We start from the raw sequence: 230,686 nt of genomic DNA, 5'->3' as shown, positions 1-230,686 counted from the left end.
TTACCTGAGGTTTATCCCCCATTTTGTAGCTCTCTAGAATTTGATAGGTCACGGTATTTCGCGTCACATTAAAAAATCGTCGACAACCTGCAGTGTGATACCAGCGCTCATGATGCAGGCCCCGTGGGTTTTTACGGAAGAATAAATAATCTCCCCATTCTTCATCAGAAAGCGCTTCTGGGTTTTCTGGCCTGACAATATGCGCTTCTCCCGCATAGTGAAACTCGTCTTCTTCACGGGTTTCCTGGCAATAAGGACAGTGTATTTGCAACATCTTCAGTTCCCTCCGCTAGTGAGCTACGCCGGCAGCGCCGTGTTCATCAATTAAGTGGCCAGTGTAGAAGCGGTCGATATTGAATGGTGCCGCTAATGTGTGTGGATTATCGTTCGCGATGGTATGGGCAAATACATGACCAGAACCTGGTGTTGCCTTAAAGCCACCAGTTCCCCAGCCACAGTTGAAATACAAACCAGGAATATGGGTTTTACTGATAATGGGGCAGGCATCAGGGCAGGTATCTACAATGCCACCCCAGTGACGGTTCATTCGAACCCGGCTAAATATAGGGAACATTTCAACAATAGCGGCAACCGTATGTTGGATAGTGGCAAAAGAACCGCGCTGACCATAGCCGTTGTAGCTATCGATACCGGCACCAATAACCAAGTCGCCTTTGTCAGACTGGCTGACATAACCGTGCACATGGTTGGACATAACCACAGTATCAAGGATTGGCTTGAGTGGCTCAGATACTAAAGCTTGTAGTGGGTGGGATTCTAACGGTAAACGCATGCCTACCATTGAGGCCAAAACACCAGAGTTACCCGCTACTACGCAGCCAACTTTTTTCGCACCAATAAAGCCTTTCTTGGTTTCGACGCCACAAACAGCGCCATTTTGTCGGCGGATGCCAGTGACTTCCGTTTGCTGAATTAAATCAACGCCTAAGGCGTCGGCTGCTCTTGCAAAGCCCCATGCCACCGCATCATGACGGGCAACACCGCCTCGTGGTTGCCAAGAAGCACCTAATACTGGGTAGCGAGCATTGGAGGAACAGTTAAGAATTGGAACAAGCTCTTGTACTTGCTGGGTATTCAACACTTCAGAGTCAATACCGTTTAGACGATTTGCGTTAACCCGACGCTCAATATCGCGCATATCTTGCAAGGTATGGCCAAGGTTCAAAACGCCTCGTTGGCTGAACATCAGGTTATAGTTCAGGTCTTGTGATAATCCTTCCCAGAGTTTTAAGGCATGCTCATAAAGTAGTGCAGCTTCATCCCATAAATAATTAGAACGAACAATGGTGGTATTTCGAGCCGTGTTACCGCCGCCTAAGTAACCTTTTTCAATAACGGCTACATTAGTGATACCACACTCTTTGGCAAGGTAATAAGCGGTTGCTAAACCATGACCACCACCGCCAACAATAACAACATCATAATCAGACTTGGGGGTGGGATTGCGCCATACCCGTTGCCAATTTTCGTGGTAGCTTAAGGCATGCTTGAGCAGGCCAAAACCTGAGTACTTTTCCATATCTTTACTTACCTACTCGCTTAATTCACACAGTCTTAATAGAAAACAGGTGTTGTGTATAAAATGGTTTAGAAATCGACGACAACATCGCCGGTAGGTACACTGCAACAGCTTAAAATGTAGCCTTCAGCAATATCTTCATCGGTAATACCACCACTGTGATTCATTGAAACCTCACCAGACTTCTTCAACACTTTGCAGGTACCACAAAGCCCCATACCGCAAGCCCTGGGCATGTGTAAGCCCACTTTACCTGCAGCTTGGTGAATGGTTTCGCCTGGTAGTATCTCTGCCGTTTTACCTGTAGCGGCAAATTCAACAGTGATAAGTTCTGATTCGTCGTATGTGACTTCTACATAGTTAGCTGCGTCTTCAGGGTTTTCTTCTGGTGTAGTGATAAAGCTTTCTTCGTGGTATCGACTCATATCGAAACCAACTTCTTGTAACATTTGCTGGACAGCAGCCATATAGGGGCCGGGGCCACAACAGAAAACCTCACGCTCTAGCAGGTCTGGGGTGGTTGCATCAAGAATATTGGAATGTAAGAAGCCGCGGTAGCCAAACCAGCTTTGGCCTGGCTCAATTTTTTCGCAAATAACAACCAGCTTAAAATTGGACATAACTGCATCCAGCCGGGTGAGTTCTTCAATAAAGAGAATATCGTCTGGGGTTCTGGCGCTATGGATAAAAACCATGTCGACATTTGCCATGGTGTCAGCCCACCAACGAGCCATCGACATAACGGGAGTAATACCTACACCACCTGACAGTAGCAGTACTTTTTCGGCAGAGTAATCAATGCTGGTAAAAATACCGGCTGGGCCCTGAATATCAAGAGTATCTCCCACACTTAAATTATCGTGTAGCCAGTTTGAGACATAACCATTGGGTACTCGCTTAACTGCAATAGCAAAGCAATAAGGGCGAGAAGGTGCAGTCACAATGGTGTAGCAGCGTTGCACAGGCTTACCATTGATCGTTAGATTTAATGTCACAAACTGCCCAGGCTTGAAATGAAATAGCATTGGCTTATCAGCCTGAAACCAAAATGACATCACATCATGAGTTTCTGGAATCACAGCCACACAACGCACATTTAATGTGCTACCTGGCTGCCATACATCTGATGTTGCTGGATTGGCGAAGGTCTGGGTCATGTCACTGCTCTCTTCCGTTTGGCTATTATTTTTTGGTTAGCCACTGAGTGCTTTGGCAGGTAAGCGTGGCTATTTATGATTTAACTGGATTTTGGGTCAGGGGATGGATAGGGGATTATCTAAAAACGACCTACAAATAGTTTTTGCAGCCGGTAGTTAGCCCTTGCCCTAATAACGTCGGAAACCTGCTTCTGCTAAGTCGCTTTTAACTATGTGGGTAGAGGGGTTATTAATCAGAATGCCTGCAATATAAAAAGTGTACCTCTATTGCTTTAGGCAATCGTAATATGGCGCAAAGCACAGATAAGCAAAGTACTGATAATCAGTTAGAGGTATTCAAACATTACGGACGATCTAGCCTACAAATGTTGCCGTGTATATAACAATTAATGATGAGGTATCACTATGGGTAACTTGATTGATATTAAGCAACTTTCTAGCTCTGGTATTAGCCGCCAGGATGTTGCCAAAATGTTGCAAGATCGTAACCCAACTTATTCCTTACCCCAACCCTTTTACAATGACCCTCTGCTTTTCCAAATTGATATGGAGGAAATTTACTGTAAAGAATGGTTATTTGTTGGTTTAACTTGCGAACTACCCGCGAAAGGCAATTTTATTACGGTTGATATAGGCAGCAACCCAATAATAGTGGTAAGAAATCAGCATAATGAAATACAGGCATTTCATAATGTTTGTAGGCATCGGGGCTCTAAAGTGTGTTTGCAGCCGAAAGGTAAGGTTGCGAAGCTAGTTTGTCCTTATCATCAGTGGACTTATGAATTAGATGGGCAACTCATTTTTGCTGGCACAGAAATGGGGGATGACTTCTGTAAGAGCAACTTTTCATTGAAGCCTGTTCATGTCAAAACCGCAGGTGGTTATGTTTTTATTTCGTTAGCAGAAAATCCACCTGAGATTGAACCTTTCTTAAAAGACTTGGCTCATTACCTAGAGCCCTATGACTTAGATAACGCAAAAGTAGCGGTTGAATCCAATATTGTTGAAAAAGCGAATTGGAAACTAGTTCTTGAGAATAATCGTGAGTGCTATCACTGTAATGGTTCTCACCCAGAGCTGTTAAACAGCTTATTAGAATGGGATGACACTACAGACCCTCGTGCCTCGAATGAATTCAAAGCTCATGTTGCTCGTAAACAAGCGGATTGGGATGCAGAAAAAATTCCTCATCAACATGTGTCTCATGGGTTAAGAAACCGAATTGTGAGAATGCCATTAATGGAGGGAACTGTCTCCATGACCATGAATGGTAAGCAAGGATGTAAAAAGCTAATGGGGCGTATTAAAAGCCCTGACTTGGGCTCAATGCGAATTTTGCATTTGCCTAACTCATGGAACCATGCCATGGGTGATCATTTGATCGCCTTTATTGTCACGCCTCTTAGCCCACAAGAAACACTAGTAACTACCAAATGGCTGGTTCACAAAGATGCTGTGGAAGGGGTTGACTACGATGTAGAAAACCTAAGAAAGGTTTGGGATGCTACTAACGCTCAAGATAGGAAACTAGCGGAGGATAACCAGTCAGGGATTAACTCTATGGCTTATGAGCCAGGCCCTTACTCAAAAACGTATGAATTTGGCGTTATTAATTTTGTCGACTGGTATAGCGAGTCTATGCTAAATCATTTGAGTACACAGAACTCAGAATAAAGTATATAAATTAATCGCGTAACAGTAAGTTGGCACAACCCTGGCAATATTTTTGCTGGGGTTCTTATTTTTAAGCTCTTCTGAACATCATCACTCTAGTTGTCACTTTTGACATACTAGCCATCCTGAAGTTTCTGCAGTTAGTGAAAAGCCGTCTCCTTCCTTTTTTCTTAAGTACTCTATTTTAGTACTACGTCTCAAGCTAAGTTTGGCTCTCATTCAAGTGTTATTGCGTTTAAATTTCTTTATAAAAGAAACAGTTCTATCAAATTTATAGAGCAAGTCACACAGTCTTTTTTCTTTCGAATGAAGGTCTCATTTTTAACTATCTAGTGAAACAAGATTGTTTGATAGATGTTCTATTTAAGGTATCTTTCTGAACGTTAGGTTAGTTAAAAAATGATGCTCATAGTTCTTAATAATTGAAGCCATGATTTGTAATAAAAATGAAATAATATATTTGTAGTTTCATTTTTATAGGTAAGGAGGTGAATAAGCATATTTGGTTTTAGATTAATAAAAATCAAATTAACTTTTTGAAAAGGTTAATTGCCGTACTTATTGAAGTTGTATTTTTTCGCTATGGAAAGACTTTGTTATAAGAATAGTCTTTGCGGTGGTTCTATAAATAAAATAAAAATGTCGGTTGTTAATTGGGGTTACTTAATAAAAGCAATGATGGGTGAGCATGAGTTGCACCCTGGTTATTTATCCTATTTGCATAGATAAAGAGTTGTATAAAACACATAGTGTTTGCTCAAAATAAATTTGTATTTGTTGCGTAAAAATAACAAAAAATGATCATGTAAAAAAAGCAAAAATTATATTGCTCAGTGTTTTCTGTGTGGTGATGCTGTCTATTCTCAATAATCAGGTGTATTGTTATGAATGTTGAACAAGTTGTGAAAGCAGGTCTAAGAATTAAAGAAAAAGGAAAGGTGGTAACCGGTTACTCATTAAAGGAACAGTTGAATTATAGTGATCCTCGCACACTAATTACAGTATGGTTGAAAAATAATCCTATAAAAAATGACGAAAAGGATACCGAACTTGTTGGCAATTCAATAAACAATAGTGTGATGTCAAATGAGTTGTATAAAAAAATTATTCATCAAATTTGTGAGGACTCATCTGAAATTATTGCTCATTTGGAAAATAAAATTGGTGCAATGGAAGCAAGGTTGTGTGATGTAAACGATAAATTAAAAGGTGCGGAGAGTGAGTTGATGAGAAGTCAAAACACTCTTGATGTTGTAATTAATATAGTCAAACAAACTGATGATGAAGAGCAAAATATTGAAAACACTATTACCAAACTATCCAGAGTACTAGACTACAGTAATTCATCTGTCACTAACAATAACCATGCTAAGCAGGTAAAAGGGCTTATTAACCCAAAGCTGAAACAACATTTTATTGAGAAATCAATAAGTCAGTTGTCGTCTGCTGATCAGATATTGTTTGAGCAGTTTGGCCAGGGGCCTGTAGAGCTAGTCCATCATAATGCTATTCACCACGCATTTGAAATGTACGCTGTTTCACAGCCAAATGCTACAGCTGCTAAACAATCAGATGAATCGATTACCTATCAAACGCTAAACCGCCAAGCGAATCGACTCGCGGAACACCTCAAAAGCTTAGGGGTTAAAAGAGGCGATAATGTCGCACTTTTTTTGCAGCGTTCTATACCTATGCTGGTAGGTATTTTAGCTACGTTAAAACTGGGAGCCGCTTATGTACCGCAACATGTTGGGGTGGCACCAGAGTCACAGTTAAAGCATGTTATTAATACAGCTGATACAAAAGTAATTTTAACATTAGAAAAATTTAAAAATATTATTCCTGTGCCAGAAGGCCATACCTGCATTGCTATCGATGAAATAATGCAACAACCGTTAAGTGAAGAAGCAGATAAAAATCCTGTATCGTATGTGAACAATAAGGACACTTGTTTTATCTTGTTTACTTCTGGTACGACAGGTAAACCCAATGGTGTACAAGTTACACATGGTAATGTATGTAATATTATTCTAACTGAACCTGGTGGGCTTGGTATTCAGCCGGGTATGAAAGTAGCGCAAATTTTAAATATTGCATTTGATATGGCTGCCTGGGAAATATTTGGTTGTTTAACTCATGGAGCAACTTTGATTATTAGGGGCAAAGATATTCAACAGGCAGTACAGCAGGCTGATGTAGTAATAGCAACACCATCAGTGCTTGGTTCGCTTGATGCTGAGGATTGTCGTAATGTTAAAATTGCTGCTGTTGCTGGTGAGCCTTGCCCTAAACCGCTTGCTGATAAATGGGCTTCATTTTGTAAATTCCATAATTCTTGCGGCCCTACAGAAACCACGATTGTTAATACTGTTCAGCATTATCATAGTGAGTCGGAGCAGCTAACCATTGGTAAGCCTACACCAAATAACACGGTTTATATTCTTGATAAAGATATGAAGCCTTGTGCTATTGGTGAAGTAGGAGAGATGTGGGCAGGAGGCGATTGTGTTACAGCAGGCTATCTTGATAATTCAAAATTAAATAAAGAGCGATATGCTCCAGATCCTTTTCTTGGTAATGGCAGAATGATGTTTCGTACCAGAGACTTAGGTCGCTGGACTAAAAATGGTGAGTTGGAGCATTTTGGTAGGGTCGATGACCAAGTAAAAATTAGAGGTTTTCGAGTAGAGCTTGATTCTGTGTCTGCAGTATTGGAAAAAGTGTCTGGCTGTAATCAGGCTGTTGCACTTAAATTTGATAGTCGTAATTTGGTGGCGTTTGTTAGTCCAAGTACGGTTGATGTGGCAGCAGCCAAACAGGCTGTAGCAGAGTCTTTGCCATACTATTGTATCCCTACATTTATAGTTGCCATGGAGACACTACCCAGAACCAGTCGTGGAAAAGTTGATAAAAGAGAGTTGTTAAAAATCGCTCAGCAACATTATAAGCAAGAAGGAGAATTGCAATTAGCGAAAGAGCTTCAGCCTGTCATAATTAGGGAGACATCATAATGGGTAATGTTGCAAGCTTAAAACTACCAGTTGCAGAGCAGATTAAACAGCCAGCAAAAACTAAGCAGATATCTAAGAGAACTGTTAAACGACAAGCAGTAAAAAATAAAAAATTAAATAAAGTTGCGGTAAAGTCTACTCTTACAAGAGGACATTCAGCTAATCAGCCTGTAGATGCATCGAAGATTAAGTTACCCAGTGTAAAGTTACCTAAAAAAACAGGGCCATTACGGCAGCTAGGAAAGCATGAGCACTTAATGCACTACAATCGTCTTGTTTGTTTGGTGGCGCTTGTTAATTTAGGGGTGTTTTTTTTAGGAATAACTCAGTATAACTGGTGGGGAAGTGAAGGAATTGTACTTGGTGCAATTGCCAATATTGTTGTTATTAATATGACAGTTGCCATTGTTATGCGACAACAGTATATAATTAATTTCTTATTTTGGCTTGCTACCCTAGCCCCCACAAGTTGGCCATTATCAGTACGTTGGACTTTAGGTAAAGTCTACCATTTTGGTGGTTTTCATAGTGGTTGTGCGGTAGCAGCCACAGCCTGGTTTGCAGTGTTTGCTGGCTCTATTACCTATCAATATGCTAATGGACTGCCAGGTATATCTTTAGGTTCGGTGGTAATTACCTATGCATTATTAGCAGTGCTGTTATTAATAGTTGTGATGGCCTTGCCTGCAAATCGTGCCCGTTTTCATAATAATTTCGAGCTAATCCATCGTTTTGGTGGTTGGACTGCATTACTAATGTTTTGGATGCAGACGGTCGTTTTTATAAACGATCAAAAAGGAGATAGTACTTTATCCAACGCTTTATTTTCTAGCCTTGGTTTTTGGTTGTTGGTCATAGTCAGTGTCAGCATAATTATTCCCTGGCTTAGGTTAAGAAAAGTACCAGTTGAGATAGAAACTCCCTCATCACATGTTGCGCTTGCAAAATTTAATTATGGTGTGACTCCTTTTCCTGGTTCCTCAATGACTATTAGCTTAAATCCACTAGCAGAGTGGCATGCATTTGCTAATGTGCCAAAACCAGGTGAGGAAGGGTATCGACTAACGATTTCACGTGCAGGTGATTGGACCGGTGCATTTATTGATAGTCCCCCAAGTCATGTGTGGGTAAAAGGTATTCCTACGGCAGGTGTAGCCAATATTGAGAAACTATTTAAACGTGTTGTATATGTGGCAACAGGCAGTGGTATTGGACCATGTTTACCTCATTTATTAGCACAAGAAGTGCCAGCCCACTTAGTCTGGTCAACAAGAAGCCCTCGCGAGACTTATGGCGATGCATTGGTAGATGAAATACTGGCTGTAGAACCTAATGCAACGATTTGGGATACAACTGAAAGCGGTAAACCTGATATGGTAAAACTGGCATATTTGGCATATCGCTATTTTAATGCTGAGGCAGTCATTATTATATCAAATCAAAAGCTTACCTATCAGGTTGTTCATGGTTTAGAGATTCGAGGTATCCCTGCTTATGGTGCAATTTGGGACTCATAAATTACAACCTTAATTTATGACTTAATTTACAAATTTTAATTAATGAGGTATTTATGAGTATTTTAGTTGAGCGCAAAGGTCAGGTTGTTATTGTTAAACTAAATCGCCCTAAATCACTGAATGCATTAAATTCAGATGTCATGGAAGAAATGGTGACTACTTTACAACCTTTAGATCAAGACCCTGATGTAGGGTGTTTTATCATAACCGGCTCAGAAAAAGTATTCGCAGCAGGAGCTGATATTAAGGAAATGGCCAACCAAACTTATATGGATATGTTTTATCAGGATTATTTTGCTGGCTGGGATGGTTTTGCTGCATTACGAACACCGAAGATTGCTGCAGTATCAGGTTATGCATTAGGTGGTGGGTGTGAATTGGCTATGATGTGTGACATGATTTTTGCGGCAGAGTCAGCTAAGTTTGGCCAGCCAGAAATTAAGTTAGGAGTGATACCCGGTATAGGAGGATCTCAGCGACTTACTAAACTGGTTGGTAAAGCCAAAGCTATGGATATGATTTTAACAGGTCGTTTGATGGAGGCGGATGAAGCAGAACGTGCTGGACTGGTAGCACGGATTATTCCTGACGATAAATTATTGAGTGAAACAATTGCTGCTGCAGAAGCGATAGCTGCTTATGGTAAACCTGCCGTTATGGTGGCGAGAGAAGCTGTTGAACGGGCTTTAGAATGTAGTTTGAGAGAAGGGATTTTATTTGAGAGACGAACATTTCATGCGTTATTTGCTACCGAAGATCAAAAAGAAGGAATGAAAGCATTTATTGAAAAACGAAAGCCCTTCTTCAAAAGCAAATAAGTGGTAGTTTCCGCTATATCATATAAGCTTACCTTAAATTGAGTGTTTCTATCTGGGGCTTGTTATGAAAAAGCGGCATCAGGTTTTTCTTGTTTTATTCCTTATGCTCTCAACAGCGATAAATGTTTTCGCCTGTTCAAAGCAAGTTAATGTGGCCTGGAATAAATGGGAACCATTTTTCATGATGGTTGGTAAAGGTAAACCTGATGGGTTAGATGCTATTATTATGGACCTGTTACTTAAGGCGGCAGGTTGTCCTTACAGTTTACAGGAAATTCCTGGTAGAAGAGCATTGCAGCTGCTTAAAGAAGGAAAAGTTGATATGGTCACTGCCGCTTCGATCACCGAAGAGCGGCAAAAATATGGATACTTTTCTGATCCTTATCGACGTGAGGTAATGTTGCTTATTTTCCGTAAAGGAGAAGCTGCAAAATATCCCGCTAAAAGCTTACTTGAGTTATTCAATAAATATGACGTCAAAATTGGTGCCAGTAATGGTGCTTATTATGGCCCAGAATTTCAAAAGTTACTTGAAGATAAACAGTTTAAGCCAAAAATCCATTTAACCACTAGTCCAGAGCAGCGGATGAAGCTACTGGAAGCTGGTCGACTAATGGCTGTTATTGATGATCAAGTAGCGGCAACTTTTTTAACTCGTCAAATGAAGTTGGTTGGCAAGTTTGAGTTTCACCCTTTGGTAGTGCATGATAATAGTATTCACTTATTATTTAGTAAGCGCTCTGTATCTAAAGAAGATGTTGAGTTAATTAATATTGCTTTGTTTCGTTTACAAAAATCGCTTGCCTACCAGAATTTGATTCGAAATTATACGGATATAGCTTCTAATAATTAGCATAATAATTAAGCTAAGAAGGCTGACAGTATTTATTTACTAATGCATAAATGGCGGCAACTGTTTTTGCATCTAAGCACCCTGTATAGGATGCAGGATTAAAATGCATTTGAAATGCTTTCACCACTTGTAGTGTCTGTTTATCTTGTTTGCCTGTTAGTTGGATCGGATAGCCATAGGATTTAAGCTGTTGCTGTATTTCATGAATAGGGGGCAGGGTTTTTCTAAACTGGTTTCGATAATAATCAAGCGTTGCTGTGTCATACCATGCTCCAACTCCCTCTGAATACAAACGTTGCCATGGAAACTTAGGCCCTGGGTCAGCTTTTCTAGCTGGAGCAATATCAGAGTGACCAATTACCCGGGTAGGAGTGATATCGGGATGGCGTTGCAGTATGTCCTTGCATAATAAAATCAATTGTTCAATTTGATCTGCTGGATAGTCAGGAAAGAGTAGCTTTTCTTCAGTAGAGCTTTGTTCTGGTTGATAGACAATCTCAATGCCTATTGATTGATCATTGATATTAATTCTATCTTCCCAGGCACTGACTCCAGCGTGCCATGCTCTTTGTGACTCATCAACCAGTTTAAATACTCGTAGTTCTGCCTCGGGGTAGCTATTGTCAGTTAAATTAGGAATGAGATAGTGAGCGCTAACTTTTGAGGTTAGTGCGGCAACAGAGCTAACAAAGTTAATTGCTGTATAGTGAATCACCAAAAATCGAATCCGACTATTATAGCTTGATGAGCGATAGGTTGAATCGTCGATAACTAGCAATATACCGTGCCCCCTGCTTTAGCCCAGGTGTAAAGTCTTGCCTTGAGTATACAAGGTAGGTAGTGACTGAGGCCAGCTGTTAAGCCAATTAGAGCTGCTTGTTTGCTTATAACCTTCTGAAAATACTAAGTAATTTCAGAATCATAATGTGCCAGCCATAATTCTTCTTGTCTTCTAAATATGAGCATGGACGGTAGTGAAAACTTGGCTCTTGTTCTGGCTCTATTAGTTCAACTGTAAATTTTATTAAAATGACTGTTCAAATAACTAAAACACGGTAGAATTATTTACTTAATAAATAGTAATCTAAAAACTGTGTGAATGTAAAACAAATGATTGATTTAAAGGAAATTTTGATTAAGGGTTGTTCGCAAATATTATGATTTGCGTCACATTATATTAATGAGTAGTTAACAATTTTGAAATAATGATGTTTCTAAATACTGTTGATTTGTTGTTTAATTTGTAACACAAGTTTCTTTTAATGGCAGGAAGCAGGGTGAATATATGGTTAGCTATACGGATGTCGATAACAAAGACTTAGTATGGGACTTAAATCATATCCTTAATCGCAAAAAAGCAATTGATTTTTTTAAGCTGATTGCTGATTGTTTTTGCGTGTACAGCCCAACAGTTGCAAAGCTGTACTCTAACTATGAGGTGATTACTCCAAACAACTACAACAGTGGTTTGGTAATTCTGCCTAATTTCTATTGTTTTCATGATACTTTCAATCATATTGATGAAAGTGCTGTTCTGCCAACTAACATTATGCTAGTTGCCAATACAGTGAATAAAACTAAAAAATTATATATGGTTTTACCAATAAAACAGCAGCAGAAGATATATCCTTTAATTCAGGGACTAGAAGTGCTTAATGAGTTTCTGAAGAAAAAAGGACATCAATTTTTGCCTGTTTTAGTCAATGGTGATTTGAGAGAGTTTCGCTCTCAGAACCCTTGCTTACATTTAAACTTATTAAGGCTGGATAAGCTGCATCATTTATCTGAGTTTCAAAAGCAAGATATAGCTGATACCATTCACAGCCGTGTTGACTCACTTTATAACTTGGCAAACCACGTGCAACAACATATGCAGACTGCATAATAGCTTCCTGATCATAGTGAGCTAAATATTAGACTGCTTATAAATGCCGCATATTTTCTATGCGGCATTATTTTATAAATAATTTTTTAATAGCAACTGTTGAATCCTTTACTCTACATAGAAAATAGCAAACCATTCATTATCATCTACCCATCGTTGAGTGCAAGCTAATCCAGCACTATGAGCTAAGCTGATAAAGTCTGCTGTTGTATATTTGTATGAGTTTTCTGTATGAATAGATTCGTTTTTTGCTAACCGTATTTTTTGGTTATTGATGCTAATAATTTGGTCTACCATGCTGATTAAATGCATCTCAACACGTTTTTTTTCTTTATTAAAAAAAGCTTTGTGAGAAAAAAGCTCAGGATTAAAATTAGCATTTATCAGTCTGTTTAGGTGTAGCAAGACATTTTTATTAAACTCAGCAGTAATGCCTTGGCTATCATTATAAGCTTTATTCAATATTTCAACTGGTTTTACTAAATCTATACCAATAATCAAACCACTATCGTCCCCTAGTTGTTGTTTTAGGCGTTTTAGAAACAGTGTAGCTTCTTCGGGCTCAAAGTTGCCTAAACTTGAACCGGGAAAAAAGCCTACTTTATGATTATACTCTGTGTTTGGCAGGGTTAGTTGCCGGCTATAGTCTAAACAGGCGGCATGTATCTCTAGCCAAGGGTAGTCGTCAGCAAGTTTTTGAGCTGAATTTAATAGATGAGCTTTGGATATATCCAGTGGCATATAAGCTTTTGGTTGTACTGCTTCTAACAGCACCCGGATTTTTTCGCTACTTCCACTACCATATTCAACTAATAGAGTATGATCTCCTACTGCATGGGCAATGGATTCAGCATTATCTTTTAAAATACTTAGTTCAGTTCTGGTTACATAGTATTCAGTTGCTTGAGTAATTTTATCAAATAGTTGAGAGCCTTTTTTATCATAGAAATATTTGGGTTTAATAGCTTTTGGATAAGTCATTAAATCCTGTAAAATTTCTTCATTAGTATTATGATCATTTACTAAACGATCATAGAAAAAAACTGTATTAGTAGACATGGGGGGTTAATCCTTTAACTTGCTAGTCTAATGCCAGTCATTTGCCAGCGATCTTTAGGATAGAAAAAATTGCGATAAGTTGGCCGAATATGGTCATGGGGAGTTAAGCATGAACCACCACGTAATACCATTTGGTTGCACATAAACTTGCCATTATATTCACCAACTTCATCTATAAATGGCTTAAATTTAGGGTAAGGCAAGTATGCTGATAAGGTCCATTGCCAGCCGTGATTAAATAGGTGGTTTATTTCATAGTTGTTTATTTGAGGTAATGGATGATAAGGAGGGTGGGGAGAGCCATCTACCAAGTGGCTGTACCGTTTCGCCACAAATTCCCATTCTTGCTCAGTTGGTAAACGGTGTCCAGCCCAGCGGGCATAAGCATCAGCTTCATAATAACTAATATGGCAAACAGGGCTTTCCAAACTGAGTGGCATGCTGCCATATAAGGTGTATTCATACCACTCATGATTTTTTTGAAACCAATATAGTGGTTTATTTATGCCGCTGCGGCAAATAGACTCCCAGCCATCAGACAACCAAAGCCCTGGTTTTTGGTAACCTTTATCTTCAATAAATTCAAGGTATTCATGGTTTAATACCAGCCGGTTGGCAAAGGAAAATGAGGGTAACGATATTTCATGATGGGGTTTTTCATTATCAAAGCTAAAACCCTTATCCTCATAACCGATGGTAGTTTTTCCTCCAGGAAACTCAATAAATCGAAGAGGTGGATTGGTAATGTTATGGTTAATTTTCGGTATTTTTGTTTGATAACGTGGTAATAATGGGTTTTGAAAAAAATTGTATTTTAAATCGGTTAATATCAGTTCTTGGTGCTGCTGCTCATGATGGATACCCAGAGCCAACCTGAACAGTAACCACTCTCGTTGGTGATCAGATAGTTTACTGTTATGTTTGAGCAAATTTTTTATTTTTTCATCGACATACTCTCGATATGAGTAAACTGTATCTACTGTTGGCCTGGAAAGTAAATGTCGGTTGCATCTGATAAAGGGTTTGCCTACCCCATTATAGTAGGAATTAAATAAATGATGAAAGGCTGGATGAAAAGGTTTAAAGTTGTCTTCCAACTTAGCAAGAATGAATGTTTCAAAGAACCATGTGGTATGAGCTAGATGCCATTTGATTGGGCTCGTTTCCGCAATTGCTTGTAAGTTATAGTCATCTTGCTCTAGAGGTTCACACAATACCCAGGTGTGAGCGCGACAAGTTTGGTACTTTTCTAAGTAGCTCCCCAGCTTTTCGGCAACTGCCGACTTGTTTGTCACAAGCTTATCCTTTGTTTGATAATAAAAAATTTATCCAAACTTAAAGGCTAGCAATTGTTTGTTGGTTTCGTGTGACAGTTTATTGAAAGGGTTTTAAAAGAGCCCTTTAGCCAGTTGTTGATAAACAGTAATGAAGGTTTCCTGCCAGGGTTTGTAGGTAGTTTATATAACCATCCTGACTAACGGCTTGTTCAATGGCAAGTGGGTCTAAAACGGCTTTTTTAATAGGAAGCCCTTGGGTTAACTTGGTTACTATTCTTGGCGAGAACTGAGGCTCAAGAAACAAGCATGTTTTACCTGCAGAGGATAATTTCTTTCTTAATTGGATGATATGGCGAGTACTAGACAACTGGTCAGGTGTTGTTGTGACATTATCAATAATATTGAGTTGGTAATGTTCTGCTAGTAGACCATAAGCATCATGCAACACAAAAAAACCTTTGTGATTAACAGTTGAAAGCAGTTGCTGGTTGTTAAGGTCAGTTTTTCTTAGCTGATCAGCAAACAGGGTAAGGTTAGTTTGCCATTGACTGCGATAGTTAGGATATAGATCAGATAGTGTGTTGGCGATTGTGTGGGCTGCTCGTAGTGCCTGTTTTGGGTCTAGCCATATATGTAGTTTACTGGCATAGCTATGGTGATGATGATCGTGGTGTTGTTGATGGTTAACTGGAGCCAAGCCTGTTACTGATGCCTCTAGGTCCATTAAAGAGACTGTTGGCTGGTTAAGTGAGCGCTTAGCCAGAGGCTTTTGTAAAAACACTTCCATTTGAGGACCGATCCAAAAAACCACATCTGCTTGGCGAATTTTGGTAAGATCTGATGGCTTCAGCGAGTAGTGGTGTGGTGAGGCTGAAACAGGTACTAATACATTTGGTGTTGTAATATTGCCAGTAATTGCTTTAGCAATAAGTTGGATAGGCTTTACTGATACCAAAATGTTGATTGCTGGCTGGGCCTTGTCAGAAACGGCGCTTTGTGCGGCTGTTTGCCAGGTTAAACACAGGCTAGGAAGACAGATAATGGCTATCAATCGGATAAAACCTAATACTAATTGCTTAACTTGTTGAGTGTTGAACAAAATCCTAGCTCCATATCGCAACTCACAAGCATTCAGCTAAAACGCTTGCATTTGCCATCACCATTACTGACAAAATGTGTTGCTTAAAGAAAAGTGTTTAGCAAGACTTTTGTTTAGCATCTGTATGAAATGTTATACTATAACGCTAATTAGACAATAACTTAGTCACTATGTCTAGATTTGATAAACAAACTTTACTGCTTACTCCTCACGACCATGGTCAGTGTATTGAAGATGCACTGGAGCGGGCTGATGAGCTGTGTAAGAAAAGTGGCGTTAAGCTAACAGAGTTGCGCCGTCAAGTACTGGAGCTGGTTTGGCAGAGTCATAAACCACTGGGTGCTTATGACATTTTAGCATTGCTTTCTGACCAGTCAGGAAAAAAAGCAGCCCCTCCTACGGTATACCGAGCGCTTGATTTTCTTCAAGAACAAGGCTTAGTCCATCGAATCAGCTCGCTTAATGCTTTTATTGGCTGTCCTATGCCTGAGCATCAGCATCGGAGCTATTTTCTCATTTGTCGTAATTGCGCAATCGCTATGGAAATTAATAGCAATACACTAGCTAAAGAGCTGAATCTGTTTGCTCAGCAAGCTGGGTTTACGGTGGAAAATGAAACTGTTGAAGTGGTAGGGCTGTGCCCTAACTGTCAGGAAGAGCAATCAAATGTACCTGATTAATTAACATATGGCTAAGTTACTTGTTTCTTTAACCAATATTGATGTTAGCTTTCAGCAGCGGCAAATATTGCAAGGTGTTAACTTAACTCTGCATCAAGGGGAAATTGTAACCTTGATTGGCCCCAACGGTGCCGGAAAAACCACCTTAGTTAAATTGGTATTGGGGCTAGTTGATCCAGGCAGTGGTGAACGATTTCAGCTGCATAATTTGCGCATTGGTTATATGCCTCAACGGCTGCATATCGAGCCTACTTTCCCTCTCACAGTAGAGCGTTTTTTAGCATTAGCAGGTCGTTATTCAACTAAAGAAATTACAGCAGTGTTAGAGCGAGTGGGTGTATTACGACTGCAGAAGAGCCCGGTTCAAAAAGTGTCTGGTGGTGAGATGCAACGTATTCTGCTTGCACGTGGACTGTTGAGAAAACCTCAATTGATGGTGCTTGATGAGCCAGTTCAAGGGGTAGATATCAATGGCCAGAAAGAGCTTTATCAGCTTATTAAGTCAATTCGCAATGAAACAGGATGTGGGGTTTTGATGGTTTCCCATGATTTGCATTTAGTGATGGCTGCAACTGATCGGGTAGTTTGTTTGAATCGTCATATCTGTTGCTCAGGCTCTCCTTCGCAAATAAGTAGCCATCCTGAATATTTAGCACTGTTTGGTGAGCCAGAAAAAGAGTTAGCTGTATATACCCACCATCATGACCACAAACACGGAGTTGATGGCAAAGTCATTAACTCAAAGACTTTATAAACATCAAATTCACTAGCATAAATTAAATAACAGCAAGTTATATGGTTGATTTTTTTTGGTTATTAAGTGATGCCTTGCTGGCTGGGATAGGCGTAGCAATTGTGGCAGGGCCATTAGGGTCGTTTATTGTGTGGCGACGAATGGCGTATTTTGGTGATACTTTGGCTCACTCTGCTCTATTAGGGGTGGCATTGGGCTTTTTGTTGCAGGTAAATCTTACTCTGGCTGTGATAATAGTTTGTTTATTGCTAGCTATATTATTGGTTTCGTTGCAGCAGAAGCAGATGATTGCTTCAGATACCTTATTAGGTATTTTGGCGCATACTTCTTTGTCTTTAGGCTTAGTTACAATCAGCTTGATGGATAGCACAGAGATTAGTGACAATTTAATGGGATATTTGTTTGGAGAACTGCTGGCAGCGACTAAAACAGATATTGTTTGGATTATTGCTGGCGGAGCACTTGTTTTGGTGGTGCTTTATTTACTATGGAAACCTTTTCTTGCAATCACCGTGGATGAAGACCTTGCTAAAGTCGAAGGGCTGCCTGTCGCGTGGTTGCGGTTAGCACTGATGCTATTAATTGCGTTAGTCATTGCTGTGGCGATGAAAATAGTTGGGATGTTATTGATAACATCGCTAATGATTATCCCTGCTGCAACAGCTCAGCGCTTTGCTAAAACACCTGAGTGGATGGCTGTTGGAGCTAGCCTAATAGGAAGCTTAGCTGTATTTAGTGGGCTGTTGGTTTCTTATCATTGGGACACACAAACAAGTCCTACAATCGTAGTGTGTGCAGGAGCATTATTTTTGTTGGCTGCAATTATGCCAACTTTGTCACAGTTATTTAAGAAGAGCCTAAAAAGAGTAGAATAATTGTTAGCTTAAAGGTTTGTTACACAAATAAAGCCAGTCATAGATTTAAAGGTTTGCTTAGATAAGGTATTATGTAATCCAGTTTAACTTTATGTTGATTGGCTGTTTATTTAACAATGACATGAGGTATTCAGCTAAAAGTGCACAGCTAAATTAATCAACCAAATGCTTGATTATTTGACCTAGCACTTTATATAGCTCAATTAGATATCTCGACATTTTGTTACTTTCATTGGTTATATCCTAGCAGTGCATTTTACATGAGAAGCGCTTCAATAAGATTAAGAGCGTTAATCAATAGTTAGTTAGCTCTGCGTATACACACTAAAATAAGATAAACTTTGAGCGTTGCTCAAACCAAGCAAAAGAAAGATAATTTTGTGTACCAGTTAAGTTTTCCCGGGGCTATGAAAAAGTTTGCTTTAAAGGCAGTGAGTCAGCAAATTCTTATTGGCATTACTGCCTTGGTAGTGGGCTGTCAGATAACTACGCCTGTACAAAAGCAGTCGCCAATAGGCTCTCAAACCACACAAGCTAAGGTGGTAAGTAAGTCAGTAGCTGTGCAAACCAATCTTACAGCTGTACAAGCTGAGCCAGACCATCGCGTGGCTAAAATCCAGCTGGAAACTGATCAACTGGCTAATAAAATTAAACGCTTGATAGAAACTGGCAATTTAACTAAGCCTGTCTCAAATAGTGCATTAACGACTCTCCACCAACTGGAGAGGGAGCAGCCTGATCATCCGGAGCTGAGTAACTTAAAACAAACTCTTGCCAGCCGCTTGATGAGAGTGGCTTATCATGAATATAGTCAGAACAATCAAGCTAAAGCTTTATACTATGCAAATGTGGCTCAACAAGTGCTACCTGATATTGCGGGTGGGAAAGAGCTAGTTACTCAAATTCGGCAGCAAGTGCAAGCACAAGTGGCAGCTGCAGTTAGAAATAATAAGACAACTGGCCGAGTAACAATTATTCAGCCTGCAGCCGAAGGAGATGATTCTCTAATAGCGAAAACGCTGTTTGAGTCACTGAGTGATGAGCAGCGTAAGGTATTAGCTGAGTTACCTCAAGATATTAACTCAGTTCTGCTCAATATAATTATTTTAAACCAGAATGAAGTCCAAGATCGTTTATTCGATGTGCGTTATGTGCTGGATAGTATTGTCGATCAAATGGTTAAAGAGAACGCCCGAGCAGTGGTCACTACTCGTTCGATGAAGGATTCAAGGTGGCTGGCGGCATTATTAAAAACTCGAACTCGTCAGGTTAATCCCTATTTTGAGCTACATCTATTAAAGCGGGTTAATAAAGAGCTAAAGCCTCATATTGCACTTTATGCACAATAGGGGGGCTCACAATAAAATAGCCTTCCATTCGGACTGCGTTGGAAGGCTAACGATATTAAACCTACGCCTTGGTTATATTCATTAAAGACGGCAGATATTGCCTTCTCATTTTCTGCCAATATACTCTAGCCATTAAACCAGCCAATAATAATGCCATGAAGGTTTCCCAGCCTATTCCTGATATATGATGGCTTTGGTTACCCGCTAATGCTATTGACCAGCCAAAATAGTTTATAGTGGCATCTAGGGCTAAACCACTGAAAATAGCTGTGCTAATAACGCCAATTAAACATGCAACGAGTGAACGTTTGCCAAGCTCTCGGCCAATTACTCCTAGGGTAGCAATATTAGTGGCAGGGCCTGCGAGCATAAATACCAGAGCAGCGCCTGGTGAAATACCAGCTAACATTAAACCCGCTGCTAGAGGGGTGGAAGCTGTTGCGCAAATGTACATGGGAATGCCAATTAGCACCATAACTGCCATGGCAATTACACCATTACCCCATTCTAAGAAAAAAGTTTGTGGCACATAACTAGTTATCAAAGCAGCGCCCAGTAAGCCAATGAGTAGCCAGCCTGCGGTGTCAGCCAGTAAGTCAGTTGTAGCAAACTTTAAAGCAGCTATTAATTTTTGATACAGTGAATTCGCTTTTTTAACCTGATTATTGTTGTTATTTTGGCAGCTGGGTTTATTTTTTTGTGTACAGCAACTACTACAGCTTGAGCTACTAGAGAGATCTTCATTTAATTTATTTTCAAATAAAGTAACAAGAATGCCAGAAGTTATTGCACTAAAAATAGCTGCAATAGGCCTGGCAATTGCCATAATGGGGCCCATCATTGCATAAGACAAGCTAACGGAATCGACGCCTGTTTCTGGGGTTGCTACCATAAATGCGGTAGTGGCACCTTTTGATGCTCCTGCTCGACGAACACCTATTGCTGCTGGAATAACTCCGCAAGAGCATAGAGGTAATGGTGCCCCAATGAATGCGGCTTTAAAAACACTACTAAAGCGGCCGCGTTTAAGGTGTTTCTCCACCCATGCGGGGGGGAGAAATACTTTAATTAGGCCAGCCATAAAAAAGCCTAATAATAACCAAGGGGCTGACTCAGTAAATAGTATCCAAAACTGGGTAGCGACTGTCACTGTAGGTCCTCCAATATTACCAAAGTGTTGTCAGTATTTTAGTGAGAGTTGTTGATAGTCACTCTGGTATAGCTAATCACCCTGGCAGTATAAACCTTAGAGTTAGCTCTAGGGTCAAGGGTATATCCAATAAATTACTTGAAGTTGACGTTACCAGTCAGGTGAAGCAAGTCGTCTTTGATTTAATTGATTTTTAGCTGGGCAATTGCTTTATTGGCTGGAGCACAAGCTTGAATTGACAGACATGAAGTATAAATTTGGAGAATATGGTCTCCGACAAAGCCAATATAGTGAGACTCGAAAAACACTTTTTGTTTGGCGCCTTTTACTTTTACATTAAATGTAGAAAAAGGCACATTATCAAGCTTGATAGAAGTTGGCCCTGATAAGGGAGTTTTATGTTCAATTTTGATAGTTTCCTGCTGAAAGGATAAAGGGTCTTTTGCTTTTATTGGCAAGTTAGCTTTGGCTAATAAACCAATGACGAACATGACATCTGTGTTAGGCTGCTCGATCTCAACAAAGGTAGACTCCTCTAAGGCAACCCACACTTTTTTGGCGTTTGTGCTGGTTAGTTCTTCCTTTACAGGAGGGATATCAACTTTCCAGTCTTTAGGGATTTCTAATTGTACAGTTGTTTGACTTGCTGCAAATACTTGAGCTGCAAGTATTAAACTTAACCCACAAACAGCTTGCTTTAGTTTCATCAGAATAACTACCAATTCTGTACTCACTGATTACAGTGTAGATGAAACCCCTTGAATGTGAGGTGGTTTCTTTAATTGGGCAAAGGGATAGATTAGAGCTATAGCAAAAAGTTTGGCTGATAAATTTGGTAATATGTCTTGGTTCTAAATCCTTCATTAATCATTTTTTATAAATGCTTTCCTGGCATTTACCTCCATCCGGCTAATAGCTGTTCTGACTTGATCCAGTCAGCTTGAATTGGTTTTATTATCGTTGCTAAGTAGTATCAGTCATCAATTATTTTTTATGGGTTTATGGGGCGTTGATAATAGATCGCCGCCCCAAAAAGTCATTATGTTGCTGGTTCAAGTCAGTTACTTTTTGGAAACCAGCTCAGACATGACCGTTTGTTGGTGCTTTTCTGTTGCATAAGTGACAGGTGACTGTACTTCAGTTGCTGCTTTTAGTGCATCTCCAACTGTTTTACCTGTAGAAATATCAGTAGAAGCTTGCTTAACTCGGTCAACTATAGGCTGTAAGCCTAATGAAATATTACCTGTCGCTTCAGTTTTATTCACTGACCCAGAAACGTTAGTTGTCTGGATACTGCCATCAACATCAACTGAGTCGGCTGCAACTGTGGTTCCTGTTAAAGTAGCATCACCGCCAACAGTTAACTGCTTAGCCTTTATTCCTGCAGCTTGTTCTACTGCATGAGAATTGCTGGTTTTAATATCGGCTTTGGCATCGAACTGATAAGTTAACAAATCTTTAACCTGTCTAATTATATTTAAGATAGGCAGATTTTTCTCTGCCGCATCAGCAAAAGTAATGGTTCCTGCAGGTCTTTTTACTTCTACAGAAGTATCGACTTCAGTGCTGATATCTTTGCTTTTCAGGCTAGTTGCTGTTAAATCACCACCCACTTTTATGTCAGTATTACCAGTAACAGTAGCATTCGTTAAAACTAAGTCATTATTTACAGTTACTTTGCCTTCACTAATTTGCAGCTGGCTGCCTTGGTGATTTACTCGGTCGATATCCTTGTATTCAACACCCGTTTTACTTTCTAAGCCTAAGGCGAAGTCTGCTTGCACTTTAAATTGCTGGTGTGTTGAAGTAGACGCATCTAGCTGTATATTTTCAGCTGACACTTGCCCTTGGTTTGCACTTAAATGAGTACCGACAAATCGAGCATTGTTATCAATTTGTAGATCAATGTTATTAACCTGAACATGACCACCCTTGCGTGTGACTACATCTCTTTTGTCATAGCCACCACCAATACCATTTTTGTAGTTTCTTCCCTCAGCCTTAGCTTTCTCAGCTTTATCTAAACTGCTGATTCGGTCATCAATGAGTGTTGCTTCTAAAGGGTTAACGGCTAATTTAGCATTCCAGCCATTACCTTTCACTGTTGATGTGGTGGCTTCATGAGTAAAGTTTTTAGCGCGTACTTTCAAAGAGTTTGCGTTAATATCAGTGCCGATGAAGGTTATATCACCATTGTTAGTAGTAACTTCAATTGCACCACCACTCATTGAGCCAGCTTGTTGCTCTGTTGTTGTATAGTCGGCGCGGCTAAACTCTAAGTTTAATCCACTGGTTCGTTCATTAGTTAGCTTATGTTTAGTAAAAGGCTTGGTTTTCCTTTTTACAATAAAATTATCCAATGCTTTATGGTCGCTGTTAATAGAAACAACATCTTTTTTCTGTTCTATACCTAAACCTGCATTATTGATGTTTTCATTGATAAAGCTGGTATTGGTAATTGCTTGAAAATCAACACCATCTTTACCTGTTAGTGTGACTTTTGCATCAGAGCCAGCTGCAATATTAGCACCTTGGATAACAGTTTTATCTTCACCAGAGACGATATTGATTCCCTGCTTAGAGCTTATATTACTAACAATAGCGGTTTGACTGTCTGACTCAGTATCATTCCATTGTATATCGGCGCCAATATTTGCAAAGCTTTTAGCTCGTTTAAGCTTATTGAAGGCGCCATTCTTCAAACTTTTTGATTTGTCTTTTTTGTTTGTATCTTTTGATTGTGTCTTATCGTCTTCAGATTGATCTTTTGAAGCAAGCTCATTTTTATCTTTTTGGTCAGAGTCACTCTTATCAGTAGCGTTAGTATTCTCTTTGCCTCTTATGTTAGCTTCATCATTATCAGCCTTAATACCTAACTCAGCTGCAACCTTGTGATGAGATACATTACTGCTTTCTGAATCATAAACAGCCAATAATTCAGTACTGCCTTTTTCAGCAATAAAGTCTGTTTTACCTTCTACATTAACTTGAGTAGCTTCTAAGGTAATATCACCATTTTTAGCAGTGAAACGAATATCACCACCTGCTGTTATAGTACCAACTTTGTGAGTGGTTGATGACTTTGTTGCTATTTTGTCTTCATAGTTGCCGGCAATGCCAAATCCCTTAGTTGACTTTACTCTTGTATCATCAATATTTTGTTTAGTTTTAGAAGCAACTTCAGTACCTTTTTTATAAACACTGCTTGAAGTCACTTTATCTTTCAGTTGTCCAAACTTTGAAGGTTTATTCGATTTTGAAGAAAATAAGTTTGTTGCTTTATTTTTGGCTTTACCAAATAGATTATCTGATAGTTGGTCTGTCCATACATCTCCTTTTTTATTTTTGCCAATCTTAAAGCTTAACTCACCACCTGCCTTAAATGTGCGATCTGATGAAGTTGAGGTATTTTTTGCCGTTGCAAAAGTAAAATTATTTTCTGAAACACCTAAAACATCACTGCCAGCAGATATGTCGACGCCTTCTAGATAACCTTCACCCACATTAAATAATACGTTGCCACCTTTGGCATTAATACTTCCCATAACAGCAGTAATATCTTCACTGGAACCGTTATTCCAATGGTATTCGCCTTTAGCCGTGACACGAAGGTCTTTAGTAGTTTGCGTTGCAAGACGTGTACTACCAGAACCACCCTCAGCAAATGATGAAGAAATAGCTGAATTGTATGCTGCTATGTGGTTGTATTGATCTGCATTGATGACTATATCACCTGAAGTTGTCTTAAGGTTTGAGCCCTCTAGAATTAGGTTCTTGCCCGTTAAAATAACTTGCTTGCCACTAAGAGTGCCAGAAACCGCCGCTTTATTGGTTGTTTGGCTGTTGCTTTGGTCATATCCACCAGCTAGGTTAAAGCCAAAATCAGGATCAATGTGTTGAGTTTCAATAGAGGTGGGTAAAACACCGTTTCTAATATCTTTAACTTGATCATCATAAACTGTTTTTAGGCTAGGGTTGATGGTAAACCCTATGCTGCCAAAGCCAGTTTCTGATGTAGTAGTAACTGTATTGGTGTTTTGAACAGCAGTTTGTTCAATATTTTTAGCAGATAGCTCTATGCTGCCACCAGCATTGATGTTACTGGCTTGATCAACAATATTATTCTCTGCATTAAGCTGAATATTTCCACCTGCATTAAAAGTATTCACTACCGCATTAGAAGCAGACTGAGTAGATTTTTCATTATTGTAATTAACGTTAAAGTCATTACCAACACGCTCTACCCCAGCATAGTAGGTAACACCTGCTGTCGTTTCTGTCGTTTCTTGACTATTAGTTTCAGTATTGTATGTTGCTTGGTTATCAATTTCTTTTGCGGTTACAGCAATGTTATTGGTTGCAGTTAAATCAGCACCGTTAGTTTTAAAGGTTTCTTTGGTTTCTATATTAATGTTGTTTCCCGCAGCTAAACCACCTTTGACAACTGTTGATTTATCATTTTCTTCAACAGTATTAGTGACCTTTATGCCAATAGTACCACTAGCCTCACCTGCATCATCATTTACATTTCCTTCGGCAAAAAATGTAGTGCTATCAGTATTCGTGTTAGATGAATCAGTATTGAAAGCAGCTTCAATAATAATATCACCTATCGCTTTAATGTTTAGGTCTTTAGCTGCTTTTACCAGGCTACCCACTATTTGAGAATCTTTGGCACTTGATAGTTGAATGTTTGTATCAGATAAAACCTCTGACCCAACTGCTTCTGTTTTTCTTGTATCAGAGTCTTTATTAGAAGTTGCTATACCAATGAAACGGTTTTTATACTCTGACAGATCTGCTTCGCTGACATTTGTTGCATTATCGATAGTAATTGACTCTTTTTCAGTTAATGCATATGCGCCTTTCTCTCCTGAAACAGTACTGCCTTGAATGCGGATATTGTCTTCAGCATTGATGAATAGTTCACCACCAGCCTGAACTGTAGACCGTTCATTTAGCATATCATCGCGATTTGAGCTACCTGAAGAGCCCCAAAAGGCTCCACCTACCGTATCGCCGCTATATGAATTTTGGCTACTGGTTTGACTGTATTGGCGAGTAGTGATGTTTACATCATCATTGGCATCAAGAATTATGTTTCCTTCAGCAGATAATTCAGTTGCAGCAAGGGTTATTGATTTATCTGATTGAATGGCTAGATTTTCTCCTGCAGAAACTGTTGTTCGACTAACCGTTTGTTTAGTATTTTGATTATTTGAAGTTTGGCTTGTGAAACCATCAGAATTACTTGACTTATTCTTATTTGATGAAGTAATAACACGACCAATGAGTTCGACTCCTCCTTGAGTATTAGCATGAAAATTATTTTTTGCACTAATTTCTGCACCTTCAGCAGTTAAATTATTTCCAGCTAAAATATTAATACTACCATCAGAAACCACATGGGCTGCTGAAAGCTTAACTGAGTCATTTACATTAAGATCAATATTGTTGCCTGCTACAAGACTGGTTCTATTTAAATCTCTACTTACTTGATTTCTATCTTGCTTTCTACTTGTTAATGACCAGCCTTCGTTCTTTGTTCTTAAAGAGTATGAGTTTGAGTGGCTATTTAAGCTATCAGTTAAAATAATACTTCCTTTTGTCTGTGATTTAATGCTGTTTTCAGCATTAAGCCTGGCGCCATTAGCCTCTAAATTGCCTTCTGAATTAAAGGCAATATTTTTACCTGCATTAATAATAACACCTTGTTTGCTTACGGTTTTAGTATTATCACTAGTGTTTTTTTCATATAGCCTATTCCACTCATAAAAATCTATATTGGTCTCAATAGTGTTTTCTACAGAGTTTAGCTTGATATCATTCTCGGCAGTTAGATTAATACTATTGCCTGCTGTTAAGTTAGATCCATCTAATGTTGCTTTGCTGCCAGCGTTAATATTAATATCACCTATTGCAGCTAGCTGAGTAGTGTGACTACGCTTTATTGTTTGGGTATTTGTAGTTGTTGTTTCTCCAATATCTGTGCCGGCGAAATCTTCATGTAATTGATAGTCTCTTTTAGTATTAGTTTCGATTGTAGATAAACTGTTAAGGTTAACCTGCTTATCAGCAGCTATTTTTATATTTTTTGATTCTACAGTTGCTGCCTTCAGATTAATATTGTCTTTGGCTATTAAATCAATTTTCTCCCCACTCTGCAGCTTGGCTCTCTGTATAGATTGATTGTTATTTGTTTTTTTTGCTTCAATATTTATATTACCTGCAGAAGCTATAGAGATTGACTCATCGGCCTGAATATGAGTACCACTTAAGTTAACACCCGCACCTTGAGCAGTATTCACTATTCGAATGCGGCCTGCTTGCATGGCACCTAACAGCTGAGCATCAAAACTGCTAACCGCTTGGGTTAACGGTTTAATAGACTTAATAGCCCCAGACTGCTGATCGTAATCTACCTGGTTTAAACCAGCAATTATATTAAGCTCTTTACCTGCCTTAACTTGACCGTTAACTGTAACTTTCGGTGCAACCAGGTTCAGTACAGTATCTGCCGCTGACACATTACCTGTTACATGTAGGCTGGAATTTTGATTATTAACATTGAATGACTTTATTTCACCATCACTAATAGTAGGTTTACCAACAGCTAATGTGGCATTTGGTGTATTAATAAAACCACAACCATCACAGCTAATACCGTTAGGGTTAGCAATGATTAATTTAGCCGAATTACCTAATACTTCTTGTAAGCCCAGAATGGTAGAGGGATTTTTACTAACAACTTCATTTAAGATAACTGAGGCAGCTTGGCCGTTTAAGTTAGTATTTGCTTTTAGAGATTTATTTAGTATTTGTGAGTGTGTCTTAGATGTCGCGTTATTTAAAATCGCACCTTCTCGGCTGACATTATATTTATTGAACTTATTATGGGATAAGCCTTTGCCATTTGGTTTTGCTATATTAACGACATCGACCCCATTTTGCTGGGTAACAGTAGTATTGCTATTGGCAGGATTAATTCCTCCTGCAAAGACAGCATGAGTAGTTGTTGCTAGAGCCGCAACTATTGCTAACTTTAATTTACCTTTGCCGCTTAATCCGGGTAATAATTTACTCATGCTTATTTCTCCGTCCACAAAGTAAAAACTTTCTAGGGAAGCAAACAGTGATAAAGTGTCTGCGCCAAAAATATTTCAAACTTGCTGTGGATGATCTTGAGCTGGAAGAGGGGTAATTTTTTGGTCTCAAGTCATACAGATGTTTAACTTGATGGGAAGTATACTGATCATTTAATAAACGCGATAAAAGAAAAAAACTATATGTTTAATTAAGAAAAATAATGGTCAGAAAGCTGTCACATATAGATTTTGAATTGCTGGAAATCCATCAGATTGATAACAACTAAAAGTAAAAATTTGTTTTTATATAAGCAAATGTTAGGTTGTTTTAATAGCAAAAGTGAATTGATGTTATGCGAGAGATACTGAGAAAATACGGTTAAATCAATAATTTATAAGTGCAGATTCGCTGTGAGCTATGTTATAAAAAAATTATATTGTGATATCACGCACATATTATAAAGCTAACAAGCTGCTTAGCCCTATGAAAGATTTGTTGTTGTGACTATATCACTGAGTGAGCTAATCCAAATAATCTTACGCTGTAAATTAATATTTTTTTGGAATTAAAAAGTAGTGTTTGAATTTTCTTTATTTTTCTACCAATTAAGGGAAAATCTAATCAATGCATGCCAGCCCTCCTGATTAAAATTGTCTGGTTTTTTTAAAGAACGGGCTAGCTGGATATCAAGCTGAGAGGTTTGTTCCCAATTCAAGGTGATTCCTGTCGTGATACCAGCAAGTTCTCTAGCAGAGATGTCACCACTTTTAGCCACTCGACCAGTATCTAAACCAATATAAGGACGCCATTGAAGTTCTTTTGTAATCAAGCTAACCCAGGGGGCGTAAAGAGTGTTTTGCCAGTAAATTCCTTTACTGGCGCTGGCACTTTGATCTCTAAAACCTCTCACGGTATAGGGGTTGCCTATTTGTAATTGCTCGGTGCCTGGTAGCAGGTCGCGGCTGAATTGCCCTGAAAGCAGGCTAGTAAATTGCCAGTTATCTGAAAAAGCTTTAATCACATTGATACTGTAGCGCCATTTTTCAAACTGAGAGTCAGGAGGGTCTGTGTTATCACCACCGATAATGCCAAGCCCCTGGCTATAACCTAGCTCAGAAATCCACAGGGCTCCAAGCCCTATACGAAACCAGTTAATAGAAACGTCGGCAATTGTCAGGTCGTGACTACTAATAGTAAGCAGTAGAGTATCTACAAAATTTCTTATTTTTTTATGGGTTAATTGCCCAGCGAAACTGATTTTATTTTTTTGATCACGAAAAGCTACATAGTCTACTCTGCCGCCTTGCTCTCTGGTAAAGCCTGTTGCATCTAGCTCCACAGATAGGTCTTCAATGGGTGTTAGGTACTCAAACTCACTGGCAAATAAAGAGAAAGTCCAATACCCGTAGGGAACAGACCAACTTATAGACTTGCTTTCATTATCCTGTCGGGCAAACCAGAGTTGATGGCGCCAACTCAAAAATAAATTATCATTCAAACCAAACAGATTATCGTAGCTAAAGCCAACACTGCCAGACTCCCTGCCTTCACTGTAATTATCTCCGCTTATGTATAAATGCCATGGTTTTTCATCTGTGTTATTGACTACTAGCTTGCTAGTACCAAAGGTACTTCCTGGTGCTAAGTCAACAGTAACATCGTTAGAAGCTAGTCGATTAATTTGGTCAAGCCCTTGCTCTAAATCTCTAATATTGAAAGTATCTCTATATAATCCTGGAATAGCAGTATTAATATTAACAGGACTACCTTTTGCGTGGGTTACTTCAGAAATTTTTCCTTCTACAATGGGAATCACCAAGTTGATGTCATCATCTAGAACGGGCTTTAAAGGTCGACTGGTAATATAACCACCTTCAATATAAAAACGAGTGATATCTAGAAGTAGTTGATTGATTTTCTTTGCTGTCAGACAAGCGTTTTCATAATGGCTGGTTAGTTTTCGTTGTGCTTCGCTAGAAATAAGATCAACGTTTTGTAAATTCACTTTATTAACATTAATACATTGAATATCGTCGAACTGCTTTTCTTCTGGCTCATATTTAAGCTCCTGGCCTGGAGTGAACTGTTGTTTTTTCTTTATTTCTTCAGCCTTCTTTCGTTGTTCCTCATCTAAAAGTGGGTTTCTTACGCTAGTCATAGATGCAGGAAGATCAACAGCTAATACGCTTTGATATAAAAAGCAGTTGATGGATATCAAGTATGCTGATAGCTTATATCTTTTTGTTTTTATAATTGAATACATTACTTTTTTTTCTTATTAAATATTGTCTTGCTGGTGCTGAAATAGATGAATACTATTCCATTGGGGATAATGAGTAATTCAAATTGTAGTAAAGAAAAATTAACATGACACTTATAAGATAATCTCAAGTAAAGATTGGCGCGGTGGTTGCTGCACTATTGGGTTATACTTTTTTCCTACTGATATGGAAATCACATGATGACTGTAAACTATGGATGAATCAGCCTATCAAGCTGAAATAAACCAGTTGAAAAAGGAACTTGCTGAGTTGCAGGCTCAGTTTAGCAGTAGAGCCAGCCAGTTAGCAGCCAAGCTTGATTCCATTAGTATACAACTTGAACAAGGGCAATCTGACAGTTTGTCAGCTAAAAACCATGATGCTGCTCAAAGTCATTATAGTGATAGTGCTATTGAACAGGATAGTCAGTATCAAGTAGAACTGGAACTGGAAGATGTACAATTAGAAGAGCCGACTCAGGTTGGAATAGACGCATCCGAAGTTTCATCTGCATCATCTTTAGATGATCAGTATCAATATTTAGAACCCCAGCAAAACGTTGCTGAAGAACAGGCAACAGGGATATATCAGCAAGTAACACTTAGCTCAGAAGTAAACACAGATACATCCCAATCCACTGAGGAAAGATCAAATAAGTTCATTGATGCTCTTAACTGGTTGGTTTCTGCTGTAGTTTATATAGGCCCCTTGGCGCGATTAATTGAGCAAATCACCCTTATCTATAAACACTACCAAGAGCAAGGTAAAGCCCCTGTATTTTTAATGACAGCCGCAGGTATTACCACGCTGGTGATAGGCTTTGGCTATTTATTGCAGTATTCATTTACCGAGTTTTTACCCTTTTACGCAAAATTTGTAGTCTGTTATCTAGCAGGCATTGCAGTATCATCCCTTGGCTGCTGGCTTTGTATCAAAAAACCTGCATTTAGTGAATATGGTTCAAGCTTGATTGGCTTGGGAATTATTATTGACTATTTAGTTACTTATTTTATTGGTCCATATTTTGAAGTTGTTAGTGACTTAACCAGTTTTCTTATATTTGGTATTATTACATTAGTATCTTATGGGCTGGCCCTTATTTTTGAAACAAAAGTAGTCGCTACTGTAACCTTATTAGGAGGATCACTTTCACCAATTGTAACAGGTGAAAACATAGTTGTTGATCAAACTTTTGTTCTTTATTTATTTTTGCTGGCTGTAGCCAGCTTGCATCTTGCTTGCCGGATTAGCTGGCGTATACTGGCTAATATTACTTTATTTACAACATTAGGCTTGCTTGAATATGGAGGATATTTTTGGAATAACTTTAATCTGGCAAGCGTCTTCTTTCTGTTTGGCTTTTTCTATCTATTCGGTTATAACTGGAGTATAGAAAATAAACAATTTAAGTCATCGTTAGCACCATTCGATCTTATTGCTATAAACAGCATTTTATTTTACTTTGTTTATGCTTGTTTTAGTTTGCCTGCCAGCAATCTAGTAGCTGGTGTTATATTGTTGATAAATGCAGCCATAGTGGCCTTTTTATTTCAATATTTTAGCCTGAGAACTACTGTACTTGGTCCTGTTGTTTCATTAGTAGCCTCACTGCAATTAGCTTGCGCATTATTTGCCTTAATACCACTAAATTGGTTTGGTATCCTGTTGGGTGTTGAAGGTTTAGCTTTAGTTTACTTTGGCCATAATTACCAAGCTTACTATCTAAGAATTGAAGGCTATTTTCTTTATGCGATTGCACTAATAAAGCTAGTTGCAGATGTTATTTTTGCTGACTGGTTAAGTGAAAGCTTCCTGCTTATGGATGTGTTACTACCGTTGATGGGACTTATTGGCTTGCTTTGGGGATGCTTTAAACTTAATCAGCACTATCTTGATGAACAAAAATCATTTGAAAAAATTATTACAAATTATGCTAATGAAGGTGTCAGTCTAGCTGGCATTTGTACTTGGTTAATTGTGTGTTTTATTAGTAATTTAAATTGGTTGGCAATGAGTGCAGTACCTATTCTGGTTTGGTTGATGTGGCGTAACCGATACTATCAATTAAGGCTGACCGAATGGCTTGCTTATATAGTTCCTGTAATTAGTTTGATTACAGCGATTAATTTACTAAGCAGTTTTGGCGTAAATAATCAAATAACTTATTATTGGCTAGCGCAGCCAATGATAAGTTGGTTCAATTGGTTGTGTGTTATAGTCGCCTTCAGTTTAGTTAATCAGCTTAGTTTTGTTGACCAATTTAAGCTTAACTCAACAAAGTTGGTTAACCTTTATCAGGGGATAGCTTATGCAGTAATACCTGTGTTTTTGGCTTTAGATATTATTAGTTTATGTCTCAGCCATATTTTTACTGGCCAGTATCCAGTCATTGGTAGTCAATTATGGTATAATTTTGCAATTAATTTGATAATTATTAGTGCTTTTTTATATGTGCTGATTAATTACCTGAAGCCTGATAATGATAGTCTTTATAAGCAATACCGACTTATTTTATCTGAGCCATTAGCGATTGGCTTATCAGTGTTTTTCTTGTTGAGTGTGTCAGCACAGTATCAACTGGTTTGGTTGAATCTGGCAATTATTCCTTGGGCAGTATTACTTTTTGGATCTCTTAAGTTAAAACTAAAGGTAAGTGAACTTTTTGCTTGGTTGCATCCATTGTGTTTTATAATTGCTATTGTTAAAGGAGGGATACAAGTAGGCTCATTCCATTTTTCTGATCAAACATTACTGACTAAGATGGCATGGTTTGAGTTACTCTTTACTGGTTGGGCATTTCCTTTATTTTATAAATATGCTTCTACAGTAGAAGATAGCCGTTTAACTAAAGCAGCTGACACAGTAAGATTAATTGTTTATTTGCTAGTTCCATTTATTCCGCTTCCACATATTTATCGACATTATCCACAGTTTATTGTTAGTGCCTTTTGGATATCGTTAGTTATTTGTTGGTGTTTAAATCAGTTGTTAAAGATTAAACAGTTGGTTGTTGAGTTTTATATAATCTTTTATCTTGCTACTATTATTACTGTATTCAATGCTCTTGTAGCAGCAGTGACTGTATTTAGTATAACTACTTTGGTCAATATTATTATTACTTTACTCAGTGTAAGTTTGTTATTTTTAATAGAGCATCCTTTCACCATTAAGCGATTGAAGCAGTCAAAGTACCAGTTATCATATGGACTCGGTTATTATTTATTTTGCTTCTGTTTAACGGCACTAGTTTATGGGTTTACAAGTAGCTATGGTTTTGTAAATAACATAGCTGTGAGTTTACTACCTACATTGTTAGTTATGACTTATTGTTTGCTTCACCAGCCAGTATTTGCATTTATGCATGCTGTTTTCAAGTTAAACTATATTCTTATATTATTTCTGCTTATATTAATACCTAACCTTCTCACTACAAAGGTAGGTAGTGCTATTAGTATTATTATTTTGGTGCTCTATGGCTGTCTTGGTCTTTATATAACCCATAAACGCTGCTATCAAAATAAGATATTTTGGAAAAACTACCAAACATTTAATATTCAAATATGGGTGGGTCATGGCATTTTACTGCTTAGTTACTTGGCAATAATTAATTTGCTATTTGGTAATATTTTGGTTGTGGCTACAACAATAGCCTTGCTAGTACATGCACTTGTAATTTTATTTATGACACTGCAGGAATACTACAGAAATATTTTAAGGCTGTCATTACTATTGTTTGCTGCATGTACGGTGAAATTAGTCCTTTACGATATGCAAGATTATTCATTATTCCATAAAATGCTGGTTATGATAGCTGTTGGTACGATTTTACTGGTTGGTGCTTATCAGTTTCAGAAAATGAAAGAAGAGGCATAAATAAAGGGTATAAAGAGTAGCTGAGAATACACTAAGTTATTTTTTTTGCTTCTTGTTGGAAGCACTCTGCAAGAAATTTATCATCTAATTATAATTTTTACTTTTTACTAAAATGACGCATAATTGTCACTTGATTAACTTCTAGCTGTAATGCTGCTCTGCTAAATATGGTAGTTACACTAAGAATAAAAACTATAAAGTATCCAACTACGTCTGTTTAATAAAAGAGAGATATATGAAAAAATTACCATACAGAGTGATATCTGCAGGGATGGTGACTTTGTTGATATTGTTTTCCAAAATCTCTATGGCTTCAATTAAGCCTTACTTACAAAGCCCTACTGAAAGCTCTATTTGGATTTCTTGGAAAACGGTAAAAGGGGCTGAGTCATTAGTTGAGTATGGTTTGAATTCATCTGATTTAAACCAGAAAGCGACTGGTAACAATCAACTACTTGCTATTGGCTATCGATATCATGGGGTTCAACTTACTGGTTTGCAACCAGATACACTGTATCATTATCGAGTTAAAACAGGTGAAGAGTATTCAGCAGTATATCGTTTTAGAACACAGCCGAAGGTCGGTGAAAGATCCGGTCATTATCGTATTTTAGTAATGGGTGATCACCAAATTCGTAATCAAAATCGCTATGAGCAGTTAGTGAAAGCAGCTAAAAGTAAGTTAGAAGAAAAATACTCTATTCCTATTGAAGAAAGTATTAATTTAGTACTTAATGTTGGTGATCAGGTTGATGTGGGTACATTAGACCATTACGAAAATTTGCATTTTGCCCAGTCGGCAGCCATTTCACCTAATGTACCCATTATGACGACAGTAGGTAATCATGAATATTACTCTGATGGTAAGTTGAAGCACTATCGTGCACATTTTTTCTACGATGGCTTGAGCTATCAAGGTATTTCTGGTGCAACAAATGAAAGCTATTATGCCTATCAACAAGGTCGTTTATTGATCATTCACCTTAATAGTATGAAAACTGATTTTGCACAGAAAAATTGGTTGACTCAAGTGTTGAGTAAAGCAGATGTAGATAACAATGTTGATTGGATAATTAGTGTTATTCATCATCCTTACCAGGCAGAACAGTACATTGGCGATATTTCAAAAACCTTGCGAAATGAATGGATGGCACTTCTGTCCAGTACCAAAAAACACGTATTAAATATTAGTGGACATCATCATTTGTATGCCCGTGGTCAAACGCGTGAATGGCCCATTTATCATGTGATTTCTGGTGGTACTGCCTGGGATCAGTATTGGGGGCAATCTACGGAAGTGGATTATGATGATGTACAAAAAACCATTGCTAATTGGGCTTGGCAATTAATCGATATCAACTTGGCTACTAGGGAAATGACGGTAGAAACTTATGCTGAGGGCCATCCATTATTATACAAAACAAGAGGATTTCACTATAACAGTCGTCTGATTGATACCTTTCATCGCAAGCTAGATTTAGTAAAGCCAAACAGTCCAACCATTGTTAATAGTATTATCAATTCCATTAAGTTGCCATATACTTTTAAAAGCTCAGCATTTAGCAGTATTGAAGCAGAATCAATCAATAGCACTCAGTTTCAAATTGCTACTGACACTGAATTCAAACAGCTTAACATTGATAAAATACGGGATTTTGAAAATATTTATGGTGATACTGGTTCACCTGATTATGAGCCCGTAGATATTCACGCAGGGTTAGATATTTTAAGCTGGACAATCCCCGAGCGGGGTTTACCTAATGGTAGTTATTTTATCAGGGTAAGACATAGGGATAAAAATGTACAGTGGTCAGAGTGGTCTGCAGTTAAAACTTTTACTGTTACAGATAGTACTAATGGTGAGACGGTTATTAGCATAAATAAAACCAAATATCGCACAGGTGAGGCTGTAACGGTTACTTATAACAATGGGTATAGTAATACAAAAGACTGGATAGGTATTTATAAAAAGAACCAAGCACCAGGTTCAGTTTCATCCACACAATGGGCATATGCAAATCAAGCATCTGGGCAATTAACATTTAATGGTTTGGCTGATGGTGAGTATTATGTAGGATTTTTTGCTGACGATGGTTATAAGGAAATTGCTGATCGTGTTCATTTTTATATTGGGCCGGTAGTAGAACTTAAACTGGAACAAAGTGCCTTGAATGAGGGGGGGTCGGTTGTGGTGCGCTGGTCTGGATCGAATGGTAATAACAAGGATTGGATTGGTGTGTATCAGATGGGGGAAGTGCCTGGTGAGCAGGTTTCGAACCACTGGCGTTATACGCCAGCAACACTAGGGACAGTAAATTTTAAAGGATTAAGCCAAGGAAAATATTTTGTCGGTTTTTTTAGTAATGATGGTTATTTAGAGTTGTCTGAGCGAGTAGAGTTTTCAGTGGGGGAAGATCACTAGGAAATAGTAAACCCTGAGATACCAGAGATAAATATACAACAGCTCAGTTTACCCTAATTCAGTTTACTCTTAGTAGAAATAAGAATGATTAGAAATATAATAATTTTTAGTTTGCTTTGGGCTGTTTCCTTGATGGCTTCAGCTCATTTAAGTGGATTTACCGATACCTCTATTCAAATTGCTAAACCTGGGGTAAAAATTATTTATACCCTGCCGAGTGATAATCTTTTGGAGCTTGATTCTAGTAATAATAAAGCAGTTGCTCCACCATCAAGCTATATGCCCGCTATAATCAATGGTTGGGGAATTTTTACGAATAAACGTTCCTGCTTTTTGCGCAGTAGCATGGCGAAGGCATTACCAAAAATTGCTGCTTATCAGTATGTACTAAGTTATGAATGCCCCCAGGGTATGAATGAGATGTCCATTCGTTATAACTTGTTTGCTGAGCAGTGGCGTGGTCATCAGAACTATGCTCGAATTTTTATGGCGAATAACCGTATGCGAATGCGGTTTACTTTTGATAAAAAAACATTGTCTCTTCCAGTAAAACAATTGCTGAATGAATGGGGTAGGCCATTAACGACTACATTCTTTAACACTGACCCTCACAGTCAGTTACAGGTAGAGGGTTGGGGAGATCCTTTCAGTATAAAGGAAGCATCTGCTCAACAGATAACTGAGGCTGGTACTGTTAAAAAAACTATTCATGGACAAAACTACAGTAGTATTGATCCTTCTTTTATTTGGTTGGGTATGACACATATCTGGCAAGGTTTTGATCATGTATTATTTATTATCGGTTTGTTACTGATTCCTTGTGCATTCAAACAACTATTACTGTGGGTCACTTCATTTACCCTGGCACACTCGATTACTTTAGCACTGTCAGTATTAGGTGTGTTTTCAATTCCTCCCTCGATTACAGAGCCATTAATTGCACTAACAGTTGTAATACTCGGTATAGAAAATCTTTATTATTTATACCAACAACCGAAAGACGATCTAACATTTAAACAACGTTATCGCAATCGCTGGTGGGTTATATTCTGTTTTGGCTTGATACACGGCATAGGTTTTAGTTATTTGTTGCAAGAGTTAAGCGGTGGCGAAGACATATGGGGAAGGTTATTAATGTTTAATCTTGGTGTAGAGCTGGGGCAAATAGCTATAATCGTTTTATTATTAATTCCAATATATGCAATGTTTAAATGGAAATATGGTTTGAAGATAGGTGGTATCTCATCATTATTAACGAGTTTGGTGGGAGCTATATGGTTAATACAGCGAATTTAACCTAGCCAGAATTCCCTAATCTTTAATATCTGATGAAATAGTCGGGCAAGACTTCAAATTGGGTATATGGATGTTGCATTCAATTCTATCAAATAACTGAACTCACTTCACATAATGTAATAGTCAGTAATTTTCTTTCAAGTAATTAAGACTAACCTTAATTATAGGCATGACAACACATGGAATTGTGCTATGAAAAAGGAAATTTCTGGCTTTACTCTAGTAGAGCTACTTATCACGCTTACAGTGCTTTCTATTACGGTTAATTTTGTCGTTCCAAGCTTTGATAGCCTTATTCGCTCTTATAAATTAAGAGCTGAAACAAATAATCTAATTGCAAGCCTTTATCTTGCTAAAAGTGAAGCAATAAAACGCAACCAAACTATTACCATTGGTGTAGCAGGAGCTAAACAGAGTCGTTGGGAAGAGGGGTGGCAAATATACACAGATGTAGAAAAAAATGGTAATACTGATTTTAACCCAAGTGAAGATAAATTAATTAAAAAAATAGTAGATGTAAAACAAGGTATTTATATTGCCTCAAATTCACAGCAGAATAATTATATTAGCTTTAGACATAATGGCATGTTAGCTGGAGCACAGCGTCAGATTTCTTTCTATGTTTGTGGTATCAATGAAAATGATAAAAACAGAGAAGTGATGGTTAGTTTAATGGGACGTCCTTCAGTAAAAACAATTGGAAAATGTCCGGTGTAGACTTTATAAAAAATAATAGGATGGCTCGATTATGAAAAGCTTACACCATCAAAAACGATATCAACAAGGTGCTACATTTATAGAAATATTAATATCTATTTTTGTACTGGCTATAGGCTTGTTGGGGCAGGTAATGTTACAGTCTAAGGCTATGAATAGCACATTTGATTCATCGCAAAGATCACAAGCAATGTGGCTGGCTCAAGAAGTAGTTGAGCGGATTAGAGTAAACTCTATAGGGCTTGAGAAAGGGTATTATATAGAAGCAATTAACCAATATAATAATGGCTGTAAAAAACAAACCAAACCCAGCAAAATGTGTAGTGATTATAGCGATAACTCAGGAAAAACGTCAGGATCAAATTGTAATTCAGAGGAGCTTGCTTACTTTGATGCCTGGGAGTTAATGTGTGGTTATGATAATAACACAAGGTCCAATTTAAGTGATACACTGGCAAGTTTAACGGCAGAAATCACATGCGACAATGGAACAAAAACAACAAATTGTCCAAGTGGACTTTACCATGTAGAAGTTAGCTGGAATACTTCATTTAATAAAAAAATATCTTCTCAAAATAAGAACTATAAAAACCTCACTGGCAAAGTAATGATAGTGGTTAATTTATGAATAATAAAATAGGCGCTTTATATAAGCCATTAAAATCTAATCAGCAAGGACTTTCACTTATTGAATTAATGGTTGCAGTCTTGCTTGGTTTAATCTTAACTGCTGCAGTTTTACAAATTTTTCAGTCAATTAGCTTAACTTTTAAGCATAATGATCAACTGGCACGTATTCAAGAAAATGGACGATTTTCGTTAGCACTGCTTTCCCGAGATATTCATATGGCAGGTTACCGTAATCCAGATAAAGGTGAGCTATTAAATTATTTCTATGCAGATGAAACGAATGGGTGTAAAGCAACAGACAAGTTTTGTACAAATGACGGTGGACTTAATCAAAATGATCGTATTGCTGTTCAGTTGGAAGCAATAAATGAGACTGATTGTACAGGGCATAAGGTAGCTAGTGATAAAGTTGTAGTAAATGTATATTACCTGGAAGAACTAGATAATATATCAACACTACATTGCCGAGGTTTTGATCCTGATACCAAAACATGGCTGTCTGATCCTGCACCACTTATTGCTGGAATAGATGCATTTCAAATACTTTATGGAATTGCAGGAGATGATGGATATGTAACCCAATATATTAATGCTAATAGAGTAAACGACTGGTTGAAGGTTAGAGCTGTAAAAATTGGTATGCTAGTTAACTCTGGCGAAGACAATGGCTTTGCAGGAGTTAAAGAACGAAGTTATTCCATACTAGATAGCGGGGAACTCATATTTAAAGATAATAAAGTACGGTATATATACAGCACAACCTTTACTATTAATAACGCCAGTTTGGATATGATTGGAAGTATTTAACTAGCAATAAAGGACTATCAGCAATGAAAAATTCTATTAAATCACAACAAGGAGCTACTTTGGTTATATCACTTATTATGTTGTTATTATTTATGGTGATTAGTATCAGTGCTGTAAAATCAGCAAATGTTGAAGAGCGTATGGCTAGTAACTCTCAGTATGATATAGTTATATATCATACTGCCTATAGTGTACTTCAGCAGCATGTAACAAACTTAAAGCAAAATAATGAGCCTTTTGTTGAGGCATTATCAGCTAATAATAAAAAGCAAAAGCTCGTAGATAAGCTGTCGATAGAAAAGGTGGAACGTGACAGTGAGTTAGAATATTTATCAATGGGGGCGCCACCTCCCCAGTTTAGTTTAAGTAAAGATTATGCTGGTTATCGCTATAAGCTACAAACTAGAGCGAAGATAAAAAATATAGGTGCATTATCTACTCAAACAGTAGGGTTAATGCTAGCAGCACCAAAATCATAGTACTTAATTCATAAACTATTTTAAAAAGGTGTAAAAACTAATAGTTTTAAAAGCTAAAGGATAAAATAACTAAGGCCAGGAGAGGCTAATGAAATCGACTAACTTTAAACTACATTACCTAGCTCTTAGTGTAAGCTTAGTGACTACTAGTCTATCTGTGGCCGATGATACAGAAATATTTTTCAACAAAAATGATAATAATAAGATTAGGTCTAATGTGTTGTTACTATTAGATACATCTGGAAGTATGCGTGATCCTACTATAGTGCCACCTTACGCAGATTATAAGAAAAAATTTAAGATCGATAATGGAACTAACCCACATCGGCCACAGTATAATTCAAAAAAAAGAGACTACACATTAACTCGTTTGGAAGTGATTCAGGATGTTGCAGCTAATTTAGTTGAAATTACTAGTGGAATTAATATTAGCTTAGCTAGATTTGATGCCAAAGAGAAGGGGTATTTAAAAGGAAGTGAAGGCGGCTTTATTAATTTGGCAGCAGAAGAAGTTAGTAAAGCAAAATTAGCCTTTCAGGAAAAGGTTAACAAGTATAAACCAGCTGGTTGGACACCTTTAAGTGAGTCAATGCATGAAATGTTACAGTACTTTTCAGGAAGTTCTCTAGTCTATGGTAATAATAGTATACCTGATAAAAGTACACCCAATTCAAAAAGTGGCAATCAATATATATCCCCTATTAAGCATCAATGCCAGTATAATAATTTAATTGTGTTCACAGATGGTAAACCAACGAAAGATACATCTTCTAATGCTAAGACTAGAAGCCTTATTTCCAGTAGAAGTTTACCTAATGGCTTATATAAAAATTGTGGCTATAACAGCAATGAGCTTCCTAAAGGGAATGATGCGAGTGGGAGATGTATGGATGAACTCGCCTGGTATATGAAAAACACCGATATGGCAGACCAAATTGATGGTAAGCAAACGGTTTCTACATACACTATAGGAGGTTTTGGTTTGGGAGGAGATGCTGTTGAGCTATTAAAAAGCACTGCTCGTCATGGTGGTGGAAAGTATTACTCTGCTGATAATGTAGAGGGTTTACAAAAAGCACTAGATGATATTATTAGCCGAGTATTAGATATAAACACAACCTTTGTTACCCCTGCCGTTACCATTGACTCTTTTAATCGCTTACAAAATAGTGATGAAATCTATTACACATTATTCAGACCAGATAAAGGCCCTCGCTGGAGTGGTAATTTAAAACGCTTTAAATTGAATGATAACAATGATGTAGTTGATGTAAATGGAAAGAAAGCACTTAATAATGGTGGGTTTAGCAAAGATAGCCAAAGCTATTGGAGCACGGAAAAAGACGGTGCTGATATACTTAAAGGAGGCATGATTAGTCAGCTAGGGTTAAATCGCAATATATACACCTATACGGACTCTAATCCACCTAAAAATGTGTTACTCACTACGTCTGCTAATGAGTTTCATGAAAATAATAATAGTTTGACACTTGAACTAATGGGAGAAACTGATTCTGATAGTAGAAAAAGCAGCATTCAATGGGGAAGAGGGGTTGATATTTATGATTTAGATCAAGATGGTAAAAAAGATGATATTAACCAACGGATAGGCGATCCTTTGCATACCACGCCGAAAGTAATCAATTATTATAGTAATGCTAATAGTCAAACAAAAGATACCACAGTATTTTTTACTACCAATGAAGGTTTTTTACATGCTATAGATGCAGCAACAGGCAAAGAAGAGTTCAGTTTTATTCCTCAGGAGTTATTACCTAATATTACGGCTTATCGTCGTAATGAGGCCAAAGATAACCAGAAAAAATTATATGGTTTAGATGGCCCTATTGAGGTATGGCATTTAGATAAAAATAATGATAAAGATTTGTTGATAAGCAATAATGGTTCGGCTGATACTGGTGAGCATTTATATTTGTATTTAACTATGCGCCGGGGTGGTAATAATATTTATGCGCTAAACGTCACTAATCGTCAGTCACCTATTCTTGAGTGGGTTATCAAAGGAGATTTAGATAAGGATGGTAAGGCTGATGAAACAGGTGACTTTAGAGAGTTAGGGCAAACTTGGTCTAAACCAACTATCGCGAAAATAAAATGGAAAGGAGCGGATGAACTAAAGACAGTATTATTTTTTACTGCAGGCTACGACCCAAGCCAAGATGAAAAAACGACTATGGCTCCTGATCAAATTGGTCGAGCCATTTATGTGGTTGATCCTGAAACGGGTGAAAAGCTCTGGGAAGCATCAGCACAAGCTAGTGCTAATGAAAAATTAACAGAGATGAAATACAGCTTCCCTGCGAATTTATCGCTGGTTGATATTAATTCTAACGGAGCAGTTGATTATTTTTATGCAGTAGATATCAGTGGCCAAGTGTGGCGGTTTGATATTAATCAAAAAAATAGTGGTAGTAATAACTTTGCCAAAGGGCATCTATTAGCTAAGCTTGGTGAACCTACAGGCACTAGCATACGCCGTTTTTACTCTGCAGCTGACCCTTCATTAGTACAAAAGCGTGGATCAAATAATAGTTATATTGCGTTATCAGTTGGTTCTGGCTTTAGAGCTCATCCGCTTGATAAAACTAATGCTGATCGTTTTTACATGGTTAAGGACTATCGACCATTTGGACCAATTATTAGTGGCAGCTTAGTTACTGTAACCGAAGGTGACTTATATGATGCTACTGAAAATCTTATCCAAGATGGAATAGATGATAATGCAAAACAACAAGCTCGGGCTGAACTAAATGCTGCAAAAGGATGGTTTATCAGGCTAGAGCATGAAGGTGAAAAAGTACTAGGCGAATCGACTACTTATGCAGGTGTCTTATTGTTTACGACTCATCAACCCACTACTGCAAAACAAAGCAGCGATCCTTGTAAACCCTCTGCTGGCACTGGTTTACTTTATGCTGTTAATTTACAAGATGCGACAGCGGTAGTGCCTTCAGGTAATAGCAACGAACCGAATAAGAAAAAACGTCACTTTATATTAAAAAATGGTGGTATACCTGGCACGCCAGGTGTTATTCAAAGGGAAGGTGACCCAGTTGTTGCAGTGGGTACTGAAATTAATACAGATGCTTTAGAAGAACGAGATACTTTGTATAAAACTTTCTGGCGGGAAGAATAATTGTATTAAAGTGTTTGTTGATACCTGATATGGAATAACAGGGCATGAATATGGAAATTCAGTTTAGTAATAGCTCAGGCTATACATTGATTGAAGTATTAATAGTGGTGGTTATTTTGTCATTGCTAGCAACTGTTGCCGTACCAAGTTATCAAGAGCATATGCAGAGAACCAGGCGTGCTGATGGCAAAGCGATTTTACTTGAAGTCATGCAAGCTCAGGAGAGGTATTTTACAGAGAATATAAAATATACAACTAAGCTGATGGATTTGGATTACAACGCTGATACAGTAGAAAGCCATGAACAGTTTTATCTAGTTTCAGCAATGAGGTGTGATGTTACTCCGCCAATGTCCAATGATATTAATGAGTGTGTAAAGCTAGAGGCAAAACCAGTAGGAGCACAATCTACCGATGGAAGTCTGTTCATTGACAGTTATGGTAATCAACTACCACCTGATAAATGGAGTCGTTAATCAAAAGCAGTACTTCAAAGGATGGGGTAACGTACACATTATATACCCAAAGCGAAGGGTTTTTATACCCCTAGGAGGGTGTCGCAAAAGGTTATGAGCGAAGCAAAGACTAGGCAAAAATCGGCGAAAAAGCGGAGTTTATACTTAATAAATGAGCATTTTGAGTCGATTTTTAACGCAGCATTTGCAAGCGCAGTAGTTTTGCGACAGCCTCCTAGGGCACAGGGGTGAGGCCATCGAGTAACGAAGCCCCATGAGCCTATAGATAATAGGTGATTGGGGTGACAGTTAAATGCTCCATGCATTAACTGCATTCACACCATCCTTGGTGATTAGGAGCGACGATAACAAAACCTAAAAATCATTCGGGAAGGGTATAAGTCAATAGTGGCACAATCACTGTTAGTTTAGGGTAACTATGTTTATTATTTGTTCTTGTGACTGATGAAACTTATTATTTGCTGCAATTCACCTTTAAGGTAAATTTCGAGCTAGGTACTATAAACACTCCATTTCGTGCTATATTCGTTTCAAGCACAAGGAGTTTTTATGACTGAACAGCATTTCTCCCCTCTCCATTGGCAAACCCCTGTTATTCATCATCAGCGTTTGAGCCAGCAGGCGCAAAAACAAATTTTGCTGAAAATGGAATGCTGGCAACCAACAGCGTCTTTTAAAATTAGAGGTATTGGCTTAACTTGCCAGCATTATGCATCACAAGGTGTTAAACACTTTATTTGTGCTTCGGGTGGGAATGCTGGTTATGCTGTTGCTTATGCTGCTCGTCAATTGAAGATTCCTGCAACAATTGTCGTACCTGAAACGACAACTGAACATGCACGCGAGCTAATTGAAGAACAACTGGCCGAACTTGTTGTGGTTGGCAAAGTGTGGGATGAAGCCAATCAACACGCTTTGCAACTGACGGAAGAGCCTGATACTGCCTTGATCCATCCTTTTGATGACCCTTTGATATGGCAAGGTCACGCCTCAATAGTTACTGAGTTAAAACAGCAGATTGAAAAGCCAGATGCCATTGTGCTTTCGGTCGGTGGTGGTGGGTTGCTTAGTGGTGTAATTAAAGGCTTGATGATAGAGGGCTGGGAGGATGTGCCAGTTATAGCGGTTGAAACAGAAGGGGCTGCTTCATTTAATGCCGCAATGAAAGCAGGTGAACCTATTATGATAGATAAAATCAGTACGGTTGCTACTAGCCTGGGTGCAAGACAGGTGGCAAAGCAAGCAGTGAGTGCTGCAAATGAACATACCGTTCACTCTATTACAGTATCTGATCAGCAGGCAGTAGCAGCTTGTTTGGCATTTGCTAATCATCAGCAAGTGATAGTTGAGCCAGCTTGTGGTGCCACCCTATCCCCTATTTATTGTGTTGATGAAGTGCTGGAACCCTATGATAAGGTGGTGGCAATTGTTTGTGGGGGAATGACGATGGATTTTAGTACATTATGTGATTGGCACTATCATTTTTGAGGGTGTTGCAAATAAGGGTGTAGAAATTAAACTTAGTGTCCGACATGGAATAACAGGATATTCTTCCGCCGCTCTTGAAGTACCATCCTTGGCCCATCAAGAGCTAAAGCGACTTCCTTGTCGCAGCTACAAAACACCCTGTCACCCCATATCTGCTAGCTTTTTGCGACAGCCTAAGAGGGAGCTATGAAGTAAACGAGAGTTTATTTAACTCTGCGCTTGGTCCACTAGATATTGATTCTTCAGTTTCACATAGTTTTCAGCGCTGTATTTAAAATAAGACAGCTCTTGTTCAGTAAGGGCTCTTACTTGTTTGGCTGGGCTGCCTACATATAAATAACCACTTTCTAATGTTTTGCCTGGTGGTACCAAGCTGCCAGCACCAATAACGACTTGTGACTCAACTACTGCACCATCCATTACAGTTGCTTTCATGCCTACTAATACTTCATTGCCAATGGTGCAACCATGGAGCATTGCTAAGTGTCCAACAGTAACATCATCACCAATAATTAAAGGGTAACCGTCTGGGTTGTATGAGCTTGCATGGGTAATGTGCAATATAGAACCATCCTGAATACTGGTTCTGGCGCCAATTGAAATAGAGTGCATGTCACCACGAACTACTGCCTGAGGCCATATGGAGCAGTCTTCTCCAATGGTGACCTTACCTATAATAGTGGCAGTTGGATCGATCCATACTCTATCGGCTATTTCGGGACGATGACCTTGAAACTCGCGTATTGTGGTAGACATATCTTTTTATCCTTCAAGGGGGCGTAAAAGTCACAGCATTCACGACTCCCGCCACTGCTTATTGAATAATGAGCCAATCAAACCCATTGTATTCTTAAATGATTGTAATCTTTAAATAGTAGCTATCTTAGACTGATAAGGAACACCATGACTAACCCTCTGTTAAAAAGCCATGAACTGCCTCCCTTTAGCACCATTAAACCGGAGCATGTAGAGTCTGCCGTTGATCAATTAATCGTTGAAAATAAGCAAGCGATTGATGCCCTTGTTAAACAGGGTTCAGCTGTAAGTTGGGAGAGTGTGAATACGTCTCTGGAAAATATTAGTGATCGCTTGAATAAAGCGTGGTCTCCTGTAAGCCATATGAACTCAGTAGTTAATAGTCCAGAGCTAAGAGAAGCCTACAATAACTGTCTTCCCAAGTTAGCTGAATACGGTACCTGGATTGGTCAGCACCAAGGGCTGTTTAAAACTTATCAGGCATTGGCTGACTCTGAAGAATTTAAAACATTAGACGTTGCTCAGCAGAAAGTGATCACAAATGCATTAAGAGATTTCCGGTTATCTGGCATTGCTTTGGAAGGAGAAGCTAAGCAGCGTTATGGTGAGTTGAAAAAGCAGTTATCTGAAAAAACCAGTAAATTCTCAGACAATGTCTTAGATGCTACACATCACTGGGAAAAACACATAACTGATAAAAGTGAATTGGCTGGGCTGCCAGAGTCTGCATTAGAGGTTGCACAAGCAGCAGCTCAAGCAAAAGAGTTAACGGGTTATTTGCTAACCCTGGAATTCCCTAGCTATTTACCCGTGATGACGTATTGTGAAAATCGGCAATTGCGGCAGGAAATGTACACTGCTTTTTGCACAAAAGCCTCTGGTCAAGGACCAAATGCAGGTAAGTGGGATAACAGTTCATTAATAGACGACATTTTAACATTACGTCATGAGCTAGCTCAGCTATTAGGCTTTAATAATTATGCAGAGCTATCACTGGCAACCAAAATGGCTGAGTCACCAGAAGAGGTAATGGGCTTTTTAAATCAGCTGGCTGAAAAAACCTACCCTGTTGCTAAGCAAGAATTTGCAGAGTTAACAGAGTTTGCCAAACAACTGGATGGCATTGAACAACTTGAAGCTTGGGATGTGGCTTATTATGCTGAAAAATTAAAGCACTCTCGGTATGACATTTCTCAAGAACAGTTAAGACCCTATTTTCCTGCTGAAAAAGTGGTCTCAGGAATGTTCAAAGTAGTACACCAGTTGTTTGGCATTGAAATTGTTGAAGTTGAAGGCGTAGATAGCTGGCACAAAGACGTTAAGTTCTTCAATGTGACTCGTGATAATAACGTGGTAGGTAAGTTTTTCCTAGACCTTTATTCCAGAAGTAAAAAGCGCAGTGGTGCTTGGATGGATGAGTGTCAAGTAAGACGCAAAATAGGCGATAAAGTACAGACTCCTATTGCTTATTTAGTGTGTAACTTTACACCACCAGTAGGCGATAAGCCCGCGTTATTAACTCATGATGAAGTAACAACTCTGTTCCACGAATTTGGCCATGGGTTACATCATATGCTTACCCAAGTGGATTATATGGATGTTTCTGGTATTAATGGGGTGCCATGGGATGCAGTGGAACTACCCAGTCAATTTTTAGAAAACTGGTGCTGGGAAAAAGAAGCGCTAATGCTAATTTCTGGTCACTATCAAACAGGTGAGGTATTGCCAGATGAAATGCTTGATAAACTACTGACAGCAAAAAACTTTCAGTCAGGGATGATGATGGTACGACAGCTTGAGTTTGCTTTATTTGACTTTAAGCTACATCTAGAGCACCAACCAGGCATGGACGTGCAGAAAGTATTAAATGAGGTAAGACAGCAAGTAGCTGTTGTTCCTGCACCAGAGTTTAATCGCTTTCAAAACAGTTTTTCACATATATTTGCAGGTGGTTATGCTGCGGGTTATTACAGCTACAAATGGGCTGAAGTATTATCAGCAGATGCTTTTTCAAAGTTTGAGGAGCATGGTATCTTTGACCAAATCACAGGGCAGCAATTTTTGACCACTATTTTGGAAAAAGGTGGTTCAGAAGATGCCATGAAGTTGTTTGTGGATTTTCGTGGCCACAAACCTAGCATTGAGCCATTATTAAAACATAGTGGGATTACACAATGAGGCATAGCCAAAGTGAATGGCTTTTAGGGGCGGCCGTCAAGTGATGAGTCCTATGAGTTTATTTTTAATAAATGATTAGGGTGACAGTTAAATGCTCCATGCATTAACTGCATTTCCACCTTCCATGGTGGTCAAGAGCGATGACAACAAACCATAAAAGTTATTCGCGAAGGGTATATATGAGTATTAGTAAACGCTTTATCGCCGGGGCAGTCTGCCCCCGCTGTGCAATAATGGACCGAATAGTCGTTTTCCAAGAAAATGGCCATGAAGTAAGAGAATGTGTTGAGTGTGGCTATACGGATAGTATGGCAGCAATTGGCTCGCCAGCTGAATTGCCAACTCGAGTTAATCAGGCAAATGCTAGTTCTCAACCAGCCAGTCAGCCGCTTAAGTTTTATCCAAACCCAAAGCGTAAATCAAAACAACCGCGGAAAAAACCTTAACTTTTTCAGCTATTTTGACGCTTTATTAAAAAACCCTGCTAATGCAGGGTTTTTAAGTGTTTGCAAAATACTTACAGCAAAGTGGATGCGAAAAGTTATTAGTATAAAACTGTTAATTATACTAAACGCAAATGACGCTCTCTTAGCTGTAAGCAAATCCCTAATTGGGTACTAAAGCAAGGCCAGTTTTGCTCAGATAATGAGACTTGTTGTTTATTAATTTGGCTGTGATCAACAAGCTGATAAAGATCAAATTGACTGGCTGTTTCTTGTACTAGGTTCTCCAATTGGCAACCATGTGTATCACCAAGCATCCCATAGATAATTAAATTGGCTTTGGTAATATCCATTGGCAAAATTGGTATACCTGTTTGCAGCATAAATGCATCATTTAACTCTTCTAATAACCGATGAGTTAAATAAGCCTGATCCATTAACTGGTATAAATCTCCTAAATTATCAAAATGATATTTAGCTCTCACTTGCCTAGGTGGCTGCTTAAAAAAACCTGTGGCTTGTTTAACAACTGGTTCAATAGCTTTAAGCAAGTTCAACTTGGCTGCTGTATTTAAGGTGTGTTCAATAAAGCTTGGTACTGCCTCAATATATTGAATCACAAAGTTAAAAAGGGCTTGATCTCCCTGAGCTTCGGGTAATTTGATGGTTCTATGTAACTGTTTACTATGCACCGCTAGCTGAGCTATCCACTCGGAACTGACAAAATTCTGTTCCTTAGCTTCAGTAATGGCTTGTTTCATACCACTCACTATCATAAGCATCACCGATTAGAGCCTAACTCCATTAAGGTCTAAAAATTAAACTGTTTGTTAATAATTAATACGTTGAAGCGGATTGCAAATTGCATAAAAGGCTAAATAAATAATTAGCATAAAAAACAATGGTTTTAACAAAAAAGCTATAAAGGAGCTTTGAAAGTAGTATAAAACCTCTTGTACGTTGTGTATAAATACTAAATTTTAATAGCTTTTCGCAATATACATTAAGCCAAATTGATGGCAGAGATTGTTTGTTAGAATTAAATGCTATAAGTAGCACGTATTTAGAAAAAACGTAACAGGGAATTAAACCCCTGGTATTTTATTTGATTTTCTTTTTATACTCAGCGAAAACCAAATACCTCTCTATTACTGGTATTAAGTAAAAATCTGGTTTTCTTATTTTTTAAGAGGCTATTGTCACAATCGTCCATAATGCCCTATCCACTCCCCCTGTCGTACTTGGACTCTACTTTTTATTTTGGGTTACCTGAACTTTTAATGAGGCTATACCACATCTAAGGTGGCTAAAATATAAGAGATGATGATAGATAATAATGATGTCAGGCGATATGCCTTGGATTCACTTACCGTACATTATTACCTACACGAGTATAAAACAAGTGTTAGTCTAATGGTAGACTATATGACCTTAGCGGCAAAATTTTATGAGCTTTACTCACGAGTGCCTGTTGAGGTGTGCACGATGACACTGCTACGTAAGACGGAAGATGTGCTATGCATAACGAGCTATAGAAAAGTGTTAATACGGCCTAATCCAAACCTGTTTCTTATTCATATAATAAAAGACTAATATTGCGAGTAAACTGCGAGCAGTTAAAAAAGAAAAGAAAGCAAGCCATAACCCTGTATTGTCTAGTTGTCTAGTAAACCACCAAACCGGTAAATAAATAAACAGACTACTACCTAACACGGTATACATCATTAAGTCTGTTCTAACTGTGCCAATAAATACCCCGTCTAACCAATAACTCCAAACAGTGACTAAAGGTAGCCAAATAAGCCAGGGTAAATAGGTAAGAGCTAGCTCTCTTACAGACTCAATATCAGTTAATGAAAAAATGATCTGTTTGCCAAACAACCAGAACAAAAGCATAAAACAGATACTGCCAACAACAGACCAAATACCTGTTGATTTAATCGCCAAGCGTAAGTAGTCGAGGTTTTTTTCACCAATAGCCTTACCAACCAGCGCTTCAGCTGCATGAGCAAAGCCATCCAAGCCATTGGAAATAATGAGCAAAAAATTTATCAGCAATGCATTTGCGGCCAGGATTTGTTCGCCTTGCCGTGACCCTTGAGCAGTGAAAAATGCAAAGCAAAGCAGTAGACATAGTGAGCGAAAAAATAAGTCCTTATTAATCAGAATAAGCTGTTTTATACCCCGTAAATTAATACTGGCGAATAACGGTTGGCCTAGTTTGCGCAATATACTATTACAACAGATTAAGCCAATGATTAGTGTGAGATAGTCAGCGGTTACCGTGGCAAAAGCAACGCCTGCAGTATTTAGTTTGAAAACCATAACTAACAGAATGTCTAACACGATATTTGTTGAGTGTGCTATCACCATTAGAAGTAATGGAATCCTGGTTCGCTGCACACCAATTAACCAACCTATCATCGTAAAGTTAATTAGTACGGCTGGTGCAGACCATACTCTAATTTCATAGTAAATGTTTAACTCGCCTAACACTTGAGCGGGTGGGGCAAAAAACAGCTCGCCAAGTAATAAAATTATTGACTGGCAAGCAATGACGACTGTACCAACCACTAAAGCGATAATGATTGATTGGCAAAAGTACCTATGAATCGCGGTGTAATTACTTTCACCAAAAGCTTGAGCTACAACACCTGTCGTACCCATTCTAAGGAAACCAAAGCTCCAAAAAATGAAGCTAAAAATGGCAGAGCCAATAGCAACTGCACCTAAATAGTAAGCTTCTGGTAAGTGGCCCAATACAGCTGCATCGACTAACCCAAGTAATGGTGTAGTGATATTGGCTAACATCATCGGCCAGGCAATGGCCCATACACTTACATGAATATTACTCATACAATGAATGACTTATATTGTTGATTTATAAATTTAAGCTATTTACCAATATAAGAAGAGTAACATATTTTTAATAAAACTGTTTTTTTATAATAAAATATTATTTGCAATATTTTTCTCCATAACTCCTTGATTCAGCTCAATAATTTTTTAATGAGTGGCTCTACGATCCGTTTTCTGTGTTAACGCCAGTTGCCGTAAGAATGGGGTTCGTTATAATAAAGCAGTTGTATGGAATTGTGGGCTAAGTGTTTACTTAAGTTCAGTGACAAGCAGTTATGGAAATGATAAGCAATTGCAAAAATGATAGAAATTGAAGCTAACAGGCTATGCAATTGTGAAAATAAGTAGTTCTTACAAAAGTCAGCGACATTTTAGTTAACTTTTAGCAAGTATTGTTGCCATCGTGAAAATAGTTTTTTATTCGTTATGGTATATCCAATGCAAAGGTATTTTAGGTGAGACTATCAAGTGACGAAACCCCATGAGCCTATTGAAATAGGTGATTGGGGTGATGAGCGACGATAACAAAACCTAAAAATGATTTGCGACGGATATATACACCAGATGATGGTGTGATCCAGGTGATGGTTAAGCACGCAATAGTGGTTTGTCATGAGTGTATTAAGTTGGTTAGCTATCTTATTCACTTGTCAATGACAGCCTTATAGCCCATCCGATGTAATAATAAGACCAATAATGTCGGGTTAAGAAAGTGACTAACAACAAACAAAAATTTATACCTAACACGCAGTATTGAATTATACCCAGTGCAAAGGGTATCAATGAAAGTAGTATAGAAGGATATTCATAAGGTGTAAGCAAGCTTGGATTGCAAATGGTTTGAGCAAAACACAATAATAACTAATTGATGTATTTGCCTTCTCAAGGCAGAGTTGTTAATAACAGCATATTAGTAAAGATTGTGTACATCTAAAACCAAACATAAAAAAGTTTAATGTCTCTAACTTTAAAAGTGTCAATTGTCTAACCAAAGTGGATAGTGCGAACAACACAAATATTGAGTATTAAAGGTTTGGATACCAGTAATAAATTCTCAAAGCGAGTATTAGCCTGCTAGCACATAAATATAATCAAGGGGCATAAGGAATGTTGTTAGGAGATAAACCTAAGCTAATAGCTGCTGTCAGCACGCTACTGGCATGTGGGTCGGTGTATGGAGAGTGGGGATATAACTTACCCCAAGGGGTTACTGAAGTTAGCCGCTCCATTTACGATCTTCACATGACGATTTTTTGGATCTGTGTTGTCATAGGGATTGTGGTTTTTGGTGTGATGTTTTGGTCAATGTTAATGCACCGAAAGTCACTGGGTGCCAAACCCGCAGCTTTTCATGAAAATACTTTAATAGAAGTAATATGGACTGCTATACCATTTCTTATTCTGGTATCGATGGCTGTACCAGCTACCCAAACCTTAATTAAAGTATATGACACCAAAGAGTCTGATATTGATATCCAAATAACCGGCTATCAATGGAAGTGGCACTATAAATATCTTGCTGATGATGTGGGGTTTTTTAGCAATCTAAGCACTCCTAAAGCAGAAATAGCTAATGAAGAACCAAAAGGTGATCATTACTTACTGGAAGTTGATGAGCCTATGGTTGTGCCTGTTAATAAAAAAATACGCTTTCTGATTACAGCGAATGATGTGATTCATTCTTGGTGGGTACCTGACTTAGCCGTTAAAAAAGATGCTATTCCAGGGTTTATTAATGAAGCTTGGACAAAGATTGAAGAGCCTGGCATTTATCGTGGGCAGTGTGCTGAGCTTTGTGGTAAAGACCATGGTTTTATGCCGATAGTGGTTGAAGCAAAGTCAGAGGAAGACTATCAAACCTGGCTAGTAGCTAAAAAAGAGGCTGCGGCTAAAGAGCGAGAGTTGCGAGATAAAGTATGGACACAAGAAGAACTCTATAGCCGGGGAGAAAAAATATACAACAAGAACTGTGCTGCGTGTCACCAACCTAATGGAGAAGGTGTGCCTCCCGTTTTCCCTGCTATTAAAGGAAGTGAGATTGCAACGGGTGAACCTCAAAAACATATAGCAGTTGTTGTGAATGGTGTGCAGGGGACAGCAATGCAAGCATTTGGTAAACAGCTAAGCGAAGTGGATATTGCAGCAGTTATTACTTATCAACGTAATGCTTGGGGTAACAATACAGGTGATCAAGTGGTGCCCATGGACATTGTTAAGTTTAACGAAGCAGGACAATAAAAAGGATAGGAGTCAGCTAATGAGTGCTGTAATTGATGATCATACCCACACAGCTGATGACCACCATCATGGTCCTGCTAAAGGGTTTATGCGTTGGGTGTTAACCACAAATCATAAAGACATTGGAACAATGTACTTGTGGTTTAGTTTTGCCATGTTCCTTACTGGTGGTTTAATGGCAATGGTTATTCGCTCAGAGTTATTTCAACCAGGATTGCAAATAGTTGATCCTGAGTTTTTTAATCAGATGACTACCTTGCATGGTTTAATCATGGTATTTGGTGCGGTTATGCCTGCATTTGTCGGGCTAGCAAACTGGATGGTACCGATGATGATTGGAGCGCCAGATATGGCCATGCCAAGGATGAATAACTGGAGCTTTTGGATTTTACCCTTTGCTTTTTTTATCTTAATAAGCTCACTATTTATGGAGGGAGGTGCACCTAATTTCGGTTGGACATTTTATGCGCCTCTTTCAACTACCTATGCACCACCTTCAGTTACCTTCTTTATTCTATCAGTACATATGATGGGCATTTCTTCCATTATGGGGGCGATTAATATAATCGCAACCATTCTTAATTTACGTGCTCCAGGCATGACCATGATGAAGATGCCATTATTTGTATGGACTTGGCTAATCACTGCATTTTTACTGATTGCAGTAATGCCTGTGTTAGCAGGTGTAGTAACCATGATGTTAATGGATATACACTTTGGTACCAGTTTCTTTAATGCAGGTGGTGGTGGTGACCCAGTATTATTTCAACATGTTTTTTGGTTTTTTGGTCACCCTGAAGTATATATTATGATTTTACCAGCGTTTGGAGCTGTTTCTGCAATCATCCCAACATTCTCTCGAAAACCTTTATTTGGCTATACCTCAATGGTTTATGCCACAGCTTCGATAGCCTTTCTGTCGTTCATTGTTTGGGCTCACCATATGTTTACTGTCGGGATGCCATTAACAGGTGAATTGTTTTTTATGTATGCCACTATGTTAATTGCGGTACCAACAGGGGTGAAAGTATTTAACTGGGTAACTACCATGTATCGTGGGGCACTAACATTTGAAACGCCTATGCTATTTGCTATTGCTTTTGTCATTTTGTTTACCATTGGTGGCTTTTCTGGTTTGATGTTGGCAATTGCACCTTCTGATTTTCAATATCATGATACTTACTTTGTAGTCGCGCATTTTCATTATGTATTAGTACCTGGCGCAATTTTTGGTATTTATGCTGGTATTTATTACTGGCTGCCCAAATGGACTGGGCATATGTATGATGAACTATTAGGTAAAACCCATTTTTGGTTATCTTTCATTGGTATGAATTTAGCTTTCTTCCCAATGCACTTTGTTGGCTTGGCTGGTATGCCAAGAAGGATTCCTGATTATGCTTTACAATTTGCTAACTTTAATATGATTTCCAGTGTTGGTGCTTTCTTATTTGGTGCAACCCAGCTCTTGTTTTTATTTATTGTTATTAAAACCATTATAAATGGTAAAAAAGCATCTGCTCAAGTTTGGGATGGAGCTGAAGGACTGGAATGGACTTTACCATCACCACCACCCTACCACACATTTTCAACACCACCTGATATAAAGTAGATTGTTAAAATGAAAGTGGCACAACGGGCAATTCAAAAAACCGCTATCAAACTAAGCTTGATTGTTGTAGGTATGTTTGGTTTTGGTTTTGCTATGGTTCCTTTGTACGATGTATTTTGTGAAGTAACTGGATTGAATGGTAAAACCAATAGTGAAGCCTATCAATATCAAAGTACATCAACAGTTGTTGATAAATCACGGCAAATTACTGTGCAATTTATCACTAATTTGGGTGAAGGTGCTCAGTGGGAATTCAAGCCTATAGTGTCACAAGTTAAAGTTCATCCTGGTCAGCTAAAAAGCGTAGAATTTTTTGCTAAAAACCCTACAAATACGACTAGAAGTAGCCAGGCTGTACCAAGTATTAGCCCAACTGAAGGGACGATTTTTTTACAAAAAACAGAGTGTTTTTGCTTTGAACAACAAACATTGCAAGCGGGTGAAGAAGTAGTTATGCCTATGCGTTTTGTGATTGATCAGGAAATCCCCAAACATATAAAAAAACTAACACTGTCATATACTTTATTTGATGTGACAGACAATTCGACAAAAAAAGTTGCTACGAATATGGATAGTTAATGCCTGGTAGAAAAGGCATAAAAGCAACATATAAAAAAACAATTAGATGGAGATTAGTATAAATGGCAACTGAAAGCTCCTATTATGTACCGGCGCAAAGTAAATGGCCGATAATTGCTTCTATTGGGCTTTTTTTAACTGTATATGGCGCTGCCAGCTTATTGAATGACACTGCTCAGAAAGTACAAGACTCTTCTGCTCATTGGATTTTATTTGCTGGCGCATTAATCATGGCTTATATGCTATATGGATGGTTTAGTAATGTTATTACAGAAAGCCGAGCCGGGTTGTATAGCCCCCAAATGGATCGAACTTTTCGTTGGGGGATGTGTTGGTTTATTTTTTCAGAAGTGATGTTTTTCGCTGCTTTCTTTGGCACATTGTTTTATGTTCGCACACTTTCTGTACCTTGGTTGGGAGGAGAGGGCCATACAGATATGACTCATAAGCTCCTGTGGCCAGAATTTGAAAGTGCTTGGCCATTAATGAGTAATCCAGATAATGAGCTGTTTCGTGGTCCAAAAGGTATTATAGAAGCTTGGGATATTCCTTTACTCAATACCATTCTGTTGGTTACTTCAAGTATAACTTTGACTTTTGCTCATCATAAGTTAAGAGAAAATGACCGAGCTAAAGTCAAAGGCTGGTTGATTGCAACACTAGTACTAGGTTATACGTTTTTATTCTTTCAAGTAGAAGAATATATTCATGCATATAATGAATTAGGTTTAACCTTAAATGCGGGAATTTATGGTTCAACATTTTTCATTTTAACTGGATTTCATGGGGCACATGTAACGCTGGGTGCCATTATGTTAACAGTTATGCTGATTCGTGTTTATAAAGGACATTTTAGTGGTGAAAAACACTTCGCATTTGAAGCATCCAGCTGGTATTGGCACTTTGTAGATGTAGTATGGATTGGGTTATTTATTTTTGTGTATGTGTTTTAGTCATGATTAGAGAGAATGAATTCTAGTTTCCTCATTCGAAAAACTAGGAGTGAGGGTTTCATGAAGCCCTCACCCAAAAGCATGTAACCAAGGTGATGAAGGAGCAATTTCACCTGTATAGTAGCCATAAATAAGTAGAAAAATAATCATAACAGTAAGAGATACTCTTAAAGTTAATGATTTCACTAAACGACCAGTTTTACTTTCATCATGAATAAGAAAGTAAAACCCAGCGAATAAGCTAGAAATAACAGCTAGCAACAAAATAAGAATAGAGACTTTAATCCACACATTAGTAACCTGTAATTTTAATATGAAATTATAGTATAAATTTATGAGTTTAAAGCATGGCGTTTAAAATAAAGGGTACACTAAAAAAAGATTTCAAACTAGCAATAAAATATATATTTATTGAATTAATGAGATAGCTATAAATGAAGTTGTTAGCTAAAAATATAACTAAACACTACAAAATTACACTATTGATGTTTAGTGTGATTAGCCTTACAGTGGTGTTAGGTATTTGGCAAGTGTCTAGAGCTTATGAAAAAGAGAGCCTGCAAAATTCCTTCATAAAGAAAAGTGATGGGGACCCAGTAGACTTTGAGAAAATAGTTAAAGAGGCTGCTAATAAGCAAGAAAAAGATATCAATTATCAGCATGTGAAGCTAACAGGACAGTATATAAAAAACAAGCATCTTTTGCTTGATAATCAGATAGTCAATGGAAAGCCTGGCTTTAATGTTATATCGGCATTTGTAACAAAAGCTAATCAGCTTATACTGGTTGACAGAGGGTGGTTGGGCCCGATAATTAATCGAGATAAAATACCAGAAATACCAGAAACTACTCAACAGTTGGAGTTAACTGGCTTACTTTTTAATCAACTGCCGAAACCTTTTTTGTTGGCAAAAGAGTCACTATCTACCGACTGGCCTAAAATAATCCAAGCTTTAGATAAAAAACAACTAAAAAGTATTTTTAATTTGAAAGATTTTTATTTGTTAAGGTTGCATATACCGCAAGCTGGGGCATTTATTCCTCATTATAAGCCTATTAATATTACCCCGGAAAAACATTGGGGGTATGCAATACAGTGGTTTTCAATAGCGTTTATTATTTTTGTTTTATTTATGCGATTTATACTTAAGAATATTAATGAAGCAAAGGAGTTATACAGTTGAATAAACAAGCAAAAGCGAAATTATTTTTAACAGTTATTCTTGGGCTTCCTATTATTGGTATAGTAACTGCCTACGCTAGTTATTATTCGGGGTTTTTTTCAAATATAGGAAAAACCAATAATGGTAAACTAATCTCTCCTCCAGTAACAATGCAAGACTTAAAGCTGGATATTTTAAAAAGTAATAAAAATAATAGAATAAAAGGGGCTGCTGAACAGACTTGGAAGCTTATCATTTTAACAGTCAATGACTGTAATGAGCTATGTCAACAACAACTTTATATTACGAGACAAGTACATATTGCGTTGGGTAAAGAAGCCAATAGATTAGAACGTTTATACCTATCAACAAAAAGCGATCAGTTCGCTGAAAGCATCTTAGAAGAACACCCAAAGCTTAAATTAGCAAATATTTCTCAAGTTGAAATAACTCAGCATCTGAGTGACAAGTTACCAACAGTTAAAAGCACAATTTTATTAGCAGATCCATTAGGTAATATTATGATGTACTACACTGACAACCATTCAGGTAAAGCAATATTAACAGATATTAAACATTTACTGAAAATATCAAGAATTGGTTAGTAAGGATAGTTATGAGAACAAAGTCTGGGTATTGGTTAGTACTTTTTTCTACAGCTTTAGCTGCCTTAGTTGTTATTTTAGGTGCATACACCCGGCTGGTTGATGCTGGCCTTGGTTGCCCTGATTGGCCAGGTTGCTATGGGTTTTTAACAGTGCCAGAGAGTAGTGCAGATGTAGCGGAAGCCAATTTACGTTTTCCTGAAAGCCCTGTGGAATCAGCGAAAGGCTGGCCAGAAATGATCCATCGTTATCTTGCTGGTACTTTGGGCTTATTTATATTGGTAATAGTAATTGTTGCCTTTCGCCAGCATAAAAAAGATTATGATTATCCAATCAAGCTACCGTTATTTTTGTTGACATTGGTTGTTATACAGGCAGTTTTTGGTATGTGGACAGTAACACTTAAGCTGTGGCCACAGGTTGTACTTGCTCATTTAATTGGTGGTTTTACCACGCTTAGTTTATTATTTTTACTCTTGCTTAGGCTGCGAAACTCTAGTGAAATTATAAACCAACAAGATCAAACTCCGCCATATAGTAATAACTTATTTAAGTACAAGGTATTAGCTAGTATAGGCCTTGCTATTGTTGTTTGTCAGATTATGCTGGGTGGCTGGACCAGCTCAAATTATGCTGCTATTGCCTGTATGGATTTTCCTACGTGTCATAATAGCTATTGGCCAGAAATGGATTTTAGTCAAGGGTTTAATATTTTTCAACAAATAGGCCCTAACTATCTAGGGGGAGTAATGGATAGCAGTGCACGCACAGCTATCCATATGATGCATCGTATAGGAGCAGTAATAACTGCTGTTTTTCTTTGTTATATATGCTTTAGTTTGCTTCGCATGAAATTAGGAAATTTAGAAAAAGTAAATCAAAAATTTATCAATAATTGGGCTATTGCTATTTTATCGATTCTTATTGTTCAGTTGTCATTGGGGGTTAGTAATATAGTTTGGTATATTCCATTGCCTGTGGCTGTAGCTCATAATGCATGTGGAGCTTTATTGCTGGTATCATTAGTTGGTTTAAATTACCAGTTGCATAAAGTTAATAAGTTAGTACCAGTATAAAATAATTTTAATCGGTAGCGAAGAAGGAGAAGAGAATGAGTAAAACAATAACAGCTACCCAGGCAAATTGGCGCGACTATTTGGAATTATGTAAACCTAAAGTAGTTGCGCTATTAATGTTAACAGCCATTATTGGCATGTGTCTTGCCACACCAGGGTGGGTGCCATTTAATGCATTAGTTTTTGGCAGTTTAGGTATTGCTGCTTGCGCCGCTTCTGCTGCTGTAATTAATCATTTGGTGGATCAGCGTATTGATCAGGTAATGTCTAGAACAAATAAGCGGCCAATCCCTCAGGGCAAAATTGATAACAACCAGGCCATTATATTTGCATCATTATTAGGACTTTCTGGTATTTGTTTATTAGTTTGGTTAGTCAATCCATTAACTGCTTGGTTGACACTTGCTTCACTCATTGGTTATGCAGTTGTATATACTATGTTTTTAAAACGTGCCACTCCACAGAATATTGTAATTGGTGGTTTAGCTGGGGCTGCGCCACCCTTACTTGGTTGGACATCCGTTACAAATCAACTAGAGCCTAATAGCTTATTACTGGTATTGATAATCTTTGCTTGGACTCCCCCTCACTTTTGGGCGCTAGCAATCCATAGGAAAAAAGAATATGCAGCTGTTAACATCCCTATGTTACCTGTTACCCATGGAGAGTCTTATACCAAATTACATATTTTTCTTTACACAATCATCTTATTATTAATTACAGTATTACCATTTCTTACCGGAATGAGTGGTTTGCTGTATCTGGTGAGTGCGCTTGTGCTAGGAATGAGATTTATTTATTGGACAGTAGTGTTATATAAGGACAGTGTACCTCATGCTGCGATTAAAACATTCAAATTTTCAATTACTTACTTGATGCTATTATTTGTAGCATTGTTAGTTGATCATTATGTACCTATCAATTTAACTACACATTAGGGGATAAGATTAATGAGTAAAAATATAAAGTTGACAGTAGTTGGTTGCATAGTTTTTATTATTTTATGCATTGCTCTATTGGTTAATAAAGTAACTAGTATGCCTCTATTGTCACCAGAGCAATTGCAACTCAAAGGTACTTATATATTAAAAACGCCTCGAACATTATCGGAAATAAATCTTACTTCTCATGATAATAAAGCATTTACGAATAAAGAGTTAAAAGGAAAGTGGACAGTTATGTTCTTTGGGTATACTTCATGTCCAGACATATGTCCAACAACTTTGACAGAATTGAAGCAGTTAAAATTAAAGCTATCAGAAGAATACTCTGATATAGCTGAACAAATAAACTATGTTTTTGTTAGTGTGGACCCAGGTCGTGATTCAATAGAGCAGCTATCTAACTATGTTCCTTACTTTGATAAAGATTTCTTAGGTGTTACCGGTGATTTAAAGTCTATTTATAACTTTGCAAATCAACTAAATATACCATTTTCGCCAGTTGTTAATCCCAAAGAAGAGAATTATCTGGTAGATCATAGTGGCAACTTGATAGTAATAAACCCCATGGGAGATTATCACGCATTTATCAAGCCGCCGTTAGGCACAGATAAGTTAGTGGCTGTGATGAGCTCAATTGTAGGACAGTTTAATTGAATAGTACTTACCCAATAAGAGTGCTTTTTAGGTGCGGGAATTGAATAACGAGACTATATGATATAAAGAGTATTTAGAGCCTTTATGTGGTAGTCATAGCCAAGCTTAAAAATCACTCGAGAAGGATAAATTGCAGCTATAACTTTGTTATGCTAATAGTTCAAGAGTGGTTTCAAAGTTATTCATCAAGATGTATAAGTGTTGATCAATATATGGGTCTTATGATTATATAATTAATTATTGTTAGTATAAATGAGCATAAAAATGAAAAGCCTGTATTTCGTTGTTACAGTTATTTGTGCATTAAGCTGCTTATCTGCTCAGTCAAAAGAAATAAGTTTAGCTTATGGCGAATACCCGCCTTATTATGGTAAGAATCTCTTAAATGGTGGTGTTATAACTGAAATTGTAACTAAAGCATTTAAGCAAGTAAATTATAAGATAAAAATTGAATTGGTTGTTTCTTGGGCAAGGCGTTTGGAAATGGCCAAGGAAGGAAAATTTGATGGAATTTATAGTGCTTGGTATAGAAAGGAAAGAGAGGAATTTTTTGTATTTTCTAACCCGTTACCTGCAAATGAAATTGGTTTTTATAAGCGTAAGGCTGATGATATTCGCTTCAAGCACCTTGAAGATTTAAAGCCTTATAAAATAGGGGTCATTGTTGGTTATTCAAATGCACCTAGATTTGATAAAGCAAATTTGAAAACGTATCCTGTTGTAAAAGAAAGAGCCAATATTGGTAAATTAATATTAAATCGAATTGACTTGGTTTTAATTGATAAAGGTGTTGGGCGATATATACTCAAGAACCAATTTCCTGAAAGTTTTGATAAAATTGAGTGGCTAAATCCCCCTATAGAAACTGTTAATCAGCACTTAATTATTTCAAAAAAGGTAAAAGAATATGAGCGAAAAATTACTGATTTTAATAAGGGCCTTGAAGCGATCACCAAAAATGGAGAACTAATGAAGATTATGAAAAAACATGGTTTTTAATAAGTTGTTTCAGTTGTGCGAGAAGGTCATAGCTGAAGCAATAAAGGTGGAATTGTTGTTCTAAAAAAAGGCCAATAATTAGCTATTTTACCCTTCGCTTTAGCTATATATGAACTACGCATAAAATGCGCTTTACCATCCATGGTAGCTATAAAAGCCTAGAACTAAATTGATTAAGGTTTATTTAAGAGATGATCTCATAATATATTGTGGCCCGGCTGGTCCTTCTAGATATCGATCACCAATATCAATAAAGCCTCCTGATAGATAACACCTATAAGCACCAGAATTTTTGCAGTTAACAGTTAAAACAATAGATTTCCACTCTTTATAGGCTGATTTAAGGTAGGGAATAAGTGCCATTACTGCTTGTTTACCTAACCCTTTTCCTTGTAAATTCTTATCAATTAAAAAAGCACGTAAACCAAGCTCGGCTTCTTGGGCAAAAGAGTATTTTTTGTTATAGGTTGTATCAATAATAAAGAAACCAATAATACTGTTATTTTTTTGAATGACATAAAAATGATTTGTATCAGATGACTGTTGCAGAATTTCTTCTGTAGTACCCACATACTTGATCTGGTTTTCTTCAACAGATAGTGTTTTAACTTCTGTTAGATCGTTTTCAGTCATTCTTCTTATAATAATCATAGGGACAGCCATAATTTACTACCAAAATTATCAATTTACTTTTTTCTTAACTTCCAAACACTTTTAGAGCTTAATACACCTTGAGTATACACATTATACTCGATTGTCATTGAGGATCTTGAAGCATGAATAGTTCTTATGATTTCTTGGGCTATACTTCCTTTGATTTTGCCACCTTGACGAGTTGGTATTCTATATTTTTGAGTAAATACAATTTTATTTTTTGCCGCGCTATCTAAACTGGTATCACCTGACTTACTATTTTGACCAACGCGCAGTATACCACTACTGATAAATAATCTCATATTCTCTTGACGAGATGTTTCTTTTGTTTCTGACAATAACTGGGCACTTAAAACTAAGTCACCAGATGAGTTGGTGTCTACTTCCATTTCTTGGATTATATAACTATCAGGCTTTTCTCTTGGAGTCTTATCTGTTCCCATGCAAAAGAAGCCTGTTGCAGTACCTGTCCAACGGCCATCCATATGTTTAAAAATGGATTTAAGTGTTTTATTCTCAGAGTAAGTTAATTTTTTGCTCTCAATTGGCTGAAAAGTATCTTTGCTTTTTTGGTGGTGTGGGGATGGGTTGAAGCATTCGCTAGCCTTAATGATTGGTGAGACAGATAAAGCAAAGGCAATGGTAGCAGCTGTTAATGTATTACTTTTTAAATGTATTGGCATTACAGATATCAATTCCAAGTGAGGAGCCCTTCGTATAAACACTACAAGAAGCAGGATATTACGTGACAAACCGCTATATAACTACACCAGCTGTAAAGATTTACAAATTGAGTGAAAAGTAGAGTTGATTAAAAATCACCCCATTGTGCTTGTAATAGTGTCAAAACGGCAATAGGAGCGGTTTCTGTTCTCAGAACTCTTGGGCCTAAAGCCAATGGAGAAAAGCCCTGTGCTTCAGCTAGTTGTATTTCATTGCTGGAAAGTCCACCCTCAGGGCCAATGAGTACGGCAACTGAGGCAGGTTGATGCATGGTTTGAAGTGCTTGTTGAGTGCGGTGATGTAGTACTAACTTTTGTTCAGCTTGTACTAGCCTAACCCAATTATCAAGCGTTTGAGGTGGGTTAATAACAGGCAAACGACTACGACCGCACTGCTCACAAGCGCTTATAATAACCTGTTGCCAGTGGGCCATACGCTTTTTAATACGGTCGCCTGATAGCTTGACTTCACAACGTTCAGAAAGAAGCGGAGTTATTTCTGAGACCCCCATTTCGGTGGCCTTTTGAATAGCATAGTCCATGCGCTCACCACGGGATAAACACTGACCTAAGTGAGTATATAGCGTAGATTCAACACAGGTAGTATTGTCATACTCTAATTTAACTGATACATGCTTTTTAGTGACTTCAATAATCGTTGTTTGGTAGCTTATGCCTTCTCCATTAAACACAGTAAGGTTTTGGTCAGGCTTCATGCGTAGTACTCGCCCAATATGTGCAGCAGCACTTTCAGACAGCTCAATTGTTGTTTGTTCTTGTGGGGTAAAAGGTGAATAAACTCGAATTTCTCGCATAAGTCAGTTAGAGTCAGTTGAACTAAAGAAAGGTTAGTTTATGGGCATATATGTTGAAACGCCAGTTATTATACACACTTAATTTGATTAAATTATGCACAGCTAATAATTATGACTATTCCCGTAATTAAAACCAAGCGATTAATGCTACGCGGTTTTGACCAGAATGATTTAGATGCTTATGCGACTATTTGCGAGAGTCCTGATTTTATGAAGTTTCTAAGTGCTGGAAAACCTCTAACTAGAGAGCAGGCTTGGGAGCAAATAGAATACATTATCAGCCACTGGTCTGAGTATAATTATGGGCTTTGGGCAGTTGTTGAACAATCAACTAATAAACTGATTGGTCGTGTTGGTTTGCAGTATTCTGATGATTGGAAAGGGATACAAATAGGTTGGGCACTTAGTCCGCAGCAATGGGGTAAAGTCTATGCAACAGAAGCAGCGCAAGCAGTTATAGACTGGACATTTAATAATCAAATAGCTTCTGAGTTAATTAGTTTGATAATACCAGAAAATAATAAGTCGTTGGAGCTGGCAGAAAGACTAGGCTTATCATACAGCCATGACATGGAGTATCAAGGTATAAAAGTTTTTGTTTATAAAACTGGTGGGTTATAGTTATTACTCAAAGTCAATTTATTTATTCCTTTTTTCCATATTGTTTGTCTAACAACGCCCTATTGCAAAAAAACATGTGAAATTTTTTTTATTTTCCTATTGATCTATCAATATCTATAAAATTTGAATTGGTTCTCTAGTTAAAAATGAATTAGCTGCAAGACTGTTTATTGTATTCGTTAAATGTCTCCGTAAATCCAATAATGCATATCATTATACTATTTGAGAATAGTCCATAAGATATACATCTATTTATTGACAAGGATTGTTGCTATGAGAAATCAAAACATAAAAATATCATCCTTTAAAAAAGGGCTGTTAAATATTTCTACAATTATCTTTGTTTTAAGCTCTTCAAAAGCTGTTGTTAGTGCAGAACAAAATAATGTTATTAGAGACAGTTATGTCTTCGAGCAAAATCAGCTTATATATACAACTGATGAAATGTTTAGCTTTGACATAAAGAGTTATCTTGAGAGTAATGCGCCACATTTAATTGATTATGCTGAAGTTATCTCTCATTGGAGTGGCTATTCCAGTATAAGCCCCAAGGTTATTATAGCGTTAATAGAGCAGCAAACAGGCTTAGTTTCAAATGAGTATTTAGATGTATCGGTATATTATAAGCCAATGGGTAGTTTGTCAGATAAACATGGGTTTTCTGAACAGGTAGAAGATGTTGCTGTTAAGTTAGCAAAATATTTTTATAAGACAAATGATAAAACAGATTTAACTGCCAAAACATCTTTAGAACAATTATTTGAAGGTCATCAAAGTCGAAATATCGATAACAATAGTGGTATAGGAGAGTTTTATGATATTTATTACCGACTGTTTCCAAATGAGCCTACTGTAGAAAGTGATTCATCAAAGCTTTCAAATAAGCAATATTTATTTAACTTACCACCTGATAATCTTTTGCAATTACCCTACCTGGTAAATAAAGCCTGGCGTTATGGGGGGACCCATACGAATAACGGTAGTGGTAGCTTTCCTCAATCATCACTTGACTTAAATAATGGTGGTAGCTGGGGCTCTAATACCTCTAATATATGGGTAGCTTCTGCTGCGCCAGGTAGAGCGAAAGTACATTCATCTTGCAACTTAGAGATTATTCACCCAGGAGGCTGGTCAACCACTTATTATCATTTAGATAATATTAAGGTGCGGACGAATGATACCGTTACACGCAACCAAAAAGTCGCTAATTATGCCAATAACAAACCACAAGCCTTATGTCAGGGAGGTCACTCAACTGGGCCTCATCAACATTTTAGTTTAAAGAAGGATGGTCGATATCAGCATCTTAATAATGTCAAACTTTCGGGGTTTAAGGTACATACAGGTAGGGACAGCTATGATTCTGATTGCCGTTATTTCTGGTTAGAGAAAAATAATACCAAATACTGTGCATGGACAAAGTTAACTAACCCTGGTGTACCCGATGGTCCGGGCCCTGATCCGGATCCAGATGATAAAGCATTAAAAAATGGCGTGCCTGTAACGGGGCTTTCTGCAAGTAAAGGAAAGCAAGCGTACTATAAAATTCTAGTACCAGCAGGGGCTCGCAATCTGAAAATTAAAATAAGTGGTGGGTCTGGTGATGCTGATATGCATGTCAAGGCAGGCTCAAGACCTACCTTATCAAGCTGGGACTGCAGACCTTATAAGGTTACACAGCTAGAAGAGTGTAATTATAAAACACCAAAGGTAACAACTTATTATGTAATGCTCCATGCTTTCAGTAATTATAACAATATTAGTCTGGTGGCTTCTTATGATAAACAGATTGTTGAAGAACTGAAAGATGATGTACCTATAACCGGGTTGTCAGCTGAAAAAGGTAATCAAAAGTATTATAAAATTGATATACCAACAGGGGCCAGCAACCTGAAAATAAAAGTAGATGGCGGTACAGGTGATGTTGATATGCATGTAAAAGCAGGCACTAAGCCAACACTGTCAAGTTGGGATTGCAGGCCCTACAAAACCACTCAGTTAGAAGTATGTAGCTATAAAACACCTAAAACAGGTAGTTATTATGTGCTGCTAAATGCGTTTAGTAATTACAATAATGTGAGCTTAGAGGCATCTTATAGTAATTAATTGATTTCTCTCTGAGGGCTTCGTGAAAGGACTTTGGACCATATTCCTTCTCCCCTTTGGGGAGAAGGTTAGAAATTCCATTATGTGACCCTCCAAAGATTGAGATTGGATCGCGCTACAGTCCTTCCGTCCAGGGGCTAGGAGGGATTTTAAGTTGCTAGAGCTTTTGTCCCAACAAATACCATCTTTTTAACTACACTTCTAGTGAGGTAGTTTTAACTAGTCACCCTATCATATTAGCCAGCTATTCAGAGTGTAGTGTTGTATGTTGCAGTTAACGCCCTTCACCTTTCTATTCTCTTTATTATGTCATGTTTTTGTTAGCCATCCTGTTATTAGTATTGGTAACTTGGTAGTAGTGGCAGGAGGTGACCATGGACATAGGTAACACCAGCCGTTTTACCTTCACCATCAAGGGCATAGAAGACGAGTTACGAGTCGTCAGGTTTGATGGTCGTGAAGGGATTTCCCGCCCATTTATTTTTACCATTGTGGTTGCCTGTGAAAACTTCGATCTGGAGTTTGACGACATATTAGAGCAAACCGCCCAGCTGGTCATTCGTGAGCCTGAGCAACCGCGTTATATAAACGGTATTGTTCATGCCATGTCAGTGGGGGATCCGATAGGTGACAGGTTTTGTAAGTATGTGTTTGAGCTGGTACCTAAATTTGCACTACTACATTACCGAATTAATCTGAAAATTTTTCAGCAACTCACGGCGGAAGGCATTATTAAGCAAGTGCTGGAAAATGCCGGCCTGACTACTGACGACTTTACCTTTCAAATCACTTCCGACTTACCCACTCGGGTTTATTGCACCCAATACGAGGAATCAGACTCTGAATTTATTCATCGGCTAATGGCTGAAGATGGCCTGCACTATTTTTTTGATCATACAGAAGACAAGTGCATGATGGTGATCAGTGACAGCCACTATAGTTTTAAACCAGTGCCAGTTACTCCGGAAATAGAATATAAATACCAAAGTGGCCAGGTCATTACCGATTATTTTATTAGGCTGTTTTATGTGACCATAGAGGCCAAGCCAAATACCGTCGTATTTCGTGATTATAACTTTGAACGCCCCAAGCAAGACCTAGAAATTACCGAAAAAGCCAGTGGTGAAGACTCTAAAAGTGGCAAAGGCTCTGAAATAGGAGGCCTGGAAGTCTATCAACACCATGTGCCCTATAGAACACCAGAAGCGGGCAAGAAAAAAGCCCAAACTGCACTGTTGGCTTATCGTTCTACCCGCGTATTAGGTCAAGGGAAAACGAACTGCCCTTATATAACGGCAGGCCATTTCTTTCAGCTACAAAATTATGATGACCCTCGTTATGATGTTCAATGGCTGGTCGATGATGTATGGCACTATGGCAGCCAACCCCAATCAGTAGAAGAGTTTACCGGCAGTGGTAATAGTGGCTATAGCAATAAATTACATGCCAGTCCCAGAGATCATGTATTTAAAACTCAACCGGTCGCCCCAAAACCGAAAATCCGAGGTTCACAAACCGCATTTGTCACAGGCCCTAAAGGCGAAGAGATTTACTGCGATAAATACGGTCGGGTAAAAATCCAATTCCACTGGGATAGAGACGGTAAATACGACGAAAACAGCTCTTGTTGGGTGCGGGTTAGACAACCACTAGCGGGTAATAAATGGGGAGACTTACTTATCCCAAGAATCGGTACCGAAGTATTAGTGAAATTTGTTAATGGCGACCCCGACCAACCGATAATCATGGGCTGCTTATACAACGGTAAAGATAAACCACCCTATAAACTTCCCGATCATAAAACTCGTACCACCTTCAAAACCAACAGCAGCCCGGGTGGTGATGGCTTTAATGAAATTCGCCTGGAAGATAAAAAAGGCAATGAAGAAGTCTTTATTCACGCTCAAAAAGACTTGGATATACAAGTCAAAAACGACAAGCGAGAACACATCAACAACGAACGCCATCTGAATGTCGATAACTGCAGCTACGAACACCTTAAAGGCAAATTCCACCAAAAAATCGATGGCAACTACAACTTAAATGTTAACAAAGACATCCACACCATCATCAACGACAGTTTGCACAGTACCACCGGGGTGAAATACAGCATCCAAGCAGGCAACGAAATTCATATCAAAGCTGGCGACAAAATCGTATTTGATGCCGGGGTAGAAATGACCCTAAAAGGCGGCGGCAGCCAGGCTAAAATAAACCCCTCTGGCGTGCATTTTACAGCACCGAAAATCAAAATTAAAAAAGGTACATCGGGTAGTGGTAGCGGGCTAAGTATACAGGAGCCAAGTGTAGCGGTTGAGGCGGATACCTCTATACCGGGATTAGCTCAATCTCAACTGGGTACGTTGAAAAAAGCAAGAGAATTAGCAGCTCCTGCATGTGCCATATGTGAGCCGTGCCTTGATAATGTATGCCCTACAGGAGAAAAGGAATGAATAAAAACGAACTGATCATTCAGCTCAATCAGCCAGAGTATCAATCTTCACCTCTTTATTTCATTATTGATAGTTTGACTGAAGATAAGCTTTATCAAAACTTCTTTCTTTATAAAGAAAGTGATCCTTATGCTGTTTTATATCAACAAACCCGTTTTAATGAGTTATACCAAGCAGGTCCAATATTTGTGCAAACATCTATCAACTCACCGTTAGCAGATTATCTACTAAATAATTTATCTCATTGGGGATGGTTATTTATTTCTGAGGCTCCTTTTGAAAAGTTGGTTGAACACTTCAGATGGTTGATTACGGCGAAATACATAATAGATGGATCAACAGTAATATTTCGATATCAAGACCCTCGAGTATTGTACAAACTTATTCCTGCACTCACTCCAGCAGAGTCATTACAGTTATTTAATTCAATTGATCAGATATGGATACAAGATCTAAATAAACAGTGGCAAGAATTTATACTTAATAGCCAAACTCTTGATAAGACTCAAGCTGAGAATGTCCCTGATAGTGAAAAAAATGAAATGTTTATACTTTCCCGAAAAATGCTAGAGGCGACGGGCAACGATAACGTACTTATAGATAACTTACAAAAAGAGCTTTGGCACAGTTATCCAGTTGAAATGGGACGTTTGTTAGCACATGGAGAGCTAGAAAATATGTTGCTCCATATTCTTAAAGAGGCAAAAAACTTGGGTTTTACTGCCTATGATCAGTTGAGGAAATTTATAATTTGGAGTGGTCAGCATGGCGTTAATTTCCAGCGAATAGAGAAGTTAAGAAACCAATTAATTGCAGTAGAAACAGCTGAAGAGCGATTTAAAATAATAGAAAAATACTTTTCATAATCAAATTAAGGTTGTATATTGAGTTCTAGTTAATAATGAATAGTAACAGTAAAACGCAGTGTCCTAATTGTAATCACTGGGCTGAAGTACATATTTTTGATCCTCGTGCTAAAGGCTTCCCTGGTCATGAGTATCTTTTTATTGATCAGCAAGGTAATGAATATAATGGAACACTGAGTAAGCATAGTATAATTAGAATTAACAATATAGCTGCTGGCCCTTACAAGATATTGATTAAGGATAAAAATAGCTTTTTAAAAGATGCTTGGTTGAGGCCAGTGTGGGATGACAAGGAAGAAGCCAGTTTTATCGTTCCAGATGAAGAAAAGGATATGCCCATTAGCGCTGTACAAGATATGGCACAAATGGAAGGAAAAGTTTATAAAAAAGTAGAACTACCAAAAACAGGTACCGATAAAATTAACTATTTGGACGAATTTGCAAAAACACCAGAAGAGTATTACGAACTAACCGAGCAAGTTGATTTAATTCATGATAAGAAGTATTACATTGAGCTAAAACCTCCGTTGACTGAACCACTGTGGATTTCATGCTTTTTTGACGGCACAGGAAATAGCCTAGTTTATGACAAAATTCTAGAAAAAATGACTAATGTAGGGAAACTGTATTGTGCTCATGTGGGTGAAACACGTGATGAATTTCGTGATGCAGACAAACGTATAAAATATAAATATCATGAAGGAATGCATTGCTATGCATTATATTACAGGGGAGTGGGTAGTGATCCAAATAGTAAAATTGATGAAGTAGCTGGAGGAGGTTTTGGACTAGGAACAAGAGAACGTGTTGACTATATAAAAGAACAAGTAACGGCAATATTCGATTTACATGTAAACTCTATACAGAAAGACATTTCTGCTTTTGGTTTTTCACGCGGATCATCTGCTGCCAGAGCCTTTAGCTGGGAGGTAAATAAAGATGATATTAATAGTGACAAGTATGAGACTCTAGTCCGACTAAAAATTCCTGGACAGTCACCTATTGTTAACACTACCAGTCGAGACTTAAACACTTATGTAACACTTAAGCATAAGTTTACCCAAAAGTTTCTTGGTATATTTGATTCAGTGACTTCTATTGGTCTTGACCCTGACAATATAGAGTTTGGTATTGATTTTGAAATCCATGAAAAAATCGAACGCGTAGTACATTTTATTGCTGCTCATGAACGACGAGGAAAATTTGACTTGCAATCGATAAGATTGTACAACACTTGGACACAGCCAGTGTCAGGCAAATGGTTAGAAAGAATGTACCCAGGAGTACATGCTGATGTCGGTGGTGGATATTACCCAGGTGAGCAGGGTAAAAGTAATGAATTAGCCAGAATTCCGCTAAATGATATGTATGATGAGGCAATTAAAGTAGATGTCCCACTTGACACATTAGAAGTACTAAAAACAAAAAAACTTATGTCAGACAAAGAGCATCAAGAATCTAAGATTATTTTTGAGAAAAACATAGCAAATAAAATAAGCAGTATTAGAAATAATTCAAATAAATCTAAAAATGAAATAAATATAAAGGTAAATCGTGAAATAAGTAAAATTAAAGACGATTTTTCTGTTTTTTCTTTAAAGTCTATTTGGGAGTGTTTTGAGCGAAATAGTGAAATGATGGATCTTTTTGAGAAGTATAGTGATGAGATTAAGAAATTGCTCTTAAGGACGAATAAAGATAATATACAAAATGAGATAGCGGAGCATGAATTTCTATTGTTTTGTTATTTTAGGTTGTCTATTGATAATGTTGATTTGATAATTAAAGATGTTCCTGACTGGTATGAGAAAAAGTATGAATATAAAGATTCTTTGGAGAAATTAAAAGGTGAGCTTAATGAGTTTTATTTGAGATTTGTCGCTGCTTTCGAACCAGAAAAAATACCTTCTGCTGTAAAATGGATAGATAAAAAAGATATCTCACGTCAACATGAAAGATGGTATGATGCTATAACGCATGGATACAAAAAATTAGATCCAGAAATTTATAAGTTTTTCTTATATTATATTCACGACTCTGTGGCTCATTGGATGTTTTCTTTTATTGATGCTAGAACACATGCTCGAGGAGTATTTTTTCAATTTGATCCAAGATCAGTAATTGAGGTTTATCCCAACGAATGAAAAAAATTCTCATTTTTTTAATTATTTTTATATTTTCTATTAATGGATGTAATGAGTCTTCTATTAAGTTATCTGAGGTTAAGAAACAGTCTTTCGATGAACAGTATAAAATAGCAGAGCAAGCTTGGCAACAACAAGATCATGAGTTAGTACTTGATATTCTTCATCATCTTGCTTCCAAAAAATATCCTCCTGCATTACTTAGGTTAACTGATCTGTATGAGTACCATGATAAAATCAATCTATCTTTTTTCAGTAAGTACCAATGGCCTCCTAAAGCTCCACTATTGGAGGCATGTACCTGGAGTTTAAAGGCAGCCCATTTAGGTAACGAAGAAGGAACTGACAGAGTTATTGATTTTGTAGAAAAGAATCTTATTGAATCTAATAAAAAGTATTTTTCTTACTATTTGCGGTATAAAATGGCTGAAAATGGGCATTATGCAGGATTTCTTGCTATTGGGAGTACATTTAGTGGATCAAAAATGCTTAGTAGTATGATTGGATACCATGAAAAAAATATAGATAAAGAAATCTACTGGCATAAATTATCTGCCTTGAAAGGATCTAAAAAAGCATTTTACTTTATAGCATTTAGCTATAAGCACGAAAAAAAAGAATTAGTGACAGGGAATGCTTGGTTTTGGTTAGGTGAACAACAAAGTGATTACGAAAGCAAGAGTGCTTTTAGTGCTTATAAATCACGTGTTACAAAGGAAGAAGCTGAAAAGACTATTAAGCTTGCAAAAAGAATTTGGCAGGATTTAAATGAAAACAAAGAAGCCCTAGTATCAGAAGGTATCAAAAAAGTTAAAGAAAAACTAGCAGAGCCTGAAATGCAAGAGCTTGAGAAGTATTTTTACGGTTTGAAAAGCTGTGAAGATCTAGCTAAGTAGCGGTATTTTTAATATGATAAGCAGCAAAGATTGCTCACCAAAGAGCTTTTAAGTAGAACCCAATGCTCTGTGGTGAGAAAAAAGCGAAAAATTTTCGAAAAAAACTACTGTCTTAGCCTTAAAACATTAACCCCTTTAAGTGTAGAGCTTAGTAAAAACTTTGAAAAATACTGAGTGAATTCAATATCTACAACAGCTTTCTGGCTGGAGCTGGCATGACGGAAATACAACGTGCCATTTTTACGAATAGCCAAACCCTGATGGGATACATTCATATTCGTTCCAATCCATCTTTTAAGGTTCCAGTTAGGTCTGACTACATTAATAATGCTGCCGGAGGGTATTTTATCAAGTAATTGTTGATTAATTTCTGAATCTGCTATTCTATTATTTAGTTTAAATTGTTTTATTTTTGTTTTACGCGCTTTATCAGATAATGATTCATCAGTTTGAATTGATTTTATTTTATTCGCTCTTTCTTGTAAAACCTCTGGAGTAGGAGTTTTTTTAACAAAAATAGTGTCGAGTGGAATATAAGGTAAGCTTGCTTGTTTAGGTTCGAATTGATTTCCTTCAGCTTTTAGCTGTTCTAGCAGCTGTTGTTTACTGTTTTCGTCTATATCAACTGATTGAATTCTATTTATTTTGCTGGCTTCATACCAAGCTTTTTTATCAATAATTGCTACTGCTTGAGCAGTTATTTCTCCTGTTATTGAACGAGTGATATCTTCGAAAAGTACCTGGTTATTTGGTATCCAGTCAAGGCTGGGGAAGTGATTGCGAGTAGTATATGAGACATAACCACCTTTGTATCTGATGTTGTTTATATTGTTTAAAAAACTGTCAGAAGTGCCTGAAAGAGCAACAGCTATTACTGTTTCAACAAAAGTAGTACAGTCAAACTGATCAAAACGGTAAAGTGGATCTCTGTCGTATTTTCCGTTGGCTCCTTCTCCCAACTTTCCATCAGCATAAGGTGATCCAAGTAATAGTTCGCTGATTTTTTCTACTTTTTTGATAGTAGTCAGATTTTGAGTAGTATCTATTAAGCTTTGTGTAATGTTAGATGTTGCAAATAAAGGTGAAGAAATGAATATTGATAAAGCTAGCGTGACGGCTTTTTTGCTAGTAGATAGCATATAGTGACCTATGATATAAATTTGAAAGATTCAATAAAGTAGTTCCTATATTATCAGTCTTGTTACTCGCTTGTAACAATGGTTTTGCTAAATTTAGCTGGTATTTTATTAGAGGTTATAAAGAGGGCTATACCATTCGTTGTGAATATATCTCTTTATTCAATTATTCTACAGCTATCTTATTTTACTCAGGTCACACTATGTTTCACATTGAGGTAATATGAATTACATTTAGTTTAATCAGTTAAATGTTCAGGATATGGCTAACACAACATGTCAAAAAACATAAACCTAGGTTTGCTTCAGACTCTGCTTATCCTGCTACAAGAAAATCATGTTAGTAAAGCAGCTGCTCGACTTAATTTGACGCAATCTGCTGTCAGTCGACAGCTCAGCCAGCTTAGAGAGTTGTTTCAAGACCCCTTGTTCGTTCGTCAAGGCAATCTATTATTAGCTACTCCCAGAGCAAAACAGTTAGAGCCTGAGTTAAAGGTACTTATTCAGCAAGTTAATACTTTAGTCTCACCTGTGCATTTTGATCCTGCTCACTGGCAAGGTAGTTTAACATTGGCTTCTTCCGATTATGTAGGGCAGTTTATTTTTCCAGATATATTTGAGGCTTTTGCCCAGCAAGCACCCGGTTTAACCCTGAATTATCAGTTATGGCAACCCGATCAGTTATCGGTATTGGGTGAATTGGATATTGAGTTTGTGACTACTATGTTGGATCAACTACCTGATGGTATTTATGGGGAGTTAATTGGCCAAGATGGCCCTGTTTGTGTCATGGCAAAAACACATCCTTTTGCTCAGCAGAGACCTGATATATCACTATCAGACCTGTTGAGTTATCCTCATATTTCAATTACGGCGGGAGGAGAAAAAGACAGCTTTGTAGATACTTATCTGACTTCCATTCAGAAGCAACGTCATATTCAACTGAAAGTCCCCCTATTTTCGACTGCAATAAACATCCTTTGTCGCAGTGATGCACTACTGGTGATTCCTGAGCATATTGCCTTGCATATCTCAAAGCACTTTCCTATTTGTTATCGATCGCTACCGATTCCAATGCCTATCCATAAATACTGGCTAATCTGGCATCCTAAATACGATATAGATCAGGCGCATATTTGGGCGCGTGGAATGCTGATTACTCAGCTTAAAGGATCTATCTACTCTCCATTACAGGTTATGAGTAATAATCATGACTAACTCTACTATTTTTAATTTCTTATCATAAGCCTAGATTGCTAATCTATGCCCGGAAAGCAAACCCTGCCTTTTTTATTAGTAGTGGAGTTTTATTCCTTATGGAATTTAGTCTTTGGCTATCCCTGGTATTAATTTGTCTGTTAGGTGCAATGACTCCAGGTCCTAGCCTGGCTGTGGTCATTCAGCACACAGTGGGTAGCAGTCGATTACATGGTTTTTGCACGGCCTGGGCGCATGCATTAGGCGTTGCATTATATGCACTGTGTAGTTTATTAGGGTTGTCTATTGTTCTACAGCAGTCTCCACTTTTGTTCAAAATAATTGCTTATGGTGGTGCAGCCTATTTGGCATGGTTGGGTTTCAAAGCGCTTAGCTCTAAAGGGGGCTTGGTCAATCAACTAAAATCCCATCAAACAGCCAGTTATAGCAAAGCGGCTAAAGATGGGGCTATGATTTCCCTGTTGAATCCCAAGCTGGGACTATTCTTTCTAGCTCTTTTTAGCCAGTATGTTTCTGCAAGTTCAGACCTTTCTAGTCAAGTTGCTTTAGTTTCCACGCCATTAGTTATTGATGGGCTCTGGTATAGTTTGGTTGCATTTTTATTGACCATCCCAAAAATACTGAGCGCTATCCGTCAACAAGCCATTTGGATAGATCGAGTGTCTGGAGTGATCTTGCTGTTTCTAGCCGTGAGGGTGGTGTGGGCTGTCTAATATGCTCTTCGCTGTCTGACGGACACTTCGCAAGCCGTCTTGTGCAAGAGTTCGTCAGGTTGCGCAGAGGTCATAAAACAATTATTAGAGGACCGTTTAGTAGTTTCTATCTGCGATCATCCCTATACCAATAAATAAAAACAACAATATTGGTGAGAGTATAAGGTTGTGTAGTGAAACGAGTATGTCGGCTAGCCAGGGGGTTAAAAAGATTAGTGCAGCACCATAACCAACAGCACAAACCAGTATAAATACGGCAGTTCGGATTATAAAATTAAAGCGATTAATGTGACGTTTTATTGCCAGGTTAACTTTATTGCCAAACAGTACAATTAATGTAGCCATAATAGCTAATGCCGTCTCGTAACTGTACTTTTTGCACCATAGCGATAGTTGGCTAAAAATATCTAAAAATGCATCCATAGTTTATTCTTTAACTCATAAAAAATTCGAGCAGATCGTTTAGATACTGAGTACCCAATAGAGTAGGTTTGACTGTGTCATTGGATATATCAAGCAGCTCTTTGTTTACCGCTCTTTTTAAGTCTGTTTTTATTGACTCGACAGAAATTCCGGTGCGTTCACTAAAATAGCTAAGGGGAACACCTGCTGTTAATCGCATGGCATTCATCATAAATTCTAAGGGAAGTTCTGATGTTGTAATTACCCGTTCGCCAGCAACAAAAGTTTTCTCTGGGTTTAAATAGTCTTTAGGTAACCGAGTCTTCCATCGACGTATAATCTGTTGTTGGGTTAAATCAGTGAGCTTACCGTGGGCTCCTGCACCAATGCCGATAAAGTCGCCAAACTGCCAGTAATTCAAATTATGTTGTGCTGGTCTACCTGGCTTACTATAAGCAGAAACCTCATATTGTTGGTAATTTTGTTGCGCTAACAAAGCCTGGCCAGCTTGCTGGATATCCCATAGCAGATCATCAACGGGGAGCTTGGGTGGCTTTGAGAAAAAGACCGTATTAGGCTCAATGGTCAGTTGATACCAGGATATATGAGTTGGTTCGGCAGCAATCGCTGTGTTTATATCGACTAACGCTTGTTCAACTGTCTGGTTAGGCAAGCCATGCATTAAATCTAGATTAATATTTTCAAAGCCAGCTTGTTTGGCAATATCAACTGCTAGCAGCGCTTCATCTGAGTTGTGAATACGCCCAAGCACAGTTAAATGCTCTGGATTAAAGCTTTGTATACCAATAGAGAGCCGGTTAATCCCAGCCTGGAAGAAGCCTGCAAACTTTTCCTGTTCAAATGTGCCTGGGTTGGCTTCCAGTGTTATTTCTATCGTTTTTGCAAATTGAATATGAGTTTTTAGTCGGCTTAATAAGTCTTTTATTGCATTGGCTGAAAGCAGACTGGGAGTTCCGCCACCAAAAAAAATACTCTGTAGTTCTCGATTTTGAATGAGCGCCTGTTCCTGAATAAAGTCCTGAACTAATGCATCAATATAATCCATTTCGGGTATTTGTTGAGGGGAGGTGTGTGAGTTAAAGTCACAGTAAGGGCATTTACGCACACACCAAGGTACATGAATATAAAGGCTTAAAGGGGGTAATTTGATCACAATATACGACTTTAGCTAGCTACATACCCAAGAGATTAAAACCATATGAGAAAGGTTTTGCTAACTCTTTTTTAATTTCGTTAACAATTTCTGCATTGCTTGAGCACGATGGCTGAGTTTGTTTTTCAGGTTTGAGGGAAGCTCTGCAGATGTACAATGCTCAGATGGCACAAAAAATAACGGGTCATAACCAAAGCCATTGTCACCACGCACTTCTTCTAAAATGATACCTTCCCAAGTGCCATGACAGATAAGGGGAGTTGGATCTGCCGGGTGCTTTAGGTAAACCAGCACACAGTGGAAGCGGGCAGTACGCTCACTGGGAGACTTGCCTTCTAGTAGTTGTAATAATTTCTGGTTGTTATCAGCATCTGATGCTGCTTCGCCAGCAAAGCGGGCAGAGTAAATGCCTGGGGCACCATTGAGAGCATCCACCTCTAAGCCAGAGTCATCAGCAAGTGCTGGCAGCCTAGCAATGCTTGAAGCATGGCGTGCTTTTAAAATGGCATTTTCAACAAAAGTAAGACCCGTTTCTGCTACTGATTGGATACCAAATTGCTTTTGGGGCAACATCTTAAAATTTAGCCCCCCCAGTAAGTGTTGAAATTCGTTCAGCTTACCTAAGTTATTGCTTGCTAGTACCACTTGCTGAATATTGCCTGACATAAATAGATTATTCCTCGTATAACTTGTGCTGGAAGTTAAGCTCGAAGGGGGCCTGGTTAGGATCGGGCTGAATTTCTACAGTAAATTTTAGCTGTTCTTCGTTGGTAAATTCAAAAGGTGCTAAATAATAAACAGCGGTGCCTTCTTCGATTTTTTTAAATGAGAGCGTTTGTGATTGTTGAATTAGGTTGATGACTTTTCCATTCAATATCGCACTGATTGGTTTGTTGCTGTCTTGTTGTTTTTTTTGTACAGAAATATTAATTACACCTTCACGCTTACCCCGTGGAATACCATATTGTGCAGCGACATTAGGCTGTAAAAAAGTGCTGTTGAAGACAGAGTAATGAACTGTATAGTCGTTAAACGATTTGGTTTCTGCATTAACTGATGGGCTTAATAAATAAGCAAAAATCACTGCAACATAACCCATCAAGTTTAGATTGACTTTCATCATGGCTGACTGCCCTTGTTTGTTAAGCTGACTCGCTGATCGTAGCCTAAGCGGCTATTGATTAAAGTATACTCCAGCTCACACTAACGAGTGAGATGGTAGATGGCTATTTCCCCAAACAGGTTTGGTAGTAGTCGTGACAACCAATCACCACGGTGAGTTTGGTCTACTACCATACGGTTAAGAATTCTCACTTGTTTCTGCTGGCAAAGCTCTTCAAAGTCTTTAAAAGTACAGAAGTGGATGTTCGGGGTGTCATACCAGGTGTAGGGCATGAACTTGGATACAGGCATTTTGCCTCGCTGGGTTAGGTAAAATCGGCAACGCCAATGACCAAAGTTGGGGAAAGTGATAATACACTCGCGACCAATTCTTAACATTTCCTCTAACACTAAGTGAGGGTAGTGAACAGCCTGTAGTGCTTGAGCCATTAATACAGTATCAAAACTATTATCGACAAAATTGCTAAGCCCTTTATCTAAGTCTTGTTCAATAACATTAATGCCTTTTGTAACGCAGCGTTCAATATTATCAGGATCAATTTCTAAACCATAACCCAGGGTTTGTTTGTGTTCCTGTAAATACTTCAGAAAAGAACCATCACCACAGCCTAGGTCTAGCACCCTGGATTGAGGGTCAATCCATGCCTGAATAATTTGAAAGTCAGTTCTCATTGGCTTTCACCTCATTGGCAATACGGGCTAAATAAGCTTTAAAAGCATTTCGATAGCGAGGGATTGGTAGTAAAAATGCGTCATGGCCTTCTGGCGCATCTATGTCCAGGTAGCTCACATTTTTTTTGGCAGAAATCAGTGCATCAACTATGTCTTTGGAGCGTTCGGGAGAAAAGCGCCAATCTGTCGTGAATGACATAATAAAAAACTGGCAGCTGGCATGACTTAATGCGGCCACTAAGTCATCGTTATAATCTTTTGCAGGATCAAAGTAATCTAGGGCTTTGGTCATTAGCAGGTAAGTATTTGCATCAAAATTTTCAGAGAAAACTTCACCCTGGTAACGTAAATAACTTTCAACCTGAAACTCTGCACCAAAATCAAAATTAATTGCGCCAGAGCGTAATTCTCTGCCGAATTTTTGCCGCATGGCATCGTCAGAAAGGTAAGTGATATGGCCAACCATTCTGGCAAGCATTAACCCTTTTTTAGGGTAATCATTTTGCTCTTTGTACCAGCCATTATGAAAGCCTTCATCAGACATAATGGCTTGTCGGGCAACTTCATTAAATGCAATATTTTGTGCTGTTAATTTTGGGGCAGAGGCTATAATCACAGCATGCTTGAGCCGCTCAGGGTAGTCGATGGACCATTGCAGGGCCTGCATGCCTCCTAAGCTACCGCCTATGATAGCAGCCCACTGCTCAATACTAAGCATGTCTGCTAGCCTGGCCTGGCTATTCACCCAGTCTTTAACTGTTACTATTGGGAACTCTGGTCCATAAAGCTTTTTGGTGGCAGGGTTAACGCTGTTTGGCCCAGTAGAGCCATGACAACCGCCGAGGTTATTTAAAGCCACCACAAAAAAATGGTTGGTATCAATTGGCTTGCCTGGGCCAATGTAGTTATCCCACCAGCCTGGCTTGCGATCTTCCATACTATGGAAGCCAGCAGCGTGGTGGTGACCACTGAGTGCGTGACAAATCAATACAGCATTCGATTTATTGCTATTTAGCTTGCCATAGGTTTCGTAGGCTAACTCATAATGAGGTAGGGTTTGGCCACAAGCAAGCTCCAAAGGGGTGTTAAAAATAGCTAACTGGGGTTCAACCAAGCCTACCGAGTCGGGTGGAATTTGTTCTGGCATGATTAGCTTACTTCACTCCTTTATACCCTTTTTGAATAGTTTTTAGGGTATCTTGAACGAAACTGTCGTATAGCAAATGGGGATTATGGGTTGTATACCCAAGACGAAGAGTATAATAAACAGAAGTCTGTACTATAGCTATTAGCTTAGTAAGTTATTTGAAGGGCTTTGGAAAACACCCTCCCCCGTTCTAACTAACGCTCTTATAAGTATTAAGGCCGCTATCGTGCACTAATTGAAGCAGCCAGTGACCCCCTATCCCGAGGAAGAGGGGATTGAAAATAGGAAGGAGGCATGAAAAATTACAGAGTAGAGGGCCACTCATCTTGTATTATAGGCTCTGGTTCAGCGTTGTTATTAGATTGACCCAGAAAGCCATCGGCTAGCTCTAGCTGTTTAGCTGTATCATTAATAAATAAGCTGATCTTTTCTGAGCGCCAAAGAATACTTTGGGCATCCATTGTTAGGTTACGCAACTGAACCATTTGCTGCTCAGTGAGCTGCTTTTGCTCTAAAGTATGCTGTAGTAATGGTTGCAGTACATTGTTTGCCCATTGAGTAGTTTCCTCTTTTAGCAGCTTTAGGGCTTGATTAATTTGGTTAATTAATGTGTTAAATAAGCGAGTAGGGATCGGCCCTGTCTCTGGTGATTGAGCAGTAAGTTGTTGGTTAAACCCTTCTGAGCGGGTTTGTAAAGACCGGAACTGTTGAGTGTAGAACTCTAAATCGATATGAGGAACAGGTAAAGTCAGTTCATCATGCTTTGGTTGATAGCGCTCATATAATGAGCTGGCCATTTTGTTTGCCATACTCACTTCAAGCTTCAAATTATTTAAGTCTAAATATAAAGACCTGAAAAAGTCAGCAATACCTTGGGCAAGACCAGCACCTGGGGTCCACTGCTCACTGATACTACTTTTAAGCTTATTAGCAAGGCGACTAAACTGTGGGGTGTTAGCTGCAGTGCTTAATAGTTCTGCTTGTCTAGATAGTAAACGGCGATTAGATTTTAAAGTGAGTAGCCGCTTGTGGTAATTCTGAAACTCTGCCTTGGTTTGGGTATTTAATTCTTCAATGATAGTTTTGTTCTCACCAGTGCTTTTACCTATAAGCTGGTGCTGGGCTTTTAAGTCTTCTAACCGTAACCGCATGGAGTCACGGCTGTTCTTCATCATGGCTAGGGTGCTTTGCAAAATTGGAGTAGTAGCCAGTTTAGTTTGATGCTCATTAACTCGCTCACTCAGCGCTTGCTCTAATGCATCGATATTGCTGCGACTAATTTGTCGTTGATTTTCGCGCACTTTACCCAGCAGGGCATGCTTGGCAGAAACAGGTAAAATGCTTTCTGCAGCTAAGCCTAGTTTTTTAGCAATAGATTTTTGTCGTTGGGCGATCGTGAGCTGGGCATAGCGCTCACCTTCTAAGTCATCCCATAGCAGGTCGACTTTATTTAATACAGTGAGTAGCTGAACTGTTGGGTCATCTTGAATTTGTTTTAAATAAAACTTCCAAACAGCCAAGTCATTAATGCTGATGTTTTTCTCTGCACTGACTACAAACACTACAGCATGGCTGTGATTGAGAATATCCAGTGCTAGCTCAGGCTCGCAGCCATAACTGTTCAAGCTGGGGGTGTCAATAATGCGCAGCCCGTGATTGAGTTGGGGGTGAGCAAAACTAATTACCGCATAACGCCAGGCAGGGATAATCACTTTACCTGGTGTGGTTTCACTAGCTTCCAAAGCACCAGGGCTAAACCCGAGTTGCCGAGCTTCTTCATAGCTGGCATGGCGATTACGCGATACTTCATTGAATGCCTTGGCCATTTCAGCTGGATTATTGCCTGGTAAGCTGATGGTTACCCATTCATCAGGTGATGCTTTATAGCTAGCAATGGTGCGCTCAGTTTTACGTGTTTCAATGGGGAGTAATCTGATATAAGCATTGGTAGCTGTTTTATCTGATAACACTTCTGTTGGACACATGGTGGTACGGCCCACTTCAGAAGGAAACAGCTTTTGACCAAACTGAGAAGAAAACAAAGCATTGATCAGCTCTGTTTTTCCCCGTGATGACTCACCTACAAAAGACAAGGTAATAGCATCATCAACCAGCTTCTGTTTGGCACGTAAAATAAGGTCTTCTATCTCTGGGGAACTAAGTTGGTTTTTAGACAACCAACCAGTATATTGGGAGAGCTGACTGTTGGCTTTCCGTTTCCAGTCTATATATTGTTCAAGTTGTTTTGTTAAACTGCTCGTGTTCATTGCTTGGTACCACTACCCTTAAATGCGGCGACTTCCTTTATACTTAGCCAGCTTCTTTAGACCAGTTGTGGGCCTAGTGCTGCATATTCTAAATTAAAAGTGCCGCACTATATTTAATTAAACGAAGAGGCGTGGAAAGGGTCAATTAATCACTACAAAAAAATTACAGCTCTGTGATAGATAACACGAATTTAAGCCGATAAGGGAAATTGATTGTATAAATAGTGTGAAAGCCTAAGGGCGAACATAGTCTGTTAATTGTCGTATTCGTTTGGCAGTTATAGGGTTGGTCTTTTTATGCTCAGTAGTTACGATGTGTCGTTATACTTGTGACTTGAGATGGTCAATAGGTGATTGATAAAAGCACTACTCACTTTATACTGAAAATAATTTGAAATAACTAGCAGGCAGTGCTTGGCACGGATAGCCTAAGGGCACCTCTAATAATTGTTTGCTGTCTTGCACTGGGTTAGCTTGTTTGGAAAGGCAGTCAGCCTTACGCATCACAAGTCGCCTTTCAAGACCCTGTCAGATTACACAGAGGCCATAAACAGTTATTAGAAGTGCCCCTAGGTTTTTTTATATTCAGCTTCTTTATATATAGCTAAGAAAAAACCGCAGACCAATATCTGCTAAAGCAATACCTTTTAAGGCATTCACGGTTACCAGCTTTAGAACATAAATGCCTAAAAATACCACCATAATGGAAAAATCTAAGCCCCCCAAGGGTGGAATAACTTGTCTGATTCGTTTGCTCATGGGCTCAAATAGCTGATTAAGCAGCATTAGTGCGGGACTATAGCTACCTGGTGCAATAAAACTTGCTATGGCAATGATAATGCCTGCAAACATATAAAAATTAAGCAGAATGCCTAATAAGCCAGCAATTGAGGCAACTATTACCATGCCAAAATGTAAACTAAGCGGCGACACTCCACCAATTAATGAAATTAAATACACCAGAACTATTTGAACTAATAAAGCTAGCACTAGGCTAGCAGTGTCTGAACCGGCTATGCTGGGGATAAAGCGCCTTAGCGGTATAAGAGGTGGAGTAGTTGCTTTTACCACAGCCTGAGAAATAGGATTGTAAAAATCCGCTTTAATCAGCTGCAAAATAAACCTTAACAGTACCGCAAGTACATAAAGCTCCCCGACAAACCATATTATCAGGCCTAAAACCATTTGCAGTGTATCCATAAGTTTTTCTCTAATCCTTAGTGCTAATCGTAAACAGTTGGATTACTTGTATTCAGTTGCCATTTCTACTGAGCGTTGATAACAGGCTTCCATTGCATCATTTACTAAGGACTTAAAGCCATTTTGCTCAAAAAACTGAATCGCTTGTTCAGTGGTGCCACCAGGTGACATGATTTGTTGTTTTAATTCAGTAACAGTATATTCGCCTTGTTGTGCCATTAAACCAGCGCCAATGGCTGTTTGTGAAGCCAACTTAATTGCATCTTGTTCAGTAAGCCCCATTTTTTTTGCTGTAGCGACCATTGACTCAAGTAGCAGAAAAAAATAAGCCGGAGCACTGCCTGATACAGCAGTTACTGCATGAAGTAGTTCCTCATCTTCAACCCAGGTACTGTTACCAATGGTAGCAAATAGTTCGGTAATAAAATCTTTATCCGCCTGTGTCGTATGCTTATTCGCATAAAGTCCTGTTGCTCCTTTACCTACTAACGAAGGCGTGTTGGGCATACTGCGAATAACGGCTAGAGAGTTGTCGCCTGCCCAGCTGGCAATTTGGCTAGTGGGAATACCTGCTGCTACAGATACCAGTAAAGGTTTATTGTTGACAATAACAGGTGCTAACGTTGCCAGCACATCCTTTAGCTGTTTAGGTTTGACCGCTAATACGACAATATTTGCCTGTTGCACGGCAGTTTTATTATCAGAGGTTGTTTGGATTTGCCATTGAGCAGGTATTTTATCCAAGGTGGTTTGGCTGCGAGCAGTTGCCCAAATGGATTGAGAAGGGTAGCTTTGCTGAACTAATCCACCAATGATACTTCTGGCCATGTTGCCAGCCCCAAGAAATGCGATTGTCTTATCTGCTTTCATCTATTTATTCTCTGGTTTAACTGGAGGACGTTGCCCAAAAATTGCCGTACCTACTCTGACATAAGTAGCCCCTTCTAAAATGGCTGCTTCTAGGTCATTGCTCATTCCCATTGATAATGTATCGAGAGGAGCCTCTGGTAGTTGCTTCTGTAACAGTTGTAGCGCACTAGCCAGTTGAGCAAAATTTGCACGCTGCTGTACTTGATCTTCTGTTGGGGCAGGGATTGCCATTATCCCTCGTAGGGATAAATGAGGTAACGAGCAAATAGCACTGGCTAGTTCAGATAATTCAGTTAGAGATACACCTGACTTGCTTGCTTCACTGCTAATATTGACTTGTAAACAAATATTTAAAGGGAGAGTGCCAATTTCTGCTCTCGCTTCGTTTAGGCGAGTGGCAACTTTAAGTCGATCAACACTATGTACCCAGTCGAAATGCTGGGCAATCTGTTTGGTTTTATTTGATTGAATAGGCCCAATAAAGTGCCAGGTCAGTGGTAAATCTTGCAGGTGTTTCTGCTTATCAAGGGCTTCCTGCAAGTAATTTTCACCAAACTCAGTTTGGCCTGCTTCGTAAGCTGAACGAATTAACTCAGCAGGTTTGGTTTTACTAACTGCAAGCAATTTTACTTGTTGTTTATATGAGCTAGTGGCAGCAGCTTTCGCAATTTGTTGACGAACAGAGTCTAGATTGTTTGCTATGGTCATTAATAAACACTTTTAAGCTTTCGTGATGTTAGGGGAGCAAGCTCTTCTGATAATAAACGATGTGCTAACAAATCAAAATGTTAGGGCCTATTGACTTCAGGCGTTGTATAATTTTTGCAGTAACCAATAATTGTTGTAGTAAAACTAGCTGCAGTTGTAACAAAGCAAGAAAAATAATTGAGGAACCAGCATGGACATAACTGAGTTGCTTGCCTTCAGTGCTAAGCAGGGGGCATCTGACTTACATATTTCTGCCGGGCTGCCACCAATGATCAGAATAGATGGTGATGTCAGGCGAATTAACTTACCAGCTTTAGATCATAAACAGGTCCATGCACTGATTTATGACATTATGAATGATAAGCAGCGTAAGGATTATGAAGAATTTCTTGAAACTGACTTTTCATTTGAAGTGCCAGGTGTTGCTCGTTTCCGGGTAAATGCTTTTAACCAAAACCGAGGCGCTGCGGCGGTATTCCGAACCATCCCATCTAAAGTTCTATCAATGGAAGAGTTGGGAATGGGCAAAGTGTTTAAAGATATTGCCGGCTATCCAAGAGGAATAGTACTGGTAACTGGGCCAACCGGTTCAGGTAAGAGTACGACACTTGCCGCGATGATGGATTATATTAATGAAAATCGCTATGAACATATTCTAACCATCGAGGACCCTATCGAGTTTGTGCATGAATCCAAAAAATGTCTGGTTAACCAGCGTGAGGTACATCGTGACACCTTAGGGTTTAGTGAAGCTCTGCGCTCTGCCCTTCGGGAAGACCCGGATATTATTCTGGTAGGTGAGATGCGTGACTTGGAAACTATTCGTTTGGCACTTACCGCCGCTGAAACAGGTCACTTGGTCTTTGGCACCTTGCATACCACTTCTGCGGCTAAAACCATTGACCGGGTAGTGGATGTATTCCCGGCACAGGAAAAAGATATGGTCCGGTCTATGTTGTCTGAATCATTACAGGCTGTAATCTCACAAACCCTATTGAAAAAAATTGGCGGTGGGCGAGTGGCAGCCCATGAAATCATGATTGGTACCCCTGCAATCCGTAACTTGATTCGTGAGGATAAGGTTGCCCAAATGTATTCATCTATTCAAACCGGCGGTAGCTTGGGGATGCAGACTTTAGACCAATGCCTGAAAGACCTTCTGCAAAAAGGCATTATTGGTCGTGATGCAGCTAAAGAAAAAGCCAAAATTCCAGATAGCTTTTAAGAAAGCTTTAAATGACGGGTGACAGCAACTGAGCTGTTAGCCGTACTTATTCTGAAGTTGCAGGCTATTTTAGAGAAGTGCCACTAGACTTAATCAAGAAGTGATACTTTAAGCAGCATACTGTTGTTCCTGCTTTTTCAAATGGTGCAGGTATGGAAATTAATAAGATTTTAAAGTTAATGGTTGAAAAAGGGTCTTCAGACCTTTTTATTACTGCTGGGGTGCCACCAAGCATGAAGGTGCATGGCAAAATTGTCCCCATCACCAAAACTAACCTCAGCCCGGAAAAAACCCGTGAGACCGTTTATGGTGTGATGAATGAGTCTCAGCGCCGAGAGTTTAATGAAAAGCGTGAGTGCCAATTTGCTTTGAGTGCCAGAGGGGTTGGTCGGTTTCGGGTAAGTGCTTTTTATCAGCGCAATTTGGTTGGTATGGTATTAAGGCGGATTGAAACCAATATCCCTGAAGTGGATGACTTAGGCCTGCCTTCAGTTATTAAAGATTTAGCCATGACAAAACGTGGCTTGGTCATATTTGTAGGCGCGACAGGTACGGGTAAATCGACATCGCTGGCAGCCATGATTGGTCATCGTAACCAAAATAGCACAGGGCATATAATTAGCATCGAAGACCCCATTGAATATATTCACCAGCACCGTGGCTGTATTATTACCCAGCGAGAAGTGGGTATTGATACTGACAGTTTTGAAATTGCCTTGAAAAACACCCTGCGTCAGGCCCCTGATGTCATTTTAATTGGTGAGATTCGTTCGCGAGAAACCATGGATTATGCTGTTGCATTCGCTGAAACAGGGCATTTATGTCTGGCTACTCTACACGCTAACAATGCTAACCAGGCGCTAGATCGGATTATCCACTTCTTCCCTGCTGATCGGCACAGTCAGACCTGGATGGACTTGTCACTAAATATGCGAGCAATCGTTGCCCAGCAATTGGTTCCTACCCCAGATGGTAAAGCTCGTCGAGCCGTGGTGGAGGTTCTGTTGAATACGCCTCTTGCATCAGATTTGATACGTAAAGGATCAGTGCATGAGCTAAAACCATTGATGCAAAAGTCCAATGAGTTGGGTATGCAGACCTTTGACCAAGCATTGTATAAGCTCTATAACGCAGGTGAAATTACTTACGAAGATGCCCTTGCTCACGCAGACTCACCTAACGACTTACGCTTGATGATCAAACTTGGCTCAGAAACTGACTCTGATCACCTAACCAGTGTGGCGGATGCGTTGAGTATTCAAGAGGAGGAAGAACCAAGAAAGATGTTCTAATAGCCTTCGCGAAAGCTTTTTATGGTTTGTTGTCTTCGCTCTTCACCCCAGTCACTTATTACTTATAAGCTCCTGGGGGCAAGTCTGCTACTGTAAGACTTGCGGTAGCAGCTTTACTTCATAAGAAAGTGCTACTGGAACTCATCGCTCGACGGCCCAGCTAGCACTTTTTATTTCAATTAGTGTGGCTATCGCTAGCTTTACAGTAGTAAGCCAGCCCCCTAAAAACCTTTCACTGTGGCTATATTTTGTATGTCTAGGAGCTTTCTTGGGCTGCTAGTTGGGCAAGCCACTCTTCCAGTAAAACCAGTGCGGCTAGGCTATCAACTGGCCGCTCTTGATAGTTTCTCCGATGGCCTATTTCATCTGCCTTTTCTTTGGCACTTCTTGTCGATAGCCGCTCATCAGCAGGGTACCAGGGCTTGCCAAAACGCCCATGAAGGCGATTTGCAAACTTCCTTGCACGTATTCCCATCTCACCCATAGTCCCATCCATATTGAGTGGTATACCCACTAAGAATGCATCTGGCTGCCACTCTTGAATAAGTTGCTCCAGTGTTTGCCAGTTGGGGGCGCCATCATGCGCTCTAATTGTAGGCAGAGGAGAGCTGGTACCAGTGACCCGTTGGCCAATGGCAACCCCAATATTTTTTGTGCCAAAATCAAAAGCCATAATTTGGCTGATTTTGTCGTCTAATTTAGGTAAAGAAAAATCAATAATCACAGAAATATTTATATTGAGTTGAAGATAGCCAAAGCGAAGGGTATCAGGCGTGACCGACTTCTGTGGAGAGTAGATGCAAATCCACCCCAATTAATGCGGCAGCTGCTTCCAACCGTTTTTCCATCGGGGTTTGAAATAAAATGGATGGTTCAGCATCACAAGTAAGCCAGGCGTTATCTTTTATTTCTCGTTCCAGCTGGCCTGCTTCCCAACCTGCATAGCCAAGTGCTACTAGCGCATTGTCGGGGCCATGATTCTTAGCCATTGCTTGCAAAATATCTTTCGAGGTGGTCAGCTGAATACTGGGGGATACTGCAATACTTGAGTCCCACTGGTGCTGACCGGGGGTGTGAAGCACAAAGCCACGCTCAAGCTCTACTGGTCCACCAGCATAAATAAGATCGCTTTGATACCGGTTATTTGAATCAGGCACAATTCCAACCTGACGAAATATCTCGCCCAGGGTTAATTGGGTTGGCCGATTAATAACAATCCCCATTGCGCCCTGATCGTTATGCTCGCAAATAAAGGTGACTGATTGCGAAAAATTAGGGTCCATTAAATGGGGCATAGCAATCAGAAAGCGATTTTTTAAACTGTCAGGCACTTGTGTTTTCATAACCCTAAGTATTGGGGTATGTATAAGGGAACACAAGGTCGAGCTTAGAAATTTTTTGGTCGCTGTTAAAAACTTGAAAGATAATTGCCTTTTTCGAAACGAAAGGTTCGAATGATTTCGACTTTATCAAATTCCCTTAAATCATCACCAAAAGGTGCGTAAGGCGCAGCTAATTTCACAATTCGAATAGCTGCATCATCAAGGACTTTTTTGCCAGAAGATGAAGAAATTTCAACTCGGTCCAGGCTACCATCAGCATTAATAATCGCGACTAGTCGTAAGCTGCCATAAATTTTGCTTTGACGAGCTTTTTCGGGGTAGTTGATATTACCTACTTTTTCAACTTTGCGACGCCAGGCTTCTTTATAAAAAGCACCTTTGTCTCGCATGGTAGATGCTGCTGTAATCCGATGAATTTTTGGTCGCTTAGCATACTCTTGCACTTGTTGATCAAGCTGAGCTTGCACCGCAGCAACTTCAGCACTTATTTCAATAAACTGCTTAGTTTTTTCACGACGATTGGTTTTTTGCTTTTTCTGTTGTTTAGTATCTGCTGTGACCCGTTGTTTTGAACGACTAGTTGTTGTTACAACATCCGACTTTTGTGCTTCTTGTTGTTTGACTACTTGCTCTTGAGGCTGTGGAGATATTTTACGATGCTTAGTGTCAGCAATTTGAGCTTGTTGGTTGGTGGTTGGTCGGGCTTTTTCTTCTAAGGTACCACTACCCTCTTGATCAGCCTGAGCCAGAAAGTCTGCTTTATCTGGGCGCTTTTGGCTTTCGTAGGAGGCAAGGGTAATCTCAATTGCTTTACTCATCTTGGGTGGATCAAGTAAGTCAAAGCTGATAAGCAAGAGCAATAAGTGGGCACCAATAGCAACAAAGGTCGCAAATAATAGCCTGTCCGTTGATGAATTATGTGCGTATGCTTCTGCGATAGCCATCTGCTTCTACATCCAAACCTAAGTCATATGCCCATGTGATAAAACTGCACTTTACAGCCTTATACAGGAACCTAATTCAAACAAACCGCCGAGTCTGCCAACATTACATATAAAAGTCTATGAATCAGCTTGCACCTTTTATCTTTTGGTAAATAGTATCCATTAATTGTCCTGCAATGTTTAAATTGTAGGCGTTATCAATCTCTCTGATGCAGGTTGGGCTGGTTACATTGATTTCTGTAAGATAGTCGCCAATAACATCCAAGCCAACAAAAATGAGCCCTTTTTGCTTTAATACAGGCCCAATGGTTGCGGCTATCTGCTTATCTTTTTCTGTAAGTGGTTGGGCAACACCTGAACCACCTGCGGCTAAATTGCCACGAATTTCACCTTCTGGAGGAATTCGTGCTAATGAGTAAGGGACAGGCTCGCCATTAATCATTAGAATACGCTTGTCGCCTGTTTTTATGTCAGGCACAAACTGTTGTGCCATAATTTGTTGTTGGCCAAAATTTGTTAGTGTTTCCAAAATAACATTGGTATTTGGGTCAGGGTGTTTTACTTTAAATACAGAGCTGCCACCCATACCATCTAGTGGTTTATAAATAACCTCTTGATACTCGCTGGCAAATTCTTTTAATTTATCTGCGCGTCGGCTAATTAAACTAGCAGGCATTAATTCGGGGAAATGAGTTGCAAAGAATTTTTCGTTACAATCACGTAAACTTTGTGGCTTATTCACCACCAATGTGCCGTGTTGTTCTGCTTGCTCTAATAAATAGGTGCTATAGATGTATTCGTTATCAAACGGTGGGTCTTTGCGCATTAAAATCACACTAAGCTCAGCCAATGGTTTATCATGGGCTTTACCTAATGCAAACCAATTATTAGAGTCGGCTTGAACATTAGAGTCGGCTTGAACAGATAGTTCTTGCATTAGGCCTTTGGCTACACCATTTTTTTGGTAAAGGTCGCACTGCTCCATATAAAACAGTTGCCAGCCTTTAGCCTGAGCAGCAAGTAACATCGCCAATGAACTATCTTTGTGATAATTGATCTGGCTAATGGGGTCCATGACTATGCCGAGAGAAATATTCATTAATTGACCTGTAGTTGCGCTAAGGGCTTAAATACATTGAACAAAAAATGTTATGCCTCGAAGTTTACCCTTATTTAGAATTGATAGCTAAACTATTATAAAGCTTGTTAAACCATATACACCGAGAGAAGTGAAATGTCTTAATATTATGAGCATATTGCTTATCAGGCGGTTTATTTATACCGCTTGGTTATAGTACGTTATAGATTGCACTAAGAATGTGTGATAAAACAAAAAATGACGCGGAATTCTGACTGCTTCTGTGGTCTAACCACTGACTAAAGTTGAAGAGTAACCCTAAGGCTGAAGGCGTTAGAGTATGGAAGACAACTTCGAGAGTTTGAAAGTAATGGTGATCGACGATAGTAAGACGATTCGCCGTACTGCGGAAACTCTACTTAAAAAGGTTGGCTGTACTGTGGTAACAGCAACAGATGGGTTTGATGCACTGGCTAAAATAGCCGATACCCAGCCCAATATTATTTTTGTGGACATAATGATGCCTCGTCTAGATGGCTATCAAACATGCGCCCTGATCAAAAATAACAGTGCATTCAAAGCCACCCCTGTTATCATGTTATCTAGTAAAGACGGTTTGTTTGATAAGGCTAAAGGGCGCATTGTTGGCTCTGATCAATATCTCACCAAGCCGTTTAGCAAAGAAGAACTGCTTGGTGCAATACGCGCTCATGTACCTTCAGCTAACAATGCCTAACCGGTTTTTTTAAATGGTGTTTTTTCAGATGGTGCCAGTAACCGTGAACATTCAGCAGCCACGGTTATCGGGTATAGGTGAATTAATTTTGGGGGAATTATGGCTCGAGTACTGATTGTAGAGGACTCACCCACTGAACGATACAAGCTGAAAGAGATGCTTGAAAAACACGGCCATGCTGTGTTGGAAGCAGAAAATGGTGCTGATGGGGTTGCATTGGCGAGGGATCAGAAGCCAGATGCGGTATTAATGGATATCGTCATGCCTGGCTTAAATGGCTTTCAAGCGACTCGACAATTAACAAAAGACCCTGGCACAAGCCATATCCCAGTTATAATTGTTACTACTAAAGATCAAGAAACTGACCGGGTATGGGGCAAGCGACAAGGCGCAAAAGATTATTTGACGAAACCTGTCGAAGAGTCTGTTTTGGTTAAGACCTTAAATAATGTACTGGCGGAAGCAAGTCGTTAAGGTTAATAACAATGGCCGAGGTGCAAACTCCTTTTAAAATCCTTCAGGATATTGCCAAACGAAGCAAACAGCATGCAGCTGGCTTGCCTGCTCAGGTTGAGGTAAAAGCTCACTGGAGTGGCGTAGGTTTTCGGATCGGTGAGCAGCATTTTGTCGCACCGATGGAAGAGGTGGCTGAAATATTACCAGTCCCTAATTATACCCAACTACCAGGGGTAAAACCATGGGTAAAGGGTATTGCCAATGTACGTGGACGATTAATTCCGATAATGGATTTACCTGATTTTTTAGGGGATCGGCTGTCTTCTACCAGAAAGATGCGTCGGATATTAGTTGTTGAGTACAGCGAAACAGTCAGTGGTTTGGTGGTTGATGAAGTGCTGGGAATGCAGCACTTCGCCATTGATGGGTTTATGAATCAAATTCCACGAGAAACACCAGAAAGTCTGCAGTCTTTTCTCACTGGCTCATATGAGCGCGATGATGAGCTATGGTTGGTATTTAGTCTGTTTGCCTTAGCAGAGCATCCTGATTTTTTTCAGGTGGCTGTTTAATGGGTATTCAGGGAAGCAGGCTAAGAGTCTGCTTGTGATGGTGATTGCGATAACAAACATAAATGTTGTAGGCCATGCGGGGGCCATTAAAACATGAAGGGTAAAGCTAAGAACCAAGCCTTTGTGCTTGTGGCTGTTTTAATCGTAGTGGTTATTATAGCGGTGGTTGCAGCAGCGTTTATTTTGTACGACGTTAACGTTAAAGCTACGCAAGATAAGGAATATATCGGCCATGCCGGGGAGTTGAAAGTATTATCTCAGCAGATAGCAAAAAACGCGACTGAGGCAGCAAGTGGTACAGAAGAAGCATTTTTATTGCTTAACCAGGCACGTAACAATTTCCAAACCCGGATGGATATTTTGGAAAATGGTGAGGCCCACTTACCCTCAATTGCTGATCAGGGGTCTGATACTGTTAATACGCAAATGGCCAGTTTGAAGACCACATGGGATAAAGTAAAAAGTAATGCCGATAGTATTTTACAAACGGAAGATACCGTTCTTTCCTTGCACGACGTAGCGTCTACGTTGTCTGAAACCATTCCCCAGTTACAAATTGAGTATGATGAAGTTGTAGAAATTCTGCTCGACAATAATGCACCAGCAGATCAGGTGGCAGTTGCTCAGCGTCAATCATGGTTGGCAGAACGTATTGTTGGTAGTGTTAACAAAGTATTGGAAGGTACTGAAGAATCAGTAATGGCAGCTGACAGTTTTGGTCGGGATGCCAGTTTGTTTGGTCGTGTACTGAACGGCATGATCAACGGTGACGAATCACTGAATATTACCAAAGTAGCTAATGATGAAGCAGTTGACCGACTAAATGAAATTAGTGACTTATTTGAATTCGTAAGTGGTAGTGTGGATGAGATTCTGGAAACATCTCCCGAGCTATTCCAAGTACGTGAAGCATCTGACCAAATATTTACCGATACCCAACAACTGTTGAAAGACACCACTGGTCTTGCTGATAGTATTGAAAACCTTGCAGAGGAAAGACCGCTAAAAACTTATTTTGGTTTGATTTTTGGTTTGGTTGGTCTGATTGCAGTAATTGGCATTGGTTTTGTGCTGGTAGTCGACTCTCGTAATCGCTTGCGCGAAACAGCAGAAGCTAACGAAGCAAACCAGAATGCGATTTTACGATTACTGGACGAATTAGCCGACTTGGCAGATGGTGACTTAACTGTATCCGCAACCGTAACCGAAGACTTCACTGGTGCGATAGCAGACTCTATCAACTTCTCTATCGACCAGCTACGACAGTTGGTAACTACTATTAACGAAACTGCTGTACAAGTGTCGTCTGCTGCTCAAGAAACCCAGGCAACAGCGATGCATTTAGCTGAGGCTTCTGAACACCAGGCTCAAGAAATTGCAGGGGCATCTGCAGCGGTTAACCAAATGGCGGTTTCTATCGATCAGGTATCTGCCAACGCAGCTGAGTCAGCCGCGGTAGCGGAACGTTCGGTGGGAATTGCGAACAAAGGTAACGAAGTTGTACAAAATACTATCGCAGGGATGGATACGATTCGTGAGCAGATACAAGACACTTCAAAACGGATTAAGCGTTTGGGTGAATCTTCTCAGGAAATCGGGGACATCGTATCGTTGATTAATGACATCGCTGACCAAACCAACATTTTGGCATTGAACGCAGCGATTCAGGCATCGATGGCAGGCGACGCAGGTCGTGGTTTCGCGGTGGTAGCGGACGAGGTACAGCGGTTGGCGGAGCGCTCATCAGCTGCAACTAAACAGATTGAAGCACTGGTAAAAACCATCCAGACCGATACCAACGAAGCGGTAATTTCGATGGAACAAACGACAGCTGAGGTGGTTAAAGGTGCTCGACTAGCTCAAGATGCGGGTGTCTCTCTAGAGGAAATTGAGAAGGTTTCCAAACACTTAGCAGATTTAATTCAAAACATTTCGAATGCCGCACGCCAGCAGGCTTCATCTGCGGGGCATATTTCGAATACGATGAATGTAATCCAAGAAATTACCTCTCAAACTTCTGCTGGTACAAATGCGACTGCTAATTCTATCGGTAACCTAGCAGAGCTAGCGACAGAAATGCGTAAATCGGTAGCGGGCTTCAAATTGCCAGAATCAGAAGCATTGAATTAATTAGGTAATAGGAGGTCATTGACAATAACCAACGAGGTGCTTATTAGGTTGTGACACCATGACGGTGACAAATGAATGGTCATTACAAGCTCTGCCTGACATGGATCAGGCCCAGTTTGAGCAGTGGAAGGCATTGCTCGAAGAACGCACAGGTATGACTATTACTGAACAGCGCAAAAGTTTCTTGCAAACCAGTGTGGGCATTCGGATGCGTGAGCTTGGTTTTAGCAGTTACCAAGCGTATTACGAAGAAGTGTCTACTGGTCCTTCTGCTGCACAGGAATGGGCCACTTTGGTTGATCGGTTGACAGTCCAAGAGACGCGTTTTTTTCGTCATGAGCCTTCATTTGATGTTGTTAAAGACTTCTTAATTCAACGTGAAAATCAAGAAAAAAAATCGGTTGAAATCTGGAGTGTCGGTTGCTCAACAGGAGAAGAAGCCTATTCGCTTGCGATGTTAGCAGATCAATGCTTAAGCAAAATTGGCAAGGGCTACTACTTTGGAGTGACAGCAACGGACATAAGTGTGCCTGCCTTAGCCAAAGCCCGACAAGGTATTTACCATCACCGCAAGTTAGAAACCCTGGATGACCAATTGTTGGCTACCTATTTTGAGCAGAAAAGTCAGCAGCATTATGAAGTGGTGCCTCGGTTGAAAGAGCGGGTCTGCTTTGCCAGAGTCAATGTATTAGAACTGGATAAAGCACCGATGCATGGGATGGATATAATTTTCTGTCAGAACTTATTAATTTACTTCCGCCGTTGGCGACGTAAAACCATTTTAAATCGGTTGGTTGAGCGTTTAGCCCCTGGCGGCTTAATGGTATTAGGTCTGGGAGAGGTGGTTGATTGGGTTCACACTGATCTTCAACGTACTCACAGTGACAGCGCGCTTGCCTTTTATCGTAGCAAGGCAAGCAGCAAATAGTTTGGTGGAGTAGTTATGGGCGATCGCCACGACTATGTAGCCCTGGACTGGGTTAAACCGGAAATAGATGAGGAGCTCAAACGCGCCAGACAAGCTTTGGAGGCGTTTGTAGAAAATCCACAGGATTTAACCCGGATGAGGTTTTGCCTCAACCATATTCACCATGTGCATGGTACTTTGCAGATGGTGGAGTTCTATGGGGCTGCATTACTTGCCGAAGAAATGGAAGCATTGGCACAAGCACTATTAAATAATACTGCGCGGAGTATCACCGAAGCGCAGGAAGTATTAATGCAGTCAATTTTACAGCTGCCAATGTATTTAGACCGGGTGCAAAGTGGTCGGCGAGACCTACCTGTTATTTTGCTACCTATTTTAAATGACATCCGTGCAGCTCGTGGTGAAAAGCTGCTCTCGGAAACCTCGCTATTTTCTCCGACCCTAGAGCATAAATACCCGAAATTAAAACCAACTGCTATTCAAAAATTAAAAGGCGAAAGCTTTGATACGCTGCTGAAAAAACTACGGCAAATGTATCAGTTTGCCTTAATTGGGGTGTTACGTGATCAGCATATGGCTGAAAACCTCAACTATATGGTGAAGGTTTTTAGCCGCTTAGAACAGCTTTTTTTAAAAACCCCTCTAGGACAGTTGTGGTGGATTGCCAAAGGAGTAATAGAGGGTATTGCTAATGGCTCTATTCATAATGGCAGTTCTGTGCGTTCATTATTACGACAGGTTGAGCATGAAATAAAGCGTGTCGTAGATGAGGGGCCTGAAGCGTTAAATGAGCCTGCGCCTGATGATTTAATAAAGAACTTACTTTATTACGTAGCTAAGTCTGATAATGAAACTCAACGTATTCGAGAAATAAAAGATAAATTTAATCTCGATGATGCATTACCCAGTGAACAAACCATTATTGCGGAACGTGACGCACTAGCAGGGCCAGATAAAGAGGCTGTTGGTTCCGTTGTTGAAGTATTAATTGAAGAACTGGTTGAGGTGAAAGAAGCCCTCGACCTATTTGTTCGCGATGCCAATAAAGAAGCAGAGCACTTAAAAAAACAGTTACCTACTTTAAAAAGAATATCTGACACAGTAGGTGTGCTTGGGTTAGGCATTCCACGAAAGGTGTTGGTTGAGCAAACAGAAATTATTGAAGCGCTGGCTAATAATGAGCGCCCTCTGGAAGACAATACCTTAATGGATGTGGCGGGTGCTCTGTTGTATGTGGAAGCCACCTTATCTGGCATGCTGCAAGAGCCTTTAGCCAAAGAAGGGGAAGAAGGAAATGAAGCATTAATTCCTGCCTCTAAAATTACTGAAGTTCACGGTGCAGTTATTCGCGAAGCTCGTAATGGTTTAGAGCAAGGTAAAGATGCCATCATCGAGTTTATTGCATCGCAATGGGATCATGAAAAACTAAAAGACGTACCCCTGCTACTTGATGAGGTGCGTGGTGGTTTGGCCATGATTCCACTAGAACGAGCCTCTATTTTAATCGCTGCCTGTCAGCGCTATGTACAGCTCGATCTGTTAGTTAAAAAAGCGATTCCTCAATGGCAGGCGCTGGATACCTTGGCAGATGCCATTACCAGTGTTGAATACTATCTAGAGCGTTTAACAGAAGACAACGTTACGCAAAATGAGCTGATTCTGGATGTTGCAGAAGAAAGTTTGATGCACCTTGGTTTTAGTAAGTCAGAGCTGCGTGGTGAAGAGCCACTAGCTCCTGTGGTAATTGCAAGAGAGCCAGAAGAAGTAGAAGAAGAGGAAGAATTTGACGTTGAAGGTCTCATCAGCGATGAGATGAAACCAGGCAAATCTGTTGCGAAAGAGGAACTGCCAGTTGAGCTGGAGGCAGAAGAAGAAATAACAGCAGACGAGCTACCAGAGTTACCTGAAGAAGCCGAAGCTGTTGAAGAAATAGAGTTCACATTAGAAGATGAAGCGCTAGAAGCTGAGCCGGTAGCTGAAGAGCAAACTATTGAAGAGGCTCTTGTTGAGGCAGCCCCTGCTGCTGAAGTAGAGGAAGAAGAGGATGACTTGATTGATGATGAAGTCATCGAAATCTTCATTGAAGAAGCAGGAGAAGTACAAGAAACCATCGCTGAGTTTTTCCCACAATGGCAAGCCAATCCTGGTGATAACAATGCACTTACCGAAGTGCGTCGTTCATTCCATACCTTAAAAGGCAGCGGTCGGCTTGTAGGAGCAACAATAGTAGGTGAGCTAGCTTGGTCAGTGGAGAATATGCTGAATCGAGTGATCGATGGCACTATTGAAACCTCTGAGGTGTTGTTTAGCATTATAGAGAGAGTCAGGCTCACCTTACCGAGCCTGGTGGATGACTTTGAGCACCGACGACAAAAGTTGACACCTTTAGCTGAGTCTTTAATGGCTGAAGCAGAGGCTTATTCAAAAGGTTTACCTTACGAAGCACCAGCTCATATTGATGAAGCTGAAGGAGTTCCTACGCAAAAGGAGTCTCAAGCCGCTGAAGCTGAGGAGGCAGCCGCCCCCTCAGAGAAAACTGGTGGATCTTCAGCGGAGGAATTGGAAGACACAGAAGAAGTTGACCCAATCCTACTGGAAATTTTCCAAAACGAAGCAGAGTCCCATATTAAAACAGTCGGTCAGTTTATTGATCACTGCCGTGCCTATAATGAGCCTCAGCCAATATCAGATGAACTCCCCCGTGCGTTGCATACCTTAAAAGGTAGTGCTCATATGGCGGGAGTTGAACCAATCGCACTGCTTGCCGGGCCCCTGGAAACCCTGGTGGTCGACTTGCGAAACCATATGATTAAGGCTGATGAAGAGGTTGTTAACTTACTGGATGAAGCTAACAACTTATTTGAAGCCAGTGTGCCTCAAGCTGGTAAAACCATTCCGTTTAGCCAGCCTCAGCTAGAAGCCTTCCTAAATAAAGTAGCTCAGCTGCAACAAGAGAAGATAACGAAAGTTGTTGAGGGAGAGCTTCTTGGAGAGCCACGAGAAGCGACAGGTTTTAGCTTTTTAACTGAGGGAATGGAGCTACTGTTGGATGCAGGTGAGATCCTACACCAATGGAGCCAAAAACCGGTACCTGGTGATGAGCTGAATGAGCTGATCAGTGAGCTAGCATCGCTCATAGAAGGGGCTGAAGAAGCTGAGCTATATGCTTTGGCTGAACTCTGTGAGGCATTACGAGACACTTATATAGCTGTTCTTGAGGGGCGGATATCTCTAAGTGAGCAGTTCTTCCAAGTGGTAAAAGATGCCCATGAACAGCTGATAGGCATGATGGATAATATAGCTGCTGTTCAATCAGTTGAGCCCGCTAAAGAGCAAGTACAACAGCTAACCCAGCTACTAGAGACGGCAGCTCCAACTTCTATCAGTGATATGGAAGAAGAAACCATTGAACTGGGAGAAATGCCAACTCTTGAAGTCGATACTGGAATCGACTTTGACCTGGAAGCCAAGCTGACTGCGGCAGAAGAAGGTTTAGATGCAGAGTATGAAGGACTTGAAGAACCCTCAAATGAAGACTTAATTCCTGAGGATGCCAACCTTGCCGATCTGGCGATAGAAGAAGAAATAGTTATCGATGAGCCAGAGGAAGAACAGTCTATTGCTGAAGGGGGAGCTGAGCCTACTGAAGAAGAGATTGCTAAGGCCGAGTTCCGTGACCCTGAGTTAGTCGAAATCTTCTTAGAAGAAGCCAATGACATCATGGAAAGCACAGCCACTTCTCTGCACAAATGGATTGAAGATCCAAGCAGTATGTTTGAAGTGGAAGAGCTACAGCGGGATCTGCATACCCTAAAAGGGGGAGCCAGAATGGCAGAGATTACTGAAATTGGTGATCTTAGCCATGAGCTGGAGTTTCTTTACGAAGGGCTTAGTGATGGTCGCTTGAAAACAGCTCAACCACTATTTGATTTATTGCTTGAGTGTCATGACCGTCTAGCAGATATGCTTGATGAGCTGAGAAACACTAATTTCTGTCGCCCAGCGGATGATTTGATTGCTTGCTTACATGCTTTCCGTACCCACCCAGAAGCAGGTGTACCAGACTTAAAAGAATTTGCTAAACCAAAACAGCCAGAGAAAAAAACGGTTGCAACTGAGCAGGTGAAGCCTGTTACACCTCAAGAGGTGCCTACAGTAGCAGTAGACTTGGATGATTTAAGTCTGGCTGATGAGGATGTATTGGAAATCTTTTTAGATGAAGCCAGTGAAATTGTTGAAAGTATTGAGCACACCGCTGATAACTGGAGCAAAGAGCCTACAGCTGCTCAATATGCTGATGAATTGTTGCGTCATTTACATACCTTGAAAGGTGGGGCAAGGCTGGCTGGGTTAAGTAAGCTAGGTAACTATACCCATGATTTTGAGCTGTTTATTACTCAGGCACAAAACAAGCTATCGGAAATAGAGCCTTCTTTCTTCAAAGAAGTAATGTCACGTCAGGATATTTTGTTAGTACATGCAGATGCTGTAAAAGCCTATATGAAAGGTGAACAGCCAGTAGTACATTCTGTTAGTGAGGAGCTTGTACAGCCTGCTTTTGAGGTCACTGAGGAAGAAGGGGAGCTGCTGCGAGAAGAGGCATCGGCAGATATTATTCCATTTACACCACCTAGACCCGCTGAAGGCAGGCAGTTGGCTAATGGGATGCCTGCTAAAGTCAGTCCTATTTCTAAAGCACAGCAAATGCTGCAAAGCAGTCGCCGGGCACCACAGGAAATGGTGAAGGTGCCAGCAGATCTGTTGGAAAGCTTGGTAAACCTAGCGGGTGAAACCAGTATTACCCGTGGCCGAGTCGAGCAGCAAATCAGTGACATCAGCTTTACTCTAGAAGAGATGCATACCACTATCGAGCGGGTACGTGAACAGCTGCGCCGGTTGGATATGGAAACACAGGCACAGATTATCTCAAAACATGAAGCTGATACTGGTATGCATATGCTGGACTTCGACCCTCTGGAGATGGACGAGTATTCGGAGTTGACCCAGCTATCTCGCTCATTGTTTGAGTCTGCCTCTGACTTGATGGACTTAAAGGATGCATTAACTGACAAAAACCGTGACGCAGAAACCTTATTGCTACAGCAGTCCCGGGTAAACACTGAGCTACAAGAAGGGTTGATGCAAACCCGGATGGTACCTTTCAGCCGATTGCTACCCAGGCTGCGTCGAATTGTTCGACAGGTCTCCACTGAACTGGGCAAGCGCGTTGAATTCAATGTACTTAATGCTGAAGGGGAAATGGACCGTACTGTGTTGGAGCGGATGGTTGCTCCACTAGAGCATATGCTACGTAACGCTGTTGACCATGGTATTGAGTCTGAAGAAGCCCGTGCAAATTCTGGCAAAGAGCCGGTTGGCCATATCACACTAAGCCTTTCCCGAGAAGGTGGTAACGTGATGCTTGAACTGGCAGATGATGGAAATGGGGTCAATATTGAAGCGGTGCGGGCCAAAGCCATTGAACGGGGCTTGATGGACGCAGATGCTGATCTTTCTGATAGCGAAATCATGCAGTTTATTTTGGAAGCAGGCTTTAGTACGGCTAAAGAAGTTACCCAGATATCCGGCCGTGGTGTGGGGATGGATGTGGTCCATAGTGAAATTAAGCAGCTCGGTGGTAACGTTGTCATCCAATCAGAGCCAGGCCAAGGCACCACCTTTGTGGTCCGTCTGCCATTCACTGTGTCAGTAAACCGGGCCTTGATGGTTTACATTGGCGATGACCTATATGCTATTCCACTAAACAGCATTGAGGGTGTGGTTCGGGTTAGCCCTTATGAGCTGGAAGCCTACTACGAAGAAGATGCTCCTGATTTTGAATATGCTGGGCAGGACTACAAACTCAGGTATTTAGGGGACATTCTACACAAGCGTGGTAAGCCTAATTTACAAGGCGTGATGGCACCATTACCCGTTATCTTGACCCGTGGTGCGGAGCACACTGTAGCACTTCAAGTAGACAGTTTAGCTGGTAGCCGTGAGATTGTGGTAAAAACCCTGGGCGCTCAATTCGCTCTGGTGAATGGTGTTTCAGGTGCCACTATACTGGGGGATGGCCGGGTGGTGATCATTCTAGATCTGGTTGCCCTCATCCGTACCGATTATGCACACCATGCACTGGCCCCAACAGGCGTCACAATTGAAGCGCCAGTAGAGGAGATTGTTGAAGAAGTTGAAGAGGCCAAAATACCAACGGTTATGGTGGTGGATGACTCGGTTACAGTCCGTAAAGTAACCTCTCGCCTGCTGGAGCGTAATGGTTATGAGGTCATGACAGCTAAAGATGGTGTGGAAGCCATAGCTCAGCTTCAAGACAGAAAACCAGATGTCATGCTGTTGGATATTGAAATGCCTCGGATGGATGGTTTCGAGGTTGCTAGCACCGTTAGAAATGATCGACGCTTGAAGAACCTACCAATCATTATGATTACTTCGCGTACAGGTGAAAAACACCGTGAGCGGGCAATGTCCATAGGTGTTAATGAATACCTGGGTAAACCATTCCAAGAAGGGCCTCTATTAGAAACCATAGAGAAAATGGTAAACGTGAATGGTTAGAGCGGTAAGCAATGTACACCACGGTAAGGTGGGTGTTATTGCTGATACCTCTTTACAGCGCCATCTTATCCAAGCACTGGTTCAGGCTCAGGGTTATCAAGTCATTTTTAACCTTGCGCCTGATCGTGTTGATATTGATACCTTAAAGTCAGCCGTTGCCGCTTGGTATGTGGATTTAGTGTCTGATGAGTCAGACTGGTCTGACTTTATCGACCTTATCCTTGAATATAGTGATGTCCCTGTTCTATTTGGTGATGGTGAAGATGCACCGCCAAGAACCTCTGAAAACTATCCACGTTGGGAGCGCAGGCTACTTAATAAATTGTCAAATGTAGTGCCGCTGCCACCAGCACAGTTGCCTCAAACAGAAGAGGCGGCAGCACCCATCGCATTTGATACTCCTAAAGAAGCAGTACCACTGCCCAGTAGCATATTGGCTAGTTTAGCTGCAGAGCCCCCAGAAATACCTGAGCGGGTCTGGGTGCTGGGTGCATCACTTGGGGGCCCAAGTGCAGTTAAGCATTTTCTAGACTGCTTGCCAGGCAAGCTACCCATTGCTTTTGTGTATGCTCAACACATTGATTCCAGCTTTGAAGAAGTACTGGGTAAATCAGTTGGGCGGCACAGTGAGTTTCAGGTGGTGTTAGCCAAAGATGGTTATCGGCTTGCTCATGGCGAGGTATTGGTTGTACCAATTGATAACGTAATTACGTTTGGCGAGCAGGCAGAAGTCATTAGAGAGTCAAAAGCATGGGATGGGCCTTATAACCCCTGCATTGACCAGGTAATGAACAACACCTTGCAGCGCTTTGGTAAACATACAGGCGCCATTATTTTTAGTGGCATGGGCCAAGATGGTGTACAAGCAGCAGCTAATTTTAAAGAAGTGACAGCCCCTATCTGGACCCAAGCACCAGAAAGCTGTGCTAGCAGCTCAATGCCAGATGCCATCATTGAAGCAGGCCTAAGTCAGTTTAGTGCTGACCCAGTAGGTCTAGCAGAGCAGCTCGTACAGTATATTGCTGATGAGGTAAAAAATAATCCTCCACAGCGAATTAAAACAAAACCAGTTAATTTATAGTTAACGCGAGAAAATCGTTCGCTAAAAATATAGGTAGTTGAATATGGCAACAGAACAAGAAAGCCAGCTATCCGCTTTACTGGTACCAATACAAGATAAAATGTTATTAGTACCCAACGTTACCATTGCAGAATTAATTAATTTTGAAAAACCCAATGCATCAGGCGACACCCCAGAATGGCATTTAGGACAACTGACTTGGCGCGAACAAACTATCCCTGTCGTATCATTTGAAATTGCCAATGGCGAAGAATATCGCGGTGATACAGCAAATGCCCGGGTTGCAATTGTTAACGGCATAACTGGCCAGCGGGAATTATCTTTTTACGCAATTATTGTCCAAGGTATCCCCCATTCAGTAAAACTCACTGAAAGTGAAATAGTAAAACAGGATGAAAAAGTCGGTGAAGTAGAAATGGTCGCCGTTCAAGCAGCAGGCGAACCAGCAATAATTCCCAATTTAGACAAATTAGAAAAAATGATCCTGGATTTTGGTCTGGCTTAATTAAAGTAAAAGGCCATCTCTAAAAATTACTATTTTTAGAGATGGCCAAAAAGTGATTTGGTCGCCTTACTACTGTAAGCAATGTAAAGATAGTTGAGCAGCAAAAAGCAGTTTGCTATTTATAACAAGTGAGTCTCTTATCTTGCAGCATTGCAAAGATAAGAATATTTGCCTCATGCTTATTTATTGCATATAACCCCAGCCAGTTAACATATCCAAAGTGTAGGGTTTTTAGAGGCGGCTGTTGATCGACGAAGCCCATGAGCCTATAAATAATAGGTGATTGGGTGAGGAGTGAAGACAACAAACGCTAAAAATTATTCACGAAGGATATCAAGCGGGTTCTTTAGTTAGCTGGTTGGTTTTTTTATTTGTGTAATAACCTCTCTGGTATTTTTAGCTAAATTATCTAAATATCTTGCAAGGCCCACCAGTGGTTTATCCCAACAACCCCATTCCTCTTGGCAAAACAACTTCATTGACGGATACCAAGGTGTTGTGTGTTTCTCCAAGCGCCACCGCCAGTCAGAAGTGTAATGAACCAATAAGCAGGTAGGTATTCCCAGTAATCCAGCAAGATGGACAGGGCCTGTATCAACGCTAATAATAAGATCTAACTGTTGCATGAGTCTTGCAGTGTCAGAGAAATTATTTATTTCATCACTTAAGTCTGTTATTAGCTGTGTAGCCATCGCATTGTTTATGGCTTCTTTTTTCTTGTCAATTTGTAAGCTAAAGCATTCAAACCGAGGGTGACTTAATAAAGGTATAAGGTCTTCTAGATCAATAGACCTGTCAGTGGGGGTTGGTTTACCTGACCATATTAAGCCAATTTTTAATTGGTTAGAGTTGACCGGATTTTTATATTTTTTTAGCCCAGGTGGCCACCAAGGTGCAGGAATATTATTTTCTGAACAGCCTAGTCTGTTGGCTAGACTCATAATTGGAATATGATAGTCACAATTAGGCAGCTCTTCACCTTTAATTAGCCACTTGATTCCTGGAGTTTTACAAAATAAGGTAAAAATTGGTTTGGGGAGTTCACAGAAAATTCGGCCATGGGACTTTCTTACTAAAAGAGCAATAAACCGACTAAACTGTAGTATATCACCATACCCCTGTTCGGCAGTTACTAGCAGTGATTTTCCAACTAAGGGTTCTCCATTCCATGGTTTGCCTGGTATGTCTCTTGAACCAAACCCATCAAGTTGAAAACGTGCGTCAAATAATTCAAAGCCCTTATCATAATAGCCTGCCTCCAAATACATACGTGATAGTTCCCATATAACGTTTTCATGTTCAGAATCAATCTCTTGGACTTTACGGAAATAATCTAGAGCTACAAGTGGTTTATGCCAATCACGGTACAGCATCCCAGCCAATAATAAATATTCTTTCTTGTCTCCATGATGAGTTAGTAGCCGTTTGTATAATATTTCAGCCTCAGCAAAGCGGCCTTGTTTACGCAATAGATTGCCATAGTTTGTGAGTATCTTTGGATGACCTTGGTTTAAATATAACCCTTTCTTAAAATAGGCTTCAGCAGTCTTGTGCTGACGATTAGATACTAAGGCTGAACCAAGATTGGATAATATATCAACATTGTTGGGCGCAAAATTTAAACAATCAAAGTAAACATCAATAGCAGCCTGATATTGACCTTGATGATGGAAAGAACATGCTGTTTGAAAAGTAGGAAAAAATGATGGGCTAATATCCATACAACGAAATAATGCTTTTTTACAGGAAGTGTCAAACTCTACCATATTTAAAAATAAGGAGATAGGAGGAGCAGTAATAAGTACTGATTGTAAGCGCTAACAGTTATTTGGTGTTGTGAGTTCCCTTGTGAATGATGCTTTTGCAGAACGCGTATTGAAAAAATCTAGCGGTAGGTTATAGTATGGTTTGATATATTGCTTATGGTGTATGTATAGTGTTGTTTAAATAAAGTACAGTTGTTGCATGCTTCTTTCCAATTATATATATGCTATTTTCCCGTTTTTGGCTTGGTCTTCGGGTAGTGAAGTAAGAGATGTTACTAATGAAGGGATATCAGCTGAAAAGTATAGAAATTCAACCATTAAACACAGTTCTCACCATAATTGTTCATTTTCTAGTAATCACTAGTAGTATGTTGTTGCCAGTACTTCTTTGTTTAAATATACAAGCGTTACTTATCCAACTATGGCTTGTAATCAAAAGTCTCACTAATAAGGTTGGCATGTATCTGGTTAATGGCTATAAGTTGGGCAATATAAAGCAAATGGGTACTAAGAAATCAAGTACCATATAATTATAAAGCTCTTTATGATGAGATAAATAATGGAAACTCCCAGGCTGCTGATAGAGAGAAAACACTTTGTTTATATGAATAATTTTTTTTATTTAATGATTTTTATTATAATTATTCTATTCTCTTATGGCTGTAAAAAAGACCCCTCTGCAAATACACCTGAATACCTTGACGCTCATGGGATAAAAAAAGAAGAAGAAAATATTATTCGTATTGAAAATATAGCATTCAAAATTCCTGCTGATATACCTATGAATGTTTATACCGTAGGAGATATTAAATCAGGCCAAACAGATACATTAACAGTATATTTGGACTTTTCATATTTACTTGAGCATACCTGGGATGGCGGAATATTAGCGCCTTGGATGGTAAGAGTCGAAATGGAGAAGTTTTTATATGAAAATCCTAAAAATTCAGATTTTCGGCTTCAAGCAAACAAATGGAGCAAAGAGATTGATAATACTGAACTAGGATTGACTGAATTTCATTCAAAAAATTATCGTGGGGGCTGGGGCTATATAAGTTACCAATCAAGTGTTAAGCAAGTAGCTACCCCATTAGGTGGTCCAGTTCAGTTTAGATGTACAGGGTATCCAATAGGAAAGATAGATACATGTTGGGGGGGGTATCAGCACCCAAATGGCTTTTATGTTTCATATTTCATAAGCAATGAATTACTGCCTTATTGGCGTGAAATTCATCAAAATGTTGTTCGTAAAGTAAATTCATTAATAATAGAGTAATTTCAAAATGACAAACATTTATCTTAGCCAAGAGCAAATTGAAATAATTAAAAATTTTCAAAGGAGAGGACCCAATGAAAATAATAGGTACGATGATGTATATCGTGCCATTTCAGAAATGTTACCTGATAGTGATGTTAAGTTGTGGTTTAAGGGAGCTGAGCAAGCAAATGCAGGTAGAGGTGTGTTCTCAGAAATAATTCGTGTATATAGCAAGCGACAGATGGAATTGAGGGGGATTACATATACTGATGAGATAATGCAAGCAGCATCAAATGCAGTAGCAGAAAAAGCATTGGAAGATGTTCTAGATTCTAGGCGTAAACAACCTGATGGTCGTTGGCTATTCCCAACTATAAGAAATATTGCAGATAAGGATGCAACAGGTGTTGGCCAAACGTTATTTGCAAGCTTAGATGATAAAGACACTGCTGGGGGTGATATTAATGCTGGTTGGGCAGGGTCAATATTATTTTCAGCTTTTGGCGATAATCAGACATATAGATTATTAACCGCAGGTGGTGGGCATCTAGATAAATTTGATGACTTAAAAAATATTCTATTTGCGTATGAAGCATATAGTAAAGCTCTTTGGGAGTCAGCAAAACAGGCAGGAGTTCAGCTTTTTACACTTGATAAGCAGCTTCTTACTGACTTAGGGATAGGTTGGGATACATTTCAGGAGGCTAGCTGGGATGACTTGAAAGCAATGGCATTCAATAACATTAGCTCTTTGTTAACAGGTGATGCGAAGCGGTTTGGAGAATTAATAAGCAAAGCTGGTACAGAAACTGTGCTAGATTGGATAATAGCTGGTTATAGTGGAAAAAAAGCAGCATTTAAGACAAATGTTGATAATTTTTCTGAGCAAGCAAATAGCTTTTTTGGAAGTCTATCTCCCAAAATTCAACAAAGCCTATCTGTTATACTACTACCTGATAGCAAGCAACAAATAATAGAGCTAGCCAAGCAAGATATTTCTGTAAGAAATTCACTATATACCTTAAATCCAATTGCAGTAAGTTTAGATAATTATTCTTACGACTTAAGCTTGCAAAATCCAAATTCTGGAGATGGAGCTATTTCAGAAGAGTGGCTAGATAAGCGAGCTGCTTTTTTGGTTTTTGAAAAGCTGTACCGACAAAGTAGGCAAACTGATGATGGCGTATTTGAAATGCCTTTAGGGCTTCCTGTACCTATAGTTGGAGATATAATATTTACTGACTATTCTAGTGGCGAAAAATATGAATTAAAAGTTAATGGCGTAGATGGTGGAATAGCTGAAACTAAGCGTATAGTCTTTGGTGGAGAAAGCGGTGACAATCTTCGGGGTGGTGATGGAGATGATTATTTATTTGGTATGAAGGGAGATGATAACTTTCAAGGTGGTGAAGGGAGTGATTATCTTGAAGGTGGTGAAGGTAACGATGAGCTGGATGGTGGTGAAGATAATGATACACTAGTTGGCGGCTTGGGTGATGATATTTATTATATCGATAACTCTGGCGATGAAATCATAGAAACTGAAGAGAGAGGGGACGATAAGGCCTACGTTTCTGTTGATTATAAGTTTTCGGATGAAGCTGAAATTGAAACCATAATCATGGAAGAAGGTGCTTCTAATGTTGAAGCTAATAAATACGATAATAAAATAGAAGGTAATGAAGACAATAATATCATCAAAGGTGCTGCTGGTGATGATGAAATAAATGGTAATGGTGGAAATGATAATATTGAAGGTGGTGATGGAGCTGACACCCTTGATGGTGGTGATGGAAATGATACGTTAAAAGGTGGAAGTGGTAACGACAAATATATAGTCGATAGTAAAGATACCATTATTGATTCTAACGGTGATGGAAGTGTTGAGTTAAATGGAATGATACTAACTGGTGGTAAACGTAAGAAGGATGACCCGCCAGGTGAGTACAAAAAAGGAAGAACGATTTATAAGTTAAATGGTAGCACTTTGCTAGTTAATAATGGTTTGATTATTAAAAACTTTAGCAACGGGGATTTAGGAATTTTATTAGAAGAGGATGATACCCCTCCGCCGCCACCACCTCCAAAGCCTGATCCTACGCCAGCTAGTCCAATTGCTTTAGATCTTGATGGTGACGGGATAGAAACAGTAGGCTTGGATAAAAATATTTTCTTTGACCACGATGGAGATGGTTTTAAAGAACTATCAGGCTTTATAGATAAAGATGATGGTTTGCTTGTTAGAGATATTAATAATGATGGGCAAATCTCAAGTGGTGCTGAGTTATTTGGTAGCAATACCCTGTTAAGTAATGGTGAGAAAGCTAAAAATGGTTTTGAGGCGTTAAAGCAATTCGATGACAATGGCGATAAACTTATAAACAGTGAAGACTCAATATATGAAAATCTAAGAATATTTCAAGACCTGAACCAAAATGGTTCAGTTGATAAAGGTGAGCTATTTTCATTAAAAGAAAAAAATATATCAGAAATAGAGCTTGAATATACTAGCTCATCATTTAAAGATAAGTTTGGAAATGAACATAAGCAGATTGGAAAGTATAAAACAAGTGATGGTAATGAGTATACTGCTTCAGATATATGGTTTAAATCTAATAGAACTCTTACAGATGAATCAAGTTCGAGTATAAGCTTATCTAGAGAAGTTCAAAATCTACCCGATGCTATTGGGTATGGAATAGCACGTTCTTTACGCCAAGCGATGCAAAGAGATACTTCCGGCAATCTTAAATCACTTGTTGAACAGTTTGTTAATGCTGATACAAGAGAACAGAGATTAAAGCTCACCACAGATATTATTTTTAAATGGACTAATCAAGAAGGTGAATACCGTAAGCATTACCAGTCGCCTGTTGATGCAAGAAAAATAGGTGCTTTAGAAGCTTTTTACGGTTATAAAGTTGATCGTCCACGAGGATCAGGGCAGCAATATGCAGCAATGTATAGGGGATATTTTGATAACTTGCGAGATACGGTGTTTTATCAGCTTTCAGCGAAAACTAATTTAGCACGATACTTTAAGGCTATAGATTTCAATCTCGATGAAAGTGACGGTTTATATAAAGGGAATTATGATAAAGCGGTAGAATTAATTCTATCTGATATGGCTTCGGATGTGTCGAAAGCCTATGACTTAGCTCAAGATTTTTTACAGTCGGTTAGAGGTGTAAACCCCTATAATCAAATAAATGTAATGCTTCTCAGGGCATCAATTGTTAGGGTGACGGATGAGCCTAGTATTCGTGATAACTTCAGTACGAAAATAGTTAATATATTGCTTGGATTAGCAACCGGCGCATCTGACGGAAATGATAGACAATATGGAAATAATGAAAATGATGTGCTATTTGGTCTTGATGGAGATGATTATCTTTATGGAGCAGCTGGTAATGACCAGTTAAATGGTGGTCGTGGAAATGACTATTTAGAAGGTAATGAGGGAAGTGATACATATCGTTTTGCTAGCGGGTTTGGAAAAGATAGAATAAATAATTACGATAAGTCTGCTGGAAGGCTGGATATTATATCCTTTGATGAAGGAATTAATAAAAGTGATATTGAATTGTCGAGGATGGGTGATGATTTAATTATCACCATTAAAAATACTGATGACCAAATAAGGGTAGAGTCTCACTTTGCAGGAGAAGGAAGCAGTGGGTATAGCATAGATAAATTATCATTTGCTGATGGTTCCGAGATGGAGGTAGGTCCTTCGCATATTGAAAATATAAATGTTGCTTTACAAAAAATTACTGCAGATGCTGATGAGTTACATGGCACTTCTCAAAACGATAATCTCAATGGTCTTGGTGGAAATGACGTTATTTATGGAAAAGATGGAAATGATGAACTCAAGGGGGCTTTAGGAGATGATACGCTGATTGGGGATGCTGGAGATGATACATTAATAGGTGGTGAGGGGCATGATGAGCTTCAGGGTGGAGATGGCAATGATATTTTGCAAGGTGGTCTAGGGGATGACCATTTAAGTGGAGGGAAAGGCAATAATATTTATCAACTTAATATAGGCGATGGGCTGGATGTCATAGAAAATGGGAGGGATGAAAAAAGTGAAAATATAATTAAATTTGGTCAAGGAATTTCTAAAAGCTCAATTATTTTACAAAGGCAATCAGATGATTTAATTATCCATGTCAATGGATCAGAAGATCAAATAAGAATAAGAAGCCACTTCAGTGGAAGTGAAATTGATAAAATCATTTTCTCTGACGGATCGTTAATTGATCAAAGCTATATTGATGCAGCTGTATTAAGAGGCTCCGAATTAGATGATTTCATTAAAGCCACAGATGAAGATAATGAAATAACAGGACTGGGAGGAAACGATAAGCTTTACGGATTAGGTGGGAATGATGTCGTAAATGGAGGGACTGGAAATGATAGATTATATGGTGAAAAAGGAAATGATACTTTAGATGGCGGAGCAGGTAATGACACCTTATATGGTGGTGTTGGCGACGATATTTTAATTGATAACGAAGGTAATAATTCCCTTGTTGGCAATAGCGGAAATGACACCCTATTAGCTGGTAATGGAGAAGATATACTGACGGGTGGAGAAGGAGATGACACACTACAAGGTGGTAAAGGGAATGATACGCTGTATGGCGGCGATGGAAATGATGATTATTTTGTTTCACAAGGTGATGGTCATGATGTAATTGTGGATAATCAAGGTGAAATTACCATTTATGTTGATAAACTTGATCCAGAAAAAGCTATTTTCCGTAGGAAGCATAGAGACTTAATTATCACTTTTGAAGATAATTCAAGTGATGATAGTATCCGTATAAAAAACTATTTTACTCCTCAAGAGTTTATTGGTGGTTGGCAGTTTAGTTTAGGCGCTGGTCCTGAAAGTTTAATGATGCTTTCCCCTGATCTTATTGCCGAGTTGTCGGTTAAAGGAACTCCTTTCGTTGATCTACTACATGGAAATTTTCTTGATAATGTCATTAGTGGTAAAGATGGAGATGATTATCTTGGCGGTTATGGTGGTAATGATCAATTAAATGGAGATGCTGGTGATGACCGTTTATTTGGGGGGCATGGAGACGATCAGTTACAAGGTGGAATAGGTAACGACAACCTGGATGGTGGTGAAGGGAATGATCAATTATCTGGTGGTACTGGTAATGACCAATTAGTTGGTGGTGATGGTGATGATACCTATATTTACCATGCTGGTGATGGTAACGAAGAAATCATTGACAGCGAAGGCACTGATCAATTGCGGCTTGTTGATATCGAAGCAAGACAGTTAATGCTAAGACGACACGACAATGATTTACTCATTTATTTTATCGATAGTGATGGCAATGTAGAAAATAACAATTCTATTTGTATCAAAGATCAATTTAATGACAAAGAAGGTGATATTCCTAAAACCATTATTGAAGCAATTAAGCTTTCAGATACTGAATGGAATTACCAAGCAATAAAAGATCAAGTTTTAAAAGGAACAATTAACGCGGATATTATTCGTGGGCATAAGGACAACGATATTATTAATGGCCTTGATGGTGATGATCAAATTCAAGCAGTGGCTGGAGATGATGAAATCAACGGTGGAAATGGTAGTGACACCATTTATGGTGGTCTTGGCAACGACATTTTAAAAGGAGAGGCTGGTAAAGATAGTCTCTATGGTGGCGAAGGAAATGACCATTTAGAGGGCGGAGCCGAAGATGACATTCTTTTTGGTAATGATGGAAATGATTCATTATTAGGAGGAGATGGATCAGATCAATTAACTGGAGGAGAGGGAGACAATTACTTAGATGGCGGCGCTGGTGATGACACTCTTAATTCCGGTGAAGGGAAAGATAAATTGCTTGGTGGGGATGGAAACGATGAGTTGAATAGTGGTTCTGGTGATGACCAACTTGTTGGCGGTGTTGGAAAAGATACACTAATCGCTGGTGCAGGCAATGACACTCTGGATGGTGGCCAAGGCAGTGATGAACTATCGGCTGGCTCTGGTGATGATACTCTTACAGGCGGTAAAGGTGACGACTCGCTAATGGGTGGTCATGGAGATGATCTCTATATTATTCATCAAGGTGACGGCAGTAATCGTATTGTTGATTCAGATGGGCAAGATCATCTGCGTTGGAGTGGAGTAACACCAACTAATTTATTAACTCGTCGTAACAACAATGATCTGGTTATTTTTGATCAAGCTTCAAATGAAAGCTTACACATTGCTAACTATTTTAGTCATCAAGTTGGACAGTCTGGTAGTGGTGCTATAGAAATCATTACATTTGATGATGGCAGCCAATGGCGTTTAACTGAAGTGCTTGCCCAAGCATTACTGGGAACTGACCAGGATGACCATATTGAAGGTCATGCAGAGGATGATACTATCAATGCCGGTATCGGTGATGATTTGATTCAAAGCAAAGATGGTAAGGACATAGTTCATGGTGGTGCTGGCAAAGACCAAATTAAAGGTGGTATGGGTAGTGATACATTATATGGAGACTCTGGCGACGATACGATTGAAGGGAATGACGGAGATGATGTCTTAGATGGTGGCCAAGGAGATGATCACTTACAAGGCCAGTATGGTGCTGATACGCTCCATGGCGGTACAGGTAATGACACTTTACTGGGTGGCTGGGGAGATGATCAGCTACTTGGTAATGAAGGGCAAGACTCTCTGGTTGGAGGTAATGGCAACGACCAACTGTTAGGAGGCTCTGGTAATGATGTGCTTGAAGGGGAATCAGGCAACGACCATCTACAAGGTGGCGCTGGAGACGACCAACTAGAAGGTGGTGAAGGTGAAGATACCTTATTGGGTGGTGATGGTAATGATACTCTCAATGCTGCCGATAGTGTGTGGGATACGGCTGCTAATACCTTAGCGGGTGGTAAAGGTAACGATACCTTATACGGTTCTTATGGTGATGAAACCTATCAATTTAATTTAGATGATGGGCAGGATTTAATAGTAGAAACTCGTCGTGATGAGGCATTAACTAATTTAAGTCCATCAAATGATAAATTAGTTTTTGGCGAAGGTATTACACCAGAAGACTTAACTTTTGTTCGTGTGAATAATGATTTACAGGCGCGCCATGTAAATGGTAATGATCAAGTTACCATCCAAAACTGGTTTCTTGATTTTAATAATTCACCGCACAATTATTTTAAAGTCGAAACATTTATTTTTGCTGATGGTACGAAACTAACAACAACCGATGTTGAGTCTCGCATTATTTGGGAAGGTTCTGATAATGCAGAGTCATTTATTGGTTATCGTGAGTATGGTGAAACCTTCAAAGCAGGAGCTGGTAACGATAAGGTATTTACCCGTAAAGGTGATGATATTGCTTATGGTGAAGCAGGTGATGACTATTTAGATGGTGAAGAAGGTAATGACCAGCTTTATGGTGGTATAGGTAACGATAATATCTGGGGTAAAACAGGTAATGATAAGTTAGATGGTGGCCAGGGTAATGACCATTTGAATGCAGGTGAAGGTGACGACACCTTAGTTGGTGGTGATGGTGATGATCAGCTTAGTGGTGGTTCAGGTAGTAACCATCTCGCAGGTGGTCAAGGTGACGATAAATATGTTTATCAAGGTGGCTTGGACATTATTGATAACACCGGTGGTGGCCATGATGGAATATTCTTTAATGATGGAATTACCAAAGAACGTTTAAGTTTTGTTCGTGATGGTGATGATCTACTCATTCATGTAGATGAAGCTGAACAGCCGGCAGTTAGAGTACTTAATCATTTTCAAGGCGGTGAATATGCTATTGGTTATGTACAGCCAGATGGTGGAAATTATATCACTACTGCTGAAATCAATCATCGATCAGCTGCCAGTGAAGTTGAAGTTGAAGGTGATTATGATGCAGTAGTCAATGGAACTGAGAAATCTGAGGAGTTATCTGGTACTGAAGGAAAAGATTTAATTCGTGGTCAGGCTGGTAATGACACGCTATTTGGCATGTTAGGCAATGATGTGCTGGAAGGTGGTGATGGAAACGATTTTATTCAGGGAGGCAATGGTCGTACTGGCGTAGCTGATGGAGATGATCGTTTGGAAGGTCAAGCAGGAGATGATGTTCTATCTGGTGGTGGTGGTAACGACGTACTGCTAGGTGGTAAGGGCAATGACCATTATTACTACCATGCCAATGGTGGTCAAGATGTAATTGATAATACAGGTGGTGGACGAGATTGGGTCTTTTTTATTGAAATTAGTCGAGACAGAATCAGTTATCATCGAGATGGTGATGATTTAGTGATGTTGGTAGATCAAGATATTAACCAACAAGTTCGCGTTAAAAATCATTTTGTTGGTGGTGAATCTGCGATCAGTTATATCCAGCCGGGTGATGGTGGTTATGCTATTTCTACCAATAATATTTCCCAGCGTTTAACCCCAATGCCTGAAGAGTCTAATGGTAATACTGGCTCTGAAACAGGAAATGGTAATGGCGGTAATAATGGTGGGAACGGCAATGGTGGAGAAGGAGGTGAAACCAATAACGGCGGAGAAAACAATGAAGGTGGTGAAGGAGAAACCTCTGGCGAAAACAGCGGTGAAACAACGAATCCACCACAAATTGGAGGTGAAGATTTATTAATAGGTACTGAAAGAGATGAAGTGCTTATTGGTGGGGTAGGTAATGACACATTAGATGGTAATGCTGGTAATGATGTTTTACTTGGTGGGGATGGTAATGATAAATATATTGTTAAGGTGGCAGCAGGCCAAGACACTATTATCGATACTGTCGGTAAAAATCTCCTTGTTTTTGAGGGGATCAGTTTTAACCAAGTGTCATCTAACCTATTCAAATCTGGAGACGATCTGCAACTGAGCGTATCTGGTACTCAAGATAAAGTTGTTATCAAAGATTTCTTCACTACAGCAAATATAGCAACTATTAGTTTTACTAGTGGTGGTGAAATTACAGCAGAGAAGTTATTTGAAGTGTTTGGTTTGTCGTTACCAATAGATTCTGTTGAAACAATGAAAACAATTAATGGAGATAACACTGATAATAGTTTAACTGGATCTGAGTTAGCTGAAATTATTAAAGGTGATGGTGGAAACGATACAATTACAGGTGGTCAAGGTAATGATACCTTAATAGGTGGTCGTGGAGATGATCGTTATATTTTCAGAGCTGGTGATGGCAAAGATATCATTGATAATCGTGGTGGTGGGTTTGACACAATAAGATTTGAAGGAGTCAGCTTTAACCAAGTCGCATCAAAGTTCGTTATTCAAGGTGACGATCTGATACTAAATGTGTCAGGTAGTCAGGATGGCATCACTGTGAAAAACTATTTTCAGGGTGGAGACTATGTAATTGACCAGGTTGAGTTTGCTAATGGAGGGCAAATCACAAGTGAGCAATTATTTGAGGTATTTGGTAAAACTAATCCAGACCCAACAGGCTCGCCACGTTATGTAGGACTGCCTAGTGAACTCGCGTATGCCAATATTTATAACGGTAATAAAGCTGCTGAAAGTATAATCGGCTCATCTGATGGTGATTTCATTGATGCAGGTGCAGGTAATGATGTAATACGTGGTAATCAAGGAAATGACTTACTACTTGGAGGTCGAGGTAGTGATACTTACCTATTTGCAACGGGTGATGGTCAGGATCGCATTAATAATCTTAAAACCTCAGATGATGAGCATGATGTACTACAGTTAGCAGGTATTGATAAAAACCATTTGTGGTTCCATCGTGAAGATGACAATTTAATAGTGGATGTAATTGACTCTGATGATAAGGTTACAATCGATAATTGGTTTGCGAATGAAAACCAGCAACTTGCTGAAATAGAAACTACCGATGGAGTTTTAGGCAATGATGATGTAGCTACACTTGTTCAGGCTATGGCGGCTTTTGAAGAGTCTGGTGGGGCTGCAACGGCTGATCACTCACTATTATCAGAGCCTTTGAAAGCTACTTTAGCACAGGCATGGCAACCTAAGTCTTAAATGATTTTTCATTAAAGCTATTTATAGCCCGCAGTATGCGGGCTTTTTTTGTAAGTCTATGATTTTAAAAAATTCCTTCAGCTCGATTTACTCGGCTGGAATCAAACGAGTTTATGCGGGCCTGGTTGACCTTCGGTTAAATGGATTTTTTACAGCTACATGCGATAACAAACTCCCACGATATCTTTTTTTATTAAAATATCTTAACCTGAAAAAAATACTGTTGTAGCAGTTGGATAGGATCTTTCCATTAGAATAAAAGCATGAAATTTGAAATAGACTGCTTAATAAAAAGGGGGTATTTTTTTATTGGTGTTAATTAATCGTGATTTAAGATAATTAAAGATCAAAAAAATTGCTTGCACTTATTAAGACTAGATAAACTGGATAGTACTTCTGACTTTAAAAAAGATATTTCTGAAACCATACTTGATCGCATTAGCCCAGTATATAGACTTTCAGAGTTGATTAAAATTCAATGAAACTAGTTCTCTTCATAATTTGCCGTTGTATTCTGTTTTTCCATGAGCTTATCAATTTTTGACTGTACGGCATGTACGACAGCTTTAGCTATGATGCCATGTTGTGTAAAAAGGGGGGCGATGGCAGCTTGTAACTCTTCTTTTACAGTAGGTGCTAGTTGATTAAATGGCCCTATCCCGTTTAGGTTAATCGTTAGCTGTTGGTAGGGCATTCGAAACTCGTTGACTACCACCTCTGTTAGGCGCATTTGTTTAGTGCTCATGGTAATGTCTACATTAGCTTTAGGTGCTAGCCCACTTATAACAGCAACAGTTGAGGCTGAGGTGGGTTGGGTGAGTTGTTTAGGTCCTCCAGTTGTTTTGGCATAGCCCATTGCAATCAGGCTATCTAAGTAAAAATCCAGGCAGCCATTGGCTTGAATATCTTCATCAGTGGGTGTGTTTACGTCGTATATATGCAAGTCATTTATGCGTAATGTTGATAATCCTTTTAGCTCATGAAAGCCAGTGCTTAATGTGCCTACGGTACATATTGGTACAGAGGGAACTTTAACGGTTACCCCTAAAATATGAGTGCACTGCTGTGGAATGCAAATAGGACCAGAAATTTGAGCGATTACTTTGCGATTAAAATTGAGTGGGTCTAGATGGTTAATAATATCGCCAAATAAGTTAGTTGTAATATCCGCTATTTTAGGCAGTTCTTGGTTAATCTGTTGTACAATTTCTTGTAATAGCTTGTTCAACACCTCCAGGTAGGGGCTCTCCTGGTATGCCTGAAGCACTGCCTTGTCACCAATAGGTGATTTGAGTGCTTGTGCTATCAGCGCTTGCGACATTATTAGCGGTCCGTCTTATAAGCTCTATAGTTTATACCCAGAGTTATATATACCCAGTACAACTCATTTTAGGTGTAGATATCTACAAGTATATACTCACAGCGAAGTTTTATTAGGCGAGGCATCAAGCAATGAGTTCCAGTAGCACTTTCTTTATAAATTAAAGTAGCTACCGCAAGTCTTACAGTAGCAGACTTGCCCCCAGGAGTTTATGTTCAATAAATGACTGGGGTGACAGTTAATAGCTCCTGCATTATCTGCATTTCCACCATCCTTGGTGGTCAAGAGCGAAGATAACAAAGCCTAAAAATTATTCGCGAAGAGTAATAGTCTTTATGGATATAGGCGATACTACAGGCGTTGTAAAGCCATAAAAATGTTATATTTTTTTAGACGCCTATATTTTTTAAACCATCCAGTAGTTGTTGTATTGCTTCAGCCAAAGCAGGGTGCTTATCTGAAAATTTGATTAATTCTTGTTCTAACTGATCAATGATTGTTTCAACAGGTGTACCTTGCTTTGGGTTGGCGATAGCCAGGTTAAGTTCTTCAGCAATGGCTTTGAGTTCACCTGTGGTACATTCGTCAGCTGCATCCATTGCCTGGATAATATTTTGAATTTGATCTACATGGGGTTGAAGTCGTTTCGGTGCCATTATAAATCCTCAGATTAGCTTTGCTGGAACTGCTAGTTGTATTCATTAATTTACTTGTTTTGTATTTATTTAAACTGAAAATTTGCAATATATCATTAACCTAGAGCAATTATTTCAACACTTGTTATTGATAAGGCTTTATTTAAGTATTGGCTGAGTTGCTTGGACATTCCATGTTTTGCTAGCTTAATAACATAAAGTTATGTGTTTTGCTTTATTTACTTCTAAATAGAATTAAAGTTTTTGATATAGGTGTTTTTGTGATTAGTACCAGGGTACAATTGTGAAATAAAGCAGATTTCCTTAAATTTGCGCCTTTTTTTGACTGAGCAGTTAATATAGAGGCGGCAATGACAAACCAGGTTTCAGATTCTCTCTCATCCCATAGCCAGATTGCTATTGGGCACATTAAGTCAGTAACTGGCAAAGTAGTTATCATTTCTGAAACTGGTTTACAGCGGCTTGCTGAGGTAGGTGGTTCACTGTTTCGTAAAGATAAAGTTTTAACTCAAGGAGCTGAAACAGTACTTGAGTTTGTTGATGGTAGCCAGATAACTTTAGGTGATAAGGACTTTATAGTTTTAACCGAAGAAGTTTTTTCTAGTGAAGATATAGAACAGCAGTTAAGCGAATCGAGCACTAACTCTGAAACTTTACAGAGTGTTCAAAGTAAATTAGTAAATGATGATGCAGTTGAAAATAACTCGATAAATCAGGGTGCTACTACTCACACGATAATTGAAAGGGATTTTGCGGAAAGTTCATTGAAAACTGAATTGTCAGAATCAACCATTGAAGTACAAAAGCTAGTTGATAACAAACAGCAGCCTTTATTTATGGATGATATTTTAACTGAGGATTTGGTTTTATTTAATAGTATAAATCAGTTAGAGAGTGATAACCCTGAAACCTCAGTGGAGTATCCTGTATTAACTGAAATTATTAAAGCAACAGATACAACATTGAATCCATCTAGTAAAGAAGCAACGAAGCAAGTAACAGAAGACGTATCGGACATTATAGATTCTTCAAGAGAACGCTTTAAAATGTACGATGAAATCGGTAAGTCTAAAAGTAAACTAATCGCAGCGGAAGAGTTAACAGGATTATATAAAGGTAATTTAAAAAATATTTTTATTGAGGATGTTGACTTAGGGTGTAGTGAGTTAGGCGATCTCTTTTATCTAGCCAAAGAAAATGCTTGGCAGTTTATTCCTGCTCAGGGATTTGAGACAAATACTTTAAGTGTTAAGTTATTGGTAACGGTCACTGACGGAGCTGAGCGTGACGAAATAGTAGTAAAGTATTCTGTGAGTAAGGAAAACTTATCTATCGTAGAGAGTAATTCGTTGAACTCAAATGACTTAATTGAAGATAGTGATGGGGATGATCTTATTTTTCCTGGTCAGGTTTTGACGTCTAATTTCGCATGCAGTGAAAATCCTCAACTTTCTATATTGCCTTTAAAAAACTATATAGAAAATGATGATAATCAGTATGATGTATAAGTTATAAAATCATTCTAAAAAATAGTTAAAAAGCCAGCAATTGCTGGCTTTTTGCATTTATATAGAAGTATTCAGTCTAGTTTATGAAAACAAATACTATTAATTTTGTGGTTATAACTGGTTGGGTCTAGTTAATAGTGTGATTAGTACCTAAGTACAGTTGTGACATAGTTTGCATTTTAGTTACAACTAAAGCCAAGTGTTCTCCCATATTGTCAGGAGGTACGGTATGGCTGCTCGTCAGAGTGATTCAGTTGACCCAGTTCCCCAATCCATTGGCTTTGTAAAACAAGTGTCTCAAGCAACGGCTGTTGCTGCCAGTGGAAACCATCGACCGTTACACTCGGGCGATCCAGTTTATCCCTTCGATAAGCTTATCAACCACCATGGTGTGATAGTTGTTGAGTTTACTGATGGCTCTTGGCTGGATATGGGACCAGGTGACCAAACGGTTTTGGATCAAGATGTATTTGATATTGCCAATACCGAAGAGGTAGCTTCAGCAGCAACAGATGTTGATGCATTGCAACAAGCTTTATTAGCGGGAGCAGATCCTACCCAGGTGTTAGAGCCAACAGCCGCTGGACCAGCAGCAGGTACTTCTCCTGATACTGTAAGTGGTGATGGTTCAAGTGGGCTAGCTACTATTGCCCGAGATGGCTCCACAACCTTAGCAACAAGTGGGTTTACTACAGGTGATGCTAGCCTAACAGAACTTGCTGATACAGCTTCTGAGCAAGAAGCTGATGAATTAATTACGGGGCTAGGTGGTTTTGCTGTTAGCGCAGCCACTAGCAGTGGTGTTACAGAAAATGCAGCAGCAAATCCTTTAGTAAGTAATGTAGCGATAACTGTGGGTGAACCCGATATTCCAAACCAGCCTGAAGTGCCATCAGAGCCTGCTCCTTCTGAATTACCAATAGGGCCAGCGCCCACGGAATTTCCTGATGAAACTACCCCACCTGAATTACCTGATGAACAATTTCCAGAGGCTACTGAAACTCTGGATGAAAACCCATCTGTAGAACCTGAAGACACTACGCCACCAGCTATCAGTTTAAATGCAATTGGTTTAACCAATAATAATACACCTGTTATTTCAGGTACTGCTGAGCCTGGTAGTGCAATAACAATCTTTGTGGCAGGACAAACTATTGCTACGGTAGCTGCTGCGGACGGTAGCTGGAGTGTAGCTCCCCAATTATTAGCAGATGGTAGCCACACAGTCACTGTAAGTGCGACGGATGATAGCGGTAACCAATCTACAGAAGTAACAGAAATAGTTACTATTGATAGCACTGGCCCAGTAATTAATGCCATCGATTTTGATCTAGCAGAACAAAGTGCAGCAGGAGATATAGTTGGACAGGTGACAGCAACTGATATAAATGGCCCTATGAGTTATCAGCTAGATACGGCAACTGACTTATTTGAAATTAATAGTGAAACAGGGGTAATTACTCTTACCAATGCAGGTGCAGCAGCCAATTTATTAGATTTTGAAACTAATCCTAATTTTGCTGAGCTAACGGTAATAGCAACGGATAATTTAGGTAATCAAACCAGTCAATTAATTAATATTAATATCACTAATGTCAATGAGTTACCTACCGGAGAAGACGATACAGGATTTATTAAGTTAGGAGCAACCACCAGTTTAACAGGCAATGTGCTTATTAATGATAGTGACCCTGATGGGGATAGTTTAACTGTTGCTGAGGTTAATGGAGTTCAACTGGGTGTAGGTAATAATGTCATTAATGGTTTGTATGGTGATTTAACCATTCAGCAAGATGGTAGTTACAGTTATCAACAACATATTATTAATCTAGATGAGGGGTTGGTAGCTCATTGGGCATTCGATGAACTTAAAGGCAATCATTTTGATGATATTGCAACAGCAGATCAAATAAATGATAAAGGTCGGCTAAGAGGTAATGCCAGTTTAGTTGATGAGGCTATTAGCGGAAAAGCACTCAGTTTGGATGGTGCTGGCGATTATATTGATATTAATAACTCCAAAGAAATTAATAATTACTCGCATAATAAACCCATTGGAGGATCAGGATTTTCAGGGCGCTCAATCAGTTTTGGATTTAAAGTTGATGGCACTGATTTAGATAGTCGTCAGGTTATATTTGAGGAAGGCGGTAATGTTCGCGGTCTGGTGATTTATATCGAAAACGGTGAGCTTATTGTTGGTGGTTATAACCGGCCCGATAATATTAATTGGCAAGGCAGTTATGCCAAGGTGGATATTACTAATTTAGATACTAGTGAGTGGCATCATGTTGCTCTTGTGTTAGACCCTGATAACCAACAGTTAACAGGCTATTTAGATGGTGATCGTTTTCAGCAAGTGCAGGGTGATCTGCTTTATCGGCATCCAGGTGATATCAGCATTGGTCGTACCGGCGACCAGAATGTATTTTTAGATAATGATGGTATTGCAAGGGTTGATAATAGCCCAAATTATTTTAAAGGCTTGGTGGATGATGGGTTGGTTTATAACCGTGTTTTAACTGATACTGAAGTGAAAGCATTGCATTCAGGGGAGTTATCTGAGGAATTTAACTATCAATTATCTGATGGTGAACTTGCGGCGCAAGCCAATTTAAATATCACTTTAACAGACAATTTAACAGGGGGAGCCACTGATGATGTGTTGTTAGGAGGGGACACTATCGATTTAATAGCAGGTGGAGCAGGTAATGATCAATTAACTGGAGCTAATGGCGGCGATCAATTTATTTGGTCTGAGCTAGACCAAGGGACAAATCAGCTGCCTGCAGTTGATATTATTAAGGATTTTAATACCCAACAGGGAGACGCACTTAACGTAGCAGACTTACTCATTGATGAAGACGTTAATAGCTTAGAGCAGTATTTAGCGTTTAATTTTGAGAATGGCTCAACCACTATTAATGTTAGTCATGCTGGCAACGGTGAAATTACTCAACAAATTGTTTTGGAAAACGTTGACTTGTCTAGTCATTATGGCACAACGGATACAACAGAATTAATTGATAATTTGTTGGATGATGGCCATTTAATCGTGGATTAAATTTTCGTTTTTATTTCCTTATTTTCATTCTTTCCCTTTTATAAGCACCATAACCAAAAAAATGGTGCTTATTTCTTTTCCCTTTAAATATCATTATTTGTTTCGCGGTTTGTTAAAAAATGTTGCGGTATGTCGTTAAATTTGTGTGATTAGTACCTATGTACCATTGTGACATATTTGTTATTAGCCTAAAAATTACACAGGTTTTTTTTTATCCTGTAGTAGCGGAGACGACTGATGGCAAATGAAAAGGATGATTTAACAAATATAACACCAGACCCAATTGGATTTGTTAAAAAACTAACAGGTGAAGCGGTAGCAGTTTCATCGACAGGGGCTACTCGCGAATTAAACGTGGGAGATCCTGTTTATCCATTTGAAAAAATAATAAATAAATCAGGGGTTATTCTGGTTGAGTTTACTGATGGCTCTTCTATGGATATGGGACCTGAAGATTCAACGGTGTTAGATGAAGATGTTATTCCTGAAAAGCATGAAGTAGCCGATGCAGAAGAAGCGGCTACAGATGTTTCCGCCATTCAACAAGCATTACAAGCAGGGGCAGATCCTACTCAAGTAGCAGATGCTACCGCAGCGGGTACATCAGGGCGACAAGCAGCAGCGACTATTGATCACAGTGAAGGTGCTGAGGGAGGCATGGTGCTCGCTCGGGATGCTCATGAAACCATAGCTGATGCAGGGTTTGATACTACTGGGCCTGCCGGTTTAACGGGTGCGGCCATTGAGCGAGAAGTGGGAGATGTTGCAGCTGGTGTTTCAGCAGAAATAGCGGCAGCAAGTCTGGGGCCATCAGTTCCCTTTCTGGTGATTAACCCTGTTGGACCAACCGATGATGCAACACCGGATATTACCGGTACAGCAACCCCCAATAGCACTGTAACCCTATTAGTGGGTAATCAAGTACTAACCACTAAAGCAGGGCCTGATGGCTTCTGGAAAGTAACACCTACAGACCCTCTTCCTGTTGGTCGAGTAATTACTGCCACCGGTACAACTACCGATGAAAACGGCAATACCTCACCCCCAACTCAAGCTCCTGTCAGTATTACCGACACCTCAACATTCATCACTATCGATGGCCCCATTGAAATCGACAATGTTGTTGATGTCGCTGAACAGACAGATGTATTGGTTTCTGGTACCTCTGAGCCTAATACCAAAGTGGTTGTTAGCTTTATTGATGAAGCGAATGGTGAAGTGGTCAGTAAGCTGGTTACTACTGACCCTAATGGCAAATGGTCATTAACAGGTAATGAGGTTGATCTTACTCCATTGCAGTCAGGCAATATCACGGTTCAAGCGGTTGGAACAGACCCTCATAATAATACGGCTACAGCGACTACAGCTATTACCTTGCAGCCGAACGTGGCGGTGACAGCAATTACCGATGACACCGGTAACCCGACTGATTACATTACTTCTGATCAAACCCTTGAAATTAGCGGAACAGCAGAACCTAATAGTACAGTTGAGGTGTTTATCGATGGCACCTCAATTGGTACGGTACCCAGTGATGGAAATGGCAACTGGACCATAGATCATACGGCTACCAGCATACCAGAAGGTCCTCATACTATTACTGCAACAGTAACAGATCAGTCTGGTAATACAGCGACATCGACAGAGCTTCCTATCACAATTGATGTCACACCACCTGCTGTAGCGATTACTCAAATAACAGATGACTCTGGTAATCCCACTGACTTTATTACGAATGATCAAACCCTGGTTATCTCTGGTACTTCAGAGCCAAATAGCACGGTAGAAGTGCAGATTGATGGTACACCTATTGGTACTGTACAAGTTGATCCCAATGGCAACTGGAGTATTGATCATACCGCTACCCAGCTACCTGAAGGACCTCACACGGTAACAGCGACCAGTACCGACCCAGCGGGTAATCAGGCGACAACAACTCAGCCGGTTACTATTGATGTTACTGCGCCAGTTATTGATATCACAGGGATTACTGATGACTCAGGTAACCCCTCAGATTTTATTACCAATGACCAAACCTTGGTAATTTCAGGTACATCCAATAATCCGAACAGTACCGTAGAAGTGTTTATTGATGGTAACTCGATTGGCACAGTCCCCACTGATGGCAATGGTGCCTGGAGCATTGACCATACTCCGACGCAACTGCCAGAAGGGCCGCACAATATCACTGCATCTACTACGGATATTGCGGGTAACACAGCAACGACTGCTCAGCCTCTGACCATTGATTTAACTCCACCTGCTGTTGCCATCACGGCTATTACTGATGATAGCGGTAACCCGACTGACTTTATTACTAACGATCAGAATCTAGTTATCTCAGGTACCACAGATAGTCCAACAAATACTGTCGAAGTCTTTATTGATGGAGTGTCGATTGGTAATGCGGTGGTTGATCCCAACGGCAACTGGAATATTGATCATACCGCTACGACCTTGCCAGAAGGTCCCCATAACATTACGGCTACCAGTACTGACCCTGCTGGTAATAAAACAGATACTGACCAGCCATTAACCATTGACGTCACAGCTCCTGTTATTGCCATTACAGCAATAACCGATGACACTGGTAACCCAACGGATTTTGTTACTACAGACCAAACGCTGGTAATTTCAGGTACTTCAAATAACCCCAATAGCACGGTAGAAGTGTTTATTGATGGTAACTCAATAGGGACAGTCCCCACTGATGGCAGTGGTGCCTGGAGTATTGATCATACGGCGACTACCTTACCAGAAGGCTCTTATAACATTACTGCAACAACAACCGATGTTGCTGGTAACCCGGCTACTGCTAACCAGCCGTTAACCATTGACTTGACGCCGCCAGCTATTTCGATCACAGCGATTACAGATGATAGCGGTACCCCAGCTGACTTTATTACTAATGATCAAAACCTAGTGATTTCAGGTACTACAGATAACCCTGGCAACACAGTAGAAGTGTTTATTGATGGAGTATCGATTGGCAATGCAGTCGTTGATCCCAATGGGAACTGGAATATTGATCATACCGCTACGACCTTGCCAGAAGGTCAGCACAATATTACTGCCACCAGTACAGACCCTTCAGGTCAACAGGTGACAACAAGCCAGCCATTAACCATTGATGTGACGGCACCGGTTATAGATATCACCGGTATTACCGATGACTCTGGTAACCCAACCGATTTTATAACCAATGACCAGACTTTGGTGATTTCGGGTACCTCAAATAATCCGAACAGTACGGTGGAGATCTTTATTGATGGTGGCTCAATTGGAACAGTGCCAACTGATGCCAGTGGTAACTGGAGCATTGATCATACCGCGACCAGTTTGCCGGAGGGGCCTCACAACATTACCGCTACTACAATCGATACTGCGGGCAATATTGCCAATACTGCTCAGCCATTAACCATTGATGTGACAGCACCAGTCATTGATATCACTGGCATTACGGATGATTCAGGCAACCCCACTGACTTTATTACTAATGATCAAACCTTGGTGATTTCAGGTACTTCGAATAACCCCAATAGCATGGTAGAAGTCTTTATTGATGGTGGCTCAATTGGAACAGTGCCAACTGATGCCAGTGGTAACTGGAGTATTGATCATACCTCGACCAACTTGCCAGAAGGCCCGCATAATATTACCGCTACTACAATCGACACAGCTGGTAATATAGCCAATACTGCTCAGCCATTGACCATTGATGTGACGGCACCAGTTGTTGATATCACAGCGATTACTGATGATTCAGGTACCCCAGCTGACTTTATTACTAACGATCAAACGCTGGTCATTTCAGGTACATCGAACAACCCAAACAGTACCGTAGAAATATTCATCGATGGTACCTCTATTGGCACTACACCTACAGACGCCAGTGGTAACTGGAGTATTGATCATACGGCAACTAACTTGCCAGAAGGGCCTCATAATATTACTGCTTCGACAACTGATGTTGCAGGTAATACAGGTACAACTGATCAACCGCTAACCATTGATCTGACACCACCAGCAGTATCAATTACAGCCATTACTGATGATAGTGGCACCCCCGCAGATTTTGTCACTAATGACCAAACTCTAGTGATTTCTGGTACGACTGATAATGCAGCCAATAATGTTGATGTCTTTATTGATAATGTATTAATTGGTACAGCTGTTGTAGATCAAAATGGTAATTGGAGTATTGATCACACAGCGACTAACTTGCCAGAAGGGCCTCATAATATTACCGCTACGGCGACTGATTCGGCAGGTAATAAAGCTGATACAGACCAACCGCTGACAATTGATATCAGCGCACCTTCTATTACATCACCTGATAACTTTTCAATCGAAGAAAACAGCCCTGCAGGTACTGTGGTAGGTTCTGTGGCAGCAGCTGATGCCACCAATGTGACTTATAGCTTCCAAGGCGGTGCCTTAACCAGTCCTGATGGTTACTTTGCAATTGATCCCAACTCAGGTGAAATCAGCTTAACTCAGGCTGGAGCTGATACAGCAGCAGCTAATGGCTTGCTTGACTATGAAAGTGGTATACATGCCGACTCGCTGGGTATTGTGGTCAGTGACAGTGCAGGAAACCAATCTACTCAGCAGCTCACGATTAACATAACAGATGTTAATGAACCACCCCAAATTACTGCTAATACGTTAGATATCAATGAAGGGCAAACGGTGGTGTTGAATTCTGCTAATCTGGCAGCCACCGATCCAGAAACCAATGATCCAGCTTTGATATTCACTGTTGATACAGTACAAAATGGCCAGTTTGAATTGGTCGGTAATCCTGGTGCTCCAGTGACCAGCTTTACCCAGCAACAGGTTATCGATGGGGAAGTACAGTTTGTTCATAATGGCACTGACAACCCGCCTAGCTATAACGTAACAGTGACAGACGAAGGTGGCCTGACCGATACAGGTGCTGTAGCGGTGAACTTTACCGCAGTAAATGAGCCACCAACCATTACGGACAACACCCTAGATATCAATGAAGGGCAAACGGTCGTGTTGACGTCAACCAACTTGGCTGCCACAGACCCTGAAACCAATGATCCTGACTTAGTATTTACGGTTAGTAATATTCAAAATGGCCAGTTCCAACTAGTAAGTAATAACTCGGTTGTAACAAGCTTTACTCAGGCTCAGGTTACTAATGGTGAAATTCAGTTTGTCCATAATGGTAGTGAAAACCCACCAAGTTATACCGTAACAGTCACAGATGAAGGTGGCTTAACAGATACCAGTAATGTGGGGGTGAACTTCACCAATGTGAATGAAGCACCAGTTGTGGGTGATATAGAACTGTCGCAAGTGCTTGAGGACAATGTACTGGTTATTAATCAGTCTGATTTACTAGCCAACTCATCTGATCCAGATGGTGATACGCTATCTGTTACCAGCCTTTCAGTTGACCCTCAGTTTGGCTCTCTGGTTGACAATGGTAATGGTACTTGGACATTTACACCTACTGAGCATTATTCAGGAGATGATGTTCCGTTTAGCTTTACCGTTTCTGATGGAGCGTTAACCACAAGCGGTACCGCTATGCTTGATATTATCCCGGATGCTGATATACCGAACTTAAATATTGGCGATCCATCAATGGGGCCAGGAAATGGTTTAGTGGGTGAGTACTATGGTGTTGAGACAGCAGTTGGTACATATAATTTAAGTAATGTGGCAGGCACAGTTGCTAACAATAATCCTGATGCCACCTTTGTTTCGACAGCCATTAACTATACGGGTGGAATCGATAGTTTAGGCACAGGCAATTCGCTGCAACAGTTCTTAAAACAAGATGCGACCTCTCTTAGTGCAGACCCAGGCGATACTAGTCATGGAGTAATTAACCTAAAAGGGTTTATTTATTTAGAAGCAGGTACCTATACACTCAGTGCTTTGCATGATGATGGTATTTCTATCGATATAGGTGGCGAAAATGTACTTACCCGAGAGGGCTTTGCCGGTACGCGTATTGATAGCACTTTCACCATCGATAACAGTGGTGTCTATTCATTTAATCTGGATTATTATGATCAGGGTAGTATTCATAACCTAGATCTGCTGTTAGGGCTTCAGGGACAACAACTACAGCCTCTATCTCAATCCTTTACTTATCAAACCCTAACTGATGCAGAAAATGCAGTGGATGATGGTGGGTTGGTATATGTGGATAACCCATCAGGCATGGATTATTACACGGTAACAGGCAATACGGGTTATGAAGATACTTTCATCGACCTAGTGGATTTAAATGCTGCTTTAGTGGATGTAGATGGTTCTGAGTCGTTAGTCATGAACCTGGAAAATATTCCAGTGGGTGCAGAGTTAACCGATGGCACGAATAAATTTATAGCAACAGCAGGTAATACCACAGTTGATATGAGTGTTGGCTGGAACCTGAGTAATTTATCAATAAAACCACCCGCTAATTTTAACGGCACTTTTGACCTCAACTTTAAAGCGACATCTATTGAGCAGTTGAATAACGACCAGGCCGCTAACTCACAAACTATTACTGTTACTGTGCTGCCAGTTGCTGATGTGCCAACAGCCAGTGATTTTACTATCGACTTGAATGAGCAGGTTACAACAGACGGCGACTCATCCGATGAGTTCACCACCTATTCCTTCAGCCAGTCTGACTTTACCGATGCAAGTAAAGGTAATTATTTTGATGAGCAAGGTGATGCATTAAGCTCAATTACCATTACCAGCTTACCTACCAATGGCACCTTGTTATTTAACGGTAACCCTGTAACAGCTGGGCAGATAATTAATGCGGGTGATATTAATAATTTAAGCTTCCGTGCAGATAGCAATGCCAGCGGTGATAACTTTGCTAGCTTTGATTATCAAGTAAGTGACGGTACTGATACCAGTGATGCACAAACTATTAACTTTAATATTGCGGCGCAGGCGGATCAGCCGGTAATTGATATTGCAACAGAGCAGCAGACCAATGTTTTTACTTCCAGTTTTGAAGGAGCAACTGGAGTTGCAGCTGGGCAAGCTTCATTTGTTGATACGGTTGATGGCTGGTTAACCGCTAGTAACAGTAAAATTGAGGTTCGTGGTTGGAGCGGTGATTTTTACACTGCAAACAGTGGAACGCACTTTATTGAGTTGAATGATGACCCAACAAATCAATTTCCTGATGCTTTAAATATCTATCGCGATATTAATACTGAAGCGGGTGCGAAATATGAGTTGAGCTTTTACTACTCACCAAGGCCAGGTTATGACGCAGAAACAACTAAGATAGAAGTTTGGTGGGATGGGAAGCTAATTGATACGATTGCTCAGAATGGCGGAACGGATCAAAATGTTGCTAATACTTGGCAGCAGTATAACTATACACTTGCAGGGGATGGCACGAGTGCGCGATTAGAGTTCAGAGCAGCTGGAGATCCAAGGTCAGGTGGTCGAGGTGCTTTTTTGGATGATGTACAGCTCACTGAGACTAGGGGGGGCAGTGCAACAGGGTATGAAGACACCACAATTAAGCTGCCAGATATTACAGTGACATCTGTCGATCCTGGTGAGCAGGTGACTTATAGTCTAAGTGGGATGCCTGTTAGCGCAGTTATTAGTGACGGTGTTAATTCTGAGGTCTTCAGTGGTGGCCAGCTTGATATCAGTAACTGGACTTTAAGTAACTTAAGTATTACACCTCCACCAGGCCATAAAGCGGATATTGACCTTACTTTCACCGCAACTGCGACAGAGCCAAGTACAGGTCATAGTACTCAGGCTACTGAAACGATTCATGTTGATATCCTCTCGTTGCCTGAGCAAGTAGGAAGCCCGCAGTATGTAGATGGAGATACTAGCGCTAATGTCCTAACAGGAGGTGATGGTATTGACTTTATTAGTGGTGGCTTTGGTCACGATACGTTAACTGGTGGTGAAGGTGCAGACCAGTTTATCTGGCATCGAGATGACTCAGGAGCACTGACTAATGAAGGGGTAGTAACGGTTGCACCAGACCCAAATAACCCTCAAATTGACCATGTCACCGACTTTGAAGCCCACAAGGATATTCTCAATGTTAAAGATCTATTAGCAAGTGAGAATGCGCAGAATATCGATGACTACCTAACACTCAATTTTAGTGGTGGCTCTACAACAATTGATGTAAGCCCGAATGGGGATGGACAGGTTTACCAAAAAATTGTCTTGGATAATGTTGATTTATCTACCCAGTATGGGGGTGGGTCTTCACACGATATCATCCAAAACATGATTCTGGAAGGAACCCTTGTTATTGACCAGTAACAGGCTATAAAAAACAAAAAAGCCAGCGTCATGCTGGCTTTTTTGTGCCTAAATCAAATGTTTTTTCAAATAACTTTTAAGGTTTGCTGCTGTTGCTTAAAAATATTTATTTTTAGGTAGAACGTACGGTTTGATGCCTTTTTGCTCTACTTTGGTTGTCTGACTGAAAAATACTCATAAAAAAGCCAATTATTTATAAAATCACTTCTTTTTTGTTGAATTTGTGCGACTTGTACCCTTGTACAATTGTGACTTATTTCTTTTTTCTATAAAAAGCACATTTTTCTTTTATTGTTTATTTAATTAAGGAAGTGTTGTGGCTGAACAGACGAAACTACAAGCGAATATCGACCAGAACCCTGTAGGTTTTGTAAAAAAGCTGACGGGGCAATCAGTTGCAGTTTCGTCAATAGGTGCAGAAAGGGCTTTGAATATAGGTGATCCTGTTTATCCTAGGGATAAAGTTGTCAGCAAGTCAGGAGAGGTGCTGGTTGAGTTTACCGATGGCTCTAGCTTGAATATGGGGCCAAATGACCAAACGGTATTAGCTGATGATGTTATCCCTTCTCGGCAAGATTCTGCAGATGTCAGTGAGGCCATCACAGACTTGAGTACTATTCATCATGCTATTCAGGCTGGAGCTGATCCCTCTCAAGTAACCATAAAAACTGCTGCAGGTATACAGCAAGCTTCATCACCAGACAGTGATGAAGGAAGTGACATGGTGGAAATGGCTAGAGATGGTCATGAAACTATTTCTGATGCAGGGTTTAATACTGGTAGTGTTGCCTCTACTTTAGATGGAGTAACAACCAGTACCCAAACTGCACTAAAAGAAACTGGTTTAAAAGAAAGCACTTTGAACAAGGGTAAGTTAGCTGATGTTCCCTCAGAGGTTATGAAAAACCTTGATACTGGCAGGCCAGAAGCTACAGAGCCAAACTCATCACCCACCACTGATCCTGTATCACCCACAGTTACTAACCCTAGTACGCCACCAACAACGAATCCTGACTCTCCTTCGACCATAGACCCTGGAACTACAGGTCCCAGTACACCTTCAACGACAGGCCCTGACCCAGTTGATCCACCTGTTATTGCTATCGATTCTATTGGCGCAACTAACGACAGTACTCCAGAAATAACCGGCACGGCTACACCTGGTACAACAGTAACGATTATGGTTGATGGACAACAGCTAGAGGCTAAAACAGGAGCCGATGGGCGTTGGTCTGTTACACCTGATAAGCCACTACCCGTTAATCAGTCTGTTACGGTTAAAGGCATAGCAACAGATGATCAGGGGCAAACCTCGCAGCCTGATCAAACAAGCTTGATTGTAGATACAAAAATTAAGCTTCCAGAGATTATCACCCCCATTGAAGGAGATAACATTGTTAATGCGGAGGAAGATGATCATGTATTGGTGGAAGGAACTGCTGAGCCCAATAGCCAAGTTACAGTAACCCTCAGTGATGGCAGTAATACCAAGACAGCGATAGTGACGACTGATGATCAAGGGCGCTGGACCCTGCAAGGAAAAGAAGTTGATTTAAGTAAATTCAATAACGGTAAGATCACCGTTGATGCGACAGCTACAGATACAGCTGGTAATACCAGCTCTGCGAAAACAGCCGAGATCACACTTGATAACCAAGTACCCTTCACTCATCATGAATTCGATTTGGCTGAAAACCGTCTTGCGGGCTATAAGGTTGGTGAAATCAAAGCAGACGACACTGGAAAAGTAACATACCGCTTTGCTAATGGTACCCAAACCAGTGATGATGGCTTTTTCCAGTTAGATGAAAATACCGGCGCAATTACGCTGACTGATAAAGGCGCTGCAGCAAGTTTATTGGATTTTGAAAATGGTAATAACAAAGATCTGTTAAATGTAGTTGCAACCGATGATGTGGGTAATACTGCTACCGGAAAAGTACAGATTAATATTACTGATGTTGATGAGGAGCCTACGGTTGGCAACGTGGAGTTACCTGCCATCAATGAAGACAGCAGTATTATTATCAAGCCAGCAGATTTGCTGGCAAATGCCAAAGACCCTGATGGCGACAGCTTTAGTGTAACTGAACTGAAATTAACAAACCCTACGGTGGGGGTGTTGGTGGCCAATGGTGATGGCACATGGACATTCACTCCCAACAAAAACTATGCAGCAGATAATGTAGAGCTTGGGTTCACAGTTACCTCAACCAAATACTCTGTTGAAGCCAAAGCAACAATTGATGTTATTGCTGTTGCAGATGCGCCAACCCTTTCTGTTAGTTCAAACACCCAGACGTTTAATGCGCTAAAAGACGCCGTTAATAATCCAGATGGCTCTATCCAGCTGACAGCTGAAGAAAATAATAAGCATGGGACAGCCTGGAGTGAAGAGAAAATCGATTTAACCAAAGATTTTACGTTAAATTTCCAGCTGAACTTTGGTAACAAAGATAGTGATGGGGCTGATGGTATTGTGTTTGTTTTGCAAAATAATGAGAAAGGCATTGAGGCGGTAGGCAAGTCAGGTGGAGGGCTAGGATTTGAAGGCTTAGAAAATAGCTTTGGTATTGAATTTGATACCTGGAAAAATGCAACTGATCTTGATGAGGATCATGCAGCTTTTGTAAATGGAGGATATGTAAAACATGATAAAGAGCTTACCTCTCGTCAGCCGCTAGACAATATTGAAGATGGTAAGTGGCATGATGTTCAAATAACCTGGGATGCTAGTGAACAACGTATAACCTATAAGTTTACTAACCAAACAACAGGAAAAGAGGTAACTGACTCAGTTGTACGAGATATCGTCAACAAGGACTTGGGTGGGAGTACGGAAGCCTGGTTTGGTTTTACCGCAAGTACCGGTGGCTCTAACAATACGCAAAGTGTCAGGAATGTTGAGTTGCACGATGCAACAATTTCTTTGGATATAAAAGCAGCAGTGACTGATGACTCTGAGGCGTTAGGGGATGTCATTATTAGTCAGGTGCCTACAGGCATTGAGCTGTCAGCTGGGACTAATAATAACGATGGTAGTTGGACGCTTAAACAAACAGAACTAAAAGGCCTGTTCTTGGATACCCAACACTATCGTGGTGATCAAGATTTCAGTTTAGTAATACAGGCGACAAGTAGTGAGAATAATGGCTCGGCAGCAGCAACTCTACAAGTGATTAATATTGAAGTGAATGGAGCAGATGCTGTTAAACCGGGGGCGACCGTTTCAGGTACTTCAGGTCATGATGCAATTTTTGGTGATATTGGTGATGACATTATTTTTGCAAGTGCTGGCAATGATAGTCTGACTGGCAACGATGGTGCCGATCAATTTATCTGGGGTAAGGATGCGGTTGTTAGTGGAACGGTTGCTAATCCTGTAGAAGATCACATAACTGACTTTAATAACGGTGAAGATATTCTTAACCTGAAAGACCTACTTGAAGGCGAAAATGTAAATACAATTGATGATTATTTAGCAATAAACTTTGATGGTAAGTCTACTACAATTGAGGTAAGCCCGATGGGTGATGATCAAACTGTGCAGAAAGTAGTGCTGGAAAATATAGACCTGCCTAGCGAATACGGTACAGCTGATTCACACACAATTCTTCAGAATATGACAAATGATGGGACACTAATCATTGACCAGTGAAGTATGTCGTTTTAATTACTGGCCATTTTTTCTGTGTTTGCTAAAGCCTACAATAGTTTGCTATTGCGGGCTTTGCTTTTTATTGGTGCTGAAATGTAACGCTGATGATATCAATGCATGGCAGAACGTAAGCTACTTAGTTTCTGCATTTCATCGAACGGCTTTCTACTCAGAATATCCTGCTCAACATGTACCATTACGAAAATGGCAAAGCCCAGTCAAAATTTATATTGATAGTCGTGTTGGGTTTAAGGATATACAGCACCAGCTGGTTTCTGCTCAAGCTGAAGAGCTAGCCCAAATAACAGGGCATCCCGTAACAGTCACTAAAGAAAAAAGTGAGGCAAATGTAGTTATTGTGTTTGCTCATTCCACAAAGATCCCAAATATAATTGTTGAAAATGGTGGCGGCATACCATTGTTGAATGTAGCAGCAAAAAGTTTATGCTTTTTTCAAATTAAAGTATCTCAGCTGGATTGGGTGATTCAGGAGGCTTCTATTTATATTCCACCTGATACAGCGCGAGCAGTTGCTCGCTTGCCAGGCTGTGTTGCAGAAGAAATGGCCCAAATAATGGGATTAACCAACGATGATGATCAGCTATTTCCTACTGTATTTAATGACGAAAGCGTCTTTGATGAGTTGACGCCGTTGGATAAAACATTATTGAAAGTGCTTTATAATGATAAATTAAAGCCAGGTATGGGGTGGGAGCAAAGTAAAGGAGTAGTAGAAGAAATTATCCAGCACTTGCTGACTAATACAAAAAAATAGTTTGATATACTTTGCACCTTTGTTGTTACCTTGCTAATAAATAATGTGACTCATAAGAAATTATTTGGGGGCGTTACATCGTGAGATTGTTTGTTCGCGCAGGAAAACCATTCGCGTTGGCTTGTAGTTTGTTCTATGTTCTGCCAACACAGGCTGCCACTTTGGAAGAAACTGTGGCAAAAGCACTGGATACTAACCCACAAACCTTAATCAGCTTACAACGTTATCGTGCTGGAACGGCTGCGATTGGCTCAGCAAAGTCTGGTTATTTGCCCTCTTTAGATCTGGCTACTGGGATTGGTCATCAACGTAAGTCATCACCAGGCACTCGGGCAAGTGGTGAAGATAACACCGATTTTACCCGACGAGAGCTGTCGCTATCGTTACGCCAAATGATTTTCGATGGGTTTGCTACTTCAAGTGAAGTGGATAGAACGACTAATGAAAACTTGGCACAGGCGAGCACTTTATCTTCTACCGCAGAAAATGTTGCTTTGCGAGTAGCAGAGGTTTATTTAAATGTGCTGGAAAAACAGCAGCTGCTTGAGTTAGCAGAGCGCAACCTAAAAACGCATAATCGCATTTTTCAGCAGATTAGGCTAAGAGCAGAGTCTGGTGTTTCCCGTAGTTCAGATTTAGCACAAATCACCGGGCGTCGTGCTAGGGCAAAAACTAATGTGATTAATGCGAAAAATAACTTAATGGATGCTGAAGCCGAGTTTTTCCGGGTAGTTAATTTGGTTCCAGCCAAATTAGTTATACCACGACCTAACCATAAGTACTTGCCGCTCAATATGCAAGCTGCGGTTAAACAAGCAACGGAAAACCACCCTACACTGGTTTCGGCTAGTTATGATATCAAAGCAGCTGAATCTCAATATGAAGCGAGTAAAAGCCCATTTATGCCAAGGGTAGACTTTGAAGTGGACCAAACCTGGGATCGTGATAACGATGGTGTTCATGGCAGAGATAATGACTTAACTGCAATGGTACGGATGCGTTACAACTTATTTAACGGCTTTGGGGATAAAGCGAGAAAAGAAGAATCTGCCTATCGAGTAGAAGAGGCAAGAGCGGTTAAGAAAAATGCCTATCGCCAGGTAGTAGAGGGCTTAAAGCTTTCTTGGAATGCTTATCGGTACTTGAATGAACAAAAAGTGTCGTTAAAACAGCATGTAAACTCAAGCAGGCAAACCGTATCAGCCTATCAGCAGCAGTTTAATATTGGTAAACGTACATTGTTAGACTTACTGGATAGTGAAAACGAATTGTTCCAGGCAAGGCAAGCATATATCGAAGCAGACTATGACGAGCTCTTGTCTCGCTATCGAGTATTTAATGCAACAGGGCAGTTACTACCTGCACTGAATGTTAAACTACCTGATGCATGGACCCGCTAACAGCTTTAAAAAAACATTGCTGGTGCTTTGTTTGTTACTGGTGGCTAATATTTCCTGCTCTACTATTACCTCATGTTATAGCTGTAGGAGTAGTAGAAGCAGGAGCGGAAGAGTTAGCTGATACAGAGCCAGCAATCGATCAAGGCTTAGGAGATAAAGACGGTGATGGGGTAATTGATGCTAGAGATCAGTGCCCTAGTACTGACAGCCGGTTAACAGTTAATAATCAAGGCTGCCCTGAAAAGGGGATGAAAACGATAAAAGAAACAGTAGTTATCCCATTTTATCCTGACACACCAGAAACCAACACATTAAAAATATCGCAAATTCAACAGCTTGCTATTTTTGCAAGAAAGTACCCCTCTGCAAATATTACATTAACTGGGCACTCAGAACAGTCTGGCAACAGGCAAAAAAATAAAGCTCAAGCGCTCACGCGTGCTCGTGTGGTTAAAGAAATCTTAGTGAGCCGTTTTAAAATTAAAGAAAGTCGTATCAAGCTTCATACTGTGGGAGCAATGCAACCGTTAATGACAGTTGCAGCAGAGCTTGATAAAAAGAAAAACCGTCGGGTCGTAGGCGAAGCTAAAACAGAAATTAAAGGACAGATAAAACGCTGGGATGTTTTCCAGTAACAGATGATTAAGTAACGGAAAATTAGTGCCTGAAAGAGCTTGTAAATAAATTACTGAAATAAAATGAAGGTTTAATTGATTAAAGAGTAATAATTGTTAAATTAAACCTTCATTATCATCCATTAAGTTAGATGCTTGTTTTTGGCCAGTGTGTTCTCGATACCAACGACGACTGAGTAGTTTTTCCTGAACAGGGGTTGGAAGCTCAGTAAATTGAAAAATCTCTTTATTTATCAATAACTCGATTATATCTTCTAAAACCCTGATAAAGTCCGCATCGGCATCTTCTAAAATCCGGTGTTTTAACTCTTCATCTTCATTTCGCGCCAGGAACTCTCGCATGGCATTATCGGTAAAAGAAACCAACTGCCACTCATCACTTTCTTTGTTCTGTGAAATGGCACTAATCAGCCCTGACTCATCTTTTTTGGCATACAGCATAACTAAGCAGCTCCCACCTTTAGCAGTACTGTAAATATATCCTTCACGAATGATTTTTAGGTTTTGTTATCATTACTTCCCACCTAAAAAACCTTCGTATTGGGTATAAGTTTAGCGCCCTTCTGGGGGGAATACTTTTTAGTTAGTGTCCAATGGTAAATTCGTTAGTAAGGAGCTAATAAGGGGGCGGGTGATTTCGTATACCGACTGCCCACGCATGCCTTCGCTGCTGCCGCTAATGGTCCATAGCAGCTCATCATTCTTTAGGTCATAGACTTCTAGCGTTAGATTAATCATTGCAGGCTGATTAATATCGGCGTCAGCATCATTCCAGGAAAGTACTTTGCCAGTTAAGCTGTATTGAAAATCCTGGTTTTCAGCCCATTCTTTAGCTGCTTGGATACGGTTTGCATCATCCAGCAACCCTTCTTCTGATTCAATTTCAGGATCTGGCGGGCGTTTGAGGCTTCTTAAGCCAATAGCAGGCGTTAATACTGCCATCATTCGTTCAACTTGTTCATCAGCATCAGTAGAGGGGGAAAAATTGACGACAGGGACTAAAACCCAATTTGCATCAGCTGCTAGCTTATCGCTGCCGAACAGGTTTGTCAGGGAGAGACTGCTACAGCCAGTCATGGTCAGTATACCGCTTAACAATAAACTGGCTTTTAGGCTGGGTTTTAGTCGCATGTGTTACCTCGTAGATTGGAGGGTGTCGCTTTCGCTCATAACCTTTTGCAACCCTCTCTCAAACTAAAAGGTTGAGCTTTATGTTTGGCTAAAGCGCTCCTGGATATCTGATTTATTTAGGGCGAGCCATTGCAGAGCAATAATTGAAGCAGCGTTGTTAATTTTTCCATCTTGTACCATAGTGATGGCTTGCTTTGCCGGGATACAGCTTACGCGAATATCTTCTCCTTCTTCTGCCAACCCGAACACACCTTCAACTACAACTGAGGTATCTATAATGCCGCAAAACAGGTGAAGTTTTTCAGAACAGCCACCAGGACTAGGATAGTATTCACAAATAGGTAAAAGCTGTTGTATGTCACAGTTGGCCTCTTCCTTGGCTTCACGAATAGCGACATCTTCTGCGGTTTCTCCCGTTTCGATAATACCGGCGACAATTTCTATTAGCCAAGGATTTTTGTCGTTAGCAGCCAAAGCACCAACTCTGAATTGCTCTACAACAACCACTTGATTATGATGAGGGTCATAAAGTAAAACAGCAGTTGCCGGACGCCTAACCATGACCTCTCTAGTCAATGATTGGCTCCAGCCCCCCTGAAACAGGCGGTGCTTAAGTTGATAGCGATCAATTTTGAAAAAGCCGTTGTAAGCCCGGTCTTGTAGAGTGATTTCAGTATCTTGTAGTTTAAAGCTGGGTTTGGCCATAAAATTGATCACCTTATTGCGCTTGAAGAGATTGGTATAAGCCAGTTTCAAATATGTAGTCAGTCACTTCTGGAGATAACAACCCAGTTAACTCTGACTTATCTGCACCTGCTGCAAGCAGGCTTCTTACTGTTGTGCTGCGCACCGTTCTCTTTTCTTGTACAGGGTATAACGTCCAGCGTTGTTTGATATCATCTGCCCGGTAAAATTTTTGCCAGGTCTCAGGAACCATATTATCAGGCCCTAAAATAAAACTAAGTTGTATTGATGGACCACTTGCTTGGTAGCTTTTATCTAGCTTATCCAACAGATCATAAGTAAACACAGGCTTATCGGGCTGCTGTTGTAACATTTCCATTTCTATTGGGCAGATGCTGAGCTGGCAAGAGAGGCTTGTAAACTGAAGGATGAACTTTTCCAGTAGGGTAACTCGTTTAGCAAAGTCCAACATCTCTTTATCGAAGGCGTGCGCGGCACTAGGCACTAACAAAATTTGATCAAAATCTTTTGCTGCCTGCTCAATAACGCTGGCATGTCCCTGAGTGGGTGGATTGAAAGCTGAGCCAAAAACGCCAATCTGTTTGGTTTTATGGTTCATAAAAAAGGTGGCTTCCTGTGAGTCTTTTACAAAAATTTTAAAAAACTATATCAGTTAAATGGTGTTTAACTGTCTGTATTTAAAGGTCTTGTATATACATGATAAGTATTTTCCGAAAATCTTATGTGTATAAGTACTGATACGGGCTTTGGTTTAATTTGATAGGATTGCCGCCGTTAAGACACTCCTTAACTTTATGGAATTTCTTAGATGCCCTAACTACCCCGATTGTTAGGGCTTTTTTTTGTCTATTATAAAGTCAGCCAGTTCCTCTATTGTAAGACAAATCTCTGCAGTCACTCATCCGCTCTGAGTATCGTTAGAGTTGAAGCAAGCTCAAGTGATAAACTGGTAATATTCGCTAAAATATCGTAGAAATATGTTCTATATTAATGCTTATTGGGTATAGGTAGTAAGTGGATAATTTAATAAATAATGGAAGTTGAGTACTTTAACTTTAATGACCATGTAGAATCAGTTGAGTGGATTTACCAACTTCCTGCTGGGTTAGTGAGTGAAAAAATTGATCTGAGATATAACTCAGTCAATATTAAAAAAGAAAAGAATGGATACCAGATTTATATTGGCCCTAAAAACCCAAATGATGGTGGAGATGGGCTGCTAATTAATCTTGATAATAACTTGAAGCTAATAAACTATGTTGTTGAGCGTATAGACCCAACGCCCCAAATTGAGCGTGAATAATGCCTACCACTAAGAGCATGTATAAGTAAAAAATCACCTACACATGCGCTTAAAGTGATGATAATTTCTAGTATACCCGTCGCGAATCATTTTTAGGTTTTGTTATCTTCGTTTCTCACCGCAATCACCTATTAATATAGGCTCATGGGGCTTCGTCACTTGATGGCCTCACCTAAAAACCCTTCGCATTGAGTATATATTACCTATTTATAATTCTATATTAATCACCTGCTTTGCTTGAAATCAAATACTTTCTACCATCACACGAGTATCTGGTAAAACTGACAAGTGAGGTATTTGTAAGTCTGGGCGTGACAAGCGACTGAGGGCATTCAGTGCTGATGCTATTGCACCCTCTTGCCAACCGGGTAAAGAAGATACTTGATCGCCTATAATAAAAAAGTTTGGTTTTTCATCCCCGTCTACCCCCGTTCCTTGGATTAACTGGTTAAAGTGCTTCACACTTTCTTGAGAGTTTTTTCCAACTAAATACCACTGCGCCCAGCCACCCTTAATATATGGCATGTTTTGCCAAGCAATGGCAACACCATGGGTCAAGCCATTACCAAATGCTTCGCCAAAGAGTTTGGCTCCTTCTCTTGCTTGGTCAAGCCGCTTGCTAATGGGTTCATTACCCATTTTAAAAGCATGTTCTTGAAAGTTGTAACAACCTGTTAATGTACCTTTTTGATCGTGGTAACCAGTAGAGGGATACCAAATTTGGGTAATGGGGTTGTCAGTCCAAGAAATGCCGCCAAAAATTGGGACAACACCCATTTCAGAATCAGGAACACTTAATAGATCTTCACCGACCTCTTTGTTGTATACATTACCAATTGTACTGCCTTGCCATAAATAACGATCGGCTTGCCAACCGACTTTTGTGGTACAAGCTAAAAATTTTGCTTCAGGGAATTCAGGTGTTTTACTGGGGTCAGGTGAAAATTGTGCTTGATATACGGCCTGGAGAGCCTGTTTGAAACTTTCTGAAAAACCTTTGCCTACAGTTTTGCATTGTAGACGCTCAGAAAGTAGCTCCTTAAGGAAAGGGATAGCAGCATTACTAAAGCAGTAATCGGCTGTATATATTTCACATTCTGTGCTGCCCATTTTACTAACATAAATAGTAAACTGTTGCTTTATATCATCCCAATCTATTTTTTGAACAGGGCTATTTAGATATATCGTACCACCAAGCGCCGCAATTTGTTGGGCGAAAGCATGTTGCACTCTATCCATTCCTCCGACAGGTTGGAAGAGGGTGGGCTGCCAAAGAAAGTCTTCAGGTTGATAGAAACGGGTTTTCTTCCAAAACTCAGAATCTAATAGACTATTTAAACTTAAGGCTTCCGCTACTTCTCCACTGTCTACACCGGGTAGTATCGTGTAACCTGCTCTATCTGAAGCGCCATCATCCTGGCCTTCGATGCTCGCACTAACTTGATATTTGCCTTCACTAGTTAAATTACCAAAAGTAACCATTAAGCATTGTAATTTACTTACCAATTCTTGCTTGCTATCGTCGTCATTTGTACTGGTTGCACTTTCAATTAGTGTCTGTGCATTTTGGTAAACCATTTCAGCTAGCCAACCTCGAGTATTATGATCTAATCGCCGATTAACAATTGGTTTGCCGTGAAAAGGCCCCTCTGCCATTTGGGTGAGGTTTGAGCCACTGTTCATTACATATACTTCTAGATCAACACCAAACTTTTTCAAATAATGCAGTAGTCGTTTGTGGCTAGAGGGGATTCGGCCAGGGCCTGCATTTAAATATGGCTCGCTATCATTTAGCGGCCGATCAAAACGAACGACTTGTGTTTCTCCAGGAATAGAGTTAAATAGCTCCCTATTTTTATCTTCAGTTAACGTGTCACCAGTACGTAAGGTTAAGCAACGGCCGCCAGTGCGGTTATGTGCTTCTAGTATAATGACTTCCATACCTGACTGCTGAGCTAACAGCTCATAGGCAGTTGTTAAACCGCCAATACCTGAGCCAATTATTACTGCTCGTTTACCAGAGAAAGCATTATTTTTTACTTTAACTGGGCCTGGTGTAGTCTTTTGTTGTTGATTCACAGCATGATTTAAGGCAGACCATGCGCAAGCGTGAGGGTTGTTTTTCAAGAAATCTAAGCGACTTTGCCCTGTTTTTGTCATCTCTCGTCTCCTTGATTTTGGTTTAAGCAAAACGTTAGATAAGGCTAGATTATATTGGCAAGAGCACCAAGTGAGTATTTTTTTACAGTCATATCATGAGTTAGTAAGGAAATATGACGTTGTTTCCTGTGGTTTTATTAAAGGAGAGTATGGATTACTTTCTATTGATTTAAACAATATTGCTTGTTTGTAAAAATTAGTCAGTATTCTCAGCTTGAGTGAGGGTGCATCATAAGCTATAGGTTATCTGTTAACCTTTAAAAAATTACTAAAATTAGATTAGCCGAAAGGAACCGCCACATGTTTGGAGAATTTATTTCTATATTACAAAAAAACTTAGAAAGTCTGCTTGGAGACGGGAAACCTAACTTAAAAGAGCTTGAAAATAAGGTGATTAATCAACTGCCTGCTGAACTGCAAGACAACGTAGAGTATGTGCAAAATGTTATACTACAATCAGTTAGATTTATTCAGTCAGCAACTGACGAATTGACTCTGCCCATGATTAACATCAGCTTTACTAAAGAAAATGCTTTACCACGATTTTTGTGGGGAATGTTGTGGAAAGATTGGGAGAAGCAGCCAGAAGATGGCACTACTGTATTTCTTCAAGATTATCGAGACCGTGGTCTACATAATGCTAAGAAAAAAGCGTATTTTTCAGCATTAACACCAGATTTGTATGAAGAAAAGTATCAGCCAAAGATTAAAGATTTTTTTAATAAAATGCTTGGGAGAGAAAATAGTAATATACCTTTAATGGATCAATATGTAAGCGATTATTTAGATCTATACTGGAATTTACATTTAAATGTAAAGCCACAAGATATTCCTGAATATGCTAAGCAAATTGGGAAAGAGTTTATCAACTGCCTTGCTATTGTCACGCCATTTGATCCTAATAACCTATCACAGTCATTAGACTTCAAGCGTAGCTACGAATATGTGCGTCGGAATCGAAGCCACTTATCTGAGTGGTTAGCTAGCCTGATTGATAATGTGAAGAAAAATCAAAATGAATATAAAGATACTTTTGTATATTATTGGTTTGTTAATAATCAGAAAGGCAATGGTGCTTTCACTAAAGAGGATATCACTTTTGAGTGTTTCCATAACTTCCTTGCTTTAAGTCAATGGGGAAATACTATTTACAATATGATGGATTTATTACGTGAAGATAACGAAAAAGAGCTTGCATGTAAAGTACAAACTGAGTTTAAGGAGCTGATGAGTAGTAATCCTAACGAATTAGCACGAGCAGGGGATGATAATAGTTTTACCCGGCTGGACTTCTTTGTTTTTGAATTGATGCGAGTGATACTACCTAACAATGGCAGTATTTCTCGTGTAGCACTTAACGGGCAGCTAGCTAATGAGCCTGATATACTCAATTTCCATCTTCACCAACCTATTGGTAACAGCTCTTTACATTGGTCTGATGCAAGACTAGAAAAAGACAGTAATGATAATAATGTTTGGGTTGCACCATTCAACCCAGAGCGATATCAAGATGTTCCGCTCAGTCATACGATTGATGAAGAAGGGTTGAAAAAAGCCGCTGCTTTGAATCGTTGCCCTTTTGAGCAAAGCTCTATTACCACAAAAGATGGTCGTAGTATTTTGAATAATGCTTATGGTACAACATATAGTAGTAATGAGAAAGCTCAATGCCCAGTTATTGAAACTGCAGGTTATTCACCTTTTGGTTTTGGTTATCGCCGCTGTCCAGGTGAGTTGTTTACGGCTAATGTGTTTAAAACATTCTTGAAGACGGTTTGGGAAAACCAAATATCTTTTTATCAACTAGATAGTAAAGATCCGCAAGAAATCCCTGTAGCACCTGCAACATTTGTTAAAGACAATATTGCTATGAAATACAGTCAGTGATAGTTTTAATATGGAAAGTATACCTTTTGTTGAAGGTATACTTTTTTATTTTAAAAATACCTGTAGGGATGTGCTACAAATAAGATAGCCACCAATTTTTTTCGCTTAGTTTTGATGCCTGCAAACCATTTACATACAGGGTGAATAGCTAATATTATGGCTAACCAAACCAGATAAACGATTGGCAAACTAAAGCCGAATTCTGCTGGTTTGGAAAAAGCATTTACAAGTAAAATATTGACAGGAAAACCCATCGCTACGCCAGCAAGTTAAGTTTACTAATAGCCGCTGTCGTTGTCGCTTTGGTAGTTTAAATATCTCTGACAACAGGTAACTACCGGCCATCATTCCAATCCAAATCCAGCTGAGCGTGGGTTAGGCAATGACTACTATGTAATCACCAAGCTGAATTGTCTTGAATCAGTTTTGCTGGCAGGAACTGAGTCATACTGTTAGTGTATAAAAAATATATTTAATTCTATAAGAACGGAAAGGTATCCCGTGAAAAATAATAACTACATTATTCGGACAATGCATCAAGAAGAAGTTATTCTTGCTATTAATTGGGCCGCCAAAGAGGGATGGAATCCAGGAGTTAATGATGCAGAATGTTATTATAACGCTGACCCCAATGGTTTTCTTATAGGGCTTCTTAATAATGAGCCGATAGCGACAATTTCAGTAGTTAAATATGGTGAGTCGTTTGGTTTCCTCGGTTTCTACATTGTTCACCCTAGTTACCGTGGGAAAGGCTATGGATTACAAATTTGGAAAGCAGGAATTAAGTATTTGGAAGGGTGCAATATTGGTCTGGATGGCGTGGTTGAGCAACAAGAAAACTATAAAAAATATGGTTTTCGATTGGCCTATCGTAATATTAGATTTGAAGGCTTAGGAGGAGGTAGTTCGACTATTCAATCACGCATTGTTGACCTTTCTACTATTCCATTTGAAGCCATTGAATTGTATAGCCGTCCTTTTTTTCCTGAAAGAAGAGATGAGTTTCTGAAATCATGGATTAACCAGTCTAATTGTAATGCGTTAGGTGTCATACAAAATGATAGCCTGACTGGTTATGGTGTTATTCGTAAAGCGTTGGGTGGTTACAAGATAGGGCCTTTATTTGCTAATACACCAGAACTTGCCGATGATCTCTTTTTGGCTCTAAAGCAGGGAGTAGAACCACTACAACCTATTTACCTTGATATACCAGAGGTTAACCAAGAAGCTTTGAAGTTGGCGAAACGCTATAACATGCAAAGTGTGTTTGAAACGGCGAGAATGTATTCAATTAAAGCTCCAGATTTACCTCTTGACCGTTTTTATGGTGTAACCTCCTTTGAGGTAGGATAAAAGCTGTCCACAAGGTCGGTATATAGGTAATATTTATAAAATTAATGATTGCTAAAGAATGGGTGTTGCTAATGAAAAATGGCTTGCAAAATGGTCTTAAGTCGCTTCAGTCTTGTTAATTGTGCAATCTAATAGGTTAGCACTCATTACATTACGTACAATCCACAGTACTTACCGTAAAATTACGGATTTTTGATTTTATGTAAGTTTACTACAATTTTCTGCAGCAGTTGAGTTAACCCCCTTAACTCCTAGGCAAAGTAATTGATTCGCCCTGATCCCCCTATGATCAGGGCTTTTTTTTGCTCAAAAACTGTAAATCCAACCTATATGTCTATTTGTAGAGCAAAAAATATATTGAAAACGACATTTACAAAGGCAATTCGTGCTGAACCATTCATAGTTTTTTAACATAGAGAAACATTAATGAAACACCAAGGATGAGCTGTGATGGATTTAGAGGTTAAACTATTTGGGCCTTTACGAATGCAAGCTGGGGCTGACTCATTTAAGATAAAGCTAACGAACAACAATCTTTCTTCTGCTATTAATCAACTTTCTCACTTAAATGAGCTGAAAGACACTTTGATAAGGCCTGATGGAGAGCTATGTCAGTCGGTTATTTACTTAATTGGTAATGAGCAGGTCAATATTGAAGATAACCCTGTTTTTCAGCAGGGGGATGTACTGACTTTGTTAGCCCCTATTTCTGGAGGGTGAGTATGTTGAGTTGTGTTGAGCCAATTGAGCTAACAGAAGAAGAGCAAGCCATCTATCAGTGGCAAATGTGGGTTCCAGGTTTTGGTGAGCAAGGTCAACAAGCGCTACGCAATACAACTGTGTTCATTTCCAGAGTTGGTGGGTTAGGTTCGGTGGTTGCCTATGAGTTGGCAGCTGCAGGCGTTGGGCGAATGGTTCTGGCTCATGCTGGTAACATTAAATATTCAGACTTAAACCGGCAGCTGTTGATGACATATGATGGAGTTGGAGTTACTGAGCGAGTACATTCAGCAGAGCAGCGGCTTAAGCAGCTAAATCCTCGTTTAGAAATTGTTTCTTATCCAGAAAATGCAAATATAAAGAACATTAGTAAATTAATGGATGGAGTTGATATTGTCATTGATTGTGCTCCATTATTTCAAGAAAGATTTGCAATGAACCAGGAGGCAGTTAAGCAAGGTATACCACTAATAGAGTGCGCTATGTATTCGATGGAAGCACAAATTACCACAATCATTCCCGGCAAAACACCTTGTCTGTCTTGTATTTATCCAGTAGAACCTCCTCATTGGAAAAGAGAGTTTCCTGTAATAGGTGCAACATCGGGCACTGTGGGGTGTATGGCTGCAATGGAAGCAATTAAGTTGATAACGGGAGTTGGTAATCCACTAACAAACACTTTGTTAACGATGGATTTAGCCAGTATGGAGTTTAGGCGATGGCAATTACAGCGCAGAGCTAATTGTGACGTTTGTTCTATAAAACAGTGAAAATAATCGATCTATTTTGATATAAAACTGTAGTCGTCTAATTTACCATTAAAGAGATTCTATGTTTAATTGTAGAGTCTGCTGTGCTCAATAAGTTGGGTATAAATAATAGGACGGGAACAATAATAGAAGGTTGGTATACCCTATATATTAGTTTATAGGGTATGCGGCCTTAATCTGTGCTGAAAATTTTTTTATTAAATTTATTTTCAGTAAGTATAATTAACCCTGTAAGCTAAATTGCTCCAGGGTTGCTATATTTTTTTACAACTGAATTAATAAACCCTTCGGAGCGAAGCTGATTTAAGTTTGTATTTAGTGTTGAAACTGTATCATCACTAATATTTTTATTTAAAGCCAGCCAGAGAGCACTTCTATTAAACGTATAGACAACTTCTAAATTATGCATGCTATACCGTTTGGCGATTACTGGGCCAGAAAGTGAGCTGGTTGCCCATAAATCAATTTTTCCTAGCTTTAACTTGGCAGCATTGACAACGTCGCCTTTTGCCTTGATCAATTTAACGCCATTTTTAATTAGATACTTACTAATTTCATCTTGCTCATAGCTGCCTATACGATATTTGTGTAAGTCACTTAACTGGGTAATAACAATTCTTTTGTTTTTAGGTGCAAGGATAATCCAATCTTCTTCAAAGAGTGGGCCAACCCACTTGAAGATATGCTGACTTTGTTTAGTTTTAAAGGTGGTGAATACACCATAGTTATTATTATGGGTGGCAATTTCTTGGCTTTCTTCTGCAGAGGGTTGTAAGGTTATTGTGTATTTTATATTTGAGCGAGTAAATAGTTGGTTTATAATTTCAGTTGCAAGGCCAGTAACATTTTCATCTTTACCAAAACCGTTGTTGCTAACAGTCATGTGAAGTGGTGGAAAAGGGTTGGTTAGTAAATGAATAGGCTGACAGTAGGCTTTAGTAGTAACCACCAACAAAAAAAATGCAGTAAAGAGTGCTTTGACAAAGTGACTCATAGAACAATCCGTATCCAGTAAATAATAATCAGTTAGTATAGTGTTTAATAAATCAGTACCCAATTATAATATCGAGCAGCTACACCCATAACGTAGGGTTTTTAGGACGCTGCTAAGAGGCAACAACAAGTCCTAAAAATCATTCGTGAAGAGTATATCCAACATCAGATAAAAGCGACTTATATTATAAGAAGAAACAAAAATATTACAATGGAATCTACATTTTACGCTAGATTATTAAGATAGGGCGTGTGGGCTAATGGAGTTAGGGCTTTGAGGGTTGTTATGCTCGTTATAATTTGTACTTTTATACCTTAGCCTTTGAGATTAACTTTTATCTCTAACCTGTGTTTGAGTTATTTGAAATTAGACTTTAGTATATCTGCATCGCACAATTTTTATTATTTGTAGGATTCATGTGTAAAAATGTTACAGATTTATACGCTTTTAATATGGAGCGATTGTTCAAAATAGGTGCTTTTGTGTCGAAAATGTTCGTAATAGATTCCTATTATAAATCACATTTAGTTGTAAAAATTAACTAACATTCATCCATAGCTAAAGATCCATAGCTAAAGAATAGTCAAGGTTAGGCATATCCATTTGGCTGCGGGCAAGTGCGTGAATATTTTCTTAAGAAGGTTCTAATATTAAATTGATTATTTACCTTAATAATAGGTTAATAATTACCTGCTATTTATTGTGTCTAAACTCAGAATGGCAGGTTTGAGCTTTCTGAATGATTTTTGCAATTACAAAAATAATAAAAAGGAAAAATTATGTCTGTCAATGTTAGCCGGAGAAGCTTTGTAAGTTTGCTTGGGGGAGTAGTTACCGCTCCTTATTTGTTGACAATAAATAATTTAAAAGCGGATACACCTAATGAGTCAATTGAAAACTATGCAGTTAGCACCTTACCTGATAATACTACGGTAGACTCTGATCTTGCTAATACAGTATTTCCATTATCTGTGGCCTCTGGTGATCCAAGTGATACAGGTATTATTCTTTGGACTAGGCTGAGTCCAACAGAGTTTAAGCCTTATGAGCCATTGTTTTTTGAAATTTATGCGGATCCCAAAGCAGAGTTGTTACTGGTTCAAGGACAAGTGGATACTCAATTAGTGCAGTTCACTGACTTTACAATAAAAGTTGATTTATCTGGTCAATTGCAGCCAGCTACAGGCTATTACTACCGGTTTATTTATAAAGGAGTGAGCAGTCGTATAGGTAGGTGTAAAACGCTTCCTGCATCTTATCAAACGGTAGATAAAATTAACTTTGCGGTATTAACCTGTCAAGATTATACCAATGGTTATTATAATGCTTATTATGAGTTGTCAAATATTCATGAAATAGATTTTGTCTTACATTTAGGTGATTTTATTTATGAAAGCATTGGCGACAAACGTTTTCAAACAGATAAATATACAGATAGAAAAATTAAATTAAATCATGATTATTCAGTGGCGATGAATTTAGATGATTATCGGACTATTTATCGTACTTATCGACAAGATCCCTGGTTGAGACAAGCATTGGAAAATCATAGCTGGATTATTACAACCGATGATCATGAAATAGCTAATGACTGCTATTGGGATTACCAGCAAGATGCTTTAGGCGCGCCAGACCATCCTTATACTAATAGCTCAGAGTTTGTTACTAACCGACTTGATCATTTACGGCAGTTGAAGTTGTCAGCACAACAAGCTTGGTGTGAATATACACCGACGCGAATTAAGCTAAACCCAAATACGACACACCCTCATCGTTATAGTCAGATTTATCGTCAATTCCAGTTTGGCAATTTAGTTAACCTGTTTATGTTGGATACCCGCACTTATCGGACTGCACAGCCTTGCGGTCAAGGCGATGTGTTTGAAAGATATCTACCAATAGGCTGCACGAATGGTACTAGTCAAGCAAATACCATGTTTGGCAGCCAACAAAAAGACTGGCTATATAGTGGCCTGGCAAGTAGTCGCTGTCGATGGCAAGTATTAGGCAATCAAACCTTTATGGGACGTTTGGCTGCTACTTTACTTGGTCAGGAGCTGGCGCCTTTTTCAGTTGATGGTTGGGATGGCTATCAAGCTGAAAGACAACAATTAGCGGAGTTGTCTCAGCATTATGATATTGATAACTTGGTGGTATTAACTGGGGACTTGCATGCCAGCATAGCGTCTTATTTGAAAGTTAACTACTCTAAATCATTGAATTGGAACTGGAATAACCTTGCAGGTGTTGAGTTTATGACGCCTGCTGTGACTTCCGCAGGATTAATAGAAGGCGCTAGCCGACTACTAAAATATAAAGTTAAGCGGCCGGAAGTAGTAAAACTATTAAGTGAGGCTGCAGTTAGACTAAATAATCCTCATATTAAGCGTTTTAACGCTAATGATCATGGCTTTGCTACTATTGAGTTTGGTCAGTCACACTGTGAGTGGCGGGTTTATAAAGTAGATAAGGAGCAACGACAATCTGCTGGAAAGCAATTAACAATGAAAGTTACTAAATATGATGGAGTGCCTTGGTTGTATAGTTAATATACTCTTGCCAAGATGTAATTATAGTTAGCTACTAACTATTGTGTTATTTAGACAGTTATCATTTAGACAATAGTCTCGTAGCTAACTAATATGTGTTTATAAGTGACAGCAATAATTAATTACTTGATAATGGCACAGGCAAGCCTACCACCAGAGCCGCCAATAGGTTGGCTGGTATGATCATCTTTATTAGCATGAATAATCAATGCTGATCCATCTTCATCCAGTAGTTTTGCTGGGCCTTCCTTAAGCTGAACCATATGGCTATACAACTCTACTTCAACGCTACCATCTTGGCTAACAATCAGGTTGGGTAAGTTACCTTCATGAGGGCCTTTGGGGTTCAAATAACCATGAGGTTTCTTATGCGGGTCAATATGGCCTTCTGCTGATTTAAAAGTAGCCAGGTCACTACAATCCCCTTTACGATGAAAGTGCATACCATGGTAGCCTGGTGGTAAACCTTTCGCCTTAATATTGATCAATACCCCTTCTGTACCTTGCTTTATAGCAACATTGCCAATTGTTTTGCCTTGGTTATTGATGATAGGGAAGTCTGCCCCTGCCAAGATACTTGATGAATAACAAATGGCCAGAGGTAAAAGTATTTTTTTCAACATAAGTAATAACACCCTTTAAGATTTTTGAAAAACAAGCACTGTAACTGTTGTGGAAGTGGTTTTTGTTCTTATTTACCTATTATGGCACTGAGTTGAGAATAGTAGACAATAAATATCATTAATATATTTGATAGAAATATATAACTAAGTCGCTATACCTTTCACTTTGGGGCATCAAAAAGCTTCGGCTCATTTTTTTGCAAGCTGAAATTCAAATTAAGGTTCAATTAATCATAGCCAATTATTCTTATTGCAGGTTTACAGAGAGTATCTGCCAATGCTCTGATACACGGCGCATTTGGTGTAAGTTGAAAGCTTAAGGCAAGTAGTCATCTTATCGGGAGTAGCAGCTGATGCAAAAAACTAAATTTTTTCTGAGTATACCTGTTATTACAAGTCTGATTGGTTGTGTAGTTGAGCCGCAAGCTGTTGCGTGGGAATACTATGAGCAGCAAAATGCACAATATACTACTCAGTCTAGCTACCAAGCTAGTCCACCAAAACCTAAAAGAAAGCGCGTTACATTATTTAGGCATTGTGATTTTCAGGGTAATTATGCAGACTTGAAACGAGGAAAATATAATTTAGCAAAGCTTAATCGTTATGGTGTATTAAATGATGATGTGTCGTCCCTTTATGTACCATATGGATATCAGGTGACTTTATATGAGCATGATAATTTTCAAGGTCGAGCTATTACCCTGACAGGCAATGATCGTTGTCTTGTGAATAATGGTTTTAATGATAAAGTTTCTTCATTAATTATTAGTAAGGTTCGTCACGCCCCTCAACCACAGCAACCGTATAGACCTTATGACCCTAATTTAGTGACTGCTTATCAACATTGTAAGTTTAAGGGGTACCGTTCATCTTTGCGCCCAGGATACTATAACTTGCAACAGTTACGGCGGCTTGGAATAAAAAATGATGATATTTCTTCATTTAGTGTACCAAGAGGCTATGAGGTGACACTATATGAACATGATAACTTTAAAGGCCGGTCTATTACCTTACAAAATAGTGATAAATGTTTAGTTAATAATGGATTTAATGATAAGTTGTCATCTATATTTGTGCGAAAAGTAAGCAATTCATGGCCAATTACATCCAAGCCGCCTGCAACAGTTTATCAGCATTGTAATTTTGATGGTTATGGAGTTCGTTTAGCGCCTGGTCACTATAACTTACGTCAGCTAAAAGGGTTAGGTATTAGAAACGATGATTTATCATCTATCAGAGTACCTTATGGTGTTTCAGTCACTCTATATGAGCATGATAACTTTAGAGGGCGGGCTTGGCGATTAAACTCAGACACCAGCTGTCTGGTTAGCAGAGGGGCCAATGATCAGGTGTCTTCTATAGTGGTTGAATAGATTATAAAGATGGAATAGGTAGCGCTTATTTTTTAGTAAGCGCCTCAATGACCATATTTGCTAGGTCATTAGTTACAAATTTAGTTAAAGCTGCATTGGCACCACACCGTGTAGCATTAACTGCACTGACTGTAGTAGCTAAAGACGTATGTAATAAAATATAGATTGAGGATAATTCTTCGTTAGCATTTCGTCTAATTTCTTGAGTTAGAGTGTAGCCGTCCATGGTGGGCATTTCGATGTCTGAAATAATCATATCAACCCGTTTGTTATGGGCAGCCAAATCATGAATTTTTTCAATGGCCTGTTTCCCGTTGCAAGTTAGCAAATACTGCACACCTATTGATTTAAGTGTATTGGCAACTTGTTTGCGGGCCATGGATGAGTCATCAACTGCTACTACAAGTTTATTTTTTAAAATTTGTTTGTATTCGTAAGGAAGTTCATTAATCAGTTGGGTATTATAATCTGGTGTGGGAATTACCTCATTTATTACTTTCTCGACATCAATTATTTCTACCATTTCCTCATTTAGCTTGGTAATTCCAGTAATGTAAATATTGTTACCCATGGCAGCAGGAGGAGGGAGAATATCATGCCAGCTACAGTTAATTATTCGGCTAACATGGTTTACCAGAAAACCTTGTATAGAGCGATTTAATTCGGTAATGATGATTGATTCTTTTCTATCAGCTGTTTGAATATGTGATATACCTAGTGCTTGAGTTAGGTTGATTACAGTAAAAGGAATACCTCGTAGCTTAGCAATGCCTATTACAGCAGGGTGGGAAAAAGGTAATTTAACTAACCTTTGAGTTGGAATGACTTCTTTAATTTTAAGAACATTAATACCAAATAATTGCTTGTTTGTTAACTGAAAAATTAATAGCTCTTGCTGGTTTAGAAATGAGGATTGTTGAACTGAATTGAGCATGTGAGTCGTCTATCCCTGACTGATATTGACTATAAGTAGCCCAGATCTCGTAGGCAATGGGTATAACTATATTTTAGCAGTTATACCTTGTGTGTAGGATTTATCCGAAGCGTTCAGTGTGACTGGTTGTAAATAAAATGTCTTTTAGATAATCAAAGTATTCTGTTCTAATTGAACTACTTTCATTTACCAAATGATGCTTGGCCGATGGGAGATAAAATACAGTTGGGTTGCTGAAAAGCTTTTGTAAAACAGGAATATTATATTGCCAGTCAACAGTTTGATCATCTTTGCCCTGTATTATTATGGGAGATAAAGAAGAAGACGGCATGTGTTCTATTCGTTTTATCCACTCTCGAAGAGCACCTAACCATTTTACAGATGAATGGCTAGGCTGGAGAGGATCTTGATGTTTTACAAAGTGTAAAAATGCTTCATCATGAGAATTTGGAGCAAAACTGCGTTTTACATTGCTAAGTAATGAGCCTAAAAATCGATGAGCCAGCTCAATCATCCCCCAGTTTTTTGGACGGATAAGGGGAGCAAATAAAACAACTTTGCTGAAAGGGCAGTTATTGGGCGTGAATTTTTCGGTTAAAAGATAATCAGCTATAACCGCGCCACCGGTACTTTGCCCTAAAAGAAACCAGGGGTTTGGAGTGGAGTTAGTTGCAATGTTGATACACTGTTTTAAGGCAGTGACGTAGTCTGTAAAGTCAGCAATGCAGGCTCTATTACCTGAAGATAAGCCATGTCCTGGTAAATCAAAGCAAACGACATTCAAATGTTGATCTAATAAAAACTTAATTAAATTGCCATATAGTCCAACATGATCATAATAACCATGCACAACAAATGCTGTGCCTTGGTTTGAATCTTTCCAGTAGTAATGGCAGGCTACTCGGTAGTGAATGGAGTCAAAATAGCCCATGTTATGATTGATTTCAGGGTTTTCAGTGTCAAAATCTATCCCATAAAAAGCACTATACTGTTGCTCTACTTCTGTAAGTGGCTGAGGATTAGCCAGGTGAAGTGGTTTAAGTTGAGCGCATAATTGCTGGTTAATAACTGGGTGTTGCATTATGACACCTGATTTGCGTAATTGGCTGAAATGGCATAGATACTATTCAAACATATGTTTGAAATGGTTGCAAACCATACCGCCTCTATAATATCTTGAGTTTTAATGTTGTTGATGAATAACTTGTTAGCGAACAACATTAAGTTCCAACTCTTCTCTGGTGGGTACTGCTACGCCATATTTTGTGTAGATTGCTTCCATCTTACCACTTTGGTGTAAGTCAGTTATGGTCTTATTTAGCTTTTTCAGTAAACTCTGTGCTTGAGGCCACTTTTTGCTTACTGCCACATAAAAATAGCCTACAGTTCCAATTGTTTTATCAATGTAGCCTATGTTGTTAAACAAAGGGCTATAGCGTTGTTTTAAGTAGTTGCAGGTATCTTGATTGCAAGTAATTAAATTTACTCTGTTATTAATTAAATTTTTTAAGTGTTGAAATTCTGGAGTGTCATTAGCTTGTATGCTTCGTCCTTGAATTAACTTATTAGCTAATGCTTGCAGGAAGACTTTAGGATAGCCATAGCCATCAGTATAACCAATGATATAGTGTTTTAAAGCATCCAATTGCTGCCACTGTATTTTGTCAGCTCTTCTTTTAAAAAAGACAGATCTAAATTTTGCTATGATTCTAGAGTAAAGCAGGTGTTTTGCTCGTTCTGGCTTATTAACCAAAGTATATACTATGGCTACTTCACCATTTATAACCATTTTATAGGCTCTTTTCCACGCTGTTTGTCTTACATGTGGATTATAGCCCATTTGTATTAAAGCGGTATTGATTAGCTCATAAGTGCTACCTTTTTTCTGTCGTTTATTATCTAAAAAATGATAAGGGGGGTAGTTGTCAAAAACAGTAGGTAGTAAGGTTTTAGCATAATTGATTTGATTGCCAAAAACTAAGCTGAAAAACAATATGTATAACAATAACCTATTCTTTTTCATTTTTTATTAAATTAGTTAATTCGGCAGCTTTATATTTTGTTAAGATGGCTTTTCGCTTCCCTTGTTTTTTGAAGTTTCTATAGGCCGCATTAAATTGTTTTAATAATTTTTCTGAATTTGGCCAAGCTTTGCTAATGCCTGCATGGAATGAGCGGATAGGGCCAATAGGTTTAGGTATATAGTCAATTACTGCTTGCCACTCGGGGTTATTTCTTAAGTGAAATAGGCAAACATTAACTTCACATATAATAAGGTCTATTCGATCATTATATAAATTTTTGAGATGCTGTAATTCGGGGTGTTCTAATGCAGGAGACTTTCTTGCAATAAACGCTTTATTTGCTATGGCACGTAAGAAACTACTGTGATAATTGTATCCATCAGTATAACCAATACGGTAGTTAGCCAAATCTGCTAATGTTTCCCACTGTATCTGTTTTGATTTTTTTTTGAAAAAAACATCCGCAATAGGAAGAATCATGTCGGTGAAGTAAAACTCCCGCTTCCTTTGTTCATTTTGAGTAAAAGTAAATAATATAGCAGCTTTACCTTGAGCGGCTGTATGGTAAGCACGCTTCCATGGCAAAGTTCGTACATTAGGCTGGTAGCCCATATCACTGACAACGCCAGTGATAATTTCGTAACTGATGCCGTGCATGTTACCCTGCTGATCGACATAGTTAACAGGAGGGAAGTTGGCAAACAATAAAGGTAGCTGTTCAGCTAAAGCTGACTGATAAACCAAATTAATAAATAGTAAAAATAGAGTTATTTTCGCCACAGACAGCTCTCTTTTGCATAAACAACAATGCTATGAGTAGGCTCAAGGTTAAGGATAGCAAGTTTGAAGAGTTAAGGTTGCTATAAATACTAAGGTTTACTTAGATAAGTCATAAGATAGTTATAATTTAAATGTACCCTTAACTTATAATAAAAAATAATTATAACAATGGAGTGTTATATGCAAAAACCGGTCAACTTCTGTTTACCTTATGTTGTGGCTATTGTACCTGGGTTATCTTTTGCTATTGGTGGTTGGGGATATGGAATTTTTCTGGCTGTTTATCTTGGGTTTCCCTTGCTTGACTTTTTTATAGGTAAAACCTTACGTAATCCTTCGTCTGATGAAGAAGCGGTACTGAGAAAACAGTGGCGTTACGCTGTTATTTTGTGGGGGTATGGGTTAATTCAGCTGGGCTATTTAGTCGCTGGTTGTTACTTGGTTGAGCAGCGACAGAGTTGGTTCGATACCTGGTTTTTTGCAATGAATACGGGGCTGCTAATTGGGGCTGCCAGTATTACGGTTGCCCATGAGTTGATCCATAAAACCAACCGCTTTGAGCGAGGTTTAGGTGGTTTTATGCTGGCATTGGTTTGCTATGGTACTTTCAAAGTGGAGCATGTGCGTGGTCATCATGTTAATGTGTCTACCCCAAAAGATGCGTCTTCTGCCCGACTTGGGCAGTCTATTTACCATTTTGTACCTCAAGCGATGATACGTAATGTTGTAAATGGTTTTCGTTTGGAGGCAAGTCGATTACAGCGTAAAGATTTATCCCCTTTGCATTGGCGCAATGAAGTGCTGGGTTGGACATTGTTAAGTGTTGTAGTTGCTGTTGCTTGCTTACTGTTAACAGGTATTCATGGCTTGGTTTTCTTTTTGGTCAGTAGTTTTTTTGCTGTGCTGGCTTTAGAAATTGTCAATTATGTTGAGCATTATGGTTTAGAGAGGAGGCAGCTTGATAATGGTCGGTATGAGCGAGTAAGCCCACTGCACTCCTGGAATGCCAGTGAAAAACTGGCTAATGCCGGCATTTATAATTTGCAGCGACATTCTGATCACCATGCATTCCCAAGCCGTCGCTATCAAATACTGCGTCACTATGATCAAAGCCCCCAGCTACCCACCAGCTATGGTGGTATGATTATTTTGGCTTTGTTTCCACCTCTATGGCACAAAGTGATGGACCCATTGGCCAAACAACATATGGAAAAGCTGTGTCAGTCTGAACCTGATCCGGTGGATTTTGAATATAAAATAGGATAGGTCTACATCTGCTATTTGATGTTTGGTTTGTTTATAAACTGATGGCTATGTTTAGATAGTGAGCACATATTAATATGTCTGTTGTTACTGTTTGACCAGTGGTTGTGATTCATTCAGAATCTGCTGTCCGATAATACATTGATGGTCGTGTTATTTTGAAAGAGAGTAGCTGTAAATAGCCCTCAGAATCAAAGATGTAGACCATCAACAAGAGGTTGAGCAGTAAGATGAAAAAAGCAAATGTTCTGACAATGGCAACGCTATCTCTATTAATAGGTGGTTGTACAACAACAGGAAATTTCAATATACCCGAGAATAGTGAACTGTATATTTATAACCGAGCAGAGCCTGTAGAAGTGCAAGATAATGGTGATGTTACTACCAGACCATTTTTTTGGACAGCCGCAGGCATACCACCAGGTGGTGGTATTCCTTATCGGTTAGAGCAAAATGGACAAGTGATTAAGCAGGGTAGATTGCGTACCAAGTTTAGGGTTGTATCAGCGTTCTGGCCGCCTTTTGCGGCAATTTATTGGCCAATGGGCTTTAACTCAGATATTACATATGATTTGGTAAATGATACGCAAGAATAAAACTGACTTTTAGTTAGGTGGTTTTTCAACAATAGGATATCTTCCATTTACTGTTGATATCCTGTTGCATTTTTATCGGTATCCTAAAAAAACTTCATGAAATATTTTTTATAATTTTGGCATTTCCGGCCATACAACTTCATCAGGGTTAGAGTAAGTTTGTGGAATTTCCCTGAGTTTTTGGCGGTAGACTTTAAACGCTTTAATATTGGGTGGTGTATCCGCAAGTTGAGTCCAGTCAGTTTTAGAAAGTAGTTTGTTACGTTTCGCACGAATCATAGCCCATTGTATTTTTTTTATTTCTTCTGGGCTTGGTAAAGGAATATTATTTTGACTCATTTTTACTGCTCCCTATTTAATTAAAATTTATATTTTTAGCCAGGGATAGCTTTGCTATAAGGTCACCATTTTCAAATAATCGGCCATTACCTACACGCATAGTATCAATGCTAATAGTTGTGTAATAACAGTTTGGAAGAAAAATTCGTAACACTACATTACCTTTACTATCTTTATAAGCTTCAGGTGACATATTGCCATGATTATCCATAGAAATTAAATCTAGATTTGTTTTATAACAGTAGCCAGCAATAGTTTCATTTATAATTGAAGCGGATCCATAGCTGTAACCACGAATATTAAACCAAAACATTTCACTGTGCTTGTTAATATTCAAGGGCGTTTTAAAGTGCACATAAACATTATCTGTTGTACCTAGATCTTCAATAGGAAGATCTCCTGCTGAAGATATATAGTTAGCGTCATGAGTTGAGTATATATGTCCCTGGAAAATATTAGATTTGAAAACCCCGTGTTTATTTATATCTCCCAGAATATCTCTTTGCTCTCGCCAAGTATCAAACTTTGATTCGGCATCTTGTAAGAGTTGGTCAATCTGACTAATTTTACCATCCACGATGCTTGTTAATTTATTCGACGCCTCAACCAGACGACTAATATCCTGTTCTAATGCCATAAGACTAAATTATTCCTTTTTCCAATAAAATAAATTTTTGTTTGATATATCGATACATATTAGTTATTTCAGCCGTTGCTAGTTTAGCGAGCTCGGGAGCGATTAGAATATTCAAGTCTACCCCTTGGTCTTTTATGATCACCTTATTGGCAGGCAACGCTGTTAATGCCAAATCAAAGGCCAGCAGTAAATCAACCTCTGGTGATTTATAGGCCAGCGCTTTAGTTGGATGTGAATAGACGGCAAATAAAGTACCATCATCTAAGTAAAACCCAACTTCTTTTACCCAATAACTTTTGTTGCTGTCTTCAAGAATATTAAGGTGCAACTGGTGACTATCGACTTTTCTGCCACTGGCTATGCCTATGGTATTTTCTGCTTGTTTTAATCTGGTTTGATTAGACTTGGGTGTATAACCTGCTGTGCCTAAACTGACTTTGGTAATTTTGGCTGCTAAGCCATTATTATCTGCATTAAATACAGCTTGTAACCCCCGGTCAGTAATTACCGGAGTGAGTATTGTGCTCACACATTTTTCTCCTTTCTATTTATGGCCTATGATTGTTAAAAATACTGCTTATGCCCCGCTTCCTAACCTTCATCCCCACAGGGGAGAAGGGGCTTGGTTCTGAGTAGATATTCCCTCAAGGAAAAAATGAACTTGATTTATGAAATCGCTAACTCTCTAAATATGCCTATTATGAATCATTTTTTTGATCTAAAAATCATTCGCGAAGAGTATAGTATCTTGCCACACTCATGGGACGCTTCGTCAGGTGAAATATTGCACTTAAGTTATTTTTATAACTTGAATGTTCGACTTGTAATTGACAACTGCTGCGGCCAACTTGTTGCCAGCCACTACTTACACTGCCGACAAGAAAAGTATTTTGTAGTCTGGCACCAGTATATAGCTGATATTGGCTTCGTTCCGGTTTGACTTTATCGATTGCCTGTTTAATTGCCCGGTATAGTTCAGGGTTTAAAAAATAGTCGTGGCTGGTATAAGGGTTTTCGTTAGCCCAGGCGATTAAAATAAAAGTATGAGGTTTGGGTTGATTATTATTTTCAAAAAGGGGGGCAATACTTATATCATCACAGTCTTGAAACCACTCGATAAAATCCAGCGAAACCCCTAATGGTTTAACTGCACGCTTTACTGCTCCTACCGTACCTTTATAACGATGCACTGAAATAGCTTGTTGAATTTTTTCCCGTTTGGTTCGCTCTGTCCAATTATGATCCCAGGAATCAACTGATAAAGACCAGGCAAACCAAGGTAATAGCTCGCTGGGGCAGGTTGCGGGGTTCCATAGGTTGCCTAATTCTGAAGGTACTTCAGTTGCTCTGGTGATAATCGTTTCTAACTTCCGTTCTAGCGGATCAGTGTTAGGAGGTAGTAGGTGTTTATTCTCCATACAGTAACTTTGTCTCCAATAAGTTAATTTGCTGTAGGAGGTTACGGGAATTAAAGCTAAACAGTCAGGTGAAAAATTTCACCTGATATCAGTTGCTATAAAAGGCTAAGCTAAGCCTGAAGTGAACAACTTAAGAGGAGTAGTCAGTCATCTTGTACAGCTTTTTCTTTATTGGTCATAATACGTACGATCAATCTGGCAAATACAGTCAATAAAATAAGTGGGTAGCCTAAGCTAATGTTGCCAGCAAATCGTAGCGCAGCTGGGTCTTGGAATAATTGATAGGCAAAAATACCAATGCCCGCAATGCCTGAAAGAACGGCGAGTGTGCCAAGTAGTGTTTTCATCTTACAGCCCAAAGTATCATAATAATGGATAGATATTATACTGTCTTGACCATGTAGGAGAAATGACTTGTTACAACTAGGACCAAACCTGATTCAGTTTCAAGCAGCTAAAGAGTTGTCTGAGCACTGTCCGGCAGCAAAGGAAATTCAACAAGAGCTAGTCAATATTAATCAACAAACAGGAATAAAGTGGGTATTTGCAAATGGTTTTTGGGATCAGACAAAAAACAAATGCAGTGTGATTTATCACCACTCAAGTGAGCCTGTCAATGAAGAGTACCAGCTCACTGTGTTTGCGAAACAAACTGAGAATGGCTGGCAAGTTAGTCATCAACTTAAGCAGCCTAATTGAAAGCATGGTTAATTAGTAAATATTTTAAAACTTAAAGTTTTAATTTGATTAGTGGTCAATGAGTGAAGTTATTTCTGATTTTGTTCATAGACCACTAGTGCTGTATCTAAAGTGCCCGGCCAGTAAAGATAACCTTTCCTACAATTGAACAGGTGCCTTTCATTGGAATAATTTTGTCTGGCCAGTCTGGATTAAGTGGTTTTAAGAAGTGATGGCCATCTTCAATAATCAGTTGCTTAAAAGTGGCCTCATTTGACTCATCCAATCTAGCGACTATGAAAGAGCCGCTATGGCAATGTGCCTCGGGGTCAACAAATAATAGGTCCCCTTCATGAAATACAGGCTCCATGCTAATGCCTTGCACTCGTAGTACGAAGGTTTGGTCACTACACTTTACTGGACATGGAATCAAATCTGCGTCATTAGCATCAACTTCGAAAATAGGCTGCCAGCTGCCTGCTTGAACCCAGCTAATAAGCGGACAAAGGCCTTTTTCCCGGTATGGTGCGCTCTGATCAATAGCACTTTCTAGCCAAAAGGGTGGGTTAATACCATATTGTAACCACTCTGGTGATACGCTTAACGCCTTTGCTAGTTTTTTAGTAGACCTCGGCTGTTGGGTAATTCCATCTTCAATTTTATAGATAGCCGTTTGTGAAATGCTCACTAACTCAGCTAGCTCTTCTTGGGTTAGACCCAAGTGCTCCCGTGCTTGTTTTAATCGTTTGCCAATCATAGGTTATAACTTTTTGTGGTAGCGAAATTCAAATTTAGGTAGCATCGTACAACTTATAGTTGTATAATAAGTGCTGATGATGCTCATTGGCAATATTGATATTAACATTAATACAGAGATATTTGCTTGAGCATACTTTGTAAGAAGTTTTCTATAACTTATTTATAACCTATGAGGCACTATATTGAAAGATTAAGTATATCTAAAAGTTGTTAAAACAAGGAGAAATTAACAATTGCTAACTCAAAAGGAAGTAACGTGTAATAAAAAGACTAGTGAAATATCTGGGCTAGCGTCTATGTAGTAGCTAATGCAATGAAACAAACATTCGCAAAGGGTATACCTGTCTGTAACTTTCATATTGTATAGGTTTAAACAGACATTGAGTTGCTAATCAATTGCCTAAAAGGTTGTTCAAATCCACCTTACCATTTCACTTTTTAAAATGGGATTCCATAATTATTAAGTGGCTTTGTGTCAGGTGATAGTTTGAGAGAGCTGTAAAGACATCCTTGTTTTGGGTGCAGAACTAATTTAGATAAATGGTCAGTAGCCTGGATACCTGTACATTAAAAATCTTAATTTTTCTATAACAGCAACAACAAGAGAAAAACATGGGATACACATTAACACCACAAGACTTAAATGGTACTCTTGAAGAACTTGCCCAAGTTATAGGCGTATCTGCAGCTATTATGTTGGCACAACGCATGGGTGGTGCAAGAGTTTATATTCCAGAAACATCAAGGGAAGATCACCCGATAGCCCTAGCTATTGGTTATGATAATGCTAAAAAACTAAGTGAAAAATTTCCCGGTGAATATCTGGAAATACCAAGTAAATCAGCATTTCGTAAAGTAAGAAATAAGCTAATTTGCAGGTTATATATCGATGGAAAAACAGCTAATGCAATTGCCCCTTTGTTTGGTTTAACAAGAAGGCAAGTGTTTAATATCGTCAATGAGCATAAAGATTATACAGTGCATTAGATCAAGTATTGAACAAAATTACATATGAATTTTATATAGGCTAGTGGTTCGTGCAAAAATAAAGTAGCAATGCCTTTTCCCCCTATCTTCTCGTAGTATTGTTTATATTTGAGATACTGTCCCGCTAGTACTCTTAGTGCTTGAAAAACTATTCGTATTTTCCCTCTAAAAGTTAATTTTTTGGAGGGGATCTTTTAAAAAAAATAATAAAGAGTGAAATTTTTCACCTGATCAAAGCCAAAAACGCCTGCTAAGCTATATCAATGTAAGTAAAGAGTCTTAATAAAATGCAGTTGAATGAATAATACTTCGTGAGGCTTTTAATAAAATCATGCATGAAAAATAGGAACATACAATGAACTCGGTGGGACAAACTAATACACTAGAATCAACTCAGGTAAAGCACTGGCATTTAGATAGAACTGTAAGTATAACTCATATAATTAGTACAATTGCAGTAGTCGTATCATTATTTGCTTGGGGTGGATCAATTGATAAGCGTATTGATCAAAATGCGCAAACGATAAAACATTTAACAGAGTTGCAACAGCGCCAAGAAAATAGAATTGATGAAGTGAAAAGTGAAATAAGGTCTGATCTTAAAATCATAAATGGTAAATTAGATCGAATGATGGAATCAAGAATAAAAAAATAAATCATTTGGATTATATATTACCTTGCTAAGATTCAAAATTAGCTAACTAGCCTATTTTTTTGTAGTAGGTATCTCAGGAGAGATGGTTTGTTGCAGTTAAAAGGCAAAATAGCAATTGAAAAAGGTATTCATGACAAATATACGGTAAAATAATATGAAGCTCTCTACTATAACTAATAAAATTATTGAGTATATCGAACAAAATATCAGTGAAGTCGATAATGTTGGTAGCCAATCGGGTTTAGTATATGAAAGAAAACCAATTATCCTAACAGATATATTCCCAGCAATACGAATAGTGCCGAGACTGTTTAAACCAAAGCAGCAAGATCTCTTTAATTCGCAGGAGTATGAAGCAACCTATGCGTTGTATTATTATTATCAGGCCAAAGATGATTGGGCTGAGGATATGATTGCCTTGAATCATATAGATAAACTACTTCGTTTGATTAAATCAAGTAAGTGGGGTTTGGATATATTAACACCTGCGTTGAATATCACTGCTGCTGTTTTAAATATACATGAAACTAATGAGAAGCTGATTAGTGGCTGGAAAATTGAGTGGCAACACTTAATTCAGTTACCTCATGATAATCCAACGACAATTACACCAATAAACCCAGAAAACCTGTATATCAGTACTGATCGTGATGACTTTGGTATTGCTGAAAAATATAATGAGGTAAAGCATTAATGATAACAAATTTGCTTTATCGAGTATCTCAACTAGAAAGAAAACTGGCAAATACAGTCATTATCGGAACTATACATGATGTGGACTATGATGAGGCTTTAGTTAGAGTGGAGTCAGGCGATTTTATTTCAGGGTGGCTACCCTGGCTGACCACTCGAGCTCATAATGATACTGAATACTGGGCGCCAGAAGTGGGAGAGCAAGTAGTGATGTTTTCCCCTGATGGAGAGCCTGAGCAAGGTGTGGTATTACCTGCCTTATATCAACAGCAGTATGATAAGTTGGCTAACAATCCAGATATTCACATAAAAAAATATAAAGATCAGACCACTTTTTCTTATAACCGAAAAGATAAAAAATTAACAATTGCGATAGCAGCAGGTGGAAATACTGAACTAATAAGTGATGGAGGAATTAATATTAAAGGAGATGTCACTATTCAGGGTAATCTTAAGGCATCAGGCGATATTACTGATAAGACAAGAAGTATGGCAGCGGATCGAGAAGTATATAATGAACACACTCATAAAGTACCTGGCTGCAGTGAATCAAAACCAACAGGAAAAATACAATAATGATAGGAATGGATCGAAAAACTGGTAAGGAAAAAGGAGGTTTAGAACATTTAAAACAGTCTATAGTAGATATTCTAACCACTCCATTGGGTAGCCGGGTAATGAGAAGGAATTATGGTAGTAGACTCCATGAATTAATTGATGCTCCTTTAAATCAACAAACTATTGCGGCTTTTTATGCTGCTGTTGCTGATGCATTGGTTTTATGGGAGCCAAGATTTCGTTTGCAACAGGTTAGTTTAAAAAGTCTGACTAATAATAAAGCTCTGTTTGAACTCAAAGGTATATATTTGCCTGAGCAACAAGTTGTTACACTTGAAGGAATAGAAATATGACAACAGAAATTAATTTATCTCAACTACCATCACCAAATATTGTAGAGCAGCTTGATTATGAAGTTATTTTGCAGGAAATGGTTGATGACTTGCACAAAGATTACAGTGCAATTGTCGAGTCTGATCCCGCCTATAAAATACTGGAAATAGCTGCTTATCGTGAACTGTTAATTAGACTACGAATTAATGATGCAGCTCGTTCAGTAATGGTGGCTTATGCCAGAGGAGCCGATTTAGATAACCTAGCGGCTTTGATTGGCGTAGAAAGAAAAGTCATCCAAGAAGCTGATCCAAAAACTGAACCACCCAAGAAACTTATACTGGAAAGTGATGAAATACTGCGTCAGAGAATAATTTTAGGGCCAGAAGGGTTTAGTACTGCTGGGCCTAAAGGTGCTTACCGTTTTCATGCATTGGCTGCTTCAGATCAAGTGAAAGATGTTCATGTAACCGGGAAAGAAGATGAGCCAGGTACTGTTTACGTGACTGTGCAAAGTTATGAAGGTGATGGTAAACCAGATGAGGCGACTTTACAAAAAGTCACTAAAGTATTAAATGATGAAGATATTCGGCCACTAACTGATAAAGTAGTTGTTAAAGCAGTTGAGCCTATTCAATATAAAATTGAAGCTGATATAACCTTTTACTCCGGGCCAGATAGACAAGTAGTTTTACATGAATCTGAAAAGAGAGTAAAAGCATATGTTAAAGAACATCATTATTTAGGGCATGATATTACTGAATCAGGGATTTTAGCTGCTTTACATGTTCCTGGAGTCCAGAAAGTGCACTTAAAGACACCTGCTAATGGTATAAAAGTAGAACCTAACCGAGTTGCATACTGCAATCCTGGTGACCCAGAAAATCCAGAAGTTCCTTCAGATATTACAATAAATATTGTAGGGGTAGACCTATAACTTTTAAACAAATAAGTAGCTAACTAATGAATGAATCACTACTACCAGTTAATAGCTCTGATTTAGAAAAAAATATTGAGTTATTAATTAAACGAGCTGCAGAAGTTAATGTAGATTTCAGCAAATTATGGAACCTAGAAAAATGCCCTACAGAATATTTGCCTTGGTTAGCCTGGGCATTATCTGTTGATGAATGGGATAATGGCTGGGATGAACAGACCAAACGTAATGTAATCAGAGAGTCGATTAAAGTTCATCGGCAAAAAGGTACAATTGGTGCTTTAAAAAAAGCATTAGCTGCAACAGATGTCGATATTCAAATTGAAGAGTGGTTTAACTACGAAGACGAAGCAGAGCGAGTGCCAGGTACATTTAGGGCAAATGTATATAGTCGGTCTAGAGGTATCAATGAGTCTGAATATAACAATATAAAGCAAATAATTGAAAAAACAAAAAATGCTCGAAGTCAGTATGACTTGCGATTATATCTTGCTAATGAGTCAACAACTCCATATGTAGGCGTAGCAGCACAGAGTGGTAATACCACAACAGTTTATCCATTTATTATTAAAAATATAGAAAGCAATTTATGCTATTCAATAGCAAGTGGTTATCAGTCGGTTAATACTATTACTATATACCCAAAAGGTTATGCTCCAGTAGTTTGAATAAAAAGGAATCCAAATAATTGGAAAACAAATTTTATAGTATATTTACAGATATAGGTAAAACTCAGCTGGTAAATGCCACCGCATTAGGGCTGAAATTAAATATTTCAAAAATAAAAATAGGTGATGGAGGCGACGACAATGGTGCTGAGACTAACCCAAAAGAAACGGACACAGATATTGTACGTGGTCGATGGGAAGGGCCAATCAATGACCTGAAAAAGCACCCAAAGAACGATAAATGGCTAGTCACTGAAACAATAATTCCTGATACGGTGGGAAATTTCTACATTACTGAGTTTGGTTTGTATGATGACCAAGATAATTTGATAGTCATTGGGAAATACCCAAAAACCTATAAACCTACGCTTGAGGAAGGTAGTGCCAGTAGTTCTTATATTAAAGTTATTTTGGAGTTGGCGAATACTGATACAGTGCAACTGAAGGTTGATCCAACAGTAATGTTGGCATCTAAAGAATATGTGGATCAGGAATTGACTCTGCATAAGCAACAACCAAATCCACATCCGGAGTATCTTCGAAATAAAGAAAAGGCCACTGATGATGAAATTAATGCTGGATTAAATGATAAAAAATATATTACACCATTAAAGCTAAAGAGTAATTTCAAAAAGTTGTTGGGTTTGTATAAATCTAACCAAACTGAGATAAATAAGGGGGATGAAGATAATAAGTTTGTAACACCTAAGAAGATTAGCTGGGGATTTGCTGTTGAGCTTGGTAATAATGGTTATATAAAATTTCCATCTTGGCTTAGTGGTTTAATCATTCAATGGGGAGAAGGTACTGCAGGTCAATCTGGAGATTATACTGTCATATTCCCAATTTCTTTTCCGAATCATTGTAGCCAAATAGTCGGTATACATGAAGGAACTGGTTGCGCTGCGGTATTAGAAGTATTTAAGACAAAAACTAAGTCAAGTGTAACTCTTAGGTCATTAAATCATTTAAATCAGCCTGGAGCATGGGGCTTAAATTGGATTGCGATAGGGTATTAATATGAAATACGTACACTATGATAAATATACAGGGGAACTAATAGGTTTCTTTGATGACAAGATTCACAGAGATATACCAGAGCCTAATTTAAGAATTTCTCATGAAGAATGGCAAGACTCTATAAAATTAAAATATCTATATGTTGATTTTGGCACACTAAAATTAGTACAAAAAGAAAAGAAACTTTCTGATGAAGAAAAGAAAAATTATGCAAGACAATTGCGAGATAATGTAAGGTTTCAAGCTGATAAATTATATACTCCGACATATACAATTAAAGATGAAGCTCTTAAGCCATCTCAAAGAAAACAGTTAGAGGAGTATTGTTTAGAGCTTGCTAGATGGCCAAAACAACATGATTGGCCGAATATAGAATTTCCCATTCCTCCTGAATGGATGGAGCCAATACTTAATATTCCTGAATGGTCTCCAAATTAATAAAATTAGTAGGTATTATGGAAAAAAATAAATACTACAGCATTTTAACCAAAACTGGCCAAGCCCAGTTAACCAACACCGCTGCTTTAGGCAGTAAACTAAAACTACAAACGATAAAAATAGGTGATGGTGGTGATGATAATGGTAAAGAAACATCACCTAAAGAATCTGATATACAATTAATAAGAGAACGTTGGAGTGGTCATATTAATGACCTTTATGTAAACCCAGAAAACCAAAACTGGTTAGTAATTGAAGCAACTATACCAGATGACGATGGTGGTTTTTATATCACTGAATTTGGTGTTTACGATGATCAAAATAATCTAATTGCCATTGGTAAATATCCCAAAACCTATAAACCTAATATTACTGAAGGAAGTGGTAGTAGTTTATTTTTGAGAGTCATGCTACAGGTGTCCAATGCAAGCCAGGTAGATATGAAGGTTGATCCAGCAATTATGTTGGCTTCAAAAAGGTATGTGGATGATATATTAAATAGGCACGTAGTTGAGGCTCATAATAATCCAATACCGGTGCAACTATTCTTGCTTGGAAAACCAGAGATTTTAAAGATTTCAGAGAAAAATATTACTGATAAAGCTATTACTATGACTGATTATTCGATACCTTCTGGTGCTAAAGCTTTTATTGCTAATATTAGTACTTTTAATGATTATAATGGCATGTATGGAGCTGATGATCATTGTGTTCACTCCTTTGGTCGAAACAATGTTCATAGTGATCGTTTCTGGACAGCTTCTAATTATACTCCTGCACCATGGGATATAGTATCTCCTCTCAATGATGTATTAATTACGCATGAAGGGCAAAACGGTACAGACTGGAGATACGGTCACTGTCATGGGAGTCATATTATTCCTTTAACAAAAAAAGGCCTTATGAAAGCGAAACTAAACATGGGGACAACTGAAAATTTAATGCACCATATAGTAATGCAAATTTTTGGTTATTTTAAGTAAAGTGAAATATTTCACCTGACTAAATCAAAAAACAACAAGTAAAATAACAAACACAACAATAAACAAAGGAAATAAAATGTCTGAAAATTTTTTACATGGTATCGAAATTATAGAAGATAAAAGTGGGCCTCGTCCCATAAGAACGGTAAGAAGTTCTGTTATTGGTGTTATTGGTACAGCACCTGAAGCGAAGGAAGAAGACTTTCCTTATCATAAACCAGTATTGATTGCTGGCAAGCTAACCGAAGCGGCTGGTCTAGGGAAAACTGGTACATTGCCTGATGCAATTAAAGGTATTTTTGATCAAGCTGGTGCGGCAGTAGTGGTCGTACGGGTACCAGAACAAGCAGAAGCAGATGCACAAAAAGCTGAATTTTTAAAAGATATGTCTGATGATGGTGTACATTATCAGGGTATTATGACGATGGTCAGTGCAGAGTCTGTGTTAGGTGTGACTCCACGGATTTTGATTGCGCCTAAATTCAGCCAGCAATTTGATGTAGCAGATAAATTAAAAGTAGTTGCAGAGCGGTTGAGGGCAATTGCCATTGTTGATGGACCAAATACCAACGATGCTGAAGCTAAGCAATATGCTGAAAAGGTGTCTTCAGAACGGGTATATATGGTTGATCCTTTTGTTAAAGTATTTAATGCGGATACCAAGGCTTATGAAGAACAACCTATGAGCCCTCGTGCAGCAGGTGTCATTGCGCGAACTGACAATGATTCGGGTTTTTGGTGGTCTCCATCTAATCAGCAGATTAATGGTATTAATAATTTAGCACGAGCCGTTGATTTTACGTTAGGTGACACTAATTGCCGAGCTAATTTATTGAATGAAAAGCATGTCACTACTGTTATTCGTAAAGATGGTTTCCGTTTATGGGGCAACCATACAACAGGTAGAGAAGAGAAATGGCGATTCTTGTCTGTCCGTCGTACTGCAGACATGATTAATGAAAGCCTATTACGAGCACATATGTGGGCTGTGGACCAAAATATCACTACTTTGTATCTTGAGCATGTCTCAGAAGGAGTGAATAATTATTTGCGTGATTTACAGGCTAAAGGAGCGATTATTGGTGGTAGATGCTATCCAGATCCTGAGCTTAATTCTCCTGATAGTATTCAGAATGGTAAGGTATATTTTAATGTGGAATTCACCCCGCCTTACCCAGCAGAACATATTACATTTACATCGCGCTTAACCAATGAATATCTGGAGGAGTTAGTTTAATGGCATTAAGTGATAAATTTAGCATGCCAAAAGTGCTGCAAAATATGAACCTGTTTATTTCTGGTAAAGGATATGCAGGGCGAGTATCAGAAATTACGTTACCAAAGCTCACTATAAAAACGGAAGAGTATAGTGCTGGTGGTATGGACCTTCCCTTGAGTATTGATATGGGGATGGAAAAACTGGAATGTAGCTTTACTGTTCATGAATGTAACAAAAATATCTTTGACTGGTTTGAGTTAAATCACGATAAGAAAGAAAACCTTATTATTCGTGGTGCAATGGATCAAGGTGGTCAAGTTCATACGGTAGAAATTGTTTTATCGGGTGGCTTTAAAGAACTGGACATGGGAGGTTGGAAGCCAGGTGATAAAGCAGCAACCAAAATTCAAGCTGCACTACGCTATTACAAATTAACTATCGGTAGTGAAGTACTGGCTGAAGTTGATGTTGTCAACATGAAGCGTATTATCAATGGCAAAGACAAGTTGAAAGATATTAGAAAAGCGATTGGCTTGAGCTAAATAAATCTTCTTCCTGTTCTACCCCATACGACGAGTATATCATTAAAAGTCTCTTTTTTGTGGCGGGGTGTAAAGCTGCTTTAACCCTCTCTCCCCCGTGGGGGAGAAGGAACTAAGTTTAGAGTCCTTCTTTCTGTGCTCCCTTTGAGGGAAAAGACTAAAAACTAGAAACATTAAAAAACTATCATAACTATTTAGGTATTAAAATGAAAACGAAAATCGAACTGGCATATCCAATTACAACAGAAGGTGTTGAAGTTGATACTATTTACCTGCGCCGTCCACGAGCTAAAGATTTAAAACGGATGGAAGACTCTAAAGGTGGTGATATCACTAAGTCTATTGATTTAATTGCTGATTTAGCTGAACTAGCACCATCAGCGATAGAAGATCTTGATGCTGCGGACTTTCAAAAAGTAAATGAAGTGGTTGCTGATTTTTTGGGGCAACGGTAATTCCTGCTGATATCCATGGTGTATTAGCTGATCTGGCGGTGGTGTTTCATTGGCCGCCTTCAGAATTATGGGAGCTGGAATTATCTGATTTGATGATATGGCACGAAAAAGCAAAGGAACGAACAACACAGGAATATAACAATGACTGATGCAGTCACATCCGCATTAAATCAGCTCTTTGATAACAATATTGCAGCAGTCAATAAACAAGCACAAGCTGCTTCGAATAGTTTATCGAAGGGGTTAAATAATAGTTTTCAATCTATCAATAGAACATTAGAAACAAAGTTACCAAAAGTAAGTCAAACAATTGCTGAAACACTTAATCTGGAAAATAAATTAGTACAAAACTCGCTAGAAGGCATTTGGCAGGCTTCAGGTGGTGTTAATAATTTATTAACTAATACCACATCTGCTTTAAATAGTGTAAAAGATGCATTAATTGACTCTGTAACTAATGATATTGGTCCAGCGCTACTTGATAATGCGCAAGAGAGTGTAGCAACGAGTATTGCTGATAAACTAAGTATTAATACAGGTGTCGTGAATAATTTTGTTGGTGATATTAGACAAGCCATTGCTAATCCATTTGAGCTGGCAGAAAATTTTTCTGCAGTAGGTGAAAATCTGCAAAATGCTTTATCTGGGGACTCTGCTATTAGTTTATTGCAGTCTTTAGGTGATGCGCATTTACCTAAAGTTGGGCAGTCAATAGCCAATGCGTTAAGTTTGGATGAAAGCCTAGTAACCGGATCACTGGAAAGCATCTGGCAGGCATCTGGAGGGGCAGATAATTTAGTCAATAACTTTGAAGGCGCTTTCAGTGCAATCAAAGCAACGGCATATAATGAGCTGAAAGATGTTATTTCGCCAGCACTATTAGATAATGCACAAGAAAATTTATCTAATGCTATTGCTAATAAATTTAATGTTAATGCTGGTTTGGTAAATAGCTTTGTAGGTGATATTCGACAGGCTATAGGTAACCCTTTTGAACTGGGTGACAACTTAGCTAATGTTGGAGGTGCCATTGTAGAGCTGGGACAACAACATTTAGCAAGTTATGGAGAATCTCTGGCAAATAATACGGCAGCATTAATTAGTCGTAGAGCAAATCTGGTCAAGAATACCTTTGCTACTCAAGGCTTTTCAGCTGGAGTAAAATCATTAACCAGGCAATTTAGGTTGCTTAGTCGATTAGGCGTTTTAAAATTTAAAAGAACACTATCAACATTGGTTGGAGGAATTCGCCTAGCAACTGCACAATTCTGGTTATTTAATGCTTCTATTTTGGCAAACCCACTAGTGGCAATAATTGCAGGTATTGTTGCAGCTGTAGCTGTTGTTGGTGCGATTATCTATAAATACTGGGAACCTATTAAAGCTTTTATGTCAAGTATGTTTGATGGCTTGATTAGTGCACTTGGGCCTGTTAGACAAGCTTTAGCACCTATTTTCTCAGCTCTAGAACCTATTTTTTCAAGTATTGGCTCTGCTATTAATTGGATTGTTGATGCTTTTAGTAATTTATTTACGCCAGTTCAGTCCACTGCTGCAGAATTAGCTGCATTTGGCTCTATAGGTGAAAGTGTGGGTAATGTACTGGGTACAGTATTTACCTTTTTATTGACACCAATTGCGTTAGTTGCTGAAGGTATTGGTTGGTTGGGTGATAAAGTTTCTGCATTTGCTGATTTTGCCGGTGGTTTACTTGGTGGAATAGTAAGCTTTTTTGGTGGTGATGACGATGAGGATGAAGATAAAAAGGAAAAAGAATCTAATAAAAAAGCCAAAAAAGAACAGCAGGTTAAACAGCGAGTTAAGACGGTAGCTTCTCAAGTGACTACCGCTATTACCTCTGCAGCAGGTAATGTAGTAGACCTAAATAACTATCGAGTTGCGCAATCGAGTAATTATACTCAGCATGTATCGCTATCGAGCAATCAAAGTATAGGAAGCATTCATCCTCAACGGCAGAATGTAGTGCCTATTAGATCGCAGGCCACTAAAAATAATGTCGCAGTCAACGCACCAATTACGATTAATGCAACAGCTAACCAAAATCCACAAGAAATTGCTGCCATGGTAAAAGTAGAACTTGATAAACGAGAGCAACAAGCACAATTGAAACAGCGAGGGGCGCTCTATGACATCGGCTAATATAGAACAAAGCCTGGTGATGATGACTTTATCACGTCCAGGTAGTAAAGCAGAGTATTTTCATTTTTCTATATCGACGGCAGCCTATGATGACTTAACGATTACGGATAGTTATCGTTGGGCTACACAAGATAGAATTAGTTATTTACCCGCTACTCAATATTTGGGACCAGGATTAACAACAATTGCACTGAAAGGCATCATTTATACTCAACTTAATAAAAACAGTTATTTTTTACTAGATAAGCTACGAAACCTGGCGGGTAAAGGGGAGCCTTTTCTATTAAGCGCTGGTACTGGAAAAATACAAGGTCTTTATTTGATTGAATCTATAACTGACCAGCAAAATTTCTTTTTTTCTGATGGTTTACCAAGAAAGATAAGTTTTACTATTAATTTGAAACAATTTGGAGGAGTAGTGTGTCGACAACCGATAACAGTGAAATCTCAACGACAAGCGACGTCGAATTACCAGAGCGACAACAAGAGAACGAACAGCAATTACAAGTCTGGCGAGAGCAACAGGAAAAATACGCTGAGCAAGCAAGGCAACAAGGAAAAGTCGTCTACCGGACGAGTGGGGGAGAAACCGCCGATTGGATTGCATGGCAGCTCTTCAAAGAAACCCGCTTTATCACGGAATCTATTTACGAAGAAAACCCGGGGCTAGCAAACTTTGGGGTATATTTACCAGAAAATATACCTATTATAATACCGGCAGTAGAGCTGCAAGAAAATAATGCTGATCAGGTGGTACTATGGCAATAAAGCCTATTTATAAATTATTGGCAGATAATGAAAATATTACCAAAGTGATTTATAATCGGCTACTTGATATTACGATTACGGATAATGCTGGTTGGGAATCTGATTCTCTGGAAGTGACTCTTGATGATACAGGGCATGCGATCGCATTGCCTGATACTGGAGCAAAACTAGAAATTTATCTGGGTTATAAAGAAACAGAGCTGGAGTTGATGGGGGCTTATACTGTTGATGAGATTGAGCTGGCCAGTCCACCGAATACGTTGAAAATAACAGGTAAAGCAGCCAATATGGGTTCCAGTTTGAAATCACCAAAAACCATAACTTGGAGTGAAAAGGGAGGTGCACAATCAAAGGCGAATCAAGTAAACTTAGAGACTATTTTCAGTAAAATAGCTAAGGATAATGGCCTGAAAATAAAAATAGATAAAAAATACAAAAATAAAAAATTTACTATCCTAAACCAACGGAATGAAAGCGATATTAATTTTTTAACCAGACTAGCCACCAGTGTGGGTGGTGTTCTGAAGATTACTGATGATACTCTGTCACTTAAGCCAAGAATACCTGAGACTGGAGTCATTGAGTTAATACCTCAGGATGTAACTCAGTGGCGGGTTAATATTACTAAACGGACTTCTTATAATTCAGTTACAGCTAACTATTACGATAAAAAACGAGGTAAAAAGTTTAAAGTAACCGTTGATAAAGAAAAAAAAGGTAAACAATCAAAACCGGCTAGGCAGATTAGAACTGATGCTATTTCAGAAGTTGCTGCAACCGCTTTAGCAACAGCAGAATTGGAAAATGCCGCTCTAGGTGAAAAGCAATTAACCATAACGCTGCCAGGAAATACAGCTATCAAAGCAGAGCGACAGCTTAAGTTAATTGGCTTTAGAGCGGGTGCTAATGGTTTGTGGGTAATTGATACGGTTAAGCATCAGTTAAATAATTCAGGTTATATAACTGAGATTACAGCATCATCAGCGAACTAGAGTTTTCACATCCTCTCCTAGAGAGGGTGTCACTAGTCTTGCTGTAGCAGACTAGCCCCCTCATCCTAGCCTTCTCCCCAGCGGGGAGAAGGGACTTGATTTGGAGTACTTTTTTCTCCTTTTTTAAGATTTTGGCCCCACTGTAATAACCAGCATATTCTCCGGATCGACATATTTAGCAAAGGCTTGTTTAATATCCTGAACCGTTACTTTTTGAATACTGGCAACAAAATCATCTAAATAAGTAAGAGGTAGTTGGTAAAAACCAATTGATCCTAATTGCCCTACTATATCGCCATTACTTGCGTAGCTAAGTGGAAAACTACCAAGGATATTTTGCTTGGCATCACTTAGCTCTTTTTCAGTAGGGCCTTTTTTAATAAAGTCGTCAATAGTTTTTTTGACAATAGCTAAAGCCTGGGTTGTTTGTTCAGCTTTAGTTTGCAGGCTAATTAAGAAAGGACCAGCTGCTCGCATTAAGATAAAGCCGCTGCCTACGCTATATGCTAGTCCTTGTTTTTCACGTACATTTTCAAATAGTCGAGAACCAAATCCGCTTCCTCCTAAAATATGATTACCTATAAAGATAGCTGGATAGTCTGGATTGCCTTTTTTAAGCCCTAAAGCTCCCATATAAACATGGGTCTGGCTGGAGGGAAATGCTACTTGATTTGATAGCTGTTTAGTTTTAATGGGTTTTATGAGCGGTTCTGCATGCCCTCCTGAGTGCATTGGTTGGGTAATTTGATTCGCGATTTGTTTCGCTTGTTGTTGGCTGATATCCCCTACCATAGCGATAATTAAATTTTTAGCTACATAATATTCTTTATAAAAAGTAATCAGGTGATTTTTCTTAATACTGGGAATCGACTTATCAGTTCCCTCTTTAGGTGTGCTATAAGGGTGTTCACCATAAAGGTTGGCGTAAAATGCTTGCTCTGCTAGCTTGCCTGGTTGTTGTTTTATATATTGCAAACTGCTGAGAATCTGGTTTTTTACCCGGTTAACTGCATCGTCAGGGAAATTCATATCAGTAACAACTTCGGTAAATAACTTTACAGCAGGTTTTAGGTATTTCTCGTCAGTTAAGGTACGTAGAGAGGCTGTAGCCATATCACGATAAGAGCCATTACTGAATTTTGCACCCAAAGACTCAAACTGCTCAGCAATTTGGTTGCTGTTAAGGTTTTTAGTTCCTTCTCCTAACATACCGTTGGTTAAGTAAGCTAAACCAGGTATATAAGCATCTCTTGCTGAGCCTGCATCAAACACCAGTCGTATATCTAACATGGGAATTTCTGGTGCAGCCACAAAATAAACCTGAGCACCTTTATCTGTTTGCCACTGTTGGATTGAAATTTTTCTTTTGGGAAGATCTTTACTAACCAGTACTTCCAGTGACTCGAAACGTGGGTCAACCATTTTTTTTACTGGTTCACTGGGCTTGGTTGATTCTGATGTTGTTTGTGGGGCTTCTTTAACTAAAGGTTTTTGCACTTCAGTTAACTTAGGCGCAGGTGGAACTTTTTTATTGTCGGGCTTTGATTTAGTGACTTGCTCTGGGGCTTTAACTATGGGCTTTGTAGTCTCAGGTTTTGGTTCTGATTTTTGATCTGGCTCTGGTTTGGATGGTTGGGTTACTGAAATGGGTGTTGGTGATGGTTGAGCTGGTTTTTCAGGAATTACTGGCGGTTCTGATTCAGGAAGGTCTTTACTAACTGACTTATCTACAGTGACAGATTCTGTTGTTAACTGTTGTTTTCCTGGTTTTTGTTCTTCAACTATTGGCTGTGGTGTTTGAGAGATGTTTGTTTGATTAATAGCCTCTGTAGTAATGGCTTTTTCAGGTTCTGTTTTTGCCGGTAAATTTGCTTCTGTTTTTTTTGGGGTATCTTTTGGCTGGGCAGTAGTGACTGTTATTACTGGTTTAGAAGAAACGGGTTGTTGTTGATCTGCTTGGATAATAGGCTGGCCCTCTTTATCCATATCAGGTGTTGCCGTTTGTTTTTGTTGTGTATCAGGCTCAGTTAAGTTAACTACAGGTGTTTCAGTAGGCTGTTTAGGTGGAAGTACTTTTGGAGGCTGTTCAGTAATTGGTGTTTGTGTAACGGCAGGTTGTTGTATTGGCTGTTCTTGCCCTTGCCCTTGCCCTTGTTTTTGAGGGTGACTAGTGGAATTGACTTTGCTGGCTGTTTGGCTTTCTTCTTCTGGCTCTTTTTCTTTTGTAGCTGTTTTTTTTACGTGAGATGCTGGTGCGCCAATTAATGTTGCGCTGGCTTCTTCGTAACCTGTTTTATGTAAAGCTAGGATAATTATGGGTAAAATAAAGATAATGCCCCATAAAACTTTCCGTTTATGCTTTTGATTTTTTAATAAATACATCATTTTAGGTGCAGTCCTTTAGGTTTCAGTTCCGCTACAGTGAGGCGATCTTTTACCAGGTATTTTTTAGCGACTTGTTGGATTTTTTTGGGTGTAATGGCTTTGAGTTTATCAAGGTCTTGGTCAATTAATTGCCAGTCCAGGCCAATGACTGTCAATCCCCCAATAAGGTTTGCCTGGGCTCTTATAGAATCTTGCTGATAGACGAGTTCGGAAATAACCTGAGCAACAATCCTGTCAAGTTCTGCTGTTGTAGGCGGAGTTTGTTGTATAGTTGTTATTTCTTGCCATAAGGCCGCTTCTAAGTCTGAGATACCTTTTTGCTTTTGCCGGTTAGGTGAGCCACTAAACATAAATAATGAGTCAGAGCGGGTAAAAGCGTTATAGGAGACACTAGCAAAAGCTGCAACTTCATTACCTCGGACAATATTTTTTTGAATACGAGCACTATAGCCACCATCTAGAATCGCTGAAAGTAACCGGAGAGCATAAGGTTCCCACTCTATTTTTGTGGTTTTCATGACAGGTACATTAAAGCCCATCATTAATACTGGAAGTTGAGCAGGCAAGCTGACAGTCAGTCGGCGTTCACCAGGTGTATTGTGTTCATAAACGGGTTTAATAACAGGCAACTGTTTAGGTTTAATCGGACCAAAATATTTCCTGGCCAGATCTAGTACAGCTATCGGTTTTACATCGCCAACTACCACGACAATTGCATTATTGGGGGCATACCATTGTTGGTACCAGTATCGTATGTCTTCGCTGGTCATGGCATCTAAATCCCGTTGCCAACCAACAATGGGATTTTTATAAGGACTGGTTTGGTGAGCTGTAGCGAGAAACCGCTCATAGGTAAGGGAGGTGGGTTTATCAGTTGTTCGTAATCGACGCTCCTCCATCACCACCTTAATTTCTTTAGTGAACTCCTTGTCATCAATAGCCAGGTTTTGCATCCGTTCTGCTTCCAGCTCAAAGCTAACGGGTAGTCGCTCTGCACTTAACATTTGGTGATAGCTGGTAGCATCTTTACTGGTAAAAGCATTATCTTGAGCACCAATTCTGGCCATGATTCTGGAAAATTCACCTGTCTTTAATTTTTTGGTGTCCTTGAACATCATGTGTTCTAACACATGAGATACCCCAGTCAGCCCTAATGGCTCATAGCTGCCACCCACTTTGTACCACACCATTGAAACAACGACAGGGGCGCGGTGGTCTTCTCGCACGATCAGTTTTAGCCCATTCTCCAGCTTAAATTCATGGGTAATGGTTGGCTTAGCATAGGATAAAGTGGCTAGTAGACTTAGCCATACTACTGTCATCAATGTATTAAGCGGGTGCCAGTTCATCAAACGATTCCTTAAGTCAGCGATTTTTCGTACCCCCAAACTATGAGAAGTGTTACGATATCCAGTATAGATTTATCAAACCGATACAGCTGCTAAGTACTCAAATATGACCGTATTTGTTGTTTTTATTGAGTAACGGGCAAGCTTAAAAACTTCTGTAAACTTGGGAATCACCCCGCAAGCAATAGATTACGTAATAGATATGTTTGGTTCACGTAAAGGGAAGAAAACGACTTCCAATTCTGCGGCTAGCCCTGATGAGCAAACCGTAAACACAGACCAAGAAAAGCCAAAAAAGCGCTTTTGGCAGTTTGGTCGTAAGCACAAGCAAGAAGCTACAGCTGAGCAGGTTGAAGCTAAGGCAGAGCAGGCTAATGAACAGCCCACAACTGTCGAACAAACAGTAACCAGCAATGATGCAAGTACAGTTGTTGAGAATGCTGAAACTCATTTGCCTGTTGATGATAAGTCTACGGTAGAAGCTGTGCAAGCAGCTGAAAGTTTGGCCAAACAAGCTGCAACAGCCACAGAAACCATAGAAACCAACGCTGCTGAGCCAATAGAGCAGCCATCAACGCAAGCTCAACCTAATACTGTTAACCAGGATGTTGCGCCTGCTAGCCTTCAGCAGACTGCTACTGCTACTGAAAAAGTTACAGTTTCACCCACGGAGCCTTCAATAGCTGAAGCCTTAGCAGCAAAGACAACAGAAGAGCAAGCTAAGCCGAAGAAAGCAGGCTTTTTTTCGCGAATGAAAAAAGGCCTGAGTAAAACCCGTTCTAGCTTTGTAGAAGGGGTAACCACGCTTTTCATTGGTAAAAAAGAAATTGATGATGATTTACTGGAAGAGCTCGAAACACAGCTACTGATGGCTGATGTGGGGATTGCAGCCACGACAGAAATTGTTGAAGGTTTAACCCAGCGCATCAAGTATAAAGAGCTGGATGATGCTGATGCCTTATTAAATGCACTTAAAAAAGAGTTGCGTACCCAGCTTGAGCCATCCAATGAACAATTGGTTATTGATGAGTCGAAACAGCCATATGTCATCTTAGTGGTGGGCGTAAATGGTGTAGGTAAGACCACAACTATTGGTAAGCTGGCAAAGCGGTTACAGTTAGAAGACAAGAAAGTCATGTTGGCTGCTGGGGATACATTCCGTGCAGCTGCTGTTGAGCAGTTGCAGGTATGGGGTGATCGCAATGAAATACCGGTTATTGCACAACATACTGGAGCAGACAGTGCTTCTGTTATTTATGATGCTGTAGAAGCAGCCAAGGCCAGAAACGTTGATGTATTGATTGCCGATACCGCAGGGCGCCTACACAACAAAGATAACCTAATGGAAGAGTTGAAAAAGGTGAAGCGGGTTATCCAAAAGCTAGATGGAACCGCTCCCCATGAAGTGATGCTGGTAGTAGACGCATGTACTGGCCAAAATGCGCTTAGCCAGGCTAAACAGTTTAATCAATGGATAGACTTAACGGGTATGGTTCTCACCAAGCTGGATGGTACGGCAAAAGGGGGAATTGTGTTTGCGCTTGCTCAAGAAATGAAGTTGCCTATTCGCTTTGTTGGAGTGGGTGAGCAAATAGATGATTTAAGGCCTTTTAATGCTGATGAGTTTGTAGATGCATTGTTTGACATGGAAAAGCTCGCATAAAAGCAATTATAAAATATAATATAAATTATAAAAAAGCCCCGCAGAACCAGTTATCCTGCGGGGCTTTTTTTATGCTTGCACAAACTAGATTAATTTAGGTAATCTGGTAATGCTAATTAAATTATATTTAATATAAAAGTATAATTTATAAAGGTTTTATCTATAAAAGTTTAATCTATAATTTTTTCTATTAGCCACATTATAAAATATTAATAAAAAAAAGGTATTTCTAAATGATTACCAGAAGAGCCTTTGTAACTTCCCTTGGTTGTACCGCTCTTGCTTCGACATTAAGTAAACAACTCTTTGCTGGTACAACAAAATATGCATCATCAGAACAGCCAGCATGGTTAATGCCAGATGAGGCGATTCCCCATAGCAGAACCTGGTTATCATTTGTGGCCAAGCCTATGGTATGGGGTAAGCGGCATGCTTATGCGCTGCAAGATACATTGGGGAAGCTAGCAAAAACGATCGCGAAATACGAGCCTGTTACAGTAATAGTCAACAAGGAAGATCTGGCGTTAGCTAAGCAAAAGTGTGGCGATTTAGTAGAATTTATGGTGGCACCTTTAGATGATTTCTGGATTCGTGATCATGGTGCTGTATTTGTCAAAAATAGTGAAACCAAAAAATTAGCCGCAGTCGATTTTAATTTTAATGGCTGGGGAAATAAACAATACCATAATAATGATAAGCAAATTGCTCGCAAGATGGCTGCGAACCAAAATATCGAGTTAATTAATACACCGCTGATATTAGAAGGAGGAGCGTTAGAAGTTGACGGAGAAGGTACAGCTATAATTACAGAAAGCTGTGTACTTAATAAAAACCGCAACCCTAGCATGACTAAAGCACAGTGCGAAGCCCATTTAAAAATTACCCTCGGTATAGAAAAAGTCATTTGGCTGCCCGGTATAAAAGGTAAAGATATAACCGATGGCCATACAGATTTTTATGCTCGATTTACTCACCCAGGTAGAGTAGTGATCCACATGGTTCATGATCGTAGTTCCTATGAATATGAACTTACTCGTAAACACAAGCGTATTTTAGAACAAGCAACGGATGCAAAAGGAAGGAAGTTAAAATTAATTACCATGGATGAGCCAGAAAAACTGCGAGAAGACTTCTTAAATGATGATTTTGCTGCGGGGTATGTAAATTTTTATGTAGCCAACAAAGTGATTATTGCACCTGAATTTGGTGATTCTATAGCAGATGAACAAGCTTATCGTATTTTGCAGGCTGAATACCCTAATCACACTATAGAAATGTTAAATATTGACCCAATCGCAGCGGGCGGAGGAGGAATACATTGTTCAACCATGCAACAGCCTGTGGTGTGAATATAGCTTATTTTATTAAATGAAATGAGTTGTTGCCTGAATGTGTATACTTCGACGAAGTAATATAAAAAACTAAGTTATTAGGAAGCCCGTTAAGGGCTTTAATAATAAAAGTCAGCTTGGATTTTTCTTTGTTTCTGGAGAAAAGGGCACCTTATCCCATGTGGTAGTCGGATAGACTTTATTAGGCTGCTTTTTGGAATCTAGCTCAAGGTAAGTATGGCCAGGTATTTCAATATACAGTTGGTAAACACCATCAGCCCTTCTTACTGGCCCTAAAAAGGGGACATTATTAGCAGTAAGCTTTTTTAAATAAGGATTTAAATCATCAACTAAAATAGCACCATGGTTATCCATAAAAGTGGTAAAAATGGTCATATCTTGATCTAGTTCATCAATAAACTGATAATATTCTTTGGTTTTATCGTAACCATAGCGGGATTGAGCATCAACAAAATGCAGTTCCAGGCCAGAGTCAGGGAAGCGAACCCAGGAGCGACCTTTAGCAAGGGTAGAGTCTGGTATCTTTATCTTTTCCATACCCAGCATATCGACACAAAAATCTGCAGCCTGTTGTGAGTCAAGCACACTATAGGTCATTTTCCAGACAGTAGGTTGCTGAATTTGCGTTTGCCCATTAGAGGATAAACTGGTCAGCGTTAAAGTGGCTGCCAAGCAAGTAGTTGCTATTCTTTTCATACTGTTTATTCAATATTTGTTTAATCTACATACACAACATAATGTGTATAAAATTTATTATTTTTGTCGTATAGATTACGAAACGACGAAAAACTGGACTGAGTTAACAACTTAATAAAATTCAAGTCAAGTATTTTTGTATTGAGGGCTCTATCACCCAGAATAAAGACTTGATCGATATAAATCTGTACTTAATCATTCTTATAATTTACGCATCGTTCAGGATAGTAAGTATCAACTTCTGTATTTTTTAATCTAGTTAGAACCTAAAAAAACCATGAAAAACAAACTGTATTATATAGGCGTGCCTATACTTACAGCGTGTGCTGTATTTGTTGCGCAAAATTTTATAGATAAAGATAGCATTATATCAAAGCAACAAATCACAAATGATATTGCAAGCGTTAAACAAATCAATCAAATAGAAAGTAATCAATCAATAAAAAAGCCAACTACCAAGCCTGAGGTAATCAATACTGAAATAGTTAATCAAGAATTAACTTCAGGACAACTACCAGAGGCTGAAGTCAATGCAATTAAAGCAGCAATTAGCGACTTGCCTTCATATACCGAGAAGCCAGCTAAGTTAGAACTTTGGTCAAATATTGATAGTGAAGTAAATACCAGTTCAGATGGGGTCCGATCTCAATCATTTAATGTGAACCCAATTACATTTGAACAGCTTGCCGTTGGGCAAGAGATAACAATTGCACTGCCAAATCAACAGCAGTTAAAAGCGAAAATAAGTAATACATCAAATGGTACTTACTCAGAAAGCTGGAATGCTAAGGTAGATAATAACTCCCCTTTTGGTTCTATATCTATTACAAAAAATAAAGAGCAGTCAATTATTTATGTCAATAGTGAGCAAGGAGAATATGAAGCTTATATTGATAATAAAACAGGAGAGGCTTCACTTGTTTATTTAGCCGATGTTAGAGCTAAAACTAACTTTTAAAAATGACACTGTTGAGTATCAACCACAAAATTAAAAATTAGCTTGGTGTAAAAATGTTAAAAAAAATATTTTCCGTTTCCTGTTTATCGTTGGCAGTCTCATCTGCATATGCCATTGAGACTATTGATATAGCTATATTGTACACACCTGAGGCAGAGCAAAAGATTGGCAATGTTTCACATTGGAAAGATGATAAAAATAAACGAGGAAATATTAAGTTATATATTGATTATATTATTAATCATGCCAACTTGGTATTGGAAAATAGTCAGGCAAATTTGCGTGTTAGAGCGTTACCTATTAAAAATCCTGTGATTAAAGGGATTAGTAATAGGGAGTTTTTAAGAAAAAGTTGTATAAATATAGTGCGGGATTATCAAGGTAATGAAACTCAGCAAGATATAGAAGACTGTCGTGATACTTCATTAAATTGGCTAAAGGAAAATTCAAGGGTTCAGGAAATTAAGAAAAAATACGGAGCAGACTTAGTTTCTGTTATTGTTGATAAATCCTGGGGAACATGTGGGCTTGGTAACTTGGCCCATTATAAGTATAGTCGTAGAAGTGGTAATCGATGGGTACCTGATACATCAAGTGGGTTAAATAGTAATGCAACATATAGTTGGATTGGTTCAAGATGTAGTGCGGATGCCTTAATACATGAAATTGGGCATAATCTAGGCTTAAGTCATGGTTTTAGAAGGCGTGATGGATCTATTGAGGCAGGGACTATTGTTCATTCTGCTAGAGGCTATCGAGTACCAGGACAGTTTGCAACAATCATGTCCTATACAGGCCAGAATACACCTCATGTTAATTATTTTTCTAGTCCATATTTAAAAGCCCAGTTGAAAACTGGTGGCTATGTTACGCCTAGTGATGGTATTGCAAACTCAGTACAAGGCATTAAAACAGTAGCAAAGGAAATAGCTAATTTCATGCCCACAGTCGTTACGGCTGGGGAGCCAACACCAAAGCCAAGCGAGCCTAAACAGCCTCCAGTACAGCCAACTCCACCGAAAAAGCCAAAACCGAAACCACCTGTTACTAACAATCCTGTTCCACCTACTGCTAAACCCCCGGTTGATCCAACACCAGTGCCACCAGTTACAGGGCCAGAAAGCCCATCTAAACCGACAACCTGTACAGTTAAAATACGGCTGCCATTTAACCTAAGTAAATGGTTTCCCATGAGTGGATTTAACTCATTTGGTGGCGGCTATATGAATCCTGTTAGTGTGGAAGGAGAAAACTGTCAGTCTATATTAAACAGCATTAACTCAATTTGGGGGCTGTTTAAAGGCATGATTTATAAAATATCTGGTAATAACTGGTACAAAGGTATTAGTCAGGATGTCACCCAACAGTTGCGTCCTAATCACAGCCTGCGTTTTAGTGCCCAAATGGCTATTAATAGTAACCAGTCAATGCGGCGCTGGGGAGTTGCAATGATAAAAATGGAATACGGCAATGGTAAACCTACTACATACCGTCGTGTAGCACAGCGAAGTTTGACTTCTGGTTATTTTTCTAAAATATCAGGCAAGATTCGTGTAAGTGATGAAGAGTACGTGGGTTTACAAAAAGCTAGTCTGGTATTTATGACACCAAATAATAACCAAGGCTTCTATTTCCGTCAGGGGCGGATTCGTAACTGATAAAATATAAAAAATATAGGCCAATAAACTGTTCTTGGCCTATATTTGAAGCTTACTAGCTCAATTACTTACCACCAATCACTCTATCTAAAGCCGCTTGTGCACAAGCTTGATCAAGATGCCCCCCGGTGCTCCGCCAACACCAATGCCTCCAATTTTTTGGCCATTAGCGTTAATTGGTAATCCTCCCCCTAAAATTAAGATGTTCGGGTCCATATCACGTAACCCAGCTAGTTCTGGTTTCTTTTTTATAAGGTTAGCAAAATCTGCTGTGGGTCTGTCCATGCTTACAGTGTAGTGGATGTATTGGTATGTCGGTTACGAAGTAAAATTGATAAAACTCAACTAGAGAAAGATCAGCAATTTATTAGCTCAGTATTGGATAGTTATCAGCGCCTGGAAGCTCAAGCTGGTCGTGAAAAACTAATACATGTTATCAAACGAGATATTCCATATATTCAAAAAAACTTTCTACGTGTAGAGCTTTTAGGTGAAAAGGAAGAGTTATTGCTATTAGTACAACCTAACGGTTGGGGCAAAAAAATTACCCGATTAAGCAAGCCAGATAACAATAATTGGTTCATAAGTGAAATTACTGGTAATGGGATTAAAATTTTATGTAGAGATATCAAATTAGAGTCAGGGGGAAAAATAAGAGTCGGCTTGTCGGTTCAACCTCGTGAAGCGCAGGTAATAGAATATAAAGTAATTATACTTCAAGTAATGTTGCCACTGATTTTTTTTGGTTTGATTATTACCGCCTGGATGAATTGGCAGGCTTTAAGGCCCGTAAAAGATTTAATAAATACGGTCCAGAGCATAAGAGAAAAAGATATTAAAGCTAGGGTTACTATTCGCAACCCTAGTTCTGAATTGGGAGAGTTAGCAAAGCTATTTAATCAGATGCTATCGCAAATTGAAAGGTTGATTAATAATATGCAGCAGTCGCTCGATGCAGTAGCGCATGATGTGCGAACGCCGCTTGCTCGCATGCGATTAAGTCTTGAATCGGCACTTACTGATCAGAATCCAGCTCAGATGAAAGAAGCGCTTCTCGATTGTGCAGAAGAAGGCGAGCGTATTGAGTCCTTATTAAATGTGCTTATGGATATTACTGAAGTTGAAAGTGGTCTTTTAAAACTGCATATTGAAAATATAGATTTTAGCAAACTGGTGTTTGAAAGTTTGGATTTATACCAATTTGTTGCTGAAGAAAAAACGGTAGAACTGCTTTCTTCCATTGATCAAGACTGTTTTATTCAGGCTGATAAAGTTCGCTTATTTCAAGTGATTGGTAATTTACTGGATAATGCTATTAAATATACGCCTACTAATGGTAAGGTTTGGGTAACAGTAAGAACCTGCCAATTCCATATTGTGCTGGAAGTACAAGATTCAGGAGTTGGTATTGCTGAAGAAGATATTCCACATATATTTGAGCGTTTATATCGTGCAGACCAAAGTAGAACCGAACCGGGAATGGGGCTTGGATTATGTCTGGCTAAAGCTATTGTAACAGCCCATAATGGTACTATTGAATTAAGTAGTGTATTAGGAAAAGGTAGTTGCTTTAAAGTATACTTACCTATTGAGGGCATCTAAAGTTGTTGGTCAGAATGACGTTGTGATGACAAAGCCGAGTAAGCTTATTAAATATGTGGGACAAACCCAAAACATATGCTTTTTATATAGAGCAGTTCTGGCATAAATAGAACCATTATGATTTACTCATCGCTGGTTAAAGCAAACAGGTTAAGACAATAGGTTAAGAGCATTGTAGGAAGCATACAGCATATAGAGTGCATTTCGCCATGCTCTTATTTACCAATGAAAAATGATTTATATTGCTTTTTTATAATCGGTTGTATTTATTAGTTTTTTGAAAATTGTTTTATACATTTCAATAATTAACTCTTCACCATTAAATTGAATGAAGTGATTAAACTTAGGCCCTGAATTCAATTCGACTAAAAAAAGATTATTCGATGTATCCTTGATTATATCTACACCTACCATTTCAGCTGGAATATGTTGGAAGACCGGTTCAACAAAAGTTTGCAGTTCATTTAATAAGTGGCTATCAGTTATGTGTTTCGAACACCCACCTGGTAAATTCCAATAACTAGCTTTAAAACCCGCTTGATCAGTATATCGCTCGTAAGCTAAGACTAGTTCTCTTTTAAAAAAAATAGCTCTGTATTCATGCTTGGTATTTATGAACTGTTGTGCTAAGGCTACATAGTCATAATCTAGTGATTTTCTATTATAAATATTATGCAATGCATTAATTAGCTCTATTTTATGTTGGCAAAGAAAAACATTTTTGGATAGCGCACCTCTATTCCTTTTGACTACCATGGGGTATGTGAATTGACTTTCAATTGCTTCAACTATCTTATCTAAGCTGTTAAAGTTTGTATATTGTGGGTATTCTGAAGCCCGTTGATAATCGATAAAACCAGTTGTTTTAGGTATATTGATAATGTTTTTTAGTATATGGTAAGTGTGCTCTTTATCTAAACAGATTTGTGCTACAGACTCTGAATTAAAAGGCGTACGGCTACTTTGAAATAAGTAACCATGACTAAGCAGTTCTACTCTAATTAAGTTACCTTCTGGATCTAACAGAGAGTATGGAATGTTTAGATTCTGTAGGGCTTTAGTAAGGCAAACTAATTGGGGTAACATCTATTTCATCCTTGTTATTAATAACATTTAGTGTTGACTCTAATAGTTCTGCTTCAAAAAAGAATACCTTTTTACCAAAAGCTGGAACTAACTCATCCAGCCAGCATGCACTTTTGTCGTATTTCGCATAGAAAATCCTATTACACCATTCTGGATTGCGACTTTGAAGAAATTTTAATTGAATCACTTTTTCTCCTGCGACTTCCTCTATTCCTTCCACTGTGATTTTGCCTGGTGCTGCTGACATAGAGGGGCCTCTTACTGTTCTAGCGAGTCCAGATGTTTTTTGGTAGGCTTGCCTAAAAATTTCATAAGCTTTTACTAATGGTATTTCATAGTAAGATTTTGGCCCAGTATCACGCTCGATAAACATATAGTAAGGGATCATTCCAAGCTTTACTTGTGTTTGCCACATCTGTTGCCAAATGTTGGGGTCATCGTTTATTTTGCGAAGTAAGGGCGACTGGCACCGAATACTTGTTCCGGTTGTTAAAATCCGTTGTACAGCTTCATGAGTCGCTTTAGTATCTAGCTCTCGCCAATGATTAAAGTGAGCCATAAAAGCAAGATGTTTACCTGACTTATTTACTTTTTCAAAAATACGCAGATACTGGTCTGCATCTTGGTCAGTAATAAAACGATAGGGCCAAAATGATAATACCTTGCTACCAATACGTATATTCTGAATATGTTTGTAATCATCGCTAAGCAAAGGAGTAATTAGCTTATCGAAATGGCGAGCAGACATTATCATGGGGTCACCACCCGTAATAAGTACATCCGTTATTTCTTGATGGTGCTGTAAATATCGAAAAAAAAGTTGGCCGTGATTGGTAGCAAATTTAAGTTGTTTATCCCCAATGAACTGAGGCCAACGAAAACAGAAAGTGCAGTAAGTAAAGCAGGTTTGTCCAGCAGCAGGAAAGATTAATGCGGTTTCTCTATATTTATGTTGAAGCCCAGGAACGGGGGTACCAGCTAATAGTGGCACATTGTGGGCTAACTGTCCTGCTGGATGAGGGTTTAGTTGAGCCCTGACTTTGTTAATGGCATGCTGCAACTTGTCTGGATGATCTGTTTGGTGAATCGCGCTGGCAACTTGATTAAATTGCTCGCTGGTTAGAAAATCGTGTTGCAGGAAGGATAGCTGAAACATTGGATCTTCGGGAATATTATTCCAGTCTATCAATTCGTTGATAACATAATTATTGGTACGAAATGGTAATACATGGCCGACTACACGAATAGCATGCTTTTGTTCATCACTAAGCGCTTGTAGCTGAGGGATGGTTTCAAAATTATTTAAGTTATAGTATTTAAGTTGATAATTTTTATTTTCCATTCTTGTGGGTATTGCCTATTTATTGCTTAATGTAAATTTATCAACTAGTAATAGGTTGTGCTTGATAGAAAGCAGTTTTTTTAAAAATATAGGTAACCAATATACAGCTTAGAAATGAATTAATAAAGCGTTGTAAATACTCACAATTACAAATAGGTAATTATAGGTTAATAAGAGTTTGTATTTACTTCCTTGTAAATAAGGTTTCTTTTTATTTTCTTGTACCTATTGCCGTAGATAAAAATTGGCTCAGTAGTTTATTTACTTGAGTTGGTTGCTCTAAATTACTTATATGCCCTGCATTTTCAATAACTTCTAATTGGGCTTGTGGAATCATTTCTGCCATTTGTTTTGCCTCATGAGGAGGCCTGGCATTATCTTCTTCTCCAACCACGATTAGTATTGGCATACTTATTTGATTGAGCTGGCTCAATAAAGAGCTGCGAGAAAATATTCCTCGACCAATGCCTACTACTCCAGGAATCTGCTCAGTAGGGAGAGTGGTTAAGTCACTTTTAAACTGACTAACTAACTCTGGGTTATTTTGAATAGTATTGGAAGCAAAGAATAAAGGTATAATTGATTCTTGCAGAGGTGGTGGAATTGCGCCTACTTGATCAACCATATCCAGCATTCCAAAATAGCGGTTATGGGTTTCTTCAGGTTCTTCGCCTACAAATGTGTCCATCATTACTAAAGCAGCTACAGCCTCTGGATGGCTGAGTGCCAGTTGACAGCCCCACATGCCTCCAACGGATAAACCTACAATAGCAAAGTGTTCTAGGCCAAGCTCTTTAGTGAGTAACCAGTAATCTTCAGCCATTTGAGCAATGCTATAAGGAGAGTTTGCAGGTGAATCTGATAAACCATGACTCCAAAGGTCAGGAACTATACAACGATAGCTTTTTGACAGTTCTTCAATTTGTGGCTTCCACATGTTTGAATCCCACAAATAACTGTGCCCAAATAGTATGGGAAAGCCAGTACCATGGTCTTGATAGTGTATTTGTCGGCTTTTAATGGTGACGTATGGCATTACTCAGTTCCTTACATCAGTTGTTGTCAATACTATAAAAGGTAGAAAAGTGCTAACTAGATTATATAACACGAAAAGTAAATAATTACTAATCCTGTTTATTAACTGTCGGATTTGTTTGTAGCCTATAGGCAATAATATATACATAAATTTTCGTTATGCTTGCGGTGTAAAGCAGATGTTTATGAAGCTTGGCTTGCTATGGACATGTAAGTTAATTCTAAAGAAAAGTAAGCATAACTAATAATTAAATGAAAGAGTACTGATAATGGATAAAAAAATAAAAATAAGATCTTGCTGGTTAATGACGCTATTGCTTTTTATCGCTACGAGTTTGGGGGCATCAGAAAAAGTATTGCTGGTAGGGATTGATGGTGTCCAATATGAGCGAATTTTAGCTCTTAATACACCTGCATTTGATCGTTTAAATTTAATTAAGGCATATGCTGGTGGCGTGCAATGGCAGAAAACACAGCAAAGAACCGTCAGTGGGCCTGGGTGGTCTACAATAATGACTGGTGTATGGAAGAATAAACATAATATATCTAGTAATACCGATGGCGCTGCAAATAATAATTGGCCTAGTATTTACCGGCATATTTATAATGCTAATCCACAAGCAAAAATATATGGGTATAGTACATGGGGGCCTATTCACAGTCAGTTTTTTGCAAGAGATATGGAAGTTTTAACAGCACATGCTGAAGGAGGAAGTGATGATGATAATTTGAATAGAACACTGAATGTGCTTGAAAATGACTTTCCTGATTTTATTTTTTTACATTTAGATGAGCCTGATGCTGCTGGGCATAGTCATGGGCATGGCCAAGCGTATGATGACTCAATAGTTCGTTCTGATCGACGGTTGGGTTTATTGCTTGACGCAGTAGCATTTAGAGAGCAACAGTTTAGTGAAAACTGGCTGGTATTGGTAACCACCGATCATGGTCGTAATTTAGCAGGAAAAGGGCATGGGGGGCAAACCAAAAAGGAAAAGACAATATTTATAGCAAGTAATAAGCCTCTACATTACCAATATAAAAACTATACAGCTGTACCAAATAATAGTTTTGATGGCCTTTATAAAGAACCTGCACAAACATATATTGTGCCTACAATTTTAAACTTTTTAGGAATAATGACAGATGATCATTGGGGATTAGATGGTCTGCCACTCATAGGACCCATTGAGGCAAAATCAATTTATGTCAATATTGGCGGCAAGCAGTGTGGCCTTGAGTGGGATATAAACGCAGGCACTCCAATGACCATTAGCAGAAATGAGCATGTAGCAAAGTTTGATTGCGAAGGTAATGCAGACCCAATGTTTATTATGGGGAATAAAGTCTATACGAATATTCACGGCTCTGGTTGTGGTTTACAATGGGATGTTGATAAAGGTACTCCATTAACTCTGGAGGAAAATGAACATGTAGCAAAGTTTGATTGTGCTGGCTATGCAGATCTAATGAAAATAATTGGTAAGGAAATTTCAGCCACTATTAATGATCAAATCTGTGGCTTCCAATGGGATGCCGATGCAGGTACCCCAGTCACTTTAGGAAGCAATGAACATGTAGCTAAATTTGATTGCATGGGTAGTGCTGATCCTATTACGATTAAGTAGTAAGCGTAGGAGTAAGTCTACGGTGGTTAAGGCCTACTCCTTAAACTGTTTTCAAAGAGTTGAAAATAAGCTGACAAGCTTGTACACGATTTTACTAAAATATATAGACTTTCAGTTGGTTCTCAATATTAAAAGATATTGAATAATAGCATTGATCTCAGTTTCTGTTAGCTCTTTACCCCAAGGCGGCATATGTTTAGAGCGATTCATCGCAGCGCCACCTCTTGTAATGATTTGTTGTAGATAGTCGCGATTAGCCGTGCTTTTGGTTAGATTATAAGGAGGAGGATTGCGAATAACTTTAGCTAGCCTGCCATTACCCTCACCATAGCGACCATGGCACATACTGCAACGAGTTATAAAGAGTTTTTGGCCGGTAGGGGTTGTTTTTGGAGCACTACTTATATATTGATATGCTTTATCAGGAGAAAAATACAAAAACTGGGTAAATTGGGTGACAGCTTCTAACTCACTCCAGGTAAGTTCATCTTTCCATGGTGGCATATAGTCGCTAATGCCATTAATAAGGCTGCCCTCAGCAATCAACCGACGTATTTTTGATAAATCACTTGGGTCTTTAATAAATTTTTTTTTTGAATAAATTTGTAGAGGGGTACTTAGCTACAATAATTGGTAACAATCCTTCACCCATACCATGATCACCATGGCATAGAACACAGCGTTGTTGAAATATTTTAGCACCAAACTGTAATTGCCGTTCATTAGCTAATTCACCAGAGACAGAACTAGTAATTGTTAAGGCTAGTATAAGAATATGTAGGTTATAGCTTTTAGTGACTAACGTGATCATTAACTTAATCACTCTTCAACTATAATTTTCATGTTCATACTTGGGTGAATAGCACACTCTACCTCAATGACGCCAGATTGTTTAACTTTAATTGACCTGAACTCCCCCTGAGGATATGAACCGAGATCGAAAAACATAGTATCAGATAAGCTAAAAATGTTATGGAAGAATGGGTCTTGGTTAGTAAAGCGAATTTCGTCTCCTACTTTTACTCTAAGCTCTGTAGTACTAAATTCTTTATTTTTCTGATCAACAATATGTACATCGGCAACAAGTAGCAATGGGTAGATAAGTGCTATAGAAAAGCAAGTTAGTTTATATACTTTCATTTTAAAATTATGCATCTAAGGTAAAATGGGAACGGGGTAACTAGCTGCTGTTGTGGTGAGTGCCTCCAGGAACAATTTTAGCTGTTTTTTTTCAATCTTGGATAATGATAGTTTTTTCATTTCCGGGTCTATGTTGGTGCGTACTTTTCCGCCTTGAGCATAGTGTTCTATCACGTTATCTAAAGTAGCAGCTGAACCATCATGAAAGTAAGGGGCAGTAAGTCGAATTCCTCTAAGAGGTGGTGTCTTAAAAGCACCCTTTGAAATTTTTATGGGTTTAACGTTATAACGACCTAAATCTGGATTAGGGGAGGCAAAAGACTGCAAGCCAATATTATGGAAACCATCATCAGTAAAGTTAGGAGGGTGATGGCAGCTTGCACAATTACCTTTTGTCTTACTTATAAAAATCTGAAAACCGGCTATCTGATCAGTAGACATAGCAGTAGAGTCACCTGTAATCCAGCGATCAAAGGGGGTACCCTTACTAATAATAGTACGTTCAAATTGAGCTATGGCGGCAGCCAGTATTTCTTTGTTGATATGCTTGTCTGGAAAAGCTTTAGCAAATAATTCTCTGTATTTAGGATTTTGATTGAGGAAAATTAGTAGCTTTTCATAATCAGCATTCATTTCATGCTCTGCGCCCATCACACCCAACACTTGACTTTCTAGGCTTGATTGACGCCCATCCCACATAAAAACTTTATTATAAGCAACATTAATCAGTGAGGGGGTTGCTCGGTTTAAGCTTACCCCTTGTTGGCCAATCGCTGTTTTTAAGCCATCACTCCAGCCTAATGAGGGATTGTGGCAGGTAGAGCAAGCAAAATTACCATTAGCGCTTAATCTAGGATCAAAAAATAACAGTTTGCCAAGCTGTAATTGTTCTACAGCAGTGGCTGTTGTAGTCATAGAAAGAGCTGGTAATAGCCAATGCTGTAAAGACGGATGGCCTGGTTCGAAGCAAATAGTAGAACCAGTATCATCACTGGCATATAGCACAGCAATTAATTCTGGTAACAGCAGTAAAGCTAATAAAAATGGCCGTAAAAATAAGTCTTTCAAATATATACCTGAAGCCATAATATAATAGCCTAAAATTTTAGAGTATAGGCATCAGTTCTATAATACTAGCTATGAATATATGAAATGCAATGTGAATGACCTGTATATATACCCAATGCAACGGGTATAGCCTTGGAATAGACCTGCACTCGCTATCAGCTACAATAACATCTATAAAGGCTGGTGTAATAACGCTATTATTGCAATAGCTAATATACTAAAAATAGGATATATCAAAAGAATTAACTAAATGCTAATCCAGTGGCTTGAGAGAAAATCACTCAAAATAAAAACCTTTTTACCACCGTTAATATGTATAGTGGCAATGCTGTTTGTTGCTGCCAGTACTTTTTGGTATACCTATCAACAACGTATCAGGCTAATTCATATAGAAACGGATAGCCTGCAAAAATATAAAGTCATAGATGAAATTGCACTAACACAGTCTTCTGTTCAACAAGAGCTATTATTAACTTTGTTACGTAATATTTCCATAGAAAAGTCTCACCTTGAATCTTTTAAAATAAGTCAAGTTAAATTGGCTAATATTGAAAAAAATTATGAATTGAGTGAAAAGGAATTTATGCTCATCAGTAATATAAAAGAAAAGCTTAATGAATATAAGCAAATGGTTATGATGGTAACCTATGCAAAAAAAGAAGATAGATTGTCGCTTAGGGTTAATACTGAGTTCGACACGAAATTTAATGATTTCATGCAAACGCTAAAGCTATACAAGACATTTGTTTCTGTGTCAGGAAAAAAAGAACTGAAAGATATGCTGTTAAAATCTGATGCATATCGTAATTATTTTATACTATTATTGGTTGCTATTGTCTTGATATTGAGTTTAGTCATGATGGCATTAAACAAGACAATAATTCAGCCGATTAATATGTTAATAAGTGCGGTAGCCGATGATAATATAAAATTCATTGTTGGTGAAGCAACAAAGCGTCATGATGAGATAGGGAAAATATATAGGATTATAGCTGAAGTCAAAAATGATAGTTTAGAGTTAGGTAAGTTTACTGAAAATAAAATAAAAGAAGAGGGTGATTTAAAATCGGATGCTAAATCTAATAAACAAAAAATAAGCAAGGAAGATAAAAAGGGCTTTTCTCGTCATGAAAAATTGAAAGGTAAGTCAGATCATACTCTGGAAGATAAAAATAAAACGGATCAAAAAACTGATAAGCAAGAATGTCAGGCAGAGGTATCTATTGTTAAAGAAAAAAGTCAGCTGCTAGATATGCTTATTATTGGTTTAACCAGAGAAATGAATTTATATATTGGTGAGTCAATGAATGCTTCTTCTACTGTCGCAAGAAATATATATAAACTAAAAAAACAAGTAAGAATAGTAGAAGAAGGGAATTATGAGCTGATCTATGACTTTCTTAACAAAAGTGAAAAGAATATTGAGCTTGTTATGGATAAGTTGGATTTAGCTGACTATATGATAAAAAATATTAAGAGATCTATTGTCACCAATGAGCAGAGGCACCCTGTATGGTTTGGGATTAATGAACTTGTAAAAGAATCTATTAGCTCATTTGTAGAAAAATCAGAAGATATTATATTTGAAACAACTATTGACAAGGACCTTATGGTAAATAGCTATCCTGGTGAGCTATTGAATGTTTTGTCTATACTATATGATAACTGCATTATACATGCATTTGGTAAGGATGTAGAAGGTAAAAAAATTATAATTTCAGCGGTTAGCAATGAGCAAAAAACAACTTTGCAATTTATAGATAATGGGAAAGGGATATCAAAGCCGTATTTGGAAAAAATATTTGATCCATTTTTTACAACTAAAAGAGGAAGTAAAGGTCATCTAGGTTTAGGATTATATTTAGCGTATGGCATTGTTAGTCAGATTTTGTACGGTGAGATCACAGTTAAAAGTGAGTTGGGAAAAGGAACGACGTTTACTATTATTTTGCCAAGTGATAGCAAAAGCTAACACTTGGTGTTTTTTAGTTAATCAATAGATTTAACGAATAGTTGGCTGGCCAGCAGTCTTTTTAGTAGAAAAAAATGTTTCATTACCTTGCTCTGGATTATTAGGTATTAGCTGCGTTACTATTAAAGATAAGCAGGCGATTAATGCACCAATATAAAAAACCAAGGAAGGATTGACCAACCAAATTATTCCGAAAATAGCGGGAATGACTACAGCGGCTATATGGTTAATGGTGAAGCTTACTCCAGCACTAGAGGCAATATCAGCTGGGTCTGCAATTTTTTGAAAGTAAGTTTTGATTGCAATGGCCATAGCAAAGAACAGGTGATCAATGACATAAAGGGTTGCTGCCACTTCGGATGATTCGACTAATCCGTACCCTGTAAATACCAATATCAAACCGATGTACTCAATTGTTAATGCTTTTTTCTCTCCAATCTGTTGAATTAATTTTCCAAAACGTGGTGCTAGATACAGGTTAGCTGTATGATTAATCATGAATAAGATGCTAATTTCTGCTACAGAATATCCAAATTTCTCTACCATCATGAAAGCAGCAAATACAATAAAAATTTGTCTTCTTGCTCCACTTAAAAAAGTAAGCAGATAGTACAGCCAGTAACGCCTTCTTAATATTAGCTTTTTATTTTGAGCTATTTCTTCAGGAAATAATGGGAAAAAAAATAGTAAAAAGGCGACTATGACTAGTCCTAGACTACCGCCTAATAAATAGATATTTGTAAAATCTACGTTAAATAAACTTAATAACCATACTAAGCCATAAGCAGCTAAGGCACTTAATGAGCTGGCAGCTAATAGCTTTCCCATAAATACTGGTGCAGATACTTTATCTAGCCATTGTAGGGCAAGAGATTGTTTAACCGTTTCTAGATAATGAAAGCCAATACTCATTAGCACAGTTGTAGCATATAGACCATACTCTGTTGGAAACAATCCAGAAATAGCCACACCAATACTAAGTATTGCAAGAGAAACAATGGCAAATCGTTGTTCTTTTATCGCTAGCAGGATAAATACTGCTGTAAAAGCAAGAAATCCAGGTATTTCTCTTAAGCTTTGTAAGATACCAATTTCTCTTCCAGTAAAGCCTGCTTCTTGAATGCTGAAGTTATTCAATAGGACCTGCCAGATAGAAAAGCATAATGGCATTGCAATAGATAATAAAATCAAAAACACTTTTGGCGTGCGGTATGTATTCATTTGTATTAAAGCCTTTTACATATAAACTACCACTGACCAGTGGTACATGGGCAAAATAAGGTAACAACTTCTTCTCAATTTATTTTTGGCTGTGTTGCCTTTTATGGGGGTAGGCCTGCTATGCCTGCAAAAAACGCTTTCCCAGAAAATAAATGGCTTTGAAGACGGTTGTCCAACTTTACGCATAGACCACTAGCATAAAGGATATTTGTTTGTCATAATTTATTAATACTGCCATATAGTTCATTGATTTGGTCAAGTTTATCAAGCAGGTTAAGCTTTGTAGGTGAGTACTTTGGCTATGAGCCGCCAATCAAGCGTTAGTACATCAATTTGTAAAAAAATGCTATGGCTTGTCGAGCCTCGGTCTGTAGATATGCCGCCCAAGCACTTTGTCGCATCCCATCAGCATCCTTGGGGACAGTTTTTATTTGCAGTTGAAGGACTTATTTGTGTTAAGACTGAAGCTGGCACTTTTCTGGTTCCCCCACAACAAGGCGTTTGGGTACCCCCTTTTACAGATCATGAGATATTTACTTTATCAGGGGCTAAGTTTCGCAGTTTATATATAGCTAAACGTTGGTCCGAAAAACTTAATCGCCCAACCAGTGTTATTCAGGTTGCAGCCTTATTAAGAGAGGTGATTTTAGCCATCACTAATATCCCAGTTAAAGGGAAAGCAGATAAAGCTACTAAACACCTATGGCTGGTGTTGTATGATTGTTTAAAGTCCGCAGAGTCAGTACCACTTAACTTGCCAGTACCACAAGACAGCCGGTTGACGAAATTAGTAAATCGGCTTTTACAGCATCCTACCGATAGTCAGTCTCTAGAAGACTGGGGGGCTCAGCTTGGTGCTTCTGCTAGAACTATTAGGCGGATTTTTCTCAACCAGACTCAAATGAGCTTTAGTGAGTGGAAACAACGGCTGAAAGTGCTGAAAGCAATTGAGCTAATGATTGCTGGGATGACCGTTACTGAAGTGGCTTTTGAACTGAAATATGAATCAAGTGCTGCCTTTATTAATATGTTTAAGCGGCAGATGGGAGTTAGTCCAAAAAGCTATTTGACTCAAATGCTTCATTGCTCGGTGGCCTCGCCTAAATAATCCTTCGCTGTGAGTATATACCACTTTATTTTTACACCTAAAAATGATTCATGATGGGTATATATATGAAATTACTAGCGCTATATTTATAAAACTTCTCTTGAATCTTCAAATGACCAAAAATAAAAACTATTAATGAAAAAGCTAAATTTTACTAGTTCCTGGCCGATACAGTTTTTAGAAGCGTTAAGTATAAATATACTCTGGTTCCATGGGTAAAGGAAAGTTATCACTTTGTTTTGCTCATGCTGCATTAGGATGGATATAGTTGACAGGATAGTCCAATGAAAGTGACCGCTGCTGTTATAGGTATGGATTACAGCCACTCTCGATCTATTGAAACCTTGACTGTAAATGAACAACGGTCACGAACTCTTCAATTTGGTACTGATAAAGTCAGCATATCAGTAGCGGCACAACAGAAATACTTATATCACTTACAGCAGAAGTTTAATTCGATGAGCCAGATAAGGCCTGATTTAAATGATAATCAAATTGTAAATAAGCGTTTGCAGCTTGGGCGTTTAGATAATCTTTCTGCTGAGCCTACCAAACAGTTTATTAAAGCTATTAGTGACTCTATATTAAACCGATTTCAGGTGGGAGTGAGTTCGTTATCTAGTACAAATAACCTAGCTGTTGCCAACCAGTCTCAGCAATTAACTGAGACGAGTGTAGTGCAAATTAGTCAGTACCAGCTGTTTCAGATTAATGAGCATAGTCAATTTTCAACAACAGGTAAGATTATTACAGCAGATGGCAGACAAATTGAATTTTCGGTTGGTTTTCAGATACAGCAAGCCCAGTTATTTGAATCCAGCAGTCAGTTGACTGTTGTACAACAAGTAGTAGACCCTCTGGTAATTAACTTTGGTGCTGAAACAATTAACTTGACTGATACACTGTTTAATTTTGACCTAAATGGTGATGGAGAGACTGAGCAAATCTCTCAACTTGGTTCAGGAAGTGGTTATCTGGCTTTAGATCATAATAACAATGGCGTTATTGATAATGGGCTAGAGCTATTTGGTCCACAGACAGGGCAAGGGTTTGCAGAACTTGCACTATATGATAATGATAATAATTTATGGATTGATGAAAATGATCCAATTTTTAAAGATTTAAAAATATGGGTTCAAGATGGTAGTGAGGGAGGAGTCTTGAAGTCCTTAGCTGAAGTAGGCGTTGGTGCAATTTATTTAGGCCATACCCCAGATGACTTTAACCTGGTTTCAAGGCAGGGTGCTCTTTTAGGAAATATTAAAGGAAATGGCATATTGCTAATGGAAAATGGTGATGTAAAAACCATTCAAGAAGTTGACTTGGCCATTCAAACAAGCACTGACCAGTCAATGGCAGATACACAAACATTGTTTACAGCATCGAATACGATATTTTATGACAAAGCTCTCAAAAATTTACATGGAAAAATCCAAGCACTTGTAAACAGCGACCAGCAGTCAAATAACACAGAGCAAACCAGTTTGCTTAACTTTAGTCAAGTCAACAATATTGTTGAAAAGCTGCAACGGTTAAGGGATGAGCAAAAATCCTATAGTAATACCATTGTCAAACAAACTGAAGAAAGTAAGTCAATGGTTGAACAATTACTTGATAAGCTACAAGAGCAAAATGAAAAACTGAAGAAAAGTAATGACAGCTAGTAGGGTAGGGGAAAATTTGAGCAATACTTTATTAGTATGTGACCCTAATCAAGGGAATTTTTTTCTTATATTCATGTCTTATCTGTGCAACTACTGTTAACGCTAGACTCCTGAATAGCTGTGCGGATAGCCAAAGCAAAGGGAATGTCTATACGACAGTATCTAGTGATTTATACTAATGTTAATATTTATACTAATGTTAATGTAACAAGCGTTTTATAATGATCCTGAGTAGAATCAGAGATTTGTAAAAAATTTGCCCTGGCAATAATAATTCGCTATTGTCGGTAAGTCTAACTTCTTTAGACTTTCTTATTAGTTTTTTAAACTTGTGTTATTTATTGCCTGATATTCCGGGTATAAATTTATTGATGAGTGAAGGTAGATTAAATGAAACAACTCTTTCTCGTATTCAGTGTAGCTGCTTTATTAGCCGGATGTTCTTCTCCTCAGGTGATTAAAATGAAGGATGGTTCAACTATCAACACACCTGATGAGGTCTACTTCAATGAAGATACAGGCTTCTGGGAGTATGAAGATACAACCGGTCGTTTGAGAACAGTGAATAAAGATGAGATTGTAACTATTGACGACCTATAATAGATCGTAAGTATTTTTACCTATTATTTGTAACCAATAACTCAGTTTAGTTTCGCTAAGATTTATAAATTAATTAAAATTAAACTGGGTTGTTTTAGTTTGCCAATTAATAAGTCATATTATCCCTCCTTATTTTTTGTTTTATTAAGCTGATATTTAATATCGAAAGTATTCAGACTTTGTATTAGTGAATTTAAACTCTTTAAATTTGTGTTTGCAATACTATTCTTTTACTTATCAATGTATGTCCTTCGCATTGGGTATAGTTAAACTAAGATTTTTAGTCTTCTATTTTTTAGCGCACTTACAGTTATTTTCTGAAATATGAATAAGTCGCTATTGTTGCACTTGCAATACTCCTCTATTACTATTTGTAACCAGATTAACTTATTGAGCTGAAGAGGAATGCCTAATGGCCTTAGTAAACAGTTTTTGGGTGGCTGTGCTTGTTGCACTAGCTGTTGCTGGTTGCAGTAAACCCGAAGCCCCAATTAAGAAGTCCACAATAAGGCCAGTTAAATTAGCCACAGTTCAAGACAGTACTAGTGGCTTAATCAGAAGCTTTCCAGGTAAGGTCATGGCCTCTCAAGTAGCTGAGTTGTCATTCCGACTCAATGGTGAATTGATTGACCTAAATGTAAAAGAAGGCCAACAAGTAACTAAAGGGACTCTGCTGGCTAAGCTAGATGACTCTGATATGCAGAATCAACTATCAGATAGGAAAGCAAGTTATGACTTAGCTCTGGCTGATCATCAACGTAAATTAAAGCTTTATAATAAAGGCACAGTATCAAGATCTGTATACGATGAAGCTAAAGCAAAATTAGCTTCCACTAAAGCGGCGTTAGAATTAGCTCAAGATAATGTTCAATACACTGTTTTAAAAGCACCATTTGATGGCACAGTAGCAAAAACGTTGGTAGATAATCATCAATCTGTACAGGCCAAACAGCCAATATTATTGTTAGAAAATCACGATTACATTGATATTAGCTTACAAATCCCTGAGCAGCTTGTTGCAAATATCCGTAAAGATGCACGACAAGTAAATTATAAACCGACAGCCTATTTTGCCTCACAGCAAGATACTCAATATGAAGTACAATATAAAGAGCACTCTACTCAGGTAACACCTGGCACTCAAACCTATGAAGTGCTTTTTACAATGGCTGCGCCTAAAGGGATGAATATTTTGCCAGGCATGAGTGCTACGGTAACGATTGATTTTTCTAAAATCAGCCGACCTTCCAGCAAGAATGCAGTGATAGTGCCTGTTGTGGCAGTAGACAATCCTGATCAGGGTAATAAAGCCGTCGTATGGCGATATGACCCAGCGCAGCAAACTGTTGAGCCTGTTGAGGTGACCCTAGGGCAATTACTTGATGAGGGTATTCAAGTGCTCACTGGGATCAAACCAGGTGACCAAATTGTAGTAGCAGGCATACAGCATCTGCAAGCAGGCTTGAAAGTTAAGCCATGGGTTAAAGAGCGGGGGCTGTAATGAATATTGCTGAGTATTCAATTCGCAATAAAGTTATTAGCTGGATGTTTGCTTTAATTTTATTGCTGGGGGGAATTTTTTCTTTTTTTCAGCTAGGCCAGTTAGAGTTTCCAGAATTTACTATTAAAGATGCCTTGGTTGTTACCAGCTATCCTGGTGCAACGCCTCAGCAAATAGAGGAAGAAGTATCAGTTCAGTTAGAAGATGCTATCCAGCAGTTAGCGTATATTGACCATGTTACTTCTATTAACAGTGCTGGGCTTTCGCAAATTAAGGTAGAAATAAAAGATACCTATAATAAAGATACCTTGCCACAGGTGTGGGATGAGTTGCGTAGAAAAGTGTATGACGCTCAAGCCTCGCTGCCCCCTGGGGTAAAACCATCATTAGTGGTAGATGATTTTGGCGATGTGTTTGGTATTTTATTAAATATTACTGGTGTTGGTTATACCTACCACGACCTTGAAGATTATACAGATTTATTACGTCGTGAGCTGGTGTTGGTCCCTGGTGTAAAGAAAGTTTCTATTGATGGAGCCTTACCAGAGCGAGTTTATGTAGAAATATCGCGAGAAAAAATGACGGCATTAGGGATTAGTATGCAGCGCATTTTTGACCTGTTGAAAAACCAGAATGTAGTGTCTAATGCTGGTGATATCTTCGTTGGTGATGAATCAATAAGAATTCACCCCACGGGTGAGTTCAATGATGTAAAAGAAATGGAGCGCTTACTGATCAGCTCCACAGGTAGTGAACAACTAGTGTATTTAGGTGATATTGCTACCATTCAGCGAGGTTTTACAGATCAGCCGAATAAGCTTTATCACTTAAACAGTGAGCCTGCGTTATCGCTGGGTGTGTCATTTATGGCTGGCGTAAATGTGGTTGATGTAGGCCGTGCTGTAATGGCTCGCATTGATGAGTTGGAAGGTGATCGACCACTGGGGATGGAAATTACCAGTGTTTACAACCAGGCAGAAGTAGTTGATCAGTCAGTATCCGCGTTTTTAATTAACCTGTTAGAAGCCGTTGCCATTGTTATTGTGGTGCTTCTGGTTTTTATGGGGGTTCGTAGTGGCATCCTGATGGGGCTGATCCTGTTGTTGACCATTTTGGGTACCTTTATTGTAATGAAGGTAATGGCCATCGACTTGCAAATTATTTCTCTTGGCGCCCTAGTAATTGCTTTGGGAATGTTAGTTGATAATGCCATTGTTATTACTGAAGGAATGTTGATTGGCTTGCAAAAAGGATTGACTAAACTGGAAGCCGCTAAAGCCGTTGTTGATCAAACCAAATGGCCACTATTAGGAGCAACTGTAATTGCCATAATGGCATTTGCTCCAATTGGGCTTTCTGCGGACTCTACGGGAGAGTTTGTTGGCTCACTATTTTGGGTTTTACTTGTTGCACTGTTTTTAAGTTGGATTACGGCGATTACTTTAACTCCTTTCTTTTTTGATTTGTTTTATAAAGAAGTCAATGCTGCTGAAACATCAGGCGAACTTTATCAAGGTGCTTTTTTTACTGCTTATAAATTATTGCTTAGTTGGTGTTTAAAGCATCGACTCATCACCATAGTGGCTGTAGTTGCTCTACTGATTTCGGCACTATTTGGATTTACCAAAGTTAAAAATGTATTTTTTCCAGCCTCTACAACACCTATCTTCTTCGTTGATTATTGGCTGCCAGAAGGCACTGATATACGAGCTACTGATAAAGCGATTGCTCAGCTTGAAAAAGAAGTGAGTGAAGTAGCAGGTGTGGTAAATGTTACGGCAGTTATTGGTGGTGGCTCGCAACGGTTTGTGTTGCCCTATGCGCCTGAAGACAGTTACAGCAGTTACGGTCAGCTAATTGTTAATATGGAGGACCTTGAGCAGTTAGAAAAAGCGCTGGTTCAGGTAACGGAATTATTACGAACTCAGCATCCAGAGGCTGATTTTCGTGTGAAAAAACTAGAGAACGGTCCAGCGCCTGCGGCGAAAATAGAAGCCCGTTTTTATGGTGAAAATCCAGAGGTTTTGCGTCAATTGGCGGCTCAGGCAATAAACGTATTTAATGCAGACCCTTGGACAGATAATGTTCGTCATAGCTGGCGTAATAGGGTAAAAGTAATCAGGCCTGAACTATTGGAAGAACAAGCGCGACGGGCAGGAATTACGAAAAATACCTTGGATGAAGCCCTGTTGGTAAACTTCAGTGGTAAAGTGATGGGCACATACCGGGATGGAACTGATTTAATTCCTATAGTCGTAAGGGCGCCAGATAAAGAACGACTGAGTGCATCTAGTTTGACTGAGCTACAAGTATGGAGCCCAGAATATTCCGCTTATTTGCCTATATCACAAATAACCTCAAGTATTAATATTGACTGGGAAAGCCCATTAATTAAGCGGCGAGATCGCAAGCGGATGTTGGCTGTTTATGGGGATCCTGTGTTACTCAGTGATGAAACAGCAGATAGTGTATTTCGCCGACTAAAAAAACAGGTAGAAGCCATACCACTTCCTGATGGCTATCAGTTGGAATGGGGTGGCGAATATGAAACTGCAACAAAAGCTCAGGCAAGCCTGTTTGGTTCGTTACCGACAGGTTTATTGTTTATGTTTTTAATTACAGTGCTGCTGTTTAATACAGTTAGGCAACCACTGGTTATCTGGCTAACCGTGCCTTTATCGCTTATTGGCGTTGTTGGAGGACTGTTGTTATTAAATAAGCCCTTCAGTTTTATGGCGCTGTTAGGTTTATTAAGTTTAATTGGAATGCTGCTGAAAAATGGAATTGTACTAGTTGAACAAATTAAGCTGGAAGCAGACTCAGGTAAGAACTGTTACGATGCAATTTTTGATGCATCAGTTAGCCGGGTTCGCCCCGTTTGTATGGCTGCTATCACCACCATGCTAGGGATGATTCCCCTGATATTTGATGCTTTCTTTGAAAGTATGGCCGTTACCATTATTTTTGGTTTAGGGTGCGCCACTGTACTTACCCTAATTGTGCTACCTGTGTTATATGCAGTGTTTTATCGAGTGAAAATATAATGCGCTTATAACAGGAATTTACTACCGTATAGTATGTAATAATGATGTACGGTAGTAATTGAACTTATGGGTTGATAGGGGTGCTGTAGCCTTTTGCGACGCCATCTATTGGGGGGAGGACTTATAAAAATGATTATTTTGAATCAAGGGCACCTCTAATAATTGTTTTCAGTCTCTGGCCTTCTGGTAAATTCGCAATCAAGGCGTTGGTTTGAAGGCATGCTGGTGTCCTGTCGAAAAGCAACAACACTGAGTGCGGGTTTACCAGAAGGCCCTGAAAGGCGCTGCCTGATGGGCTCTTGCACTGCGTTGGCTTGTTTGGAAAGGCAACCAGCCTTACACTGCACAAGCCGTCTTATTCAAGACCCCGTCAGCTTGCGCAGAGGCCATAAACAATTATTAGAGGTGCCCTCAAATAGGCTCGCCATGTGCCTAAGTGTAGCAAGTGTTGTCGCTAAATCTTCTGCTGTTATATCTGCCGAACACTGGTTTGCCCAAGGGATTTGTTTTTGCTCAAGTTGACGATAAATTTCTTCTCCTTTTGTGGTCAGCGATACCTATATATTGTACAAAGTATAGAGTTATTGGCAGGTGCAGTTAATTTAACGCTTATGGGAATGAATATTCGTGATGGTTTAAAAATGGCAGGCAAGCTTCGCCCTAAACAATTACAACAAACATCTTAACTGATATTTTGAAACCCCGTGAAGGGGTTATATTTTTCTATATTTGTTGGGTGGTTTAAATAAACTACACTTATCTTCCCATCCTTCCTGACTTTTAACATAAACAGTAATTTCATCAGCATAAGAAGGAAAGCGAAAATTAGTGTGGCCTTTATTGTTCAGTTTTTTTTTGGAGAACCAGTCTGCCAGTATCATCATAAGCAGATATTGTTGCTTTTTTAGCGGATTTACCTTTAGGTAAATAAGCTCGTACGGTTACATCATCGCTATTTCTTGAACAATAAAAATTAAATGAGTTATTTGTTTTACTGCTAAGGATGCATCCGCAGGTGGAAATAATAACCAAACTAATAAAAAGCTTTTTTATCTGTATCATATGATAAATCTTCAGTTAAAAGGAGCGTATGTACTAAAGCACTATTTACCATAATGAACGATACTTACGATGGCAGCTATTACAACTATTTTTTGCTAGTTTATAGTTTTCAATTAGTAATTGCTGGTTTTTTTCTTGGGAGGCTTATTGCATATTATTAAAAATGCTATTTAGTTTGTCGAGTCGAGTGTTAAAGTCCTGTTTGTTATCCCATATTTTTGCTTTTGCTGTTTCCATCACTTCCAACTGGAAATAAGTTTGGTAACTGTTGAGTTTTTTTAGCTAATTTAGTGCTTTCTTTATTAATTGTCTGCCACTCCGTGTCACTATCAGGTTCTTCAAAGTTATCAAAAAAGGCTGCAATTGCTTTAAAGCTCTGTTGCCACTCGCATTAACCATTGGTTATTAGCCGTTCTGGTTTGGGCATTACTTATTTCTGGATTTGCAGGGCTGGGGGATCGGCCTCCTCATATGGTTGCAAGACTGTTATTAACTTGTGCGATTGTTTGGCGTTGGTTGTGGGGTAGTCATACCGCTCGGTTTAGTCAATTTGTAAAAGGTCCTGTCGCTGTTTTTCATTATTTCTGTGCAATTTTTAGTGGAAATAAGACTAAGGTGACTGTTGGGCATAACCCTGCTGGTGGCTGGATGGTTATGGCAATGTTGATGCTATTGACTTGTCAGGTCATCACGGGAATGCATCTTGGTGGCATCATCGATATAACAATTATTGCGGGAAGTGCTGTGGACAAACTTGCTGGCGTAACTCATGGAGTAGTAGCCTGTTTGCTAGTGTTTTGTATAGCAGTCCACTTAATAGCCATTACTGTTTACCAATTAAAAGGCCTGCGACTGGTGAGAGCAATGGTAACAGGTAGGCTGGATAGCTCTGATATTTCAAGCAATAGAGAGCCCGTTTTTGCGAGTAATATAAAAGTTATTATTACGCTGGTAGTGGCTCTTGGATTAGTAGGGCTATTAATTTTGACTATCAATTAAAGTGAGGAGGGCTAAGAGATAACTAGCTTTCCATTTTATTAGTAAATACTACAACTCACTCCTGGTAACAATACCCTAAATACGCGATACTTATCTGTTGCGTGTTAACTCATGGGTATTGTTTATCGTGTCATCCAAAAAACTGAAACGTGAGGATAGCTTTGGCTGGCTAATTGCCGTAATTTCACAGCAGATGGGTTATAGTCTGGAAGCTCGGCTCAAAAAACATGGCTTGAATTTATCCTTATGGCCAACACTCTTTTTGCTATGGCAGCAAGAAGGTTATACCCAAACTGAATTATCAAAAGCTTGCCAGACTCGCAATTACACTACGACTCGTGTTTTAGATAAACTTGAAGCACTAGAGTTGGTGGAAAGAAGGCCTGACCCAGAGAGCCGGCGTGCATTTAGAATTTATTTAACTGATAAAGGACGGGAGCTGGAGCCGGAATTAATTGCCGAGGCCAAAGCAGTCAATAAGGAATATTTAAGTAAATTGGATAAAAGCCAAAGAGCACAGCTCATGTCATTGATGCAACTGCTAATCAGTTGATGGTCTAATTCTAACTGTCATTAAAGGCGGCAGCTGCTCGCATTTTATACACTAACTACCTTACACCCCAGCTTCTAAAATTAAAACAAGTAACACTAACTTTGAAACTGGTGTCTTGCTTTGCTTAACCGTACACTAAGTGGATAGCGGTTCATCAATAACCAATTTACTGTGCATATGATACGTTTTGATGGTGTAAGTAAGCGTTATCCCAACGGGCATCAAGGCTTGGAGTGTATAGATTTACATATACCTCGAAGCCAAATGGCATTTTTAACTGGGCACTCTGGGGCAGGTAAGAGTACTTTGTTAAAGCTAATTATTGCTATGGAAAAGCCTACGGCAGGTCAGGTGTGGATTGGCGGCCAAAATCTACAAAGCTTGTGGCGTAATCACATTCCTATTTTACGACGTAATATTGGAGTGGTATTTCAAGACCACCAATTACTGTTCGATCGAACTGTATTTGATAATGTGGCATTACCATTACAAATTGCAGGCTACAGTTACCGTGATATTCCGCGACGAGTAAGAGCGTCACTAGATAAAGTTGGGCTACTAAATAAAGAAAAGCAGAGCCCCATGGCACTTTCTGGTGGTGAGCAGCAACGAGTAGGGATTGCTAGGGCCGTCGTAAACAAGCCGCCACTCTTGTTAGCTGATGAGCCGACTGGGAATTTAGACCCTGAGTTGTCTGCTGAAATTATGCGACTGTTTACTGAGTTTAATCAGGTTGGCGTAACAGTATTAGTAGCAAGCCATGATTTGAGCTTAATTGCCAGTATGAAACATCGGGTGATTACCCTACAAGAAGGGCGACTACTAAGAGATGTAACAACTCAATGAATAGTATTAATGACTTACCTCGCCACCGAACGGATGCCATCAAAGCTAACCAAGATCCAGCAAGGCCGGCCAATAAAGCAGCAAAAGTTGCTCACCCTTTGATTCAGCTTTTTCTACATCACCAGCTTTCCATGTGGGATGCCCTTAAAAGGTTGCTTAAAGCACCTATATCAACGGTTTTTACCTGGTTAATGATTGCTTTGGCTCTTGCCTTACCTGCTGCAATGTATATTGGTTTAGCTAATGTAAAAACGCTGGGAGAGCGGTGGGATGGTGCGCCCCAGCTATCAGTTTTTTTACAAAGAAATGTCAAACAAGAACAGTTGACTGCGTTAACCAGCAAAATCAAAGAAGCACAAATTGTTGAACAAATAACCACCATTACGCCTGAGCAGGCATTATCTCAGCTGGAAAATACAGGTGGTTTTAAAGGTGTTGCACGATTTTTACCCAATAATCCACTACCTACAGTTTTAGTAGTAAAGTTTAGTGGGCAGTTTGAGTCTTCCGATATTCAGCTATTAGTTGCAGAGTGGAGACTGTTACCTGGGATTGACGTTATTCAATACGACCTGGCCTGGGTTGATAAGCTAAATAAAATGACTGCTATAGCATCTCAGTTCAGCATATTAATCGCAGCAGGCTTAGCACTAGCTGTCATGTTGGTGATAGGTAATACGGTTAAGCTTTCCATAGAAAGCCGTCGTGCAGAAATCATGGTAGTTAAGCTGATTGGTGCAACTAACGGCTATGTTCGCAGACCATTTCTTTACCTAGGTTTTTGGTTTGGGGTAGGGGGTGGTCTGCTCGCTTTGATTTTGTTGCAAGGCTTAATTGGCTCGTTAGCAGCACCAGTAGCTGAGCTATCTACACTGTATGAAAGTGATTTTAAAGTAATGGGGCTAGGTTTGTCGGATAGTTTGGTTTTATTGGGTGTAAGTGCTTGCTTGGGTTGTGGTGGTGCTTGGTTGATCTGTTGGCATTATCTAAGAGAGATAGAGCCACGCTAGCTTCTACTCGCTTCTAGAGAGGCTTTTATCGTTCGCTCTCGTGCTTCAAAACATAAACTCATAGATTTTATTGCTTGATAGCCCTTTCTAAATGGCTCCACTTTGGCTGGGAGTTTTAGTGGCTGTTTATTGATCTGATTGGTTGGCTTACACAAGGTGTGTACTTTTAGAATGTGAGCACTTGATATTCCTTAATATCAAGTTACTATCTTTTAACAGTTCAACTACATCGGCTTATGCCACTTTTGTTAGACATATTTCGACTTAGAGGAACTTTTTGAGAAGATCGCACTCTGAAAAAAACAGTGATAGACTTCAGTTTACTTTGTTGTTACATATTGTTGTTAATTACACGCTGTTATTACGGAGATTAGCTGTTACGGAGACCATATGGGCACTAGTTTACAAACAATAGAAGCGCTAACCCCAGGCCAAAATCTGGAAGCTTATGTTCAAGCTGTTAACGGCATTGCTGTATTGACCGCTGAACAGGAAAAAGAGCTTGCTGAGCGACTCTATTATGAAAATGACCTAGAAGCTGCACGTCGGTTGGTGTTGGCTCATTTACGGTTTGTTGTCCATATTGCCAGAAGTTACACCGGCTACGGGCTTTCTCAAGCAGATTTGATTCAGGAAGGCAATGTTGGCCTGATGAAGGCGGTAAAGCGCTTTAATCCTGAAATGGGAGTGCGTCTGGTGTCTTTTGCTGTGCACTGGGTAAAAGCAGAAATGCATGAATTTATCCTGCGCAACTGGCGAATTGTTAAAGTTGCAACAACCAAGGCTCAACGCAAACTGTTCTTTAATTTAAGAAGCAGCAAAAAACGGTTAGCATGGTTTACGAATGATGAAGTCAACTCTGTAGCTAAAGATCTAGGTGTTGAGCCAAAAACGGTTCGCGAGATGGAAAGCCGAATGGCGAGTCAAGATACCGCTTTTGATGCAGGTGTTGATGAAGACGATGAACAGGCTTATCAGGCTCCAGCATATTACCTTGAAGATAAACGGTACGATCCTGCGCGTCAGCTAGAAGAAGCTGATTGGAAAGGGGCTGCTACTCAAAACCTGCAGCAAGCAATGGATAAACTAGATGACCGTAGCCGAGATATTTTACAGCATCGCTGGCTCAACGAAAGTAAATCCACGTTGCATGAGCTAGCAGCTAAATATAGTGTTTCAGCTGAGCGTATTCGTCAGCTAGAAAAAAATGCCTTGAAAAAATTAAAAGGTGCTATGGTTGCGTAGTATTTAATTGCAATAATACTAAATGCAATAACAGAGAGTGGATTTATAGAGAAGCTCACTAATAAAACCGCAAAAAACCTGCTACCACAGCAGGTTTTTTTATAGATTAATTGTCATCCTATTTCTTCCCTGTCTTTTGTTAAATATACCCATGATGTGGGGTATGGCTAATGAAAAGATAATTGACACTAATTCATAAAATTTATCTAGCAGTTTAAGAGCTAATAGTTGTTTATCCATAATGCATAGGAGTTTGGTAAGCAGAACTGATTATAAATTGTAACGATCATAAAAACTAAAATACCTTGATTTTATTGGTCTCCATGGACGCTTTTTGAGGTTTGATGAAGCTCTGAGTTAATGCACTTAAATGCAGCAGCGGCATAGATCAATAAGAAAGAATTTCATTGAAATAATGTAATAAAAAAATAATAGTCTCGATAAATAAATCACTTACAATGTGGGTATGATTTATGAGTCTATATAGGGTATTCTGAGGCAAGGCTGTTTAATATTTGGACATTTGTTTGGCCTTAATAATAGAATCTTAGTTAGTTTTTGAAGTCTGAATGATTATTGAAGGTAAACAAGGTGCATAAAGTCTTTTTGGTTTGTATAAAAACAACATATTGTGAATAAATGACAAGTTTAATAAAACAAATAGCGTATTAAGTTGGGCTTATTTCTTGGCATAAAACGTGCTCAACTAGATTTACTCAAAAATAGGCATACTAAAAAGTAGCTATGCTCAAATTTAAGTGTTAAATCGTTCGTACAAAATAAGAAGTTTTTATCATAACGAAAAAAAGCTAATCAAGATGTGAGTAAGTAATTGTCCTTGACTAGAACTTTCCTTTAAAAAGAAGTCTATTGTTGTGTAGCTGAACGAACAAGATTAATAATAAGGTTGGTACTGTTATGTCACATGTATTAAGCGTATCACTTCACCATTTCACTGAAGCTGATTGTCAGCCTATCCCTGATGGTGGTTGGATTTTGGTTGCAGATATTCCAGGAGGCACCGTTGAAATTTCGGGTAATAACCGTGCCAGGCTGGCTGAAATGGCAAACGAACTAGCAGAAGCCAGGTGCATCGCTAGAACGATTATTCCTGAAGAAAGCCAGCAGCCTAACTAAGGATTAAGTTGGCAGTCAAGATTAACTAAAGTGTCATATAAACACTATATTATTGATTATGAAGAAGATTATGAAGAAAGAGTGTGTAAAAGAGTGCGTTGTCCATGGTGGTTTTATATCATGAAAACTCTATAACTGTAGGAGAAGTCAACTGACAAGCAAGTATTAGTGTACAGATATCAATAGATTAGGGCGCTTAACTTAACTAAGTGATGAAGCAACGTTTAATAAAATGACTAAATTATTAATACGTAAGCAATAAGAAAATAAAGTAATAAGAATCAAAGTAAATACAAGTGCCCTGCTATTTTATCAAAGTTACCCATCTACCTATATATTTTCACTTCTATTACTCTTTCTTTAAATCTATTACTTTCATTGTATTCACTTGGTTATAATTCTTTGTTTTACGGCAGGGTTATGAAAATAATGGTGAATCAATGGCCAAGTTAATATTACTATCTACAGGAATCAGTGGAGCACTGGCAGTTATGCTAGGAGCATTTGGGGCTCATGGGCTGAAGTCAAGGCTGGCTGAGAACCTACTCACTGTGTATCAAACAGGCATACAATATCACTTTTATCATACATTGGCCTTGGGGTTTGTTGCTCTGGCGCTATACCGTTGGCCAGGAAGTACCTTGCTAAGTGTTGCTGGCTGGAGCTTTATAATAGGTATACTGTTGTTTAGTGGAAGTCTTTATTTACTAGCTGTAACAGGTATTAAATGGTTAGGAGCTGTCACTCCTATTGGTGGTGTAGCATTTATTATAGGCTGGGCTTGTATTAGCTGGTTTGCGGCAAGAAATGTTTAATTCTTGCTTGTTGTTTGAAATGTAAACACTATAAAATAGCCCGCTTTGTTCGCAGCAGATCACTTAGACGTTACTTATGAATCAAGATCAGCAATCAACTAAGCATCTTCGGCAAGTTAAAAGCTATGTACTACGTGCAGGAAGAATGACCGTTGGGCAGCAACGTGGCTGGGACGACGTATGGCCAGAGTTGGGGCTTACCATTGATGGTGGTGTGCAAACCATGGATGAGCTGTTTGGCCGAGAGGCTCCACTGGTATTAGAAATTGGTTTTGGAATGGGCCATTCGTTGTTGAAAATGGCAGAGCAAGAACCTGAAAAAAACTTTATTGGTATTGAAGTACACCGTCCTGGGGTTGGCAGTCTATTAAATGAAGCTCAAAAAGCCGGGCTTACCAATTTGCGAGTGTATTGTGATGATGCAGTTGAGGTATTGAAGCACTGTATCCCAGATGAAAGTATTGACCGCCTCCAGTTATACTTCCCTGATCCATGGCATAAAAAGCGTCACCATAAACGCCGCATAGTGCAGCCAGCCTTTGTCCAGGCATTACGAGCTAAACTAAAAGTGAATGGGCTCTTCCATATGGCGACAGATTGGGAAAATTATGCAGAGCATATGCTTGAAGTAATGCAGGAAGCTGAAGGTTTTGAAAATACCTCGACTCAAAACGACTATGTAGCACGGCCAAACTATCGCCCTATCACTAAGTTTGAAAAACGTGGTGCTAGGTTAGGGCATGGTGTATGGGACTTAGTGTTTAAGCGCATAAGCTAGTAGCTAAGTCACGAAATAAGGTAATCACTTCTTATTTGCTTGTCAGTTGGTAGTACAACACTTGATGTGTTAATAAAAGGTCGCATTTTAATGCGGCCTTTTTTGTGTTTGAATATTCTGTTTGATGAAAAATTACCTGTTGTCTTTTATATGCTTGCTCAGGGATTGGGCATTAGTGAGTATTAAGTTTGCACTAACCAGCTTACTGGGAGCGATTTAACGCGAAACTGCATTTAGGCAGCACTTTGAAGAGGAGCTTACATGAAAATACTTTGAACTAGGATTAACAGAGATTGTTCAATTTTTAAAAGCAGATGCGGTTAATAAATAAGATACCTTTATTTGTAATAAAATGGAGTACTAAGTGAATAGTTATACATCAAGAGAGGGCCTTGAATTAGCGTTAGAAATAATTAAACAGTCACCAAAACAGGAAGGCAGTGTAAAATTAATAGTTTGTCGCCCCAGCGTTGATCAGCGTAAAGTATTAGAGGTAGGTGAACTAAGTCTAGAAGAAGGCTTGCTAGGAGATAACTGGAAACAACGAGAGCTTACCCGATCTAAAAATGGAATGGTCAAGGTTGATAACCAACTAAATTTGATGAACTCTAGAGTGATCGAAGCTATTACCACTGATAAAGAACAGTGGCAATTAGCAGGCGATCAGTTTTATGTGGATTTTGATTTAAGCTATGAAAATACGCCACCAGGTGCTCAGTTATTAATAGGTAATGCTATTATAGAAGTAACAGAAGAACCCCACTTAGGTTGTAAAAAATTTGCAGATCGATTTGGAATGGATGCAGTAAAATTTGTCAATTCCGAGCAAGGCAAGCAGTTAAACTTGCGTGGTATAAATGCAAAAATTATTAAACCAGGGTTGGTGAAAGTAGGCTCAATAATTAAGAAAATTTAAGTTGGTATATCGGATATATTAGCTTCAAAGGTTTATATTAGTGGATTATTTAAAGATTAATAAAGAAGCTTTGAATAAGCGGTCGGAAGTTCATGTAGATTCTGAGTTTTTTCAATTCTAGGGAAAAAGCTTTAAATTAAGATTGGTTTTAGTGAGAGTTGTATGACAATAAAGATAGTAGCTGTAGATAAAACTGAATATATAGAAATAGTTAATGTATGGGAGGTATCAGTGAGAGCCACTCATGATTTTCTAACCGAAGCAGATATCCAGTTTTTTAAGCCAAAAATACTGAACGAATATCTTAAGGCTGTAGAGCATCTATGGTGTGCTAAAAGCAGTAAAGGACAAATTATTGGTTTTGTTGGTGTTGCTGAAGACAACATTGAAATGTTGTTTATTTCACCAGAAAGTAGAGGTAACGGCGTTGGTAAGCTGTTAACAAGCTATGCAGTGGAACAGTTAGGTGCTAATAAAGTCGATGTGAATGAGCAAAATACTCAAGCTGTCGGTTTTTATGAGCGATTAGGGTTTAAGGTGGTGAATCGCTCAGAGGTTGATGGGCTTGGAAAACCTTATCCATTATTACATATGCAGTTATAGTATGAGTTTTGTTCGTTTGGGAGAGAAAGACTGATGTCAGAAGTAGTAATTCGTCAAGCAACGTATAAAGATGCAAGTTTAATTCTTGAGTTTATCAAGGAGCTAGCCCGATACGAAAAAGCTGAACATGAAGTGATAGCAGCAGAAGCAGATATCATTGAAACGTTATTTGCTGACACTTCGACAACTCAAGCATTAATTTGTGAAAGTGATGGGCAGCCAATAGGGTATGCTGTTTACTTTTTTAACTACTCTACCTGGTTGGGTAAAAATGGGCTATACCTTGAAGATTTATATATCACACCTAAAAAGCGCGGAGTAGGAGCTGGTAAAGCGATGTTAACCTATTTAGCTAAGCAGGCAGTATCTCACAACTGTGGTCGATTTGAGTGGAGTTGTCTTGATTGGAATGAGCCTGCTATTAAATTCTATGAGTCTTTAGGCGCTAAAGCACAAAATGAATGGGTAGGGTATCGTTTGTCTGGGCAAGCATTATTAGACTTAGCTGAGTCATAATGTATGCTTATTGAGCATATCAACATCAGTGGGCCAAGTGAGTTGTTGGCAGAGTTAAAAGCGTTTTACTGCGAGTTGTTTGGTTTGGTTGAAGGGTATCGGCCAAACTTCTCTCGAAAAGGCTATTGGTTATACTCTGCAGATAAAGCTTTGATTCACTTGACAGAAAGTGATAAGCATTATGGCAGTGAGAAGCCAGGATACTTAGATCATATCGCTTTTCAGATTACTGGGCTAAAGGAATTTATTTCTAAACTGAAAAAGATGGACATTGAGTATACTGTAGATCATTTAGCTGATATAGGAATGACTCAGTTATTTTTCAAAGACCCAGCAGATATAGGGGTTGAAGCTAATTTTTTGTACGAGATAATTTCCAGCAAATATAAGCAACTAAAAAATACCAGGGTAAGGTGAACGTAATATGTTTGTATTAGAAGTAAATAAAACAATTAAATTAGAGCTTGTTCATCCTGCAATAGCTCAACAGTTATATAAGTTGGTAGAAAGTAATAGAGCGTATTTATCAGAATGGCTACCATGGGTAAGTAAAGCAGAGTCGATTGAAGACTATGAGTCTTTTATTAAACAAGTGTTATATGACTATGCCGCTGGTAAAAAAATGGCTTGTAGTATTTTATTTGAAGGTAAGTTAGTTGGAGTATGTGGTTTTAATGCTATTGAACCGGTTTTAAAGAGAGCTGAAATAGGCTATTGGATAGCCTCTGAGTATCAAGGCAAAGGAATTGTTACTCAGGTTTGTCAAAAGCTAATAGAAATCGCTTTTGATTATTATAATGTGGATAAAGTACAAATCTCTGCAGCTAAAGATAATATTAGAAGTCGCGCTATTTGCGAGCGACTAGGAATGAACTTAGAAGGAATCATTACCAACCAAGAAAACGTTAAGGGTAAAATAGTAGATCATGCTATTTATGGACTACATAAAGAACGATGACTTTTTAATAAGGACTAAAAATGAAAGTTTCAGCTTATATGGCTGCAAGTATCGATGGTTATATTGCAAGAGAAAATGGTGAAATTGATTGGTTGATAGAGGGCGAGAATAGGGAAGAAGATTATGGATATGCTGAATTTATAGCTACTGTCAGCTGCTTAATTATAGGGCGAAATACATTTGAGAAAATACTAAGCTTTCCTGAATGGCCCTATGGAAACAAGCGAGTGATAGTATTAAGCAGAACTATAAAGCAGTTGCCTAGTGCAATAATAAATAAAGCCGAGTTGTGTGGTGGTGACTTATTAAATCTAGTAGAACGGCTAAGTAGTGAGGGAGAAGAAAGGCTGTATATAGATGGTGGAATGATAATTCAGTCTTTTCTTAAGCTGGGGTTAGTCACAGATATAACCATAACCCGAATACCTATTTTATTAGGTAAAGGTATACCTTTATTTGGCTTTTTAGATAGTGATATAAAAATTAATCATGTAGCTACCAATGTATTTGATAATGGGTTTGTTCAGTCAAAATACCTTTTAAACGCTTAAAGCTAATTATATTCTTCACAAAGATGAAAGAACAAAATGATTTCTGAAACAGTAGTGCTCAATTTTTGGAAAGCAATGGCTACCAATGACTTTTATAAAGCCAGTGAATGGTTGGCAGAAGACTTTGAATGCTACTGGCCTCAGTCTTCTGAGTTAATTATTGGGAGGGATAACTTCGCTAAAATTAATACCTACTATCCGGTTTGTGGGACTTGGGTATTTGAAATAGTTAATATTTGTAGTAGTGGCAATCAAGTAGTCACTGAAGTTAAAGTCAGTGATAATAATACTAATGCAACGGTCATCACTTTTCATACGGTAGAAGATGGACTAATAGTCAAGCAAAAGGAATTTTGGCCAGATAGCTTTGAACCTCCTCTATGGCGTAGAAAATGGGTGAAAATTATTTAATGTCAGAGTTTAGCTTGCAATAACCCGATGCTCTGTTTGATACGTTTGAATGATAAGTGAAAGCTCTATACCTATTGAACGCTAGACATGAAGGAGCCAGCGTAAAGTGTTACAACTTTAGATGGCAAAACTAAGGTTGGTTAGATAGAATTTATTACCGTACAGATAGTTGTTTTAGACCCTAACTGGCTCCTACCCTAGGGTGATCAAAACGTTTATTCAAACTGAAATCATAGGGCATCTAGGTTGTGAAGACACTGAAACATTTACTTGATAGAAACCAAGCTTGGGCTGCTTCGATTAAAGAGAAAGATCCAGAGTTTTTTGCGCAATTGTCTAAACAACAAGCACCTGAGTATCTCTGGATTGGGTGCTCTGATAGCCGAGTTCCCGCTAATCAGATAGTTGACTTACCTCCTGGTGAAGTATTTGTCCATCGCAACATTGCCAACGTTGTTGTTCATACGGACCTTAACTGTCTTTCGGTTCTGCAATTCGCGGTAGAAGTGCTAAAGGTAAAGCATATTATTGTGTGTGGCCATTATGGCTGTGGTGGAATTAAAGCGGCCATTGATCATCATGAGCATGGTTTGATCGATAACTGGCTTAGAAATATCAAAGATATCTATCGTTACCACCAGGAAAAGCTAGATGAGGTGAAGGATGAAGGAGAGCGAATCAATGCCTTATGTGAGCTGAATGTTATTGAGCAAGTAGCCAATGTATGCCATACCACAATCGTGCAAAATGCATGGAAAGCTGGTCAGGAGCTGTCTGTACATGGTTGGATTTACAGTATAGAGGATGGCATATTGAGAGATTTAAATGTATGTACTACTAGCCTTGATGAGATAGACCAGATTCACCGAGTAAAATAATCCCTGCCATGTATTAATCAGTAAAACCAGGCTGTCATTAATCCTTTAATGACAGCTGAAAAAACGTTCTACAAAACTCATTTAATATATTACGCAAAAAGTAAAAAAATAGGCCTTTCATAGATTGAAAATAAATATTAAATAATAGCTATTTTTTTCAGTTTTATTTGAATGACTTTAGGGGATAAAAGTGATTAACGGCATAAATCATATTACGCTGGCAGTAAATAATTTAGATAAGCCATTTGAGTTTTATGTGAAAGTTTTAGGCTTCAAACCACATGCAAAATGGAATAAAGGAGCATATTTGTCGGTTGGAGAGCTTTGGTTTTGTTTGTCTGTAGATCATGCCCAGCCAAGTAAGGACTATACTCATATTGCATTTGATGTGAGTGAACAAGATTTTCCAGTATTAAAGGACCGACTGATTGCAATGGGGGTTAGGCAATGGAAGGTTAATACGAGTGAAGGTAGTTCTCTCTATATACTGGACCCCGATGGCCACAAGCTGGAAATTCATGTAGGTAGCTTGCAAAGCCGCTTAGATGCACTGAAAAACAATCCTTATCCAGGTTTAGAGCTATACTAACTGCTATTGTTAAAGGTTATTAAGGCTTACCTATACGAGGGTTAGACAATGGCTGCTGAAACTCAAGACTCTCACTTGGAAAATATCTCAAAAGACTTAGTACAATCCTTGGCTGAAGGTGGTTTGTCTTGGGAATGGGATAATCGCTTTAACACAGCACTAACAGCTTTTTCTGTAAGCAAACAAGAGCTAGTGCATCAAGCCGTTAGTAAAAGCCTAGATACAATATTGGATGCATCTAGTATTGAAACTGCATCTGAGGCAGTCAAAAACGTGTCTAAAAGTCTAGGAGGGGTTTCTCCTGGGCAGCAGTTGTTGATATCTGACCCAGAGAGTGGTTCATTTTTATATTGCGCTTGGTGGCCATGGGGGAATGGAGAGAGTATTTCCATTCGTATCGCACCTGTCTTTATTGGTGATGATGGGACTAAACAAGCCTTGTTAAGTCGATTTAAAGAAATATTTTGTGTTGAATAAACAGCACTAGCATTCTTAAGACAGTAAAAAAGGCTACATTAATGTAGCCTTTTATTTTGCATGCTTAATTGTTATTAAGCTTTAGCGCGGCGATATAAGCCAAGTAAGCCTAATGCAATTAATGCAAGAGGTGCTGGGGTTGGTACTGGTACCGGAGGCTTAGGTGGAACAATAGTAGTGTTTCTATTGTGGAAATCTATACCATTAATACCAGAGTATTTCCAATGAGTGATTGTATTGCCATTGTATTGTGCATTGGGGGTGTAGTCTGCATGTACCCAGCCGCCAATAGTATTATTGAACTCTATACCACCTAACAGATCGCCTGTCTGGTTACGTAACTTTTCATTGATTTGAGCAACGTTAATGGAAAAATCTAACGTTTTAGTATTTTGGTGATAATTAATTACATTATCAAAGCGCTGAACGACTGGGTTTAGGTAGTTAGCTCCATTAATGCGATAGCCTTGGTTAACAGTAATAACGTTGTTTTTCAGGTCGATATGCATAAAGCCTGCATTTTTATTGCTTGGGCTGCTACCGCGGTTAACTACCGCCCATAGGCCATCAGTATCGCGAGTTAAGGATGCTTTGAAAGTGAACTGTTGTAATTGATTGTCGTAAGTGAAAGTAGCCTTTTCAATTGAGTCTTTATTGTTTGGTCTGTTGTGCTTGTTTTGCTCATAAGTATAAACAGTTGCTTGAGCTGTTGTTGCTAGAACGCTACCTAGTGCTAATGTTACTAAAGCTTTTTTCATTTGATTTATAACCTTATAAGAATTTGTCGTGTATGCCTTGCATATTGTTGATTTTAATAAAACCGATATACGAGGAAACTTTACTGCCATTGGAGAGCTAGTATTGTGCCAATTATTATAAAACTGGTTTTATTTAGTGGTTTATTTTAGTAAACGAGGCACTTAACACATTTTATCTGATAAATAGTCTGTAAATGCTTTTGCTATATTTCACAGGATAATATCTACAATAATAAGGGATAAATATTGATCAGGATGGGTGTTTTGTGCGTGTAAATGCTTTTGACAAGGCAGGCAATATATGGAACTAAATGAAATAATTGTTATTTACACTTCGCGAGTACTTAACTAATAAGAGATTTATTGTGCGCTTGTTCAATTTATATTTTTCTAATTTAAACGAGATAAATAGAAGTTAGTAAAAAATACCGTCAGCTGTCACTTCCATAAAATAATACAGGGTCTAACTTGTCACTGAATTAGTGTGCACTAGTATGGGTGGAAAATATCCAATATCATTAATTATACATGTGTAATATTCTTATTATTCATGAAGTATATGAATTGAACTGCATTGCAACAGCTTGGCTTTATTTGTAATGTGAATTGAATCAAGGACGCCTCTAATAGTTGTTCATGGTCTCTGCGCAAGCTGATGGGGTTTTGCGTATTTGCATAAGAGTACAGGCAGTCAACAATTATTATTAGAGACGCCCTCAAGTCGTGAACCAGGAAGGGCTATGCAATACCAACAGTATACTCAAGAATCCCTTGATAGGGACTATAATAACCGCCAGGCAGTAACTAACTTTGATCAAATCCTTTCATCGTGGCAGGAAGCCAGTAAAAAAGCCCGCCAGTTTTATGTGCACTTTGATGATATTAGGTATGGCCTGTCGAATCGGGAAACACTCGATGTCTTTCCAGCTAAACAGGCAAACCAACCAGCTATTTTGTTTATTCATGGTGGTTACTGGCAGTCGATGGATAAAAAGTTTTTTCATTTTTTAGCTCCTATATGGGTAGATCGTGGTGTTAACTTTATTTTTATTAATTATCCACTTGCCCCTCATGAAACCCTTACAGGGATTACTAGTAGTATCCAGCGAGCACTTCACTGGTTTTATCAACATGCAGCTGATTACAAAATTAACCCAGATCAACTATTTCTAATGGGGCATTCAGCGGGTGCCCATTTGGCTAGTTACTTATTAACAATTGACTGGCAACGGCTTAGCCCGAAAATTCCTAACGATGCGATAAAAGGTGTCACTGCACTTAGTGGAATTTATAATTTGACACCCATCCAGCAGAGCTTTGTGAATAGTGTTCTGAAGCTTTCTGATGAAGAAGTGAGTCATTATAGCCCCTTTCGATTGAAGCCATTGATGAAGCCTTCGCTATTGCTCGCAGTGGGGGATCAAGAAATTAAAGGGTTTCATGACCAACAACAGGCATTTGGGGACAGTTGGCGTAGATATTTACCACAATTAAAGGAAATCAAAGTTAAAGGAGTTAACCACTTTACTATTTTGGATCAACTTGGTGAGGCTGGCTCACCGTTATTTATTAAAGTGAGCCAGCAGTTAGGGTTACTCAATTAAGGTTAACTGCTATCTGTTATCCATACATTGCTTGTGGTAGCCATGTAGTCAACCCTGGCCAATAAGCTAATAGTGCCAACAGAATAAGCTGAATAACAATATAAGGTGCAACACCTTTATAAATATCTGTGGTTTTTAATCCTTGTGGTGCAACACCACGAAGATAGAACAATGCAAAGCCAAATGGTGGTGTTAAGAACGAGGTTTGTAAATTAACCGCTATCATTACTCCTAACCAAATGGGGTCCAGCCCCATTGCCAGTAGCACAGGACCAACAATGGGCACTACCACAAAGGTGATTTCGATAAAGTCTAAAATAAAGCCAAGCAAGAAAATAACTACCATTACGATGAAGGTGGCAGTGATGACTCCTCCAGGCATGTCATTAAAAACTTCTTGAATCACTTCATCTCCACCATAGCCCCTGAATACCAGCGAAAATACAGATGCGCCTATCAGGATCATAAAGACCATGCAGGTGACTTGAGTAGTAGACTGAACAACTGCTTTTAATTGGATAATGCTGAGCTGTTTTTTGCTTAAAGCGAGGATCGTTGCGCCCACTGCCCCTACTGCTGCTGCTTCAGTAGGAGTAGCCAGCCCGCCTAAAATTGAGCCAAGTACAGCAAAAATCAGTAACAGTGGGGGGACCAAGCTACCTAGCAGGCTGCTGCTGTCCTGAATATCTTCCTTAAGCTGTTTAGTATCAACTGCAGGGGCGTGGGTGGGCTTGAGCACGGCAACTGCAAATTGATAGGCAATATACATGACCACCAGGAGTAACCCTGGAACAATTGCGCCGACAAATAAGTCACCTACAGATACCGTTTTGGGTGAAAAAATTCCCATATCAATTTGGGCTTGTTGGTAAGCACTAGATAGAACATCCCCTAATAAAACCAGGGCGATAGAAGGTGGAATAATTTGTCCCAAAGTGCCTGTAGCGCAGATAGTGCCAGCGGCCAAGCTTTTGTTATAGCCTCTTTTTAACATGGTGGGTAATGATAATAACCCCATAGTTACCACGGTAGCACCAACAATGCCGGTGCTGGCCGCTAATAACATACCCACTACCGTAACGGAAATACCTAATCCACCCGGAAATCGACCAAACAAAAGAGCCATGCTATTGAGCAGGTTTTCGGCTATTTTGGACTTTTCTAGCATGACCCCCATAAAAACAAATAAAGGGACAGCCATCAGGGTTTCATTGGTCATAGTCCCATAGAGGCGGCTGGGTAATGCATTAAGAATAACGGGATCAAAAGCACCAGTTGCAGAACCAACAGCAGCAAACGCAATTGCAGTACCTGCCAGAGAAAAGGCGACCGGATAGCCCAGTAGCAGCACCCCACAGACAACTGCAAACATCAGAAGTGGTATTGCTTCCATCATTAGGCAGCCCCCTCACTTATCGACTCATTAGGAGGTGTTTCTTGGTTTTTAATAATGAGAATTGCACGAAGAAACTCCCCAATACCTTGCAGAAGCAGGGTGACGACTAATGCTAAAATAAAACTTTTCAGTATGAATACTCCAGGTAACCCTCCAGCCTGGCTGGAGCCTTCATAGATTCGCCAGGATTCTGTGACAAACGCCCAGCTCATCCAACCAATAAATAACACCACTGGAATCAGTAAAAATAAACTGCCGAAACAATTGATTAATGCTTGGGCTTTAGGTTTGAAGTGACAATAGAAAATATCAACCCGTACATGCCCATTGTGCTTAAGGGTATAGCCACTGGCGACGAGGAAAATAAAGGAGTGCACATAGATGGCAGATTCCTGAAAGGCAATAGAGCCAAAACCAAAGCCATAACGTAAAACCACCACCACAAACACAATAGCCATTAGTAGCAGGTTAAACCATGCGGTAAAGTTACCAATTGCTTCTGTGATCCGGTCAATGATGGCAACAATATTAGTTATCTTTTTAATGCTCATCTGACACCTATACTGAGTACTTAAGTAGCATTGAGTGCTCTTATATATTGTTGTTTATTGTTTACAGTACTGATTGGCAAACGCCTGCAGTAATCCCTGGGCAATTATCTTGGCCAGTATACCAAGTTATTACACATTAGCGATTTGTAGAACACTTTAACCAGGATTTGTGCGAATCATAGCTAGTTTAGGCAGCTATAACGTAGGGCTGAAGTAAAAGAAGAGCTAAGCATTCAAGCATTGACCAAAGCATGACAAATTAGTGATAGGCTGTTGGTTTTTCATTCATATCTTTAACAAAAACGTCATATTAACTCCATATAGTTAACACCACTTAGATTAATACTGTGCCAGGAAAACAAATCCATTAGGAGCATGTGATGAAATTGAACAGAATTCTTCCAGCTGCTGCTCTAGTTGCGGTAGGCACGATGAGTGGGCTAACCCAAGCTGCTCAAGAAGTGGACCCTAAAATTACCAGCTATGCTAAGGCCAGTGGTGTTTCTGGTAACTTATCCAGTGTTGGCTCCGACACTTTAGCTAACTTGATGACCTTATGGGCAGAAGAGTTTAAGCGAGTGTATCCAAACGTTAATATCCAAATTCAAGCAGCAGGCTCATCAACAGCCCCTCCGGCTTTAACAGAAGGGACGGCTAATTTAGGGCCAATGAGTCGTAAGATGAAAGATAAAGAGCTGGAAGCATTTGAGAAAAAGTATGGCTACAAGCCAACAGCGATTCCAGTTGCTATTGATGCGTTAGCCGTATTTGTTAACAAAGATAATCCCATTAAAGGGCTAACCATCAAACAGGTTGATGCCATTTTCTCTACTACCCGTAAATGTGGTTATAAAAAGGATATTAATACTTGGGGGAAAGTAGGTTTAAATGGCCCATGGGAAAAGCGTGATATTCAGTTATTCGGCCGTAACTCAGTTTCTGGCACATACGGCTACTATAAAAAGAAAGCTCTCTGTAAAGGGGATTTCAAAAATAATGTAAATGAGCAGCCTGGATCTGCTTCGGTAGTGCAGTCGATTAGTGCTTCAATTAACAGTATTGGTTACTCAGGTATTGGCTATAAAACATCAAGTGTTCGCACAGTACCACTGGCTAAAAAAGACGGCCAGTCGTTTATTGAAGCAACACCTGAAAACGCGGCTAAAGGCTCTTATCCACTTTCTCGATTCTTGTATGTATATGTAAACAAGCAGCCAAATAAACCGCTATCACCACTGGATCGAGAATTTATTAAGCTAGTTTTATCCAAACAAGGCCAGGAAGTTGTAATAAAAGATGGCTATATTCCACTGCCTGCTAAAGTAGTTGAGAAGCAGTTGAAGAAGTTAGGCGTCTAACCTTAACTTCTTCTAGCCGAAAGTTTTTATGTAGGCTAGCTAGAGACGTAAGTAAACACAAAATATGAGCCGAGTACTCTATAAAATAGTGCTCGGTTATTTTGTTTGTATTATACCTTTCGCTTTGGCTCTATGTTAGAAACTCAAAAACAGCATCTGAATATTTCAGCACCGCTCCTCATTAGTTTGTAACATATTTGTAATAATCAGCCTCTATCGTACCTGCCATGAAAGAGCAAACCACATACACACCAAAAATTGATTTAAACACGGCAAGTGCCAAACGTTATCGGCGTTTACGTCACTTTAAAGATATCTTTGCTAAGTGGGGTGTCGCGATTGGTGGTATTGGCGTTATTGTTGCCATACTGCTGATATTTCTCTATTTGATGTATGAGGTTATGCCGCTGTTTAAGTCAGCATCAATTGAAAAAATCAGCCAATACTCAGTACCTGTGGTAGATGTATCGGGTGGGAGAGAAGTGGACAACGAGGCTGAAGAGCAAGCTAAAACTCTTTACCTTAGTATGGAAGAGCAGGCTGAAATAGGTCTAAGGGTGGATAGTGAAGGGAATGCTATCTTTTTTAAAACCCACTCTGGCGAAATACTAAAAAAGCATACCTTGCCAATTCCTGTTAGTAGCAAAATAACCGCTATAGCCGAAGCAGGACCTGGGGCTGATGAACTTGCTCTAGGATTCAGCAATGGTGAAACGTTGGTTTTTAAGCATGAATATGCTGTGAGTTATGGTGAAAATAATCAACGCCTGATTGAACCATCTATTCAATATCCTTATGGTGAAGAACCTGTTGTACTATCTAAAACCGGTGATGCCATTACCCATATTGCTATCCGTGATACAGAAGAATCACTTGCTATTGCGGGCGCAACAGATAGCAACTTGCTGCTTAATATTCTCAATAAAGAAGAAGACTTCCTAACAGAAGAAATTACCTTTGAAGAAGAGCATTTAGAGCTACCAAAAATCACTGGGGATATTAAAGGGTTGCTGATCGATCCCGAGCAACGCTGGCTTTATGTATTAATAGATCAAGCGCAGTTGGCAATACTGAATATTGCCGATCGGGAACACCCAAAGATTAATAGCGTGTTAGATGTTACCAGTGGTGAATATCAACTGTCACAAGCAAAATTATTGCTTGGCGGTGTTTCTTTGTTATTAGGAGACAGTGGCGGCAATATTTCTCAATGGTTTCTTGTTAGAGATAAAGATAGTGAATGGCGCCTAGAGCGAATTAGGGACTTTACATTAGCAAATAACAACATAACAAGTATTGCTCCTGAACATCGTCGCAAAGGCTTTTTGGTTGCAGATGACCAAGGGCGGATAGGAGTTTACAACACAACTGCCCACCGCACATTAATTAATGAGCAAATTAGCGAAAAGCCAATTAGCTGGCTGGCCGTCTCTCCCCGTGGTAAAGCATTTTTAGCTGAAGATCAAAATGGTCAGATGAGCTTTTGGAGTGTTGATAATGAGCATCCAGAAGTTTCCTGGTCTGTATTATGGGATGAAGTATGGTATGAAAACTATGATAAGCCTGATTATATTTGGCAGTCATCAGCATCTACCAACGACTTTGAGCCCAAGATGAGCTTGATGCCATTGGCATTCGGCACCTTAAAAGCAGCGTTTTATGCCATGTTGCTTGCTACACCATTGGCAATTTGTGGCGCAATTTATACGGCTTATTTTATGGCCCCTGCTATGCGTCGGAAAGTTAAACCAGTTATTGAGTTAATGGAAGCATTGCCTACGGTTATTCTTGGCTTCTTGGCTGGGCTCTGGCTAGCACCGTTTGTAGAAGACCACTTAACAGGGATTTTTACCTTACTCATTGTAGTACCCATAGGCTTTTTATTGGTTTCATTTGGCTGGCATCAATTGCCGGATAATATTAAGCACCGAGTGCAGGATGGCTGGCAACCATTATTACTCATTCCGGTAGTCATTGTTTTAAGCTGGCTGGCTATAGCAATGAGTTCTACTATGGAGGCCTTATTTTTTGGTGGCGATATGCGTAGCTGGCTGGGCGAACAAGGTATTAGCTTTGATCAGCGTAATGCGCTTGTCGTAGGTTTAGCTATGGGTTTTGCCGTCATTCCAACAATTTTTTCTATTACCGAAGATGCTATTTTCAGTGTGCCCAAACATTTAAGTTATGGCTCATTGGCGTTAGGGGCAACTCCCTGGCAAACCTTAACTCGGGTTGTTTTATTAACGGCAAGCCCAGGTATTTTTTCTGCAGTAATGATAGGTATGGGTAGAGCCGTGGGAGAAACCATGATTGTACTAATGGCAACAGGTAATACACCCATAATGGATGTAAATATTTTTGAGGGAATGCGTACTTTGGCTGCCAATATTGCGGTAGAAATGCCTGAGTCTGAAGTAGGAAGCTCTCATTACCGGGTATTATTTTTAGCTGCATTAGTGCTGTTTTTATTTACCTTTATTGTTAACACCATGGCTGAAATGATTCGTCATCGGCTTAGAAAGCGTTACAGCTCACTATAACAGTTGAGATAGGTGAAAATGATGCGTATCTCCTTACAAAAGTGGTATCGAAGTGGCGAACCTTGGGTT

At 39.0% G+C, this 230,686-nt stretch carries 191 protein-coding genes and 1 pseudogene (2 of these 192 running past the window's edge); 123 read left to right on the top strand and 69 right to left on the bottom strand.

Going from position 1 to position 230,686, the window contains the following annotated elements; translation table 11 throughout:
- The 3 genes from OQE68_RS11000 to gbcB form a co-directional block, all read right to left on the bottom strand.
- Positions 1–274 carry the 5' portion of a sarcosine oxidase subunit delta gene (locus OQE68_RS11000; protein WP_180566602.1) on the bottom strand. It extends 20 nt beyond the left edge of the window, so 274 of the gene's 294 nt are visible here — the first part of the coding sequence; the start codon lies at positions 272–274; its stop codon lies beyond the left edge, outside the window.
- Positions 275–289: 15 nt separating this feature from the next.
- Positions 290–1,540 (bottom strand): sarcosine oxidase subunit beta family protein, encoded by a 1,251-nt coding sequence (locus OQE68_RS10995; RefSeq protein WP_180566601.1) that lies wholly within the window; start codon positions 1,538–1,540, stop codon positions 290–292.
- Between the two features lie 68 nt (positions 1,541–1,608).
- The gene (gene gbcB, locus OQE68_RS10990; protein WP_180566600.1) at positions 1,609–2,697 is read right to left on the bottom strand and encodes a glycine betaine monooxygenase reductase subunit; all 1,089 of its coding nucleotides are present in this window, start codon (positions 2,695–2,697) and stop codon (positions 1,609–1,611) included.
- A gap of 405 nt (positions 2,698–3,102) precedes the next feature.
- On the opposite strand from gbcB, the gene gbca reads away from it, so the two are divergent.
- The 5 genes from gbca to OQE68_RS10965 all read left to right on the top strand — a co-directional run bounded on the left by gbca (position 3,103) and on the right by OQE68_RS10965 (position 10,570).
- The gene (gene gbca / locus OQE68_RS10985; protein WP_180566599.1) at positions 3,103–4,371 is read left to right on the top strand and encodes a glycine betaine monooxygenase oxygenase subunit; all 1,269 of its coding nucleotides are present in this window, start codon (positions 3,103–3,105) and stop codon (positions 4,369–4,371) included.
- An 884-nt stretch (positions 4,372–5,255) separates the two neighbouring features.
- Positions 5,256–7,382 (top strand): amino acid adenylation domain-containing protein, encoded by a 2,127-nt coding sequence (locus OQE68_RS10980; protein WP_219339886.1) that lies wholly within the window; start codon positions 5,256–5,258, stop codon positions 7,380–7,382.
- The gene (locus OQE68_RS10975; protein WP_219339885.1) at positions 7,382–8,899 is read left to right on the top strand and encodes a ferredoxin reductase domain-containing protein; all 1,518 of its coding nucleotides are present in this window, start codon (positions 7,382–7,384) and stop codon (positions 8,897–8,899) included. The genes OQE68_RS10980 and OQE68_RS10975 overlap by 1 nt, the downstream gene beginning before the upstream one ends.
- 53 nt (positions 8,900–8,952) lie before the next feature.
- Positions 8,953–9,717, top strand: a complete 765-nt coding sequence (locus tag OQE68_RS10970; protein ID WP_180566598.1) for an enoyl-CoA hydratase — start codon at positions 8,953–8,955, stop codon at positions 9,715–9,717.
- Between the two features lie 64 nt (positions 9,718–9,781).
- Positions 9,782–10,570: a substrate-binding periplasmic protein gene (locus OQE68_RS10965; protein WP_180566597.1), complete on the top strand. Its 789-nt coding sequence runs from the start codon at positions 9,782–9,784 to the stop codon at positions 10,568–10,570.
- A 13-nt stretch (positions 10,571–10,583) separates the two neighbouring features.
- Here OQE68_RS10965 and OQE68_RS10960 read toward each other — a convergent pair whose 3' ends face one another.
- Positions 10,584–11,348 (bottom strand): N-acetylmuramoyl-L-alanine amidase, encoded by a 765-nt coding sequence (locus tag OQE68_RS10960; protein WP_180566596.1) that lies wholly within the window; start codon positions 11,346–11,348, stop codon positions 10,584–10,586.
- A gap of 507 nt (positions 11,349–11,855) precedes the next feature.
- Here OQE68_RS10960 and OQE68_RS10955 point away from each other — a divergent pair.
- Entirely contained in the window at positions 11,856–12,455 is a 600-nt protein-coding gene (locus OQE68_RS10955) for a hypothetical protein (protein ID WP_180566595.1), read from the top strand.
- A gap of 108 nt (positions 12,456–12,563) precedes the next feature.
- Here the strand turns inward: OQE68_RS10955 and egtD are convergent, their stop codons facing one another.
- From egtD to OQE68_RS10940, 3 genes are all read right to left on the bottom strand, one after another.
- Positions 12,564–13,514 carry an L-histidine N(alpha)-methyltransferase gene (gene egtD / locus OQE68_RS10950; RefSeq protein WP_180566594.1) on the bottom strand — a complete coding sequence of 317 codons (951 nt, stop codon included), beginning with the start codon at positions 13,512–13,514 and terminating at the stop codon, positions 12,564–12,566.
- 14 nt (positions 13,515–13,528) lie between these two features.
- Positions 13,529–14,809: an ergothioneine biosynthesis protein EgtB gene (egtB, locus tag OQE68_RS10945; RefSeq protein WP_180566593.1), complete on the bottom strand. Its 1,281-nt coding sequence runs from the start codon at positions 14,807–14,809 to the stop codon at positions 13,529–13,531.
- A gap of 106 nt (positions 14,810–14,915) precedes the next feature.
- Complete coding sequence (locus tag OQE68_RS10940) at positions 14,916–15,890, bottom strand: zinc ABC transporter substrate-binding protein (protein WP_180566592.1); 975 nt, start codon at positions 15,888–15,890, stop codon at positions 14,916–14,918.
- Between the two features lie 170 nt (positions 15,891–16,060).
- Between OQE68_RS10940 and OQE68_RS10935 the strand changes: the two genes are divergently transcribed.
- The 4 genes from OQE68_RS10935 to OQE68_RS10920 all read left to right on the top strand — a co-directional run bounded on the left by OQE68_RS10935 (position 16,061) and on the right by OQE68_RS10920 (position 19,548).
- Entirely contained in the window at positions 16,061–16,570 is a 510-nt protein-coding gene (locus tag OQE68_RS10935; RefSeq protein ID WP_180566591.1) for a Fur family transcriptional regulator, read from the top strand.
- 7 nt (positions 16,571–16,577) lie between these two features.
- The gene (gene znuC / locus OQE68_RS10930; RefSeq protein WP_180566590.1) at positions 16,578–17,324 is read left to right on the top strand and encodes a zinc ABC transporter ATP-binding protein ZnuC; all 747 of its coding nucleotides are present in this window, start codon (positions 16,578–16,580) and stop codon (positions 17,322–17,324) included.
- Between the two features lie 41 nt (positions 17,325–17,365).
- A complete protein-coding gene (gene znuB, locus OQE68_RS10925) occupies positions 17,366–18,199 on the top strand; it encodes a zinc ABC transporter permease subunit ZnuB (protein WP_180566589.1) in 834 nt (277 codons plus the stop codon).
- A 407-nt stretch (positions 18,200–18,606) separates the two neighbouring features.
- The gene (locus OQE68_RS10920; protein WP_180566588.1) at positions 18,607–19,548 is read left to right on the top strand and encodes a hypothetical protein; all 942 of its coding nucleotides are present in this window, start codon (positions 18,607–18,609) and stop codon (positions 19,546–19,548) included.
- Between the two features lie 61 nt (positions 19,549–19,609).
- On the opposite strand, the gene OQE68_RS10915 is transcribed toward OQE68_RS10920, so the two are convergent.
- The 4 genes from OQE68_RS10915 to OQE68_RS10900 all read right to left on the bottom strand — a co-directional run bounded on the left by OQE68_RS10915 (position 19,610) and on the right by OQE68_RS10900 (position 30,047).
- Positions 19,610–20,698, bottom strand: a complete 1,089-nt coding sequence (locus OQE68_RS10915) for an SO_0444 family Cu/Zn efflux transporter (RefSeq protein ID WP_180566587.1) — start codon at positions 20,696–20,698, stop codon at positions 19,610–19,612.
- 182 nt (positions 20,699–20,880) lie between these two features.
- On the bottom strand, positions 20,881–21,405 hold the full coding sequence (locus tag OQE68_RS10910; protein ID WP_180566586.1) for a hypothetical protein: 525 nt from the start codon (positions 21,403–21,405) through the stop codon (positions 20,881–20,883).
- 354 nt (positions 21,406–21,759) lie between these two features.
- A complete protein-coding gene (locus tag OQE68_RS10905; protein ID WP_180566585.1) occupies positions 21,760–27,783 on the bottom strand; it encodes a hemagglutinin repeat-containing protein in 6,024 nt (2,007 codons plus the stop codon).
- Between the two features lie 599 nt (positions 27,784–28,382).
- Positions 28,383–30,047, bottom strand: a complete 1,665-nt coding sequence (locus OQE68_RS10900; protein ID WP_180566584.1) for a ShlB/FhaC/HecB family hemolysin secretion/activation protein — start codon at positions 30,045–30,047, stop codon at positions 28,383–28,385.
- Positions 30,048–30,258: 211 nt separating this feature from the next.
- On the opposite strand from OQE68_RS10900, the gene OQE68_RS10895 reads away from it, so the two are divergent.
- From OQE68_RS10895 to OQE68_RS10850, 10 genes are all read left to right on the top strand, one after another.
- A complete protein-coding gene (locus OQE68_RS10895) occupies positions 30,259–33,918 on the top strand; it encodes a DUF2339 domain-containing protein (RefSeq protein ID WP_180566583.1) in 3,660 nt (1,219 codons plus the stop codon).
- 235 nt (positions 33,919–34,153) lie between these two features.
- On the top strand, positions 34,154–36,340 hold the full coding sequence (locus tag OQE68_RS10890; RefSeq protein WP_180566582.1) for a purple acid phosphatase family protein: 2,187 nt from the start codon (positions 34,154–34,156) through the stop codon (positions 36,338–36,340).
- An 84-nt stretch (positions 36,341–36,424) separates the two neighbouring features.
- Complete coding sequence (locus OQE68_RS10885; protein WP_180566581.1) at positions 36,425–37,636, top strand: HupE/UreJ family protein; 1,212 nt, start codon at positions 36,425–36,427, stop codon at positions 37,634–37,636.
- 192 nt (positions 37,637–37,828) lie between these two features.
- Positions 37,829–38,353: a GspH/FimT family pseudopilin gene (locus tag OQE68_RS10880; RefSeq protein WP_180566687.1), complete on the top strand. Its 525-nt coding sequence runs from the start codon at positions 37,829–37,831 to the stop codon at positions 38,351–38,353.
- Between the two features lie 31 nt (positions 38,354–38,384).
- Positions 38,385–38,981, top strand: a complete 597-nt coding sequence (pilV, locus tag OQE68_RS10875) for a type IV pilus modification protein PilV (RefSeq protein WP_180566580.1) — start codon at positions 38,385–38,387, stop codon at positions 38,979–38,981.
- Positions 38,978–39,790, top strand: a complete 813-nt coding sequence (locus OQE68_RS10870; protein WP_180566686.1) for a PilW family protein — start codon at positions 38,978–38,980, stop codon at positions 39,788–39,790. Before pilV ends, OQE68_RS10870 begins: the two co-directional genes overlap by 4 nt.
- A gap of 23 nt (positions 39,791–39,813) precedes the next feature.
- Positions 39,814–40,269, top strand: a complete 456-nt coding sequence (locus OQE68_RS10865) for a pilus assembly PilX family protein (protein WP_180566579.1) — start codon at positions 39,814–39,816, stop codon at positions 40,267–40,269.
- Positions 40,270–40,357: 88 nt separating this feature from the next.
- Positions 40,358–43,426 (top strand): pilus assembly protein, encoded by a 3,069-nt coding sequence (locus OQE68_RS10860; RefSeq protein ID WP_180566578.1) that lies wholly within the window; start codon positions 40,358–40,360, stop codon positions 43,424–43,426.
- A gap of 44 nt (positions 43,427–43,470) precedes the next feature.
- Positions 43,471–43,902 carry a type IV pilin protein gene (locus OQE68_RS10855; protein WP_180566685.1) on the top strand — a complete coding sequence of 144 codons (432 nt, stop codon included), beginning with the start codon at positions 43,471–43,473 and terminating at the stop codon, positions 43,900–43,902.
- 549 nt (positions 43,903–44,451) lie between these two features.
- Positions 44,452–45,390, top strand: coding sequence for a pyridoxal-phosphate dependent enzyme (locus OQE68_RS10850; protein ID WP_180566577.1), 939 nt, complete (start codon positions 44,452–44,454; stop codon positions 45,388–45,390).
- 207 nt (positions 45,391–45,597) lie between these two features.
- Here OQE68_RS10850 and OQE68_RS10845 read toward each other — a convergent pair whose 3' ends face one another.
- Positions 45,598–46,146, bottom strand: coding sequence for a gamma carbonic anhydrase family protein (locus OQE68_RS10845; protein ID WP_180566576.1), 549 nt, complete (start codon positions 46,144–46,146; stop codon positions 45,598–45,600).
- 147 nt (positions 46,147–46,293) lie between these two features.
- Between OQE68_RS10845 and prlC the strand changes: the two genes are divergently transcribed.
- Both prlC and OQE68_RS10835 read left to right on the top strand, forming a co-directional pair.
- Positions 46,294–48,324: an oligopeptidase A gene (prlC, locus tag OQE68_RS10840; RefSeq protein ID WP_180566575.1), complete on the top strand. Its 2,031-nt coding sequence runs from the start codon at positions 46,294–46,296 to the stop codon at positions 48,322–48,324.
- 179 nt (positions 48,325–48,503) lie between these two features.
- Positions 48,504–48,770, top strand: a complete 267-nt coding sequence (locus OQE68_RS10835; RefSeq protein ID WP_180566574.1) for a YheV family putative zinc ribbon protein — start codon at positions 48,504–48,506, stop codon at positions 48,768–48,770.
- A 116-nt stretch (positions 48,771–48,886) separates the two neighbouring features.
- Here OQE68_RS10835 and OQE68_RS10830 read toward each other — a convergent pair whose 3' ends face one another.
- Entirely contained in the window at positions 48,887–49,528 is a 642-nt protein-coding gene (locus OQE68_RS10830; RefSeq protein ID WP_180566573.1) for a hypothetical protein, read from the bottom strand.
- A 781-nt stretch (positions 49,529–50,309) separates the two neighbouring features.
- Positions 50,310–51,623, bottom strand: coding sequence for an MATE family efflux transporter (locus OQE68_RS10825; RefSeq protein WP_180566572.1), 1,314 nt, complete (start codon positions 51,621–51,623; stop codon positions 50,310–50,312).
- Positions 51,624–52,733: 1,110 nt separating this feature from the next.
- On the opposite strand from OQE68_RS10825, the gene coxB reads away from it, so the two are divergent.
- From coxB to OQE68_RS10805, 4 genes are all read left to right on the top strand, one after another.
- Complete coding sequence (gene coxB, locus OQE68_RS10820; protein ID WP_180566571.1) at positions 52,734–53,864, top strand: cytochrome c oxidase subunit II; 1,131 nt, start codon at positions 52,734–52,736, stop codon at positions 53,862–53,864.
- A gap of 19 nt (positions 53,865–53,883) precedes the next feature.
- Complete coding sequence (ctaD, locus tag OQE68_RS10815) at positions 53,884–55,476, top strand: cytochrome c oxidase subunit I (protein ID WP_180566570.1); 1,593 nt, start codon at positions 53,884–53,886, stop codon at positions 55,474–55,476.
- A gap of 9 nt (positions 55,477–55,485) precedes the next feature.
- On the top strand, positions 55,486–56,055 hold the full coding sequence (locus OQE68_RS10810; RefSeq protein ID WP_180566569.1) for a cytochrome c oxidase assembly protein: 570 nt from the start codon (positions 55,486–55,488) through the stop codon (positions 56,053–56,055).
- 62 nt (positions 56,056–56,117) lie between these two features.
- Positions 56,118–57,008 (top strand): cytochrome c oxidase subunit 3, encoded by an 891-nt coding sequence (locus OQE68_RS10805; RefSeq protein ID WP_180566568.1) that lies wholly within the window; start codon positions 56,118–56,120, stop codon positions 57,006–57,008.
- 69 nt (positions 57,009–57,077) lie between these two features.
- On the opposite strand, the gene OQE68_RS10800 is transcribed toward OQE68_RS10805, so the two are convergent.
- Positions 57,078–57,299 (bottom strand): DUF2909 domain-containing protein, encoded by a 222-nt coding sequence (locus tag OQE68_RS10800; protein WP_180566567.1) that lies wholly within the window; start codon positions 57,297–57,299, stop codon positions 57,078–57,080.
- Between the two features lie 143 nt (positions 57,300–57,442).
- Between OQE68_RS10800 and OQE68_RS10795 the strand changes: the two genes are divergently transcribed.
- The 6 genes from OQE68_RS10795 (at position 57,443) to OQE68_RS10770 (ending at position 62,449) form a co-directional block, all read left to right on the top strand.
- Positions 57,443–58,192 carry an SURF1 family protein gene (locus OQE68_RS10795; protein WP_180566566.1) on the top strand — a complete coding sequence of 250 codons (750 nt, stop codon included), beginning with the start codon at positions 57,443–57,445 and terminating at the stop codon, positions 58,190–58,192.
- The gene (locus OQE68_RS10790; RefSeq protein WP_180566565.1) at positions 58,189–58,776 is read left to right on the top strand and encodes a redox-active disulfide-containing membrane protein; all 588 of its coding nucleotides are present in this window, start codon (positions 58,189–58,191) and stop codon (positions 58,774–58,776) included. The genes OQE68_RS10795 and OQE68_RS10790 overlap by 4 nt, the downstream gene beginning before the upstream one ends.
- A gap of 11 nt (positions 58,777–58,787) precedes the next feature.
- Positions 58,788–59,852, top strand: coding sequence for a COX15/CtaA family protein (locus OQE68_RS10785; RefSeq protein ID WP_180566564.1), 1,065 nt, complete (start codon positions 58,788–58,790; stop codon positions 59,850–59,852).
- Between the two features lie 35 nt (positions 59,853–59,887).
- Positions 59,888–60,790 (top strand): heme o synthase, encoded by a 903-nt coding sequence (gene cyoE / locus OQE68_RS10780; RefSeq protein ID WP_180566563.1) that lies wholly within the window; start codon positions 59,888–59,890, stop codon positions 60,788–60,790.
- Between the two features lie 12 nt (positions 60,791–60,802).
- On the top strand, positions 60,803–61,450 hold the full coding sequence (locus tag OQE68_RS10775) for an SCO family protein (RefSeq protein ID WP_180566562.1): 648 nt from the start codon (positions 60,803–60,805) through the stop codon (positions 61,448–61,450).
- A gap of 264 nt (positions 61,451–61,714) precedes the next feature.
- Positions 61,715–62,449, top strand: coding sequence for a substrate-binding periplasmic protein (locus tag OQE68_RS10770; RefSeq protein WP_180566561.1), 735 nt, complete (start codon positions 61,715–61,717; stop codon positions 62,447–62,449).
- Between the two features lie 180 nt (positions 62,450–62,629).
- On the opposite strand, the gene OQE68_RS10765 is transcribed toward OQE68_RS10770, so the two are convergent.
- From OQE68_RS10765 to OQE68_RS10755, 3 genes are all read right to left on the bottom strand, one after another.
- Positions 62,630–63,112 (bottom strand): GNAT family N-acetyltransferase, encoded by a 483-nt coding sequence (locus tag OQE68_RS10765; protein ID WP_255490735.1) that lies wholly within the window; start codon positions 63,110–63,112, stop codon positions 62,630–62,632.
- A 23-nt stretch (positions 63,113–63,135) separates the two neighbouring features.
- Entirely contained in the window at positions 63,136–63,804 is a 669-nt protein-coding gene (locus OQE68_RS10760; RefSeq protein ID WP_180566560.1) for a hypothetical protein, read from the bottom strand.
- Between the two features lie 110 nt (positions 63,805–63,914).
- Entirely contained in the window at positions 63,915–64,640 is a 726-nt protein-coding gene (locus OQE68_RS10755) for a 16S rRNA (uracil(1498)-N(3))-methyltransferase (RefSeq protein WP_180566559.1), read from the bottom strand.
- A 111-nt stretch (positions 64,641–64,751) separates the two neighbouring features.
- Here OQE68_RS10755 and OQE68_RS10750 point away from each other — a divergent pair, with 111 nt between their 5' ends.
- The 6 genes from OQE68_RS10750 to OQE68_RS10725 all read left to right on the top strand — a co-directional run bounded on the left by OQE68_RS10750 (position 64,752) and on the right by OQE68_RS10725 (position 73,726).
- Positions 64,752–65,261, top strand: a complete 510-nt coding sequence (locus OQE68_RS10750) for a GNAT family N-acetyltransferase (protein WP_180566558.1) — start codon at positions 64,752–64,754, stop codon at positions 65,259–65,261.
- Positions 65,262–65,534: 273 nt separating this feature from the next.
- Complete coding sequence (locus OQE68_RS10745; RefSeq protein WP_180566557.1) at positions 65,535–67,367, top strand: LasA N-terminal domain-containing protein; 1,833 nt, start codon at positions 65,535–65,537, stop codon at positions 67,365–67,367.
- A gap of 374 nt (positions 67,368–67,741) precedes the next feature.
- Positions 67,742–69,820, top strand: coding sequence for a type VI secretion system Vgr family protein (locus tag OQE68_RS10740; protein ID WP_180566556.1), 2,079 nt, complete (start codon positions 67,742–67,744; stop codon positions 69,818–69,820).
- Positions 69,817–70,686, top strand: a complete 870-nt coding sequence (locus tag OQE68_RS10735) for a DUF4123 domain-containing protein (protein ID WP_180566555.1) — start codon at positions 69,817–69,819, stop codon at positions 70,684–70,686. The genes OQE68_RS10740 and OQE68_RS10735 overlap by 4 nt, the downstream gene beginning before the upstream one ends.
- Positions 70,687–70,721: 35 nt before the next feature.
- Positions 70,722–72,830, top strand: coding sequence for a T6SS phospholipase effector Tle1-like catalytic domain-containing protein (locus OQE68_RS10730; protein WP_180566554.1), 2,109 nt, complete (start codon positions 70,722–70,724; stop codon positions 72,828–72,830).
- Complete coding sequence (locus tag OQE68_RS10725) at positions 72,827–73,726, top strand: hypothetical protein (protein WP_180566553.1); 900 nt, start codon at positions 72,827–72,829, stop codon at positions 73,724–73,726. Before OQE68_RS10730 ends, OQE68_RS10725 begins: the two co-directional genes overlap by 4 nt.
- A 104-nt stretch (positions 73,727–73,830) precedes the next feature.
- Here the strand turns inward: OQE68_RS10725 and OQE68_RS10720 are convergent, their stop codons facing one another.
- Positions 73,831–74,865 (bottom strand): N-acetylmuramoyl-L-alanine amidase-like domain-containing protein, encoded by a 1,035-nt coding sequence (locus OQE68_RS10720; RefSeq protein WP_180566552.1) that lies wholly within the window; start codon positions 74,863–74,865, stop codon positions 73,831–73,833.
- Positions 74,866–75,138: 273 nt separating this feature from the next.
- Between OQE68_RS10720 and OQE68_RS10715 the strand changes: the two genes are divergently transcribed.
- Together OQE68_RS10715 and OQE68_RS10710 are read left to right on the top strand one after the other, a co-directional pair.
- Positions 75,139–76,080, top strand: a complete 942-nt coding sequence (locus tag OQE68_RS10715) for a LysR family transcriptional regulator (protein WP_180566551.1) — start codon at positions 75,139–75,141, stop codon at positions 76,078–76,080.
- Between the two features lie 98 nt (positions 76,081–76,178).
- Entirely contained in the window at positions 76,179–76,793 is a 615-nt protein-coding gene (locus OQE68_RS10710; RefSeq protein WP_180566550.1) for a LysE family translocator, read from the top strand.
- A 96-nt stretch (positions 76,794–76,889) separates the two neighbouring features.
- Here OQE68_RS10710 and OQE68_RS10705 read toward each other — a convergent pair whose 3' ends face one another.
- The 10 genes from OQE68_RS10705 to OQE68_RS10660 form a co-directional block, all read right to left on the bottom strand.
- On the bottom strand, positions 76,890–77,216 hold the full coding sequence (locus OQE68_RS10705) for a DUF3392 family protein (protein WP_180566549.1): 327 nt from the start codon (positions 77,214–77,216) through the stop codon (positions 76,890–76,892).
- Between the two features lie 10 nt (positions 77,217–77,226).
- Positions 77,227–78,369 carry a radical SAM family heme chaperone HemW gene (gene hemW / locus OQE68_RS10700; RefSeq protein WP_266195609.1) on the bottom strand — a complete coding sequence of 381 codons (1,143 nt, stop codon included), beginning with the start codon at positions 78,367–78,369 and terminating at the stop codon, positions 77,227–77,229.
- Positions 78,370–78,429: 60 nt separating this feature from the next.
- Positions 78,430–79,035: an RdgB/HAM1 family non-canonical purine NTP pyrophosphatase gene (gene rdgB, locus OQE68_RS10695; protein ID WP_180566548.1), complete on the bottom strand. Its 606-nt coding sequence runs from the start codon at positions 79,033–79,035 to the stop codon at positions 78,430–78,432.
- 7 nt (positions 79,036–79,042) lie between these two features.
- Positions 79,043–79,492 (bottom strand): DUF4426 domain-containing protein, encoded by a 450-nt coding sequence (locus OQE68_RS10690; protein ID WP_180566547.1) that lies wholly within the window; start codon positions 79,490–79,492, stop codon positions 79,043–79,045.
- An 80-nt stretch (positions 79,493–79,572) separates the two neighbouring features.
- Positions 79,573–80,163, bottom strand: coding sequence for a methionine biosynthesis protein MetW (metW, locus tag OQE68_RS10685; RefSeq protein WP_180566546.1), 591 nt, complete (start codon positions 80,161–80,163; stop codon positions 79,573–79,575).
- On the bottom strand, positions 80,153–81,310 hold the full coding sequence (gene metX, locus OQE68_RS10680; protein ID WP_180566545.1) for a homoserine O-succinyltransferase MetX: 1,158 nt from the start codon (positions 81,308–81,310) through the stop codon (positions 80,153–80,155). The genes metW and metX overlap by 11 nt, the downstream gene beginning before the upstream one ends.
- A 302-nt stretch (positions 81,311–81,612) precedes the next feature.
- Positions 81,613–83,577, bottom strand: a complete 1,965-nt coding sequence (locus OQE68_RS10675) for a dynamin family protein (protein ID WP_180566544.1) — start codon at positions 83,575–83,577, stop codon at positions 81,613–81,615.
- A gap of 594 nt (positions 83,578–84,171) precedes the next feature.
- Positions 84,172–84,777 carry a YggT family protein gene (locus OQE68_RS10670; RefSeq protein ID WP_180566543.1) on the bottom strand — a complete coding sequence of 202 codons (606 nt, stop codon included), beginning with the start codon at positions 84,775–84,777 and terminating at the stop codon, positions 84,172–84,174.
- Positions 84,778–84,819: 42 nt separating this feature from the next.
- Positions 84,820–85,647, bottom strand: a complete 828-nt coding sequence (gene proC / locus OQE68_RS10665) for a pyrroline-5-carboxylate reductase (protein WP_180566542.1) — start codon at positions 85,645–85,647, stop codon at positions 84,820–84,822.
- A complete protein-coding gene (locus OQE68_RS10660) occupies positions 85,648–86,355 on the bottom strand; it encodes a YggS family pyridoxal phosphate-dependent enzyme (RefSeq protein WP_180566541.1) in 708 nt (235 codons plus the stop codon). It abuts the gene before it with no gap.
- A 190-nt stretch (positions 86,356–86,545) separates the two neighbouring features.
- Here OQE68_RS10660 and OQE68_RS10655 point away from each other — a divergent pair, with 190 nt between their 5' ends.
- Entirely contained in the window at positions 86,546–87,580 is a 1,035-nt protein-coding gene (locus OQE68_RS10655) for a type IV pilus twitching motility protein PilT (RefSeq protein WP_180566540.1), read from the top strand.
- A 152-nt stretch (positions 87,581–87,732) separates the two neighbouring features.
- Positions 87,733–88,872, top strand: coding sequence for a PilT/PilU family type 4a pilus ATPase (locus OQE68_RS10650; protein ID WP_180566539.1), 1,140 nt, complete (start codon positions 87,733–87,735; stop codon positions 88,870–88,872).
- Between the two features lie 256 nt (positions 88,873–89,128).
- Here the strand turns inward: OQE68_RS10650 and ruvX are convergent, their stop codons facing one another.
- From ruvX to gshB, 4 genes are all read right to left on the bottom strand, one after another.
- Positions 89,129–89,686, bottom strand: a complete 558-nt coding sequence (gene ruvX / locus OQE68_RS10645; protein WP_255490733.1) for a Holliday junction resolvase RuvX — start codon at positions 89,684–89,686, stop codon at positions 89,129–89,131.
- The gene (locus OQE68_RS10640) at positions 89,640–90,215 is read right to left on the bottom strand and encodes a YqgE/AlgH family protein (protein WP_180566538.1); all 576 of its coding nucleotides are present in this window, start codon (positions 90,213–90,215) and stop codon (positions 89,640–89,642) included. Before OQE68_RS10640 ends, ruvX begins: the two co-directional genes overlap by 47 nt.
- Before the next feature lie 65 nt (positions 90,216–90,280).
- Positions 90,281–91,159 carry an energy transducer TonB gene (locus OQE68_RS10635; protein WP_180566537.1) on the bottom strand — a complete coding sequence of 293 codons (879 nt, stop codon included), beginning with the start codon at positions 91,157–91,159 and terminating at the stop codon, positions 90,281–90,283.
- Between the two features lie 124 nt (positions 91,160–91,283).
- Complete coding sequence (gshB, locus tag OQE68_RS10630) at positions 91,284–92,258, bottom strand: glutathione synthase (RefSeq protein ID WP_180566536.1); 975 nt, start codon at positions 92,256–92,258, stop codon at positions 91,284–91,286.
- Positions 92,259–92,577: 319 nt separating this feature from the next.
- Between gshB and pilG the strand changes: the two genes are divergently transcribed.
- The 8 genes from pilG to OQE68_RS10590 all read left to right on the top strand — a co-directional run bounded on the left by pilG (position 92,578) and on the right by OQE68_RS10590 (position 105,224).
- Positions 92,578–92,973, top strand: coding sequence for a twitching motility response regulator PilG (gene pilG, locus OQE68_RS10625; protein WP_163836154.1), 396 nt, complete (start codon positions 92,578–92,580; stop codon positions 92,971–92,973).
- Between the two features lie 99 nt (positions 92,974–93,072).
- Positions 93,073–93,447, top strand: coding sequence for a twitching motility response regulator PilH (pilH, locus tag OQE68_RS10620; RefSeq protein ID WP_180566535.1), 375 nt, complete (start codon positions 93,073–93,075; stop codon positions 93,445–93,447).
- A gap of 11 nt (positions 93,448–93,458) precedes the next feature.
- A complete protein-coding gene (locus tag OQE68_RS10615) occupies positions 93,459–94,001 on the top strand; it encodes a chemotaxis protein CheW (RefSeq protein WP_180566534.1) in 543 nt (180 codons plus the stop codon).
- A 93-nt stretch (positions 94,002–94,094) separates the two neighbouring features.
- The gene (locus OQE68_RS10610; protein WP_180566533.1) at positions 94,095–96,131 is read left to right on the top strand and encodes a methyl-accepting chemotaxis protein; all 2,037 of its coding nucleotides are present in this window, start codon (positions 94,095–94,097) and stop codon (positions 96,129–96,131) included.
- A 58-nt stretch (positions 96,132–96,189) separates the two neighbouring features.
- Complete coding sequence (locus OQE68_RS10605) at positions 96,190–97,059, top strand: CheR family methyltransferase (RefSeq protein ID WP_180566532.1); 870 nt, start codon at positions 96,190–96,192, stop codon at positions 97,057–97,059.
- 15 nt (positions 97,060–97,074) lie between these two features.
- Positions 97,075–103,638 (top strand): Hpt domain-containing protein, encoded by a 6,564-nt coding sequence (locus OQE68_RS10600; protein WP_180566531.1) that lies wholly within the window; start codon positions 97,075–97,077, stop codon positions 103,636–103,638.
- Complete coding sequence (locus tag OQE68_RS10595) at positions 103,631–104,719, top strand: chemotaxis protein CheB (RefSeq protein WP_180566530.1); 1,089 nt, start codon at positions 103,631–103,633, stop codon at positions 104,717–104,719. Before OQE68_RS10600 ends, OQE68_RS10595 begins: the two co-directional genes overlap by 8 nt.
- 43 nt (positions 104,720–104,762) lie before the next feature.
- Positions 104,763–105,224, top strand: coding sequence for a chemotaxis protein CheW (locus OQE68_RS10590; RefSeq protein ID WP_180566529.1), 462 nt, complete (start codon positions 104,763–104,765; stop codon positions 105,222–105,224).
- A 350-nt stretch (positions 105,225–105,574) separates the two neighbouring features.
- Here OQE68_RS10590 and OQE68_RS10585 read toward each other — a convergent pair whose 3' ends face one another.
- The gene (locus OQE68_RS10585; RefSeq protein WP_180566528.1) at positions 105,575–106,945 is read right to left on the bottom strand and encodes a tetratricopeptide repeat protein; all 1,371 of its coding nucleotides are present in this window, start codon (positions 106,943–106,945) and stop codon (positions 105,575–105,577) included.
- A gap of 604 nt (positions 106,946–107,549) precedes the next feature.
- Between OQE68_RS10585 and OQE68_RS10580 the strand changes: the two genes are divergently transcribed.
- A complete protein-coding gene (locus tag OQE68_RS10580) occupies positions 107,550–108,266 on the top strand; it encodes a hypothetical protein (RefSeq protein WP_180566527.1) in 717 nt (238 codons plus the stop codon).
- A 7-nt stretch (positions 108,267–108,273) separates the two neighbouring features.
- A complete protein-coding gene (locus OQE68_RS10575) occupies positions 108,274–118,278 on the top strand; it encodes a calcium-binding protein (RefSeq protein ID WP_180566526.1) in 10,005 nt (3,334 codons plus the stop codon).
- A 484-nt stretch (positions 118,279–118,762) separates the two neighbouring features.
- Here the strand turns inward: OQE68_RS10575 and OQE68_RS10560 are convergent, their stop codons facing one another.
- Together OQE68_RS10560 and OQE68_RS10555 are read right to left on the bottom strand one after the other, a co-directional pair.
- A complete protein-coding gene (locus OQE68_RS10560; RefSeq protein WP_180566525.1) occupies positions 118,763–119,599 on the bottom strand; it encodes a hypothetical protein in 837 nt (278 codons plus the stop codon).
- Positions 119,600–119,988: 389 nt separating this feature from the next.
- On the bottom strand, positions 119,989–120,255 hold the full coding sequence (locus OQE68_RS10555; RefSeq protein WP_180566524.1) for a DUF4404 family protein: 267 nt from the start codon (positions 120,253–120,255) through the stop codon (positions 119,989–119,991).
- A 350-nt stretch (positions 120,256–120,605) separates the two neighbouring features.
- Between OQE68_RS10555 and OQE68_RS10550 the strand changes: the two genes are divergently transcribed.
- The 7 genes from OQE68_RS10550 to OQE68_RS10520 all read left to right on the top strand — a co-directional run bounded on the left by OQE68_RS10550 (position 120,606) and on the right by OQE68_RS10520 (position 139,590).
- Positions 120,606–121,763: a FecR family protein gene (locus OQE68_RS10550; RefSeq protein WP_180566523.1), complete on the top strand. Its 1,158-nt coding sequence runs from the start codon at positions 120,606–120,608 to the stop codon at positions 121,761–121,763.
- A 229-nt stretch (positions 121,764–121,992) separates the two neighbouring features.
- Positions 121,993–124,827, top strand: coding sequence for a retention module-containing protein (locus OQE68_RS10545; RefSeq protein ID WP_180566522.1), 2,835 nt, complete (start codon positions 121,993–121,995; stop codon positions 124,825–124,827).
- Between the two features lie 237 nt (positions 124,828–125,064).
- On the top strand, positions 125,065–133,122 hold the full coding sequence (locus tag OQE68_RS10540; protein ID WP_180566521.1) for a retention module-containing protein: 8,058 nt from the start codon (positions 125,065–125,067) through the stop codon (positions 133,120–133,122).
- Between the two features lie 316 nt (positions 133,123–133,438).
- A complete protein-coding gene (locus OQE68_RS10535) occupies positions 133,439–136,780 on the top strand; it encodes a retention module-containing protein (RefSeq protein ID WP_180566520.1) in 3,342 nt (1,113 codons plus the stop codon).
- Positions 136,781–136,865: 85 nt separating this feature from the next.
- Positions 136,866–137,555 carry a DUF2927 domain-containing protein gene (locus tag OQE68_RS10530; protein WP_180566519.1) on the top strand — a complete coding sequence of 230 codons (690 nt, stop codon included), beginning with the start codon at positions 136,866–136,868 and terminating at the stop codon, positions 137,553–137,555.
- Positions 137,556–137,635: 80 nt separating this feature from the next.
- Positions 137,636–138,955: a TolC family outer membrane protein gene (locus OQE68_RS10525; protein ID WP_219339884.1), complete on the top strand. Its 1,320-nt coding sequence runs from the start codon at positions 137,636–137,638 to the stop codon at positions 138,953–138,955.
- Positions 138,943–139,590 carry an OmpA family protein gene (locus OQE68_RS10520; protein ID WP_180566518.1) on the top strand — a complete coding sequence of 216 codons (648 nt, stop codon included), beginning with the start codon at positions 138,943–138,945 and terminating at the stop codon, positions 139,588–139,590. Before OQE68_RS10525 ends, OQE68_RS10520 begins: the two co-directional genes overlap by 13 nt.
- A gap of 96 nt (positions 139,591–139,686) precedes the next feature.
- On the opposite strand, the gene OQE68_RS10515 is transcribed toward OQE68_RS10520, so the two are convergent.
- From OQE68_RS10515 to OQE68_RS10500, 4 genes are all read right to left on the bottom strand, one after another.
- Entirely contained in the window at positions 139,687–140,031 is a 345-nt protein-coding gene (locus OQE68_RS10515; RefSeq protein ID WP_180566517.1) for a hypothetical protein, read from the bottom strand.
- 138 nt (positions 140,032–140,169) lie between these two features.
- The gene (locus tag OQE68_RS10510; RefSeq protein WP_180566516.1) at positions 140,170–140,721 is read right to left on the bottom strand and encodes a hypothetical protein; all 552 of its coding nucleotides are present in this window, start codon (positions 140,719–140,721) and stop codon (positions 140,170–140,172) included.
- A 78-nt stretch (positions 140,722–140,799) separates the two neighbouring features.
- Entirely contained in the window at positions 140,800–141,426 is a 627-nt protein-coding gene (locus OQE68_RS10505; RefSeq protein ID WP_180566515.1) for an NUDIX domain-containing protein, read from the bottom strand.
- Between the two features lie 13 nt (positions 141,427–141,439).
- Positions 141,440–142,024, bottom strand: coding sequence for an adenylyltransferase/cytidyltransferase family protein (locus OQE68_RS10500; RefSeq protein ID WP_180566514.1), 585 nt, complete (start codon positions 142,022–142,024; stop codon positions 141,440–141,442).
- A gap of 435 nt (positions 142,025–142,459) precedes the next feature.
- Here OQE68_RS10500 and OQE68_RS10495 point away from each other — a divergent pair, with 435 nt between their 5' ends.
- The gene (locus tag OQE68_RS10495) at positions 142,460–142,729 is read left to right on the top strand and encodes a hypothetical protein (protein ID WP_180566513.1); all 270 of its coding nucleotides are present in this window, start codon (positions 142,460–142,462) and stop codon (positions 142,727–142,729) included.
- A 243-nt stretch (positions 142,730–142,972) separates the two neighbouring features.
- Here OQE68_RS10495 and OQE68_RS10490 read toward each other — a convergent pair whose 3' ends face one another.
- Complete coding sequence (locus tag OQE68_RS10490; RefSeq protein WP_180566512.1) at positions 142,973–144,889, bottom strand: flavin monoamine oxidase family protein; 1,917 nt, start codon at positions 144,887–144,889, stop codon at positions 142,973–142,975.
- 300 nt (positions 144,890–145,189) lie between these two features.
- Between OQE68_RS10490 and OQE68_RS10485 the strand changes: the two genes are divergently transcribed.
- Positions 145,190–146,776: a hypothetical protein gene (locus OQE68_RS10485; RefSeq protein WP_180566511.1), complete on the top strand. Its 1,587-nt coding sequence runs from the start codon at positions 145,190–145,192 to the stop codon at positions 146,774–146,776.
- 50 nt (positions 146,777–146,826) lie between these two features.
- Here OQE68_RS10485 and OQE68_RS10480 read toward each other — a convergent pair whose 3' ends face one another.
- Positions 146,827–147,030, bottom strand: a complete 204-nt coding sequence (locus OQE68_RS10480) for a hypothetical protein (protein ID WP_180566510.1) — start codon at positions 147,028–147,030, stop codon at positions 146,827–146,829.
- Between the two features lie 247 nt (positions 147,031–147,277).
- On the opposite strand from OQE68_RS10480, the gene OQE68_RS10475 reads away from it, so the two are divergent.
- From OQE68_RS10475 to OQE68_RS10465, 3 genes are all read left to right on the top strand, one after another.
- Positions 147,278–148,129, top strand: a complete 852-nt coding sequence (locus OQE68_RS10475; protein WP_266195603.1) for a GNAT family N-acetyltransferase — start codon at positions 147,278–147,280, stop codon at positions 148,127–148,129.
- 447 nt (positions 148,130–148,576) lie between these two features.
- On the top strand, positions 148,577–148,849 hold the full coding sequence (locus OQE68_RS10470; protein ID WP_266195602.1) for a MoaD/ThiS family protein: 273 nt from the start codon (positions 148,577–148,579) through the stop codon (positions 148,847–148,849).
- 2 nt (positions 148,850–148,851) lie between these two features.
- On the top strand, positions 148,852–149,619 hold the full coding sequence (locus tag OQE68_RS10465) for a HesA/MoeB/ThiF family protein (RefSeq protein WP_180566508.1): 768 nt from the start codon (positions 148,852–148,854) through the stop codon (positions 149,617–149,619).
- A 235-nt stretch (positions 149,620–149,854) separates the two neighbouring features.
- Here OQE68_RS10465 and OQE68_RS10460 read toward each other — a convergent pair whose 3' ends face one another.
- Positions 149,855–150,613, bottom strand: a complete 759-nt coding sequence (locus OQE68_RS10460) for a substrate-binding periplasmic protein (protein WP_180566507.1) — start codon at positions 150,611–150,613, stop codon at positions 149,855–149,857.
- Between the two features lie 779 nt (positions 150,614–151,392).
- On the opposite strand from OQE68_RS10460, the gene OQE68_RS10455 reads away from it, so the two are divergent.
- Positions 151,393–153,162: an alkaline phosphatase D family protein gene (locus tag OQE68_RS10455; RefSeq protein WP_180566506.1), complete on the top strand. Its 1,770-nt coding sequence runs from the start codon at positions 151,393–151,395 to the stop codon at positions 153,160–153,162.
- A gap of 122 nt (positions 153,163–153,284) precedes the next feature.
- Here the strand turns inward: OQE68_RS10455 and OQE68_RS10450 are convergent, their stop codons facing one another.
- Positions 153,285–153,785, bottom strand: a complete 501-nt coding sequence (locus tag OQE68_RS10450; RefSeq protein WP_180566505.1) for a superoxide dismutase family protein — start codon at positions 153,783–153,785, stop codon at positions 153,285–153,287.
- Between the two features lie 353 nt (positions 153,786–154,138).
- Between OQE68_RS10450 and OQE68_RS10445 the strand changes: the two genes are divergently transcribed.
- Positions 154,139–155,158 carry a beta/gamma crystallin-related protein gene (locus OQE68_RS10445; protein WP_180566504.1) on the top strand — a complete coding sequence of 340 codons (1,020 nt, stop codon included), beginning with the start codon at positions 154,139–154,141 and terminating at the stop codon, positions 155,156–155,158.
- Between the two features lie 25 nt (positions 155,159–155,183).
- On the opposite strand, the gene OQE68_RS10440 is transcribed toward OQE68_RS10445, so the two are convergent.
- The 4 genes from OQE68_RS10440 to OQE68_RS10425 all read right to left on the bottom strand — a co-directional run bounded on the left by OQE68_RS10440 (position 155,184) and on the right by OQE68_RS10425 (position 158,896).
- The gene (locus tag OQE68_RS10440) at positions 155,184–156,092 is read right to left on the bottom strand and encodes a chemotaxis protein (protein ID WP_180566503.1); all 909 of its coding nucleotides are present in this window, start codon (positions 156,090–156,092) and stop codon (positions 155,184–155,186) included.
- A 100-nt stretch (positions 156,093–156,192) separates the two neighbouring features.
- Positions 156,193–157,173: an alpha/beta hydrolase gene (locus OQE68_RS10435; protein WP_180566502.1), complete on the bottom strand. Its 981-nt coding sequence runs from the start codon at positions 157,171–157,173 to the stop codon at positions 156,193–156,195.
- Positions 157,174–157,299: 126 nt separating this feature from the next.
- Entirely contained in the window at positions 157,300–158,097 is a 798-nt protein-coding gene (locus tag OQE68_RS10430) for a substrate-binding periplasmic protein (RefSeq protein ID WP_180566501.1), read from the bottom strand.
- 4 nt (positions 158,098–158,101) lie between these two features.
- On the bottom strand, positions 158,102–158,896 hold the full coding sequence (locus tag OQE68_RS10425) for a substrate-binding periplasmic protein (protein ID WP_180566500.1): 795 nt from the start codon (positions 158,894–158,896) through the stop codon (positions 158,102–158,104).
- 180 nt (positions 158,897–159,076) lie between these two features.
- Here OQE68_RS10425 and OQE68_RS10420 point away from each other — a divergent pair, with 180 nt between their 5' ends.
- On the top strand, positions 159,077–160,162 hold the full coding sequence (locus tag OQE68_RS10420; protein WP_180566499.1) for an alkane 1-monooxygenase: 1,086 nt from the start codon (positions 159,077–159,079) through the stop codon (positions 160,160–160,162).
- A 227-nt stretch (positions 160,163–160,389) separates the two neighbouring features.
- A complete protein-coding gene (locus OQE68_RS10415) occupies positions 160,390–160,755 on the top strand; it encodes a hypothetical protein (RefSeq protein ID WP_180566498.1) in 366 nt (121 codons plus the stop codon).
- 108 nt (positions 160,756–160,863) lie between these two features.
- Here the strand turns inward: OQE68_RS10415 and OQE68_RS10410 are convergent, their stop codons facing one another.
- From OQE68_RS10410 to OQE68_RS10390, 5 genes are all read right to left on the bottom strand, one after another.
- The gene (locus OQE68_RS10410; protein ID WP_180566497.1) at positions 160,864–161,094 is read right to left on the bottom strand and encodes a tail fiber assembly protein; all 231 of its coding nucleotides are present in this window, start codon (positions 161,092–161,094) and stop codon (positions 160,864–160,866) included.
- Between the two features lie 16 nt (positions 161,095–161,110).
- Positions 161,111–161,731: a hypothetical protein gene (locus OQE68_RS10405; RefSeq protein ID WP_180566496.1), complete on the bottom strand. Its 621-nt coding sequence runs from the start codon at positions 161,729–161,731 to the stop codon at positions 161,111–161,113.
- A gap of 4 nt (positions 161,732–161,735) precedes the next feature.
- Positions 161,736–162,260 (bottom strand): phage tail-collar fiber domain-containing protein, encoded by a 525-nt coding sequence (locus OQE68_RS10400; protein WP_180566495.1) that lies wholly within the window; start codon positions 162,258–162,260, stop codon positions 161,736–161,738.
- Positions 162,261–162,456: 196 nt separating this feature from the next.
- Positions 162,457–163,149 (bottom strand): phage tail protein I, encoded by a 693-nt coding sequence (locus OQE68_RS10395; protein ID WP_180566494.1) that lies wholly within the window; start codon positions 163,147–163,149, stop codon positions 162,457–162,459.
- 143 nt (positions 163,150–163,292) lie between these two features.
- The gene (locus tag OQE68_RS10390; protein WP_180566493.1) at positions 163,293–163,496 is read right to left on the bottom strand and encodes a hypothetical protein; all 204 of its coding nucleotides are present in this window, start codon (positions 163,494–163,496) and stop codon (positions 163,293–163,295) included.
- 67 nt (positions 163,497–163,563) lie between these two features.
- Here OQE68_RS10390 and OQE68_RS10385 point away from each other — a divergent pair, with 67 nt between their 5' ends.
- Positions 163,564–163,848, top strand: coding sequence for a hypothetical protein (locus OQE68_RS10385; RefSeq protein WP_180566492.1), 285 nt, complete (start codon positions 163,564–163,566; stop codon positions 163,846–163,848).
- A gap of 106 nt (positions 163,849–163,954) precedes the next feature.
- Here OQE68_RS10385 and OQE68_RS10380 read toward each other — a convergent pair whose 3' ends face one another.
- Positions 163,955–164,584, bottom strand: coding sequence for a LexA family protein (locus OQE68_RS10380; protein WP_180566491.1), 630 nt, complete (start codon positions 164,582–164,584; stop codon positions 163,955–163,957).
- A gap of 614 nt (positions 164,585–165,198) precedes the next feature.
- Between OQE68_RS10380 and OQE68_RS10375 the strand changes: the two genes are divergently transcribed.
- From OQE68_RS10375 to OQE68_RS10295, 18 genes and pseudogenes are all read left to right on the top strand, one after another.
- Positions 165,199–165,573: a hypothetical protein gene (locus OQE68_RS10375; protein ID WP_180566490.1), complete on the top strand. Its 375-nt coding sequence runs from the start codon at positions 165,199–165,201 to the stop codon at positions 165,571–165,573.
- A gap of 355 nt (positions 165,574–165,928) precedes the next feature.
- On the top strand, positions 165,929–166,228 hold the full coding sequence (locus OQE68_RS10370) for a lipocalin/fatty acid-binding family protein (RefSeq protein ID WP_180566489.1): 300 nt from the start codon (positions 165,929–165,931) through the stop codon (positions 166,226–166,228).
- Between the two features lie 154 nt (positions 166,229–166,382).
- A complete protein-coding gene (locus OQE68_RS10365; RefSeq protein ID WP_180566488.1) occupies positions 166,383–166,922 on the top strand; it encodes a hypothetical protein in 540 nt (179 codons plus the stop codon).
- Positions 166,922–167,497, top strand: a complete 576-nt coding sequence (locus OQE68_RS10360) for a phage baseplate assembly protein V (protein ID WP_180566487.1) — start codon at positions 166,922–166,924, stop codon at positions 167,495–167,497. The genes OQE68_RS10365 and OQE68_RS10360 overlap by 1 nt, the downstream gene beginning before the upstream one ends.
- Positions 167,497–167,832 (top strand): GPW/gp25 family protein, encoded by a 336-nt coding sequence (locus tag OQE68_RS10355; RefSeq protein WP_180566486.1) that lies wholly within the window; start codon positions 167,497–167,499, stop codon positions 167,830–167,832. Before OQE68_RS10360 ends, OQE68_RS10355 begins: the two co-directional genes overlap by 1 nt.
- Positions 167,829–168,749, top strand: coding sequence for a baseplate assembly protein (locus OQE68_RS10350; RefSeq protein ID WP_180566485.1), 921 nt, complete (start codon positions 167,829–167,831; stop codon positions 168,747–168,749). The genes OQE68_RS10355 and OQE68_RS10350 overlap by 4 nt, the downstream gene beginning before the upstream one ends.
- A 26-nt stretch (positions 168,750–168,775) precedes the next feature.
- Complete coding sequence (locus OQE68_RS10345; protein WP_180566484.1) at positions 168,776–169,417, top strand: phage tail protein I; 642 nt, start codon at positions 168,776–168,778, stop codon at positions 169,415–169,417.
- A 20-nt stretch (positions 169,418–169,437) separates the two neighbouring features.
- Positions 169,438–170,436, top strand: coding sequence for a phage tail protein (locus OQE68_RS10340; protein WP_180566483.1), 999 nt, complete (start codon positions 169,438–169,440; stop codon positions 170,434–170,436).
- Between the two features lies 1 nt (position 170,437).
- Positions 170,438–170,875, top strand: coding sequence for a hypothetical protein (locus OQE68_RS10335; protein ID WP_180566482.1), 438 nt, complete (start codon positions 170,438–170,440; stop codon positions 170,873–170,875).
- A 17-nt stretch (positions 170,876–170,892) separates the two neighbouring features.
- Positions 170,893–171,858 carry a phage tail protein gene (locus tag OQE68_RS10330; RefSeq protein ID WP_180566481.1) on the top strand — a complete coding sequence of 322 codons (966 nt, stop codon included), beginning with the start codon at positions 170,893–170,895 and terminating at the stop codon, positions 171,856–171,858.
- Between the two features lie 76 nt (positions 171,859–171,934).
- Positions 171,935–173,095 (top strand): phage tail sheath subtilisin-like domain-containing protein, encoded by a 1,161-nt coding sequence (locus OQE68_RS10325; protein ID WP_180566480.1) that lies wholly within the window; start codon positions 171,935–171,937, stop codon positions 173,093–173,095.
- A complete protein-coding gene (locus OQE68_RS10320; protein ID WP_219339883.1) occupies positions 173,095–173,619 on the top strand; it encodes a phage major tail tube protein in 525 nt (174 codons plus the stop codon). The genes OQE68_RS10325 and OQE68_RS10320 overlap by 1 nt, the downstream gene beginning before the upstream one ends.
- A 206-nt stretch (positions 173,620–173,825) precedes the next feature.
- Positions 173,826–174,074, top strand: a complete 249-nt coding sequence (locus tag OQE68_RS10315; RefSeq protein WP_180566479.1) for a phage tail assembly protein — start codon at positions 173,826–173,828, stop codon at positions 174,072–174,074.
- Positions 174,074–174,223, top strand: a complete 150-nt coding sequence (locus tag OQE68_RS10310; protein ID WP_353618514.1) for a GpE family phage tail protein — start codon at positions 174,074–174,076, stop codon at positions 174,221–174,223. The genes OQE68_RS10315 and OQE68_RS10310 overlap by 1 nt, the downstream gene beginning before the upstream one ends.
- The gene (locus tag OQE68_RS10305; protein WP_180566478.1) at positions 174,216–176,234 is read left to right on the top strand and encodes a phage tail tape measure protein; all 2,019 of its coding nucleotides are present in this window, start codon (positions 174,216–174,218) and stop codon (positions 176,232–176,234) included. Before OQE68_RS10310 ends, OQE68_RS10305 begins: the two co-directional genes overlap by 8 nt.
- Positions 176,221–176,634: pseudogene (locus OQE68_RS30815) on the top strand (phage tail protein); the annotation flags it as partial. The gene OQE68_RS10305 and the pseudogene OQE68_RS30815, both read left to right, overlap by 14 nt.
- 20 nt (positions 176,635–176,654) lie before the next feature.
- Positions 176,655–177,002 carry a tail protein X gene (locus OQE68_RS30810; protein ID WP_219339882.1) on the top strand — a complete coding sequence of 116 codons (348 nt, stop codon included), beginning with the start codon at positions 176,655–176,657 and terminating at the stop codon, positions 177,000–177,002.
- Positions 176,993–177,994: a phage late control D family protein gene (locus OQE68_RS10295; RefSeq protein ID WP_180566476.1), complete on the top strand. Its 1,002-nt coding sequence runs from the start codon at positions 176,993–176,995 to the stop codon at positions 177,992–177,994. The genes OQE68_RS30810 and OQE68_RS10295 overlap by 10 nt, the downstream gene beginning before the upstream one ends.
- Before the next feature lie 123 nt (positions 177,995–178,117).
- Here the strand turns inward: OQE68_RS10295 and OQE68_RS10290 are convergent, their stop codons facing one another.
- A complete protein-coding gene (locus OQE68_RS10290) occupies positions 178,118–180,379 on the bottom strand; it encodes a M16 family metallopeptidase (RefSeq protein ID WP_180566475.1) in 2,262 nt (753 codons plus the stop codon).
- Entirely contained in the window at positions 180,376–181,728 is a 1,353-nt protein-coding gene (locus OQE68_RS10285) for a M16 family metallopeptidase (protein WP_219339881.1), read from the bottom strand. Before OQE68_RS10285 ends, OQE68_RS10290 begins: the two co-directional genes overlap by 4 nt.
- Before the next feature lie 202 nt (positions 181,729–181,930).
- On the opposite strand from OQE68_RS10285, the gene ftsY reads away from it, so the two are divergent.
- Together ftsY and OQE68_RS10275 are read left to right on the top strand one after the other, a co-directional pair.
- A complete protein-coding gene (ftsY, locus tag OQE68_RS10280; protein WP_180566474.1) occupies positions 181,931–183,391 on the top strand; it encodes a signal recognition particle-docking protein FtsY in 1,461 nt (486 codons plus the stop codon).
- Between the two features lie 233 nt (positions 183,392–183,624).
- Positions 183,625–184,740 carry an agmatine deiminase family protein gene (locus OQE68_RS10275; RefSeq protein ID WP_180566473.1) on the top strand — a complete coding sequence of 372 codons (1,116 nt, stop codon included), beginning with the start codon at positions 183,625–183,627 and terminating at the stop codon, positions 184,738–184,740.
- Between the two features lie 114 nt (positions 184,741–184,854).
- Here the strand turns inward: OQE68_RS10275 and OQE68_RS10270 are convergent, their stop codons facing one another.
- Positions 184,855–185,439, bottom strand: a complete 585-nt coding sequence (locus OQE68_RS10270) for a VOC family protein (RefSeq protein WP_180566472.1) — start codon at positions 185,437–185,439, stop codon at positions 184,855–184,857.
- 277 nt (positions 185,440–185,716) lie between these two features.
- Between OQE68_RS10270 and OQE68_RS10265 the strand changes: the two genes are divergently transcribed.
- Positions 185,717–186,397, top strand: coding sequence for a protease inhibitor BamI-like protein (locus OQE68_RS10265; protein ID WP_180566471.1), 681 nt, complete (start codon positions 185,717–185,719; stop codon positions 186,395–186,397).
- A gap of 53 nt (positions 186,398–186,450) precedes the next feature.
- Entirely contained in the window at positions 186,451–188,055 is a 1,605-nt protein-coding gene (locus tag OQE68_RS10260) for a M12 family metallo-peptidase (RefSeq protein ID WP_180566470.1), read from the top strand.
- Positions 188,056–188,142: 87 nt separating this feature from the next.
- On the opposite strand, the gene OQE68_RS10255 is transcribed toward OQE68_RS10260, so the two are convergent.
- Entirely contained in the window at positions 188,143–188,340 is a 198-nt protein-coding gene (locus OQE68_RS10255; protein WP_219339880.1) for a heme-binding protein, read from the bottom strand.
- Between the two features lie 93 nt (positions 188,341–188,433).
- On the opposite strand from OQE68_RS10255, the gene OQE68_RS10250 reads away from it, so the two are divergent.
- Positions 188,434–189,657: a sensor histidine kinase gene (locus tag OQE68_RS10250; RefSeq protein WP_180566469.1), complete on the top strand. Its 1,224-nt coding sequence runs from the start codon at positions 188,434–188,436 to the stop codon at positions 189,655–189,657.
- A gap of 237 nt (positions 189,658–189,894) precedes the next feature.
- Here the strand turns inward: OQE68_RS10250 and OQE68_RS10245 are convergent, their stop codons facing one another.
- The 3 genes from OQE68_RS10245 to OQE68_RS10235 all read right to left on the bottom strand — a co-directional run bounded on the left by OQE68_RS10245 (position 189,895) and on the right by OQE68_RS10235 (position 193,121).
- Positions 189,895–190,743, bottom strand: a complete 849-nt coding sequence (locus OQE68_RS10245; protein WP_180566468.1) for an ATP-grasp domain-containing protein — start codon at positions 190,741–190,743, stop codon at positions 189,895–189,897.
- A complete protein-coding gene (locus OQE68_RS10240; protein ID WP_219339879.1) occupies positions 190,715–192,085 on the bottom strand; it encodes a KamA family radical SAM protein in 1,371 nt (456 codons plus the stop codon). The genes OQE68_RS10245 and OQE68_RS10240 overlap by 29 nt, the downstream gene beginning before the upstream one ends.
- Before the next feature lie 211 nt (positions 192,086–192,296).
- Positions 192,297–193,121, bottom strand: a complete 825-nt coding sequence (locus tag OQE68_RS10235; RefSeq protein WP_180566467.1) for an alpha/beta fold hydrolase — start codon at positions 193,119–193,121, stop codon at positions 192,297–192,299.
- A gap of 268 nt (positions 193,122–193,389) precedes the next feature.
- Here OQE68_RS10235 and OQE68_RS10230 point away from each other — a divergent pair, with 268 nt between their 5' ends.
- On the top strand, positions 193,390–194,748 hold the full coding sequence (locus tag OQE68_RS10230) for an alkaline phosphatase family protein (RefSeq protein ID WP_180566466.1): 1,359 nt from the start codon (positions 193,390–193,392) through the stop codon (positions 194,746–194,748).
- 111 nt (positions 194,749–194,859) lie between these two features.
- Here the strand turns inward: OQE68_RS10230 and OQE68_RS10225 are convergent, their stop codons facing one another.
- The 4 genes from OQE68_RS10225 to OQE68_RS10210 form a co-directional block, all read right to left on the bottom strand.
- Positions 194,860–195,252: a c-type cytochrome gene (locus OQE68_RS10225; protein WP_180566465.1), complete on the bottom strand. Its 393-nt coding sequence runs from the start codon at positions 195,250–195,252 to the stop codon at positions 194,860–194,862.
- A gap of 73 nt (positions 195,253–195,325) precedes the next feature.
- Positions 195,326–195,559, bottom strand: a complete 234-nt coding sequence (locus tag OQE68_RS10220; protein ID WP_180566464.1) for a c-type cytochrome — start codon at positions 195,557–195,559, stop codon at positions 195,326–195,328.
- A gap of 8 nt (positions 195,560–195,567) precedes the next feature.
- A complete protein-coding gene (locus OQE68_RS10215; protein ID WP_180566463.1) occupies positions 195,568–195,888 on the bottom strand; it encodes a plastocyanin/azurin family copper-binding protein in 321 nt (106 codons plus the stop codon).
- A 15-nt stretch (positions 195,889–195,903) separates the two neighbouring features.
- A complete protein-coding gene (locus tag OQE68_RS10210) occupies positions 195,904–196,974 on the bottom strand; it encodes a cytochrome-c peroxidase (protein WP_219339878.1) in 1,071 nt (356 codons plus the stop codon).
- Between the two features lie 232 nt (positions 196,975–197,206).
- Between OQE68_RS10210 and OQE68_RS10205 the strand changes: the two genes are divergently transcribed.
- Positions 197,207–198,928, top strand: coding sequence for a sensor histidine kinase (locus tag OQE68_RS10205; protein WP_180566462.1), 1,722 nt, complete (start codon positions 197,207–197,209; stop codon positions 198,926–198,928).
- Between the two features lie 30 nt (positions 198,929–198,958).
- Here the strand turns inward: OQE68_RS10205 and OQE68_RS10200 are convergent, their stop codons facing one another.
- Positions 198,959–200,149: an MFS transporter gene (locus OQE68_RS10200; protein WP_180566461.1), complete on the bottom strand. Its 1,191-nt coding sequence runs from the start codon at positions 200,147–200,149 to the stop codon at positions 198,959–198,961.
- 301 nt (positions 200,150–200,450) lie between these two features.
- Between OQE68_RS10200 and OQE68_RS10195 the strand changes: the two genes are divergently transcribed.
- The 25 genes from OQE68_RS10195 (at position 200,451) to OQE68_RS10075 (ending at position 222,410) form a co-directional block, all read left to right on the top strand.
- Positions 200,451–201,257, top strand: coding sequence for an AraC family transcriptional regulator (locus OQE68_RS10195; protein ID WP_180566460.1), 807 nt, complete (start codon positions 200,451–200,453; stop codon positions 201,255–201,257).
- A 284-nt stretch (positions 201,258–201,541) separates the two neighbouring features.
- Positions 201,542–202,921 (top strand): SPM autocatalytic domain-containing protein, encoded by a 1,380-nt coding sequence (locus OQE68_RS10190; protein WP_180566459.1) that lies wholly within the window; start codon positions 201,542–201,544, stop codon positions 202,919–202,921.
- A 390-nt stretch (positions 202,922–203,311) separates the two neighbouring features.
- Complete coding sequence (locus tag OQE68_RS10185) at positions 203,312–203,521, top strand: YgdI/YgdR family lipoprotein (protein WP_180566458.1); 210 nt, start codon at positions 203,312–203,314, stop codon at positions 203,519–203,521.
- A 412-nt stretch (positions 203,522–203,933) separates the two neighbouring features.
- The gene (locus tag OQE68_RS10180) at positions 203,934–205,022 is read left to right on the top strand and encodes an efflux RND transporter periplasmic adaptor subunit (RefSeq protein WP_180566457.1); all 1,089 of its coding nucleotides are present in this window, start codon (positions 203,934–203,936) and stop codon (positions 205,020–205,022) included.
- Positions 205,022–208,066 carry an efflux RND transporter permease subunit gene (locus OQE68_RS10175; RefSeq protein WP_180566456.1) on the top strand — a complete coding sequence of 1,015 codons (3,045 nt, stop codon included), beginning with the start codon at positions 205,022–205,024 and terminating at the stop codon, positions 208,064–208,066. Before OQE68_RS10180 ends, OQE68_RS10175 begins: the two co-directional genes overlap by 1 nt.
- Before the next feature lie 225 nt (positions 208,067–208,291).
- Positions 208,292–208,588: a hypothetical protein gene (locus OQE68_RS10170; protein WP_266195598.1), complete on the top strand. Its 297-nt coding sequence runs from the start codon at positions 208,292–208,294 to the stop codon at positions 208,586–208,588.
- Positions 208,576–208,752 carry a hypothetical protein gene (locus OQE68_RS10165; protein ID WP_180566455.1) on the top strand — a complete coding sequence of 59 codons (177 nt, stop codon included), beginning with the start codon at positions 208,576–208,578 and terminating at the stop codon, positions 208,750–208,752. Before OQE68_RS10170 ends, OQE68_RS10165 begins: the two co-directional genes overlap by 13 nt.
- Positions 208,753–209,518: 766 nt before the next feature.
- Positions 209,519–210,127, top strand: coding sequence for a cytochrome b/b6 domain-containing protein (locus tag OQE68_RS10160; RefSeq protein WP_180566675.1), 609 nt, complete (start codon positions 209,519–209,521; stop codon positions 210,125–210,127).
- Positions 210,128–210,254: 127 nt separating this feature from the next.
- Positions 210,255–210,680: a MarR family winged helix-turn-helix transcriptional regulator gene (locus OQE68_RS10155; protein WP_266195597.1), complete on the top strand. Its 426-nt coding sequence runs from the start codon at positions 210,255–210,257 to the stop codon at positions 210,678–210,680.
- Positions 210,681–210,857: 177 nt separating this feature from the next.
- Positions 210,858–211,526, top strand: a complete 669-nt coding sequence (gene ftsE / locus OQE68_RS10150; RefSeq protein ID WP_180566454.1) for a cell division ATP-binding protein FtsE — start codon at positions 210,858–210,860, stop codon at positions 211,524–211,526.
- Complete coding sequence (gene ftsX / locus OQE68_RS10145; protein ID WP_180566453.1) at positions 211,523–212,536, top strand: permease-like cell division protein FtsX; 1,014 nt, start codon at positions 211,523–211,525, stop codon at positions 212,534–212,536. Before ftsE ends, ftsX begins: the two co-directional genes overlap by 4 nt.
- Positions 212,537–212,926: 390 nt before the next feature.
- Entirely contained in the window at positions 212,927–213,781 is an 855-nt protein-coding gene (gene rpoH / locus OQE68_RS10140; protein WP_180566452.1) for an RNA polymerase sigma factor RpoH, read from the top strand.
- A 918-nt stretch (positions 213,782–214,699) separates the two neighbouring features.
- The gene (locus tag OQE68_RS10135; RefSeq protein ID WP_180566451.1) at positions 214,700–214,918 is read left to right on the top strand and encodes a hypothetical protein; all 219 of its coding nucleotides are present in this window, start codon (positions 214,700–214,702) and stop codon (positions 214,916–214,918) included.
- Between the two features lie 440 nt (positions 214,919–215,358).
- The gene (locus OQE68_RS10130; RefSeq protein ID WP_180566450.1) at positions 215,359–215,733 is read left to right on the top strand and encodes a DUF423 domain-containing protein; all 375 of its coding nucleotides are present in this window, start codon (positions 215,359–215,361) and stop codon (positions 215,731–215,733) included.
- Between the two features lie 76 nt (positions 215,734–215,809).
- Positions 215,810–216,511, top strand: a complete 702-nt coding sequence (trmB, locus tag OQE68_RS10125; RefSeq protein ID WP_180566449.1) for a tRNA (guanosine(46)-N7)-methyltransferase TrmB — start codon at positions 215,810–215,812, stop codon at positions 216,509–216,511.
- 364 nt (positions 216,512–216,875) lie between these two features.
- Positions 216,876–217,427: an MOSC domain-containing protein gene (locus OQE68_RS10120; protein WP_180566448.1), complete on the top strand. Its 552-nt coding sequence runs from the start codon at positions 216,876–216,878 to the stop codon at positions 217,425–217,427.
- A gap of 162 nt (positions 217,428–217,589) precedes the next feature.
- Positions 217,590–218,030, top strand: a complete 441-nt coding sequence (locus OQE68_RS10115) for an acetyltransferase (RefSeq protein WP_219339877.1) — start codon at positions 217,590–217,592, stop codon at positions 218,028–218,030.
- A gap of 33 nt (positions 218,031–218,063) precedes the next feature.
- Entirely contained in the window at positions 218,064–218,546 is a 483-nt protein-coding gene (locus tag OQE68_RS10110; protein ID WP_180566447.1) for a GNAT family N-acetyltransferase, read from the top strand.
- Between the two features lie 3 nt (positions 218,547–218,549).
- Positions 218,550–218,963, top strand: coding sequence for a VOC family protein (locus OQE68_RS10105; RefSeq protein WP_180566446.1), 414 nt, complete (start codon positions 218,550–218,552; stop codon positions 218,961–218,963).
- Between the two features lie 7 nt (positions 218,964–218,970).
- Positions 218,971–219,504, top strand: a complete 534-nt coding sequence (locus OQE68_RS10100) for a GNAT family N-acetyltransferase (RefSeq protein WP_180566445.1) — start codon at positions 218,971–218,973, stop codon at positions 219,502–219,504.
- A gap of 20 nt (positions 219,505–219,524) precedes the next feature.
- Positions 219,525–220,055 (top strand): dihydrofolate reductase family protein, encoded by a 531-nt coding sequence (locus OQE68_RS10095; protein WP_180566444.1) that lies wholly within the window; start codon positions 219,525–219,527, stop codon positions 220,053–220,055.
- Positions 220,056–220,091: 36 nt separating this feature from the next.
- On the top strand, positions 220,092–220,466 hold the full coding sequence (locus tag OQE68_RS10090; protein ID WP_180566443.1) for a nuclear transport factor 2 family protein: 375 nt from the start codon (positions 220,092–220,094) through the stop codon (positions 220,464–220,466).
- Between the two features lie 248 nt (positions 220,467–220,714).
- Positions 220,715–221,344 carry a carbonate dehydratase gene (gene can, locus OQE68_RS10085; protein ID WP_180566442.1) on the top strand — a complete coding sequence of 210 codons (630 nt, stop codon included), beginning with the start codon at positions 220,715–220,717 and terminating at the stop codon, positions 221,342–221,344.
- Between the two features lie 190 nt (positions 221,345–221,534).
- A complete protein-coding gene (fos, locus tag OQE68_RS10080; protein WP_180566441.1) occupies positions 221,535–221,933 on the top strand; it encodes a fosfomycin resistance glutathione transferase in 399 nt (132 codons plus the stop codon).
- Positions 221,934–221,981: 48 nt separating this feature from the next.
- A complete protein-coding gene (locus OQE68_RS10075; protein WP_180566440.1) occupies positions 221,982–222,410 on the top strand; it encodes a hypothetical protein in 429 nt (142 codons plus the stop codon).
- Between the two features lie 74 nt (positions 222,411–222,484).
- On the opposite strand, the gene OQE68_RS10070 is transcribed toward OQE68_RS10075, so the two are convergent.
- On the bottom strand, positions 222,485–223,168 hold the full coding sequence (locus tag OQE68_RS10070; protein ID WP_180566439.1) for a hypothetical protein: 684 nt from the start codon (positions 223,166–223,168) through the stop codon (positions 222,485–222,487).
- Between the two features lie 740 nt (positions 223,169–223,908).
- Between OQE68_RS10070 and OQE68_RS10065 the strand changes: the two genes are divergently transcribed.
- Positions 223,909–224,772: an alpha/beta hydrolase gene (locus OQE68_RS10065; RefSeq protein ID WP_180566438.1), complete on the top strand. Its 864-nt coding sequence runs from the start codon at positions 223,909–223,911 to the stop codon at positions 224,770–224,772.
- 16 nt (positions 224,773–224,788) lie between these two features.
- Here the strand turns inward: OQE68_RS10065 and OQE68_RS10060 are convergent, their stop codons facing one another.
- Together OQE68_RS10060 and OQE68_RS10055 are read right to left on the bottom strand one after the other, a co-directional pair.
- Positions 224,789–226,168 (bottom strand): TRAP transporter large permease, encoded by a 1,380-nt coding sequence (locus tag OQE68_RS10060; protein WP_180566437.1) that lies wholly within the window; start codon positions 226,166–226,168, stop codon positions 224,789–224,791.
- Positions 226,168–226,719 carry a TRAP transporter small permease subunit gene (locus OQE68_RS10055; RefSeq protein WP_180566436.1) on the bottom strand — a complete coding sequence of 184 codons (552 nt, stop codon included), beginning with the start codon at positions 226,717–226,719 and terminating at the stop codon, positions 226,168–226,170. Before OQE68_RS10055 ends, OQE68_RS10060 begins: the two co-directional genes overlap by 1 nt.
- Before the next feature lie 380 nt (positions 226,720–227,099).
- On the opposite strand from OQE68_RS10055, the gene OQE68_RS10050 reads away from it, so the two are divergent.
- From OQE68_RS10050 to pstA, 3 genes are all read left to right on the top strand, one after another.
- A complete protein-coding gene (locus tag OQE68_RS10050; protein ID WP_180566435.1) occupies positions 227,100–228,077 on the top strand; it encodes a PstS family phosphate ABC transporter substrate-binding protein in 978 nt (325 codons plus the stop codon).
- 227 nt (positions 228,078–228,304) lie between these two features.
- A complete protein-coding gene (locus OQE68_RS10045; RefSeq protein ID WP_180566434.1) occupies positions 228,305–230,617 on the top strand; it encodes an ABC transporter permease subunit in 2,313 nt (770 codons plus the stop codon).
- Positions 230,618–230,638: 21 nt separating this feature from the next.
- A protein-coding gene (gene pstA / locus OQE68_RS10040) for a phosphate ABC transporter permease PstA (RefSeq protein ID WP_266195878.1) crosses the window boundary here: on the top strand, positions 230,639–230,686 show its start. 1,623 nt of this gene lie beyond the right edge of the window; 48 of the gene's 1,671 nt are visible here — the first part of the coding sequence; it begins with the start codon at positions 230,639–230,641; its stop codon lies off the right edge, out of view.

Source organism: Spartinivicinus marinus, assembly GCF_026309355.1.
In the GTDB taxonomy this organism is placed as follows: domain Bacteria; phylum Pseudomonadota; class Gammaproteobacteria; order Pseudomonadales; family Zooshikellaceae; genus Spartinivicinus; species Spartinivicinus marinus.
The sequence above is the reverse complement of the archived record's forward strand: the minus strand, read 5'-3'. Positions and strand labels throughout refer to the sequence as shown.

Coding starts and splice junctions, on each gene's coding strand:
- OQE68_RS10585 (WP_180566528.1), bottom strand. CDS start 106,945: ATGGATATTAGCCCATCATTTTTTCCTACTTTTCAAACAGCATGTTCT.
- OQE68_RS10920 (WP_180566588.1), top strand. CDS start 18,607: ATGAAAAAGTTTGCTTTAAAGGCAGTGAGTCAGCAAATTCTTATTGGC.
- OQE68_RS10235 (WP_180566467.1), bottom strand. CDS start 193,121: ATGCCATACGTCACCATTAAAAGCCGACAAATACACTATCAAGACCAT.
- prlC (WP_180566575.1), top strand. CDS start 46,294: ATGACTAACCCTCTGTTAAAAAGCCATGAACTGCCTCCCTTTAGCACC.
- cyoE (WP_180566563.1), top strand. CDS start 59,888: ATGAGTAAAACAATAACAGCTACCCAGGCAAATTGGCGCGACTATTTG.
- OQE68_RS10850 (WP_180566577.1), top strand. CDS start 44,452: ATGACTGAACAGCATTTCTCCCCTCTCCATTGGCAAACCCCTGTTATT.
- OQE68_RS10495 (WP_180566513.1), top strand. CDS start 142,460: ATGGAAGTTGAGTACTTTAACTTTAATGACCATGTAGAATCAGTTGAG.
- OQE68_RS10050 (WP_180566435.1), top strand. CDS start 227,100: ATGAAATTGAACAGAATTCTTCCAGCTGCTGCTCTAGTTGCGGTAGGC.
- OQE68_RS10505 (WP_180566515.1), bottom strand. CDS start 141,426: ATGGCCAAACCCAGCTTTAAACTACAAGATACTGAAATCACTCTACAA.
- OQE68_RS10195 (WP_180566460.1), top strand. CDS start 200,451: ATGAGCCGCCAATCAAGCGTTAGTACATCAATTTGTAAAAAAATGCTA.
- OQE68_RS10330 (WP_180566481.1), top strand. CDS start 170,893: ATGGAAAAAAATAAATACTACAGCATTTTAACCAAAACTGGCCAAGCC.
- OQE68_RS10435 (WP_180566502.1), bottom strand. CDS start 157,173: ATGCAACACCCAGTTATTAACCAGCAATTATGCGCTCAACTTAAACCA.
- OQE68_RS10095 (WP_180566444.1), top strand. CDS start 219,525: ATGAAAGTTTCAGCTTATATGGCTGCAAGTATCGATGGTTATATTGCA.
- OQE68_RS10440 (WP_180566503.1), bottom strand. CDS start 156,092: ATGCTCAATTCAGTTCAACAATCCTCATTTCTAAACCAGCAAGAGCTA.
- OQE68_RS10205 (WP_180566462.1), top strand. CDS start 197,207: ATGCTAATCCAGTGGCTTGAGAGAAAATCACTCAAAATAAAAACCTTT.
- gbcB (WP_180566600.1), bottom strand. CDS start 2,697: ATGACCCAGACCTTCGCCAATCCAGCAACATCAGATGTATGGCAGCCA.
- OQE68_RS10995 (WP_180566601.1), bottom strand. CDS start 1,540: ATGGAAAAGTACTCAGGTTTTGGCCTGCTCAAGCATGCCTTAAGCTAC.
- OQE68_RS10465 (WP_180566508.1), top strand. CDS start 148,852: ATGTTGAGTTGTGTTGAGCCAATTGAGCTAACAGAAGAAGAGCAAGCC.
- OQE68_RS10240 (WP_219339879.1), bottom strand. CDS start 192,085: ATGGAAAATAAAAATTATCAACTTAAATACTATAACTTAAATAATTTT.
- OQE68_RS10705 (WP_180566549.1), bottom strand. CDS start 77,216: ATGGATGCATTTTTAGATATTTTTAGCCAACTATCGCTATGGTGCAAA.
- OQE68_RS10295 (WP_180566476.1), top strand. CDS start 176,993: ATGGCAATAAAGCCTATTTATAAATTATTGGCAGATAATGAAAATATT.
- OQE68_RS10810 (WP_180566569.1), top strand. CDS start 55,486: ATGAAAGTGGCACAACGGGCAATTCAAAAAACCGCTATCAAACTAAGC.
- OQE68_RS10115 (WP_219339877.1), top strand. CDS start 217,590: ATGACAATAAAGATAGTAGCTGTAGATAAAACTGAATATATAGAAATA.
- ftsX (WP_180566453.1), top strand. CDS start 211,523: ATGAATAGTATTAATGACTTACCTCGCCACCGAACGGATGCCATCAAA.
- OQE68_RS10750 (WP_180566558.1), top strand. CDS start 64,752: ATGACTATTCCCGTAATTAAAACCAAGCGATTAATGCTACGCGGTTTT.
- OQE68_RS10445 (WP_180566504.1), top strand. CDS start 154,139: ATGCAAAAAACTAAATTTTTTCTGAGTATACCTGTTATTACAAGTCTG.
- OQE68_RS10355 (WP_180566486.1), top strand. CDS start 167,497: ATGATAGGAATGGATCGAAAAACTGGTAAGGAAAAAGGAGGTTTAGAA.
- OQE68_RS10660 (WP_180566541.1), bottom strand. CDS start 86,355: ATGACCATAGCAAACAATCTAGACTCTGTTCGTCAACAAATTGCGAAA.
- OQE68_RS10390 (WP_180566493.1), bottom strand. CDS start 163,496: ATGAAAACACTACTTGGCACACTCGCCGTTCTTTCAGGCATTGCGGGC.
- OQE68_RS10090 (WP_180566443.1), top strand. CDS start 220,092: ATGATTTCTGAAACAGTAGTGCTCAATTTTTGGAAAGCAATGGCTACC.
- OQE68_RS10270 (WP_180566472.1), bottom strand. CDS start 185,439: ATGAAAAGAATAGCAACTACTTGCTTGGCAGCCACTTTAACGCTGACC.
- OQE68_RS10375 (WP_180566490.1), top strand. CDS start 165,199: ATGGGATACACATTAACACCACAAGACTTAAATGGTACTCTTGAAGAA.
- OQE68_RS10105 (WP_180566446.1), top strand. CDS start 218,550: ATGCTTATTGAGCATATCAACATCAGTGGGCCAAGTGAGTTGTTGGCA.
- OQE68_RS10515 (WP_180566517.1), bottom strand. CDS start 140,031: ATGCTGTATGCCAAAAAAGATGAGTCAGGGCTGATTAGTGCCATTTCA.
- OQE68_RS10910 (WP_180566586.1), bottom strand. CDS start 21,405: ATGAAACTAAAGCAAGCTGTTTGTGGGTTAAGTTTAATACTTGCAGCT.
- OQE68_RS10180 (WP_180566457.1), top strand. CDS start 203,934: ATGGCCTTAGTAAACAGTTTTTGGGTGGCTGTGCTTGTTGCACTAGCT.
- OQE68_RS10675 (WP_180566544.1), bottom strand. CDS start 83,577: ATGAACACGAGCAGTTTAACAAAACAACTTGAACAATATATAGACTGG.
- OQE68_RS10360 (WP_180566487.1), top strand. CDS start 166,922: ATGATAACAAATTTGCTTTATCGAGTATCTCAACTAGAAAGAAAACTG.
- OQE68_RS10225 (WP_180566465.1), bottom strand. CDS start 195,252: ATGCCACCATGGAAAGATGAACTTACCTGGAGTGAGTTAGAAGCTGTC.
- OQE68_RS10135 (WP_180566451.1), top strand. CDS start 214,700: ATGTCACATGTATTAAGCGTATCACTTCACCATTTCACTGAAGCTGAT.
- OQE68_RS10380 (WP_180566491.1), bottom strand. CDS start 164,584: ATGATTGGCAAACGATTAAAACAAGCACGGGAGCACTTGGGTCTAACC.
- OQE68_RS10730 (WP_180566554.1), top strand. CDS start 70,722: ATGAATAGTAACAGTAAAACGCAGTGTCCTAATTGTAATCACTGGGCT.
- ftsY (WP_180566474.1), top strand. CDS start 181,931: ATGTTTGGTTCACGTAAAGGGAAGAAAACGACTTCCAATTCTGCGGCT.
- OQE68_RS10885 (WP_180566581.1), top strand. CDS start 36,425: ATGATTAGAAATATAATAATTTTTAGTTTGCTTTGGGCTGTTTCCTTG.
- OQE68_RS10860 (WP_180566578.1), top strand. CDS start 40,358: ATGAAATCGACTAACTTTAAACTACATTACCTAGCTCTTAGTGTAAGC.
- OQE68_RS10765 (WP_255490735.1), bottom strand. CDS start 63,112: ATGGCTGTCCCTATGATTATTATAAGAAGAATGACTGAAAACGATCTA.
- OQE68_RS10970 (WP_180566598.1), top strand. CDS start 8,953: ATGAGTATTTTAGTTGAGCGCAAAGGTCAGGTTGTTATTGTTAAACTA.
- OQE68_RS10770 (WP_180566561.1), top strand. CDS start 61,715: ATGAAAAGCCTGTATTTCGTTGTTACAGTTATTTGTGCATTAAGCTGC.
- OQE68_RS10480 (WP_180566510.1), bottom strand. CDS start 147,030: ATGGGTTTTCCTGTCAATATTTTACTTGTAAATGCTTTTTCCAAACCA.
- OQE68_RS10450 (WP_180566505.1), bottom strand. CDS start 153,785: ATGTTGAAAAAAATACTTTTACCTCTGGCCATTTGTTATTCATCAAGT.
- OQE68_RS10550 (WP_180566523.1), top strand. CDS start 120,606: ATGACAAACCAGGTTTCAGATTCTCTCTCATCCCATAGCCAGATTGCT.
- OQE68_RS10410 (WP_180566497.1), bottom strand. CDS start 161,094: ATGAGTCAAAATAATATTCCTTTACCAAGCCCAGAAGAAATAAAAAAA.
- ftsE (WP_180566454.1), top strand. CDS start 210,858: ATGATACGTTTTGATGGTGTAAGTAAGCGTTATCCCAACGGGCATCAA.
- OQE68_RS10455 (WP_180566506.1), top strand. CDS start 151,393: ATGTCTGTCAATGTTAGCCGGAGAAGCTTTGTAAGTTTGCTTGGGGGA.
- OQE68_RS10935 (WP_180566591.1), top strand. CDS start 16,061: ATGTCTAGATTTGATAAACAAACTTTACTGCTTACTCCTCACGACCAT.
- OQE68_RS10865 (WP_180566579.1), top strand. CDS start 39,814: ATGAAAAATTCTATTAAATCACAACAAGGAGCTACTTTGGTTATATCA.
- OQE68_RS10805 (WP_180566568.1), top strand. CDS start 56,118: ATGGCAACTGAAAGCTCCTATTATGTACCGGCGCAAAGTAAATGGCCG.
- OQE68_RS10905 (WP_180566585.1), bottom strand. CDS start 27,783: ATGAGTAAATTATTACCCGGATTAAGCGGCAAAGGTAAATTAAAGTTA.
- OQE68_RS10415 (WP_180566498.1), top strand. CDS start 160,390: ATGAAAAAAGCAAATGTTCTGACAATGGCAACGCTATCTCTATTAATA.
- OQE68_RS10070 (WP_180566439.1), bottom strand. CDS start 223,168: ATGAAAAAAGCTTTAGTAACATTAGCACTAGGTAGCGTTCTAGCAACA.
- OQE68_RS10615 (WP_180566534.1), top strand. CDS start 93,459: ATGGCCGAGGTGCAAACTCCTTTTAAAATCCTTCAGGATATTGCCAAA.
- OQE68_RS10185 (WP_180566458.1), top strand. CDS start 203,312: ATGAAACAACTCTTTCTCGTATTCAGTGTAGCTGCTTTATTAGCCGGA.
- OQE68_RS10980 (WP_219339886.1), top strand. CDS start 5,256: ATGAATGTTGAACAAGTTGTGAAAGCAGGTCTAAGAATTAAAGAAAAA.
- OQE68_RS10520 (WP_180566518.1), top strand. CDS start 138,943: ATGGACCCGCTAACAGCTTTAAAAAAACATTGCTGGTGCTTTGTTTGT.
- OQE68_RS10890 (WP_180566582.1), top strand. CDS start 34,154: ATGAAAAAATTACCATACAGAGTGATATCTGCAGGGATGGTGACTTTG.
- OQE68_RS10855 (WP_180566685.1), top strand. CDS start 43,471: ATGAATATGGAAATTCAGTTTAGTAATAGCTCAGGCTATACATTGATT.
- OQE68_RS10635 (WP_180566537.1), bottom strand. CDS start 91,159: ATGGCTATCGCAGAAGCATACGCACATAATTCATCAACGGACAGGCTA.
- OQE68_RS10965 (WP_180566597.1), top strand. CDS start 9,782: ATGAAAAAGCGGCATCAGGTTTTTCTTGTTTTATTCCTTATGCTCTCA.
- OQE68_RS10490 (WP_180566512.1), bottom strand. CDS start 144,889: ATGACAAAAACAGGGCAAAGTCGCTTAGATTTCTTGAAAAACAACCCT.
- gshB (WP_180566536.1), bottom strand. CDS start 92,258: ATGAATATTTCTCTCGGCATAGTCATGGACCCCATTAGCCAGATCAAT.
- znuB (WP_180566589.1), top strand. CDS start 17,366: ATGGTTGATTTTTTTTGGTTATTAAGTGATGCCTTGCTGGCTGGGATA.
- OQE68_RS10590 (WP_180566529.1), top strand. CDS start 104,763: ATGGCAACAGAACAAGAAAGCCAGCTATCCGCTTTACTGGTACCAATA.
- egtD (WP_180566594.1), bottom strand. CDS start 13,514: ATGTCTACTAATACAGTTTTTTTCTATGATCGTTTAGTAAATGATCAT.
- proC (WP_180566542.1), bottom strand. CDS start 85,647: ATGAAAGCAGATAAGACAATCGCATTTCTTGGGGCTGGCAACATGGCC.
- OQE68_RS10320 (WP_219339883.1), top strand. CDS start 173,095: ATGGCATTAAGTGATAAATTTAGCATGCCAAAAGTGCTGCAAAATATG.
- OQE68_RS10825 (WP_180566572.1), bottom strand. CDS start 51,623: ATGAGTAATATTCATGTAAGTGTATGGGCCATTGCCTGGCCGATGATG.
- rdgB (WP_180566548.1), bottom strand. CDS start 79,035: ATGTCAGGCAATATTCAGCAAGTGGTACTAGCAAGCAATAACTTAGGT.
- OQE68_RS10755 (WP_180566559.1), bottom strand. CDS start 64,640: ATGCGAGAAATTCGAGTTTATTCACCTTTTACCCCACAAGAACAAACA.
- OQE68_RS10190 (WP_180566459.1), top strand. CDS start 201,542: ATGAAAGTGACCGCTGCTGTTATAGGTATGGATTACAGCCACTCTCGA.
- OQE68_RS10795 (WP_180566566.1), top strand. CDS start 57,443: ATGAAGTTGTTAGCTAAAAATATAACTAAACACTACAAAATTACACTA.
- OQE68_RS10720 (WP_180566552.1), bottom strand. CDS start 74,865: ATGCTATCTACTAGCAAAAAAGCCGTCACGCTAGCTTTATCAATATTC.
- OQE68_RS10690 (WP_180566547.1), bottom strand. CDS start 79,492: ATGATGAAAGTCAATCTAAACTTGATGGGTTATGTTGCAGTGATTTTT.
- OQE68_RS10745 (WP_180566557.1), top strand. CDS start 65,535: ATGAGAAATCAAAACATAAAAATATCATCCTTTAAAAAAGGGCTGTTA.
- OQE68_RS10575 (WP_180566526.1), top strand. CDS start 108,274: ATGACAAACATTTATCTTAGCCAAGAGCAAATTGAAATAATTAAAAAT.
- OQE68_RS10200 (WP_180566461.1), bottom strand. CDS start 200,149: ATGAATACATACCGCACGCCAAAAGTGTTTTTGATTTTATTATCTATT.
- trmB (WP_180566449.1), top strand. CDS start 215,810: ATGAATCAAGATCAGCAATCAACTAAGCATCTTCGGCAAGTTAAAAGC.
- OQE68_RS10275 (WP_180566473.1), top strand. CDS start 183,625: ATGATTACCAGAAGAGCCTTTGTAACTTCCCTTGGTTGTACCGCTCTT.
- OQE68_RS10655 (WP_180566540.1), top strand. CDS start 86,546: ATGGACATAACTGAGTTGCTTGCCTTCAGTGCTAAGCAGGGGGCATCT.
- OQE68_RS10895 (WP_180566583.1), top strand. CDS start 30,259: ATGGATGAATCAGCCTATCAAGCTGAAATAAACCAGTTGAAAAAGGAA.
- OQE68_RS10265 (WP_180566471.1), top strand. CDS start 185,717: ATGAAAAACAAACTGTATTATATAGGCGTGCCTATACTTACAGCGTGT.
- OQE68_RS10595 (WP_180566530.1), top strand. CDS start 103,631: ATGGTTAGAGCGGTAAGCAATGTACACCACGGTAAGGTGGGTGTTATT.
- OQE68_RS10510 (WP_180566516.1), bottom strand. CDS start 140,721: ATGCGACTAAAACCCAGCCTAAAAGCCAGTTTATTGTTAAGCGGTATA.
- OQE68_RS10260 (WP_180566470.1), top strand. CDS start 186,451: ATGTTAAAAAAAATATTTTCCGTTTCCTGTTTATCGTTGGCAGTCTCA.
- OQE68_RS10560 (WP_180566525.1), bottom strand. CDS start 119,599: ATGTCGCAAGCGCTGATAGCACAAGCACTCAAATCACCTATTGGTGAC.
- coxB (WP_180566571.1), top strand. CDS start 52,734: ATGTTGTTAGGAGATAAACCTAAGCTAATAGCTGCTGTCAGCACGCTA.
- OQE68_RS10775 (WP_180566562.1), top strand. CDS start 60,803: ATGAGTAAAAATATAAAGTTGACAGTAGTTGGTTGCATAGTTTTTATT.
- OQE68_RS10055 (WP_180566436.1), bottom strand. CDS start 226,719: ATGAGCATTAAAAAGATAACTAATATTGTTGCCATCATTGACCGGATC.
- OQE68_RS10110 (WP_180566447.1), top strand. CDS start 218,064: ATGTCAGAAGTAGTAATTCGTCAAGCAACGTATAAAGATGCAAGTTTA.
- OQE68_RS10220 (WP_180566464.1), bottom strand. CDS start 195,559: ATGATCACGTTAGTCACTAAAAGCTATAACCTACATATTCTTATACTA.
- OQE68_RS10735 (WP_180566555.1), top strand. CDS start 69,817: ATGAATAAAAACGAACTGATCATTCAGCTCAATCAGCCAGAGTATCAA.
- OQE68_RS10365 (WP_180566488.1), top strand. CDS start 166,383: ATGAAGCTCTCTACTATAACTAATAAAATTATTGAGTATATCGAACAA.
- OQE68_RS10255 (WP_219339880.1), bottom strand. CDS start 188,340: ATGGACAGACCCACAGCAGATTTTGCTAACCTTATAAAAAAGAAACCA.
- znuC (WP_180566590.1), top strand. CDS start 16,578: ATGGCTAAGTTACTTGTTTCTTTAACCAATATTGATGTTAGCTTTCAG.
- metX (WP_180566545.1), bottom strand. CDS start 81,310: ATGCCAGAACAAATTCCACCCGACTCGGTAGGCTTGGTTGAACCCCAG.
- OQE68_RS10830 (WP_180566573.1), bottom strand. CDS start 49,528: ATGAAACAAGCCATTACTGAAGCTAAGGAACAGAATTTTGTCAGTTCC.
- OQE68_RS10420 (WP_180566499.1), top strand. CDS start 159,077: ATGCAAAAACCGGTCAACTTCTGTTTACCTTATGTTGTGGCTATTGTA.
- OQE68_RS10715 (WP_180566551.1), top strand. CDS start 75,139: ATGTCAAAAAACATAAACCTAGGTTTGCTTCAGACTCTGCTTATCCTG.
- OQE68_RS10350 (WP_180566485.1), top strand. CDS start 167,829: ATGACAACAGAAATTAATTTATCTCAACTACCATCACCAAATATTGTA.
- OQE68_RS10955 (WP_180566595.1), top strand. CDS start 11,856: ATGGTTAGCTATACGGATGTCGATAACAAAGACTTAGTATGGGACTTA.
- OQE68_RS10075 (WP_180566440.1), top strand. CDS start 221,982: ATGGCTGCTGAAACTCAAGACTCTCACTTGGAAAATATCTCAAAAGAC.
- OQE68_RS10215 (WP_180566463.1), bottom strand. CDS start 195,888: ATGAAAGTATATAAACTAACTTGCTTTTCTATAGCACTTATCTACCCA.
- OQE68_RS10540 (WP_180566521.1), top strand. CDS start 125,065: ATGGCAAATGAAAAGGATGATTTAACAAATATAACACCAGACCCAATT.
- OQE68_RS10065 (WP_180566438.1), top strand. CDS start 223,909: ATGCAATACCAACAGTATACTCAAGAATCCCTTGATAGGGACTATAAT.
- pilG (WP_163836154.1), top strand. CDS start 92,578: ATGGAAGACAACTTCGAGAGTTTGAAAGTAATGGTGATCGACGATAGT.
- OQE68_RS10555 (WP_180566524.1), bottom strand. CDS start 120,255: ATGGCACCGAAACGACTTCAACCCCATGTAGATCAAATTCAAAATATT.
- OQE68_RS10725 (WP_180566553.1), top strand. CDS start 72,827: ATGAAAAAAATTCTCATTTTTTTAATTATTTTTATATTTTCTATTAAT.
- OQE68_RS10870 (WP_180566686.1), top strand. CDS start 38,978: ATGAATAATAAAATAGGCGCTTTATATAAGCCATTAAAATCTAATCAG.
- OQE68_RS10060 (WP_180566437.1), bottom strand. CDS start 226,168: ATGATGGAAGCAATACCACTTCTGATGTTTGCAGTTGTCTGTGGGGTG.
- OQE68_RS10325 (WP_180566480.1), top strand. CDS start 171,935: ATGTCTGAAAATTTTTTACATGGTATCGAAATTATAGAAGATAAAAGT.
- OQE68_RS10740 (WP_180566556.1), top strand. CDS start 67,742: ATGGACATAGGTAACACCAGCCGTTTTACCTTCACCATCAAGGGCATA.
- OQE68_RS10500 (WP_180566514.1), bottom strand. CDS start 142,024: ATGAACCATAAAACCAAACAGATTGGCGTTTTTGGCTCAGCTTTCAAT.
- OQE68_RS10975 (WP_219339885.1), top strand. CDS start 7,382: ATGGGTAATGTTGCAAGCTTAAAACTACCAGTTGCAGAGCAGATTAAA.
- OQE68_RS10485 (WP_180566511.1), top strand. CDS start 145,190: ATGTTTGGAGAATTTATTTCTATATTACAAAAAAACTTAGAAAGTCTG.
- OQE68_RS10640 (WP_180566538.1), bottom strand. CDS start 90,215: ATGAAAACACAAGTGCCTGACAGTTTAAAAAATCGCTTTCTGATTGCT.
- OQE68_RS10045 (WP_180566434.1), top strand. CDS start 228,305: ATGAAAGAGCAAACCACATACACACCAAAAATTGATTTAAACACGGCA.
- pilV (WP_180566580.1), top strand. CDS start 38,385: ATGAAAAGCTTACACCATCAAAAACGATATCAACAAGGTGCTACATTT.
- OQE68_RS10835 (WP_180566574.1), top strand. CDS start 48,504: ATGAGTATTAGTAAACGCTTTATCGCCGGGGCAGTCTGCCCCCGCTGT.
- OQE68_RS10650 (WP_180566539.1), top strand. CDS start 87,733: ATGGAAATTAATAAGATTTTAAAGTTAATGGTTGAAAAAGGGTCTTCA.
- OQE68_RS10100 (WP_180566445.1), top strand. CDS start 218,971: ATGTTTGTATTAGAAGTAAATAAAACAATTAAATTAGAGCTTGTTCAT.
- pilH (WP_180566535.1), top strand. CDS start 93,073: ATGGCTCGAGTACTGATTGTAGAGGACTCACCCACTGAACGATACAAG.
- OQE68_RS10175 (WP_180566456.1), top strand. CDS start 205,022: ATGAATATTGCTGAGTATTCAATTCGCAATAAAGTTATTAGCTGGATG.
- OQE68_RS10880 (WP_180566687.1), top strand. CDS start 37,829: ATGAAAAAGGAAATTTCTGGCTTTACTCTAGTAGAGCTACTTATCACG.
- OQE68_RS10305 (WP_180566478.1), top strand. CDS start 174,216: ATGACTGATGCAGTCACATCCGCATTAAATCAGCTCTTTGATAACAAT.
- OQE68_RS10670 (WP_180566543.1), bottom strand. CDS start 84,777: ATGGATACACTGCAAATGGTTTTAGGCCTGATAATATGGTTTGTCGGG.
- OQE68_RS10315 (WP_180566479.1), top strand. CDS start 173,826: ATGAAAACGAAAATCGAACTGGCATATCCAATTACAACAGAAGGTGTT.
- OQE68_RS10335 (WP_180566482.1), top strand. CDS start 170,438: ATGAAATACGTACACTATGATAAATATACAGGGGAACTAATAGGTTTC.
- OQE68_RS10545 (WP_180566522.1), top strand. CDS start 121,993: ATGGCTGCTCGTCAGAGTGATTCAGTTGACCCAGTTCCCCAATCCATT.
- OQE68_RS10130 (WP_180566450.1), top strand. CDS start 215,359: ATGGCCAAGTTAATATTACTATCTACAGGAATCAGTGGAGCACTGGCA.
- OQE68_RS10230 (WP_180566466.1), top strand. CDS start 193,390: ATGGATAAAAAAATAAAAATAAGATCTTGCTGGTTAATGACGCTATTG.
- OQE68_RS10785 (WP_180566564.1), top strand. CDS start 58,788: ATGAGAACAAAGTCTGGGTATTGGTTAGTACTTTTTTCTACAGCTTTA.
- OQE68_RS10285 (WP_219339881.1), bottom strand. CDS start 181,728: ATGAACTGGCACCCGCTTAATACATTGATGACAGTAGTATGGCTAAGT.
- OQE68_RS10600 (WP_180566531.1), top strand. CDS start 97,075: ATGGGCGATCGCCACGACTATGTAGCCCTGGACTGGGTTAAACCGGAA.
- OQE68_RS10900 (WP_180566584.1), bottom strand. CDS start 30,047: ATGTATTCAATTATAAAAACAAAAAGATATAAGCTATCAGCATACTTG.
- OQE68_RS10845 (WP_180566576.1), bottom strand. CDS start 46,146: ATGTCTACCACAATACGCGAGTTTCAAGGTCATCGTCCCGAAATAGCC.
- OQE68_RS10610 (WP_180566533.1), top strand. CDS start 94,095: ATGAAGGGTAAAGCTAAGAACCAAGCCTTTGTGCTTGTGGCTGTTTTA.
- gbca (WP_180566599.1), top strand. CDS start 3,103: ATGGGTAACTTGATTGATATTAAGCAACTTTCTAGCTCTGGTATTAGC.
- OQE68_RS10710 (WP_180566550.1), top strand. CDS start 76,179: ATGGAATTTAGTCTTTGGCTATCCCTGGTATTAATTTGTCTGTTAGGT.
- rpoH (WP_180566452.1), top strand. CDS start 212,927: ATGGGCACTAGTTTACAAACAATAGAAGCGCTAACCCCAGGCCAAAAT.
- metW (WP_180566546.1), bottom strand. CDS start 80,163: ATGAGAACTGACTTTCAAATTATTCAGGCATGGATTGACCCTCAATCC.
- ctaD (WP_180566570.1), top strand. CDS start 53,884: ATGAGTGCTGTAATTGATGATCATACCCACACAGCTGATGACCACCAT.
- OQE68_RS10580 (WP_180566527.1), top strand. CDS start 107,550: ATGGAAACTCCCAGGCTGCTGATAGAGAGAAAACACTTTGTTTATATG.
- OQE68_RS10405 (WP_180566496.1), bottom strand. CDS start 161,731: ATGGCATTAGAACAGGATATTAGTCGTCTGGTTGAGGCGTCGAATAAA.
- OQE68_RS10210 (WP_219339878.1), bottom strand. CDS start 196,974: ATGGCTTCAGGTATATATTTGAAAGACTTATTTTTACGGCCATTTTTA.
- OQE68_RS10370 (WP_180566489.1), top strand. CDS start 165,929: ATGAACTCGGTGGGACAAACTAATACACTAGAATCAACTCAGGTAAAG.
- OQE68_RS10395 (WP_180566494.1), bottom strand. CDS start 163,149: ATGGAGAATAAACACCTACTACCTCCTAACACTGATCCGCTAGAACGG.
- OQE68_RS10605 (WP_180566532.1), top strand. CDS start 96,190: ATGACGGTGACAAATGAATGGTCATTACAAGCTCTGCCTGACATGGAT.
- OQE68_RS10245 (WP_180566468.1), bottom strand. CDS start 190,743: ATGTTACCCCAATTAGTTTGCCTTACTAAAGCCCTACAGAATCTAAAC.
- OQE68_RS10345 (WP_180566484.1), top strand. CDS start 168,776: ATGAATGAATCACTACTACCAGTTAATAGCTCTGATTTAGAAAAAAAT.
- OQE68_RS10290 (WP_180566475.1), bottom strand. CDS start 180,379: ATGATGTATTTATTAAAAAATCAAAAGCATAAACGGAAAGTTTTATGG.
- OQE68_RS10460 (WP_180566507.1), bottom strand. CDS start 150,613: ATGAGTCACTTTGTCAAAGCACTCTTTACTGCATTTTTTTTGTTGGTG.